Genomic DNA, 196,992 nt, shown 5'->3' with positions numbered 1-196,992 from the left:
ACTGGGTTGATAGGCCAGATATGGAAGCCCGGTAACGGGTGGAGTTGACTGGTACTAATAGGCCGAGGGCTTGTCCTCCGCCCGGTTACATTTCGAACCCGGAAGCTAAGCCTTTCAGCGCCGATGGTACTGCAGGGGGGACCCTGTGGGAGAGTAGGACGCCGCCGAACAATCTTTCAGGACCCCTGGTCCCAGCGACATGCTGGGACCAGGGGTCCTTTTTGTTTTTGTCGAAGCGCGCCGAAGTGGTCGGTGCGCGAGAATGACCAGCAGTACCGAAGACAGGAGTCACGTCGATGTCCACCAACTCTCCCGACGACCGATCGGAGCGCCAGCCGCGCTGGCGCGATGGTGGTGACCGGCGCGACGGTGGCGGCTTCCGCCGCGATGACCGACGTGACGATCGCGGTGGGGACCGCCCGCGCGGCCCGCGCCGCGACGACCGTGGCGGCGAGCGCGGCGGTTTCCGCCGTGATGACCGCGGCGGTGCGGGGGGCGGCTTCCGCCGTGACGACCGCGCCCGTGGCCCCCGCAGGGACGACGACCGTGGCGGCGAGCGCGGTGGGTTCCGTCGCGACGACCGTGGCGGCGAGCGCGGTGGGTTCCGTCGTGATGACCGCGGTGGCGAGCGTGGCGGTTTCCGTCGCGACGACCGTGGCGGTGACCGCGGTGGTTTCCGTCGCGATGATCGGCGTGACGGGGAGCGCGGCGACTTCCGTCGCGACGACCGTCCGCGTGGGCCGCGCCGGGACGATGACCGCGGTGGCGACCGCGGTGGGTTCCGTCGTGATGACCGCGGCAACGACCGGCGTGACGACCGTGGCGGCTTCCGTCGCGACGACCGTCGTGATGGTGACCGCGGTGGCTTCCGCCAGGACGATCGTGCGCGCGGGCCGCGCCGGGACGATGACCGCGGTGGCGAGCGTGGCGGCTTCCGCCGCGACGACCGAGACCGCGGCAACGACCGTCGCGACGACCGTGGCGGTTTCCGCCGGGACGACCGCCGTGATGGAGACCGCGGTGGGTTCCGTCGCGATGACCGCGGTGGCGACCGTGGTGGCTTCCGCCGCGACGACCGAGACCGCGGCAACGACCGTCGCGACGACCGTGGCGGCTTCCGCCGGGACGATCGGCGGGACGGTGACCGTGGCGGCTTCCGCCGGGACGATCGTGCGCGCGGGCCGCGCCGGGACGATGACCGCGGTGGCGAGCGTGGCGGCTTCCGCCGCGACGACCGAGACCGCGGCAACGACCGGCGTGACGACCGCGGTGGCTTCCGCCGGGACGACCGTCCTCGTGGTCCCCGTCGGGACGACGACCGTGGCGGCTTCCGGCGTGACGACCGGCGGGACGGTGACCGCGGTGGCTTCCGGCGTGATGACCGGGGAGGCGACGACCGGGGTGGTCGCCGGCCGTACGGGCAGGGTGGCGGCCGGGGTCGCGACGACCGCGGTGGGTTCCGCCGTGACGACCGCGGTGGGTTCCGCCGGGACGATCGGCGGGACGGCGACCGGGGCGGGTTCCGCCGCGATGACCGGCGGGACGACCGCCGTGACCGGGAGCCGATCAAGCGGCTGCCGATCCCGGACGACGTCACCGGCGACGAGATCGACAAGGACGTGCGGCAGGAGCTGCTGAGCCTGCCGAAGACGCTCGCCGAGGACGTCGCGCGGAACCTCGTGATGGTGGCGAAGCTGCTGGACGAGGACCCCGAGAAGGCGTACGGCTACTCCCGCGTGGCGCTGCGCCTCGCGTCCCGTGTCGCTGCCGTCCGTGAGGCGGCCGGTTTCGCCGCGTACGCCTTCGGCAAGTACAGCGAGGCGCTGGCCGAGTTCCGCGCCGCGCGCCGGATGACCGGCAGCGCCGAGCTGTGGCCGGTCATGGCCGACTGCGAGCGCGGCATGGGCCGTCCGGAGAAGGCCCTCGCGATGGCCGGCGAGCCCGAGGTGCAGCGGCTGGACAAGGCCGGGCAGGTCGAGATGCGGCTGGTCGCGGCCGGTGCCCGGCGCGACATGGGGCAGGCGGATGCCGCGGTCGTGACGCTGCAGAGCCCGGAGCTCGCGTCCCACGCGGTGCACCCGTGGACCGCGCGGCTGCGCTACGCGTACGCCGACGCGCTGCTGGAGGTCGGCCGCGAGGACGAGGCGCGCGAGTGGTTCGCCAAGGCGCTGGAGGCCGACCAGGGCGGTATGACGGACGCCTCGGACCGGCTGGCGGAGCTGGACGGCGTGGAGTTCACGGACGCGATGGCGGACGAGGACGACGACGCGGACGAGGACGACGACGCGGACGAGGACGACGACGCGGACGGGAACGAGGACGAGGCTGCGGCCGAGGCCGACGACCTGAGCGTCGGCGAGGACGAGGACAAGGTCGAGACCGCGGCCCGGACCGAGGTCGGGAAGAAGACCGAAGAGCAGGCCGAAGAGCGGGCCGATGAGCAGGCCGACACCGAGGAAGCGGGTGGTGCGGTAGAGGACGGCGACGCCGACCAGGCCAAGCCCGCCGCTCCCAGCGTGCCCACCTTCTCCGACGCTTCCAGCGCGGTCGACACGCCCATCGCCGCGGGTGAAGCGCCGCAGCAGCCGTTCGCCCAGGACGCGCCCGTCGAGGCAGCGGACGCCCAGAAGGCGGGCGTCAAGGACACGGGCGTCAAGGAGACGGGCGTCAAGGAAGCGGACGCCGCCGCCGATGCGGAGCGCGATGGCGACAAGTAAGCGCTGAGCCGCAGAGGCACGACGAAGAGGGCGGGAACCCGATGGGTTCCCGCCCTCTTCGTCATTCGTGCCGCCCGCCCCGGACCGTCGGGGCGGGCGGCGGGTTCGGCCGGACGCTGTCAGCGGGCGCCCGGCCGGTACCGCGGTGTCACGCCACCGCGGTCGTCTCCGCGGCCTTGCCCGGGGTCGTGCCCGGGGCGAAGCGGGCGATCGGGTTCTGCAGGTTGCCGATGAGCTGGAGGGCGCCCGCCGGGTCCTGGAGGTTGACCATCTCCTTGTTGTTGCGCAGCTGGAGACGGTTCAGGCAGGAGAGCGCGAACTCCTCGGCGAACATGTCGTACTGCGCGAACTTGTCCGCCAGCTGGGGCGTCGCTTCCTGGTACTCGGTCACGCACTCGGCGACCGTGCGCCAGAAGGTGTCCTCGTCGAGGATGCCCTCGGTGACGAGGATGCCGTTGAGGAAGCGGAAGAAGCAGTCGAAGACGTCGGTGAAGATCGACAGCAGCTTCTTGTCCTCGGGTACCTCGGCGCGGATGCGCTCGACGGCCGGCGGGAGGATCGCGTCCGGGTCCATCACCGCGATCTCCTCGGCGATGTCCTTGTAGATCGCGCGCTGCACGACGCCGTTCTCGATGACCAGGATGACGTTCTCACCGTGCGGCATGAACACCAGGTCGTAGGCGTAGAAGCTGTGCAGGAGGGGCGTGAAGTACGCCGTGAGGTAGCGGCGGAGCCACTCCACCGCGCTCAGGCCGGACTCGCGGATCAGCGCGCCCGCGAAGGAGGCGCCGTCGCGGTCGGTGTGCAGCAGCGAGGCCATGGTGGCGAGGCGCTGGCCGGGGGCGAGGGACGGCACCGGGCTCTCGCGCCAGAGCGCGGCGAGCATCTTGCGGTACGGGGAGCCCTTGGTGGTGGCCTCTTCGTACTGGCGGTGGTGGTAGCCGACGGCGGCGCGCTCGCGGATGATCGTCAGGCCGGTGGAGCTGAGGACCGGGTCGCTCTCGATGAGGCCGGCCAGCCAGTCGTTGATGGCGGGGGTGGCCTCCATGTACGCGGCGGAGAGACCGCGCATGAAGCCCATGTTGAGGACCGAGAGGGCCGTCTTGACGTAGTGGCGCTCGGGGTTGCTGGTGTTGAAGAAGGTGCGGATGGACTGCTGCGCGAGGTACTCGTCGTCGCCCTCGCCGAGGCAGACCAGGCGCTGCTGGGCGACCTCGGCGGCGAAGGTGACGGCGAGCTTGTTCCACCACTGCCAGGGGTGGACCGGCAGGAGCAGGTAGTCCGCGATGTCCAGGCCCTGCTCGGACAGCACCGAGGCGAAGCGGTTCAGCGTCGCCTCGCCCAGCTCGGCGCGCATGAGGGAGTCGTAGTCCAGGCCGGCGCCGGTGGTGAAGGTGGCGCGGTCGCGGCGGGCCGCGAGCCAGAGGAGGCGGACGGGGGCCGCGGCCTCAGGGGCGTACTGGCGGTACTCGTGGATGCCGAAGCCGAGGCGGCCGTTGTTGGCCACGAAGCAGGGGTGGCCCTCGGTCATGCCGGTCTCGATGTCCTGGAAGTCGGACTTGGCGAGCTCGTCGGCCGGGACGTGGTCCTTGGTGAGCTTGTACGCGGTGCCGGCGAGGGTGGAGCTGATCTCCTCCAGGTAGACCGGGAGGATCTCGTCGCTGAGGCCGAGGGCGCTGCGCAGCTCGATGAAGAACTCGACGGCGTCGAGGGGCAGGTCGGTGTCCTCGCGGTGGCGGGTGATCGAGTCGGCGTCGATCTGCCAGTGGTCGAGGGTGAGGACCTGGGCTTCGAAGCGGTACTCCACGGTGCCGTCGTCGCTGCGGACGGAGTAGCGGCCGTCCAGCAGGGGGCGGGGGGTGAGGAGCCGTTCGTGGGTGAACTCCGCGAGGGCCTTGCGGATGAGGAGGCGGCCGGCCCGGTCCCAGAGCTCGGGGGTGAGGTGGGAGACGGCGGCGCGGCTGTCGGTGGCGGCGTTCATCGGGTGGTCACTCCTATCGCCGCAAGGTACTGCTCGCGGGTGCAGGTGCTGAGGTAGGCGTCCTTCTCCGGCTTGGCGATCTGCCGGACGATCTCGAAGCCGACGGCTTCGTTGAGGGCGTGGACGGCCTTGTTGTGCACGTCGGGCTCGACGACGACGCGGGCGGTCGCCGGGTCGTCGAAGAGCATCGCCATGACGGTGGTGATGACGGCTTTGGTGAAGCCGTGCACGGGGGTGTCGCTGGGCGCGGTCAGGAAGTGCATGCCGACGTCGCCGGGCCGGGGCTCGTAGAGGCCGACCAGTTCGACGTGGGCCGGGTCGTAGCGCTCCATGAGGAAGGCGGGCGTGCCGTTGTGCAGGCCGATGTACGCGTCGTGGTGCTCGTTCGCGTCGATGGACTTGTACTCGCGCTCCACGTCGGCGAGGGAGGCGTCCTGCATCATCCAGAAGGAGGCTTTGGGGTGGGTGACCCAGCCGTGCAGCAGCTCGATGTCGCGCGTGAGGTCGAGCGGGCGTACGGCGAACTCGCCGAGCGCGGGGTCGGTACGGGTGAAGAGGGTGCCGGCCGTGGTGTCGTTGTTCGTGTTGCTCATCGGACGATGCCTTCCGGTGCTCCGAATTCCTGGAACGCGATGGTCTTCTCGACCGCGTAGGGCTGGCGGCCGAGCATCTCGGCGATGATGTACGCGTTGCGGTAGGGACCCATGCCCAGGTCGGGCGAGGTGATGCTGTGCGTGTGCACGCCGGCGTTCTGCAGGAAGACGCCCTGGCCGCTGTGGTCGATGCTGTAGTTGCGGGCGACGTCGAAGCGGCCGTGGCCGTCCAGCCGGATGCGGTCCTTGACCGGGGCGAGGAACTCGGGGATCGCGTAGCGGTAGCCGGTGGCGAGGATCAGGCCCTGGGTCTCCAGGGAGAAGTCCTTCTCCTGCTCCTCGTGGCGCAGGCCGAGGGTGTAGGTGCCGGTGGCCTCGTCGTAGGACGCGTCGTTGAGCGCGGTGTTGGTGAAGAGCCGGGTCTGCACCGGGCCCTTGAGGTTCTTCTGGTAGAGCAGGTCGAAGATCGCGTCGATCAGCTCGGAGTCGATGCCCTTGAAGAGGCCCTTCTGCTGCGACTCCAGGCGGTAGCGGGTGGCCTCGGGGAGGGCGTGGAAGTAGTCCACGTACTCGGGGGAGGTCATCTCCAGCGTGAGCTTGGTGTACTCCAGCGGGAAGAAGCGCGGGGAGCGGGTGACCCAATTGAGCTTGTAGCCGTGGACGTCGATCTCGGAGAGCAGGTCGTAGTAGATCTCCGCGGCGCTCTGGCCGCTGCCGACCAGGGTGATGGAGTCCTTGGCCTGGAGCGCTTCCTTGTTCGGCAGGTAGCGCGAGTTGTGGGTGAGGTCGCCGCCGAGGCCCTGGCAGGACTCGGGGACGTACGGCGGGGTGCCGGTGCCCAGCACGAGGCGGCGGGCGCGGTCGGTGCGCTGCTCGCCGGTCGTGAGGTCGGTGCCGTGGACCAGGTAGAGCCGGTCTTCCTCGTCGTACTCGACGGAGGTGACCGTGTAGCCGAAGCGGACGCTGCTCAGTTTGGCGGCGGCCCAGCGGCAGTAGTCGTTGTACTCCTCGCGCAGCGGATAGAAGTTCTCGCGGATGTAGAAGGAGTACAGCCGGCCGGACTCCTTGAGGTAGTTCAGGAAGGAGAACTCGGAGGTCGGGTCGGCGAGGGTGACCAGGTCGGCCATGAACGGCGTCTGGAGGTGGGCGCCTTCGAGGAACATCCCCGAGTGCCACTCGAAGTCGGGCTTGGACTCCAGGAAGAGGCCGTTCAGTTCGGCGAGGGGCTCGGTCAGGCAGGCCAGACCGAGGTTGAACGGCCCGAGGCCGATGGCGATGAAGTCGTGTTCGGTCGGGGCGTGCGGGGCGTTGGAAGGCACGGGGGTCTCCGGTGGGGACGGTCAGTGAGCGCTGGTGAGTTCCGGCGTGGCCTCGCGGGCGAGTCCGGAGCCGGCGTGCTCGGCGATCAGATCGAGGACCGTGGCGATGTCGCCGAGGGTCGTCTCGGGGTTGAGCAGGGTGAACTTGAGGTAGTGGCGGCCGTCCACGACGGTGGAGGCGATGACCGCCTCGCCGGAGGCGGCGAGCGCCTCGCGGGCGTAGAGGTTGATGCGGTCGACGGTCTCGGGGTCGACGTCGCCCTCGGGGACGTAGCGGAAGACCAGGGTGGACAGCTGCGGCCGGGTGACGACCTCGTAGCGGTCGTCGGTGTGCAGGAGCTGCCAGCCGTCGTCGGCGCGGTCCACGACGTCGTCGAAGAGCGCGCCGACCTGGTCGGCGCCCATGATGCGCAGCGTCATCCAGAGCTTGAGCGCGTCGAAGCGGCGGGTGGTCTGGAGCGACTTGTCGACCTGGTTGGGGATGCGCTTCTTGGCCATCCGCTCCGGGTTGAGGTAGTCGGCGTGGTACGTGACGTGCCGCAGGGTGGCGCGGTCGCGGACGAGGACGGCGCTGGAGCTGACCGGCTGGAAGAAGGACTTGTGGTAGTCCACGGTGACCGAGTCGGCGTTCTCGATGCCGTCGAGGTAGGAGCGGCGCCGGGATATCAGGAGTCCGCAGCCGTACGCGGCGTCGACGTGCATCCAGACGCCTTCGCGGGCGCAGAGCGCGGCGATCTCGGGGAGCGGGTCGATGGAGCCGAAGTCCGTGGTGCCGGCGGTGGCGACGACGGCCATCGGGATGAGGCCTTCCTCGGCGCAGCGCGTCAGCTCCTTCTCCAGGGCGTCGGTACGCATGCGCTTGGCGTCGTCGACGGGGATCGTGATGACCGCTTCGGGGCCGAGGCCCAGGAGGGTGGCGGCCTTCTCGATGGAGAAGTGGCTGACCTGGGAGGTGAGGATGCGCAGCCGGGTGCGGACGTCGGCGTCGTCCAGGTGCGGGTGCTCCTCGCGGGCGAGGCGGCGGGCCTCGTCCCGGGCGAGCAGCATGGCCTGCAGGTTGGACTGGGTGCCGCCGCTGGTGAAGACGCCGTCGGCGGTCTCGCCGAAGCCGATGCGGCCCGCGGTCCACTCGATGAGGCGCTGCTCGATGAGGGTGCCGCCGGCGCTCTGGTCCCAGGTGTCCAGGGAGGAGTTGACGGCGGAGAGCACGGCCTCGCCGACCACGGCGGGGATGACCACCGGGCAGTTGAGGTGGGCGAGGTAGCGCGGGTGGTGGAAGTAGACGGCGTCGCGGAGGTAGATGTCCTCCAGCTCGTCCAGGGCCGCCGACGCGTCGCCGAGCGGGGTCTCCAGGTCGATGCCGCGCACCGAGGGGGCGAGCCGGTCCGCGGTCATGCCGGTGAAGGGACGGTCCGTGGCCGCGAGTTTGGCGGCCACGCGGTCGACTCCGTCCCGCACTGCGTCGCGGTAGTGCTGAACCGTGGCGTCGTTGAGCAGGTGGCCCTTGCCGCCGGTGAGGGCGGAAGCAGGTGCCTGCGACGGGTCCTCGGCGGTGGGCGCGAGGAAAGTCATGAACGTGTCCTCCCTGGTACGGGCGTCGCCCGCGCTGGACGGGTGGGGAAGCCCCCCGTCCCGTCGACTGGTGAGGTAAGCCTAACCTAACCGTGTGTGCGGGTGGGCAGGGGGTACTCAGGGAGGCGCGCGTGAAAAGTGCCGAGGCGGTCGGGAGAGCTGTCTCAGGCGTCGACGTCGAGCGTGCGCAGCACGAGTCCGGTCGCCGGCTTCGGACCGAAGGAGGTCGACTTCCGCGGCATCGTCACGCCCTGCGCCGCCAGTTGACGCACCGTGTCCTCGTCCACGGCCCGCATCAGCACCGCCGTGCCGCCGTGCTTCGCCGCCTGGGCGAGCGCCGCCTCCGTGTCGTGGATGTAGCGGATGCCGTCCGGGCGGTCCGGAATCCGCCACACCTCGTCCAGCAGAACGGAGTGCAGAACGGTGGCATCCAGCCGCCGCCACGCCTCGGGCCGGTCCCTGCGCACCGCCCGCTCCAGCAGTTCCGGATCGGGCCGGTCCAGCAGCCGGAAGGTGTCCGGACCGGAGGCGAGCAGGAACGCGTTGCCTTCCGCTTCTTCCAGCGCCGCCAGCGCCTCCGGAAGCGGCCCGGGCACCTCGCGCACGCGGAACGATCCGTTCAGCTCCGCGACCGCCTGCTCCAGCGGCAGATGTGGCAGCACCCGGTGGATCGCCCGCACCCGCAACGGATAGCGGGCGGTGTCGACCAGCAGCACCAGGCCGCTGGACCAGGGCGAGTCGGACCCGGCCCCGTGTTCCGCGGCGAGCCGCTGGTACGTCGCCCAGCGGTGATGCCCGTCGGCGATCAGCGCCTGCCGGCCCGACAGGTCCGCGTGCACCGTCGCCAGCTCGGCCGGGTCGGTCACCGCCCACAGCCGGTGCGCGAAGCCGTCCTCGGTCGTGGTGGCCAGCAGCGGCGGCCGCTCCGTCGCGCGCTCGATCACCGCGGTGGCACCGCTCGCCGTGCCTTCGCCGCGGTAGGACAGCAAAAGCGGCTCGAAGTTTGCGGCCGCCGCACGCATCAGCGCGGCCCGGTCCTCGACGACCTCGGCGATCACGTCCTCGTGCGGCAGCACCGGGCCGTCCAGCGACAGCGCTCCGATGATGCCCCGCTGCAGCACGTCCCCCTTGCGCTGCTCGTACACGTACAGCGCCGGCGTCGGATCGGGCGTCAGGACCCCCTCCGCGCGCCAGCGGGCGAGCGTGTCCGCGGCCTTGCGGTGCCGGGTCGCCGGGTCGATGGCGTGCGGCAGGATCAACCGGACGATGTTGTACGGATCGGCGGTCTCCAGATGCCGGACCCCGTCGGGCCGGACCACCACGTCGTACGGGGGCGAGGTGACCGCGGTGAGACTGCTCACCCGGTGAGGTGCGTAGCGCAGTCCGCGAAACGTGTGCAGGCTCAGGCCGCCGGTGCTGGTCATTGGCAAATGCTATGCCGGTCGGGGTGGTGCGGGATGATCGGGGGAGAAGCGCAGAGCGACGCGAAAAAGCCTTTTGCGCGCGGTATGAACGGTGAAGGAGCTGGACGGCATGGACGAGCGGGTTCGCACCCGGCCCGAGGGCAGCGCGGCGGCGCTGAGCGCGGCGTACGACACGGCGCTGCTGGACCTGGACGGCGTCGTGTACGCGGGCGGGTCGGCCATCCCGCACGCCGTGGCGTCGCTGACCACCGCACGGGACGGCGGGATGCACCTGGCGTACGTGACCAACAACGCAGCCCGCACCCCCGACACGGTCGCCGCGCAGCTGTCCGGGTACGGCCTGCCGACGGAGGCGGGCGACGTCGTCACCTCCGCGCAGGCGGTCGCCCGGCTCATCGCCGGGCAGGTGCCCGAAGGGGCGAAGGTGCTGGCGATCGGCGGCGAGGGGCTGCGCGTCGCGCTGCGCGAACGGGGCCTGGTGCCCGTGGACTCCGCCGAGGACGACCCGGCCGCCGTGGTGCAGGGGTACGACCCCGAGCTGAACTGGGAGCGGCTGGCGGAGGCGGCGTACGCGGTCGGCCGCGGCGTGCCGTGGTTCGCGTCCAACACCGATCTGACGATCCCGAAGGAGCGCGGCATCGCCCCCGGCAACGGCGCGCTGGTGGAGGTCGTCCGCATCGCCGCCGGCGGCAGCCCGCAGGTCGCGGGCAAGCCGCAGCCGCCGATGCACCGCGAGACCGTGCTGCGCACGGGGGCGAAGCGGCCGCTGGTGGTCGGCGACCGGCTGGACACCGACATCGAGGGCGCGTTCAACGGCGAGGTGGACTCGCTGCTGGTGCTCACCGGCGTGACCACCGCCGCCGAGCTGCTCGCCGCGCCGCCGCAGCACCGTCCCACGTACGTGGACGCCGACCTGCGCGGCATCCTCGGGCCGCAGCCGGAGGTGACGGCCGCGGACGGCGGTTTCCGGTGCGGTGGCTGGGTCGCCTCGGTGGCCGAGGACGTACTCGTACTCGATGGCGAGGGCTCCCCTCTGGACGGGCTGCGGGCGCTGTGCGCGGCCGCCTGGACGGCGGCCGGGGCCGGCCGGTGCACCGCCGACGCCGCGAAGGCGCTGGCCCGCACCGGTCTGTAGCGGACATGCGAAAGGGCCCGCCCACCGGGAGGCGGGCAGGCCCCTGGGCGGTCAGTCCCGCGCGGCGGCAGCGGCGGCGTTGAACTCGGCGAGCAGCTGCTCCTCGCTCGCGCCGCGGCGCCAGTAACCGGTGAACTTCACCGCCCTGCGGTCGAAGCCGCGCTCCTTGACCAGGTGCCGGCGGAGCGCCTTGACCGTGCCGGACTCGCCCGCGATCCAGGCGTACGGCACGCCCTCGGGCAGCTCGGCGCCGCGGATCGCGTCCACCACGCGGTCCGTACGGTCGGCGTCCGACTCCTCGCGCACCAGCCAGGTGATATCGGCGTCGGCGAAGGAGGGCAGCTCCTGGCGGTCCGCCGCGTGCGCGACCTCGATCCACACCTTGGCCTTGGTGCCCGGGGACAGCCATTCCAGGATGCCCGCGATCGCCGGCAGGGCCGTCTCGTCGCCGCTGAGCAGGATCCAGTCGGTGCCCTGCGGCGGGCGGAAGTCCACGCCGCCGTTGTCCTCGACCACCGGGCCCAGGATGCTGATCCGGTCGCCGGGCACGGCGTTCGCCGCCCAGCTGCCGGCCGGCCCCGAGGTGCCCTGCTCCGCGCCGTGCAGTGCGAAGTCCACGTCCAACTCCGGCTCGGGCAGCCGGCGCTGCGCCCGGACCGTGTAGGTCCGCATGATGCTGCGCTCGGCCGGGTCCTGCACGCGCCACGCGGCGTACCAGCCGTCGCCCTGGTCGTCGAAGACCGGGACGGTCTGGTGCGGCTGGGGAAAGAAGAGTTTCACCCGCTGGTCACGGCCGCCGGTCAGCAGTTCCGCCAGGCGCGCGCCGCCGAAGGTGATCCGGACCATCGAGGGGCCCAGCCGGCGGGTGCGCACGACATAGAGGTCGAAGAAGCGGAACGGCGCTGTGGTGGGCGCTGCGGTCGTGGTCATGCGGGGGAAACCTCCTTGGGGGAGTGGCGGGGGCCCGGCGGAGCGGCGCCGGGCCCCGGTGCGTCAGCTGACCTTCTTGGCGTCCTCGATGGCCTTGGCGAGGCCCTCGAGGAGCGGAGCGGCGCCCGCGTAGGAGAAGCGGGGCTCGCTGGACCACGGGGTGATCTGGTCCGCCTTGACGGCGGGCAGCTTGGCCCAGGCCGGCTTGGCGGCCAGGTCCTTGGGCTGCAAGGTGGCGGTGCGGTTGTCGAGGAGGAGCACGTCCGCCTTGTACTTGTCGGCGTTCTCCCAGCTCAGGGACTCGAAGTAGCCGCCCTTGTCGAGCTTGTCGGGCACGATCAGGTCCACGCCGAGGGACTTGAAGTACATGAGGTCGGCGTTGATGCCCGGGTTGGACGCGTAGAAGAGGTCGGGGCTGCCGGAGCAGGCGAGCACCTTGACCGGCTTGGACTTGGCGGCGGCGCGCAGCCGTGCCGCGGCCTTCTCGAAGCGGGCCTTGGCGTCGGTGACCTTCTTGGCCTTCAGGTCGGCGCCGAGCGACTCGGCCAGCTCGGAGTACCGCTCGATGATCTTGTCCAGCGGGGTGCGGGAGGCGGTGATCGCGACGCTCGGGGCGAGCTTGGCGATCTTGTCCTTGCTCTCCTCCGGCACGAACCACAGCGCACCCGGCTCGAACATGTTGGTCACGAGCAGGTCGGGGGCGAGCCCGGCGTACTTCTCGACGTTGAACTGGCCGTAGGCGTTGCCGATGATGGTGACCTTGGAGACGTCCAGGTCGCCGGCCTGCGGGTCGGCCTTGCCGTTCTTGAGCTTGGTCGGACCGAAGACGCCGACGATCTGGTCGTCGATGCCGAAATCGACCAGCGCGGCGGCGGTGCCCGTGAAAGCGACGATGCGCTGTGGCACAGTCTTCAGGGAGACCTTCTTCTTCCGGTCGTCGGTGAAGCTCCAGGGCCCGCCCTTGCTTCCGCCGCCGGCCGGTCCCGAGGCCTTCTCGTTGCCACAGGCGGCGAGCAGTGCGCCGACGCCGACGGCTCCGCCGGCGGCCAGCAGGCCGCGTCGGGACAGGGAAGGTCTGGGGGTGATGCTCATAGGGACGCACTTCTCTCTGGGGACGCCTGATGAGGGGGCAGCGAGGTTAGGCTAACCTAAACCGCGTGTTGGTCGACAGCCCCCCTGAAGCAGCCGCCGCTCCCGTGGTGCCCCGACGACGGCAGGCCACCCGCTCCGCGGGACTCCTCGTCGCGCTCTGCGTCCTCGGAGCCATCGCCGTCCTCGGCATCGCCGTCGGGTCCAAACAGATCCCCCTGGGGGACGTCTGGCACGGCATCACGCACTACTCCGGCACCGACACCGACGTGATCATTCGCGACGTACGGCTGCCCCGCACCCTCCTCGGGCTGCTCGCCGGCGCGGCGCTCGGCCTGGCCGGCGCGGTCATGCAGGCCCTCACCCGCAACCCGCTCGCCGACCCCGGCGTCCTCGGCATCAACGCCGGCGCCTCCGCCGCCGTCGTCTCCGGCATCACCTTCTTCGGCGTCACCTCGCTCACCTCGTACGTGTGGTTCGCGTTCGTGGGCGCCGCCGTCGTCTCCGCCGCGGTCTACATCCTCGGCGGCACCCGCAACGCCACGCCCGTACGGCTCGCGCTCGCCGGCACCGCGCTCACCGCCGTCCTCACCGGCTACCTCAACGCGGTCAACCTCATGAACACCGCGTCGCTGGACAAGATGCGCTTCTGGACGGTCGGTTCGCTGGCCTCCGCGACCATGCCCACCGTCGAGAGGATCGTCCCCTTCATCGCGGTCGGCGTGGTGCTCGCGCTCCTCGTCGCCCGGCCGCTGAACGCCGTCGCGCTCGGCGACGACCAGGCCCGCGCCCTCGGCGCGAAGCTCACCCGCACCCGCGTCGCCGCCATGGCCGCCGTGACCCTGCTGTGCGGCGCGGCCACCGCCGCCTGCGGGCCGATCGTCTACGTCGGCCTGATGGTCCCGCACGCCGTACGCGCCATCACCGGCCCCGACATGCGCTGGATCCTGCCGTACTCCGCGGTCCTCTCGCCGGTGCTGCTGCTCGGCGCCGACATCCTCGGCCGGGTCGTGGCCCGCCCCGGCGAACTCCAGGTCGGCATCGTCACGGCCGTCATCGGCGGCCCGGTCTTCATCCATCTCGTACGGCGACGGAAGATGGCACAGCTGTGAGCACTCCCACCAAGACCTCCCCGCGCCCCGCCGTGAAGGCGCTGCGCACCGCCGGCGGGCTGTCGGTGCGGCTCCACCTCAGGGCGGTACTCACGGGCGTACTGCTGCTCGTCGTGGCGCTCGCCGCCGGCGTGCTGCTCATCGGCACCGGCGACTTCCCGATGTCCTTCGGCGACGTCCTCACCACCCTCGGGGGCGGCGGCAACCCGGGCCAGGAGCTGATCGTCAACGACCTGCGGCTGCCCAGGGTGCTGGTCGCGCTGCTGGTCGGCGCGTGCTTCGGCCTGGCCGGCGCGGTCTTCCAGACCATCACCCGCAACCCGCTCGGCAGCCCCGACGTGCTCGGCTTCGCGCAGGGCTCCTCCGTCGGCGCCCTGCTCGTCATCGTGTACCTGCAGGGCTCCACCGTCGCCATCGCGATGGGCGCGGTGGCCGGCGGCGTCGTCACCGGCGTCGCGATCTTCCTGCTCGCCTGGAAGCGCGGCGTGCACGGCTACCGCTTCGTGCTTGTCGGCATCGGCGCCTCCGCCATGCTCTACGCCATCGTCCTGTACCTGATGACCAAGGCGAACATCGTCGAGGCGACCCGGGCCACCACCTGGATGACCGGCTCCCTCAGCGGCCGCGACTGGGACCAGGTCTGGCCGCTGGCCGCGGTCTGCGTGATCCTGGTCCCCGTGATCCTGCTCTGCGGCCGGCCGCTGGCCATGCTGGAGATGGGCGACGACTCGGCCGCCGCGCTCGGCGTCAGCACCGGCCGGGTCCGCATCCTCGCGCTGCTGGCCGCCGTCGTCCTGGTCGCGTCCGCCACCGCCGCCGCCGGACCCATCGCCTTCGTCGCGCTCACCGCGCCCCAGCTCGCCCGGCGGCTCACCCGGACCACCGGCCCCAATCTGCTGCCCGCCGCGCTCATGGGCGCCGTGCTGTTGGTCCTCGCCGACCTCGCCTCGCAGCGGATCTTCGGCGCCGACCAGGTGCCGGTCGGCGTCGTCACCGGCGTACTCGGCGGCGGCTACCTGCTGTGGCTGCTGGCCAACGAGCGCAAGGCGGGCCGGGTATGACCGCGCGCCCCGAGGCCCCCACCGCCACCACCCCGCATCCGACCGGCCGTACCACCTCCAGGAGAGCCGAAGTGAGCCGTCTCGCGGCGCAGAACGTCACCCTCGCCTACGACCAGCGGGTCATCGCCGAAAACCTCTCGGTCGAGATCCCGGACAATTCCTTCACGGTCATCGTCGGCCCCAACGCCTGCGGCAAGTCCACCCTGCTGCGCGCGCTCTCCCGGATGCTCAAGCCGCAGGCCGGCTCGGTCCTGCTGGACGGCTCCGCGATCTCCTCGCAGCCCGCCAAGAAGGTCGCCCGCACCCTCGGCCTGCTGCCGCAGTCCTCCACGGCCCCCGACGGCATCACCGTCGCCGACCTGGTCTCCCGCGGCCGCTACCCGCACCAGGGACTGCTGCGCCAGTGGTCCGCCGAGGACGAGCGGATCGTGCAGGAGTCCATGGAGGCCACCGGCATCGGCGAGCTGGGGGAGCGGTACGTCGACGAGCTCTCCGGCGGCCAGCGGCAGCGCGTCTGGATCGCCATGGCCCTCGCCCAGCAGACCCCGCTGCTGCTCCTGGACGAGCCCACCACCTACCTCGACATCCAGCACCAGATAGAGGTGCTGGACCTCTGCGCCCAGCTGCACGAGGAGCAGGGCCGCACGCTCGTCGCCGTCCTGCACGACCTCAACCACGCCGCGCGCTACGCCAGCCACATCATCGCGATGCGCGGCGGCGAGGTCGTCGCGGAGGGCGCGCCGGCCGAGGTGGTCACCGCCGACCTCATGGAGCGGGTCTTCCGGCTCAAGTGCCAGATCATCGACGACCCGGAGACCGGCACCCCGCTGATCGTCCCGGCGGCGCGTACGCCCCGTAAGGCGGCCGTCCGCTGAGGCGGCGGCCCGCCGGTACGTGCCCGGACCGCTAGAGCAGCGTCCGGAGCCGCAGCAGGTCGCGGAGGCCGGCCTCCAGCTTCACCCGGCCGCTGCCCCACGCCCGCGCGAAGTGCAGCTCGCCGTCGACCAGCGCGACCAGGTCGTCGCCGGTCATGGCGAGTCTGATCTGCGCCTTCTCCCGCGGCGGGCCCGGTACGGGGGTGACGTCCCGGAGGGTGCCGTCCGCGAGCCGTCCCACGAAGGTGACGTCGAGGTCGGTGATGCGGCAGCTCAGCGAGCGGTCCAGCGCGGCGGCACCGCGCACCGCCCCGTCCGCCGTCGTCGACATGGTGTGTGCCAGCCGGTCCAGGGCGGCGCGGCACTGTTCGAGGGAAGCCATCGACAGGGACGATACGCCGGTCCGGGCCGGCTCGTCCGCCGGTGGCCCGCCGGTTCGCGGTAGCGTCGGGGCATGCACGAGCCGATCTCCGGCGCCGAGCGGCCGGAACCGCAGCCCGACGAACCCGGTGCCGCCCCGGCCCCCGACGAACCCGATCAGGGCGGGCCCGGCCGGCCCGACGAGTCCGGCACCGCCGGTCCGCCGCCGGAGCAGCCCGCCGGCCCGCAGCCGCTGGGTGTACCGGTCACCCCCACCGGGCACGCCGAGGTGGACGACCGGCTGGCCCGGCTGGCGGACGCCGACCACCTCGCCGTCAGCGGCCACCTCCCGGTGTACGAGGATGTGCACCGGGGGCTCCGCGACACGCTGGCCTCCTTGGACCAGCAGCCGGGGCCCCGCCCCGCAGCACGGAACGATCTCAGGAGCTGAACCACAGGTGGCAGGTGTGGCACGACGCCGACTCGACGCGGAGCTGGTGCGCCGCAAGATGGCCCGCTCCCGCGAGCACGCGAGCCAGCTGATCGCCGCGGGCCGGGTGACGGTCGGCGGGCAGCCGGCGAGCAAGCCCGCCACCCAGGTGGAGACCAGCGCCGCGCTGGTGGTCCGCGAGGACGCGAACGACCCGGACTACGTCTCGCGCGGCGGCCACAAGCTCGCCGGGGCGCTGGCCGCCTTCGTACCGCGGGGCCTCAAGGTCGAGGGTCGCCGGGCGCTGGACGCCGGCGCCTCCACCGGCGGCTTCACCGACGTCCTGCTGCGCGCGGGCGCCGGCCACGTCGTCGCCGTGGACGTCGGCTACGGGCAGCTCGCCTGGTCCCTGCAGAGCGATGAGCGGGTCACCGTCAAGGACCGCACCAACGTCCGCGAACTGACCCTGGAACAGATCGACGACATCCCCGTCGACATCGTCGTGGGCGACCTCTCCTTCATCCCGCTGGGCCTCGTGCTGCCGGCGCTCGTGCGCTGCTCGGCGCCGGACGCCGACCTCGTCCTGATGGTCAAGCCGCAGTTCGAGGTCGGCAAGGAGCGCCTCGGCAGCGGCGGCGTGGTGCGCAGCGCGCAGCTGCGGGCCGAGGCGGTGCGCGCGGTGGGGGCCCGCGCCGCGGAGCTCGGACTGGGTGTGCTGGGCGTCACCGCGTCCCCCCTGCCTGGACCTTCCGGCAATGTCGAGTACTTTCTGTGGCTGCGAGCCGGTGCGCCTGCCCTGGACCCGGCGGATGTCGACCGTGCAGTGGCGGAGGGGCCGAGTTGACCACATCTGGAACGTCCGAAGCACCGCAGGACCCGCAGACCGGAACGGTCTCCGTGCCCGCTCCCGAGCCGCTCGCCGGCGGGACCCGTACGGTGTTCCTGCTCACCCACACCGGCCGGGCCGCGGCCGTACGCAGCGCCGAACTGGTCGTCCAGGGACTGCTGCGCTGCGGCATCGGCGTCCGCGTGCTGGCGGCCGAGGCCGCCGATCTGCCGCTGCCGGACTCCGTGGAGCAGGTGGCCACCGAACAGGGCGCGGCCGAGGGCTGTGAACTGCTCGTGGTGTTGGGCGGGGACGGGACGCTGCTGCGCGGCGCCGACTTCGCCCGGACCTCCGGCGTCCCGATGCTCGGCGTCAACCTCGGCCGGGTCGGGTTCCTCGCCGAGGCCGAGCGGGACGACCTGGACAAGGTCGTGGACCGGGTGGTGACCCGCTCCTACGAGGTCGAGGAGCGGATGACCCTCGACGTGCTGGTCCGCAACAACGGCACGGTGGTGCACCGGGACTGGGCGCTGAACGAGGCGTCGGTGGAGAAGGCCGCGCGGGAGCGGATGCTGGAGGTCGTCACCGAGGTCGACGGCCGCCCGGTCTCCCGCTTCGGCTGCGACGGCGTGGTCTGCGCGACGCCGACCGGCTCGACCGCGTACGCGTTCTCCGCGGGCGGCCCGGTGGTCTGGCCGGAGGTCGAGGCGCTGCTGATGGTGCCGATCAGCGCGCACGCCCTGTTCGCCAAGCCGCTCGTCACCTCCCCGGAGTCCGTCCTGGCGGTGGAGGTCCAGCCCAAGACCCCGCACGGCGTCCTGTGGTGCGACGGCAGCCGCTCGGTCGAACTGCCCGCCGGCGCCCGCGTGGAGGTCCGCCGGGGCGCCGTCCCGGTCCGTCTGGCCCGCCTCCACCACGCCTCCTTCACCGACCGCCTGGTGGCCAAGTTCGCCCTGCCGGTGGCGGGGTGGCGCGGAGCGCCGCACTAGCCCGCGAGGCGGGTCGGCCGACGATGGTGGTGGCGCCACGGTGCACCGCTCCTCGTTGACCTGGCTCGGGTCCGGACGTTTGTGCTCAAACTCCCCCGGCTACCGCTGGGAGGTGCCCCCGGACGGGCTGAATGATGGTGCCGGTTTTCCCGAATACACCCAGGTATGGGGTGGGGAGGACATCGCGGGTCGGGCGCTGACCTCGTATGGTCGTATCCGTGTTGGAGGAGATGCGGATCCGGTCCCTGGGCGTCATCGACGATGCCGTCATCGAGCTGTCCCCCGGTTTCACGGCGGTGACGGGCGAGACGGGCGCGGGCAAGACGATGGTCGTCACCAGCCTCGGCCTGCTGCTGGGCGGCCGTGCCGACCCCGCGCTGGTACGCATCGGGGCCAAATCGGCGGTGGTGGAGGGCCGCATCACGGTCGGCCCCGACGCGCCGGCCGCGCTCCGCGCCGAGGAGGCCGGCGCCGAGCTGGACGACGGCGCGCTGCTCATCAGCCGTACGGTCTCCGCCGAAGGCCGCTCCCGGGCGCATGTCGGGGGGCGGTCCGTGCCGGTCGGACTGCTGGGGGAGTTGGCGGACGACCTGGTGGCCGTGCACGGCCAGACCGACCAGCAGGGGCTGCTGCGGCCGGCCCGGCAGCGCCAGGCCCTGGACCGTTACGCCGGGGACGCCGTCTCGGTCCCCCTGGAGAAGTACACCGCCGCCTACCGCAGGCTCCGGGACGTGGCCGCCGAGCTGGACGAGCTGACCACCAGGGCCCGCGAGCGCGCCCAGGAGGCGGACCTGCTCCGCTTCGGCCTGGAGGAGATCGCCGCCGTCGAGCCGGTGGCGGGCGAGGACACCGAACTGGCCGCCGAGGCCGAGCGGCTCGGCCACGCCGAGGCCCTCGCCTCCGCCGCGAACGCGGCGCACGCGGCGCTCGCGGGCGACCCGGCGGACCCCGAGGGCGTCGACGCCACCACCCTGGTCGCCGGGGCGCACCGCGCACTGGAGGCGGTCCGCAGCCACGACCCGGTGCTGGCCGGGCTCACCGACCGGCTCGGCGAGATCGGCATCCTGCTGTCCGACGTGGCCGGCGAGCTGGCCGGTTACGGGGACGGGCTGGACGCCGACCCGCTGCGGCTGGCCGCCGTCGAGGAGCGCCGGGCCGCGCTGACCGGCCTCACCCGCAAGTACGGCGAGGACATCGCGGCCGTCCTCGCCTGGTCCGAGCAGAGCGCCGCGCGCCTCGCGGAGCTGGAGGGCGACGACGACCGGATCGGCGAGCTGACCGCCGAACGCGACGCGCTCCGCGCCGAACTGGGCGAGCTGGCGCAGGCGCTGACCGACGCGCGGGTGGCGTCGGCCGAGCGGTTCGCCGCCGCCGTCACCACGGAGCTGGCCGAACTGGCCATGCCGCACGCCCGGGTGAGCGTGGAGATCCGGCAGACCGAGGTCGCCGAGGACGCGGACGGCGTCGAGGTCGGCGGCCGCAACGTCGCCTACGGGCCGGCCGGCGCCGACGAGGTCGAGCTGCTCCTCGCCCCGCACCCCGGCGCGCAGCCCCGGCCGATCGCCAAGGGCGCCTCCGGCGGTGAGCTCTCCCGCGTGATGCTCGGCATCGAGGTGGTCTTCGCCGGCTCCGACCCGGTGCCGACCTACCTCTTCGACGAGGTGGACGCGGGCGTCGGCGGCAAGGCCGCGGTCGAGGTCGGCCGCCGGCTCGCCCGGCTGGCCCGCTCCGCGCAGGTCGTGGTCGTCACCCACCTCCCGCAGGTCGCCGCGTTCGCCGACCGCCAGCTGCTGGTCGAGAAGACCAACGACGGCTCGGTCACCCGCAGCGGCGTCACCGTCCTGGAAGGCGAGGACCGCATCCGCGAACTCTCCCGCATGCTCGCGGGCCAGGAAGACTCCGAGACGGCCCGCGCGCACGCCGAGGAACTGCTGGAGACGGCGAGGGACGGACGATGACACGCGGCGTCGGAGCGATGCGCTGCGGGGGACCGCCGGCGACGGCCGGGCGGGCTCGTGCCGCGTACGTCGGCCTGCCGACGGCGGCAGGGGTGGGGCGATGAAGGGCGGTGGCACGGCGCGCCTCGCGGTGCTGCTGACCGCGGCCGGCGCCGCCCGCGCCGCGTACACGGGGCTGCGGCGGCGGCCACCGGGCGGCAGCGCGCGCTGGCAGCGCAAGAACTACGCGGGCCGCGGCGTCGACCTGTACGGCGGCCCGGCCGCGGCGCTGGGCGCTGCCGCCGCCGTCGCGACCGCGCCCGGACTGCCCGGCCGGGTCCGTACGGCGGGCACGCTGGCCGTGCTGGCGGCCGGCGGCTGCGGCGCGTACGACGACGTGGCGGGCGCGGACGATCCCCGGCGCGGCTTCCGTGCCCACCTGTCCGCACTGCGTCGCGGCGAGATCACCAGCGGCGCGGTCAAGCTCTTCGGCATCGGTGCCGCCGGCCTCGCGGCGGGCGCGCTCCTCAAGGACCGCCCGGCCGACCGGTTCCTGGCCGGCGTGGTGATCGCGGGCTCGGCCCACTTCGTGAATCTGGTGGACGTGCGCCCCGGCCGGGCGGCCGGGGCGGTCCTCGCGCTCGGCGTCCCGGGACTGCTGCGCCGCGGGCCGGACGGCGTACCGGCCGCCGCACCCGTGGGCGCGGCCGCCGCACTGCTCGCCGACGACCTCGGTGAGCGCACCATGCTCGGGGACGCCGGGGCGCACGCCCTGGGCGCGGCCCTCGGACTGGCGATCGCCGCCACCAACGGCCGGCCGGGCCTGCTGGCCCACGCCGCCGCGCTGACCGCCGCCGCTGCCTCGGGCGACGGCGTCAGCCGGGCCGCGGCGGCGGGCGTCCTCGTCGGGTGACCGCCCCGGCGCGCTCGCGTCCGCCCGCGCCACCGCGGTGCGTCCGGAACAGCCGTACACAAGGGGACATGTCCCCCATGGGAGTGGTCCCGGCGGGCCGCTGACGCGCAGCAGCGGCACAACGGCTTGTCATCGGTGCCCCACGGAGGGCACGGGCTGGCATTCTGGGCGCAGCGCTCCCGCCCGCCCCACCTCCGCACGCCGATCCAGGAGCCCCCGCACTCGTGAGCAGCACACCCGCCCCGCCGCCCGCGCCCTCGTTGCGCACGGTCCAGGTGCTGGGCCGCGGCAGTGCCGGCAGCGCCGCCCATGTGCACGCGCTGTCGGCGGGCCTCGTTGCGCGCGGGGTACGGGTGACGGTCTGCGCCGCGTCCGACGCCGAGGACACGTACGGCTTCACGGGCGTGGGCGCGCGCTTCGAACGGATCCCACCGCGCACGGACCCCGGGAGCATCGCCGCGCTCCGCGCCGCCTGCGCGGACGCCGACGTGGTGCACGCGCACGGCCTGCACGCCGGGCTACGGGCCTCCCTCGCGCTGCGCGGCCGGCGCGTCCCCCTCGTGGTCACCTGGCACACCAAGGTGCACAGCGAGGGCGCGCGGGCCCAGGTGACGCGGCTGCTGGAACGCCGGGTGGCGCGGGCCGCCGCGGTGGTGCTGGGCTCCTGTGTCGAACTGGTCGGCCGGGCCCGCGAGCGGGGCGCCCGGGACGCGCGGCTGGCGCCGCCGGCCGGCCCGCGGCCGCGTACGGACGAGGAGTACGCGCAGGAGCTGGGGCGGCGCGAGAAGCGGCGCGCGGAGTTGGGCGCGCTGGGCCGGCCGCTGCTGCTCACCGTCGGCCGGCTGGACGCGCACCAGGGCCACGACATGCTGCTGGACGCCGCGCACGGCTGGTGCGGCCGCGATCCGCAGCCGCTCGTCGCCGTCGCGGGGGAGGGGCCGCTACGGCCCGCGCTGCAGCAGCGCATCGACGCGGAGGGGCTGCCGGTGCTGCTGCTCGGGCGGCGCGAGGACGTGCCGGGGCTGCTGGCCGCCGCCGACCTGGTGCTGGCGACGGCGCGTTGGGAGGCCCGCTCGGTACTCGCCCAGGAGGCGCTGCGCGCCGGCATCCCGCTGGTCGCCACGGATGTCGGCGGCACCCGCGAACTGGTCGGCCGGGCCGCCGAACTGGTCCCGTACGGTGACGCGCCCCTGCTCTCCCGCACGGTCGTGGAGCTGCTCGACGAGCCGGCCCGGCGGACGGCCCTCACCGACGCCGGGCGGGCCCAGGCCGCCGGCTGGCCGACCGAGGACGACACGGTCGCGCAGGTGCTGAGCGTCTACGACGAGCTGCAGCAGGCCCGGGACTGAGCGGCGCCGCGGGTCAGCCGCCGGAGTCGCGGCACTCTCCGCTGTCGCCGCCGCTGCGGCAGCCGACCGGCCCTCGGTGCTCGGCCGGGGAAACGGTCTTCCGGTGCCTCTCGTGGTACTCCAGCGCGGCGCCGGCCAGCGCCCCGAAAACCAGCACCGCGGCCGCCACGGCCTGGGCGACCGCGGCGATCGGCCGCCGGGTGCGGAAGAGCCGGTAGGAGGCCACCGCGGTGAGCACCGCGAGGACGCCGACGGCGATCAGCCCCCCGACCGTCGCGTCCGCCGCCGCGTCCGCGGCCGCGGCGAAGTCGTCCCCCGAGCCGCCTTTTCGCCACGCGTACATCGCCGCCCCGAACCAGATGACGAACAGCAGCCCCGCGTCCACCGCGAGCAGGAACAGCGCGAGGAAGAGGTCCGCGAACCAGTGGAGACGCGGAGGAGGGGACGCTGCGGGCGCTGAGGTCATGGCCGAGGTCATGGCCGCAGTGTCGCGTCCGGCACCCGCAGCCGCCTGAGTACGCGTACTCAGCCCGGCCTCCCGAGCGGCAGGCGCGCGTACCGCTGGCCGCGCTCCGTGTGGCGCCGCGCGTGCAGCGCCAGCCGGAGCCCCAGCACCGTCTGCGGGTCGTCCAGGTCGGTGCCGAGGAGCTGGGAGATCCGGGCGAGGCGGTCGTAGAGGGTCTGGCGGTTGACGTTCAGATCGCGAGACGTCTCGGCCTTGCGGCCCGCGCTGGCGAGGTACGCCTCCAGGGTGGGCAGCAGCGGCTGGCGCGCGGTGCGGTCGTGGACCAGCAGCGGGCCGATCGCGCGCTCGACGAAGTCGGTGAGCATGCCCTCCTCGCCGTGCTCCCGCATCCGCCACAGCAGGAGTTCGATGTCGAGCCGCCGCGCGTCGTACCACAGGCGCGGCGTCAGCCCCTGCGCCGCGGCCGCGGCCTCCGCGGCGTGCCGCAGGCCGGGGCCGGTCGCGGCCCAGTCGCCGGGCACGCCGACCACGACGACGGGGCGCTGCGCCGCCGGGCGGTCCAGCCCTGCCCGTACGACGCCGGCCCGCAGGGCCTCCGCGATCCGGTCGGCCACGCCGTCCCGGTCCTGGCCCTCGCGCACCCCGACCACCAGCGGTACCCGCCCCTCCACGGGGCGCACGCCGAGCAGGACGGGCGCGCCGAGCGTGGCCAGCTCCTCGCGCAGCGTCTGGGCGAGCAGCGCCCAGCCGGCCGCCGTGGGCAGCCCGGACGGCAGCCGCATCACCACCGGCAGCAGCGCCGCCGCACCGGGCCGGAAGCCCAGCAGCCGGGCCTGGCCCGGCGCCTCGGCGGCGGAGATCCGGCCCTCGGCGAGGTCGGCGAGGAAGTCGCCGCGGCCGCGCGCCGCCAGCCCCTCCTCCTGGCGGGACTGGAGCATGACGACGGCGAGCAGGTCGGCGGCGCGTTCGGCGGCGATGCGGTGGACGGGCGCGAGGGCCGCGTTGACGGGGAGCAGGACGAGCCGGGCCCGTACGGCGTCGGGGCCGTGGCCGCCGCCGGGCACGTCCACCCGCAGGCCCTTCTCGCGCAGGCCTTCCCATGCCTGGAGCGGCTCGGCGTCGGCCGCGCCGCCGTCGTCCGGGCCCGCGGCGTACAGCGGGCTGCCGTCCGGGGCCTCCAGGCAGAGCGGGTTGCCGGTGAAGGCGGCGAGCAGCCGCAGCACTTCGGGGGCGCCGCCGCCGCGCAGCAGGACGTCCGTACAGCGGCGCAGCACCTCGTCGGCGCGGCGCATCAGCGTGTAGTGGCTGTTGACGATCTCGGTGTGGATCTCCTCGGTGACCGAGACGTACGGCACCTCGCGGTGCAGCGCGATCAGCGGCAGGCCGCAGGCGCGGGCGCTCTCGACCAGCGCGGTGGGCAGCGACTCGAAGCGGGCGCCCAGCTCCACGACGAGCGCGGCGATCCCGCGCTCCGCGAGCTTGCGGACGAAGGCCCGCTGCTCGGAGGGGCGGGCGCCGAGCCCGAGGCCGGTGGTCAGCAGCAGCTCGCCGCCCTTGAGCAGCGAGGCGATGTTGGGGACCTCGCCGGCGTGCACCCAGCGGACCGCGCGATCCAGCCCGTCCTCGCCGGTGATCACCTCGGGCAGCCCGCGCCGCAGCGCGGGCAGCTGCAGCGCCCGGCGTACCGTGATCTCGGCTTCGCTCATCACTTCCGACCCCATGGCGTCGAACGCTACCCGTGGCGACGCCCGGCCGCCGCCACGGGAGACCGGGCCGGAGCGGTGCGGCCGCTCCGCGGCGGGCGGTGGGGCGTCAGCCGGACTCGCGGACCACCAGTTCGGCCGGGGTGATGACGGGGGAGAGGGGGATGCCGGGGGCGGCGAGGCGGCGCAGCAGGAGGCGGGCCATGATGCGGCCCATCCCCTCCACGTCCTGGCGGACCGTGGTCAGCGGCGGATCGGCCCAGGCCGCCGGGGCGAGGTCGTCGTAGCCGACCACGGCGACGTCCTGCGGGACCCGCCGGCCGCGGGCGCGCAGCGTGCGCAGGGCGCCGGTGGCCATCAGGTCGGAGCAGGCGAAGACCGCGTCGAGGTCCGGTACGGCGTCCAGCAGCGCGGCCATGGCCTGCTCGCCGCCCTCCGCGGTGAAGCCGCCGTCGGCGACCAGTCGCTCGTCCGCGGCCGGCGCGTCCGGCCCGTCGAGTGCTTCGCGGTAGCCGTCCAGCCGGTCCTGGGCCGAGGTTTGGTCCAGCGGCCCGGTGATGACGGCGATGCGGCGCCGCCCTCGGGAGAGCAGGTGGCGTACGGCCTGCCGCGCGCCGTCGCGGTTGTCGGTGTCGACGTACAGCGGCCCCGCGCCGGCACGGCCGGTGGTGTCCGTCCAGTCCGGGCGGCCGCCGAAGACCGTGGGCAGTCCCGAGGCGCCGGCCATCGCGGGCAGCGGGTCGGCGCGGTGCAGCGAGAACATCAGCGCGCCGTCGACGTGCCCGCCGGCCAGGTAGCGGCCGATGCGCTCGTGGTCCCGGTCGCTCTCGACCATCAGCAGCAGCAACTGGGTGTCGGCGGCGGCCAGTTCGCGGCCGATGCCGCGCAGCTGCTGGGCGAAGAACGGGTCGGAGAAGACCCGGGTCTCCGGTTCGGCGATGATCACGGCGACGGCTCCGGTGCGCCGGGTGACGAGCGAGCGGGCCGCGCTGTTGGGGACGTATCCCAGTTCGTCGACGGCGCGCCGGACCTTCTCGCGGATCTCGGTGCGGACGCCGGTGCCGCCGTTGACGACGCGGGAGACGGTGGCGCGGGAGACGCCGGCCAGCGCGGCCACCGCCTCCAGGGTCGGCCGGGGGCCGCCGGGCACGGACATCAGCGAACTCCTCCTCCGTCTGGGTGGGTTGACGGTACCGCCAGAAGTGGGCAGGGTGACCCTACTTCATTTGAGAGCGCTCTCATCTCCTCCCCCCACAAGGAGCCGTCTCATGATTTCTCGTCGTACCCTGCTCGGCGGCCTCGCCGCGAGCGCCGCCGCCGGTGCCGGCCTCACCCTGGCGAGCCGGGCCGTCGGATCCCCCGCACCGGTCCGTGGCAGGTCCGCCGGCCTCCCCCTGGAGATCGTCAACAACTCCGGGGAGTTCGGCAATTCATCTATATACGTCTACATCGTCGGCAACGACGGCACCCAGCAGGTCCGGGTCACACCCGAGGGCGAACTGAAGCCGGTCGCGGTCGCCGACAACGGCTCGGACGGGTTCACCGACTACGCGATACCGCTCGCCGGGAGCGGCACCACCACCCTCACGCTGCCGAAGATGTCCGGCCGCATCTACACCTCGCTCGGCGGCAAGCTGAAGTTCAAGGCCGTCGAGGACGGCAACGGCAAGGCCGCGCTCGCCTACCCGGCGGGCTGGGTGGACTCCGACCCCAACTACGGGGTGCTGCACGACTGCGCGGAGTTCACCTACAACGACGGCGGAATGTACTGCAACACCACGATGGTGGACATGTTCAGCGTGCCGCTGGCGATCAAGCTGACCGGCGCCAAGGACCAGACGACGGGGCTGCTGAAGGACGGCGCCCGGGACAAGATCTTCTCCGACCTCGCCGGCGTCGAGGGCTTCGACAAGCTGGTCATCGACGACAAGCGGGTCATCGCGCCCGGACACGGCCTGGGCGCCGGGCGGTTCGACGAGAACTACCTGGCCCCCGCCATCGACGAGGCATGGGCCGCCTACGAGTCCAAAGACCTCAAGATCACCACCAATGCCGGCACGTTCACCGGGCGCGCCGCCGGCGGGAAGCTCTCCTTCACCGGCCTGGCGTCCGTCTCCTTCGACAAGCCGAGCACCAAGGACGTGCTCTTCTGCGACGGGGCCCTGGCCGCCCCGAACGACGGCACCACCGGCCCGGTCGCCGCGATCCTGGGCGCCGCCTTCAACCGGGGGACCCTCACCTCGCACGCCGAGCAGCCCACCACCGACCCCGCCACCTTCTACCAGCAGAAGCTCGCCAACCACTACGCCCGCGTGATGCACGAGGCGACGAAGGACGGCAAGGCCTACGGCTTCGCCTTCGACGACGTCGCGAGCTTCGCCTCGTACATCGAGGACGGCGCGCCCAGCCGCTTCACCCTCACGCTGACGCCGTTCTAGACGGCGCAGCCCCACGAACCAGGGCTCCGGCCGTGCCGCAGCGGCACACGGCCGGAGCCCTGTCCGTCGTGCGCGGGCTCAGCCCCCGTACGCGCCGCTGGCCGTCAGGCGCAGCGCCGTGTCGATCAGCGGGACGTGGCTGAACGCCTGCGGGAAGTTGCCGACCTGCCGCTGGAGGCGGGAGTCCCACTCCTCGGCCAGCAGCCCCAGGTCGTTGCGGAGCGAGAGCAGCTTCTCGAAGAGCTTGCGGGCCTCCTCGACCCGGCCGATCATCGCCAGGTCGTCCGCCATCCAGAACGAGCAGGCCAGGAAGGCGCCCTCGTCACCCTCCAGGCCGTCCACGTTCGCCTCCTCGGCGTCGGCGGAGGTGGGGTAGCGCATGATGAAGCCGTCGGGCGTGGACAGCTCGCGCTGGATCGCCTCGATCGTGCCGATGACGCGCTTGTCGTCCGGCGGCAGGAAGCCCATCTGCGGGATGAGCAGCAGCGAGGCGTCCAGCTCCTTGGAGCCGTAGGACTGGGTGAAGGTGTTGCGCTCGGGGTCGTAGCCCTTCTCGCACACGTCCCGGTGGATCGCGTCGCGCAGGTCCTTCCAGCGGTCCAGCGGCCCCTCGACGTCCCCGGACTCGATCAGCTTGATGGTGCGGTCCACCGCGACCCAGGTCATGACCTTGGAGTGCACGAAGTGCCGGCGCGGCCCGCGCACCTCCCAGATGCCCTCGTCCGGCTCGTTCCAGTGCTGCTCCACCCAGCGGATCAGCTTCAGCTGGAGCAGCGAGGCGTAGTCGTTGCGGGCCAGGCCCGTCATGTGGGCGAGGTGCAGGGCCTCGATGACCTCGCCGTACACGTCCAGCTGGAGCTGGTCGGCGGCGCCGTTGCCGACCCGCACCGGCTGGGAGCCCTCGTAACCGGGCAGCCAGGTCAGCTCGTTCTCGCCCAGCTCGCGCTCGCCGGCGATGCCGTACATGATCTGCAGGTTCTCCGGGTCGCCCGCCACCGCGCGGAGCAGCCACTCGCGCCAGGCGCGGGCCTCGTCGCGGTAGCCGGTGCGCAGCAGCGAGGAGAGCGTGATCGCGGCGTCCCGGAGCCAGGTGAAGCGGTAGTCCCAGTTGCGGGAGCCGCCGATGTCCTCGGGCAGGGAGGTGGTGGGGGCCGCGACGATGCCGCCGGTCGGCGCGTACGTCAGCGCCTTCAGCGTGATCAGCGAGCGGATCACCGCGTCCCGGTAGGGGCCGTGGTACGTGCACTGCTCGACCCACTCGCGCCAGAAGTCCGCGGTGGCGGCGAGCGCGTTCTCCGGCTCGGGCAGCGGCGGCTGCTCGCGGTGCGAGGGCTGCCAGCTCATCGTGAACGCGATCCGCTGCCCCGCCTCGACGGTGAAGTCGGAGTATGTCGTCAGGTCCTCGCCGTGCGTCTCGGCGGTGGTGTCGAACCACACCGAGTCCGGGCCCGCGACCGCGGCGGTGCGGCCGTCGACCTGGTGCACCCACGGCACCACCCAGCCGTAGGAGAATCGCATCCGCAGCGACGAGCGCATCGACACCCGGCCGCTGACGCCTTCCACGATGCGGATCAGCTGCGGGGCGCCCTCGCGCGGCGGCATGAAGTCGATCACTCGTGCCGTGCCCTCGGGGGTGTCCCACTCCGACTCCAGGATCAGCGAGTCGTCGCGGTACCGGCGGCGGTCGGCGGCGGCCGGTTCGCCTTCCGCTTCCGCGGCCGGGCCCAGGCGCCAGAAGCCGTGCTCCTCGGTGCCCAAGAGGCCCGCGAACACCGCGGGTGAGTCGAACCGGGGAAGGCACAGCCAGTCGACCGCGCCGTCCCGGCAGACGAGTGCGGCGGTCTGCATGTCGCCGATGAGTGCGTAGTCCTCGATGCGCCCGGCCACGTACAACTCCCGTTCGAACTGGGGTGACGCCCCCCGTGGGACGTGTCGGTCTTCCGTCCTGCCCATTGAAAACCCCGCCGAGCTGCTGGTCCGGTGAGCGGGTCGGGGCGATGCCGTTTCCGGACGGCTCTGTGCGAGTGCCCGAGCAGGATACGACGCGTACGGAAGATCCGCGCGACCCTCCGCTTCCCGGGACTGGGCCGAACGGGTGGCCTCCGTCACGTCGGGCCCCGGATACGGGGAGCGATTCATTCCGCCCCGCGCGGGCGGGAGCGACCACGCTCCGTCGCTGATAGCCTGGTACCCCGTGGACCGGTGGGCCGGAAGAAAGTCCCGGCACCCCCGACCGCAGCGACGGCACCCCGTGGAATCCGGGATCGCGCCGCTCCGCTTTTCACCTCGCGACCACGGGAGCTCCCTCTTGGCCATGCCGCCCAGTGCTTTTCCGAAGAGCACAGTTTCGACGACCAAGCACATCTTCGTCACCGGGGGCGTCGCGTCCTCGCTCGGCAAGGGGCTCACCGCCTCCAGCCTGGGTGCGCTCCTCAAGGCGCGAGGCCTGCGGGTCACGATGCAGAAGCTGGACCCGTACCTCAACGTCGACCCCGGCACGATGAACCCCTTCCAGCACGGCGAGGTGTTCGTCACCAACGACGGCGCCGAGACCGACCTGGACATCGGCCACTACGAGCGCTTCCTGGACGTCGACCTCGACGGCTCCGCGAACGTCACCACCGGCCAGGTCTACAACACCGTGATCGCCAAGGAGCGGCGCGGCGAGTACCTCGGTGACACGGTGCAGGTCATCCCGCACATCACCAACGAGATCAAGCACCGCATCCGCCGGATGGCGACCGAGGACGTCGACGTCGTCATCACCGAGGTCGGCGGCACGGTCGGCGACATCGAGTCGCTGCCGTTCCTGGAGACCGTCCGGCAGGTCCGCCACGAGGTCGGCCGGGACAACGTCTTCGTCGTGCACATCTCGCTGCTCCCGTACATCGGCCCCTCCGGCGAGCTGAAGACCAAGCCGACCCAGCACTCCGTCGCCGCGCTGCGCAACATCGGCATCCAGCCCGACGCGATCGTGCTGCGCGCCGACCGCGAGGTGCCCGTCTCCATCAAGCGCAAGATCTCGCTGATGTGCGACGTGGACGAGGCCGCCGTCGTGGCCTGCAAGGACGCGCCGTCGATCTACGACATCCCGAAGGTGCTGCACACCGAGGGCCTGGACGCCTACGTCGTGCGCAAGCTCGACCTGCCGTTCCGGGACGTGGACTGGACCCAGTGGGAGGACCTGCTGGACCGCGTCCACAACCCGAACCACGAGGTCAAGGTCGCGCTGGTCGGCAAGTACATCGACCTGCCCGACGCCTACCTCTCGGTCTCCGAGGCGATGCGCGCCGGCGGCTTCGCCAACCGCGCCCGCGTGAAGATCAAGTGGGTCACCTCCGACGACTGCCGCACCCCGGCCGGCGCCCAGGAGCAGCTCGGCGACTGCGACGCGATCCTGATCCCCGGCGGGTTCGGCGAGCGCGGCGTGGAGGGCAAGCTGGAGGCCATCACCTACGCCCGCGAGAACAAGGTGCCGCTGCTGGGCATCTGCCTGGGCCTGCAGTGCGTCGTCATCGAGGCGGCGCGCAGCCTGGCGGGCATCAAGGGCGCGAACTCCACCGAGTTCGACCCGGCCGCCGCCGACCCGGTCATCTCCACCATGGCCGAGCAGCTGGACATCGTCGCCGGCGAGGGCGACATGGGCGGCACGATGCGGCTCGGCATGTACCCGGCCAAGCTCGCCGAGGGCTCCATCGTCCGCGAGGTCTACGGCAACGAGCAGTACGTCGAGGAGCGCCACCGCCACCGCTACGAGGTCAACAACTCCTACCGCAGCGAGCTGGAGAAGAAGGCGGGCCTGCTGTTCTCCGGCACCTCCCCGGACAACAAGCTGGTGGAGTACGTCGAGTACCCGCGCGAGGTGCACCCCTACCTGGTCGCCACCCAGGCGCACCCGGAGCTGCGCTCCCGCCCGACCCGCCCGCACCCGCTCTTCGCGGGTCTGGTGAAGGCGGCCGTGCAGCGGCAGGAAGAGGCGGGCCAGACCGGTAAGAGCGCCGGCAAGGCCGCCGGCAAGTAGGGAACCGGCCGACCGATACGGTTACCGGGGTGCGGGCTTTGCGGCCCGTACCCCGGTTTCTGCTTGTTTGGGAGGACGCGCATGGCCATCAAGGACACCCCCGAGGAGTGGCGGATCACCGCGACGGCGACCCCGTTCACCGGCAACAAGACCAGCGTCCGCACGGACGAGGTCGTCATGCCGGACGGCTCCACCGTGAAGCGGGACTACCAGGTCCACCCCGGCTCGGTGGCCGTTCTGGCCCTGGACGACGAGGGCAAGGTCCTGGTGCTGCGCCAGTACCGGCACCCGGTACGGCACAAGCTCTGGGAGATCCCGGCCGGTCTGCTGGACGTGCCGGGCGAGAACCCGCTGCACGCCGCCCAGCGCGAGCTGTACGAAGAGGCGCACGTCAAGGCCGAGGACTGGCGGGTGCTGACCGACGTCTTCACCACGCCCGGCGGCTGCGACGAGGCCGTGCGGATCTTCCTGGCCCGCGGCCTGTCCGAGGCGGAGGGCGAGCGCTTCGAGGTCGAGGAGGAAGAGGCCGACATGGAGCTGGCCCGGGTCCCGGTCGCCGACCTCGCGCGCGGCGTACTGGCGGGCGAGCTGCACAACAACTGCCTGGTCGTCGGCGTGCTGTCGCTGCTGGCCGCGCAGTCGGGCGACGGCCTGGACGCGCTGCGCCCGGCCGAGGCGCCCTGGCCGGCCCGCCCGTTCCAGGCGTGAGGCTCCGGCTGTTCCCAGCGTGAGGCTCCGCCTGTCCCCGGCGTGACCGGAGGGACCCGGGGAGAACCCTGGGTCCTTACCGGAATCTTGTCTCCCATTTTTGTCGGATTAACGCGGTATGTCCGCCGTGATCCGCGCCTCCTTTGAACTACGCTCGACAAATCCCGGCCGTAGAGGCGGCCGGCTCGTACGCGCGCAAGTGAACGGGAGCGTGGCCCGTGGCGGAGCAGGCGGTGGACACCGGACGGTCGGTGACGGCGTCGGGGCCCGGACGTAGAGGAGCGGGCCGGACCGGCGCCCCGGCGGCGACCGCCCCGCCGGCACCCTTCTTCGCCGGCCGCGGCCGCGAACTGGCCGCCCTGCGCAGCGACATCGAGCGCGCCGGGCTGGACACCCTCTCCGGCCGCAAGGGCGCCCGCAGCCGGGTGCTGCTGATCGCCGGCCGGCCCGGCTCGGGACGCAGCACCCTCGCCGCCGAACTCGCCCGGCACCTGGCCGGCGACTACCCGGACGGCGTGCTGCGATCCTCGCTGAGCACCGCCGACGGACAACCCGTACCCACCGCGTCCGCGGCGCGTGACCTGCTCACCCAGCTCGGCGAGCGGGTGCCGGCGGGCGCGGAGGAGGACGAGCTGACCGAGGCGCTGCGCGGCGCCCTGGCCGACCGGCGCGCCCTGCTCCTGCTGGACGACGCGGCCGGCGCCGAGCAGGTCGACCCGCTGCTGCCGGACGCCCCCGACTGTCTGGTCCTCGCGGTCTCCGAAGGGCCGCTGACCGGCATCACGGACGTCCGGCCCTGCACCCTCGGCGGCCTGGACACCGCGGCCGGGGTGGAGATCCTGACCCGGTACGCGGGCAGCATCCGCATCACCGTCGACCCGCGCACCGCCGAGCAGCTCGTCCAGGACTGCGGCGGCCAGCCCGCCGCGCTGGTGCTGGTCGGCGGCTGGCTCGCGACGCACCCCAAGTCCTCCCTCTCCGACCTGCGGCGGGCGCTGTTCCTGCTGCCGGCGGACGAGGAGGAGGCCGTACCGGTGTCCCGCTCGCTGACCCGTGCCTTCCGGTTGACGTACGAAGCGCTGCCGGCACCCGCGGCGCGCATACTGCGGCTGCTCTCGCTCGCCCCGGCCGGCCTCGTCGACGCGCACACGGCGTCCGCGCTGGCCGGCTGCTCCGTGGAGGCCGCCGAATCCACCCTGCGGGACTTCGCGGCCATGGGGCTGCTCCGGCCGGTGGCGCCGACGGGAGCGCTCCCAGCGGGGGAGTCCGCCGACGGGCCCGACCCGCTGGCCGCGCTCCCGCCGCAGTACCGGGTGCCCGGCTGCCTCGCGCCGCTGCTGCGCGCCCGGCTCCAGGCCCACGAGCGCCCCGCCGAGATCCAGCTCTCCCGGGCCCGGATGCTGGAGCGGACCGTACGGCAGCTGATGTCCTGCCGGGCGATGGGCGAGCCCGCCGGATCCCCGGCCCGCGAGCGGACCTCAGGGCTGCCGCGGTCGCTGCGCTTCGGGTCCGTCCCCGAGGCCGCGGCCTGGCTGCGCACCCGCCGCCCGGCCCTGCTCGACTCGGCCCGGATCGCCGTCGCGGACGGCGAGCTGGACACCCTGGACCGGCGGCTGATGGCCGGACTGGTGCGGGCGCTGCTCGCCCACGAGACCCCCGAGGCGGCGGCGCCCGACCTCTACGGGCTGCACGGCCTGGTCCTGGAGGTCGCCGAGCGGCGCGGCCTGGCCCGCGAGAAGGCCGCCGCGCTGCTGAACCTCGGCGACCTGGACGCGCAGGCCGGCCGGTCGCGGAAGGCGCTGGGGCGGTACCGGGGGGCGCTGGAGTCGGCGCGCGCGGTGAAGGACGCGGTCGCGACCGGCCGTGCGCTGGAGTCGCTGGGCGCCACGTATGCCGAGCTGGGGGACTGGCAGCGGGCCGCCGACTGGTACGGGCGGGCGCTGGAGCTGCGGCTCTCCCGCGGCCACACGGCCGAGGCGGCGCGGCTGCACGGCCGGCTGGGCGCGGTGCACACGCAGGCCGGCCGCTGGGCCGAGGCGCTCCGGGAGTGGCGCGCCGCACACGGGGCGTACCGCCGGGCCGGTGACCCGGTGGGGCTCGCGCGGGCCATGGGGGAGACGGCGCGGGTGCAGGAGTACGCCGGGCGGCCCGAGCAGGCGCTGCGGACCTGCTTCGAGGCGCTGGAGCTGGCCAGGAAGGCGGCGGACGGGCGGCTGGAGGCGGCGCTGCAGCTGCGGATTGCGGACACCTTCGAACGGCTCGGTGACCCGGCGGCGGCAAGGCTGCATCGGGGCCTCGGAGAGGGACTCCTGGCGGATCACCCGGCCTGACCTACGAAATCGGTGGCGGTTCACGGAAAAGAAATTGCTTTGCAAGGCTAGACAACAAGAGCTCCTTCAATAGACTGGCAGAGCCGCGCCTCTCGCGGTCACATCCGTCATGCGTCTGTATGTGCGGATATTTCTCTGCAAGCTCTCATTCAAGGACCGTGATCGACGTGAAGGTCGGCATCCCCCGCGAGGTCAAGAACAACGAGTTCCGCGTGGCCATCACGCCTGCTGGTGTCCACGAGCTCGTCCGCAACGGACACCAGGTGTACGTCGAGAAGGACGCCGGCCTCGGCTCCTCGATCACGAACGAGGAATACGTCTCCGCGGGCGCGAACATCCTCGACACCGCCGACGAGGTCTGGGCCACCGCCGACCTGCTGCTGAAGGTGAAGGAGCCGATCGCCGAGGAGTACCACCGCCTCCGCAAGGACCAGACGCTCTTCACCTACCTGCACCTGGCCGCCTCCAAGGAGTGCACGGACGCGCTGCTGGAGTCGGGCACCACGGCGATCGCGTACGAGACCGTCGAGACCGCCAACCGCCAGCTGCCGCTGCTCGCCCCGATGTCCGAGGTCGCGGGCCGCATCGCCCCGCAGGTCGGCGCGTACCACCTGATGCGCCAGGCCGGCGGCCGCGGCGTGCTGCCCGGCGGCGTCCCCGGCGTCCACGCGGGCAAGGCCGTCGTCATCGGCGGCGGCGTCTCCGGCTGGAACGCCGTGCAGATCGCGGTCGGCCTCGGCTTCCACGTCACGCTGCTCGACAAGGACATCAACAAGCTCCGCGAGGCCGACAAGATCTTCGGCACCAAGGTGCAGACCGTCGTCTCCAACGCCTTCGAGCTGGAGAAGGCCGTCGTCGAGGCCGACCTCGTCGTCGGTGCGGTCCTCATCCCGGGCGCCAAGGCCCCGAAGCTGGTCACCAACGAGCTCGTCGCCAAGATGAAGCCCGGAAGTGTCCTTGTCGACATCGCGATCGACCAGGGCGGCTGCTTCGAGGACTCCCGTCCCACCACCCACGCCGAGCCGACCTTCCAGGTCCACAACTCGGTCTTCTACTGCGTCGCCAACATGCCGGGCGCGGTGCCGAACACCTCCACCCACGCGCTCACCAACGCGACGCTGCCCTACATCGTCGAGCTGGCCAACCGCGGCTGGGTCGAGGCGCTCCGCCGGGACCCCGCGCTGGCCAAGGGCCTCAACACCCACGACGGCAAGGTCGTCTACGCCGAGGTCGCCGAGGCGCACGGCCTGGAGTCCGTCGAGCTGAGCACGCTGCTGGGCTGATCCGTCAACACGGCGCGTCAACACCACGCGCACGGCCGGGCCTTGAGACTTTCGGGCCCGGCCGGTCGCGTTTGCGACAGATTTTCGCGACCGTCCGCCGGGGGCCTCCGACGAGCCCTCCGCAACTCGTAACGAACGTCTCTCTTCGACCCTTTCGCACACCCCCGAAACCTCACGGATGTGTGCCGCGCGCCCTTGACATCAAGGTGTTCCCTTGCCGACACATCGTGCCGGGTCCGGTGGATTGTGTTGCTGCGGACGCCCGACACGCCATAGAGTCGCCAACCGTCGGCATGGTGTCACGCTGACCTATCGATAAGTTTCCTGGTCACATCCAAGGAGGTAAGACGACTTGTGAATGAGTCGACATTTACTCCCGGAGGTGGTCGACCAGGAGCGGTTGCACGGGGCCAGGGTCCCTCGGGGCACGAGGCTGTCGGCTCCGTCGCTGTCCACACCTTCGCAGCCCAGAAGAGCATGACGACGACAGCCCACCAGAGCATGGACGGCCATCAAGTGAACGCCATGGCCGGCGACCAGGGCGGCACAGACCCGGCCCGTTTCGCCGACTACGACGACCTGCCCGAGGGGCACTTCTACGATCCGGACGCGGAGTACGAGCCGGACCCCGAGTACGCGGCGACGCTCGCGCCGGACGCCGCGCGCCAGCGCCGCGAGCGCATCGGCCCGACCGGCCGGCCCCTTCCCTACTTCCCGATCCCCGGGCCGCTCTCCGAGCACGGCCCGGCGAAGATCATCGCGATGTGCAACCAGAAGGGCGGGGTCGGCAAGACGACCTCGACCATCAACCTGGGTGCCGCGCTCGCCGAATACGGCCGCCGCGTACTGCTCGTCGACTTCGACCCGCAGGGCGCCCTCTCGGTCGGCCTCGGCGTCAACCCGATGGAGCTGGACCTGACGGTCTACAACCTGCTCATGGAGCGGGGCATGTCGGCCGACGAGGTCCTGCTGAAGACCGCGGTCCCCAACATGGACCTGCTCCCCAGCAATATCGATTTGTCAGCCGCCGAGGTGCAGCTCGTCAGCGAGGTCGCGCGCGAGTCGACCCTGCAGCGCGCCCTGAAGCCGCTGCTGGCCGACTACGACTACATCGTGATCGACTGTCAGCCCTCGCTCGGTCTGCTCACGGTCAACGCGCTGACGGCGGCTCACAAGGTCATCGTCCCGCTGGAGTGCGAGTTCTTCGCGCTGCGCGGTGTGGCGCTGCTGACCGAGACGATCGAGAAGGTCCAGGAACGGCTCAACCCCGAACTGGAGCTGGACGGCATCCTCGCCACGATGTACGACTCGCGCACCGTGCACAGCCGTGAGGTGCTCGCGCGCGTGGTGGAGGCCTTCGACGATCACGTGTACCACACCGTGATCGGCCGGACGGTCCGCTTCCCCGAGACCACGGTCGCGGGCGAGCCCATCACCACGTACGCCTCCAACTCCGTGGGTGCCGCCGCCTACCGCCAGCTCGCCAGGGAGGTGCTCGCCCGGTGTCACGCCGAGTGAGTCTGCCCGGCGCCGATGAGCTGTTCCGCACCACCGGGGGGACGGCGCTGCAGTCCTCCTCGCCCCGCCGGCCGGCGAACGGCACCCCCGCGAACGGCGAGGCACCCCGCGTGCCGGCGCCCGGCGGCGAAGCCGACCCGACCGCGCCGCAGCAGGGGGGCGCCGCACAGCGCCGCCCGGAGGGCGAACCCGCTGCCGCGGCGTCCGGGGCCTCGGTGCCCGCGGAGCAGCACAGCGGACGCGACACGGCCGACGAGGCCGCCAAGGAGCGCCGCCGGCAGGAGGCGGCGGCCGCGGGCGCGCCCGCGGCGGGGAGCCCCGCCCGGCGGCGTGGCGGCCGGGGCGCGAACCGCCGCCCCAGCGGCCGGGAACGGCACGACGAGAAGATCACCGTCTACGTGTCCGCCGAGGAGCTGATGGACCTGGAGCACGCGCGCCTGGTCCTGCGCGGCGAGCACGGGCTCGCGGTGGACCGCGGCCGGATCGTCCGGGAGGCCGTCGCGGTCGTCCTGGCGGACCTGGAGTCCCGCGGGGACGCCAGCATCCTCGTGCGGCGGCTGAGGGGCCGCTGAGCGGCTCCTGAGGGCCATGCTGCGGAACTCCGGCCGCCCGGGCGGCCGGGTCCGTGCCCGCGGGGCCCCTGCGGGTTAGCCTTCCGGCACCGGCGGGGGGCGCCCGCCGGTGACCAGCCCGGCGCCGTGCGCGGCACGGGACCGCAGCGTATGGACCACGATGCCGACGAGCCACGACGACCCCTCAGCGCCCGCCCCGCGCACCCCGCGCCGCTCCCTGGGCCACGGCCCGGGCACGCCGCCGCCCCCGGAGCCCGCCCCGGAAGCCCCCGCGCTCCCGGCCGCGGCGACGCCGGCGGACCCCGAACCGGAGCGGGCAGCGGCCGCGACCCCAGAGCCGGATCGGGCAGCGGCCGAGGCTCCGGAGCCGGAGCCGGTAGCGGCCGCGGTCCCTGAAGAGGCCACGGTCGAGGCCCTTGAGGCGGAGCCCGAGGCCGTACACGAAGAGGCGGAGCCCGAGGCCGTACACGAAGGGGACGCCGAGGCGGGCCCCGAGGGGGAGCCCGAAGCCGTACCCGAAGAGGGCGGGCCCGCCGGGCCCTCGGACGCGACCGTCACCGGGGACGGCAGGTTCACCCTGCACCTGGCGAACTTCGAGGGCCCCTTCGACCTCCTCCTGCAGCTGATCTCCAAGCACAAGCTGGACGTCACCGAGATCGCCCTCTCGCAGGTCACCGACGAGTTCATGGCGCACATCCGGGCCATGGGCCCGGACTGGGACCTGGACCAGACGACGGAGTTCCTGGTCGTCGCGGCGACCCTGCTGGACCTGAAGGCCGCCCGGCTGCTGCCCGCCGCCGAGGTCGAGGACGAGGCGGACCTCGCCCTCCTGGAGGCGCGCGACCTGCTCTTCGCCCGACTGCTGCAGTACCGCGCGTACAAGGAGATCGCCGACATCTTCAGCCGCCGCCTGGAGGACGAGGCGCGCCGCTACCCCCGTACCGTCGGGCTCGAACCGCACCACGCCGAGCTGCTGCCCGAGGTCGTCATCAGCATCGGTGCCGAGGGGTTCGCCAAGCTGGCCGTGAAGGCGATGCAGCCCAAGGCCAAGCCGCAGGTGTACGTCGATCACATCCACGCCCCGCTGGTCAGCGTGCGCGAACAGGCCGAGGTGATGGTGGCGCGGCTGCGCGTGGCGGGCGAGGCGTCCTTCCAGGAGCTGACCGAGGACGCCCCGGACACCCTCACGGTGGTCGCCCGCTTCCTGGCGCTCCTGGAGCTGTACCGCGAGCGCGCGGTGGCCCTGGACCAGCCCGAGGCGCTGGGCGAGCTGATGGTCCGCTGGGCCGGTACGGAGGACGGGTCCGAGCCCGTCGTCACGGACGAGTTCGACCGCCCGGCGGAGCAGCGGACCGACGAGAAGCCCCAGAAGGAGACGGAGACGGCATGAGCGCCCACAGCACGGAGCGGACCGGCCCCGCCGTCGGCGGCGGAGAGGCCGTCGGCGAACAGGCGATCAGCCCTGAAGGGGCCGTCGGCCCCGAGGAGACGTACGACCTCCCCGAGGCGCAGGCCCCCGAGGTCCCCGAAGCGCCGCCCGGCGCCCTCGGGGTCGCGGCGCTGGACCTGAAGCCCGCGCTGGAGGCCGTCCTGATGGTCGTCGACGAGCCCGCCACCGAGGAGCACCTCGCCAAGGTGCTGCAGCGCCGCCGCCGGGACGTGGCGATCGCGCTGCGCGAACTGTCGGACGAGTACGCCCGGCAGGGCCGCGGCTTCGACCTGCGGCTGGTCGCGGGCGGCTGGCGGTTCTACACGCGCCCGGAGTACGCCGACGCCGTGGAGGCCTTCGTCCTGGACGGCCAGCAGGCCCGGCTGACGCAGGCCGCATTGGAGACTCTGGCCGTGGTCGCGTACCGTCAACCGGTCAGCCGGTCCCGGGTCTCTGCCGTACGCGGTGTCAACTGCGACGGCGTGATGCGCACCCTCCTCCAGCGCGGTCTGGTCGAGGAGGCGGGCACGGAAGGCGAAACAGGTGCGATCCTGTACAGGACGACGAACTACTTTCTGGAGCGGATGGGCCTGCGGGGCCTGGACGAGCTCCCCGAGCTCGCCCCGTTCCTCCCCGAGGCGGACGCGGTCGAGGGCGATTCCCGGGAAGGTGTGCCGTCGTTCGACGTAGACGACAGCGGCGACTCCCACACGGGTCAGACGAACCAGACGGATCATTGATGCGAAGCAGCGGCAGGAACAGCAGCGGTAGCAACAACTACCGGGGCGCGGGCAACAAGCGCGACGAGAAGCAGAAGCGCGCGGGGAAGCCGCGTCCCGAGGAGCGCCGCTACGACGTGGGCGGGTCCGGCTCGGGCGGCCCCGGCGACGGGCCCCGCAAGGGGCGCGGCGCGGCGGCCCGCGGCGGCGCCAAGGGCGGCCCGAAGACCGGCGCCAAGGGCAGCCCTCGGAGCCAGGAGGGCAAGGGCGCCAAGGGCTCCCGCGGCCGCGGTTCCGGGCCGGCCCGCCCCCGCGAGTACGACGCGAAGATCGAGGAGCGCAACCGCGCCCGGTACGACAAGCCGGAGATCAAGACGCCCAAGACCTTCGGTGACCAGGAGGGCGAGCGGCTGCAGAAGGTGCTGGCCCGGGCGGGCATGGGCTCCCGGCGCGCCTGCGAGGACCTGATCGACGAGGCCCGCGTCGAGGTGAACGGGCAGATCGTCCTGGAGCAGGGCGTCCGCGTCGACCCGGAGAAGGACGAGATCAAGGTGGACGGCCTGACCGTCGCCACCCAGTCCTACCTCTTCTTCGCGCTGAACAAGCCGGCCGGCGTCGTCTCCACCATGGAGGACCCCGACGGCCGCCAGTGCCTGGGCGACTACGTCACCAACCGCGAGACCCGGCTCTTCCACGTCGGCCGGCTGGACACCGAGACCGAGGGCATCATCCTGCTCACCAACCACGGGGAGCTGGCGCACCGCCTGACCCACCCGCGGTACGGCGTGCAGAAGACCTACCTCGCCGCCATCCAGGGCCCGCTGCCGCGTGAGATCGGCAGGATGCTCAAGGACGGCATCCAGCTGGAGGACGGCTACGCCCGCGCCGACCACTTCCGGGTCGTGCAGCAGACCGGCAAGAACTACCTCGTCGAGGTCACGCTGCACGAGGGCCGGAAGCACATCGTGCGCCGGATGCTCGCCGAGGCCGGCTTCCCGGTCGACAAGCTCGTCCGGACCTCGTTCGGGCCGATCTCGCTGGGCGACCAGAAGTCCGGCTGGCTGCGCCGGCTGACCAACACCGAGGTCGGCATGCTGATGCGCGAGGTCGACCTCTAGGCGGTACCGGGCCGCTATCGGGGCGGGGTACCCGTCGGCGGCAGTTGCGGCAGCGGTGGACCACCCCTTATCGTCACGGTGACGACTAAGGGGTGGTTTTTTTCATGTCCGCGAAGGATCCCGCGACCGGCTCGATGCTCGGGCTCGCCCTCGGTGACGCGCTCGGCTACCCGACCGAGTTCAGGAGCGTGGCGTCGATCGAGGCCACGTACGGCCCCTGGCGGCAGCTGGAGCTGCCCCGGCCGGCCCTCGTCACCGACGACACCCAGATGACGCTGGCCCTCGGCCGCGGCCTGCGCACGGCGATGGAGCACGGCCCGCTCACCGCCGCGACGCTGGAGCCCCCGGTCCGTCAGGAGTTCATCGACTGGTGGCGCTCCCCGGAGAACAACCGCGCCCCCGGCAACACCTGCCTCACCGCCTGCCGGGTGCTCAGCGAGCCCGGCCGCCCCTGGGTCGCGGCCAGCCAGACCGGCTCCAAGGGGTGCGGCGCCAACATGCGGGTCGCGCCCATCGGCCTCGCGCCCGGCCTGACCGACCAGCAGCGGGCCGGCGCCGCCCAGCTCCAGTCGGCCCTCACCCACGGCCACCCCACCGCCCTCGCGGCCAGCGACCTCACGGCGTGGGCGGTGCGGCTCCTGGCCCAGGGCGCGGACCCGGCGGAGCTGCCCACGCTGCTCCGGATCTACGTGCACGGCAACCGCACCACCTACCACGGCGACTGGCTCGGCGACCTGTGGCAGCACGCCGGTGCCGCGTCGCCCGAGGCGTTCATCGCGTACGGCTGGGACGAGTGCCGGGGCGTCCTGGACCGGCTGGACGCCGCCCTGCGCACGCCCGACCCGGAGACCGACCCCTGCCTCTCCGTCGGCGAGGGCTGGATCGCGGAGGAGGCGCTGGCCGCCGGGCTGCTCTGCTTCCTGCTCTTCCCCGAGGACCCGGTGTCGGCGCTGCGCCGCGGCGCCTGCTCCGCCGGCGACTCCGACTCCCTCGCCTGCCTGGCCGGCGCCTTCGCCGGCGCCCACCTCGGCGCGGACGCCTGGCCCACGGCCTGGACCGACCGCATCGAGTACCGCGAGGAGCTGCTGGCGCTGGGCGCGCTGTGGGACGCGGCGGCCTGACCGCCGTCCGACCGCCGGGACGCCCGTCTCGCAGGGCGGGCGCGCGCGGCGGCCGGGCCCGGCGGTCGATACGCTGATCAGGCAGGTAGGGACGTACGCCCGCGAGCGGTGCGTACGCGAACACGAGGAGCAGGACGTGGCGGTACGTGCGGTCCGAGGGGCCGTCCAGCTGGAGCGGGACGAAGCGGAGCACATGCACGAGCAGGTCGCCGAGCTGCTGACCGCCATCCTGGAGCGGAACAGCCTCGTGCCGGACGACCTGATCAGCGTGTGGTTCACGGCCACGCCCGACCTGCACAGCGACTTCCCCGCCGTCGCGGCGCGCAAGCTGGGCATCACCGACGTCCCGCTGATCTGCGCGCAGGAGCTGGACATCGCGGGGGCCATGCCGCGCGTGGTGCGGATCCTGGCGCACGTCGAGAGCGCGCGCGACAAGTCCGAGATCGCCCACGTCTACCTCGGCGCGGCCGGCGCGCTGCGGAAGGACATCGCCCAGTGAGGACCGCGATCGTCATCGGGACGGGCCTGATCGGCACGTCCGCCGCGCTGGCGCTCAGCGCCCGCGGCGTCCGGGTGCACCTCGCCGACCATGACGCGGCGCAGGCCCGGACGGCCGCGGCGCTCGGCGCGGGCACCGTGGAGGAGCCCGAGGCGCCCGTCGACCTGGCGATCGTGGCGGTGCCGCCGGCACACGTCGCGGCGACCCTGGCGGACGCGATGCGGCGCGGCACGGCCCGCGCGTACCTGGACGTGGCCAGCGTCAAGGGCGGACCGCGGCGCGAGCTGGCGGACCTCGGCCTGGACCTCACGCCGTACATCGGTACGCACCCGATGGCCGGCAAGGAGCGGTCCGGGCCGCTCGCCGCGACCGCCGACCTCTTCGAGGGCCGGCCCTGGGTCCTCACGCCCACCCCCAACGGCGACACCGAGGTCCTCAACCTCGCCCTCGAACTCATCGCCCTCTGCCGCGCGGTCCCGGTCGTCATGGACGCCGACGCGCACGACCGGGCCGTGGCCCTGGTCAGCCACACCCCTCAGCTGGTCTCCAGCCTGGTCGCGGCGCGCCTGCGGGGTGCCGACGAGACCGCCGTACGGCTGTGCGGCCAGGGCATCCGTGATGTGACGCGGATCGCCGCCTCCGACCCCGGCATGTGGATCGATATCCTCTCCGCCAACCCCGGGCCGGTCGCGGACGTCCTGTCGGAGATCGCGGCCGACCTGGACGAGACGGTGCAGTCGCTGCGCGCCCTGCAGTCCGCGGACGAGGCCGAGCGCGGCGCGGGCGTCGGCGGCATCGAGGACGTGCTGCGGCGCGGCAACGCGGGCCGCGAGCGGGTGCCGGGCAAGCACGGCGCGGCGCCGGCCGCGTACGAGATCGTCGCCGTGCACATCGGCGACCAGCCGGGCGAGCTGGCGCGGATCTTCGCGGACGCCGGGCAGGCAGGCGTCAACATCGAGGACGTCCGTATCGAGCACGCGACCGGCCAGCAGGCGGGCTTCATCCAGCTCACGGTCGAGCCCTCGGCCGTACCGGTGCTGACCGCGGCGCTCCGCGAGCGCGGCTGGTCCATCCGGCAGTAGACGGTCCGGCGGACGCCCCCGGAAGCGTCACAAATCCCCCACGTCCGTGCGGGGAAAACACGCCTGCGTGTACCCGGTAACCTTGACCGAGGCCCATCGGGTCCCAGGATCCCCGCCCCGTGCACAAGGAAAGGTGTTCGTCACCGTGGAAACCGCCGCCCCGGCAGCAGTGATCGTCGCCATCGACGGCCCCTCCGGCACGGGCAAGTCCAGCACGTCCAAGGCGGTCGCCGCCAAGCTGGCGCTCAGCTACCTGGACACCGGTGCCCAGTACCGCGCGATCACCTGGTGGATGCTGTCCAACGGTGTCGACATCCAGGACCCGACCGCGATCGCCACGGCCGCCGGCAAGCCCGCGATCGTCTCCGGCATCGACCCGGCCGCGCCGACCATCACGGTCGACGGCCAGGACGCCGCGGGCCCGATCCGTACGAAGGAGGTCACCTCCGCGGTCAGCGCCGTCAGCGCCGTCCCCGAGGTGCGCAGCCTGATCACGGACCTGCAGCGGACCATCGCCGGCTCCGCCGAGCGCGGCATCGTCGTCGAGGGCCGGGACATCGGTACGACCGTGCTGCCCGACGCCGACCTGAAGATCTTCCTCACCGCCTCGCCCGAGGCGCGTGCGGCCCGCCGCAGCGGTGAGCTGAAGGGCAAGGAGGCCAGCGACCTGGCCGCCACCCGCGAGGCGCTGATCAAGCGGGACGCCGCCGACTCCTCCCGCAAGACCTCGCCGCTGGCCAAGGCCGACGACGCGGTCGAGGTGGACACCACCGAGCTGACCCTGGAGCAGGTCATCGAGTGCGTGGTCACCCTCATCGAGGCGAAGATCGCGGAGAAGGCCGGCCCGGCGGCGACCGCGGAGGCGGGGCAGGTCGCCCCGTGACCGAGGACGGCGGCCTGCCGAGCGCCGGCGGCGCCGCGGTCGGGCGGCGGATCGGTATCGGCCTGATGAACGGCCTGTGGAAGCCGCGGGTGCTGGGCGACTGGCGGGTACCGGCGGCCGGCCCGGTGATCTTCGCGGTCAACCACTCGCACAACATCGACGGGCCCATGCTCATGGGCACCGCGCCCCGGCCGGTGCACTTCCTGATCAAGAAGGAAGCGTTCGCCGGGCCGCTGGACCCCTTCCTGCGCGGCATCGGGCAGGTGAAGGTCGACCGGAGCAGCACCGACCGCACCGCCGTCACGCACGCACTGGGCATCCTGCGGCGCGGCGGGGCCCTCGGGATCTTCCCCGAGGGCACTCGCGGCGAGGGCGACTTCGCGTCGCTGCGCGCGGGCCTCGCGTACTTCGCCGTACGCTCGGGAGCGCCGATCGTGCCGGTCGCGGTCCTGGGCAGCGCGGAGCGCAGGAGCCGGGTGATACCGGGGCTGCCGCCGCTGCGCGGCCGGGTCGATGTCGTCTTCGGTGACGCGTTCGCCGCGGGGGACGGCAGCGGGCGGCGCACCCGCAAGGCGCTGGACGAGGCGACCGTACGCATCCAGGAGCGGCTGACCGCCCACCTGACCGACGCGCGGCGGCGCACCGGCCGCTGACCGGCCGGCAGCGCGTTGCGCCGGGGGAATCCCTGGACTCCCCCGACACTTGAGCAGTGGGCGCCGGGACGGCGACCCACCGACCACGCAGAACGAGGAACGGACTTCATGAACGACCAGACCCCCACCGGCGACGAGCACGTCGAGCACGGCGCGCTGGGCGACGCCGAGTACGCGGAGTTCATGGAGCTCGCCGCGCAGGAGGGCTTCGACCCGGACGAGGTCGAGGGTGACATCGCGGCGGCCGGCCACGGCCCGCTGCCCCGCCTCGCCGTCGTCGGCCGCCCCAACGTCGGCAAGTCGACTCTCGTCAACCGCTTCATCGGCCGCCGTGAGGCCGTCGTCGAGGACAAGCCGGGCGTCACCCGCGACCGCGTCACGTACGAGGCGGAGTGGAACGGCCGCCGCTTCAAGGTCGTCGACACCGGCGGCTGGGAGCAGGACGTGCTCGGCATCGACGCGTCCGTGGCCGCCCAGGCCGAGTTCGCGATCGAGGCCGCCGACGCGGTGGTCTTCGTCGTGGACGCCAAGGTCGGCGCCACCGACACCGACGAGGCAGTGGTCAAGCTGCTGCGCCGGGCCGGCAAGCCGGTCGTGCTGTGCGCCAACAAGGTCGACGGCCCCTCCGGCGAGGCGGACGCCGCCATGCTGTGGTCGCTCGGCCTCGGCGAGCCGCACCCGGTCTCGGCCCTGCACGGCCGCGGCACGGGCGACCTGCTGGACGCCGCGCTGGACGCGCTGCCCGAGGCGCCGGAGCAGACCTTCGGGGCCACCGTCGGCGGCCCGCGCCGTATCGCCCTGATCGGCCGCCCCAACGTCGGCAAGTCCTCCCTGCTGAACAAGGTCGCCGGCGAGGAGCGGGTGGTCGTCAACGAGCTGGCCGGCACCACCCGCGACCCGGTCGACGAGCTGATCCAGCTGGGCGGCAAGACCTGGAAGTTCGTGGACACCGCGGGCATCCGCAAGCGCGTCCACCTCCAGGAGGGCGCCGACTACTACGCCTCGCTGCGCACGGCGGCCGCCGTGGAGAAGGCCGAGGTCGCGGTCGTGCTGATCGACGCGAGCGAGTCGATCAGCGTGCAGGACCAGCGGATCATCACCATGGCCGTCGAGGCCGGCCGCGCGCTGGTCATCGCGTACAACAAGTGGGACCAGCTGGACGAGGAGCGCCGCTTCTACCTGGAGCGGGAGATCGAGCGGGACCTCGTGCAGATCCCGTGGGCGATGCGGGTCAACGTCTCGGCGCGTACCGGACGGCACATGGAGAAGCTCGTACCGGCCATCGAGACGGCGCTCGCCGGCTGGGAGACCCGGGTGCCGACCGGGCGGCTGAACGCCTTCCTCGGCGAGATCGTGGCGTCCCACCCGCACCCGGTGCGCGGCGGCAAGCAGCCCCGCATCCTCTTCGGCACGCAGGCGGGCACCAAGCCGCCGCGGTTCGTGCTGTTCGCCTCCGGCTTCCTGGAGGCCGGCTACCGCCGCTTCATCGAGCGCCGGCTGCGCGAGGAGTTCGGCTTCGAGGGGACCCCGATCCATATCTCGGTGCGGGTCCGCGAGAAGCGCAACAAGAAGAAGTAGCCACCAGCGGCCACCGCTTCCGGAGCCCCGCCCAGGACCCCCGCCGGGGTCCGGGGCGGGGCTCCTCGGTACGGGCCGCGAGACGGGCCCGCCGGGTGCGGCAGCGGCTCAGTGGTGGTACGGGCGGTGGTCGCGGGGCGCGGGGGGCAGCGCCGCCGGGGCGTGGTTCCGGGAGTGCTGCGGCGGCAGCGGTACCTCGCGGCGGCCGGTCGCCGAGGGGGTGGTGCGCCGCCAGATCCGCCGCAGCACCTCCGGGCTCAGTTCGTCCTCGCCCGTACGGTCCCCGGGCAGGGCCCGGAAGGAGCGGCGGTACTCGGCGTAGAGCGCGTCGTAGATCGGGGTGGCCGAGCCACGGTCCAGGTGGTGCGCGGCGGGCTCGTACGACGGGCGCATGCCGGGGATGGAGTGGAACGGGGCGCGGGGGGACGGGTCGTATGGGTGCACGTCTGTGCCAACGACCCGGGAGCCTGCGGGATGCGGCCTTGCGGGCGAATTGGCTGATCGTGGGGCATACGCGGAAGCGCGGAGGGGCCGGGGGAGCCGATGGCGCAGGGGCTCCGCCCCCTGCGCGTGACTCCCTGGACATCCGTACGCGGACGGGTGGCCGCCCCGACGGAGGGGCGGCCACCCGGAGGGCGGGGCAGGCGGGGTCCGCTCAGGTGCCGGCGAGCGGCATGGCCATGCCGACCAGCCGGCCCTGCGCCGCGGCCTTCTCCAGCGCGTCGCGCATCAGGTCCTCGCGCGGCTGCTGGCCGATCGAGCCGTGCGGCGCGGCGTACACCAGCACCGTCTGCGTCTTGTTGACCGCGGCGCGCCAGCCGTCGGAGACCGGGAGCGGCTGGTGCGCCTTCCACCAGGCGTTCTGGCTGCCGGCCTCGCCGCTGCCCTGGAGCACCGCGTGCAGCTGGCCCATGGCGAGCAGCACGGACCAGCCGGCGCCGCGGACGGGCAGTACGGACACGTCGGCGACCGGGCGGAAGCCCTGCTCCTGCAGCAGCGGGAGGAAGTCGTCGTCGAGGCTGATCGAACCGGGGCGGGCGATCGGGCTGTTGGGCTCCACGACCAGGGCGGGGCGCAGGTCGTCCTCGACGAGGACCAGGCCGCAGGTCACGCCCAGGGTCGCCTGACGGGCGGCCGGCGGGGCGGCGTCCGGAGCGGCCGGGCCCGCAGGGGCGGGCACGGTGGCCTGCGCGCCGTCGGCGGGCTCGCCGGTGATGGAGCGGACGGCGCCCTTGAGCTGCTCCTCGGCCACCGAGACCACCTGCGACGGGATGCACGTGGCATGGGCGAACGCCAGCACGGCGGTCTCCTCGCCGATGAACAGGACGGTGCTGGTGCGCTCCTGTTCGCTGTCGCCCGGGGTGCGGCAGGAGGTGCAGTCGTAAGCGCCGGGGGCGTTGTCGCCGGCCAGCAGGCGGTCGGCCTCCTCGTCGCCGATCTCGGCGCGAACGTCGTCACTGACGTCGAGCATGCGGGGCACGGCTGACTCCTCGATCTGTGTGCGGCTGCCGGGGGGATCCCGGCGTGTAAAAAGACAACGGGCGATCTGTGGCAGGAGTCACGCGCGGGCGTGAACGGAATCGAACCGATCGGCGCACAGGGTGAACACGGCCCCGGAAGCCGTCACTCCCCGCCACCGTATGTGCGGGGCACGTAGTCGAACAGCGTGAGGTGGCTCACAGGGGTGGAGATCGTCAGGTCGACAAATCCCGATATCACGGAATCTATGGGGTGGCCGGAACGCGTCGGTACCTCTAGTAACGCGGGACTGGCCTGCCCCGACAGCGCTTTGGTTGATGCCGTGCCGCGCGGCTCCCTACATTCTCCGGCCGTGTGCACCGAGCACCGCCCGGGGACGCCCGCCGTCCGCACGCCGGCAGTACCGCAGCACGACAGCACGACCAGCGCAGCGCCGCGCCCCACGAGACGCGCGGAGTGGCGCGGCGCAGGACCCCGCGGCGGGCGGGGCGGAGCGGCGGACGGGCGTCCTGAGCGCCCGGCGGCGCGCCGCCCGGGGGAGGCCCGGGTTCTCCGAAAGGACATCCATGCCTTTTCGAATGGGCTCCATGCGTCGCGAAACCGTCGCCCTCGTCGGGGCGGCCCTGGTGGCACCGCTCGCACTGCTGGCCGCCACCGCCCCCGAGGCGAGCGCCGCCGACGGCGGCGTCTGGGATCGCATCGCGGCCTGCGAAAGCGGCGGGAACTGGCACATCAACACCGGCAACGGCTTCTACGGCGGACTGCAGTTCACCGACTCCACCTGGCGCGCGTTCGGCGGCCAGAAGTACGCCCCCAGCGCCCACCAGGCCGGCCGCGACGCGCAGATCGCGGTGGCGTCCAAGGTCCAGGCGGCCCAGGGGTGGGGCGCCTGGCCGGTGTGCTCGGCCCGGGCGAACGCCTCGGGCAGCGCGCCATCGGTGGGCGGCGAGGCCTCGGCCGCCCGGAAGAGCGAGAACCGGGCGGTGCGCGAGAGCCGCGCCGACCGGGGCCGCTCCCGCGGCGGCCAGGACGGCTCGTACACGGTCCGGCGGGGCGACACGCTCGCCTCGATCGCCGCGGCCCGTGGCGTGAGCTGGCGGTCGCTGTACGCGGCCAACAAGTCCGCCATCGGCGGCGATCCGCACACGATCAGGCCCGGCCAGCACCTCACGTTCTGATTCCGCCGCCACTGTCGTGCGTCCCCCCGCTCCCCGCGGCGCGGCGGTGGCGGCGTGCCCCACCCGGTCACCCGACCGGGTGGGGCACGTGGTGTCCGGGCGCGTGCCGCGCGGCCGCTCCGCCGAACCGCCGCTAGCCTGCGGCGGTGTTCGAACCGACGGAGTTCTTCCCGAGTCTTCGTACGGCGGCCCGCCCGTGGCCGGCCCGTACGGCGCGCCGCGCGCGCACCGCTGTCCGCACCGCCCGCCGGCCCGCCCTCACCGCGGCGGTGCTCGTGGCCCTGCTTCATGGGGGCACCGGAGTATCCGCCGCTGAAGGCGCGGTGGGCCCCGCCGCCGGGGCGCCGGCGGCCGCCGCGCTCTCGGCGCGGGGCGCCTCCGCTGCCGCCGAGTGCTCCCGCGAGGACTGGCCCTGGGGGTGCCTGGCCCAGTGCGAGAGCGGCGGTGACTGGCACGCCCGCACCGGCAACGGCCTGTTCGGCGGGCTGCAGTTCACGCAGTCGACCTGGGAGGCGGCCGGCGGCCTCGCCTTCGCCCCCCGGCCGGACCTGGCCACCCGCGAGGAGCAGATCCAGGTCGCCGAACGGGTGCAGGACCAGCAGGGCTGGGGCGCCTGGCCGGCCTGCGCCCGGCGCTACGGGCTGCGAGCGGGGACCCTCGACGCCCCTGATGCGAACCACCGCCCCGAGGTTCCCGCTCCTCGCTACCGATCTGCTCACGTTTCCGGAACAAAATAGCGAGAGGAGTCAACCCGAAACCTCCAGCCTCGGTCTAACCGTTTGGTAGGCGGACGCTTGGCTACGTTCGCGCGAAAACCATGGGATACGGGGACGGATGCAGATCTCATTCCTGATTCACAACGCATACGGCATCGGCGGCACGATCCGGACGACGTACAACCTCGCCCGCACGCTGGCGGAGCACCACGACGTCGAGGTCGTGTCCGTCTTCCGCCACCGTGATGCGCCGGTCTTCGATCCCGGTGCGCGGGTCAGGTTGCGGCATCTCGTCGACCTCCGCAAGGACAGCCCCGGATACGACGGGGAGGACCCGGCGTTCCTGCGCGAGGCCCGTCTCTTCCCGTCGGCCGAGGGCCGCTTCCGGCAGTACAGCGAGCTCACCGACCGGCGCATCGCCGCCCATCTGCGGTCCCTGGAGGCCGACGTCGTGGTGGGGACCCGGCCCGGTCTGAACGTCCACATCGCCCGGCAGGCCAAGCGGGGCGTGGCACGCGTCGGACAGGAGCACCTCACCCTCGACACGCACGGCCGGGCGCTCACCCGCCAGTTGCGCGCGGTCTATCCGCGGCTGGACGCGGTGACCACGGTGACCGAGGCGGACGCCCGGTCCTACCGCAAGCGGCTGCGGCTGCCCGGCGTGCGCATCGAGGCGGTGCCCAACAGCGTCCCCGCGCCCGGCATCCAGCCCGCCGACGGCACCGGCAAATGGGTCGTCGCGGCCGGTCGGCTGGCCAGGGTCAAGCGGTACGACCTGCTGATCCGCGCCTTCGCCCTGGTCGTCGAGCGGCGCCCGGACTGGCGGCTGCGGATCTACGGCGGCGGCGCGGAGAAGCCCGCGCTGCGCGCGCTGATCGACGAACTGGGCCTGTACAACCATGTCTACCTGATGGGCCCGGCCAACCCGCTGGACCCGGAATGGGCCAAGGGCTCCATCGCGGCCGTCACTTCCAGCCTGGAGTCCTTCGGGATGACGATTGTGGAGGCGATGCGGTGTGGGCTGCCGGTGGTCTCCACCGACTGCCCGCACGGTCCCGGCGAGATCATCGAGGACGGCGTGGACGGCCGGCTGGTACCGGTCGGGAAGAAGAGCGCCGTCGCGGGCGCGCTGCTGGAGCTGATCGAGGACGACGACCGCCGGCAGCGCATGGGCCGGGCCGCGCTGGAGCGCTCCGCCCGCTTCGATCCCGCACGGATCGCGAGCCGGTACGAAATGCTCTTCGGCGACCTGACCACCGGCGGCGGCCGGGGCGCGCTGCGCGCCACGGTCCACCGCACCAGAGGAGCTTTGTTGAGCGGCGCCTACGCCACCAAGGACGCGGCGCACGCCGCACTGAGAGGAGTGCGGACGGCATGAGCGCGTCGACGCAACTGCCCGCCACCGGCACCGGGTCCGGCACCCGGCAGCCGCGGCGGACCGCCCTGCGCGCCGACTGCATCGCGGACTCCGCGGGCGGTCTCACCTTCGACATCGCCGTTCCCGAGCCGGCCGGCGAGGAGGCCGGCACGGTCTGGAACGCCGCGCTGGTGCTCCGGCTGCGCGGCGGCGAGACCCCGGCCGACGAGATCCGGCTGCCGCTCGGGCCGAACGGCTCGGGCCGGCTGCGGGCCGTGCTGCCCAGCACGGTCGCGCTGCCCGAAGGGCGCTGGAACGTCTACGCCGACCTCGGGGACGCCGGGGACGCGCAGCGCCTGCTGCCCGGCCTGAACGACCTGCGGTCGCTGGTGGACCGGCGCCCGCTGGCCGCCATCGGCCGGCTCGGCGTCCGGATCCCGTACGCCACCAAGTACGGCAACCTCGCCCTGCGCAGCTGGCTGCGCGGCCCGCACGCGGAGGCCGGCGAGATCCTGGTCGCCCCCGACGGCATCACGGTCGAGGGCCGGCTCTACGGCGCCGCGCTGGCCTCCGGCGCGTCCGCCGAGGCCCGGGCCCGGCACGACGGGCACACGGTCACCATCCCGCTGCGGGGCGACGGGCCGGACTTCGCGTTCGTCCTGCCGCACGGCCCGCTGGCCGGGCACTGGCGGTCCGGCACCGAGCGATGGGACCTGTGGGTGCGGACCGGCGAAGGAGCCGAGCCGGTCCGCATCTCGCGGATCCTGGACGACGTACCGGACAAGAAGCAGATCTTCACGTACCCGGCGATGCCGATCGGCGCTCCGGGCGGGCAGGTCCGCGTCGGCCCGTACTTCACGGTCGACAACGACCTCTCCGTCAAGGTCGCGGGAGACCAGGATCCTTCCTGACCCTCCCGCGGCGGCTGCGCCCCCGGTACCTCACGCGCCCCCGATTGACCCGCGACGAATGGGGCACTCGGAGGACGGAGGTGCAAAATCATGGTTCCTGTCCTGTTGGTCCTGCTGCTCGCATTGATCCTGTTCGGTGCCGGTTTCGCACTCAAGGCGCTGTGGTGGGTCGCGGTAGCGGTTCTGGTCGTGTGGCTGCTCGGCTTCCTGTTCCGTGCGACGGGTACGGGAGGCGGCGGCCGGGCGCGCTGGTACCGCTGGTAGCGGCGCGGACGCTGCGCACGACGGAGCACGGCAGGCAGCGGTTGCGGACGACAGGTGTCCGCAACCGCTGCCAGACTCTGTCGCATGTTGGAGACCTCGGCACGCCTGCTCCGCCTGCTCTCCTTGTTGCAGGCCCACCGCGAATGGTCCGGGGCGGACCTCGCCGACCGGCTGGGCGTGACGCCGCGTACGGTCCGCCGTGACGTCGAACGGCTGCGGGAGCTCGGCTACCCCGTGCACTCGGCCCCCGGTACCGCCGGGGGCTATCAACTGGGTGCGGGCGCCGAGCTCCCGCCGCTGCTGCTGGACGACGAGGAGGCCGTCGCGGTCGCGGTCGGGCTGCGTACCGCGGCCGCCGGCGGCGTGGCCGGCATCGAGGAGACCTCCGTCCGGGCGCTGGCCAAGCTGGAGCAGGTGCTGCCGGCCCGGCTGCGGCGCCGCGTCGGCGCCCTGAACGACTTCACCGTCCCGCTGGTGAGCGGCGCCGGCCCCCGGGTGGACGCCGCCGTGCTCACCGAGCTGGCCGCCGCCTGCCGCGACGGGCAGCAGCTGCGCTTCGCGTACGCCGCGCACGACGGCACGGTCAGCCGCCGCACCGTCGAACCGCACCGCCTGGTCAGCGCCCAGCGCCGCTGGTACCTCGTCGCCTGGGACACCGGCCGGGCCGACTGGCGGACCTTCCGCGCCGACCGGATCACCCCCACCCCGCCGCACGGCCCGCGCGTGGCGCCCCGCCGGCCGCCCGCCGAGGACCTCGCGACCTATGTCTCCCAGGGCGTCTCCACGGCCGCGTACGCGGTGTCCGCGACCGTCCTGCTGCACGCGCCGCGCGCGGAGGCGGCGCAGCGCATCGCGCCCACGGTCGGCACCTTGGCGGAGGTGGACGACCGCAGCTGCCTGCTGCGGACCGGGGCGCAGAGCCTGGACGCGCTGGTGGTGCTGCTGGCGATGACCGGTTTCGAGTTCGAGGTCAGGGAGCCGGCCGAACTCACGGAGCGAATACGGGAGATCAGTCGGCGGCTGTCCCGGGCGTCGGCCGGAGCCGCGCGTCCTCCTCGGTGAGGGCGGTGCGTACCGTCCGCGGGTGGTGCAGGTCGAAGGCCGGGGACTCGGAGCGGATGCGGGGCAGCGTGAGGAAGTTGTGGCGCGGCGGGGGCGAGGAGGTGGCCCACTCCAGGGAACGGCCGTACCCCCAGGGGTCGTCGAGGCCGACCTTCGGCGCGTACTTGCTGGTCCGCCAGACGTTGTAGAGGAACGGCAGCGTGGACAGGCCCAGCAGGAAGGCGCCGATGGAGGAGAGGGTGTTCAGGGCGGTGAAGCCGTCGGCCGCGAGGTAGTCGGCGTACCGGCGCGGCATGCCCTCGGCGCCCAGCCAGTGCTGGACCAGGAACGTGGTGTGGAAGCCGACGAAGAGCGTCCAGAAATGGATCTTCCCGAGCCGCTCGTCGAGCATCTTGCCGGTGAACTTCGGCCACCAGAAGTAGAAGCCGGCGAAGGTCGCGAAGACCACCGTGCCGAAGACGACGTAGTGGAAGTGGGCCACCACGAAGTAGGTGTCGGTGACGTGGAAGTCCAGCGGCGGTGAGGCGAGGATGACCCCGGTCAGGCCGCCGAAGAGGAAGCTCACCAGGAAGCCGACCGCCCACAGCATCGGCGTCTCGAAGGACAGCGAGCCGCGCCACATCGTGCCGATCCAGTTGAAGAACTTCACCCCCGTCGGCACCGCGATCAGGAACGTCAGGAACGAGAAGAAGGGCAGCAGGACGGCCCCGGTGGCGAACATGTGGTGCGCCCAGACCATCAGCGACAGCGCCGTGATCGCCATGGTCGCGGCGACCAGCATGGTGTACCCGAAGATCGGCTTCCGCGAGAAGACCGGGATGATCTCGGTGACGATGCCGAAGAACGGCAACGCGATGATGTAGACCTCGGGATGGCCGAAGAACCAGAAGAGGTGCTGCCACAGCAGCGCGCCGCCCCACTCCGCCTCGAAGACCACCGAGCCGAACCGCCGGTCCGCCTCCAGCACCAGCAGCGAGGCCGCGAGCACCGGGAAGGCGAGGAGGACGAGGATCGAGGTGAAGAGCACGTTCCAGGTGAAGATCGGCAGCCGGAACATCGTCATGCCGGGGCCGCGCATCCCGATGATCGTGGTCAGGAAGTTCACCGCGCCCAGGATCGTGCCGAAGCCGGACAGCGCCAGCCCCATGATCCACATGTCGGCGCCGATGCCGGGGGAGCGGACCATGGAGCTCAGCGGCGCGTACGCGGTCCAGCCGAAGGCCGCGCCGCCGGTCGGGGTCAGCAGCGAGCCCACCACGATCAGGCCGCCGAAGAGGAACAGCCAGTACGAGAGCATGTTCAGGCGGGGGAACGCCACGTCGGGCGAGCCGATCTGCAGCGGCATGATCTCGTTGGCGAAGCCCGCGAAGGCCGGGGTGGCGAACAGCAGCAGCATGATCGTGCCGTGCAGCGTGAACGCCTGGTTGAACTCCTGGTTGGTGAGGATCTGCAGCCCCGGCCTGGCCAGCTCGGCCCGCATCAGCAGGGCCAGCACCCCGCCGGCCAGGAAGAAGCCGAACGACGTGATCAGGTAGAGGTGACCGATCTTCTTGTGGTCCGTGGTGGTCAGCCAGTCGACCACCACCTTGCCCGGCCGGCGGACCACGACCTTCCCGGCGGTCGCCTCCGCTGCCACTGTTCCCATCCGCGCCACCTCGTTCGTCGTCAGGACGTACCAGGGCTCGCCACTACGGCAGGACGTACTGGGGCTCGTCTCATCATGCGCGCCGTAACGCCCTTTGCGCGAGGGGGCGTCGGACGTTGCCGCCACGGTGCCCCGACCGGGACGGCGTACCCCGACGGGCCCGTCGTGCGGCTCCCGCGGGCCGGGGTGTTGTGCGGGAAATGTGAGCGGAGTGTGAGCCGTCGGAAGATTACGGGACGCTCGATATCCCGTATCGGGTAAGGGGAATCGAGCGCCTCGCGGCGATTGATTTCCGGGCCGCGGAGGCAGTTGTGGCGACCGGTTCGAAGAATACGATCAAGAAGAAATCGGGCCGGTTTTTCGCGTTGCCGGAGTGATAACGGGGCCGCTCGTTCGGGGGTGGGAAGTGGCGTCAAACAGGCCCCGGCAGGCTGTGACAGAAGTGTGACCGATGCCGGACACCGGGAACACCCGGGCATGTCAGGACCGCCCTTCCGCACCTCGCCGGATGAGGCATACGGTGGCGCCATGGCGCCTGTACCGAACCTTCCGAAAGAACCTGACGACAACGTGGAGACCTACGTAGGCCTGGAACAGCAGCGGGCCGAGGACCGGGCCCGCGAGCGCGGCTGGAACACCGTCAGGTCGCTGCCGCCGGGCGCGATCATCACCATGGAGTACCAGGCGGGCCGGCTGAACTTCGAGGTGCGGGAAGGCACCGTGTACCGCTCCTGGAAGGGCTGACCGGCACGGTCCGCGCACCCCCGTACGACGACGGCCCCGGCCGGCTCCGCGAAGGAGCCGCCGGGGCCGTGGGCTGCGGGGGTGTGTGCGTACCGGCCCCGCAGGCCTGTCGTGTCAGCTGCCCTGCGAGCGGCCGCGCACGGTCGTGGTGACCGGCGCGGTGCGCGGGGCGCGGTCCGCGTGCGGCGGTCTTCGGCTGCCGGAGGGGGTGACCGGAGTGCGCTCCGAGCGGGCGGTGTGCGGCCGCGCGGGGTGGTGCGGCCAGGCCTCCGGCGCGCGGGCCTGCCGGCCGCCGGCCACCGCGGGCTCGCGGACCAGGACGCCGTCCTCGGCGACGGCCCGCCGCCCGGCACCGGCGGTGACGCCCGCCGGGCTCGCGGGCACCGGGACGGGGCGCGGCGCGCCGCCCAGCCGGTCGCGCAGCCGCCAGAACACGGCCATCAGCCGGGCTTCGGCCCAGGCCATGCCCGGCTCGCACCAGGGCAGCGCGAGCATCACCAGGACGCCGGCCGCCCAGCCCAGCAGCACGTCGCTGACCCAGTGGGTACCGAGGTAGACGGTGGTCATGCCCACGCCGAGCGCGCCGAGCGCGGCCACGACCGAAAGGATCCTGCGGCGCAGCGGGGTGGTCGCCAGGTAGGCCAGGACACCCCAGGTGACCACGGCGTTCGCCGTGTGGCCCGACGGAAATATATCGCCGCCGAGCCCCATCTCGTTGGTGCCGATGGTGGTCGCGTAGTGCGGCCCGAGCCGGCCCATGCCGATCTTCGCGGCGCCCACGGTGACGTTCAGCATCAGCAGGGCGACGCCGAGCACCAGCAGCGGGTGCAGGTTCCGCTGCCGCCAGCAGCGCCAGAGCAGCCACGCGGCCACCGCGACCGCGGTCGGGCCGCGCTGGCCCAGGACCACGAAGTAGTCGAGGAAGGCGTGGATGTCCGGCCACTGCTTGTACGGCCGGAAGAGCATGATCTGCCAGTCGAGGGTGACCAGCCAGGAAGTCGTCAGCACGCCCAGCACGATCGCCGCGTAGACCGCCACGGTGCCGCCGAACAGCCAGTGGCGTGTTCGTGTCATATACGGCCGGGCGAGCTCGCTCCAGCGCCCTTCCCTCTGGTCGGGCTTCTCATCGGTACGCACTCAATCGACGTTACCGCGTGTGATGTAGGTGCCTGGTCAAACCGTGGGCTTTGTAATGACGATGTGATGTGGAATGCGTCTCAAACAAGCCATTCGCCAGGACCCTGCCAAGAGAATTCAGTAAATCGCTCTTTCGCCCGCGCACCATCCGAGTGGCCGACCGTACGCAGGCCTAATGCATTTCTCCGTGGCGGTGTTTATCGCGGATTTCCCCCGGCGTCACGGAACGTTTGCCGGTGCACCGGGGTGACGGAGGGAAGTTTCCTGGTCACCCGCCGGAACGGCCGCGAGAGGATCACGGCGGGCCCGAGCCGTTGAGCCAGAACGCGCCGTACACCGCGGAGCCGGTCGCGAGCACGCCGAGGACGGCCGCGGCGTACCGGGGGCGCCACCGGGCCAGCGCCGCGGCGGGCGGCAGCAGCAGCGGGTACGCCGGCAGCATCAGCCGCGGCTTGGAGCCGAAGTAGCCCTTGGCGGTCAGGGCCAGTGCGAGCACGAGGCCGCCGTAGACCAGCAGCGGCACCGGCTGCCCCCGCCGTACGCCGAGCACGTACAGCCAGATCACCGCCGCGACCCCGGCCACCAGCGCCAGCCCGGCGGGGAAGGCGGGCCCCGCCAGCAGCCGCCAGGTGAAGGCGGCGAAGGCCAGGCCGCCGTCGAAGCCGTTGTCCCAGCCCGCCTGGACGTCCAGATAGCCGGTCGGGCTCCCTTCCCGGGCGCCCACCCAGAGGAAGAAGGCGCACCAGCCCACCGGGGCGAGCGCCACTCCGGCCGGCAGCCGGCCGCGCCGCCGCCGGGCGGGCCGCCCCTCGGGGGACCGCGCGCGCCACAGGGTGAGCGCGGCGGCGGCCCACACGGCCGCGACGACCGCGGCGCCCACCGGCCGGGTCAGCCCCGCCAGCGACGTCAGCACGCCGGCCCACACCCACCGGTCGGACAGCACCGCGTACAGCGCCCAGGCCGCGAGCGCGGTGAACAGCGCCTCCGAGTACGCCATGGACTGCACGACGCCTATCGGGACCGCGGCCCACAGCGCCGCCAGCGTCACCCCGGCCCGTGGGCCGTGCAGCCGCTCGCCCGTGGCGTACAGGGCCCAGGCGGCGGCCAGCGAGGCGGCCCAGCTCACCAGCACCCCGGCGCCGGCCGCCGACAGCGGCAGCAGCGCCGAGAGGCCCCGCTCCAGCCACGGCAGCAGCGGGAAGAAGGCGAGGTTGGAGTGGACCTCGCCGCCGGGCAGCTGGACGGCGTAGCCGTAGCCGTGCTCGGCGACGCGGGTGTACCAAAGGGAGTCCCAGCGGGCGGCGAGGAGGGTCTGCCAGTCCTTGCCGGCCGCCGCCGACCAAGCGGCGAGGACCACGAGGCCCAGCAGGCGGATCGCCGCGTACGCCGCCAGGGCGGGCGCGGCGCGGCGCAGCGCGGCCCCGGCCCCTCTGCCTGCCGCAGCCGGACCCGCGGTGGCGGAGAAAGCGAGATCGGTCATCAATCCGATTATCCAGGTGGCCCGAGGGGCGCGTGGTCATGATGGCCGGAACGTGGCGGGTGCCGCACGGGTACGGGGCCGGGACAGGGGGTGCGGAGGTCACCCGAAGGAGTCGGCGGCGAATGGTAGCGAGTGCCCTGCGCAGTGGGTATGACACCCACCGGTCCTTGCGATGAGCATCTCATCGTGAGGTGAGCCATGTGTCCTGCCCGGCGACTCGCGTAGGCTTTCGTCACAACTCGCCCGTGCCGCCGGTTCCCCCGGGGTGTTCGTCGTGCCGTCGCGCGCGGCTGCGAGTGCTCGACAGGAGGTGCGTACATGTCCGGGACAACCACGTCCGGCGCAGAGCGGACGGCTGGTGTCACCCGGCATCGCGGCGGCGGCGCCAACCGCTGGACCGTGCTGATCGTGCTCTGCGTCAGCCTGCTGTTCGTCGCCCTGGACACGACGATCCTCTACGTCGCCGTGCCGGCCGTGACCGAGGATCTGCGTCCGGGGCCCGTCGAACTGCTCTGGGTCGTCGATGTCTATCCGCTCATCGCGGCGTCCCTGCTGATCCTCTTCGGGACGCTCGGCGACAGAGTCGGCAGACGCCGGATACTGCTCTTCGGCTACGGGCTCTTCGCGATCGCCTCGGCCGGTGCCGCGCTGGCGCCCAACCCACAGATCCTCATCGTGGCCAGGGCGCTGCTCGGCGTCGGCGGCGCGATGATCATGCCGGCGACGCTGTCGATCCTGCGCCAGGTCTTCCCCGACCGGCGGGAGCGGGCCGTGGCCATCGGCGTGTGGAGCGCGGTCGCCGCGGTCGGCGCGGCCGTCGGCCCGGTGCTCGGCGGCTTCCTGGTCGAGAACTTCTGGTGGGGTTCGGTCTTCCTCATCAACATCCCGATGATGGCCGTGATGCTGCTGGTCGGCCGCTGGCTGCTGCCGGAGTCCCGGGGCGAGCGGAACGGCCCGTGGGACGTGCTCGGCGCGGTCGTCGCGGCGCTCGGCGTGCTCGGCCTGGTCTTCGGGGTGAAGCGGATCGGCAGCGGGGCGCCCGTCCTGGGCTGGACGACGCTGCTCCCGATCCTCGTCGGGGCGCTGCTGCTCGCCCTCTTCGTCCGCCGCCAGCGGCGCCGCGAGCACCCGCTGATCGACATGCGGCTCTTCGCCCGCCCGGCGTTCGGCACGTCCGTCGGCTGCATCGTGCTGGCCATGCTGGCGCTGGTCGGCCTGCAGCTCATAGCCGTGCAGTACCTCCAGCTGGTGCTCGGCATGAGCCCGCTGGAGACCGGGCTGCGGATGCTGCCGCTGGTCTTCGCCGCGATGGCGGCCGGGCTCACCGGCTCCCGGATGCTGACGCGGCTCGGCCCGCGGGTGATGGTCTCGGCGGGCTTCGTACTCACCGCCTTCGCCGTGCTCTGCCTGACCACGATGGGCACCCACGACCACCCCTGGCAGCTCTCCGCCGGCTTCGTCCTGCTCGGCTTCGGCTTCCAGTCCACGCTCTTCGGCGCGTACGAGTCGATGCTCAGCGAGGCGCCCGCCGAGGCGTCCGGGGGAGCGGCGGCCATCGGGGAGACCTCCTACCAGCTCGGCGCCGGCATCGGCGTGGCCCTGCTCGGCAGCGTGATGAACGCCGTCTACGCGCCCGGGCTGCACCACGTCGCGGGCGTGCCGCACCGTGCGAGCCGGGCCGCGGGGCACTCCCTGGGCGAGGCGTACCAGGTCGCCGGCGATCTCGGGGCACACGCGCGGCGCGCGCTGCGCGAGGCGGCCCGCGCGTCCTTCGTGCACGGTCTGCACGTCACTCTCGTGGCCAGCGCGGTGCTGCTGCTGGTCGGTGCGGCGATAGCGCTCCGGCTGCCCCGGCGCGCGGCCGAGCCCTCGGAGCGCGCCGACGGGGACGCCGCGGGCCCGGGCCACGGCTCCGAGCGTGCCACCGCCGCCTCCCGCCCGCACTGAGCCGTCCCGTCGCCGGGTCCGGCACGGGCCCTCTTGTGGCGCGTCCGCGCGCGTCGTAACGTCTGCCGTGAGCAATAACTACCACTGCTAGTTTTTCGCGCAGCCGCAGGAGGCCCTCGTCATGTCCGCATCCACCCTGCCGCCCTTCGACCCGGCCGACCCGCTGGGCATCGACGACCTCCTCTCCGACGAGGACAAGGCCGTCCGCGACACCGTCCGGCAGTGGGCCGCCGACCGCGTGCTGCCGCACATCGCCGAGTGGTACGAGGCCGGCGAGCTGCCCGGCATCCAGGACCTGGCCCGGGAGCTGGGCTCCATCGGCGCGCTCGGCATGTCGCTCACCGGCTACGGCTGCGCCGGTGCCTCCGCCGTCCAGTACGGCCTGGCCTGCCTGGAGCTGGAGGCCGCCGACTCCGGCATCCGCTCGCTGGTCTCCGTGCAGGGCTCGCTCGCCATGTACGCCATCTGGAAGTTCGGCTCCGAGGAGCAGAAGCAGCAGTGGCTGCCGCGGATGGCCGCCGGCGAGGTCATCGGCTGCTTCGGCCTCACCGAGCCCGACCACGGCTCCGACCCGGCCAACATGCGCACCTTCGCCAAGCGCGACGGCTCGGACTGGATCCTCAACGGCCGCAAGATGTGGATCACCAACGGCTCGGTGGCCGGCGTCGCGGTGGTCTGGGCCCGCACCGACGACGGCGTCCGCGGCTTCGTCGTGCCCACCGACGCCCCCGGCTTCTCCGCGCCCGAGATCAAGCACAAGTGGTCGCTGCGCGCCTCGGTCACCAGCGAGCTGGTCCTGGACGACGTCCGGCTGCCCGCCGACGCGGTACTGCCGGAGGTCAAGGGCCTGCGCGGCCCCCTCAGCTGCCTCAGCCACGCCCGGTACGGCATCGTCTGGGGCGCCATGGGCGCGGCCCGCGCCAGCTTCGAGTCGGCCCTTGGCTACGCGAAGACCCGCGAGCAGTTCGGCAAGGCGATCGGCGGCTTCCAGCTCACCCAGGGCAAGCTCGCCGACATGGCCGTGGAGCTGCACAAGGGCGTCCTGCTCGCGCACCACCTCGGGCGCCGGCTGGACGCGGGGAAGCTCCGCCCGGAGCAGGTCAGCTTCGGCAAGCTCAACAACGTGCGGGAGGCGATCGAGATCTGCCGCACCTCGCGCACCATCCTGGGTGCCAACGGCATCTCGCTGGAGTACCCCGTCATGCGGCACGCCACGAACCTGGAATCGGTGCTCACCTACGAGGGCACCGTGGAAATGCACCAGCTCGTACTGGGCAAGGCACTCACCGGGCTCGACGCCTTCCGGTGAGCGGGCCGACGTGCTCCTGCGGATCGGCCGCGGCCGATCCGCAAGAGCGACGTCAGCTCTGGTTGAAGAACCCGCCCTCGCGGCGGCGGCCCGTGACCTCGCCGCCGCTCACCACCCGGTAGTCGGGCGGCGTGAGGAGGAAGACCCGCGTCGCCACGCGCTCGATCGAGCCGCGCAGCCCGAACGTCAGCCCCGCCGCGAAGTCGACGACCCGCTTGGCGTCGGCGGAGTCCATCGCCGTGAGGTTGACGATGACCGGCACACCGGACCGGAAGAGCTCACCGATCCCACGGGCGTCCCGGAAGCCGTCCGGGGTGACCGTGGCGATCCGGGTGCCCTGCTCCTGCGCCGTCTGGTCGGCCACCCGCACCCGAGGGTCGGTCACCCAGGAGTTGCCGCCCGTCTGTTCGGGCTCGGACCCCTCGGCGTAGTCGTCGTCGTAGTAACGCTCGTCATCGTTGTCGTCGACGAGGCCAAGCCACGCACTCGCCTTGCGCACCGATCCCATGGACGCCTCCTCTCTCCCGCGGTGTGCTGTCCGCCCCTCTATGGTCGGCCATGACGCGGATGATGTGCCAAGTGGATAGCCGCCGCATGGGGGGTTCGTGACACATCTGGTGCAATGAGGATGGCACAGCGTCAGCTTCAAGGCGATGACCGCGAACTGACTGTGCGAAGGGTGTCACACGGTGTGCGCGCTCCCTTGGACCCGCCCGGCAGGACAGATCGCAATATACCGGTAAGAATGCAGCTGCGCGGCGGGAACCGGGGCGGCGGTCACGTCGGCCGGCTTCGTGTCGCCCTCACCCCTTGGCCGGTGGATTGATGCGGGAGGCGTCGATCGCCGAGCCCGTGGTGCCCCACTTCTTCAGGATGCGGTCGTACGTGCCGTCCTTCTTCAGCCGGTTCACCGCCGCCCGGAAGGCGGGGGTCAGCTCGCTGCCCTTCTTGAAGGCGAATCCGACGTCCAGTCGCTGGTACTCGTTCAGGAAGCGCAGCCCCTCCTGCTGCCGCACCGCATAGCGCAGCCCGTTGATGGTGCTCATCACCACGTCGCTGCGGCCCTGCTGGAGGGAGATCCACAGCGCGCCCTGTTCGGCGTAGGTCTTGACCTCGTACGGCTTCTCGCCGGCCTTCGTGCAGCGGGAGCGGCTCTGCTCCAGCGTCGCCTCGAAGGTGGTGCCCGCCGAGGTCGCCACGGTCAGGCCGCACAGCTGCGTCAGATCGGTGACCTTCTTCAGGGGACTGTCGTCGCGGACCGCGAAGCCCTGGCCGTCGTTGATGTAGGTGACGAAGTCGATCGTCTTCTTGCGGTCCCGGGTGACACCGAAATTGCCGGTCCCCAGGTCGTACTTGCCGCTGCCCAACGCCGGCAGGATCGCTTCGAAGCCGGCTTCCTCGCGCGTGAAGCGCAGGCCGAGTACCTTCGCCACGGCGTCGGCGAAGTCGATGTCCTGCCCCACCACGGTCTTCCCGTCCGGCAGGTAGGTGGCGCCGGGCGGCGTGCCGACGCTGGTGGCGAGGGAGAGGGTGCCGCGCTCGCGTACGGCTTCCGGCAGCAGCTTCGCGGCGGCAGGATCCTGCCTGACGTCCTTGACCACATCGGTGGTGGGGATCTTCTCCTCGGCCGCGCCGGCCGTCTTCGCCGTCTCCTTCGGCGCGGCGCAGGAGGTCAGGGCGAGGGCCGCGGCGGCGAGCAGTACGGCGGCTCTGGTGGCGTTCGGGCTCATGGGGCCGGGATCTCCAGGTACTTCTCGAAGGGCAGCGGGCCGATCGACTCCGGGTCGGCGGTCACATCGAAGAGCGGGCGGTAACCGGCCGCGAGGTAAAGGCCCTTGGCCTCGGGCTGGCGCGGGCCGGTGGTGAGGTAGAGGCGGGTGTAGCCGCGCGCGGCGGCGTCCCGCTCCAGGGCGTGCAGGACGCGCCGGGCCAGTCCCCGGCGGCGGTGCGCCGAGTGCGTCCAGATCCGTTTCAGCTCGGCGGTGTGCGCGTCGTACTGCCGGTACGCGCCGCCGGCGACCGGCCGGCCGTGCTCCAGGAGCAGCAGGAAGGCGCCGCCGGGTGGGCCGAACTCCTCGGGTGGGTACTCCCGGTCCAGGTCCACCGGCTTCTCGTAGCGGGTGCTGTACTCGTAGGTCAGCTCGGTGAGCAGCGGTCGGGCGAGCGGGTCGGTGACGGTGGTGTGATGCACCGTCAGTTCGGTGGGATGCGGGGCCGGAGCGGTCACGGGCGGTCCCAGGGGAGCGTGTCGGGCGCCTCCTTGCGGAGCGCCGGCAGCACCTGGTCGGCCGCCAGCCGCAGCACCTCGGCCTTGCGCGCGAACGGCAGCCCGGCGCTCTCCACGCCGAAGAACTGCACCGCGTGCCCGTACGCCGCGTGCTGCTGGAGGATCTTGTCGATGACCCGGTCCGGCGAGCCGACGAGGGCGGGCCCGTGGGCTGCGGCATCGTCGAGACGGCGGTAGGGGGTGTTGTTGCCGGGCACGTCCCGGGCCGCGACCGCCGCCTCGTAGTACGGCGCGAACTCCTCGCGCGCGGCGCGGTCGCTCGGGGCGACGTACAGGGTGCCGCCCGCGCCGACCAGCGCGGCCGAGGGGTCGTGGCCGTACTCCGCCCAGCGTTCGCGGTAGTGGTCGATCAGCCGGGCGTAGTCGGCGACGGGCTGGATGACGTTGGCGGTGAACAGCGGGTCGCCCCATACGGCGGCGAAATCCGCGGAGCGTTCGCTGGTGGCGCTGCCGTGCCAGACGGTGGGCGGCCGCCGGTACGGGCGGGGGAGCGTGGTCGCGTCGGTCAGCGGTGGGCGGAACCGCCCTGACCAGGTGACCTTCTCCTCGCTCCACAGCCGGTGCAACAGTTCGTAGTTCTCCTCGTGGAGGTCGTACCGGTCGGCCGGGTCGCGGCCGAAGAGGGCCCACGGTTCGGGTGCATTGCCCTTGCCGATCATCAGCTCCAGGCGGCCGCCGGAGAGCTGGTCGACGGTGGCGTACTCCTCGGCGACCCGGACCGGGTCGAGAGTGGACAGGACGGTGACGGTGGTGAAGAGGCGGATGCGGTGGGTGCGCGCGGCGATCGCGCCCAGGACCGTGGCCGGGGAGCTGGCGAGGAACGGCGGTCCGTGCCGTTCCCCGACGCCGACGGCGTCGTAGCCCAACTCCTCTGCCAGTACGGCCAGTTCGACGACCTCCTGGAGGCGCCGATGCGGCGTGAGCAGCCGCCCGGACACCGCGTCCGGGACGTTGTCGATCAATGTCATGACGCCGAAGCGCATGGTGTCGCGCCCTTCTTCGAGCAGGCCGAAGGAACGGGGAAGCGAGGGGAGGGTGCGCCGAGGGAGGCGCGGAGGCGTGTGAAGGCGCGGCGGGATCAGGAAGAGGTGATCAGAACCGCGAAACGGCCCGGCCGAAGAGGACGGCGGGCGTGGTGCAGGGGGTCAGCTCAACAGGACGACGACCACACTCGACCGAAGTCGATGTGGTCGCGGGTGACCAGCCGCTGCCATGAGTGCATGCCGCCAAGTGGAACAGGCATCCGTTTCCGCGTCAACTGCCGACGAGACCAACATCTCACGATCCGGACGGGCTTGACAGTGCGCCGTACCGTCGCCATAGCCTCAAAGGCGGCCGTGCTGAGGGGCGCGACCGTTTTCTGAGCCTGTGTGAAGGCGCTCCACTCCCGTGTTCGATCTCTGCATCGACGGAGCCTTCGCATGCCTTCCGCCCAGCCGGTCCCCGGCACCCTCGACACCCCTGCCCACCCGCCGCCACCGGGGAGAACCGACCCCGACGAGGCGCCCCGCATCGTCCCGCGCCGCCGCACCGGCCAACGGGCCGCCGCGGCGCTCGTCCTGGTCCTCCTCGCGCTCGCCGCCACCTCGGTCGTCCGCAACGACGCCTTCCAATGGGACGTGGTCGCGAGCTACTTCTTCACCACCGCCGTCCTGCGCGGCCTGTGGCTCACGCTCTGGCTCACCGCGCTGGTCATGGTGCTCGGCTTCGCGCTGGGCACCCTGCTCGCCGCGCTGCGACTGTCCGCCAACCCCGTGCTCAGAGGCGTCGGCTGGGGCTACGTGTGGCTGTTCCGGTCGATGCCCGTCCTGGTGCAGCTCCTCTTCTGGTTCAACATCGGCGCGCTGTACCCGCACATCCTCGGCGTGAAGACGGTGCACCTCTTCGGCCCGCTCACCGTCGCCCTCATCGGCCTCACCCTGCACGAGGCCGCCTACGCCGCCGAGGTCGTACGCGGCGGCATCCTCTCCGTCGACCGCGGCCAGCTGGAGGCCGCGCAGTCCCTCGGCCTGAGCCGGTGGCGGCGCGGCCGGCGGATCGTGCTGCCACAGGCCATGCGCGCGATCGTGCCGCCCGCCGGGAACATGCTGATCGGCACCCTCAAGGGCACCTCGATCGTCTCCGTCATCGCGGTCCAGGACCTGCTGTACTCCGTGCAGCTGGTCTACCACCGCACCTACCAGGTCATCCCGCTGCTGCTCGTCGCCACCATCTGGTACGTCGTCATCACCTCGGTGCTCAGCGTCGGCCAGTACTACGTGGAGCGGCACTACGCACGCGGTGCGGAGCGCGCCCGATGAGCCCGACGCTGGTGATCGTGGGGGCCGGGCCGCGGGGGACCGGGCTGCTGGAACGCATCGCCGCCAACGCCGCCGACCTCTACGGCGACCGGCCGCTGGACATCCACCTCGTCGACCCGCACCCGCCCGGCGCCGGCCGGATCTGGCGGCACGACCAGTCCCCGCTGCTGTGGATGAACTCCCTCGCCGAGGACATCACCATGTTCACCGACGCGTCCGTGGAGATGGTCGGCCCGGTACGCGCCGGACCCACCCTCGCCGCCTGGGCGCGGCAGGCCGGGGACGGCACGGTCACCGTGCCGTCCGGCGCGGCCGAGGCGGCCGGCGCGCTGGGGCCGCGGGACTTCGCCGACCGCCGGCTCCAGGGCCACTACCTCGGCTGGGTGTACGACCGCGCGGTCGCGGCCCTGCCACCCCGGATCGCCGTGCACGAACACCGGCACCACGCCGTCCGGCTCGCCGGGCCGCGCGACGGCCGCCAGCAGGTCTGGCTCGAAGGCCGCCCCGCCCCGCTCGTCGCCGACCTCGTCGTGCTCACCCTCGGCCACCTCGGCTCCGAACCGCCGCCCGAAGAACAGGCGCTGGCCTCCTTCGCCGCCACGCACGGACTGACGTACCTGCCGCCGGACTTCACCGCCGACAGCGACCTGTCCGGGCTGCGCGCCGGCGAACCGGTACTGGTCCGGGGCATGGGCCTGGCCTTCGTCGACCTGATGATCCTGCTCACCGAGGGCCGCGGCGGCCGCTACCTCACCCGGCCCGACGGGCAGCTCGGGTACCTGCCGTCGGGCGAGGAGCCGGTGCTGCACGTCGGGTCGCGGCGCGGCGTCCCCTACCACTCCAAGATCGGTTACGACTGGACGGGCGAACGGCCGCCGCTGCCGCGGTTTTTCGGGCCCGCCGAGGCGGACGCACTGCTCGCCCGGCCCGGCGGCCCCGACTTCACCCGCGACATCTGGCCGCTCATCGCCAAGGAGCTGGGGTTCGCCCACTACCACCGGCTGTTCACCGCCCACCCGGAACGCACGGCCGTGCACTGGACCGACTTCGAGGAGAAGTACGCCGCCGCCGACCCCGGCAGCGCCGCACTCCACACCCTGGTCGCCGCCTCCGTGCCCGACCCCGCCGACCGCCTCGACCTCGACACGCTCGACCGTCCACTGGCCGGCGTGCGCTACCCGAACGCGGCGGCGCTCCAAGACGGCCTGCGCGGCTACATCCAGGCCGACCTGGACCGCCGCCACGACCCCGCGCACAGCCCCGACCAGGCCGTCTTCCTCGCGCTGCTGTCCGTCTACGGGCAGCTGACCCGGTTCGGCGACCTCGGCCCGTGGTGGCACGGCTTCTTCAGCTACCTCGCCTCCGGGCCGCCCGGCCCCCGGCTGAAACAACTGCTCGCCCTGTCCCGGGCCGGCGTCGTGCGGTTCCTCGGCGCCGACGTCACCGTCACCGCCGACGGGACGACCGGACTCTTCCGGGCGGGCAGCGCAAGCCTGCCGCACACCGAGGTCACCGCCCGCGCCCTGGTGGAGGCCCGGCTCCCCGCACCCTCCGTCGCACACAGCAGGGACGCGCTGCTGCGCGGCCTGTACGCCGACGGGGCCGCCACCACTCCCGGCGGGCTGCTGCGCGTCGACGCCGCCGACGGCCGGGTCCTGGACCGCGCGGGCCGGGCCCACCCGCGCCGCTTCGCGCTCGGCCCGCACACCGACGCGCGGGCCTCCGGCGCCTTCACCCGGCCCGGCACCAACGCGCCCTCCTTCCGCCAGAACGACGCGACGGCCCGCACCCTGCTCACCTTCCTCGCCGCACGCACCCCCAAGGAACACCATGCCGCTGACCAGTGACGCACCCGCCGCAGACGCCCCGGAGCGCGCCGGACCACCACCCACCGAAGCTCCCGCCCTGAAGGTCGTCCCCGTACGCCACCCGGCGCGCTGGGCGGCCATCGCCCTCACCGCCGTCGTCCTCGCCCAGTTCGCGCACGGGCTGGTCACCAACCCCGGCTGGGAATGGGGGGTCTTCGCGCAGTTCTTCACCACGGAGACGATCCTGCGCGCGGTGGGCACCACCCTGCAGCTGACCCTCTACGGCACCGCGCTGGGCTTCCTGCTCGGCCTGGTGCTGGCCTTCATGCGGCTGTCGGACAGCCCGTTCCTGAAGACGGTGGCGGCCGGCTACATCTGGGTGTTCCGCGCGGTCCCGCTCATCGTCCAGCTGCTGTTCTGGTTCAACCTCGCCTACCTCTACAAGCGCATCGACATCGGCATCCCGTTCGGCCCCGGCTTCTTCTCCTTCGACACGGTCAACCTGGTCGGCGCCATGAGCGCGGCGGTCCTCGGACTCGCCCTCCACCAGGCCGCCTACGCCGCGGAGATCGTGCGCGGCGGCGTCCTCGCCGTGGACGACGGGCAGCTCGCAGCCGCCGCCGCACTCGGCATCCCCCGGCTGCGCCAACTGCGGCGCATCGTCCTGCCGCAGGCCATGCGCGCCATCCTGCCCAACGCCGCCAACGAGGTCATCTCCCTCTTCAAGGGCACCTCGATCGTCTCCGTCATGGCGATCGGCGAACTCTTCTACCAGGTCCAGGTCGTCTACGGCCGCAACGGCCGGGTGGTGCCCCTGCTGATGGTCGCCACCGTCTGGTACGTCCTGCTCACCGGCGCGCTCTCCGTCCTCCAGCACTACATCGAACGACACTTCGCGAAGGGGGCCACGCGATGAGCGCGATGGTCGACATCAGGTCCGTGACCAAGAGCTTCGGGTCCGTGGAGGTGCTGCGCGGCATCGACCTCACGGTCCGGACCGGCGAGGTCACCGTCGTCCTCGGCCCGTCCGGGTCCGGCAAGTCCACGCTGCTGCGGACCGTCAACCACCTGGAGAAGGTGGACAGCGGCCAGGTCAGCGTGGACGGACAGTTGGTCGGGTACCGGAGGTCCGGCGACAAGCTCTACGAGCTGCGCGAGCGCGACATCCTCAAGCAGCGCACGCACATCGGCTTCGTCTTCCAGAACTTCCACCTCTTCCCGCACCTGACCGTGCTGGAGAACATCACCGAGGCGCCGGTCGCCGCGCTCAAGCGGTCCCGCAAGGACGCCGAGGCCGCGGCCCGCCGGCTGCTCGAACGCGTCGGCCTCGCCGACAAGGCCGACGCCTACCCCCGACAGCTCTCCGGCGGCCAGCAGCAGCGCGTCGCCATCGCCCGCGCGCTCGCCCTGGAACCGAAGCTGCTCCTCTTCGACGAGCCGACCTCCGCGCTCGACCCCGAACTGGTCGGCGAGGTCCTCGACGTCATCAAGGACCTCGCGCAGCAGGGCACCACCATGATCGTCGTCACCCATGAAATCGGCTTCGCGCGCGAGGTGGCCGACACCGTCGTCTTCATGGACGACGGCCGCATCGTCGAACAGGGCCCGCCCTCCCAGATCCTCGACGCACCGCGCCACGAGCGCACCCGCGCCTTCCTCTCCAAGGTCCTGTGACCATGCCGCACCACCGTCCCGGCACCCCGCCGCATCCCCCGAGGAGCACCCCCGTGAACCGCCGCCGCGCCCTGTCCGCCGCCCTCGCGCTCACCGCCGGAACGGTGCTGCTCAGCGCCTGCGGGAAGGGCGAGGCCGCGCCGCTGGACGCCGCCCCCGGGAGCAGCGGCGCCAAGTCGAAGATCAACACCAGCCCCGACCAGCACCGCATCCACGTGAAGAAGGCCCCGGACATCGCCGCACAGGTACCCGCCCGGATACGGGACCGCGGCACCCTCCGGTTCGGCCTGTCCACCGGCAGCAACCCGCCGCTGGGCTTCTACGCCACCGACGACCGCACCCTGATCGGCGTCGAACGGGACCTCGCCACCCTCATCGCCGACACCCTCGGCCTGAAGCCCGCATTCCACGCCCTGTCCTGGGAGAACCTCTTCGTCGGCCTGGACAGCGGCAAGCTCGACGGCGTCCTCTCCAACGTCACGGTCACCGAGGAACGCAAGGACAAGTACGACTTCGCCACCTACCGGCTGGACGAACTGGCCATGGAGGCCCGCAAGGGCAGCCACTGGAAGGTGCGCGGCGCGAAGGACGTCGCCGGCAAGAAGATCGCCGTCAGCTCCGGCACCAACCAGGAGAAGATCCTCGTCGACTGGAGCAAGCAGAACGAGAAGGCGGGCCGCAAGCCGGTCGACATCACGTACTACCAGAACACCTCCGACTACTACCTCGCCCTCCGGTCCGGCCGCATCGACGCCTACTTCGGGCCCCACCCGACCTCCGCGTACCACGTGGCCACCGCCGGTCAGACCGAGATCGTCGGCACCTTCTCCGGCGGCGGCGACCAGGTGCAGGGCAAGATCGCCGCCACCACGAAGAAGGACAACGGGCTGGTGAAGCCCTACGCCGCGGCCCTCCAGCACGTCATCGACAACGGCGCCTACAAGAAGGTGCTCGACCGCTGGGGCCTGGCGAACGAGGCCGTCACGAAGTCGGAGATCAATCCGCGCGGGCTGCCCAGGACCGCGCGATGACCACTGCTCACCCTTTTCGCCGCACCGGGAGGCGCACACCCATGTCCGTAAGCCAGCGGCCGCCGCACCTCGCCGTCGCCCTCGACGCCCCCGGCGTACCGGGCCCCTTCGAGGCGGCGCCCTACGTACACCTCGCCCGTCTCGCCGAGCGCGCCACCCTGGACTTCGCCACGCTCGGCGACACCTTCGCCCGGCCCGGCCCCGACGCCCTCGCCGTCCTGGCCGGGGTCGCGCCGCACACCGCACACCTCGGACTGGTCCCGACGGTGACCACCACCCACACCGAACCGTTCCACGTCGCCACCGCCGTACAGACCCTGGACTGGGTCAGCCGCGGCCGGGCCGGCTGGCAGGCCGAGGTGTCCCGCACCCCGGCCGAAGCCGCGCTCTTCGGACGCCGCCCCGCGGCCCCCGCCGAAGCGCTGTGGCGGGAGGCCGCCGACGTGGCCGACGTGGTCGGCCGGCTCTGGGACAGCTGGGAGGACGACGCGGAGATCCGGGACGCCGCCACCGGCCGCTTCATCGACCGCGACAAGCTCCACCACGTCGACTTCCGCGGAACCTCTTCCACCGGCGAGCCGTTCACCGTACGCGGCCCCTCCATCGTCCCCCGACCCCCGCAGGGCCGGCCCGTCATCGTCCTCGACGCCACCGACGCCGCCGCCCGCGAGGCCGCGGCGGCCCACGCCGACGTCGCCCTGGTCCGCGCCGAGGACCCCGACACCGCGTACGCGGCCCGCGCCGCACTGCGCGCCCGCGCCGCGGAGCTGGGCCGCGCCCCGGGCACCCTGCGCGTCCTGGCCTCGCTGCCCATCGAACTGCCCGCCGCCGGGGACGCGGCCGGCCTCGCCGACCTGCTCACCGACTGGCACGCCGCCGACACCGCCGACGGCTTCCACCTCCGGCCCGCCGACCCCGTACGCGACCTCGGCCGCCTCGTCGACGGCACCGTCCCCGTCCTCCGCCGCCGCGGCCTGCTGCGCCGCTCGTACGCGGGCACCACCCTGCGCGACCACCTCGGCCTGGACCGCCCGGTCAGCCGCTACGCCGCCCGCACCGGAAAGGCCTCCGCATGACCACCTCCCGTACGCCCGCACGCAAACGACTGCACCTGGCCGCTCACTTCCCGGGCGTGAACAACACCACGGTCTGGCAGTCCCCCGAAGCGGGCAGTCAGATCGAGTTCGACTCCTTCGTCCACCTCGCCCGCACCGCCGAACGCGGCCGCTTCGACTTCTTCTTCCTCGCCGAGGGGCTGCGGCTGCGCGAGCACAAGGGCCGCATCCACGACCTGGACGTGGTGGGCAGGCCCGAGTCGCTGACCGTGCTGAACGCGCTCGCCGCGGTCACCGACCGGCTGGGCCTCGCCGCGACCGTCAACGCCACCTTCAACGAGCCCTACGAACTCGCCCGCCGACTGGCCACCCTGGACCACCTGAGCGCGGGCCGCGCCGCCTGGAACGTGGTCACCTCCTCCGACGCGTTCACGGGTGAGAACTTCCGGCGGGGCGGCTACCTCGACCACGCGGAGCGCTACACCCGCGCCGCCGAGTTCGTCGCCACCGCGCGCGAACTGTGGGACTCCTGGTCCGAGGACGGCACGCCCCGGCCGTTCGCGCACCACGGGCAGCACTTCGACATCCGGGGCGAGTTCACCGTCCCGCGCAGCCCGCAGGGCCACCCCGTCGTCATCCAGGCCGGGGACTCCCCGGCGGGCCGTGACTTCGCCGCCTCCGCCGCCGACGTGATCTTCACCCGGCACGGCACCCTGGAGGCGGGCCGCGCCTTCTACGCCGACGTCAAGGGACGGCTCGCCGCGCACGGCCGCACCGCCGACTCGCTCAAGATCATGCCGGGCGTCACCTTCGTGCTCGGGGACACCGCGGCCGAGGCCCAGGAGAAGGCCCACCACATCCGCCGCCGGCAGGTCTCCCCGCAGAACGCGCTGCTCGCCGCCGAACAGATCTGGGGCACCGACCTCTCCCACCTCGACCCCGACGGGCCGCTCCCCGCCTTCGACCCCGACCCCGACGCGCGGCTCACCCAGGGCCGGACCCGGCTCGGCGACCCGAAGGAGATCGCCGACCGCTGGCGGGCGCTGTCCGAGGCCAAGGGGTTGTCCCTCCGCGAAACGGTCATCGAGGCGACCGGCCGGCAGTCCTTCATCGGCACCCCGGAGGCGGTCGCCGCCGAGATGGACGCGTTCGTCACCCAGAACGCCGCCGACGGCTTCATCCTCGTACCGCATCTCACCCCCGGCGGGCTGGACGACTTCGTGGACCGGGTCGTACCGCTGCTGCAGGAGCGGGGCGCGTTCCGTACCGAGTACGAGGGGAACACGCTCCGCGCGCACCTGGGGCTCCCCGAGCCCGCACGCAGCCCGGTGTGGAAGGGTTGACCGCCATGGGCACGGAAGCGGAGAAGGACTGGCGGACCTGGCGTGAGCTGCGCGAACGGACCGTCTCGGGGCCGTACGGGCCGCTGGCGCTGACCGGCACGCACTGGCTCGCCGACCATCCCGACGGCCGGATCGAGAACGTTCCCGGCCACTGGGCCGAGGCCGGCGAGGCAGTGCGACTGACCGCCAGCACGGGGGACGGGCTGACGCTGGACGGCGCCCCGTTCAGCGGCGAGGCACGGCTCGGCCCCGACTCCGCACCGGAGGCGGCCCGCGTCGCGCACGGCGGCCGGCGCCTGGTCGTCCTGCGGCGCGAGGACCGGTGGGCCGTCCGGGTCTTCGATCCGGAATCCGCCGCGCTGCGCGCGTTCACCGGCATCGATGCGTTCCCCTACGCCGAGGAGTGGCGGCTGACCGGCCGGTTCCACCCGTACGAGCAGAGGCGCACGATCCAGGTGCCGAACGCCGACGGCCGGGAGCGCGGCCTCGGCCTCGGCGGTGAACTGGCCTTCACCGTCGCCGGGGAGGAGCACACCCTCCAGGTCGCGGTGGAGGCCGACGGCTCGCTGTGGGCGGTGCTCGCGGACGCCACCAGCGGAACCGACAGTTATCGCTTCCGATTCCTGCGGCCGCCCGCGCCCGCCGCCGACGGCACGGTGACCGTCGATCTGAACCGCACACTGCTCCCGCCGTGTGCCTTCGCCGACCAGTTCCGCTGCCCGTTCCCGCCGCCCGGCAACACCCTCCCGTTCGCCCTGCGCGCCGGAGAACGGCAGCTCAGCGCCGGTCACTGACGCGCGGCCGCCCCGCGGACCGGGCCACGCGGAACCACCCGGGACCGCGCCGCGTCAAAGCGCCGACCGAGGGGACCGGGCCCACCGCCCCGGCAGCAGAAACCCCCGCTGCCGGGGCCATGTGGCATGCCTCGGACCGGAAACAGCCTCTTGCGCACCGGGCCCGGACACTCCAGACTCCCGTCCAGCGCTTGTCAGGGGCACGCGGAAAACGGAATCCCGTGCTGCCTGGCTGCGCCTCACGGGCCGCCTACAGGCGACCCCCGATTCCCCTCGGAGGAAGAAGTGAGGAACGAGCGCATCACCCCCCGCAGCGGCGTCGTCAGACGCACCCGGCTGATCGCCGTGGCGTCCGGCCTGCTCGTCGCGGGAGCCGTGGCCGTACCCAGCGCCAGCGCCGATGTGCAGCCGGCCACCACGTTCAGCGCCACGCAGCTGTCCGCTGCCGACCACTCGGTCCGCGCGGCGGATGTCGCGGGCACCGCATGGCGGGTCGACAAGGCGACGAACAAGGTCGTCGTCACGGTCGACAAGACCGTCTCCCAGGCCGAGATAGCGAAGATCAAGAAGGCGGCGGGCGTCAACGCCGGCGCCCTCAGCTTCGAGCGCACGGCCGGCAAGTTCGAGAAGTACATCTCGGGCGGCGACGCCATCTACGCCCCGAGCTGGCGCTGCTCGCTCGGCTTCAACGTCCGCAACGGCTCCACCTACTACGCCCTGACCGCCGGCCACTGCACCGACGGCAACCCGTCGTGGACCACCGGCAGCGGCGCGTCGATCGGCCCGACCGCCGGCTCCAGCTTCCCCGGCAACGACTACGGCATCATCAAGTACACCGGCTCCGTCTCGCACGAGGGCACCGTCGGCAGCCAGGACATCACCAGCGCCGGTACCCCGACCGTCGGCCAGACCGTCACCCGCCGCGGCTCCACCACCGGTATCCACAGCGGCCGCGTCACCGCCCTGAACGCGACCGTCAACTACGGCGGCGGCGACGTCGTCTACGGCATGATCCAGACCACGGTCTGCGCCGAGCCCGGCGACAGCGGAGGCCCGCTGTACTCCGGCACCAAGGCGCTCGGCCTGACCTCCGGCGGCAGCGGCGACTGCACCTCCGGCGGCACCACGTTCTTCCAGCCCGTCACGGAGGCGCTGAGCGCCTACGGCGTCAGCGTGTACTGAGGCTGAACCCGCTCGGGTACGTCCGGCACTTCCCTGTGGCCGGATGAGCGTTCTCGGCCCCGGGCACGTACTGAGGAATACTGCGCCACTGGACTGCAGCCAGCAGCAGTAAGGCCCCCGCTCGCCGCGGCGAGCGGGGGCCCCTTGCGTCCGTGGTGCTCGCCTCCGTTATTTGTTTTCCAGAAACATAGGACTCGACCCTCCCGGCAACCGGGCATACGGTGTAACCACGTACGACTCGGACGGCCGGCAGCCTGTGCTAGGGGGTCGTGATGGTCGAGGAACTCGTGGCGACCGGGGTGGCGCTGGCCTCGGCGGGCGCCGTGTACGCGGCGGCCGCGGCCCGGGTCATCAAACAGTACGAACGCGGCGTCGTCCTGCGGCTCGGGCGGCTCACCTCCCCGGCTCGCGGCCCCGGCTTCACCATGATCATCCCGTTCGTGGACCGGATGCGCCGGGTCAACATGCAGATCGTCACGATGCCCGTACCGGCCCAGGAAGGCATCACCCACGACAACGTCACGGTCCGGGTCGACGCGGTGGTCTACTTCAAGGTCGTGGACGCCGCCGACGCGGTCGTCCAGGTCGAGGACTACCGCTTCGCCGTCTCCCAGGTCGCCCAGACCTCGCTGCGCTCCATCATCGGCAAGAGCGACCTGGACGACCTGCTCTCCAACCGCGAGAAGCTCAACCAGGGCCTGGAAGTCATGATCGACAGCCCCGCGCTGGGCTGGGGCGTGCAGATCGACCGGGTGGAGATCAAGGACGTCTCGCTGCCGGAGACCATGAAACGCTCGATGGCCCGGCAGGCGGAGGCCGCCCGCGACCGGCGGGCCCGGGTGATCAACGCCGACGCCGAGCTGCAGGCCTCCAAGAAGCTGGCCGAGGCCGCCCAGCAGATGTCCGACCAGCCCGCCGCCCTGCAACTGCGCCTGCTGCAGACCGTGGTGGCGGTCGCCGCCGAGAAGAACTCCACCCTCGTCCTGCCCTTCCCCGTCGAATTGCTGCGCTTCCTGGAGCGCTCGGGACTCCAGGCCCAGGCCCAGACGGAGGCGTACGAGCGGACGCGGGAGGAGCCCGGGAGCGGCCCGGTCGAGGCGCACCAGGAGGACATACGCCACGAGGACGTACGCCACGAGGACGTGCGCCGTGAAGAGGTGGCGCTGGACGCGTCGGAGGAGCTTCCCGGCATCGACCTGCCGGGGGTGGACGTCCCCGGCGTGGAGATCCCGGAGGTGGAGGTGCCCGGGATCGAGGGGAAGCCCGGGATCGAGCGGAAATCCGGGATCGAGGGGAAGCCCGGGGCCGAGGGGAAGCCCGGGGACGGCACCGCGCGGTGAACCGCCGGCGGGGGAGCGGAAGCGGACCGTCTGTTTCCGGACAGGTGTAGTCCTCACCCCGCGCTGACCGCCGGCCGCTCACCGTGATCACCGGACACCGGAAAGGGGAGGGACATGCGCGGTTATCGGTGTGCAGGACCCGTGGACGATCGGTGAATCGTCGTACGCAAGACCGGAACTCGGTCTTGTGCGTGCCCTTGGGGGGTGGGAATACTCGGCGACGCGCATTGGCATGGACGCGACTGTCGAGCCGGACGCGGCTTCCGACGGTGGGCAGCGCATGCGGGCCGCGCACCCGTGCGGCACCCGGCCGTACCGGGGGCGTGCTGACCGTCCGCGACGGATGGCCCGTTCACGTCCGTGTCTTGATCTCCACCCCTCAGGGCCCGCACTTCCCCCACCATGGCGGGCCCTTCCCCCCACGGGAGGTTCTGACTTGAAGCACCGCCGCATACCCAAGCGACGCGCAGCCCTGGCCGGCGCCGGCGCCCTCGCCCTGGCCGCCAGCGCCACCTTCGCGCTCAGTGCCAATGCCAGCCCGGCCCCCGCGCCGCTGTCCCTGACGCCGACGGCGGCCGGCAAGCTCGCCGCGCAGCTCACCGACGGCACGGCCGGTTCCTACTACGACGCCAAGGCCAAGAAGCTGGTCGTCAACGTGGTGGACGAGGCCACCGCCGACACCGTACGGGCCAAGGGAGCCGAGCCCAGAATCGTCCAGCACACGCTCGCCCAGCTGAACGGCGCCCGGCAGACCCTGAAGTCCAAGGCCACCATCCCCGGCACCTCCTGGGGCGTCGACCCGCGGACCAACAAGGTCGTGGTGACCGCCGACCGCACCGTCAAGGGCGCGAAGCTGGCGAAGCTCACCAAGGTCGTCGACAGCCTCGGCAGCAAGGTGCAGCTCAACCGCAGCAAGGGAGAGTTCAAGCCCTTCATCGCCGGCGGCGACGCGATCTGGGGGAGCGGCTCGCGCTGCTCGCTCGGCTTCAACGTCGTCAAGGACGGCCAGCCGTACTTCCTGACCGCCGGCCACTGCGGCAACGCGGTCAAGAGCTGGTCGGACTCCCAGGGCGGTGGCGAGATCGCCACGACCGAGGAGTCCAGCTTCCCCGGCAACGACTACGCGCTGGTGAAGTACACCGGTGACACCGACCACCCCAGCGCCGTCGACCTCTACAACGGCAGCAGCCAGGACATCAGTGGCGCGGCCGAGGCGACCGTCGGCGAGAAGGTGCAGCGCAGCGGCTCCACCACCCAGGTCCACGACGGCACCGTCAAGGCCCTGAACGCCAGCGTCAACTACCAGGAAGGCACCGTCGACGGCCTGATCCAGACCGACGTCTGTGCCGAGCCCGGCGACAGCGGCGGCGCGCTGTTCGACGGCGACAAGGCCATCGGCCTGACCTCCGGCGGCAGCGGCGACTGCTCCGCGGGCGGCGAGACCTTCTTCCAGCCGGTCACCGAGGCCCTCGAGGCCTACGGCGCCCAGATCGGCTGACGCCCGCACCACCCGGTCGAAACGGCCCGGCCCCCGTACGCACCCGCGTACGGGGGCCGGGCCACTTCGCTGCACCGCCCTGGTCACCGCCCGTCCAGCGGCCCGAACACGGCCAGTGCCTCCTCCGCCGAGTAGGTGCGCCGCACGTACTCCTCCGCCCACGCGGCCGCCTCCGGAAACCCGGACTCCGCCACGATCCGCGCGCAGGCCGCCTCCCGGTCGTACGGCGTGCGGCGCAGCGTCACCGCCCCGCCGCCGGGTCCGAGCAGCGCCCAGTGCGCGCCGTCCCGCCCGTACGGCATCCCGATGCTGCCCGGGTTCACCACCAGCCGCCCGTGCACGATCCGGACGAACGGCATGTGGGTGTGGCCGCACACCACCGTCCGCACCTTCGCCGGTACCCCCGCCATGACCTCGGCGAAGCGTTCCGGCCGGGAGTCCACGAGCATCATCTCGGTGTCGTCGCGCGGGGTGGCGTGGCAGAAGAGCACCGGGCCGAGACCCGGTACGTCCAGCGTCACGTCCGCCGGCAACGCGGCCAGGTACGCGGCGTCGGCGGGGTCGAGCTGCCGGGCCGCCCAGGGCGTGACCGTGTCGGGGACGGGCGCGGCCGGATCGCCGTGGCTCGCGGCCAGTTCCCGTTCGCCGTTGCCGCGGAGCCATACGGCCCGGTCGCCGAGGCCGCGCAGCAGCGCGAGGGTCTCGCGGGGGAGCGGTCCGGACAGCAGGTCGCCGACGAGGACGACGGTACGCGCCGCCCGTACGTCGGGCTCGGCGAGCACGGCCTCCAGTGCGGGCGCGACGCCATGGATGTCGGACAGGACGGCTACCGCCGCGGTGTCGGTCATGGCGGGAGCCTGACGGGGACGGGCAGGGCCCGGCAGGCGTTCGGCTCTCGGCTGACACGCCGCCTCGGTTCCCGGCTGACGCGCCGCGTTAGTGAGGCGTTAGCGGAACGGCGGTGGATCAACAGCGGCGACGGCGAGTCTTGATCTCACCAGCCCGGTCCGCCGGACCGGGACACCACCACGAGAGCACCCTCAAGAGAACAGGGAGAGAACGTGTCGAACCGCACCGTTCTGCGCCACGCCCGCAATGCCGCCGCCGCCATGGTGATCGCCGTTGCCGCGTTCGGACTGACGGCCTGTGACGGCTCCGGTACCGACACGCCGTCGTCCGCCGGCAGCTCGTCCGCCGCCTCGGACCCCGCGCAGTCCGCCACCACCACGCCCGAGGCCGACCAGGGCAAGACCGACCAGGGCAAGGCCGACCAGGGCTCCGCCACCGGCACCCCGGCGGCCACCACCCCGAAGCAGTCGGGGGAGCGCTGCACGGACCAGCTCAACTACGCGGGGGACTCCCGGTCCAACGCCGAGATCAACTCGATCGGCGAGGAGACCGGCCACTGCCCGGCACCGCAGAAGGGCGACAAGCCGCTGGGCACCCCCAAGAAGGACGGTGTCAGCTGCACCAACCAGATCAACTACGCGGAGGACGCCCGCTCCAACGCCGTCATCAACACCATCGGCGAGAAGACCGGCTACTGCCCGCCCGTCCAGAAGTGAGCCCCGGGGCACCGAGCCCCGCCCCGCCGTCCCACCGTCCCGGCCCCGCACCAGCGGAGACCGGGACGGCGCGCGTTCGGGACCACCGGACGCCGCCCCTCAGATCCGCTCCACCAGCCGGACCGCCACCGACCCCGCCGCGGCCACCGCCGCGGCCCGGGCAGTCGCCCACGGCGAACCGGCCCTGCGCGACGGCCCGCACCGCCGCTTCCGCCACTACGCGGAAGAGGACGACGACACCGCCGCCCGCCTCTACCTGCAGGCGATGGACCGGGTCGTCACCGACACCGCGTTCTCCACCGGCTCGGAAGACTGCGAACGCCTCCTCGTCCGGAACACCGACGGCGCCGAGGGAGCCGTTGCGGCGGCGTGCCTCATCCAGCACCTCCCCGCCCCCCACGCACGGTTGCAGCAGCTCATGCACGCGCCCGGCTGACCGCCTCGCTGCGCGGCGGGAGTGCGCGATACCGCCGCCGTTCAGTCGCGTCCCGCGCCCCGCCGCTCCGTCAGCCACGGCAGCCCCGCCGCCACCAGCCGGATCCCCCGTACCGCCAACTCGGCCGGCGCTTCCTCGCTCTCACCCGCCGCCCACGCCTCCACCGCCGCCCGCAGCGCGCCGTCCGCCGCGGCCGCGGTCAGCCGTACCTCCAGCGGCCCCGCCGTGGTCGTCCGCGCCAGCACCTCGATGAGCGCCAGCTCGGATTCGTGGTGCGCGCGGTGCCACACCGCACGCAACGCCGGGTTGTCCCGCATCGCGTGCAGCAGCCCCCGCGTCCACTCCAGCGCCTCCTCGGCCCGCGCGTCGGTGGGCGTCAACGCCTCGCGGGCCGCCCGCTCCAGCACCTCGCCCAACGGCAGCTCCGTCTCCCGCGCGGCCAGCTCGGCCAGCCCGTCGGTCCAGGCCCGTACGCCGCCGGTCAGCATCGGCGCGACCGCGTCCTCCTTGGTCCGGAAGTAGCGGTAGAAGGTGCGCGGCGCGACGCCCGCGGCACGGGCGATGTCCTCGGCGGTGACGGCGGCGCCCCGCTCGGCGAAGAGCGCCGCGGCGGTACGGGCGATCTCCAGCTCGGTCGCGGCCTTCCGCCGCTCCGTGAGCGAGGCGGGCCGGGCCGCGGCCGATCGGGCGGACGCAGCCGTGCCGGCGGACGTGGACGCAGCCGTGCCGGCGGACGTGGCCGTGGCGGAGCGGGAGGACTGTGCGGTGGACATGGCCGGAGTGTACGCCGCCGTACGCCGATGTGGCGCATCGCGCAGAGCTGGCACACTGTGCCACTTAGGCGTACGGTGTCGGCGCCGGGGCTCGACGGAGAGCCCCGCACCGACGAGAACGGAGAACCCCATGAACCGCTACGAGGGCCGCCGCGTACTGATCACCGGCGCCGGATCCGGCATCGGCCGGGCCACCGTGCACCGGATCCTCGCGGAGGGCGGCCGGGTCGTGGCCGCGGACGTCAGCGCGGAAGGCCTGAAGGCCACCGCCGAGCGTGCCGCCGCCGACGGCGTGGCCGACCGGCTCACGACCGCGGTCCTGGACATATCCGACGAGGCCGCGGTCATCGCGGGAGTGGCGTCCGCCGTCGGGACGCTGGGCGGCCTGGACGTGCTGGTCAACGCGGCCGGTATCCTGCGCTCCGAGCACACCCACAAGACCACGCTGGACTTCTGGAACACGCTCCTCGCGACCAACCTGACCGGCACGTTCCTGATGATCCGCGAGGCGCTGCCCGCCCTGCTCGAGGGCGAGAAGCCGGTGATCGTCAACTTCAGCTCCACCTCCGCCTCGTTCGCGCACCCGTACATGGCGGCGTACGCGGCGAGCAAGGGCGGCATCCAGTCGATGACCCACGCCATCGCCGGCGAGTACGGCAAGCAGGGGCTGCGCGCGGTGTGCGTCGCGCCCGGCTCCATCGCCAGCGGCATGACGACCGGCCGGGGTCCGGGGCTGCCCGAGGACGCCGACATGAGCCTGTTCACGAAGCTGATGCCGGCCATCGGCGAGGGCTTCGCGGGCCCGGAGACCGTCGCGGGCGTCATCGCGATGCTGGCCTCCGACGACGGCGCCTTCGTCACGGGTACCGAGCTGCGGATCGACGGCGGTACGCACATGTGATCCGCCTCGGCGGCGCTGCCTGTACGCGGGCAGGGGCGGCGGTCGGTCCCGGGGCGGGCCGGGGCGGGGCTGGCCGGGCCCACCCCTCCCCGTATACCTACTGCCGCACCTCGCTCCGGTCGACCGCGCCCCGGCCCACCGAGAGCACCGCGAAGACCAGCGTCAAGGCCGCGGCGACCACCGCCCAGGCCGCGAGCACCAGCAGCGGCCCGGTCAGCGCCCGCCCGTCGAAGTACGCGATCGAACGGGCCGCCCAGGTGCCCGCGCCCGGCGGCAGCGCAGGCCCGATGGCGTGCCAGAAGGGCGGCAGCAGCGGATACGGGTACGCGCCGCCCGCACTGGGATTGCCACCGATCACGACCACGAGAATGGTCAGCCCGATGCCGAGGATCCCGGCGATGCCCTGGAACGCGAAGGTCGTGGCGCCCACCCCGAACACGATCAGCGCACCCAGCCCCCACAGCGCCACCACGCTGCCGGGCAGCGCCCCGAGCACCGGGCCGATGACGAGCGCCCCGGCGAGCCCCGCCAGCACCGAGTAGAGCAGCAGCGCACCGAGCCGGATGACGGCCCGCCGGCCGTTGGTGGGGCGGGCCCCATAGCTGATCGCGAGGATCGCGGCACACAGATAGCCGCCCACGCACCACCCCACCACCAGGTAGAAGGACGACAGCCCGCGGGTGTCCTGCGGGTCCGCCGGGACCACGTCGGACGTCCGGACCGACCGCCCCTCCGCCTGCTCCGCCTTGGTGAGGACCTTCTGGACCGCGTCGGAGAGCGCGCTGCCGCTGCCGCCGGCGACCAGCAGCTCGTCCTGCTTGCCGCGCGGGTCGTACACCAGCGCCCCGTCGATCTCCCGGTCCTTCATCTGCCGCACGGCCTCGGCCCGGGACCCGGCCGGCCGCGCGTCGAGCGGCGAGCCCGCCAGCCGGTCCAGCTTCACGACCAGCTGCCCACGCGCCTGCGGGGGCGCGACGACGGCGAAGGCCACGTCCCGGGGCTTGGGGGAGTGGAACGCGCCCGCGTACGAGGCGATGAACGCGGCCGTCAGCGCCAGCACCCCGATGATCAGCAGTGCGGCCCGCGCCGACACCGCGTCCCTCAGCTCTCCGGTGAAGGTCGTACGGGTGCCGTCGCCGTCCCTTCCGGTACCGGCCCCGCTGTCGGTGCCGCCGTCCGCTGTGGCCATGTGCCGCTCCTCGTATTCGTAGCGATTCCTCACCTATCTTCCGTTTTGGGAGGAAAATATATGGCCGGGTGGGTGCGTCCCGGCGCGTCGCGCGGAGGCGCGCGAAGGGTGCGCACGACTCTGTTCGTACGAACGTTCGAAGAACGCGTTATGGTGTGAGTGAGACGGGGGATGCAATGGAAGTCAGGGGGTGCTCACGCGGTAGGAGGTGCGAATGTCCCGGTTCACGCACCTGCACACCGCATCGGGATTCTCCGTGCGGTACGGCGCCTCGCACCCCGAACGGCTCGCCGAGCGCGCCGCCGAACGCGGCATGGACGCCCTCGCCCTCACCGACCGGGACTCCCTCTCCGGCGCCGTACGCTTCGCCAAGGCCGCCGCCGAAGCAGGCATCCGCCCACTGTTCGGCACCGAACTGGCGATCGCCGCGCCCCTGCCGGACCCCACCCCCACGGCACGCCGCCGCACCCCCGTGCGCGGCGGAGCCTTCATCGACGAATCGGCCCCCCGCGCCGTCTTCCTCGCCCGCGACGGCGCCCGCGGCTGGGCCACCCTCTGCCGCCTGGTCTCCGCCGCACACGCCACCGACCGCGAACGCCCCCTCCTCCCCTGGGAAGCCCTGACGGGAGACCTGACAGGAGCCCCGTCCGGGTCCTTGGCGGGAGGTCCCTCCGGGGTCTTGGCGGGAGGTCCCTCCGGGGTCTTGGCGGGAGGACTGTCCGGAGCTCTGACGGGAGGCCTGTCCGGAGTCCCGGCGGGAGCCCCGGCCGCCGGAAAAGGCGCAACGGCCGACGGCACCACCGCCACAGCCGGCAGCCACGAAGCCGCGGTCCGCCTCGGCGACCCCACCGACGGCGTCCTCGTCCTCCTCGGACCCGACTCCGACATCGGCCGCGCCCTGGCCGCAGGCCGCCCCGACCGCGCCGCCCGCCTCCTCGCCCCCTGGCGCGAGCTCTACGGCGACGCACTCCGCCTCGAAGTCGTCCACCACGGCCGCACCGGCACCGGCCCCGGCTCCCTCCGGCTCGCAGCCCGCACCCTCGGCTTCGCCGTCGACCAGGGCGTCCGCGCCGTCCTCAGCAACGCCGTCCGCTACGCCGACCCCGGCCAGGGCCCCGTCGCCGACGTCCTCGACTCCGCCCGCCGCCTCGTTCCCATCGACCGCCACCGCCCCGAAGCCCGGGACAGCGGCGAACGCTGGCTCAAGGACGCCGACGCCATGGCCCGCACCGCCGAACGCGTAGCCGAAGCCGCCGGCCACCGCCGCGACACCGCCCACCGCCTGCTCACCATGACCGAAGAGACCGCCGCCGCCTGCCTCGTCGACCCCCAGGACGACATCGGCCTCGGCACCGTCCACTTCCCCGAGCCCCGCCTCGTCGGCGCCGCGCACCGCACCGCCTCCCGCGTACTCCGCTCCCGCAGCGCCGCCGGCATGGTCCGCCGCGGCTACGACCGCGGCCCGGCGGCCCGCACGTACTGGGAACGCCTCCACCGCGAGCTGGACATCATCGACCACCACGGCTTCGCGTCCTACTTCCTCACCGTCGCCCAGGTCGTCGAGGACACCCGCCGCCTCGGCATCCGCGTCACCGCACGCGGCTCCGGCGCCGGCTCCCTCGTCAACCACCTCCTCGGCATCGCCCACGCCGACCCCGTCGAACACGGCCTGCTCATGGAACGCTTCCTCTCCAAGCGCCGCGCCGTCCTCCCCGACATCGACATCGACGTGGAATCAGCGCGCCGCCTGGAGGTCTACCGCGCGATCTTCGACCGCTTCGGCGCCGAACGCGTCGCCACCGTCGCCATGCCCGAGACCTACCGCGTACGCCACGCCGTACGCGATGTCGGCGCCGCCCTCGGCATGGACCCCGCCGAAGTCGACCGCATCGCCAAGGCCTTCCCGCACATCCGGGCGAGGGATGCGCGGGCGGCGCTGGAGGAACTGCCGGAGCTTCGCGATCTACGGGACAACCCGCCGCCCCCGCCGTTCTGGGACCTGGTCGAAGGGCTGGACGCACTGCCCCGCGGCACCGCCATGCACCCCTGCGGCGTCCTCCTCTCCGACGCGACTCTGACCGCCCGCACCCCCGTCGTCCCCACCGGCGGTGAGGGCTTCCCCATGTCCCAGTTCGACAAGGAGGACGTCGAAGACCTCGGCCTGCTCAAACTCGACGTACTCGGCGTACGGATGCAGTCCGCGATGGCCCACGCGACCGCCGAGATCGGCCGCGCCACCGGCCGCCCGGCACCCGACCTCGACGACCCGGCACAGGTACCGCCCGGCGACCCCGCCACGTACGGCCTGATCCGCTCCACCGAGACCCTCGGCTGCTTCCAGATCGAGTCCCCCGGCCAGCGCGACCTGATCGGCCGGCTCCAACCCGCCACCTTCCACGACCTGGTCGTGGACATCTCCCTCTTCCGCCCCGGACCGGTCGCCGCCGACATGGTCCGGCCCTTCATCGAATCCCGGCACGGCCGCAGGCCCATCCGCTACCCCCACCCCGACCTGGAAGAAGCCCTGCGCGAGACCTACGGAGTCGTGGTCTTCCACGAACAGGTCATCCGCATCATCGACCGCATGACCGGCTGCGGCCTGGACGAAGCCGACCGGGTACGCCGCGGCCTGTCCGACCCCGAGTCGCAGGGCCGCATCCGCGTCTGGTTCGCGGAGCAGGCCGCCCGGCACGGCTACTCCGCCGACGACACCACCCGCACCTGGGAGATCATCGAAGCGTTCGGCTCGTACGGCTTCTGCAAGGCACACGCCGTGGCCTTCGCCGTACCGACCTACCAGTCCGCCTGGCTCAAGGCCCACCACCCGGCCGCGTTCTACGCCGGCCTGCTCACCCACGACCCCGGCATGTACCCCAAACGCCTCCTCCTCGCCGACGCCCGCCGCCGCGGCGTCCCGATCCTCCCCTTGGACGTGAACCACTCCGACGTCGCTTACCGAATCGAACTGGTGTCTGGTGAATCTCGCCTAAGTGGGGCTGAATCGCATGCCGCGCCGTACGGCGAAGCGTTTGTCGAGCCGCGCGGGGGCGAATCGCGCACCATGCGCACCGGAACGCGCACGTCCGGGGAGCGCGCGGCGGCCGCCTCCGGCACGGCCGACCGCTGGGGACTGCGCCTCGCGCTCTCCGAAGTGCACGGCATCAGCGAGACGGAGGCCGAACGCATCGCAGCCGGCCGCCCCTACACCTCCCTCCAGGACCTCTGGCGCCGCGCCCACCCCGGCCGCCCGGTACTCGAACGCCTCGCCAGGGTCGGCGCGCTGGACTCCTTCGGAGCCAACCGCCGCGACCTGCTGCTGCACATCGCCGAACTGCACCGCCAGCAGCGGGGCGCACCGGCCGACGCCCAACTCCCGCTGTCCGCGGCGGCATCGGCCCCGGCCGGACTCCCGGACCTCAGCGACGCCGAACGGCTCAGCGCCGAGCTGGGCGTACTGGGCATGGACGCCTCCCGACACCTGATGGGGGACCACCTCCAGTTCCTGAACGAGCTGGGCGTGCTCCCCGCCAAGCGGCTGCGCGAAGCCCAGCACGGCGACACGGTCCTGGTCGCCGGGGCCAAGGCGGCCACCCAGACGCCGCCGATCCGCTCCGGGCGGCGGGTCATCTTCACCACCCTCGACGACAGCACGGGGCTGGTCGACTGCGCCTTCTTCGACGACAGCCACGAAACGTGCGCCCACACCGTCTTCCATTCCTGGCTGCTGCTGGTACGCGGCACGGTCCAGCGCCGTGGCCCGCGCAGCCTCAGCGTGGTCGGCACGGCGGTCTGGAACCTGGCGGAACTGGCGGAACTGCGGGCACGGGGCGGGCTGGGGGCGGTCACGGCTCACTTGGCCTCCCACCCCGCCCTCCCCCCGCCCCCCACCCACGCCTCAACCCCCGGGCCTGCCCCGGCCCCTACGTCTGCCCCGGCCCCCACACCCGCCCCGGCCCCAGCTCCCGCTTCGGCATATGCCGCCGCCGGGGCCGATCCCGGTGCGCGCGTCACCGGTCACCCCCACAGCCGGAGCGGCTCCGCCGACCGTGAGCTGTATGCCGCCGCGGAGGCCGGCGTCTCCTCGGCCACCCCCGGCCCCGGAGGTTCCCCGGCCACCCCCGGAGGCGCCCCGGCAGTGCCCGACGACTCCGCGTCCCCGGACGACGAACGGGTCATCCGCCTGCCCACCGGCTACACCCTGCATCCGTGGGCCGACCTCCAGCCCGCGGGCGAACGCGCCGCCACCGGCCGCAAGCTCTGGCACGCCAGCCCAGGGAGCGCAGGATGACCACCTACCGACGCCTCCCCCCTTCATCCCCTTCACCTCCTTCCCCTCCTTCTGCTGGTTCCTCCATGAACACTCCGGTGGACACCCCCGGCGCCCCGCCCCAAGCGGTCCCGGGTACCCGGTCCGGAGCCGCTGCCCTGTACGTACGGTTCCGCCCGGTCGCTCCAGCCATCCCTGCCGCTCCAGCCACCTCTGTTGCGCCGGCCGCCCCTGCCGACCTGGCTACCCCTCCCTCCCCGGACACCCCTACTGGTCCGGCTGCTTCTACTCCTGCTCCGGACACTCCCGCTGGCCCGGCGTCTCCACCCGCCCCGACCGCGACTCCCGGAGCGGCCGCCGGCTCCCGCTCTCCCCGTGGCGGGGGTGGGAAGGTGGCCGGCCCGCCTCTCGGTGAGGAGACGTACGAGCGGCTGCTCTCGCTGCTGGGGGAGTTCACCCCCGTCGTCGAGGCGCTGCCACCCGATGCCGCGCTCGCCGACGTACGCGGTGCGCAGCGGTACTTCGGCCGAGACGCCGCCGGCATTGCCGAGTTGCTTCGACTGCGCGCCCTGGCCTGGTACGACGTGGAATGCACCATCGGTATCGCCGGCAACCCCCTGCTCGCCCGGATGGCCGCCCAGGACGCGGCGCCCGGCGAGATCCGCGTCGTTCCCGGTGATCCCGAGAGCGTCGCGGCCTTTCTGGATCGCAGGCCCGCCGCCGCCCTGCACGGCATCGGTCCCGCGGCGGCCCGTGCCCTGTGCTCGTACGGGCTCGACAGTGTCGGGCGGATCGCCGCGGCTCCGCCCGCCACCCTGCAGCGCATCCTCGGTGCGAAGGCCGGTCGCCGGGTGTACGAGCGGGCCCGCGGCATCGATCCGTCGCCGGTGACCCCGAACGCCCCGGCCCGCTCGATGGCTGCCGAGCACCGCTTCGCCCACGACGAGCTGGACGAGACGCGGCGTCGTAGGGCGCTGCTCTCGCTCGCGGACGAACTCGGCTCCCGGATGCGCGGCGGCGGTCAGGTGGCGGGCGCGCTCACGCTCACCGTTCGCTATGCCGACCGTTCCACCACGACCCGCACCCGTCGGTTGGCCGAGCCGACCGCGCACGGGCCCGCGCTGACGGAGGTCGCCTACGCGTTGCATGCCGCGCTCGGTCTGCAACGCGCGCGTGTCCGGGCGGTGGCACTGCGGGCCGAGGACCTCTGCCGGGCCGAACGCGCCGCTCGGCAGCTGTCGTTCGACCCGGCGGACGACAAGGCCCGCCGCATCGAAGCCGCCGTCGACCGCGCCCGTACCCGTTTCGGTCCGCACGCTGCCCGTCCCGCCGCCGCGTCGGCCGCTCCCGCGCGGGCCGGGGGCCGTCAGACCTACGGTCAGCCGTACAGGCGGTCGGCGTACCGCGGGCCGTAGTGGGCCTCCAGGGCTTCGAGCGGGAGGTTCGGGGCCTCCGGGGCCTTGCATATTCGGGCCCGGGAGGGGAGCGCTTGGGGCTGCCAGGTCTCCGTGCGCCACAGCGGGCCCGCGCGGTTTGTGGGCGTCATGGAAATGACTCTACGCCGAGCCGCCGACAGCGGCCGGAGCCTGTGGATAACCCGTACGTCCGGTGAGAATCGTGTGTCACAACCTTCACTGTCACACGACTGGACCCCTCGACCTACTCAGCCGTAACTTGACGGCCAATCACAGCGTTGAGCCATGCGATCCGGATCGCAGGTGATGACTCGGCGAGCACTTCGGAGTCCCCTCACCTCCCGCAAGGAGCATCGCATGACCATGTCCACGCACCGAGCGCCGTCCTGGAGACGTGCGGCAACCGCCGTCTCCGCCCTCGCCCTCGCTCTCGGCGCCGTCACGGCGGCCACTCCCGCAGCGGCAGCCGCCACTCCGCCGGACGCCACTGCGACACCCGCCACCGCGACGAACGCCACCGTCTCCGCCGGCTGGAACGACTACTCCTGCAAGCCGTCCGCCGCCCACCCCCGCCCCGTCGTCCTCGTCCACGGCACCCTCGGCAATTCCGTGGACAACTGGCTCGCCCTGGCGCCCTATCTCATCGCCCGCGGCTACTGCGTCTTCTCCCTCGACTACGGCCAACTGCCCGGCGTCCCCCTCTTCCACGGCCTCGGCCCGATCGACAAGTCGGCCGAACAGCTCTCCGCGTACGTCGATCGAGTCCTGGCCGCGACGGGCGCGGAGAAGGCCGACCTCGTGGGGCACTCGCAGGGCGGCATGATGCCGCGCTACTACCTCAAATTCCTCGGCGGCGCGGCGAAGGTGAACGCCTTGGTCGGCATCGCGCCCGACAACCACGGCACCGACGTGAACGGACTGACCCGCCTCGTCGACCAGATCCCGGGCGCCAAGAAGTACCTCGAGTCGCAGGCGCCGGGCCTCAGCGACCAGATCGTGGGTTCGGACTTCCTCAATCGCCTCAACGAGGGCGGCGACACCGTGCCCGGCGTGCGCTACACGGTCATCGCCACCAAGTACGACGAGGTCGTCACGCCGTACAAGAGCCAGTTCCTGAACGGCCCGAACGTGCGGAACGTGCTGGTCCAAGACCTGTGCCCGACCGACTTCGCCGAACACCTGGTCATCGGCCTGGCCGACCGCGTCGCCTTCCACGAGGCGGCCAACGCTCTGGACCCGGCCCACGCGACCCCGACGACCTGCTCGTCACGCTGACCGCGGTCCCGGTACGCGTACCGGGACTCGTGCTGGTATCAGGTGTCGGATATCAGCACACGTACGACCGGCGGTGCGCTGCTCTTCGTGGAGCAGCGCACCGTTGGGTTGTCGGCGTCCGGTCCTCAGCCGCCGTTGCGGGCGGCCTTGCGGCGGGCGACGGCGAACAGTACCGAGGCGCCCAGTGCCAGCACGGCAGCACCACCGATCGCGAGCGGGCCGGTCGAACTGTCACCACCGGTCTCCGCCAGCTTCGTGGTCACCTCCTTGCCCGAGGAACCGGCGGGGCGCACGCCCTCCGTGCTCATGTGCGTGTCCTCGCCCGAGTGCGCAGTGCCTGCGTCCTTGTGTGCGTCGCCGTCCACGTCCTTGTCCGCGTTCCGGTGGTGCATGTGGTCCATCGTCGACTTATCCGCACCGGCCGCGAGCTGTTGCTCGGTCGGCGCGGTGGCGGCGGGCGCCGCCGTGTCCGCGGAGCGCGGCTCCGTACTGTTCCCCGCCGCGGTCCCCGAACTGCCGTTGTCCTTGCCGAAGACCACGTCCGAGCAGGTGTAGAAGGCCTCCGGGCTGTCCGAACGCTGCCAGATGCTGTAGATCAGATGGCGGCCGGAGCGGGTCGGCACCTTGCCCTCGAAGACGTAGTCACCGTTGGTCAACTTGGGGTCGGTGACCTTCGCGAACGGCTTGTCCTCCAGGTCCGACCACTTCAGCGGCTTGCTCGGGTCGTAGCTGTCCTTCGTGAGGTACAGCTCGAACGTCCCCTTGTGCGGCGCGGTCGCCTTGTACCGGAAGGTGTGTGCGCCCGCCGCCATCGGACTGGCCGGCCAGTCGGCACGCGCCAGGTCCAGGCCCTTGTACTCCTCGCCGTTCGCGCTGCACAGCTTGCCGTCCGGTATGCGCGACTTGGACCGGCCGCCCGCCGCGCCGTCCCGTACCCCGTTCCAGTCGTACAGGGCCTGCACGCCGCCGGCCGCGACCATTGCCTTGCAGGCGGCGGAGTCCGGGGACTCCGGCCCCTCGGCGTAGCACGCGGAGATCCGGCTCACCGGGTCCGTCATCGAGCCGTGGGCGGCCGCCGGGTGCGCGGCGAACACGGTGAGGGCGAGCGGGGCGATACCGGTGAGGGCGATCCCTGCGGCCTTGCGGAGAGCGGACATCGTGGGGGGCTCCTTCATGACGTACGGGAGGTGGTGCGCGCGGCGGAGCCACCGTCGTACGCATGTGCCGTCCCCCCCCGGGAAGCGGCACCGGCGTGCGGCGACTCCGCCCGGCGGGCAGCACGCTAGCCGCGCCGACCAGCGGATTCGCCCGTCGCAGCAGCACTTCGACGATCTTTAGGGGTGGCTTAAGGAACCACTCAGCGGTGATTAAGTCCCGACGGCGAGCGGCGCACCTGACGGGCGGCGGATCAGGCAATCCATCGGTAGCGGCGTTCGGGGCGACCCGTGCCCCCGTAACGCAGTGAGACCTCCGCCTGCCCGGTGTCCGTGAAGTACTCCAGGTAGCGGCGCGCGCTCACCCGGGAGAGCGCGCCCGCCGCCGCGCACTCGGACGCCGAGAGCCCCTCCCCGTGCTGCCGCAGCGTCCGCTCGATCAGCTCCGCCGTATGCGCGGCGAGCCCCTTGGGCAGACCTTTGGAGGCGCGCGGGCGGGTACCGAAGATCTGGTCCACGTCCTCCTGGCTGGCCTCGCCCAGCCGCTCCAGACGCGCGCGCACCGTGGCCACGTGCCGCAGCTGCTCCTGAAGGGAGGCACGGTCGAACGGCTTGATGAGATAGTGCAGCGCACCGGCCCGCAGCGCATCCCGTATGACGTGTGCGTCGCGCGCCGCAGTGATGAACAGCGCGTCGGCGTGCGTGCCGCCCTTCAGGGACCGCAGCCGCCGCAGCACGCTGATGCCGTCCATGTCCGGCAGGTAGACGTCCAGCAGGAGCAGGTCGGGACGGAGCCGCTCGGCCGCACGCAGCGCCTCGGCACCCGTATGCGCCACACCGGCCACCGTGAAGCCCTCCGTGGCACTCACGTAGTGGCTGTGCAGCTTGGCCACCATGAAGTCGTCGTCGACGACCAGCACCTTGGTCATCGAACGATCCCTTCCATGACCACAACGTTCACAACGACCCTTAATACCGGAAGCGAGACGCGGAGTTAACCCCCGGGCAACATGTGCCCTCACCACGATCTCCCCCCCCCACAGAGCCACGAAGCCACACGCAAGAGAAGGGTGGTGTCATCTGTGCGTGCGCGCACACCCCTCGCCCTCTTGGGGGCGGTTCTGATCGTCCTCCTCGGGCCGCCCCTGCTGACATCGGGCAGCGGCACCGACACCGGAACCAGCATCCCGGGGCTGCAGTTCATGGTGCCCAACACGCCGGGCGGCGGTTACGACATCACCGCCCGCACGGCGGCGAAGAGCATCGAGGACGCCGGCCTCAACCACAACGTCGAGGTCTTCAACCTCCCCGGCGCCGGCGGCACGGTCGGCCTCAGCCGCATGGTCAACGAGCACGGCAACGGCAAGCTCGCGATGTCCATGGGGCTCGGCGTCGTCGGCGCCGTCCACACCAACCACGCGCCCTCCGGGCTCGGTGACACGACTCCCATCGCCCGGCTCACCGAGGAGCCGGACATCGTGGTCGTCGCCAAGGACTCCAAGTACAAGACGTTCGAACAGCTCCTCGCCGACTGGAAGAAGAACCCGCGCAAGATGCCGGTCGGCGGCGGCTCCTCGGCCGGCGGCCCCGACCACCTGGCGCCGATGCTCATGGCCAAGGCCGCCGGCATCACCCCCAAGTCCGTCAACTACGTGCCCTTCGACGGGGGCGGCGAACTGCTCGCCTCCGTGCTGGGCGGCAAGGTGGCCTTCGGGGTCTCCGGCGTCGGCGAGTACCTCGACCAGATCAAGTCCGGCGAACTGCGCCTGCTGGCCGTCACCGGCCCGAAGCGCGTCGAGGGCCTCGACGCGCCCACCCTCAAGGAAGCCGGCGTCGACACCGAGTTCACCAACTGGCGCGGCATCGTGGCGCCCCCGGGGCTCACCGACGTCGAACGCGAGAAGCTGACCCGTCTCTTCACCGAACTGCACGGCTCCCAGCAGTGGAAGGACGCACTCAAGCGCAACGGATGGAGCGACGCCTTCCTGACCGGCGACAAGTTCGGCACCTTCCTCGCCGCCCAGGACCGGCGCGTCGACACCGTACTGAAGGAGCTGGGGCTGTGAGCACCACAGGTACCGATCCCACTGCGCCCCCGAGGGACAGCGGCCTGCGCGCACTCTTGCGGGGCCGTTCCGAACTGGGCGTCTGCCTCATCCTCCTGGTCCTCGGCGTCCTCGTGCTCACCGACGCGATCACGATGGACACCGACATCACCCAGCGCGGCCCCATCGGGCCCACCACCGTCCCGATCGTCGTCGGCGTGCTCCTCCTGGTCGTCGCCGTCCTCCTCGCCGTCGACGTCCTGCGCGGCGGCCGCGGCGAAGCGGAGGGCGGCGAGGACATCGACCTCACCGAGCCCGGCGACTGGCGCACCGTCGCCCTCCTGGCCGGTGTCTTCCTGGCCAACGCCGTTCTCATAGGGCCGCTCGGCTTCCCCATCTCCGGCGCGCTGCTCTTCTGGGGCTCCGCGTACGCGCTGGGCAGCCGCAACCTCACCCGGGACCCGCTCATCGCGGCCGTCCTGTCCCTGGTGACCTACGTCGTGTTCAACAACCTGCTGGGCGTGCCGCTGCCCGGCGGACCGCTCATGGGGGTGCTGTAGACGATGGACTCCCTGTCCTCACTCATCGACGGCTTCGGTACGGCGCTCACCCCGCTCAACCTCCTGTGGGCCGCCATCGGGGTGCTGCTCGGCACCGCCATCGGAGTCCTGCCGGGCATCGGCCCCGCCATGGCCGTGGCCCTCCTGCTCCCTGTCACCTACGGGCTCGACCCGACCGGCGCGTTCATCATGTTCGCCGGGATCTACTACGGGGGCATGTTCGGCGGCTCCACCACCTCCATCCTGCTCAACACCCCCGGCGAGAGCGCCGCGGTGGTCGCGGCCATCGAAGGCAACCCGATGGCCCGCGCCGGGCGCGGTGCACAAGCCCTGGCAGCCGCCGCCTGCGGACACTTCGCCGGCGGCATGATCGGCACGATCCTGCTGGTCGTCCTCGCCCCCACGGTCGCCTCGCTCGCCGTGGACATCGGGGCGCCCGACTACTTCGCCATCATGGTGCTCGCCTTCATCGCCGTCACCTCGGTACTCGGCAGCTCCCGCATCCGCGGCTTCGCCTCCCTGCTGATCGGCCTCACCCTCGGCCTCGTCGGCCTGGACCAGATGACCGGACAACAGCGGCTCACCTTCGGCTCGCTCCAACTCGCCGACGGCATCGACGTCGTCATCGTCGCCGTCGGACTGTTCGCCATCGGCGAGGCACTGTGGGTGGCGGCCCACCTGCGACGCACGGCGGGGGAGTCGATTCCCGTCGGACGCCCATGGCTGGGCAAGGCCGAACTGCGGCGCACCTGGAAGCCGTGGCTGCGCGGACCGCTCATCGGCTTCCCCTTCGGCGCGATCCCGGCCGGCGGCGCCGAAATCCCCACCTTCCTCTCGTACGTCACCGAGAAGCGGCTCTCCAAGCACCGCGACGAATTCGGTCGCGGTGCCATCGAAGGCGTCGCCGGACCGGAGTCCGCGTCCTCCGCGTCGGCCGCCGGCACGCTCGTGTCGATGCTGACCCTCGGCCTGCCGACGACCGCCGTCGCCGCGGTCATGCTCGCCGCCTTCCAGCAGTACGGCATCCAGCCCGGACCCCTCCTCTTCGAACGCGAACCGGAACTGGTCTGGGGCCTGATCGCCTCGCTGTTCGTCGGCATGGTGCTGCTGCTCGTCCTCAACCTGCCCCTCGCGCCGGTCTGGGCGAAACTGCTGCGCATCCCGCGCCCGTACCTCTACGCCGGAATCCTCTTCTTCGCGGCGGTCGGTGCGTACGCGGTCGGTGGCGAGCCGCTGGACCTGGTCATCCTGCTGATCATCGGGCTCATCGGCCTGGGCATGCGGCGGTACGGCCTGCCGGTGCTGCCCGCCGTCATCGGAGTCATCCTCGGCCCGGCTGCCGAACAGCAACTGCGGCGTGCGCTGCAGATCAGCGACGGCAGCGTCACCGGCCTGGTCAACACGCCGTTCTCGATCACGGTGTACGCCGTGATCCTGGTGCTGCTGGGATGGCCGTGGATCAAGCGGGTGCTCTCGCGCGGGCGCGCCGCGCGCGCGGAGGACTGAGAACCGGCGCCGGGCCGACCGGGGAGCGGACCCCGGCCGGTCCGGCGGCGCGTTCCCCGGCTCTGACCGGCGCCGCAGACCCCGAATCGGGGTTATCCACAGGCCGAAGCGAGTGTCAGTGCGCCCTGTCACTATCGACCCATGGCTACCGACACACCGGTCACCGACGCCGGTTACTGGGAATCCGCCGCCGAGCGGTTCGACGACGAGCCGGATCACGGACTCCGCGATCCGGAAGTACGCGCCGCATGGGCGGCCCGGCTGCAGTCCTGGCTGCCGGCCGAACCGTCCGACGTTCTCGACCTCGGCTGCGGCACGGGCAGCATGGCCCTGCTCGCCGCCGAGCAGGGCCATCGCGTCACCGGCGTCGACCGCTCACCGCGCATGGTCGAGGCGGCCCGCGCCAAGCTCGCGGAGTGGGACGCCCGGCTGCTGATCGGTGACGCCGCCCGACCACCGGTGACGGAGCGGCAGTTCGACGTGGTCCTGGTCCGGCACGTGCTGTGGGCGCTGCCCGACCCCGAGACGGTACTGCGGAGCTGGGCGCGGCTGCTGCGCCCCGGGGGCCGACTGGTCCTGATCGAGGGCCAGTGGGGCGAGGCGGACCCGGTCGGCTTCACCGCCACCGAACTGGAAGGCCTGACCGCGCCGCTGGCCCGCCGCACGCACCTGGAGCAGCTCGCGGGAGACACCGCACTGTGGGGCAGAGAGGTGGCGGACGAGCGGTACGCCCTCGTGGTCCACCCAGCGCCGCCGGCCCGCCATACGGAGGTGATCGATGTCCACCTGATCCTGCGTCGCGGAGACGAGGTCCTGCTCGCCCGGCGTGCGAACACCGGGTACGCCGACGGGCTGCTGCACGCACCCAGCGGGCACGCCGAAGACGGCGAGGACGTCCAGGAGGCGATGATCAGAGAAGCCGGAGAGGAGCTCGGACTTCGGCTGGGCCCGTCCGACCTCCGCGTCGCGCTGGTCATGCAACACCGCAGCCCCGAAGGACGCCCCCGGGTCGGCTGGTTCTTCGAGGCGAGGTACGGCGCGGGCGGCGAGCCGGCCAACCGCGAGCCGGAGAAATGCTCGGAGCTCGACTGGTTCCCGCTGGACGCCCTGCCGGACGACATGGTGGCCTACTGCAGAGCCGGTCTGGACGCGTACCGCGCGGGACAGCGCTTCCTCCTGCACTGGCACCGGCCCGGCGACACCATCGCCTACGACCCGGCAGGTACCCACCGAGCGATACCCCTGCCCCTGAGCCATACCGGCGACAACCCCGGCAGCGACACCGGCAACGACACCGGCGACAACACCCCGGAGGATGCGAAGCCCAGGGCGACGAGCGCCCACACCATGAGGCGGGGAGGAGGCCCACGATGACATCGGCGACGACGACAGCGGTTCAGGCCGGGCCACGCATATCCCCGGCGTCCACTCGCTGTGGCGGGGCGTCGAGCCCCCGGACGCAGCGCCACTCGGTGCCGAACGGCTCGTAACCGAAGCCCTTGTTGATGGCGAGCATCGGCGCGTTGGTGGCGTCGTTGCCCGTGAACGCCTCGGTACAGCCGGCCGCCCGGGCCTCGTGCAGCGCGCGCAACTTGGCGAGCTTGGCCAGGCCGCGGCCGCGGAAGGCGCGCTTGGCACCGGTCATGGCGGACGAGCAGCGGCCGAGGCCGTCGGCGGCCACGGCGCTGAACGCGGCCGGTTCGCCGTCGACCGTCGCGACCGTGGTGAGGCCGAGGTCGATGTCCGGATGCTCCCAGGTCTCGGTGAGCCAGTTCTCGTACGACATGGTGTCCGCGGGCACGTCACTCGGCTCGTCACAGGCGGCTTCGGCGTCGAGAAGGTACAGCGGATAGGGATCGGCGCCGAAGTCGGCGGCGGGACGCAGCTCCACACCAGGAGGGAGGTGATCGGGGAGCGGCGGCAAGGGAGTACGGGCCAGGTCGAGGCGGAGGAAGCGGGATGTGCGGCTGCGGTGGTAGCCGTTGCGCTCGGCGAAGACAGTGGAGCGGCTGTCCTCCTGGACCCAGGCGAAGATCCGGGCGGCACCGAGGGCCGCGAGACGCTCCTCGGCAGCAGCGAGCAGGGCGCGACCGGCGCCGTGGCCGCGGTGTGCGGGGTGAACCATCGGGTTCGCGATCGCTTGGCCCGGGACGGCGCTGTCGTGGACCAGGCCGGTCTTGGCGGCGCCGACGAGTTGGTTGTCCAGCTCGGCGACGAGGATCTGGAACTGTTGGGCGGCCGGGGCGTTGGCGGCCTCCCAGGCCACGGACTGCGGAGTGCAGACGAGGAAGGAGGCGGCGGCCCGATGTACTTCGGCGACGGCCTTGGCATCGGAAGGGCGGAACGCACGGACGGAGAGTGACATGCCGCCGGACGCTACGCCGCGCCTGCTCCGCACGCCTCCCAATATTGGGGCCGGGGCCGGGGCCAGGATTGGCGTCGGATCTGGGGCCGGAGCCGGAGCCGGAGCCGGAGCCGCGGCTGGGGCCGAAGCCGCGGGGGGGGGGGGGGGGGGGGGGGGGGGGGGAGGGGGGGGGGGGGGGGGGGGGGGGGGGGGGGAGGCCCCCGGAAGGCGGCGAGCCGAGTGACACGTCCCGAGGCACGAGGGCCCCCGCCCCCCGGGCACGCACCCCCCGTCCCCCAGAAGTCGCGCTTCAGGGATGCGGTTCGAGAGGCGCTTCTCCCGGTGTGGTGGCGGGGTGAGGGGTTCGGGGCGGAGCACAATGGGTGGGACAAAAGGTTCGTCGGCTCGGTCTTCTTGGGAGTGTCACTGTGGTCCTGCATCCGCTGCAGCTCGTTGTCGATCAGGAGGCGGCGGAGGCGCCGTACGAGCAGGTCCGCACCCAGATTGCCGAGCAGGCGCGCAGTGGGCGGTTGCCGGCCGGGTTCCGGCTGCCGACGGTGCGTGGGTTGGCGGGGGAGCTGGGGCTGGCGGCGAACACCGTGGCCAAGGCGTACCGGGCGCTGGAGAGCGACGGGGTGATCGAGACGCGCGGCCGCAACGGCACGTTCATCGCGGCCGCCGGGGACGCGGGGGCACAGCAGGCCGCCGAGGCCGCGTTGGCCTTCGCGCAGCGGGCACAGCGGCTCGGTCTCGATCATCAGGCCGCGCTGTCCGCGGCGGTGACGGCGCTGCGAGCCACCTACGGCGACGCGGGAGAGGCGAACGCGGGGTAGAGGGAGAAGCAGAGGCAGAGGGAGAAGAAGAGGAAGAGGCAGAGGAAGAGGCAGAGGAAGAGGCAGGAGTAAGGGCAGGGGCAGAGGCAGGGGGCGCCGCAAAAGTCGGCGCCTGGTGGGACGGTGGGATGGCATGTGCCTGTTCGGTGGATGGAGGGGCGCGTAGGGTGCACCCGCTCACTCGTCGTTCAGTAACGGCCGTGCGGTCGGGCGGCCGGCCGGTGCCGGGCGGCTCGAATCGCAGGGTGGTGGAACCGCTATGACCAGCAAGAAGGCTCTTGTGCGCCGGCCGAGTCCGCGGCTCGCCGACGGGCTGGTCACGCACATCGACCGGCAGCCGGTCGACGCCGGACTCGCGGTGCGGCAGTGGGAGACGTACGTCGGGACGTTGCGGGCGCACGGCTGGGAGACGATCGAGGTGCCGCCCGCCGACGACTGCCCGGACGGCGCCTTCGTCGAGGACACCATGGTGGTGTACCGCAACGCCGCGCTGATCTCGCGGCCCGGCGCGGACGAGCGGAAGCCGGAGACCGTGGCGGCCGCCGAGACCGTGGCGGCCCTCGGTTGCTTCGTCGGCCGGGTCCGCGAGCCGGGGACGCTGGACGGCGGGGACGTACTGAAGGTCGGCGACACGGTGTACGTGGGCCGGGGCGGTCGTACCAATGCCGAGGGAGTGCGCCAAATCCGTGCAGCATTCGAGCCATTGGGGGCACGGGTCGTCGCCGTACCGGTCAGCAAGGTCCTGCACCTGAAGTCGGCCGTCACCGCACTTCCCGACGGCACCGTCATCGGACACCCACCGCTCGTCGACGACGAGGCGCGGGCGCTCTTCCCGCGTTTCCTGGCCGTACCGGAGGAGTCCGGTTCCCACGTGGTGCTGCTGGGCGGGGGAAAACTGCTGATGGCGGCCAGTGCGCCCAAGAGTGCCGAGCTGTTCGCCGATCTTGGGTACCTGCCGGTGCCCGTCGACATCGGGGAGTTCGAGAAGCTGGAGGGGTGCGTGACGTGTCTGTCCGTACGCCTGCGGGAGCTGTCGGCATGACCGCCATATCGTGACGGTATGAGCAACCTCGATCTCAAGCCCGCGGCCAGTCTCTGCGGGGGTGGCGGCCGGACCGGACCGGTCCGGGACGTCCAGCCGGGCAAGCAGGTGCCGCTGGGGGAGTCCACGCTGGTCCGCAGACTGCTGCCCAACCTCGGCCGCAGGATGGTCGGGGCCTGGTGCTTCGTGGACCACTACGGTCCCGATGACATCGCCGGGGAGCCCGGGATGCAGGTGCCGCCGCATCCGCACATGGGCCTGCAGACGGTCAGTTGGCTGCGTGAGGGCGAGGTGCTGCACCGCGACAGTCTCGGCTCGCTGCAGACCGTACGGCCGCGCGAGCTGGGGCTGATGACATCGGGGCGGGCGATCGCGCACTCGGAGGAGTCGCCGCGCGACCACAGCCGGGTGCTGCACGGTGCGCAGCTGTGGGTCGCGTTGCCGAACGAGCACCGGGGGAAGATGCCGTCGTTCGAGCACCACAGCGACCTGCCGGTGATCACCGGGGGCGGTGGGCTGAGCGCGACCGTGATCCTCGGGGAGCTGGCGGGGGCGCGGTCACCCGGCACGACCTATTCGCCGCTGGTCGGGGCGGACATCACGTTCCGCGCGGGGACGCACGTACGGCTGCCGCTGGAGAGCGACTTCGAGTACGCCGTGCTGACGATCGAGGGCGAGAGCGAGGTGGACGGCGTCCGGCTGTCGCCCGGTTCGCTGCTGTACCTGGGGTGCGGGCGCGGCGAGTTGCCGGTGCGGGCCGATGTCGACAGCAGCCTGATGCTGCTGGGCGGCGAACCGTTCGAGGAGCAGATCGTCATGTGGTGGAACTTCGTCGCGCGCAGCGGTGACGAGGTGGCCGCGGCGCGTGAGGCGTGGATGGCGGGGGAGCGGTTCGGGACGGTGCACGGTTACGACGGTCCGCCACTGGCGGCGCCGCCCCTGCCGGCGGTTCCGCTCAAGCCGCGGGGACGGCAGCGGTCCACCGGCTCGCGGAGGTGAACCGGGACGGCAGCGGTCCACCGGCTCGCGGAGGTGAACCGGGACGGCAGCGGTCCACCGGCCCGCGGAGGTGAACCGGGGCGGTGAGGCGAACCGGCCCGCGGAGTGAACCGGCCCGCGGAGTGAACCGGGCCGGGGACCGAGCGCCTGCCGGGGCGACGGACCGAGCGCCTGCCGGGGCCGACAGGCCGAGCGCCTGCCGGGGGCGACGGGCCCATGGCCGACGTGTCGGCAAGTCGGCGGCCCGACGGGCCCACCTCCCTCTCCCCCGTTCCGTCCGAGGCGGCCCGACCGAGGATCGGCACGGGCGGTCCACTGACGATCGCCGGCGCGGCTGACAGGCGCCGGCCGGCCGCGGCGCGGTTCGTGGCAGCGGCACGGGTCACAGGTACAGCCCCGCGTCGGCGCCCGTGTCCTGGGCCGGGACGGCGGCGGGGCGGGTGCCCCGGCGGAGCGCGTACAGCTCGGCGAGGCTCGCGCCGTCGCGGCCGATGCCCTCGTCCGAGCCCAGCCAGCCGACCGCTTCGGTACGGGTGAGCGGGCCGACCTCGATACGGGCCAGGCAGCGGCCGGGCCGGACCACCGCCGGGTGCAGCCGCTCCAGGTCCTCGTTGGTCGTGACGCCGACGAGGACGTTGCGGCCCTGGCCCAGGAGGCCGTCCGTCAGGTTCAGCAGGCGGGAGAGCGCCTGCCCCGCGGTGTGCCGCGCCTCGCCGCGGATCAGCTCGTCGCAGTCCTCCAGGAGCAGCAGCCGCCAGCGGCCCCGGCCCGACGCGTCGTCCTCGCCGATGGCGATGTCCATCAGGTAGCCGACGTCGTTGAAGAGCCGCTCCGGGTCCAGGACGCAGTCCACCTGGCACCAGTCGCGCCAGGACCGGGCGAGGGTGCGCAGCGCCGAGGTCTTGCCCGTGCCGGGCGGACCGTGCAGGAGCAGCAGCCGGCCGGCGATCTCCTCGGGGGTGACCTTCATCAGGCCGTCGAGCGCGTCGGCGACCGGCGCGGTGTAGTTGGGCCGGATCTCGTCCCAGGTGCCGGCGGAGATCTGCCGGGTGGTGCGGTACGGGCCGCGGCGCGGGGAGTAGTACCAGAAGCCCATCGAGACGTTGGCGGGCTGCGGCTCCGGCTCGTCCTCGGCGCCGTCGGCGGACTGCGCCAGCACCTTCTCCGCCAGCTCGTCGCTGACCGCCGTGACCGTGATGTCGGCGCCGCGGCTCCAGCGCGAGATGAGCAGCGTCCAGCCGTCGCCCTCGGCGAGGGTGGCGCTGCGGTCGTCGTCGCGGGCCGAGCGCAGCACCTCGGCGCCGGGCGGCAGCAGCGTCAGGCCCTGCTTGACCCGCTCCACGGAGCGGCTGCGGGCGTACGGCTGTCGTCCGTTGGCGAACCGGCCCAGGAACAGGGCGTCCACCACGTCGGACGGGGAGTCGCTGTCGTCCATCGTCAGGCGGATCGGCAGCGACTCCTCGGCGGCGGCCGGCGGAAGGTGATCGGCACACATGGGGCCATGATCGGGCATGACCCGCACGCCGTACACGGAATTACCGGATTGCCCGGCCGGCCCGGAACCGGACACGCTCTTGACGGGCACTTGACAGGTGGCGCCCGGGTTCGTGTCCACAACGCACCCGTTACGCGCGATTGCGGCTCAACAGGTGGAATCCTGGCTAGGCTTGTCCGTTGTGGGACGTCATGGGGGGTTACGGGTGCCGATACCGGGACGGGCGCGGTGGGTGATCGCCGCGTTCCTCGGGACGGGGGCGATGGTTCTGGCGTTGCTCCTGGTCATATGTGGGATGTCGCCGGGCGGGCAGCGGGGCGGGGGAGCGGACAACGGGGTGCTCGGCGGCTCCGAGGCGATGGAGCAGCTGGGCTGGGGGTTCACGCACACCGAGTTCAGCGCCGACCGCGGCGAGCACGCCGCCGAGGTGGAGGCGGACCGGCTGCTCACCGACGATCCGATGCCGCAGAACCAGCACATCATGGGCTGGGGCGCGCGCAATCCCGAACCGAGCCCGGGGAGATACGACTTCCACGACCTGGACCGCCGGCTGGCCCTGATGCGCAGCACCGGCGGCACGCCCGTCCTCACCCTGTGCTGCTCGCCGGACTGGATGAAGGGCGGAAAGGCCGGGAAGACGGACTGGGGCGAGCTGGAGAAGGCGCCCGACGCGGACCATTACGAGGACTTCGCGAAACTGGCGGGGAAGATAGCGAAACGCTATCCGGAGGTCCGGCACTTCATCGTCTGGAACGAATTCAAGGGATTCTTCGACGAGGACCGGAACCGCTGGGACTACGAGGGCTACACCCGGTTGTACAACCTCGTCTACGAGGAGTTGAAAAAGGTCGATCCGGCGATCCAGGTCGGCGGTCCGTACGTCGTGATGGACAGCTACCGGCCGGGTGAGGACTCCTACGCGTCCGACCTCTCGGGGGACTGGGGCTCCGTCGACCAGCGCGTACTGGACGCCATCTCCTACTGGAACCAGCACAAGGCGGGGGCCGACTTCCTGGCCGTCGACGGCTCCAGCTACACCCGTGACAACTCCTACGCGCCGGACGAATTCGGGGCGACAAAGAAATTCGGTGACGTCACGCGGTGGCTCCGTGAGGAGACCGGGCTGCCGGTGTGGTGGACGGAGTGGTACGTCGAGGTCGCCGACGAGAACGACGACCGCAACGGCTGGAGCGAAACGCACCGCACCGCGGTACAGGCCACCGCCATGATGGAAATGGCGAAGGCCGGCGTCGCCACCGCGCTGTACTGGAATCCGCAGAACGAGGACGCGGACTGCCCCGGCTGCCTCTGGCGCAGCACGGAACTGGACGGCGGCGGCGAAGAACTGCCGATGATGAAGCTGCTCGCCCGGTTCGGCAAGGAATTCCCGCCGGGCACCGCCTTCCGGTCCGTCTCCGTCGCGCCGGACGACCGGCCCAACGTCAAGGTGCTCGCCGACGACGATGCCGTCCTGGTCGTCAACACCCTCGGCCGCCCCATCCAGGCGAAGATCGACGGCCGGACCTTCGACATGCCGGCCTACGGACTGCGCTGGCTGAAGCGGAGCTGAACCGTGGCGCCCGGGGCCGCCCCGGGCGCCGTCCCGCCCGTACCGCCCGTACCGCCTACGACATCGTCACGAACCGCTGGACCAGGGCCGCCAGGAACACCACGAGGAACGGCATCGCGAACCAGAACGTGCCCTGCACCCAGCGCTGTTTGCCGATGCTCGCCGGGAGCGCCACCCGGACGATCTCCCGGGTGCCCAGCAGCAGGAGCAGCGCCACCGCCGCCAGGCCGCCCGCCACCGACCACGGCGTCCAGGTGACCAGCGGACCGGCCGGACCCGGGGCGGGTTGCGGCACCGCGCCCGTGGGCGGGTCCGCCAGCTCGTACAGCACGGCGTCGTCGTTGACGAGCACCTGCCGCAGGTCGGAGCGGCGGTCCAGGGCGGCCTTCAGCCGCTGCTGCCAGCCGTCCGGATAGCCGCCGTCCAGCCGCAGCGCCTCGGACTGGCCGGTGTTGACGATCAGGTACGACTGCGGGCCGGCCTCCTTGAGCGCCCGCACCACCGGGCCGACGCGCCCCGGGTCGCGCGGCGCGAGGGTCGGCTCGTACAGCACGTGCTCCATGTCGCGGGCGCCCCACGGCATGTCCGGGGTGACGTTCTCGACCGGGTCGTCGGTCAGCCACAGCAGGCGTGCGGTCGGCTTGTCGTGCGCGTACACGTACTCCATCGACGCGACCTCGCCCGGCCGGGTCCGCTCGAAGGGTTCGTTGCCCCAGCGGGCCACGAGGAAGCCGAAGACCAGGACCAGCCCCGCCAGCAGGGCGGCGAGCGGCCCGAGACCGCGGCGGCCGGCAGCGGCAGCGGGTCGCGGGAAGAGCGCCAGCGCCCCGAGCACGCAGGCGCCCGGCAGCGCGAACATGAAGACGCGCAGCGCCATCTCGCCACCGTAGGACTGCATGCCGAAGGCGAGGAACGGCACGAAGGCGAGGACCGGGAGCGAGCGTTCGGCGAAGCCCGCGCGGCGCCGTCGCAGCACGCCCCAGCAGGCGAGTGCGAGCACCGAACCGGCCAGCAGCACCCGGGTGTAGAGCACGAGCTTGTGGGTGCTGCTGCCGCCCTCGATGCGGCCCGATACCGAGGACGTCAGGTTGGCGCCCAGGCCGCCGATGCCGCCGAACAGGTCGTCGAAGTGGCCCGACCAGTAGGGCTCGGCGAGGAAACCGATCCAGCAGACGACCATGACGCCGAGCAGCAGGGGCAGGCCGCGCAGCGTCGAGCGGCGGACCAGCACCAGGAAGATCAGCACGCCGAGCATCACGAACGGGGTGAGCTGGTGGCCGGCCACGGACACCGCGAACAGCGCGATCAGCACGCAGAGCAGGACGGCGCGTTGCCTGCGGTCCGCCGGCCGTACCTCGGTCTCGCCGGGGCGCAGCTTGCCGGGCAGCACCCGCGGGTCGCGGAACCACACCAGCAGGATCGCCACGAAGGCCAGGTAGAGCAGGTACGTGAAGCCCTGCGGCGAGAAGTAGTCCTGGCCGACCCAGCCGCAGAGCGCGAACAGCCATGCCGCGCTCCACTTCGCGCGCCAGTTCGCCCGCACGGAGCGCAGCAGCAGGAACACCGGTGCGAGGTAGAGGAGTTGCATGGTCAGCGGCCACCAGCGGAGCAGCGCGTCGAAGTCGGTGACGCCGCAGGCCTCGGCGAGGAACTGCGCGCCGGCGAAGAAGCCCGGCCAGCTCCAGCGCGCGTCCAGGTCCGGTACGGCGGTGCCGGTCCGGCCGATGTGATCCAGGAAGCCCAGGTGCTGCCAGGCGGTGGCGAAGCGCGGCTCGGCCTCCAGCACGGCGGGCAGCGAGTGCAGCGCCACGACGGTCAGGACGAGCGTCACCGCCAGCAGGACCCGGCGCGGCCGGGAGAGCCACAGTGCCGCGGCGAAGGCCACGGCGAGCAGCGCTGCGCCGGCCAGCGTCGCGACGGGCAGGACGGAGATCAGGCCGAGCCCGCCCATCCGGTCCAGGTCGGCGTCGCCCATCCCGCGCAGCGGCAGCCAGAAGAGCGCGAGCGCGACGCCGAGCAGCGCCCAGACGCCGAGGTCGGGCCGGCCGGCGAGGAAGGCGGCGGCGCCGCTGCGGGCCGGTACGGCGCCGGCCGGGCCGCTGCCGGCGGTACCACCGCGGGGGGCGGCGGAGACGGCCGGCAGCCGCACGGTGTGCGCCTCCGCGGCGTCCGAAGGCGCGCCCGACGGCGTGACGGCCGGCAGCCGCACCGTATGCGCGTCCGAAGCGCTCGGTGACGGGCCCGACGGCGTGACGGCCGGCAGCCGCACCGTGTGCGCGTCCGAAGCGCCCGGTGGCGGGACCGTCGGCCTGACGGCCGGCAGCCGCAGGGTGTGCGCCTCCGCCGGGTCGGCGCCGTCCGGCCCGGCCCCCGCCTTGCTGTTTCCCGCCGGGCCGGCCGATGGTGCCCCGGCCGGCGGCCGCTCCGCCGCCCAGGACGGCTTGCCGGGAGCGGGCGGCGCTGCGTCCGCACCGGCACCACTGCCCGTCGCCTCCGGTTCCCGGTACGCGTCCGCCACCTGTTCCTCCGTCAGTGGCGGCCGCACGTCGGGCCGCCGTTCCATGTGGTCGAAGTCCACGTGCACGCCCAGCGGCATCGTGTCCACGTCGCGCCGGGCCCGCTGCGCCCACGTGGGCCGGTGCGTCCCGTCCCCCTCCGCCGCCGCGCGGTCGTCCGGGAGCGTGTGCACCGCGTCGCCCAGATCGCCGTGGACGGCCAGGTCCGCCAGGTCGCCGTCCGGGGGGACGCCGTCGGCCGGCGCCTTGGCCAGCGGTGCCGCCGGCCGGCCCCGGACCACCCCGGCCAGCTTCACGGTGGCGATCGACGCGATCACCGCCACGCTGCAGATCTCCGCGACGCCCGCGCCGGTCAGCCCCATCCGCGGCAGCAGGAGCAGCGTCAGGCCCAGCACGAGGACGCACAGCAGGCCCTGGAGGTACGCCAGCCCCGAGGTACGGCTCTGCGCGCGCAGTACCGCGAAGTAGGTCTCCATCACCACGCGCAGCGCGGCGCCGACCGCGAACCAGCGCAGCAGCGGCGTCGCCGCGTCCGCGTACCCCTTGCCGAAGACGCCGAGGACGTACGGCGCGCACACGAAGAGGAAGAGGCACACCGGCAGCATGATCCGGGCCATCCGGCGCAGCACGGCGCGGGTGTTCTCCGCCAGCCGCGCCGGGTCGTGCGAGCCCTCCACGGTCAGCGAGGCGCCCATGTTGATGGCGAGCAGGTTGACCGTGCCGCCGATCGTGGTGGCGATGTAGAAGTACGCGTTGTCGGCCGCGCTGACCTGCGCGGCGACGATCACGGGGACGAGGTAGACCACCGCGAGCGAGAAGAGGGAGCCGGTGTAGTCGCCGGCCAGGAAGCGGACCGCCTCGCGGAGCGAGGGCGGCCGTGCGGTGCGCGCGGTGGCGGCCTCGTGCCGGGGTATCAGCCGCCGGAACACCAGCCAGCCCAGCGGGATCACGGACACCGCGATGGCCGCGACCCAGGAGACGAAGACGCCCGCGGTGGGGATCGCCACTGCCAGCACGACCAGGAGGGCCAGCTTCACGGTGGAGAACGCGAGGTTGCCCAGCGGTACCCACAGTGCGCTGCGCAGCCCGGTCAGCACCCCGTCCTGGAGCGTCAGCAGCGACCAGGCGATCACCGCAACGATGAAGCCCAGGCCGTTGAGGGTGCCGTGCAGGAAGCGGTAGGACGGGCCCCACAGATCCAGCGTCAGCAGGAAGATGCCCGCTGCCAGCGCCACGACCACCGAACTGCCCGCGTACGTACGGAGCACCAGCCGGCCGGTGCGCCGCCCGGCGACCGGGATGAAGCGGGCCAGCGCCCCGGTCAGGGTCACCGCGGTCAGCCCGGCCAGCAGCTTCATCGCGGCGATCGCCGCCGAGCCCTGGCCGACCGCGGACTCGGTGTAGTAGCGCGCGGCGACCAACCAGAATCCGAGGCCGAGCAGCCCGGAGATGCCCGTGTTGAGCATCAGCGCGTAGGCGTTGCGGAAGAGGGGCGCCCCGCCGCCGCCCCCGGGGAACCGCAGCTTGCGCCCGCCCGTCGCCCGCTCGTCCTGCCTGCGTTCCTCGGTCCGGGTGGTCGTGTTAGACACTGGCTCGGGTTCCCTTTCCTGAGGCCCGGCTGCGGTGCCGCCGGGCCCCACTGGCGGCTTTCATCGGCGCTGCGCGCGGGGTCAGTCCCCCGGAGCGCAGCGCCTGATCGCCTGGCGCGATCTGCGGAGCACGGCGTAACCCTTGGTCAGCGCACGGCCCATGGCGAAGGCGCGGCCGAGGCCCTCCCCGGCGACGATCCGCCGGAACTCCGGCAGTTCCGTACTGCGCCGTACGGTCAGCCGGCGCAGCGCGTACGGGCCCTGCCGGTAGCCGGCCAGGTCGTTGCCGACGGCCAGCGACTGCCGGAAGCCGGCGGCGCGCACCGTCCGCCGCACCCGGCGGTCGGAGTAGCCGTACGGGTAGGCGAAGGACACCGGGGCCGCGCCCAACTGCTCGGCCACGATCGCCTTGCAGCGCAGCACTTCGGACCAGAGCCGCTCGTCGGCGAGCTGGTCCAGCTGCGGGTGGGTGTGGCTGTGGCCGCCGATCTCCACGCCGGCGGCGGCCAGTTCCCGTACCTGATCCCAGCCGAGCATGGTGTCCAGCGCGCCGCCGGTGTCGTACGGGCCGGGCAGCCAGCCGGTCGACACGAACAGGGTGGCCGGGAAGGCGTACTTGGCCAGGACGGGCAGGGCGTAGCGGTGCACGCCCTCGTAGCCGTCGTCGAAGGTGATCAGGACGGGGCGGTCGGGCAGCGGGGCGCCGTCCCGCCAGGCCGCCGCCAGTTCCGCGGTGGTCAGCGGGTGGTACCCCGCGTCGTGCAGGACCGCCATCTGGTCGGCGAACGCGCCGGGCGCGACGGACAGGCCGTGCGTCGCGGGGGCCGGCTTGTGGGCCACCGCGTGGTACATGAGGATCGGCACGGGGGCCGGCGGGAAGGCGGCGGTGATCACGCGACCGCCCCCTCGCCGCCGTGCAGCACGTCCTTGCCGTGCAGCACCGTCTCGCCGGGCAGGACGCCGTCGCCGCGCACCGGCTTCTCGGTCCGCACGGCCAGCCGTACGGGCTCCGCCGGGGGACGGTCGGCGACCACCGGTGCCACCGCGGGGCCGTGGGCGTCCATCGGCCTCACGGGTTCCACCGGCCCCACTGGTTCCACCACGGATCGGTCGGTGGCCAGGGCCGCCACGGGGGCCGCTTCCGGCGGCGGGGACGGGAGGTCCCGCGTACCGTCCGGTACGGCCGTCGGGCCCGGCACCGCGGCGATCACGAACGAGCCGCCCGAGCGGCGGGTACGGGCCGTGCCGACCAGGTAGCCGCCGGCCGCCGCCGCCACGCCCGCCACGATCGCGCCCGCCCGGCCCGCGCCGCCCGGCCTGCGCAGCAGCGCGTCCCGCAGGCCGCGCGCCACCCCCGCCGGCAGGACGCGGGTGGTGTAGCGGCGCTCCGTGGCCAGCCCTTCCTGCGCGCCGACGCTCCGCGCGACCAGGGCCTTGGACAGGCCTTCGGCGTAGGCGCGGGTGCGGAAGTAGGCGAAGCGCTCGCGTCCGGCCGGCACCCGGTGGTGGATCACCGAACGGTCGTCGATGAGCAGCACGGCCTCCGGGCAGGCGCGGGTGAGCCGGATGCACATCTCGGTCTCCTCGCAGCCCAGCGGCCGTTTGTCGCCGTCCCGGCCGATGCCGGTGGCGAAGCCGCCGGCGATCTCGAACGCCTCCCGGCGGAACGAGGCGTTGCCGCCGAGGACGTTGCGTACCCGGGTGCGGCCCGGCGGCAGGCCCTGGTAGGTGCAGCCGACGACCCAGTCGAACTCCCGGGGGAACCAGTCGGGGCGGCGTCCGGAGGCCCAGATCGGCTCGGTGCGGCCGCCGATGGCCATCACCTCCGGGTCGGCGTAGCCCTCGGCGAAGTGCAGCAGCCATTCGCGCTCGGCGACCGCGTCGTCGTCGAGGAAGGCGATGACCTCGCCGGTGGACTCCGCGACGCCGGTGTTGCGGCCCGCCGAGAGACCTCTCGGCCCGGCGTTGGGCAGCACGCTGATGTCGGTGGCCCCGGCGAACTGCGTGCGCAGCCGGGTGAGCAGGGCCGGATTGTGGTCGACGACGAGCAGGATCTCGTGTGCCGGGTGCAGCTGGTCACGCACCGAGGCCGCCGCGGCGAGAATGTCGCCCCAGCGGTCCTCGGTGTATACGCAGATCACCACGGAGATGCGGATGCTCAAGACACCTCTCCCGTGATCATCGCGGGGCGCACCGCGCGCTTGCGGGTGCCGCGTTCGCGCAGGATGACCTTCAGGACGCGGATGCCGTCGCGGACGGCGCGCAGGTTGCTGACGCCGTGGATGCGGTTGTACTCGTGGCTGGGGATCTCCTGGACGCGTAACCCGGCCTTGACGACGCGGATGTTCATCAGCGTCTCGACCTCGAAGCCCGCGCAGTCCAGCGCGATCTCGTCCAGGCAGTGCCGCCAGAAGGCGTTGTAGCCGTAGCACAGGTCGGTGTAGCGGGCGCCGAACTTGGTGTTGACCAGGGTGGTCAGCACGCGGTTGCCGAGCTTGCGGATCGGCGTCATGTCGTCGGTGCCGCCGCCGTTGGCGAAGCGGGAGCCCTTGGCGAAGTCGGCGCCGCCGACCAGCGCCGAGACGTAGGAGACGATCTCGCCGCCGTCGGCCGAGCCGTCCGCGTCGATCATGACGATGATCTCGCCGGTGCACGCCGCGAAGCCGCTGATGAGGGCATCCCCCTTGCCCTTGCCGCGCTGCTTGACGACCGTGACGTCCGGGCGCAGGTCCCGCGCGACCTGCACCGTGTCGTCGGTGGAATTCCCGTCCACCAGGACCACTTCGTGGATCCAGTCCGGCAGTGTCTTGAATACGTACGGGAGATTTTCCGCCTCATTCATCGCCGGAATGACGACGCTGACCGGCGGGGCTATCGCCAGGTGCGAGGAAACGGGGCGGTACTGCGCCTGGGCGGGTATCCGCGCGGCGGCAGTTTTCGTATTCGGCTCCGTTTTCGCAGGGCGAAGGAACGAGCTCATGAGTCTTTTTCCCTCTCGTCCGGTGGACCGCCCACCCCCGGGCGGCCCGGATGTGTATCCGGTTCGAAAAGGGGGTTCACGCCCTGCTCGGCACGGCATGGAACACCGGACGAACAGCGCGAGCTGGCATGCGTGTTTCCGCGGCTCGTGACCCGACGCCGGCATGCGGATCGGGCACGGCACCCCCCTACCGCGCCCCGCCCCGGGTCTCGTCGCGGCTTCTGAGCCCTCCCCTGGAGCCGCTGCGTGACGATCCGGTGCGGATGGATTGTACGACGGTATTGACGAATGACACTCTATGGCAAGAGTTGGAACTACAAATCCCTTTTTGCCTTTCCGATAGAAATGGAGCGGACCGCTCCGTGGTTTCCGGTACGGATTCGGCCCATCCGTTTGAGAAATCGATCGGCCGGCTCGAAGAATTCCGGCCGAGTTACCACGGTGTTCCGTAGCGCTTTCACCGGGGCGCGCCGCGCACGATGTCCGAACGCCACCGGATGGCGCCGGGTCACCCACCCTTCCGACACCTGAATGTCCCGTGTCTTGAAGGAGTCCTTGTATTCCTTCTCACCCCGCCCGAGGTCCAGATGGTCCATGGCGTCGGCGGCGGCCCCCTCGGCCATCCGCAGATGCAGGATCAGTCCCGGCGAGAACTTCGCGTACGTCGGGTCGTAGGCGGGGAACCAGCACGCCAGGATCCGCTCGGACCGCAGACCGAAGTGCGCGGCGACCGGCCGTCCGCCCGCGTACAGGACCGACAGCACGCCCGCGAACGAGTCGGTGCGGGTGTGGAAGAGCTGCTCCACGAGGTGCGTGATCCATGGCCGGGCGAAGCGGTCGCTGCGTCCCGTTCTTCGGTACTGCGCCGATTTCCAGTCGATCAGCAGCTGCAGGACGGCCGGATCCCGCTCGTCGTGGACGTACCGCACCTCGCCCACGTCCCGCCCGAGCTTGCGCTCCTTGGCGAGGGTGGTGCGGGTGAACTTCGGCGACTGCTTGCGGAGCCGGGCGAGGTACGCCTCGAAGCCCTGGTCCACGTCGATCACCGGGGACGGGAAGGGCTGCAGCGGGTGCTCCTCGAAGGGCTTCTGGCCCTCCACCAGATGGTCGAACTCCAGCACCGCGAGCCCGCAGGCGTGCAGCAGCTCGCGCGAGTCCCACTGGAAGCCGGGCCGGTGCACCAGCCCCTGGGCGTCCGACACCCCCAGGCCGATCGCCCGCCCCACGCCCAGCGCCGTCCGCTGGAAGGGCAGGAACGCGGCCGGCTCGCCGTCCTCCCTGATCACCGCGATCCGCACGCCCCGGCGGCAGCGGCCCACCGCGAGCGCGAACTCCGGTGCGAGGAATGGATTCGCCAGCTCCGGCGTGCCCAAAAGATGCGCCTGTGACTGCACGGCGGCCCACGCCGCCCGGTCGGCGCCGCTCAGTTCGCCGGGGCGGTACACGCTGATGTCCACGGTCAGTCCGTCCGAGCATCTGGCGCGGACGCCCCGCGGCGCCGCACGCTCGCCAGCAGGAAGATGGTGCCGCTGATCACCGCGACGGCGAGGACCCCGCCGCGCGCCGACCAGATGTGCAGCGCCAGCATGGCCTGGGCGACCAGCAGGTCGACGGCGAAGGCCCCGGCGCCCGCGACCACCGTGCGGCTGAGCGGGTCCAGACGCCCCAGGGCGGCGGCGATGGCGGCTGCGGGCGCGGCGAGCAGGAAGAAGAGCGCGAACGGTGTGCGCAGCGGCGAGGCGAGGTCCGCGAGCGCCAGCACGGCACCCACGCCGCCCACCGCGACGGCCGCACCCGCGAGCAGCGGTGTGGCTTCCCCTCGTGCCGGTCTGCTGCCGGTGGATCTGTTGCTGTTGATGGTCTTGGTCTGCATTGGCAGCTTTGCCCCCCATAAAGCGGCCTGATGCTCATAAGCACCCGATGCCGGGCTTCAATGTGGCGCGCCTGCCGGGTGCGCGTCAAGGAGCAGAGGAGACGTGAACGAGCCACGCCCGGCGCATGGTTCGCGGCGGGCGCGGCTCCTTCCCGATCCGTGGTACAAGGCCTCGAACCGTCTGTTCCGGTTGTGTCGGAAGCGTGGTGGACGGCGGGCCGCTGACGGTCCCGGAGGTTACGGAACGATCTTCAGGAGCTTGTTCGGCGAGCCGCTGCCCGCACCGGTCACGACGCCGGACGTGGCACCGGCCACGAGCGCGCCGGACACGGCCGCGGGCGAGGCGGACGGGTGCCCGGCGAGGTAGACGGCGGCGGCGCCGGCCACGTGCGGGGTGGCCATCGACGTACCGGAGATGGTGTTGGTGGCGGTGTCGGAGGTCCGCCAGGCGCTGGTGATGGAACTGCCGGGCGCGAACAGGTCCAGGCGGGAGCCGTAGTTGGAGTAGCTCGCGCGGGCATCGGTGCTGGTGGTGGCGCCGACGGTGATCGCCTCGGGGACGCGGGCCGGGGAGGAGGTGTTCGCGTCCGCGTTGCTGTTGCCCGCGGCGATCGCGTACGTCACGCCGCTCGCGATGGAGTTCTGCACGGCGGTGTCCAGCGCGGTGCTGACGCCGCCGCCCAGCGACATGTTGGCCACCGACGGGCCGCTGTGGTTCTTCGTGACCCAGTCGATGCCCGCGACGACCTGCGCGGTCGTGCCGGACCCCGCGTTGTTGAGCACCCGCACCGCGACGATCTTCGCCTTCTTCGCGACGCCGTAGCTGCTGCCGGCCGCGGTGGCCGCCACGTGGGTGCCGTGGCCGTTGCCGTCCTGCGCGACGTTGTCGTTGTCGACGGCGTCGTAGCCGTTCACCGCGCGGCCACCGAAGTCCTGATGCGTGACGCGTACTCCGGTGTCGATGACGTAGACGGTGGTACCGCTGCCGGCGGTGTCGGGGTACGTGTAGCGCTGGTCCAGCGGCAGATTCGCCTGGTCGATGCGGTCCAGCCCCCACGACGGGGGGTTGGTCTGGGTGCCGGTGGCGTGCACCACGGTGTCCTGGAACACCTGGTCCACGGCCGGGTCGGCGGCCAGGCGTCTCGCCTCCGCCGCCGACAGGTGGGCCGCGTAGCCGTTGAGCGCCTTGGTGTAGGTGTGCGTGACGGTGCCGCCGTGCGCGGATATCAGGCGTCTGCCGTCGGCGGACGCGGCCTTGAGGCCCGCGTCCTTCTTGAGCGTGACGAGGTAGCTGCCGTGAACGGCGTTCTTCGCGCCGGCGCCGACGACCGTGCCTTCGGCGGGCGCCGCCTGGGCCGGGGCCACGACGGCGCCGAGGGTGACGGTGGCCGTCGCCGTGGTGAGCGCGAGGGCGCTGCGGAGCGTGGCCGGAATCCGGCCGAAAACCTTTGCGGTGGTACGCATCACTGCCATGCGAGGGGGTCCTCCTCATCGGTGCGCGTGGTGCGTGCGCTTGGGGGGTGGCACACGGATTCGTGTGCGAGGAGCGGTTCCTGAGGGTGCATCGGTCCGCTCGGACGACAGATTCCCCGAGAGGTACTCAAGGATTCAAGAGGACGTGGCCTGATGTCATATGCACGACATATGGCGGCAATCCACCGTCATGCATGACCAGTAATGCTCTACGCGAGTAGCAAAGTTGGCATGAACACTTCCATGGACGTGTCGGTACTGCTACCACGGTTGCGGCAGAGATCCTGCTATTGGAGGTTCCATGAGAGTTTCCAGACGAGCGGGTGTGGTGTCCGCTTTCTTCGCCGCAGCGTCCCTCGCGCTCCTCGGTGCCGCACCCGCTTCCTCCGCCCAACTCCCCGCCGCCACCAACTACGTGGCGCTCGGCGACTCCTACTCCTCCGGCCTCGGAGCAGGCAGCTACGACAGTGGCAGCGGCTCCTGCAAGCGCAGCAGCAAGGCGTACCCGGCCCTCTGGGCCGCCGCGAACTCACCCGCCTCGTTCACCTTCGCGGCTTGTTCGGGGGCCCGTACGGGTGATGTTCTCAACGGTCAACTGGGGGCGCTGAACTCCTCCACCGGCCTGGTGTCGATCACCATCGGCGGCAACGACGCCGGCTTCGCCGACACCATGACGACGTGCGTGCTCCAGTCCGAGAGCACCTGCCTCTCGCGCGTCCAGCAGGCCCGCACCTACATCGACAACACCCTCCCCGGCCAGCTCGACCAGGTCTACAACGCCATCTCGGCGAAGGCCTCCGCCGCCCGGGTGGTCGTCCTGGGCTACCCCCGCTTCTACCAGCTGAGCGGCAGCTGCATCGCCGGCCTCTCGGAGAAGGAGCGGGCCGCCATAAACGCCGCCGCCGACGCGATCAACGGCGTCACCGCCAAGCGCGCCGCCGACCACGGCTTCGCCTTCGGCGACGTCACCTCCACCTTCACCGGCCACGAGATCTGCTCGGGCAGCGCCTGGCTGCACAGCGTCACGTACCCCGTCGACGAGTCCTACCACCCGACCGCCACCGGACAGTCCAGCGGCTACCTGCCGGTCCTCCGCTCCGCCGCCTGACGCTCACCACCCCGCACCGGAACCCTCGCCGTACGAGGACGGGCCCTCGCCGTACGAAGGAGAGCCCTCGCCGTACGACGGGGGCTCCTCGCCGGACGGGGGCGAGACCGCACCGTCCGGCGGGGAACTCCCGCCGGACGAGCCCGAAGGAGAACCTTCATCGGAGGAGGGAGGGCTCTCGCTGTAAGAGGGGGAGCTCTCGCCGTACGTGGGGGAGGGGCCGGTGTCCGGTGGCGGCGACTCGTGGCCCGTGTCCGTGGGGCGCGGCTCCTCGTGCGGGGGGCCGGTGGCGGTGGAGCCGCCCGGCGTTCCCCGCTCGCACCGCACGGAGAAGGCGGCACGGTGGGAGGTGACCGTCCGCTCCCCCTTCTTCACCTCCAGCGCGACATGGCCCGCCCGGCTGCCCTCCGGACCGCGCGCCGTCTCCGTATGGCCGAGCGTCACCCGCTGCGCTCCGCGCCCGGGGAAGCGGACCGTGCGCCACGCCCTGGCGTGATCCCAGGTGCCGGTCTCGGTGCGCCAGCGGTAGGCCACCTCGGCCGGGCCCCGGTCGACCGTGATCGCCCCGGAGAACGCCGGCGCCGCGTAGCCGGGTGGCGGGCAGCGCCCCGTATAACTGCCGCGCACGGTCGAGACGACGACCCCGATCCGCGTCCCGGGCGGGGAGGTGTGCGCGCCGCCGCCCTGCCGCTCCCGGGAACCGTCCGGTGCGCCCTGGCCGGTCCGCCGTCCGGCGTCCTGTTCGTCCGGCCCGGTGCTCCACGACGCCGCGGGACCGTCAGGACCGTAGTGGCCGTCCCCGTGCGACAGCACCCACGCCGCCCCGCCGGCCGCCAGCGCGACGGCCAGCGCGGCCGCCGCCAGGGCCGGGACCGCGCGGCGGCGACGTGGCGCAGGCGGGAGCGGAGGCGCCGGGTGCGGTCCGTAGCTCCCCGGCGGAGGCGGTGTCCGAAGACCTCCGGCGGAGCCCCCACCGTCGCCGGAGCCCCCGCCGTCGGCGCCCGTGCCCGAGCCCGCCTCGCCGCCCCGGGGCGGGCCCGGCGCGGCGATCGTCGGGGAGTACGGGGGCGTCGGCGGGGCGGCCGTCACCGTGGTCTGCCGGGCGCCGCCCGCGACCGCGGCCAGCAGCTCCCCGGCCCCGGCCGCCGACAGCCGCTCTTTCGGATCCTTGCGCAGCAGCCCCGTCAGCACGGGCGCCAGCGGCCCCGCCAGGCGCGGGGGCGGCAACTCCTCGTCCACCACGGACCGCAGCGTGCCCAGCGGGGTGTCCCGGTGGAACGGCGAACGGCCCTCCACCGCGGCGTACAGGGTGACGCCCAGCGACCACAGGTCCGACTCCGGGCCCGGCGTCCGGCCGAGCGCCCGCTCCGGCGCGGTGAACTCCGGCGAGCCGATCAGCTCGCCGGTCAGGGTCAGCGCGGCGGAGCCCTCGACCGTGGCGATCCCGAAGTCGGTGAGCACCACCCGGCCGTCGTGCGCGAGCAGGACGTTGCCCGGCTTCACATCGCGGTGCAGCACGCCCGCCGCGTGCGCCACCCGCAGCGCGGCCAGCACCTCGGCGCCGACCGCGGCCACCCGCCGGGGCGGCAGCGGGCCGGTGGCCTCCAGCGTCTCGGCGAGCGAGCGGCCGCGGATCAGCTCCATCACGATCCACGGGCGGCCGTCGTGGCTGTCGCGGCCGTCGTGGCCGTCCTCGGTGACCACGTCGAAGACGGTCACGACGTTGCGGTGCGCGATCCGGGCGGCGGCCAGCGCCTCCCGCTCCAGCCGCGCGTACAGCAACCGCTCCTCGGGCGCGGGCAGTTCGCGGGGCGCCCGTACCTCCTTGACCGCGACCTCGCGGTGCAGCAGTTCGTCCCGCGCCCGCCAGACCACGCCCATGCCGCCGTGGCCCAGTTCGGCCAGCAGGCGGTAGCGGCCCGCCAGTTTCCGTCCGTTCCCCGTACCTGCGTCCATGGCACGAGCCCCCTCGACTCCGCAAATGGAGCGATGTGGGAAAAACGTACCTCTCCCGGGACCGGTTGCGGCCCCTTCGGCGGCAATCCGGGGACGGCCGGGGAGAGTCGGGGCGGCGGCGACGGTGACGCTCCGTCATGGGGGGCGCACGCTCGCGACCGCTGTGTGCTCCCGTACGCCCGCCGTCCCGGGTCGGAGTAGGTGCGGTGCGCTGACGTTCCGTATGGTGTTCGTCAACGCCCTTGTAGGGCAGGTGAATATGGATACCGGGCTGCGCGAAGGGCGTGCGGGAGAGATAGGGTTACCCTGCCCGGGCCGGGTGCCCTCGTACGGGTGGGGAGTGTCATGGAACAGATTGCAGTACGCAGCAGGCCGCGAGTGCCTGCCATCACATGCGGCGGTGCGTCCAGCGCCCGCCTGGACCGCCATCTCGCGGTGCTCGGCGGGCCCGCGATACCGCAGCGTGAGACCGAAGGTGCCACCTCGCTGATGCAGGAGATCACCAAGCGTGACCACGCGCGGACGCGGAAGAACCGCGGCGCACGGGTGTCGCTCTTCGCTCCGCTGCGCCGGCTGCGCCGGTCGCTCTTCGGCGGTCACGGCTGAGCCGAGCCGTGCCGAGCGGTGCTCCGGTGCGCCTCCTGCGCGCCCCGTCAGCTCCCCGCCGCTGATCCGGCCCCGCCGGTCACCGCACGGCCCGGCCGGCGCGCCACAGCGCCACAGACCTACGCGTCCGCCCCGTTCCCGGCGATCCCGGGGAGCGGGGCGGACGCGTTCGGCGTTCCCGGGGCCGCCGGCTGTCAGAGCAGCGCGAACTGACCCTCCGGGCCCTCCTCGTGGTGGTCCAGGACGGAGGCCGGGCGGCGGGTCGCGGCGGGGGCCGGCAGGACGTCCGCCGCGGTCAGCTCCCCGGCATCCAGCAGCGGGGCCGTGTCGAGCGCCGCGGCCAGCCGCTCCTGTTCGGCGCCGACTTCGCCGAGCAGGGCCAGCACGGTGATCAGCTCCAGCAGGTCGGTGGTCCACTCCTGGGGCCAGGCGGCGGGGCGTACCGCCTCCAGCGTGCCCGGCTCGACGGCGCCGGTGCGCCGCTCGCACCACTCCTCCAGTACCCGGACGCCGCCCGCGTGCGCGTCCCAGGCCGCGGCCGGTACGGGCGCGATGCGGCCCGCGCCGAGGCACAGCGCTTCCTCGGCCCGGTCGTAGGAGAGCGCGGTGGGGAGTCCGCGGGCGGGCAGCGCGGCCCGGACGTAGGGGCGCCGGCCGCCGGGCAGCCGGGGGCGTTCGCCGGTGCCCGCGCCCCGGGTGTGCAGCCGGATCAGCTCGCGCCCCAGCAGCACCGCGCGGGCCCACAGGTCGGGGTCGGTGGTGAGGGGGACGGCGAGGCCCTTGCCGTCGGGCCGCGCGGCGGCGGTCAGGTAGGCGAAGGCGTCCTCGGCGGTGACGAGCCGGCCGAGGCGGTCGGCGAGGTGGTCCAGGAGGCCGGGGGCGAGGTTCGGTTCCGCGCCGGCCGGGCGGCGGTAGAGGGGGCGGACGCGGGCCTGGCGGCCGACCGGCAGTACGGCCGAGACGGCGAGCGCCGGGCCGGGGTCCTGCGGGACGCGGGGCTGTTCGACGGCGAAGAGCTGGTGGTCGTCGGCGACCCGCCACAGTTCGGCGCGCGCCGCGTCGATGAGGCGGTGGTCGGGCAGCAGCCACTGCTGGTCGTAGGCGCCGTGCCGGACCCGTACGGGCTCCGGGCAGGGCGCCTCGCCGCGGACCAGCCGGGCCAGCCGGCCGGTGGCGGTGGCCTGGCCGGGCAGCTGGCCGACCGCGGTGTGCAGGGTGCGGGCCCGGGACGGGCGGAACAGCCGCTCACGGTCCGCCGGCTCCTCGGCTCGCAGCAGCGCGTCCCAGCGCGCCCGCAGCGACCCGGTGTCCGGGGCCATGATCCAGGCCCGGCCGAGCCGCGGCGCGGCGACGGACCACGGCATCAGGTCGGACAGCAGGGGCACGTCCTGCTTCGCCGTCACGCGGCAACCCTCCCGGACGGTTCGGATGACCCGGGCATCGTAACCACGCGCCCGGCACCGCGCGCCGGGCCGCCCGGAACGTCCGCCCTCCGGGCCGGCCCGCCCGGCCCGGTCCGTCAGTCCGCGTCCAGCGTGACCGTGAAGGAGAAGCGGTCGCCCCGGTAGTGGATGCGCGCGACGTCGACGACCCTGCCCGCCTCGTCGTAGGTGATGCCGGTGTAGTGCAGGATCGGGCTGAGCAGCGGGACGTCCAGCAGCCGGGCGGTCTCCGGCTCCGCGAGGCGTGCCTCGACGGTGTCGGTGATCCGGCTGATGGTCACGCCCACCGAGTCCCGGAGCACCTTGGTCATCGGGTGGCGCTCCAGCTCGGCGGGGTCGATGCGGGCCGCGAGGTCGGGGTGGACGTGGTTGACGGCGTGGTTGGTGGGCTCGCCGGTCTGCTCGTCGCTGCGCAGCCGGCGGTAGAAGCCGGCCCGGGTGAGGCCGGGGAAGTGCTCGGCCAGCTCCGGTGGGACCGGGCCCGTGCCGTGCTCCAGCACCGTGGTGACCATGCCGGACTGCTGGGCCACGATCGCGTCGACCGAGCCCAGCAGCCGGACCGGGGCGCCGCGCCGCGCGTCCGGCTCGATGAACGTGCCGCGCCTCCGGTGCCGGCTGATCAGCCCCTCGGTCTCCAGCTCCTTCAGCGCCTGCCGCATGGTCAGCACGCTCACCCCGTAGTGCGCGGCGAGCGCGTCCTCGGTGGGCAGCCGCAGGGGGGCGTCGGGGTGGCGGCCCAATATGGAGGCCCGCAGCGACTGCGAGACCTGGTACCACAGCGGCAGCTTGCGGTTCAGGGCGAGCGAGTCGGGCGCGAAGGTCGTCACGGCGTTGTCCCCACTGCGGCTATGAAGAGAAGTGGCGTTCCAGACCCTGCCACACGGTGTCGTAGCCGCTCTGCAGGTGGTCGGCGGTACGGGCCTGCTCCGTGAGCAGCACCGGCCAGCGGGTCTCGAACATGAACGCCAGCCCGTCGTCCACCTTCTGGGGCGTCAGCTCGGCGCTGCTCGCCTTGTCGAACGTGGCGCGGTCCGGGCCGTGCGCGGACATCATGTTGTGCAGCGAGCCGCCGCCCGGGACGAAGCCCCCCTTGCCGCCCGTCTTGGCGTCGTACGCGCCCTCGATGAGGCCCATGTACTCGCTCATGACGTTGCGGTGGAAGTAGGGCGGCCGGAAGGTGTCCTCGCCCACCAGCCAGCGGGGCGCGAAGACCACGAAGTCGACGCCCGCGAGGCCCGGGGTGTCGGACGGCGAGGTGAGCACCGTGAAGATCGACGGGTCCGGGTGGTCGTAGGAGATGGAGCCGATGACGTTGAAGCGGCGCAGGTCGTAGACGTACGGGGCGTAGTTGCCGTGCCAGGCGACGACGTCGAGCGGCGAGTGGTCATACGTCGCCGACCAGAGGTTGCCGCCGTACTTGTTGATCACCTCGTACTCGCCGTCCGCGTCCTCGTACGCGGCGACGGGGGCGAGGAAGTCCCGGGGGTTGGCGAGCCCGTTGGCGCCGATCGGGCCGAGGTCGGGGAGCTGGAAGGGGCGGCCGTAGTTCTCGCAGACGTAGCCGCGGGCCGACGCCGCCAGCGGCTCGACGCGGAAGCGCACGCCGCGCGGGATCAGCGCCACGTGCCCCGGCTCGGCGGCGAGCAGGCCGAACTCCGTGCGCAGCAGCAGCCCGCCGTGTTCGGGGACGATGAGCAGTTCGCCGTCGGCGCTGCTGAACACCCGCCGCTCCATGGGGGCGTTGGCGTGGTACAGGTGCACGGCCATGCCGGTGCGCTGCATCGCGTCGCCGTTGCCGCCGAGCGTCCACAGTCCGGCGACGAAGTCGGTGCCGGCCGGGGGCTCGGGGAGCGGGTCCCAGCGGAGCCGGTTGGGGTCCGGCTCGGTCGCGGTGAACGGGGCGCCCCGTACGCCGCCGTTGTCGGTCCGTACGAAGGGCGGGTGGGCGGCCGAGGGGCGGATGCGGTAGAGCCAGGAGCGGCGGTTGTGGGCGCGCGGCTCGGTGAACGCGGTGCCGCTCAGCTGCTCGGCGTACAGGCCGAGCGGGGCGCGCTGGGGGGAGTTGCGGCCGACGGGCAGGGCGCCGGGCACGGCCTCGGAGGAGTGTTCGTTGCCGAAGCCGGGGGAGTGGTTCAGCCCCTGCGCCGTCTTCCTCGCCTGCTCGCCGACCGTGCCTGTCATCGCGTGCTCCCGCCGCTCAGGGACAACCTCAGGGAATCCTGTGCAAGACAATAGGATTGGCGGCGGGGGCCGTCAACGGTGCGCCCGGAGGACGCGCCGCGGGGCACCGGAATCCGGCCGGCGTGCAGGATGGGTACGTGGATACCCCGTCCCTCCGCCGCGCCCCGGTCCAGCGCCGCAGCGCGGAGCGCCTGACCCGCATCCTCGACGCCTGTGCCGAAGTCCTCGACGAGCAGGGGTACGACGACCTGAGCACCCGCGCGGTGGCGGCCCGCGCCGAGGTGCCCATCGGCTCCGTCTACCGCTTCTTCCCCAACAAACGGGCGATGGCGGAGGCGCTGGCGCTGCGCAACCTCGACGGGTACGCGGACCGGGTCACCGCCGGGCTCGCGGCGGCCGGCGACCGGCTGGACTGGCGGTACGCCATGGACGTGGTGGTCGACGAGTACCTGGCGATGAAGCGGTCGGTGCCCGGCTTCGCGCTGGTGGAGTTCACGGTGCCCGCGCCGCGGGCCACCCGGGAGGCGAACCATCTGGTCGCGGACCGGCTGCTGGCGCTGCTGGCCGGGCCGCTCGGCCTGGATCCGGCGGAGCACCGGCTGCGGACCGCGTTCCTGGTGGGCGTGGAGGCGGCGGACGCGCTGGTGCAGCTGGCGTTCCGGGTCGCCCCGGAAGGCGACCCGGCGATCGTCGCGGAGACCAAGGAGCTGCTGCGGGCGTACCTCGGGCGGGTGCTGGACTGAGCCGCAGCCGGGTGACCGCTCGGCGCCCTCCGGGTGACGCCCCCGTATTGACCTGGGGTTTTGCTCGTATTGCTCGCGCGTCAAGGTCTTGTTAACAAAAGTTGGCCGCCCCTAACGTCGCCTCGACCGCCACCCCCCTGGCAGGTGTTCAAGGGCGAACGTGAGGTACCCCCAATGCTGACCATCCTCGGATTTGTCATGATTGCCACCTTCTTGGTGTTGATCATGATGAAGAAGATGTCGCCGATGGCGGCGCTCGTGCTCATCCCGGCGCTCTTCTGCGTCCTGGTGGGACAGGGCGCACAGCTCGGTGACTACGTCATCAAGGGCATCGGCGATCTGGCGCCGACCGCCGCGATGCTGATGTTCGCGATCATCTATTTCGGCGTGATGATCGACGTCGGGCTCTTCGACCCGATCGTGCGGGGCATCCTCAAGTTCTGCAAGGCCGACCCGGTCCGTATCGTCGTCGGCACGGCGCTGCTCGCCGCGATCGTCTCGCTCGACGGCGACGGCTCCACCACCTTCATGATCACCGTCTCGGCGCTCTACCCGCTCTACAAGCGCCTGAAGATGTCGCTCGTGGTGATGACCGGCGTCGCCGCCACCGCCAACGGCGTGATGAACACGCTGCCCTGGGGCGGCCCCACCGCCCGTGCCGCGACCGCGCTCAAGCTGGACGCCGGCGACATCTTCATCCCGATGATCCCCGCGCTGGCCACCGGCCTGGTCGCCGTCTTCGCCCTCGCCTACGTCCTGGGCCGCCGCGAGCGCAAGCGGCTCGGCACCCTCACCCTGGGCGAGCCCGGCAGCGCCGAGGCCGTGGCCACCGAGGAGGTCACCGAGAAGGAGACCGAGCAGGTCCTCATCGGCGCGGGTGCCGGCGGCAAGGGCTCCGGCACCGGCCGCCCGCTGCCCGCCGGTGGCCCCGCCGGGGCCACCGCCACCGGTCACGGCCCGGCCCCCGACGAGGAGTTCCAGGGCCTGGACCCGCGGCGCGCGACCCTGCGCCCCAAGCTGTACTGGTTCAACGCCGCCCTCACCGTCGCACTGCTCACCCTGCTGATCATGCAGGTGATGGACATCCCGGTGCTGTTCCTGCTCGGCGCGGCCATCGCGCTCACCGTCAACTTCCCGCACATGAAGGACCAGAAGGCGCGAATCGCCGCACACGCCGAGAACGTCCTGAACGTCTCCGGCATGGTCTTCGCCGCCGCCGTCTTCACCGGCGTGCTCACCGGCACCGGCATGGTCGAGCACATGGCCCGCTGGCTGGTCTCCAACGTCCCCGACGCGATGGGCCCGCACATGGGCCTGGTCACCGGCATCCTCAGCATCCCGCTGACCTACTTCATGTCCAACGACGGCTTCTACTTCGGCATCGTCCCGATCCTCGCCGAGGCCGGCGCCGCGCACGGCGTCTCCTCCCTGGAGATCGCCCGCGCCTCCCTCGTCGGCCAGGCCCTGCACATGTCCAGCCCGCTGGTCCCCGCCGTCTACGTCCTGGTCGGCATGGCCAAGGTCGAGTTCGCCGACCACACCAGGTTCACGGTGAAATGGGCCGCGCTCACCTCCCTGGTCGTGCTCGGCGCAGGCCTGCTGTACGGGATCATCTAGCCGACCGAACGGACCCGAACGGAAAGCCACCGACCCATGAACGCTCCGACGCCCGGCAGGGGCTGGCTGCTGCGCCTCGTCCTCACCTTCGCCTTCGCGCAGACGGCGGTGAGCATGGCACGGCCCGCCGTCTCCTACCGGGCGCTCGCGCTGGGCGCCGACGAGACCGCCGTCGGCGTCATCACCGGCGTGTACGCGCTGCTGCCGCTGCTCGTCGCCGTCCCCCTCGGCCGCCGCACCGACCACGGCCGCTGCACGCCCCTGCTGGTGGCCGGCGTCGCGCTCATCACCGGCGGCTGCGCACTGAGCGGCGTGGTCGCCTCGCTGCCCGCGATGGCCGCGTGGAGCGGCGTCATGGGCCTCGGCCACCTCTGCTTCGTGATCGGCGCCCAGTCGATCGTGGCCCGGCGCAGCGCCCCCGACGAGCGCGACCGCAACTTCGGCCACTTCACCATCGGCGCCTCGCTCGGCCAGCTCATCGGCCCCATCGGCGCGGGGCTGCTGATCTCCGAGCACGACGGCGCGATGGCCCGCACGAGCGCCACCGCGCTGCTGGTCTCCGCCGCCGCGGCGGCCTGCGCCTGCACCGCCCTGTGGCGGCTGGAGCGGCGGGAACGGCGGGAACAGCGGGATGGGGCCCGCGGGGGAGGGGCGGCGGGCGCCGCCGGCGGCCGCGTACCGGTCCTCGGCATCCTGCGCACCCGTGGCGTCACCGCCGGCATCTTCATCAGCCTCTCGGTGCTCTCCGCCACCGACATCCTCACCGCCTACCTGCCGGTCGTCGGCGAGGCGCACCACATCGCGCCCGCGACCATCGGCCTGCTGCTGAGCCTGCGGGCCGCGGCGACCATCGCCTGCCGGCTGGTGATGACGCCGATGCTGCGGTTCCTGGGCCGAACCGTGCTGCTGACCACCACGTGCGCGGCGGCCGCCGTCCTGTGCGCGGCCATCGCCGCGCCGCTGCCGGTCTGGGCGCTGGCCCTCGTCCTGGCCGTACTGGGCTTCTGCCTGGGCGTCGGCCAGCCGCTGTCCATGACCACCGTCGTCCAGGCGGCGCCCGACGACGCGCGCTCCACCGCGCTCGCGCTGCGGCTCACCGGCAACCGGCTCGGCCAGGTCGCGGCGCCGGCCGGAGCCGGTCTCGCCGCCGGACTGGCGGGCGCCGCCGCGCCGTTCGTACTGCTCGGCGTGCTCCTGCTGGGCTCGGCCGCGGTCGCCCTGCGGGCGCCGAAGGAGGCGGGCGGCGCCCGGCGCAGGGCGGGCGGCGTGGCCCGGGCCGATTCGCGCGAGAGGTCCTCGGGCAGAAGCGGCGCGTGACGTGCTGCACCCCCGACGGGGGTGGCGCCCCGCAAACTAGCACCGATAGTTTGTGGGGCGCGACGCATGGCCCGCACCGAACCGCACCGGAGGACGCCAGATGAAGGCACACGACGGCATGTACATCGACGGAGCCTGGCGGGACGCGGTGGGCGACGGCACCATCGAGGTGCGCAACCCCGCCGACGAGCAGGTGATCGCCACCGTTCCGGCCGGTACCGCCGCCGACATCGACGCCGCCGTACGCGCGGCACGCGCCGCACTGCCCGGCTGGCGCGCCACCGCCCCCGCCGAGCGCGCCGCGAAGCTCGCCGCGCTGGTCGAGCAGCTCAAGGCGCACGCCGAGGAGATCGCCGAGACCATCACCGCCGAGCTGGGCTCGCCGAAGGCGTTCGCCGCGAACGTGCAGACCGGCATGCCGATCGCGGTCACCGCCTCGTACGCCCAACTCGCCGCCGAGCACGCCTTCGAGGAGCAGCTCGGCACCTCCACCGTGCTGCACGAGCCGGTCGGCGTCGTCGGCGCGATCACCCCGTGGAACTACCCGCTGCACCAGATCACCAACAAGGTCGCCCCGGCGCTCGCCGCCGGCTGCACCGTCGTCCTCAAGCCCGCCGAGGACACCCCGCTCACCGCGCAGCTCTTCGCCGAGTGCGTGGACGCGGCCGGCATCCCCGCGGGCGTCTTCAACCTCGTCACCGGCCTCGGCACGGTCGCCGGCCAGGCGCTGGCCGAGCACGAGGGCGTGGACCTGGTCTCCTTCACCGGCTCCACCGCGGTCGGCAGGAAGATCGGCGCGATCGCCGGCGGCGCGGTCAAGCGGGTGGCCCTGGAACTGGGCGGCAAGTCCGCCAACGTCATCCTGCCCGGCGCGGACCTCGCCAAGGCGGTGAAGGTCAACGTCGCCGACGTGATCCGCAACTCCGGCCAGTCCTGCAACGCGCTGACCCGCATGCTGGTCCACGAGGACCAGTACGAGGAGGCCGTGCGGCTGGCCGCCGAGCTCGTCGCCAAGTACACGCCAGGCGACCCCGAGGACGACGCGAGCCGCCTCGGCCCGGTCGTCAACGAGAAGCAGCGCGACCGGGTGCGCGGCTTCATCACCAAGGGCCAGGAGGAGGGCGCGCGGCTGGTCGCCGGCGGCGCCGAGGCCCCCGAGGGGCTGGAGAGCGGCTACTACGTCCGGCCCACCGTCTTCGCCGACGTGACCCCGGACATGACCATCGCGCAAGAGGAGATCTTCGGCCCGGTCATCTCGATCCTGAAGTACCGGGACGAGGACGAGGCCGTGGAGATCGCCAACGGCACGGTCTACGGCCTGGCGGGCGGCGTCTGGGCGAAGGACCAGGAGACCGCGGTGGCCTTCGCGAAGAAGCTGGACACCGGCCAGGTCGACATCAACGGCGGCCGCTTCAACCTCCTCGCGCCCTTCGGCGGGTACAAGCAGTCCGGCGTCGGCCGCGAACTGGGCCCGCACGGCCTGACCGAGTACCTGCAGACCAAGTCGCTCCAGCTCTGACCGGACCGGGGCGCCGGCCGGGCCGGCGCCCCGCCCCCCCGCCACCGCAGTTCCCGCCCGTACTCCGCCTCCCCACCGAGGAGACCGCACCGTGGTCCGCGCTGCCGTACTGCCCGCCGTCAACGCCCCGCTGGAGATCGCCGAGATCCAGCTGCCCGACCCCGGACCCGGCCAGGTCCGGGTCAAGCTCGCCGCGGCCGGGGTCTGCCACTCCGACCTGTCGCTGTCCAACGGCACCCTCAAGCAGCCCGTCCCCGCGGTGCTCGGCCACGAGGGGGCCGGCACCGTCACGGCCGTCGGCGACGGCGTCACCCACCTCGCGCCCGGTGACCCGGTCGTCCTCAACTGGGCGCCGTCCTGCGGCGACTGCCACTTCTGCGGCCTGGGCGAGGTGTGGCTGTGCGCCAACTCGGCAGCGGCGGCCGCGAAGCCGTACGCCACCCGGGCGGACGGCAGCGAGCTGTACCCGGGCCTCGGTACGGCCGTGTTCGCCGAGGAGACGGTGGTCGCGGCGAACGCCGCGCTGCCGCTGCCGGCAGGCGTGCCGCTCACCGAGGCAGCCCTCCTCGGCTGCGCGGTCCTCACCGGCTGGGGCGCGGTCCACCACTCCGCGCAGGTCCGCGCGGGGGAGTCGGTCGTCGTCTTCGGCGTCGGCGGCGTGGGCCTGGCGACCCTGCAGGCCGCGCGGATCGCGGGCGCGGGCCCGATCGTCGCCGTCGACGTCTCCCCGGCGAAGGAGGAGCTGGCGCGCGCGGCGGGCGCCACCGACTTCCTGGTGGCGGCGGACGACACGGCGAAGTCGATCCGCAAGCTCACCGGCGGGATCGGCGCCGACGTGGCCCTCGAATGCGTGGGCCGCGCCGACACGATCCGCACGGCCTGGTCCTCGACCCGCCGTGGCGGCCGCACGACCGTCGTCGGCGTCGGCGGCCAGGACCAGCAGGTCACCTTCTCCGCGCTGGAGCTCTTCTACTTCGGCCGCACCCTCGCCGGCTGCGTCTACGGCAACAGCGACCCGGCCAAGGACCTGCCCGTCATCGCCGAACACGTACGCAGCGGCGCCCTGGATCTCTCCGGGCTGGTCACCGAGCGGATCGGCCTGGAGGGCATCCCGGCCGCCTTCGACGCCATGCTCGCGGGCAAGGGAGGCCGCGCCCTGATCGTCTTCTGATGAGCTGACGCGATCCGCCGGACCCCCGGGAGCGAGCCGCCCCGGGGGCCTTCGGGCTGCCCGGAAACGGTCGCTGAGCTGGGCAAAGGGCCCACCATGCCGGCGTAAAAACTCCTGTTGCGCGGACCGTTGACCCCGTACCAGCCGGTCGGTACGGTCACCCGCAATCACGGCGCCGCCCCCCGTTCCCCGCACCCCTCGGAGCGTGCACGCATGGACACGGCCTCCTCCGCCGCACCCGGCACCACCCCCACTCCCACCGCCCGGCACCGCCGCAAGGTGGCCACGGCGGCCGCCCTGGCGTCCGCCGTCGAGTGGTACGACTACTTCGTCTTCGGCATCGCCGCGGCCCTCGTCCTGGGCCACGCCTTCTTCCCCTCCGGCAGCCAGGTCGCCGGCGTGCTCGCCGCGTTCGCGACCTTCGCCGTCGGCTTCCTCGCCAGACCCATCGGCGGCGTGATCGCCGGCCAGCTCGGCGACAAGCGCGGCCGCAAGCCGATGCTCGTCCTCGCGCTGACCCTGATGGGCCTCGCCACGACGGGCATCGGCCTGCTGCCCACGTACGACACGATCGGTATCGCCGCGCCGATCCTGCTGGTGACGCTGCGCATCGTGCAGGGCATCGCGGTCGGCGCCCAGTGGGGCGGTGCGATGCTGATGGCGACCGAGTACGCCCCCGAGGGCAAGCGCGGGCTGTACGGCTCGCTGGTGCAGCTCGGCGTGCCGATCGGCGTGGTGACCGCCAACACCGTCTTCCTGGTGGCCGGCGCGGTCGTCGGGGACGAGGCGTTCGCCACCTGGGGCTGGCGGCTCCCCTTCTTCGTCGGCATCCTCGTCCTGATCCTCGCCTGGTACATCCACACCCGCGTCGAGGAGACCCCCGAATTCCGGGCGGCGGAACGGCAGCTGGCCGCCGCCGAGAAGGAGGTCGGCGACCGGCGGTCGCCGCTGCGCTCCGTCCTCCGCCACCACCTCGGCACGGTCCTGCTGGCCGGCGGCTCCTTCGCCGTGAACACCGCGACCTTCTACATCCTGATCACCGGCGTACTGGACTACGCGACCCGCGAACTGGCCATGCAGCGCACGGCCGTCCTGACCGTCTCACTGCTGGTCAGCCTCACCCAGCTCGCCCTGATCCCGGCCGCGGCGGCGCTCTCGGACCGGGTCGGCCGGCTGCGGATCTACACGCTCGGCGCGGTCGGACTGCTGGTCTGGGCGATACCGATGTTCCTGCTCATCGACACCGCCTCGCTGGTGTGGCTGGCCGTCGGCACGTTCGTCACCAGCTGCTTCCTGAGCATCATGTACGGGCCGCAGGCCGCGCTGTTCGCCGAGCTCTTCTCGGCGGAGATGCGCTACACCGGGGCCTCGCTGGGCTACCAGATCAGCGCCGTCCTGGGCGGCGGCCTCGCGCCGTTCCTGATGGTGCTGCTGCTGGAGGCGAGCGGCACCTCGATGGCGGTGTCCGGCTACATCATGCTGCTCTCCGTGGTCGCGCTGGGCTCCATCGCGGTCCTGGCCAAGCGTGCCCGGCGGGCGGCCGCCGAGGGAACGCCCGCCGCCGCGGCCCCGGCTACGCGGCCGCGGCCGGCGGAGTAGCGCGCTCCGCCGGGACGAGGTCCGGTGCGCCGGCCTTCCGCAGGCGGGGGAAGGCCGGTACCGCCACCAGGAACGCCAGCGTGGTCAGCACGAACGGCCAGGTGAAGGTGTGGCCGCCGGACGGCGCGAAGAGCGCGGCGGCCGCCGAGGTCAGGATGGTCGCGGCGGCCGCACCGGTCACCGCGTACGCCAGCGACCAGCCGCCCGTGGCGAGGAACACCCCGCCCAGCGCCATCGTGACGAGCACCGCGTTGTACCCCATCCCGCCGTCGGCGATCTGCGTGGCCGGCGCGCCGAGCAGCCAGCTCGCCACGATGCCGACCGCGCTGCCCAGGCAGGCCAGCGCGCCCAGCCGGCGGTCGGCGACGAAGATGCCGAGGAGGAAGAGCGCGCCGACGTACCACTGGGGCATGAAGAAGATCTGGGCGACGTTCGCGAAGAAGGCGTGCCAGAGGTCGGTCCAGGTGAGCGCGGTGCGGCCGGCCGCCGGGCGGGCGAGCGCGGCGAGCCCGGCGCCGTGGTGCCAGGCGTGGGTGAAGCCGGGCGCCGCGATGGTCATGGCGCTGGCGGTGAGGCAGTACGGCAGGGTCAGCGTGGGCAGGCGCCAGGGCCGCAGCAGGGCGCCGACGGCTCCGGTGAGCACGGTGACGACCACGCAGCCGCCCGCCGCCAGCAGCGCGGTCGAGAGGTGGTCCGCCCCCAGGAACGCGGCGAAACCCACCGCCACCAGGCAGGAGTTGAAACCCTCCAGGCCCGTGGTGACCCGGTCGCGGGCCACGCCGAGCGTTTGCGCCGTGGCGGTGCCCAGCGCGGTGCCGCACAGCCCGTAGACGCCGTACTCCCAGCCCGCCGCGCAGAGCGCGACGGTGAAGACGAGGCCGGCCGGCGCGCTGGGCAGGAAGTCGACCTGCGCCTGGCCGCGCAGTACCCGCAGCAGGAAGACGAAGGACCGGCGGTCCGGTATCGGCTGCTGCACGTGGGTTCTCCTGTCGCGCGCGGTACGTCACGGGCGGACCGGATATTACATGGGTGTTACATGTAGATGACAGGGGAGGGTTGTTCTCACCGGGGTGCGTGCGGTCAGGAAGCCGGCTGGAACTGCAGCGCGAGGCCGTCGACCAGTGCCTGCAGCCCGGACTCGAAGGCGCCCTCGTCCACCTGCTGCTGGTGCTCGGCGAGCAGGTGGGCCTGGCCGAGGTGGGGGTAGTCGGCCGGGTCGTACGCGGCCGCGTCGTCGACGAAGCCGCGCGCGAAGGAGCCCAGCGCGGAGCCCGCGACGAAGTACCGCACCATCGCGCAGACCTTGGTGGCCTGCGCGGGCGGCCAGCCGGCCTCGACCATGCCGCCGAACGCCGCGTCGGCCATCTTCAGACCCGCCGGGCGGCGGCCCGGGCCCTGGGCGAGGAACGGCACGAAGTTCGGGTGCGCGGCGAGCGCCGCGCGGTAGGAGCGGGCCCACTCCAGCAGGCCGCGCCGCCAGTCCCGGTCCGGGCCGAATCCGGAGACGTCGACCTTGGCGATCACCATGTCCGCCGCCGCGTCCAGGATCTCGTCCTTGGTCGTGAAGTGGTTGTAGAGCGAGGGACCGCTCACCCCCAGCTCGGCGGCGAGCCGCCGGGTGGACAGCGCCTGCAGGCCTTCCTCGTCGATGAGTGCGAGGGCCGCCGTGACGATGCGCTCACGGTTCAGCAGGGGCTTGCGGGGTCGGGCCATGGCGCACATAGTAGAGGCTGCCGCGAAAAACTAGCAGTGTTAATTAAGGCGTGGACGTCCGCCGGGGCGTCGCCGCCGTCGCCCCCACTGCCACCGTTCAGAGGAAGACGCATCATGAACCTCGAACTCACCGAGGAGCAGGCCGCCGTCCGGCAGCTCGCCAAGGACTTCGTCGACCGCGAGGTCGCCCCGCACGCGACGGAGTGGGACCGGGCCGAACAGGTCGACCGCGCGATCGTGAAGACCATGGGCGAGCTGGGCTTCCTCGGCCTGACCATCCCCGAGGAGTACGGCGGTTCCGGCGGCGACCACTTCGCGTACGCCCTGGTCACCGAGGAGCTGGGGCGTGGCGACTCCGCCGTGCGCGGCATCGTCTCCGTCTCGCTCGGCCTGGTGGCGAAGTCCATCGCCGCCTGGGGGAGCGAGGAGCAGAAGCAGCAGTGGCTGCCCCGGCTCACCTCCGGTGACGCGATCGGCTGCTTCGGCCTCACCGAGCCCGGCACCGGCTCCGACGCGGGCAACCTCACCACCAAGGCCGTCCGGGACGGCGCGGACTGGGTCATCAGCGGCACCAAGATGTTCATCACCAACGGCACCTGGGCCGACGTGGTGCTCCTCTTCGCCCGCACCGGCGCCGAACCCGGCCACAAGGGCGTCAGCGCCTTCCTCGTCCCCACCGACACCCCCGGCCTGTCCCGCCGGGAGATCCACGGCAAGCTGGGCCTGCGCGGCCAGGCCACCGCCGAGCTGGTCCTGGAGGACGTCCGGGTGCCGGCCTCCGCGATGATCGCCCCCGAGGGCAAGGGCTTCTCGGTCGCCATGTCCGCGCTGGCCAAGGGCCGGATGTCGGTCGCCGCCGGCTGTGTGGGCATCGCCCAGGCGGCGCTGGACGCGGCGGTCGGTTACGCCGGCGAGCGCGACCAGTTCGGCAAGACCATCGCCCACCACCAGCTCGTCCAGGAGCTGCTCGCCGACATCGCGCTGGACGTGGCCGCGGCCCGGCTGCTGACCTGGCGCGTCGCCGACCTCATCGACCGCGGCGAGCCGTTCGTCACCGAGGCGTCCAAGGCCAAGCTGTTCGCCTCCGAGGCCGCGGTGCGCTGCGCCAACAACGCCCTGCAGGTCTTCGGCGGGTACGGCTACATCGACGAGTACCCGGTCGGCAAGCTGCTGCGCGACGCCCGCGTGATGACGCTCTACGAGGGCACCAGCCAGATCCAGAAGCTGCTGATCGGGCGCGCGCTGACGGGCGTCTCCGCCTTCTGAGCGGCGGGTCGCGTACGGTACGTACCCGAGCGGCAGGGCCCGGCCCGGTCAGCCGTGACCGCGCCGGGCCCCGCGCATGCTAAGCGCTTGCTCAGTCGTGGCGGTATGGTGTTCGATCTGATGGCCCGCCCCGGACGGACCGTGGCGGACGGCGGGATCGGAGTGCGCGATGGGTGCGGAGGCGGAGCGGACGGACCAGGTCGCCGAGGAGTGGGCCGGAGTGGCTCCGGACGCCGCCCAGCGGCTGGTGGGGGCCGCCGTCGAGGCGTTCGCCGAGCGCGGCTACCACGCCACGACCACCCGTGACATCGCCGGGCGGGCCGGCATGAGCCCGGCCGCGCTCTACATCCACTACAAGACCAAGGAAGAGCTGCTCTACCGCATCAGCGTCACGGGCCACGAACGGGCGCTGAAGATCATGTCGGCCGCGGCCGAAGCCGAGGGCACCGCCGCCGACCGGCTCTGCCGCGCGGTGCGCGCCTTCGCCAGCTGGCACGCCGAGCGGCACACGACCGCGCGCATCATCCAGTACGAGCTGAAGGCGCTCGGCGAGGAGCACTACGCCGAGATCGCCGACCTGCGGCGCCGGACCGACCGGCTGCTGCGGGAGATCATCCAGGACGGCACGGACGCCGGGGAGTTCTCCGTACGGGACGTGCCCGGCACGACGCTGGCGGTGCTCTCGCTCTGCGTGGACGTCGCGCGGTGGTTCACCGCGGACGGCAAGCGCACGCCCGACCAGGTCGGCGAGCTCTACGCCGACCTGGTGCTGGGCATGGTGGGCGCGCGCCGCCCGTGAGGTCGCTACGCGGCCCTCAGAGGTAGAAGCGGCTGACCGACTCCGCGACGCAGGCCGGCTTGTCGCCGCCCTCGCGCTCCACGGTCACCACCGTGGTGAGCTGCACGCCGCCCGCCACCTCGGCCACCTCGGCGATCTTCGCCGTGGCGCGCACCCGCGAGCCGACCGGCACGGGGGAGGGGAAGCGCACCTTGTTCGTGCCGTAGTTGATGCCCATCTTGACGTTGTCGACGCGCATCAGCTGCGGGACCAGCGCGGGCAGCAGCGACAGGGTGAGGTAGCCGTGCGCGATCGTGGTGCCGAACGGACCGGCCTTGGCCTTCTCCTGGTCGACGTGGATCCACTGGTGGTCGCCGGTGGCGTCGGCGAACAGGTCGATCCGCTTCTGGTCGACCTCCAGCCAGTCGCTCGGGCCGAGCTCCTCGCCGACCGCGCCACGCAGTTCGTCCAGCGAACCGAACACTCGGGGGTCTGCCATGTCCGTATGCCTCCTCATCGACTAAGCGCTTGCTCAGCTTGCTGTGCGGACGCTCCGCTGTCAACGGACCTGCCGGTTAGGCTGACGGACGTGCCCCAGCTATCCCGTAAAGTCCACGAGCTCACCGTCGGCCAGCTCGCCGCGCGCAGCGGTGCCGCGGTCTCCGCCCTGCACTTCTACGAGTCCAAGGGCCTGATCAGCAGCACCCGCACCGCGGGCAACCAGCGTCGGTTCACCCGCGACACGCTGCGCCGGGTCGCCTTCGTACGGGCCGCGCAGCGCGTCGGCATCCCGCTCGCCGTCATCCGCGACGCGCTCGCCGAGCTGCCGGAGGAGCGCACCCCCAACCGCGAGGACTGGGCCCGGCTCTCCGAGGTCTGGCGCGCCGAGCTGGACGAGCGCATCGGCCAGCTCCTGGAGCTGCGCGACAAGTTGACCGACTGCATCGGCTGCGGCTGCCTCTCCCTGGAGAAGTGCGCGCTGTCCAACCCGTACGACGAACTGGGTGAGCAGGGGCCGGGCGCGCGTCGGCTGCGCGTGGACCGCGGCGCGCGGGACGAGCCGGGGGAGGCCCGCGGGGTCACGGTCGGTGGCCCGGCGGGGAGTGCGGCACGCGAGCCGTGCGGAGGCGACGCCTGACACACGTGCGCCCGGGGCCGCAGCGCTCGCTGCGGCCCCGGGCGCGGGTGTGCGTCATGCCTTGCCGTGCGCCGTCGCGGTGCACTCGTTGTCCACTGCGTTCCAGTAGCACAGTCGCAGGGTGATGTCGCGACCCTCCGCGATGTTGATGTGCTTCTCGACGTGATCGTTCTTGCCGCCGCGTGCTTCGAGGGTGTACGTCTTGCCCGAGTTGAGCATCAGCTCGCCCTCGATCGCATAGCCGTCGGCCTTGTAGTCGGAGACGGAGAACGTGTCGGAGCCGTCGTACCAGTACACCCCTCCGCCGGAGATCCGGATGGAGGCGGGGGTGCCCGCGGAAGCGGTGGCGGCGCTCATGCCGACCATGGTCAGTGCGGCCGTTCCGGCGACGGCCAGGTGGGCGGCTGTCCTGCTGAACTTCATGCTGGCCTTTCGGTGCTGTGCCGGTTTTCATCGATCACTCAAGGCCGCGCGCCGAGTGTGGGGGGCGGCCGGGAACCATGCTTCCGTCCCGTGATCGGCACCTGTCAAGCGACTTCGGGAAAAGCCGTGTTGGGGCGGTGGGGGCGTGCCTCAGCCCGTGAAGAGCTGCTTCATCTTGAGCCCCAGCTCGTACAGCCCGTAGGCGAAGGGCAGTCCGACCCACAGCCAGACGAGAGCGAGCAGGGCGCGGCGGGCGCTGGTCACGGGGCGGCTCCTTCTTGCCGTGCGTCGTGGCCGGGCGGCTCGGCCGGCTCGTGGTGGCGCGGATGCACCGGACGGATCAGCTCGTTGGCGACGAAGCCGACCACGAGCAGGCCGATCATGATGAAGAACGACGTGGTGTAGAGGTCGGGTCCGCTGCGCCCGGCGGCGTGCTGGGAGTCCGCGATGGCGTTGACGATCAGCGGGCCGAGGACGCCGGCGGTGGACCAGGCGGTGAGCAGCCGGCCGTGGATCGCGCCGACCTGGTAGGTGCCGAAGAGGTCCTTCAGGTACGCCGGGGCGGTGGAGAAGCCGCCGCCGTAGAAGGACAGGATGACCGCGGCGCAGGCCACGAAGAGCGGCTTGGACGCGTCGCCGGTCGTGGCCAGGACGAGGTAGAGCAGGGCGCCCACGCCGAGGTAGAGGCGGTAGATGTTCTTCCGGCCGACCAGGTCGGAGGTGGTGGACCAGGCGAACCGGCCGAGCATGTTGGCGAGCGAGAGCAGGCCGACGAAGCCGGCTGCCGCGGCCGCGCTCACCGGCGTCGCGGTGTCGGCGAAGGAGTCCGCGATCATCGGGGCGGCCTTCTCCAGGATGCCGATGCCGGCCGTGACGTTCATGCAGAGGATGACCCACAGGCACCAGAACTGCGGGGTGCGCAGCGCGTTGCGGGCGGAGACCTGCGCGGTGGTGACCAGGGCGCGCGGTGCGCTTCCCGCGGGCGCGGCGCCCGGGGGCCGCCAGCCGTCCGGCGGTACGCGGATGAGCAGCACGCCCAGTGACATGAAGACCGCGTACACCAGCCCCATCACCAGGAACGTCTGCGCGATGCCGGCGGAGTCGGTGCCCAGCGCGTCCAGCAGTCCGCTGGACCAGGGGGAGGCGATCAGCGCGCCGCCGCCGAAGCCCATGATGGCGATGCCGGTGGCCATGCCGGGGCGGTCCGGGAACCACTTGATGAGGGTGGAGACGGGGGAGATGTAGCCGATGCCCAGGCCGATGCCGCCGATGAAGCCGTAGCCGAGGACGACGAGCCAGTACTGACCGGTGGCGGCGCCGAGCGCGGAGACGAGGAAGCCGGAGCAGAAGCAGACGGTGGAGACGAGCATGGCCCAGCGCGGTCCGCGGCGTTCGACGAGCGTGCCGCCGAAGGCGGCCGAGAGGCCGAGCATCACGATGGCGAGCTGGAAGGGGAGCGCGGAGGCGGTGCCGGAGAGGTCGAGCGAGGATTCCAGGGGCGGTTTGAACACACTCCAGGCGTAGGCCTGTCCGATGGCGAGGTGGATGGCGAGCGCGGCCGGCGGTACGAGCCAGCGGCTCCAGCCCGGCGGGGCGACGGTGGCGGAACGGGCGAGCGCGAGCATGCTCGCGAACGTAGTGCCGCGCGATGAGCCAGGGGAAGATCTCGTCAAAGACTCAACCAAAAATGCCCGGCTGCGCGGCGGGAAACGGCACCGGCGGGTCCCCCGTGCCCGGTACGGCCGTTCCTGCCCCGGCCTTCGGGTCCCCCGTCCCGAAAGCGGTACCGGTGTGTCCCGCGTGGTGGTCCGTGCGAGGGCGCGCGGCCCTGTCGGCGGCAGCGGCGGGCGCGCCGCTCAGGCGGCCGCGAACGCGCGCTCCGTGCGGGCCCGGCGGGCCGCGGAGAGCGTCGCCGCCGTGAGCACCGCGGCCGGGGTGACCACGCCGCACTCCTGACAGACCGGTCCGGCCATCGGGCGCTCGGCGTCGGTCTGCCAGACGAAGCGGTGGCCGCCGCACACCGGGCAGTCCGTACGCGGGCGGCCCGACTCCATGGCGGCGATCACCCGGCTCAGCACGTCCGCCAGGCGCGCCGTGGGGTGCCGGTCCGGCGATTCGCACGGCACGATGTCGCACCCTCCCCAGGTGCGCAGGTGCCATTCGTGCAGGGCACCCGGTTGCCGGATGCCGTCGTGCTTCTCGCGCCGCCTGCGGGCGGCGAAGTCTGCTTCGTAAGCGAGCCAGAGGTTACGCGCTTCCTCCAGTTCCGCCAGGGCGGCCATGAGCCGGCCCGGGTCGGGGTTGCGGTCCTGCGTCCCGATGCCTGCGCGGGTGCACAGGTGGTGCCAGGTCGCGCGGTGCCCGTAGGGGGCGAAGCGCTCCAGGCACTTGCGCAGTGCTGTCCGCCGCTGGGTCGCGACGAGACGGGGGTTGCGGACCTGTTCGGCGAGAGCTCTGAAACCGGCCAATTCATCCCACCTCCGTGGGGAGGACCCGACTGGACATGGAATGGACGTAGCGGACCGCCGTCCGGATCCATCGAACTGCTGTGCCCATCCGGGTTGTTGGTCATGTGCCGTAAGGGGCGGGTGGGTTGAAGGAAAGTTGACTGTTGTTCATCTTCCGTCGCGCTTTTACCGCCGGTAACCTCCAGCGCACCCGCCTCCCAAGGAGCAGGAATGCGACGACGTACCGGAAGGCGCGCCGCTGTCACCCTGGCAGCCGTGTGCGCCCTGGGTGCCAGCGCCCTGGCGCCCCTCCCCGCCGCGGCGGCCGCCGCCGACGACCCCGCCCCCGACCCCGCCGACCACTGCCAGGGCCAGTGCGCCGACATCCTGCCGCCCGGCGAGAACGGCAACGCGACCCTCGCCGAGATCCTCGGCAACAAGGCCTTCGGCACCCACCCCGCGCACTCCTCCGACCAGCTCGGCCCCTACGCCGCACTGAACGGCGGCTACCAGTCGCTCACCGACGACACCCTCGAGAACTTCTTCAACGACGCCTCCTTCGGCGTCCCCGCCGACCAGGTCGACAAGGTCACCCGGCCGCGCGACGACGTGACGATCACCCGCGACAAGAAGACCGGGGTGCCGCACATCAAGGGCACCACCCGCTACGGCACCGAGTACGGCGCGGGCTACGCCGCCGGCCAGGACCGGCTGTGGCTGATGGACCTCTTCCGGCACATCGGCCGCGGCGAACTGACCTCCTTCGCCGGCGGCGCGCTCGCCAACCAGGGCCTGGAGCAGGAGTTCTGGCCCAAGGCCCCGTACACCGAGCAGGACCTCCAGGACCAGGTCGACGCGATCCGCAAGAACAACGGCGCCCGCGGCGAGCAGGCCATGGCCGACGCGCAGGCGTACGTCGACGGCATCAACGCCTACCGCGAGCAGTCCAAGAAGGGCCGCTACTTCCCCGGCGAGTACGTCCTCACCGGACATGTGGACGCGATCACCAACAAGGGCGAGATCGCCCCCTTCAAGCTCACCGACCTCATCGCCCTCGCGTCCGTCGTCGGCGGGCTGTTCGGCAACGGGGGCGGCGGCGAGGTGCAACAGGCCCTCGCGCTGCGCTCGGCCCAGCAGAAGTACGGCGTCGAGAAGGGCACCGAGGTCTGGGAGTCCTTCCGGGAGCGCAACGACCCCGAGGCCGCGATGACGCTCCACGACGGCCAGTCCTTCCCGTACGCGACGAAGCCCGAGCACGCGAAGGGCACCGCGCTGCCGGACGACGGCTCGGTCACCGCCGAACCACTCGTGTACGACCGGAAGGGCGCGGCCACCGCCAAGAGCGACCCGCCGCAGGCCGATGTGAAGACCCCGAAGAAGCTCAAGCCCCTCAAGGGCGTCTTCCAGGACGGCGTACTCCCCAAGGGCAGCTTCGACGACACTCGGCACCGCGGCATGTCCAACGCCCTGCTGGTCTCCGGCAAGCACACCGCCTCCGGCCACCCGGTCGCCGTCTTCGGCCCGCAGACCGGCTACTTCGCGCCGCAGCTGCTGATGCTCCAGGAGATCCAGGGACCCGGCATCAGCGCCCGCGGCGCCTCCTTCGCGGGCGTCGGCATGTACGTGCAGCTCGGCCGCGGCCAGGACTACGCCTGGAGCGCCACCTCCGCGAGCCAGGACATCACCGACACCTACGCCGTCGAGCTGTGCAACGCGGACGGCTCCGCGCCCACCAAGGACTCCACGGGCTACCGCAAGGACGGCCGCTGCGTCCCGATGGAGAAGCTGGAGCGCACCAACTCCTGGCAGCCGACCGTCGCCGACCCCACGGCCGCCGGTTCCTACCGGATGCAGGTGTACCGCACCGACTTCGGCGTCGTGACGCACCGCGCGACCATCGACGGCAAGCCCGTCGCCTACACCTCGCAACGCTCCACCTACCGCCACGAGGCCGACTCCATCATCGGCTTCCAGATGTTCAACGACCCGTCCTACGTCAAGGACGCCAGGTCCTTCCAGCAGGCCGCCCAGCACATCGGCTACGCCTTCAACTGGTTCTACGCCGACTCCAAGGACATCGCCTACTACAACAGCGGCCTGAACCCCGTCCGCAACCCGGACGTCGACCCGTCCCTCCCGGTACGTGCCGAGAAGGCCTACGAGTGGCAGGACTGGGATCCGAAGGCCAACACCTCGGCGCTCACCCCGGCAGCGCAGCACCCGCAGTCGGTCGGCCAGGACTACTACATCTCCTGGAACAACAAGCAGGCCGCGGACTACGACTCGGCCGGCTTCGGCAACGGCTCCGTGCACCGCGGCAACCTGCTCGACGACCGCGTCAAGGAGCTGGTGAAGGACGGCGGGGTCACCCGCGCCGCCCTGACCCGCGCGATGAGCGAGGCCGCCGTCACCGACCTGCGCGGCGAGGACGTGCTGCCGGAGCTGCTGAAGGTGCTGCGCGCCGCGCCGGTCGCGGACCCGAAGGTGAAGACCGCGGTCCAGCAGCTGGAGGCCTGGCGGAAGGACGGGGTGCAGCGCCGCGAGACCACCCCCGGGTCGAAGACGTACGCCCACTCCGACGCCGTACGGATCATGGACGCCTGGTGGCCGCTCATGATCGAGAAGGTGTTCCGGCCGGGGCTCGGTGACGACCTCTACGACGCGCTGAAATCCAATATCGCCATCGACGAGTCGCCCTCGGCCGGGCACGGCCCGACCGGCGCCCACGCCGGCTCCGCCTTCCAGTACGGCTGGTGGTCCTACGCCGACAAGGACCTGCGCGCCGTGCTCGGCGAAAAGGTCAGCGGCGGACTGGCCGAGCGGTACTGCGGCAACGGCGACCTGAGCGCCTGCCACGACACCGTCGTCGGCACGCTGCGCGAGGCCGCTGCGAAGACCTCCGAGCAGGTCTACCCCGGCGACGACTCCTGCAAGGCCGGCGACCAGTGGTGCTCCGACGCGATCATCCAGCGCGCGGTCGGCGGCCTCACGCACGACCCCATCAGCTGGCAGAACCGACCCACCTACCAGCAGGTGGTGGAGTTCCCGAGCCACCGCTAGGCGGCCCGGGGCAGCGGCGCGGGGCGTGGAACCGTGGGGGTTCCGCGGCCCGCGCCCGCGCGTGCGCGCCGTTCAGTCCCGGCCGACCCGCCCGGCCTCCAGGACCACCCGGGCCAGTTCCGGGTGGCAGATGTCGCTGTGCGCGCCGACCGGCGGCCCGCCCCGGCGGACCACGGCGGAGGCGTCCACGCTCACGCAGCCCGTCGCCGGCACCGCCTCGCCCAGCCGGATCCGCCGCGCCCCGTCCACGGCCTGAATGCCGTCGAACCCGACGGCGCCCCAGCGGTCGAACACGCCGAGGAAGCTCGTCGCGTCCCCGGCCAGCTTCGACGCCAGCGGATAGAACGTGCCCAGCGCGTCGTCGTGCGAGGAGTAACAGGCCGCCAACGGGCCGTCGATCCGCCGCTGCACGCCGTTCAGCGCACCGCCGTGGGCCCGGTCGAACGGCAGCCGCGCGGCGAACGCGTAGTGCGAGAACGCCCCTTGCAGCAGCGTCACCGACTTCACGTTGCGCGCGCCCCGCGGCAACCCGCTCAGCGTGTACGAGACCAGCCGGCCGCCGAAGGAGTGGCCGACCAGGTGCACCCGCACCGCCGGCGCGGCGTCCGCGAGCTTGCCCAGTACCGGGCCCAGTCCGAGCCGGCCCACCGTGCCCGCACGCCGCTTGATGGCGTAGTAGCAGCCCTGCCGCAGCAGTTCGTGCGCGCCGCTCCACACCCGGGTCAGCCCGCCCCCGAACAGCGGCTGCCGCTCGACCTCCGCGGTCTCACCGGGCCACGCCCCGGCGCCCGCCGACCGCAGCGCCGCCGTGAGCACCTCGCAGACCTCCAGCGCGTCGTCGGTGAGCATGCCCGGCGTGCCGTCCCCGCTGTCCGTGGCGTGCCGGAGGTCGGGGCTGTCCTCCGGCACGGCGATCAGCTCCCGCACCAGCCGCGCGAACTCGTCGAACGCCGAGCGGGCGTCGGGCCGTTCGGCCAGCAGCTGCGCGATCCGGTCCAGCAACAGGTCCCGGCCGGGGAAGACCACCGCCAGCTGCCGCCGCAGGGCGTCCGTCAGCACCGGTTCGGGCGCGGCCTCCGCAGGGGTGTCGGCGCGGGCCTGCGGCGAGGGATCGAAGTCGGGGATCGGCTCGTCGGTGAAGCGCAGCGCAGGCCAGAGCACGCCCACGTACCCCACCCGGGCCCGCCCGCCCACCAGCAGCTCGGGGAAGGGCTCGAAGAACCGCGTGTACAGGCGGGTGGCCATCGACTTGTCGTTGTTCCACCCGTGCGAGAACACCACCAGATCGGTCAGCCGCTCCCGTACCGCGCCCGCGAACAGCGCGTCCCGTTGCCGCTGCGCGACGTCCCCGCCGGCGTCAAATGTGAGTTCCCAGTACGGCTTCACCCCGACACCCGCCATGACGACCCCTCTCGCTGCCGCTCGTGCAGCGATCGTCCTGCGCAACGGCCGTCACCGCCATACGCAGGATGACGGAGGCGGGTGTCGTACCGGGGGCCCGAAGGCGGCGTACTGCCGGGCCCGGGGGTCAGGTGAGCTCGCGCTCCCGGGTCTCCGGCAGGACCAGCACGCACAGCAGGGAGACGACGGCCATCGCGGAGACGTACCAGCCGACGGAGGAGGACCCGAAGGCGGACTGCAGGCGGGTGGCGATCAGCGGGGAGACCGCGCCGCCGAGCACCCCGCCGAGGTTGTAGGCGAGCGAGGCGCCGGAGTAGCGGACCCTGGTGGCGAACAGTTCGGGCAGATACGCGCCCATCGGGCCGTAGACCACGCCCATGCAGAACAGCGCGCCGCCGAGGGCGAGGGCGACCAGGACGGGCGACTCGGTGTCCAGCAGCGGGAAGAGGAGCAGGCCCCAGACGATCGCGAGGCCGGTGCCGGCCAGGATCAGTTTGCGCCGGCCCGCGGCGTCGGAGCGGGTGGCGGCCAGCCAGGTGCCGGCGGCCAGGAAGAGGCAGGCCACCAGGGACAGGCCCAGCATGGTGCTGCGGGGGATGCCGAGCGTGCCGGTGGCGTAGGCGAGGCAGTACGTCGTCGCGGTGTAGAACAGCCCGTACGCGATGATCATGCCGCCGGCGCCGAGCAGCAGCTCGCGCCAGTGCCCGCGGAGCACGTCGAGGGTGGGGACCTTGCTGGCCTCCTGCGCGTCCATCGCCCTCGCGAAGACCGGCGTCTCGCTGATCTTCAGGCGGACGAACAGGCCGACGGCGACCAGCAGGAACGACAGGAGGAACGGGATCCGCCAGCCCCAGGACCGGAAGGCCGCGTCGTCCAGGGAGGAGGAGAGCAGCCAGAAGATGCCGGTCGCGGCGAAGAACCCCACGGACGGGCCCAGTTGCGGGAAGGCGGCGTACAGGCCGCGGCGTTTCTTCGGGGCGTGCTCGACCGCGAGCAGCGCGGCGCCGCCCCACTCGCCGCCCAGCCCGATGCCCTGCACGAAGCGCAGCAGGATCAGCAGCAGCGGCGCCCAGATGCCCAGCGTGGCGTAGCCGGGCAGCAGGCCGACGAACGCCGTGGACAGGCCCATCAGCAGCAGCGAGACGACCAGCACGGACTTGCGGCCCACCCGGTCGCCGAAGTGCCCGAAGACGATCGAGCCGAGCGGGCGGGCCGCGAACGCCACCGCGTAGGTGGAGAAGGAGGCCAGGGTGGCGTTGACCGGATCCAGGGTCGGGAAGAACGCCTGGTTCAGTACGAGCGCGGCCGCCGTCCCGTAGATGTAGAAGTCGTAGAACTCGATGGCCGTGCCGATGAACGAGGCCACGGCCACCCGCCGCAGGCTCTCCGGACTGCCGTCGGGCGCGGCGGCGCCGGCCGTGGTCTCTTCTGCTGTCGCGTCGCTGGGCACGAGCCGCATGCTCACGGTCGTTGTAGTGGGCAGTCAATAGGTGGGACGTGTGGTCTCGTGTGCTGAGACGTCCGATGGGCGGCTTCCCACCCGGGTCCTTCAGTGGTAGCGCAGGTAACGCGCCCGCAGCGCGCGGAATTTCGCCAGCTCTCCGCGCCAGGCGGCCACCACCTCGGCCGTGCCCGCACCCGCGTCGATCATCGTGCGGACCCGGTCGGAGCCGGCCAGCCGGTCGATCCCGTGGTCCGGACGCCACGCGAAGCCGGGCCACACCTTCTTCGCCGTCACCAGCAGCGCGATGCCGGTACGCACCGGGTCGAACGCCGCCCGGTCGTGCACGTGCAGCTGCACCCCGCCGATCGTCTTCCCCTGGAACTTGGAGAACGTCGGCGCGAAGTACGCCTCACGGAAGCGGACACCGGGCAACCGCTCCGCGTTGACCGCTTCCGCCCACTTCCGGTCGATGCCTTCCGCGCCGAGCAGCTCGAACGGCCGTGTGGTGCCCCGCCCTTCGGAGAGGTTGGTGCCCTCGAAGAGACACGTACCGGAGTAGACCAGCGCCGTGTCCGGGGTGGGCATGTTGGGGCTCGGCGGCACCCACGGCAGGCCGGTCGCGTCGAAGAAGTCGCCGCGCCGCCAGCCCTTCATCAGCACCGTGTCCAGCCGCACCGGCTTCCCGGCCGCCGCGGGCACGAACCGGTCGTTGAACAGCAGCGCCAGCTCCGCCACGGTCATCCCGTGCGCCTGCGCGATCGGCTCCCGGCCGACGAACGAGGCGAACTTCTTGTCCAGCACCGGGCCGCTCGCGGACCGGCCCGTCACCGGGTTCGGCCGGTCCAGCACCACGAAGCGCTTGCCCGCCATGGCCGCCGCCACCATGCAGTCGTACAGCGTCCAGATGTAGGTGTAGAAGCGGGCGCCGACGTCCTGGATGTCGAAGACGACCGTGTCGACCCCGGACCCGGTGAAGATGTCGGCCAGCGCCCGGCCGCTCTTCTGGTACGTGTCGTACACCGGCAGCCCGGTCGCCGGGTCGTCGTGCTTGCCTTCCGAACCGCCCGCCTGCGCCGTGCCGCGGAAGCCGTGCTCGGGCCCGAAGACGGCGGTCAGCCGCACCCGCTCGTCCGCGTGCAGCACGTCCACGATGTGCTCGACGGCCGAGGTCACGCCGGTCGGGTTGGTGACCATGCCGACCTTCTGCCCCGACAGCAGCGCGTAGCCGTCGGCGGCGAGCCGGTCGAAGCCGGTCCGCACCCGGCCGCCCGGACCGTGCGGCGCGGCGGGGGAGTGGGCGGCGGCCGGGACGGCGCCCGCGGCCGACGCGGCGCCCACCGCGCCGGTGACGGCCAGCAGGCTTCTTCTGGACAGGGACATGCGCACACCTCCGGAATCGGAATTTGCGTGCACCGCACGCTAATGCGCCGGGCCGCCCGCCGCCGGGACATTGCCCCGGACGGCTGCCCGCCGGGGGCTTCCGCAGCGACATACCGACTGGTTAGTCTGCCTGCTGACGTGGTGCCGACGAGGCGAGGGAGAGACGAGTGGAAGCCGTGCGGGACAAGGCCGTGGTGGTGACCGGCGCGGGCGGTGGCATCGGCGCCGCGCTCGCGGCCCGCTTCATCGCCGAGGGCGCCCGGTTGGTCATCAACGACCTGGACAAGGAGAAGGCCGAGCGCACCGCCGCCGAACTGGGCGCGATCGCCGTCCCCGGCGACGCCTCGGCGATCCTCCCGGCCGCCCGCGAGGCACTCGGCGGCCGGATCGACATCTTCTGCGCCAACGCCGGCGTCGGCACCGGCGGCGGCCCCGAGGCGCCCGACGAGGACTGGCAGCTGGCCTGGGACGTCAACGTCATGTCCCACGTCCGGGCGGCCCGCGCGCTGATACCCGAGTGGCTGGAGCGCGGCAGCGGCCGCTTCGTCGCCACCGTCTCCGCCGCCGGCCTGCTCACGATGATCGGCTCCGCGCCGTACAGCGTGTCCAAGCACGCCGCGTACGCCTTCGCCGAATGGCTCTCGCTCACCTACAAGCACCGCGGCATCGACGTGCACGCCATCTGCCCGCAGGGCGTCCGCACCGACATGCTCGCGGGCACCGGCTCCGCCGGCGACCTCGTCCTCACCCAAGGCGCCATCGAGCCCGCCGCCGTCGCCGACGCGCTCTTCGACGCCATCGCCGAGAACCGCTTCCTGGTCCTGCCGCACCCGGAGGTCGCCGGCTACTACGCGACCCGCGCCGCCGACCCCGGCCGCTGGCTGGGCGGCATGAACCACCTCCAGCGCAAGTTCGAGGCCGCCGAAGCCGCCGAGGACGCCGGCGCCTGAGCGGCACGGACACCACCCGTACGGCACGGCGGGGACGGCCGCGCCGTACGGGACGCCGGGACCCGGCCGCAACGGCGCGCCGGGCCCGCGTACCGACACCCCGGGACGAGACGAGAGAAGGGCCGCACGCCGATGACGTCGTACCAGGACATGCCGTGGCTGCCGCAGCTGAACGAGGCCCAGCGCGCCCCCGTGCACCCGCACCCCTCCACGCTGCACGCCTTCCAGGACGCGGCCCGCCGGGTCCCCGACCGGACCGCCCTGGCCTACTTCGACGGCCGGCTCTCCTACGCCGAGACCGACGCGCTCTCCGACGGCATCGCAGCGCACCTCGGCGACCGAGGCTTCCGGCCCGGCGACCGGGCCGCGATCATGCTCCAGAACACCCCGCACTTCGTGCTCGCCCTCTTCGGCGTCTGGAAGGCGGGCGGCATCGTCGTCCCCGTCAACCCCATGTACAAGTCGGCGGAGATGACGCACGTCCTCACCGACGCCGAGGTCACCGCGGTGATCTGCGCCGACCACACCTGGGACGGCTTCCTGCGCGACACCGCGGCCGCCGCGTCCTCCGTACGCATCGCGCTGACCGCCTGCGAACGGGACCTGCAGACCAGAGACGACGCCCGCGTGCTGCGCGGCGAACGGCTCGGCCCCCGCGAGGGCGCCGACGACCTGCTCGCCGTCGCCCGCGCGCACGCCGGCCGCGGCCCCGCCGCCGGCACCCCCGAACTCACCGCCGACGACATCGCCCTGATCAGCTACACCTCGGGCACCAGCGGCACACCCAAGGGCGCCACCAACACCCACGGCAACATCGCCTACAACGCCGAACGCCAGCGCACCGGCCTCGGCCTCCCCGACGGGGCCACCTACTTCGCCCTCGCACCCCTCTTCCACATCACCGGCATGGTCTGCGAACTGGCCTCCTGCATCACCGGCGGCGGCACCCTCGCGCTGGCCTACCGCTTCGAGGCCGGCGTCGTCCTGGACGCCTTCCTGGAGCACCGCCCGGCCTTCACCGTCGGCCCGTCCACCGCCTTCATGGCCCTGATGGCCCACCCCGAGGTCTCCCGCGACCACTTCTCCTCCTTCGCCACCCTCGCCTCCGGCGGCGCCCCGCTGCCGCCCGCGCTGGTGGAGAAGTTCCGCGCGGAGTTCGGCCCGTACATCCGCAACGGCTACGGCCTCACCGAGTGCACCGCGCCCTGCGCCAGCGTGCCGCCGCACCTTGAGGCCCCGGTCGACAAGGTCTCCGGCACCCTCGCGGTCGGCGTCCCCGGCCCCGACACGGTCGTCCGCATCATCGACGACCAGGGTCAGGACGTGCCCTTCGGCGAACAGGGCGAGATCGCCGTCCGCGGCCCCCAGGTCGTGCCCGGCTACTGGCGCCGCCCCGACGCCACCGCGGAGGCGATACCCGACGGCGAGCTGCGCACCGGCGACATCGGCTTCATGGACACCGACGGCTGGCTGTACGTCGTCGACCGCAAGAAGGACATGATCAACGCGTCCGGCTTCAAGGTCTGGCCGCGCGAGGTCGAGGACGTGCTCTACAGCCACCCGGCCGTCCGCGAAGCGGCCGTCGTCGGCATCCCGGACACCTACCGCGGGGAATCGGTCAAGGCCTACGTCAGCCTCCGCCCCGGCCAGTCCCCGGACCCCGCCGAGCTGACCGCCTACTGCAAGGAACGGCTGGCCGCGTACAAATATCCCCGGGAGGTCGAGGTCCTGCCGGAACTGCCGAAGACCACGAGTGGGAAGATCCTCCGACGGGAGCTGCGGGACCGCGGCTAGCCTCCACAGCACGCGAACGAGCACGGAGAAGGACAGGTGAGGGCGATGGCCGGCACGACGGACGGGAGCACGAAGCCCGTGGCACAGCGGCTGCTGGCCACCGCCACCCGGCTCTTCGCCGAGCAGGGGTACGACCGGACCTCGGTCCAGGAGATCGTCGAGGCGGCGGGCGTCACCAAGGGCGCGCTGTACCACTACTTCGGCTCCAAGGACGACCTGCTGCACGAGGTCTACGGGCGGGTGCTCCGCCTCCAGCAGGAGCGCCTGGACCACTTCGCGAACGCCGACGCGCCGGTCGAGCGGCGGCTCCGCGAAGCCGCCGCCGACGTGGTCGTCACCACCATCGAGAACCTCGACGACACGAAGATCTTCTTCCGCTCCATGCACCAGCTCTCCCCGGAGAAGGACAAGCAGGTGCGCGCGGAGCGGCGCCGCTACCACGAACGCTTCCGCGCGCTGATCGAAGAGGGCCAGCGGGCGGGCGTCTTCACCGCCGATGTCCCCGCCGACCTGATCGTCGACTACCACTTCGGCTCGGTCCACCACCTCGGCACCTGGTACCGCGAGGGCGGCCCCCTCACCCCGCAGCAGGTCGCCGACCACCTGGCGGACCTGCTGCTGCGGGCGCTGCGGCCGTAGGGGCGAGCCTCCTGCGCCCTCAGTGCTGTGCCCGACCGGTGCTAGCAGGACACGCCGGTGCTCTGGGAGACGAAGGAGTCGGCGGGGCTGAGATGGCTGGGGACGGTGCAGAGACCGGCGGGAACGTTCAGCACGCTCGGGGCGGAGGTGCCGTCGAGGCTGAAGTGGACGCCACCGCATTGGTTGAGCGGGCCGGCGACGGGCAGGCCGAGGAGGCCGCCGCCCACGGTGGCGGGGGCGGCGTTCATGGTGCCGTCCGCAGTGGCGCCGTGGTGGAAGTTCGCGCAGCCGTTGCCGTAGGCGGGGGAGAGGAGCTCGCCGGCGCCGCTGGCGACCGCGGGGGCGGCAGCGGCCAGGACAGCCGTACAGGCGGCCAGGACGAGGGCGGGGGGTACAGGTCTCACGGTGGCCTCCGAGCGGTCCGGCGGTGCCTGTCCGGCCGGACAACGACGGGTCGCCCTGCGGGTCACCTGGTGACGGCCGCCTGGCGCAACCCTCGGTCCGGCTCGGTCGCACGAGAGGTGCCCTGTTCGTCCACGGTCCCCGCAGGCGGGGACCGTGGACGAACAGGGCTCGGGTGCATCCACCCGAGCCCCGTTCGTCCCCCCGCGACTACAGGTACTTCTTCAGCTCCCGGCGGGCCAGGGAGCGCTGGTGGACCTCGTCGGGGCCGTCCGCGAGGCGGAGGGTGCGGGCGCCGGCCCAGAGCTCGGCCAGCGGGAAGTCCTGGCTGACGCCGCCCGCGCCGTGCAGCTGCACCGCCTGGTCGATGATGTCCACGACCGTGCGCGGCGTGGCGATCTTGATCGACTGGATCTCGGTGTGCGCGCCCTTGTTGCCCACCGTGTCCATCAGCCACGCGGTCTTCAGGACGAGCAGCCGCAGCTGCTCGACCGCGACCCGGGCGTCCGCGATCCAGTTGTGCACGACGCCCTGCTGGGCGAGCGGCTTGCCGAAGGCGGTACGCGCCACAGCCCGCCGGCACATCAGCTCGATGGCCCGCTCCGCCATGCCGATCAGCCGCATGCAGTGGTGGATCCGGCCCGGGCCGAGGCGGGCCTGTGCGATGCCGAAGCCGCCGCCCTCCTCGCCGATGAGGTTCGACGCCGGGACGCGGACGTTCTCGAACAGGACCTCGGCGTGGCCGCCGTGGTAGTGGTCCTCGTACCCGTAGACCTGCATGGCCCGCTTGACCGTCAGGCCCGGCGTGTCGCGCGGCACGAGGATCATCGACTGCTGGCGGCGGATGTCCGCGCCGTCCGGGTCGGTCTTGCCCATCACGATGAAGATCTGGCACAGCGGGTTCATCGCCCCGGAGATGTACCACTTCCGGCCGTTGATGACGTACTCGTCGCCGTCCCGCTCGATGTGCGTGGTGATGTTCGTGGCGTCCGAGGAGGCCACCTCGGGCTCGGTCATCGCGAACGCGGAGCGGATCTCGCCCGCCAGCAGCGGCTCCAGCCACTGCTTCTGCTGCGCCTCGTTGCCGAACTGGGCGAGCACCTCCATGTTCCCGGTGTCCGGCGCCGCGCAGTTCAGCGCGGTCGGCGCGAGCTGCGGGCTGCGCCCGGTGATCTCGGCGAGCGGCGCGTACTGGAGGTTGGTGAGCCCCGCGCCGTGCTTCGCATCGGGCAGGAAGAGGTTCCACAGGCCCTGCTTGCGGGCCTCCGCCTTCAGTTCCTCGACGACGGCCGGGGTGTCCCACGGCGAGGCGAGCGCGGCCCGCTGCTCGTGCGCGACCTGCTCGGCCGGGTACACGTGCTCATCCATGAACGCGAGCAGCCGCTCGCGGAGTTCCTGCGTACGGGCGTCGAATGCGAAGTCCATGAGCGGCCTCGGCCTTCCTTCAGGCGGACAGGGTGGACAGGGTGCGGTGGCCGTTGTCGATGAAGCGCGGCACGACCTCGCCGATCCGGTCGAAGCCCGCGCCGACGGTCTGGCCGAGCGTGTACCGGTAGTGGATGCCTTCGAGGATCACCGCGAGCTTGAAGTACGCGAACGCGGTGTACCAGGCGACCTGCGAGACGTCGCGCCCGGAGCCGGCCGCGTACCGCTCGATCAGCTCGCCCGGTTCGGGGTGCCCCGGGGCGCTGCGGGTGGTGGTCACGGGCGAGTCGGGGGACTCCTCCTGCTCGCTGTACATCGCCAGCAGGCCCAGGTCGGTGAGCGGGTCGCCGAGCGTGGACATCTCCCAGTCCAGCACCGCGGCGATCCGGTCGTCCGCGCCGACCAGCACGTTGTCCAGGCGGTAGTCACCGTGCACGACCGCGGGCGCGGGGGAGGCGGGCAGCTTCCTGCCCAGCGCCTCGTGCAGCTCGTCGATGCCGGGCAGTTCGCGGTTCTTGGAGGCCACGAGCTGCTTGCCCCAGCGGCGCAGCTGCCGCTCCAGGAAGCCGTCGGGGCGCCCGAAGTCGCCCAGCCCCACCGACTCCGGGTCCACGGCGTGCAGGTCCACGAGGGTGTCCACGAGGCGCAGCACGATGTCGCGGGTGCGCTCGGGGCCGAGCGGCCGCAGCTGCTCGGCCGTGCGGTACGGCGTGCCCTCGACCAGCTCCATGACGTAGAACGGCGACCCGATGACCTCCTCGTCCTGGCAGAGGAGCAGCGTCTCCGGGACCGGGACCCGGGTATCGTGCAGCGCGCTGATGACGCGGTGCTCGCGGGCCATGTCGTGCGCGGTGGCCAGGACATGGCCGAGCGGTGGGCGGCGGACGACCCAGCGGCCGGCGCCGTCGGTGACGCGGTACGTGAGGTTGGACCGGCCGCCCTGGACCAGCTCGGCGCTCAGCGGGCCGGCGACCAGGCCCGGGCGTTCCCGGTCCAGGTGGCCGCGGAGCCGCTCCAGATCGAGGCCGGGCGGGTTGTCCTTGCTCATCGTGCGCCTCCGTGTGCCGGTCGGTGGAGTGTGACCGTCCACGATCATGCCGACTAGTCGGTATGGCGTCCAGAGGGCAGCGCCAACCCGTTGCGCGCCGGGGATGTTCCGCGCGTCACACGCGGCGCGCGGGGCGGGCCGGACGAAAGAGATCCGGCGGCCGGAAAAACCGGAAAAAGGAGATGCCGTGCCGGACGGCGATGACGATCATCGGGCGCATGACCGAACTGCGTGTCCTCGCCCCTGACGGCGTCCCGCTCACCGCCCTCGACGACGGGGACAGCGGGCCCACCGTGCTCGTCGTCCACCCCGGAGGCCGCGGCCCCGAGTCCTGGGACGAGGTCGCCCGCCTGCTGACCGAGGGCTTCCGGGTGGTGCGCATACGGCGCCGGATCTACGAGCCGGGCGTACGCATCGGCCGCGATCACTCGATGGCGGTCGAGGCCGCGGACGTGCTGGCGGTCGCCGAGTCGCTGACCGCCGCCGGACCCGTCCTGCTCGTCGGGCACTCCTCCGGCGCCGTCGCCGCCCTGGAGGCCGCGCTGCGCGACCCGTCCCCGTTCGCCGGGGTGGTCGCCTACGACCCGCCGATACCGACCCGCTCGCTGCTCGTGGGGGAGGCGGGGCCGCGCGCCCGCGCCGCGCTGGACGCCGGCGACCCGGCCGAGGCGATCCGCATCCACCTCCGCACCATCACCGGCCTGCCGGACGAGGTGGTCGCGGGGGCGCTCACAGACCCCCACGTCCAGGCGCTCATCGCCACGCACGCCGAGGCGCAGATCGTCGAGGACGAGATCATCGACGCGCTCGGCCTCGGCGTGGACCGATACGGCGCGCTGCGCCTGCCGGTGACCCTGCTCCAGGGCGAGCGGAGCTTCCCGCACCTGCACGAGCGGGTGGCCGACCTGGCGGCGGTCCTGCCCGACGCCCGCGTGGTGACGCTTCCGGGGCAGGGGCACGGCGCGAACTCCGACGCGCCCGAAGAGCTGGCCGAGGAGATCCGCGAGGCGGCGAAGGGGGTGTTCGCGGGCTGAAGGGGCCCGCTGTCCTGCAGCACGGCCCTCGTGCCCGCGGCGCTACAACGTGATCGCCGCGCCCAGTCCGACCAGGACCAGCGTGCAGCCGGCCGCCAGCAGGGCCGTGCGGATGCCCATCGTCCGGGGCGGGCCCGCCGCAGCGGGGGCGGCCAGCCGCCGTATGCGCGTGTGCGCGGCGGTCAGGAAGGCCAGCCCGGCGAGGACCAGCAGGGCGACGAGGACGACCTCCGCGGCGGTGGGCTCGCCGGTGAGCAGCACCTGACGCCAGGCCAGTACCACCGCCACCGCGCACGACAGCGTCGTACGGCGCCACGCCATCCGGGTCCGCTCGGGCTGCAGGCCCGGGTCCCGGGCCGGCTCCGGGCGTTCCTCGGTACCGCTCATCGTCAGCGTGTCCAGCCCAGCAGCACGACCGCGGCGATGGCCACGGCGAGCAGCCCGACGCCGGCGCCCAGCAGGGCGGGGAAGCGCGAGGACGGCAGGTCCTCGCCGCGCCGCATGGCCCGCTCGCAGCGCACCCAGTGGTTGACCGAGCGCACGGCGCACAGCGCGCCGCCCGCGAGCAGCGCCACCGTGAACACCGTGCGCACCGTCTGGTGCAGCGACGGCAGGAACTGATCGACCGCGAAGCCGCCGCCGATCAGCGCGAACGCCGTACGCAGCCAGGCCAGGAAGGTGCGTTCGTTGGCCAGCGAGAACCGGTAGTCGGGGGTGCTGCCCTCGCTGCGGAGCCGTTCGGGCGCGAACCACAGCCGCAGGTCGACGGCGAAGGCGCGTACGCGGTCGGGGAAGCTCATGAGGCGTGGCCCTGTCCGCCGGCCGGCCGCCCGGCGGCCTCCCGGTCGCGCAGCCGCCGGAACGCCTCCAGCCCGTCCGGCACCCACTGCCACTCCGGCAGCCGGGCCGCCAGCTCCTCTTCCGTGAGGAACGCGTGCCAGGCGACCTCCTCGGCCTGCGGGGCGACCGGCAGCGTGCAGCGCACCTCGTAGACCGCCGACCACCAGGTGTGCTCCGGCGTCTCGTACAGGAACTTGAACAGCGGAACGGGGCGGGGGAGTCCGGTGACGCCCAGCTCCTCCTCCGCCTCGCGCAGCGCCGCGTCGTCGTAGGACTCGCCCGCGCCGACCACGCCGCCGACGAACATGTCGTAGTGCGAGGGGAAGACCAGCTTCTGCGCGGTGCGGCGGTGCACGAAGATCCGGTCCTGCGCGTCCCGGGCGAGGATGAACGTGCACCGGTGCCGCAGCCGGCGCGCGTACGCCGCACCGCGCGGGGCCTGCCCCACGACCCGGTCGTGCTCGTCGACGATGTCGAGGATCTCGTCCGCGTTGCGGCCCTGCTGCGGTCCGGGCCCGGCCGGCTGCTGATCGGTCATGGGGCCATGCAATCAGACGCCCGGCGGCGGGCGGTGCCGTGGGCCCGCGCCGCCGGATGCCGCACCGGTCGCCCGGCGCGCCTCACTGCCCCATCACGTACTTCACCGTCGGCCCGGTCGTCCAGCCGCCGTCCACCGCCAGTTCGGCGCCGGTCACGTACGACGCGGCGTCGGAGAGCAGGTACACCACCGCGCTCGCGATCTCGTGCGGCTCGCCGACCCGGCCCATCGGGGTGTTCGGGTAGTTGCCCTCGCCCTGCTGGATGCCGACGCCGGCCGTCATCGGGGTGTACGTCATGCCCGGGTGCACGGAGTTGACGCGGATGCGGTCCGTACCCAGCTCCACGGCGGCGACCTTCGAGAGGCCGCGCATGCCCCACTTCGAGGCACCGTAGCCGCCGGTCATCGCCAGGCCCATCAGCCCGGCCGCCGAGGAGATGTTGACGACGGAGCCCGCGCCGCGCTCCCGCATCAGTGGGATGACGGTCTTCATGCCGATGAAGACGCCGGTCAAGTTGATGTCGATCACCTTGCGGAAGAACTCGACCGGGATGGTCTCCAGCGGCTGGCCGGTGGATATCCCCGCGTTGTTGACCAGCCCGTCGAGGCCGCCGAACTCCGCGACCGCGAAGTTTGCCACCCGCTGCCAGTCCTCCTCGGACGTCACGTCGTGGACCAGGAAGCGGGCCCGGTCACCCAGCGCCGCCGCGGTCGCCGCGCCCTCCTCCGCGAGGACGTCGGTGAGGACGACGTGCGCGCCGGCCTCGACGGCCTGCTTCGCCGCCTCGGCGCCCAGCCCGCGCGCGCCGCCCGTGATGAGAATGGTCTTGCCGGACAGATCGGTCATCGTGCACTCCTGTGTCGGGAAGGGGAGCGCCATCGCTCCGGGAGGGGCCCCGCAGAGGCGCTACTCCGCTGCGGATCCCTGAGGCTTCGGTGCGGGGGCGCGCAGCAGCGCCACCGTGGTCGTGACGAGGTCGGCGAGGAAGACGGGCTCCGTGGTGAGCGGCCGCGCGCCGTCGAGGTACTGCCGCGCCCGGTCGGCCAGCGCCGCGCCGATCAGCGTCAGCGCCAGGTCCGTACGCTCCAGCCGGATCGGTTCGGGCAGTTCGGCGGCCGCGAGCGAGGACTCGATCCGCTCGATCAGCCGCCAGTACGCGGTCCCCGCGAGCGTGGGGTGCGGCGTCCGGGTGCGGATGCCGCTCTCGTGGCTGAGCTGTGCGGAGATTCGCAGGCAGCGCAGCCCCCGTAGGTCGCTCAGCTGGGTCGCCTCGGCCGTGACCAGCGCGCGGACCAGGTCTTCGAGGTCCGGGTCCGGCAGCTCTTCGAGGAGGGGTGTCAGCGCCCCCTCCGTACGCTCCAGCCGGCCCGCCATCACCGCGTCCAGCAGGCCCCCGCGGTCCCCGAAGTGGTACTGCACGGCCGAGGGGTTGCTCTGGCCGGCCAGCCGCACGATGTCGCGGGTCCGGGCGCCGTCGACGCCCTGTGCCGCGAAGATCTCCTCCGCGGCGCGGATCAGCTTGTCCCGGGTCTCGGTCCCCGACGTTCTCGCCATGCGGGCAATATTAATACTCGACATTATTAATTGCGCGAGGGCGGTGGGAAGCGGTGCGCGTGCGGGCGACTGCGGTGGCGCGGGCGAGGGGTGGCCGAACGGTGTGCGCGAGGGGAGGGGTTACCGTCGCGTTTCTTCCGAACCGGTGCGGCGCCGAGGGGCTTTGGGGGCATCTGGGGGAGCTCGGTCGGGGGTTGACGAGGACCCCTGCTGCCGCTTTGCTGTCTGTGATCACCTCGTGTCGATCCGTTCATCAAACCTGCACATGTCCGCCCCGCGCGGGGTTGCGGAGGGAAAGCGCCGTGGAGAGACGCCTCGCATGACTCCACCGCCCCCACCCCCACCGCTGGGGCGCGCCCGCCGCAAGGACCCCGCCGCGGTCCGTGCCGCGCTCGACGACGCCGAGCTGGCCGCGGCCCTGGACGCCCTCGACCGGGGCCGCTGGACCGTCGCCCGCTCCCTCCTCGCCGCGACCGGCACCGACTGGGACCGCCGCGGCCACCGCCTGATGGCGCTCGGCGCGGCCCGCTCCGGCGGCGTCTGGGCCCGCGAGTGGCAGCTCGCCGAGCCCGACAGCCCCGACGCCGCCGCCTTCCTCGCCACCGCCACCGTCCACCGGGCCTTACGCGGCCGGGCCTCCACCGAGATCGCCCACGAGAGCTGCCTGGCCGCCGCCCGGCTGGCGCCCGCCGACCCCACCCCCTGGCTCGCCGCCCTGTCGCTGGCCCGCGCCACCGGCACCCCCGACGCCTGCGAATACGCCTTCGACCAGGTACGCGCCCGCCACCCCGGCCACCACCACGCCCACCACCTCATGGCCGCCTGCCTCGCCGAACACCAGCAGGGCGACACCGACGATCCGCTGCACCAGGTCTACGACTTCGCCGCCTGGGCCGTCGAACAGGCCCCCGAGGACTCCCCGCTGGCCGTCCTGCCCGTCGTCGCGCACGCCGAGCGGTACCGCGTCCTGGCCGCCGCGGGCCTGGAGCCCGCCGACCCGGTGGCATCGGGCCACTGGGTCACCCGTCGCGCCCGCCAGGCCATGAAGACCGCCTTCGACTGGTGGCTGGAGTGGGAGGGCGGCGCCGGCCACCCGCGCGGCAAGGTCGACCTGAACTTCCTCGCCCACGCCAAGTACTGCGAAGGGCGCCTGGCCGAGGCGGCGGCCCTCTTCCACCGCATCGGCCCGTACGTCACCGCCGAGCCCTGGGGCTACCCCGCCCGCGACCCGGTGCGTGCCTTCCGGGCCGCCCGCGACATCGCCCTGCGGGTCACCTGATCCGCCGCCCCGGAAAGGACCGCTCCGCCATGCCGACCGGCGCCCCGCACGAGATCAGCACCTTCAAAGGCCAGGAACGCGCCCTGCGCGCCGACCGCATCGGCACCCCCGGCCTCCTGCTGTCGGTGCTGGCCGCCGGCGCACCGCTGATGGTCGTGGCCGGCGTCATGGCGACCGCGTACCAGGTGACGGGCGTCGTCGGGCAGCCGCTGCTGTTCGTCGTCCTCGGCGTGGTCATGGCGCTGTTCAGCGCGGGGTACGCGGAGCTGAGCCGGCACGTGCACAACGCGGGCGCCCTCTACGCCGGCATCGCCAGGGGGCTCGGCGGCACCGTGGGCGCCGGCGCGTCCTTCGTCGCGCTCGCCGCCTACGCCGCCCTCCAGGTCGGCATCCACGGCCTCTTCGGCTTCACCTGCGCCGCGCTGCTCGGCACGCTCTTCGGCAGCACCGTCGCGTGGTGGGTCCCCGCCGTCCTCGCCGTCCTGCTCACCGGCGCCCTCGGCGCCCGGAAGATCGGCCTCACGGCCGGAGTACTCGGCGCCCTGCTCCTCGCCGAGGTCGCCCTCCTCGTCGTCCTCGGTCTCGCCTTCGCCGCGCGGCCCGGCCCGCAGGGCCTCACCCTGCACGCTTTCGACCCCACGACGCTCGGCGGCACCAGCCTCGGCGCGGCCCTGTGCTTCGCCGTCGCCGGCTTCCTCGGCTTCGAACAGGCCCCGGTGTACGCCGAGGAGACCAGCCGGCCCCGGACCGCCGTGGCCCGCGCGATGTTCCTCGCCGTCGGCTTCTCCGCGGTCCTCCTCGCCGCCGGCTCCTGGCTCCTCGGGGTCGCCACCGGCCCGGACCACGTCGTGGCCGCCGCGGGCGAGGAGGGACCCGGCCTGCTCTTCGCGCTCGCCGAGCCCCGCCTCGGCGGCCTGCTCACCGACGTCCTGCGCGTGTCCTTCGTGACCGGCAGCTTCGCCTCGATGCTCAGCTTCCACCACGTCGTGGCCCGCTACGCCTTCGCCATGGGGCGCGAGGGCCTGCTGCCCGCCCCCTTCGGCCGCACCTCGAAGACCGGCGGGGCCCCGGCCCTCGGGTCGCTCCTGCAGACCGTCGTGTCGCTGCTGGTCGTCGTGGCGTTCGCGGTCACCGACCGGAGGCCGGCGGGCGACCCCACCACGCCCGTCCTGCGCCTCTTCGCCTGGGGCGGCAGCCTCGGCGCCCTCGGGGTCATCGCCCTGATGGCCACCTCTTGCGCGGCGGTCATCGCCTTCTTCGTGCGCCGCGGCGCGGGCCGTGCCCAGGCCGGCCGGCTCACCGCAGCCGCCGTCGCCGGCCTCGCCCTGCTGGTCGTCCTGATCTACGCGGTCAAGGACTTCGGCGTGCTGGCCGGGCCCGGCGCGGGCCGGCCGCTCGTCCGGTGGCTGCCCGCCGTCATGGGGCTCGCCGCCGTCGCAGGACTCGTGCACGGCCGCGTGCTGCGCGCCGTCCGTCCCTGGGTGCACGCCCGGATCGGCCTGGGCAACGAGGCGTTCCAGCTGGACAAACTGAACAAACTGAACAGGCTGGACAAGGTGGCCAAGTTGAAGAAGACGGACAAGCCGAAGAAGGCGGAGAAGGCGACCACCGCCGAGCCGCGGTTGTCGCCCGGGAACGCCGTACGGGAGGGGTACGGAGACGCCGCACGGGAGGGATGCGGAAACGACGTACGCGAGGGACGCGGAAACGACGTACGCGAGGGATGCGGAAACGACGCACGGGAGGAGCGCCGGCCATGACGGCCGCGGTCGCGACCGCAGCCCCCGGCCGCCCTCAGCCCGGCAGGCCCTCGCTGACGCGGCGGGAGACCTTGATCGCGTACAGGTCGAGGACGCCGGGCGGCTCGGCGATGCCCGGGCCGCCGGCCCGGATCCAGGCCGCGATGTCCGCCAGCGCGTCGTCGTCGTTGACCAGGCCCAGCCAGACGGGCCGGCCGCCCGCCGCACGCCCCTCGGGCGACGGCTGGACCACGACCACGTTCGCCTGGTCGCAGACGTCCAGGCACTCCGAGGCGCGCACCGGCGCTGCACCGTCCAGCGCCGCGCGCAGCCGCGGAATCTGGCCCGCGTGGTCGACGCCGGGGATCTTGCTCGCGTCGCCGCAGCAGCAGCCACGGCACACCGTGACGCGGCAGGAGGCGGCCCGGTCGGCGGGTCGGCGGGAACGCTTGTTGATCACCGGTCCATGGTACGGGCCACCGCCGCCGGTCCGACCGGCCCCCGGGTGTGGCCCTCAACTCGTCGTATCGGGAGAGGGATTGGGGTAGGACCGGAGGCATGACCGGAACTGATACCGATGTGCACGCCGAGGCGCGCCCCGTAGAGGCGATCCCCGGACCCAAGGGCCTGCCCCTCCTCGGGTCGATGTTCGAGCTGCAGCAGGACTCCCTCGGGGCCTTCCTCCGGGCCCGCCGCGACCACGGTGACGTGGTGCGCATCTCGGCGGGGCCGCCCGGGCTGCGGACCGTTGTGCACGGCGTGTTCTCCGCCGAGGGTGTGCAGCAGGTGCTCGCCACGGAGTCGGCGAACTTCCGCAAGGACAACCCCTTTTACGAAGAGGTCCGGGTGGCCTTCGGGAACGGCCTGCTGACCAGCCAGGACGCCGACTACCTGCGGCAGCGCCGGCTGGTGCAGCCGCTCTTCACCAAGCGCCGGGTCGACGGGTACGCCGACGCCATCGCCCAGGAGGCCGCCGCGGTCACCGCGCGCTGGCACGGGCGGGAGGGCGTCGACCTGATCGAAGAGATGAGCCGGCTGGCGCTGCGGACGGTCGCGCGCATCCTCTTCGGGGCCGACGTCGAGGCCGCCGTCGAGGTCATCCACCGCTCCTTCCCGGTCATCAACGACTATGCGCTGAGCCGCGCGTACGCGCCCGTGAACCTGCCGCGCGAGTGGCCGACGCCCGGCAACCGCCGTGCGATGGCCGCGATCGGCGAGGTGTACGCGGTCTGCGACCGGATCATCGCCGAGCGCCGCGCGGCCCCCGACGGCCCCGTGGGCGACGACCTGCTCACCCTCCTCGCGCAGGCGGGCAGCGAGGAGGACGGCAGCCTGGACGCGACCGAGATCCGCGACCAGGTCCTGGTCTTCCTGCTCGCCGGCCACGAGACCACCGCGACCTCCATGGCCTTCACCCTGCACCTGCTCGCCCGCCACCCGGAGGAACGGGCCCGCGTCCAGCGGGAGGCCGACGAGGTGCTGGGCGAGCGCGCGCCCACCGCCGCCGACCTGGAGCGGCTGCCGTACCTGACGCGGGTGCTCAAGGAGGGCATGCGGCTCTACCCGGCCGCCCCCGTGGTCGGCCGCCGGGCCGTCGCGGACACCGAGATCGGCGGCTACCGCATCCGGGCCGGCTCCGACGTCGTGGTCGCCCCCTGGGTCACGCACCGCAATCCGGACCTGTGGGAGGACCCGGAGCGCTTCGATCCCGAGCGGTTCACGCCGGAGCGGTCGGCCGGGCGACACCGCTACGCGTGGTTCCCCTTCGGCGGCGGTCCGCGGGCCTGCATCGGCCAGCACTTCTCGATGCTGGAGTCGGTACTGGCGCTGGCGACGCTGCTGCGCGCCTACGACCTGGAGGCCGCTGATGACGCCGAGGTGCCGGTCGGTGCGGGCATCACCCTGCAGGCCAAGGGTCCGGCGCGGGTCCGGCTGCGGCCGCGCGCGTGACGCCGCGGCGGACGCCGTCCGCCGTCCCGCCGGGCGCGGTGTTCCGCGTAAACGCTACGAAAATAGCATTTGCGTTTTCGCCGCGCTCGGCGTAGCGTCAATTCCGGCCCCATTGCCGTCGACAGGAGAAGGCCGTTGCTGCTCGCCTGAGGTTCTGAGACACCGCGTTGGTTCCAGCGCGTGACCCGACTTCGGCGTGCCTTCGTGCCCACAAGACGGCCGACCAGCTGCCCCGCGTACGCGGACATGTACGCGCGATGCGTGCGACATCTCCGTACGCCTCCCCGGTGGCCGGCACCTCACGGTCCCCCGCTCCAGCGGTGTCTCCCTGTGCTGTTCCCGTCAGCCCACGCCCGCTTCAGGAGACCTGTATGTCATCCATGTACGACCGTGCCGGCCGCACCGCCTCCCTCGTCTGCACCGACCTGTCCTTCACCTGGCCCGACGGCACGAAGGTCCTCGACGACCTCCAGTTCACCGTCCGCCCCGGCCGCACCGGTCTCATCGGCCTGAACGGCGCCGGGAAGTCCACCCTGCTCAAGCTCGTCGCCGGTGAGCTCGCCCCCACCGCCGGCAGCGTGAAGACGACCGGCGACATCGGCTACCTGCCGCAACACCTCGCCCTGGACGCCACCCTCTCCGTGGACGAGGTCCTGGGCATCGCCCGCACCCGCGCCGCGCTGCACGCCATCGAGGCCGGCGACGCGAGCGAGGAGCACTTCACCGCCGTCGGGGACGACTGGGACGTCGAGGAGCGCGCCCGCGCCACCCTCGACCAGCTCGGCCTGCACGGCATCGAGCTGGACCGCACCCTCGGCTCGGTCTCCGGCGGCGAATCCGTGCTCCTCCGGCTGGCCGCCCTGCTGCTGCGCCGCCCCGACGTGCTGCTGCTCGACGAGCCCACCAACAACCTCGACCGCCGGGCCCGCGCCCGGTTGTACGAGACGGTCGAGCGCTGGTCCGGCGTGCTCGTCGTGGTCAGCCACGACCGGGAACTGCTCGACCTGGTCGACCAGATCGCCGACTTCCGGGCGGGCGAGGTCCACTGGTACGGCGGCAACTACAGCGCCTACGAAGCGGCGCTCGCCGTCGAGCAGGAGGCCGCCGCGCGCATGGTGCGGGTCGCCGAGGCCGACGTGCAGCGCCAGCGGCGGGAGCTGACCGGCGCGCACGTCGTACTGGCCCGCCGGGTCCGCTACGGCAACAAGATGTCCGCCAACAAGCGCGAGCCCAAGGTCATCATGAACGAGCGCAAGCGCCAGGCCCAGGTCTCGGCGGGCAAGTACCGCATCATGCACACCGAGAAGCTCCAGGAGGCCAGGGAACGGCTCAACGAAGCGGCCGAGGCGGTCCGCGACGACGACACCATCCGCGTCGACCTGCCGCACACCGCCGTACCCCCGGGCCGCGAGGTGCTCACCCTCCGGGACCTGACGACCCGCTGCGGCACCCGGGTCACCATGGAGCTGCGCGGCCCCGAGCGGCTCGCGCTCGTCGGACCGAACGGCTCCGGCAAGACCACCCTGCTCCGCACGGTCACCGGTGAGCTCGCCCCGGCGGCGGGCGGGGCGGCGGTCCACGTACCGCTCCGCTTCCTGCCCCAGCGCCTGGACGTGCTCGACGACCGGCTGACCGTCGCGGAGAACGTCGCCCGGTTCGCGCCGCAGGCCACCGAGAACCGCGTACGGGCCCGGCTGGCCCGGTTCCTCTTCAAGGGCGCCCGCGCCGACCTGCCCGCCGCCGCCCTCTCCGGCGGCGAACGCTTCCGCGCCACGCTCGCCGCCCTGATGCTCGCCGAGCCCGCCCCGCAGCTGCTGCTGCTCGACGAGCCCACCAACAATCTCGACCTGGCGTCCGTGCGCCAACTGGTCGCCGCACTCGACGCCTACGAAGGAGCGCTGATCGTGGTGAGCCACGACGAACGATTCCTGGCCGAAGTGGGCATCACCCGCACGCTGGACCTGGGCAACCCGCCCCAGGCCCCCGACGCGACGGAAGGCATGCCGCCCATGGAGTAGCCCCCTCAGGACACCGGGCAGCCGCCTCAGAAGTGGTGCAGCAGCTCCGTGAAGGCGGTCAGCCGCAGCACCTTCTCGTCCGCCGGGTCCAGCTCACCGTGTTCCAGCACCCACGTGTGGTCGTGCGGGATGAACACCGCGTTCATCCCGGCGGCCCGCGCGGGCAGGATGTCGGACCGGGGGGAGTTGCCGACCATCCAGACAGCCTCCGGCGTCAGCGCGTACTCCGCCGCCAGGTTCCGGTAGGTGCCCACGTCCTTCTCCGCGACGATGTGCACACCCCGGAAGTGGTGTGCCAGCGCGGAGTTGTCCACCTTCCGCCGCTGCTCCTCCGTGTCGCCCTTGGTCAGCAGCAGCAGCTCGTACCGGGCGGCCAGCTCGGCGAGCGTTTCGGCGACCCCGGGGATCAGCTCCACGATGCCGCCGTCGAACGAGGCCGCCCACGCCGCGATCCGCGCCAGCTCCTCGGCGGTGGCGTCCCGGCCGTGCAGCTGCGCCAGGCACTCGCCCAGGCTGCGCAGGAAGACCTTGCTGCCGTAGCCGTGCGTCTTCGCGTTCGCCGCCTCGACGGCGTCCAGCGCCGCGCGGACGCCCTCCCGGCCGAGCCGCAGCCCGATCTCCGGGTCGGTCATCCAGTCCAGGAACTCCTCGATGACCCGCTCGAAGACGACGTTGTTCTCCCAGAGGGTGTCGTCCGCGTCGAAGACCAGAACCTTCTCCGTGCCGCCCAAGGCAGCCCTCCCGTGCTGTACTCGTCCGTCGGCCGTCCGGCCCGCGCAGCGTAATGAGCACGTCCGACACGGCGCACCGGATTATTCACGGGGCGCACGGCCCGCAGCGTACGGCCGGCGGTGCGGCCGAGGCGGCGGCTCGTGCGGGTGCTCGTACGGACCCGGAAACGACGATTCCCCACGGTCTCGGGGAGACCGCGGGGAACCGGTTGGTGTCCGAGGGGGGACTTGAACCCCCACGCCCGATAAAGGGCACTAGCACCTCAAGCTAGCGCGTCTGCCATTCCGCCACCCGGACAAGGTGTCTGTCGGGCGGGCCGTCTGCGCCCTTCCGACGTGGAAAACCATAGCAAACATTTGGGGGTGGTCGATCACGCGCTCGGCCCAGGGGCCGGTCCGGGCGCCTCGGAGGGCGCGCCGGCCCGGCAGCCGCCTACGCCGCACCGCTCACCGCCGGCACGCCTGTGACCAGCGTGTGTCGGGAGTATGGCGGCCTTGGGCCCCGGCCCGGGGAGAGAGAGGATGGCCGAAGACCCCCGCCGCGGTGACCGCGCGTACCGGCGCGAGCCGCGGCCGTGAAGCATGAGGAGGCAGCGTGAGCGAGTCGAAGCCCGCACCGGACGCGACGAAGCCGGTCCCGGCCGTCACCGGCGAGGACGAGGTCGTCGACCTGTGCCGCGACCTGATCCGGATCGACACGAGCAACTACGGCGACCACTCGGGTCCGGGTGAGCGGGCCGCCGCCGAGTACGTGGCGGAGAAGCTGGCCGAGGTCGGCCTGGAGCCGCAGATCTTCGAGTCCCACAAGGGGCGGGCCTCCACCGTGGCCCGGATCGCGGGCGAGGACCCCTCGCGCCCCGCGCTGCTGATCCACGGGCACACCGACGTCGTCCCCGCCAACGCCGTGGACTGGACCCACCACCCCTTCTCCGGCGAGATCGCCGACGGGTGCGTGTGGGGCCGCGGCGCGGTCGACATGAAGGACATGGACGCGATGACCCTGGCGGTCGTCCGCGACCGGCTCCGCTCCGGGCGCAAGCCGCCGCGCGACATCGTGCTGGCGTTCCTCGCGGACGAGGAGGCGGGCGGCGTCTACGGTGCCGGCCACCTCGTCAAGGAGCACCCGCACCTGTTCGAGGGCGTGACCGAGGCGATCAGCGAGGTCGGCGGCTTCTCCTTCACCGTCAACGAGAACCTGCGGCTCTACCTCGTCGAGACGGCCCAGAAGGGCATGAACTGGATGAAGCTGACCGTGGACGGCACCGCCGGCCACGGTTCGATGATCCACAAGGACAACGCGATCACCGAGCTGTCCGAGGCCGTGGGCCGGCTCGGGCGGCACGAGTTCCCGATCCGCGTGACCAAGACCCTGCGGCACTTCCTCGACGAGCTCTCCGACGCGCTGGGCACCGAGCTCGACCCGGAGAACATGGACGAGACGCTCGCCAAGCTCGGCGGCATCGCCAAGCTCATCGGCGCCTCGCTGAAGAACACCGCCAACCCCACCCAGCTCGACGCCGGGTACAAGGTCAACGTGATCCCGCAGCAGGCGACCGCGTACGTGGACGGGCGCTTCCTGCCCGGTTTCGAGGAGGAGTTCGAGGCCGACCTGGACCGCCTCCTCGGGCCGCGGGTCAAGCGCGAGCCCGTGTACGCGAACAAGGCGCTGGAGACCACCTTCGACGGCGCGCTGGTGAACGCCATGCAGTCGGCGCTGCAGGCCGAGGACCCGATCGCCAAGGCCATTCCGTACATGCTCTCCGCCGGCACGGACGCCAAGCACTTCGACGACCTCGGCATCCGCGGCTTCGGCTTCGCGCCGCTCAAGCTGCCGCCGGAGCTGGACTTCGCCGGCATGTTCCACGGCGTGGACGAGCGGGTGCCGGTGGACGGCCTGAAGTTCGGCGTGCGCGTACTGGACCGGTTCATCGACCAGAGCTGAGCGGTCACCCTGCCGGGTCACGCGGCCACCGAGCGGGGACAAGGAGATGCGCGGGGCTGACGCCGCTGTCCACCACAGTCGTCAACCGAGCTCAGCCTTACGTGAGCACTTAACTGAAAAGAGTGAATGCAACCATAGGCTCGTAGCTTCATTACGCCTTCCTCGTTACAGGAAATGCGGCCCGAAGTTTGTGGTCGCACTGCCTACAAGGAGGAACAATGATCAAGAAGGTCGTCGCTGCTGCGGCTGCTGCTGGTGGTCTGGTGCTCGCCGGTGCGGGTCTGGCCGTTGCCGACTCGGGCGCGCAGGGGGCTGCCGTCCACTCGCCGGGTGTCCTTTCCGGCAACGTCGTTCAGGTCCCGGTGCACGTGCCGGTGAACGCCTGCGGCAACACGATCTCCGTGATCGGGCTGCTGAACCCCGCCTTCGGCAACACCTGCGTCAACAAGTGACGTTGCGCGTCACCCCCAGGGGGAGGTGATCCGGTCGGCTCCGCAGCGCATGCCATGCGCTCCGGGGCCGACCGGCTTTCGGTGGACGGACACCCACGACCGTCCACTCCGGGGGGACGGAAACCCACGCTCCGTCCGCCCTTCGAAAAGCGAAATGGGGAAGGGACGACCTATGCGTAAGGTCGCGAGAAAAAGCCTGATCACCATCGTGGCCGCGGGTGGCGCACTCGCCGCTTCGGGGGGCTACGCACATGCGGATTCGGGCGCGAGCGGCGCGACCGCTCATTCGCCGGGAGTGCTGTCCGGGAATTCGGTCCAGGTCCCGGTCGACGTTCCGGTCAACGTCTGCGGGAACACCGTGAACGTCGTCGGCGTGCTCAACCCGGCCACCGGCAACCGCTGCGGAAAAGCCTCGGGTGCGCAGCACGGCCACGGCTCGGGCCCTTCGGCCGGGGCCCAGGGGGGCACGCACGACTCCCCGGGCGTCGGCTCGGGGAACACCGTCCAGGTGTCCGTGAACGTACCGGTCAACATCTGCGGCAACAGCGTCAACGTCGTCGGCGGACTCAACCCCGCCACCGGCAACGACTGCGGCGGCAAGGGCTCCACCGAGTCGCCGGGCCACCCGGACGAGCCGGGCCCGCCCCAGTCGCCGGGCGACGACACCCCGCCCCCGCGGCACGAGCCGGAACACCCTGGTGAGCCGGATCACCCGGGTCAGTCGGACCACCCGGGTTCGCCGGACCACCCGGGTCAGTCGGACCACCCGGGTGAGCCAGGCCACCCCGGTGAGTCTGACCACCCTGGTGAATCTGACCACCCCGGTCAGCCCGACCACTCCGGTCAGCCCGACCACCCGGGGCAGTCCGGGAACTCGGAGGAGCCGTCGCGCCCGGGCGGTGGTGACCGCGGCGGGGACGTCCACCCGCAGACGCCGCCGCGCTCGCACCACGAGATCGTCACCACGCCCGCCGCCGACCCCCGGCCCGCCGGGCGCCAACAGCTCGCGGAGACGGGCCCAGGCCCGGTCGGCACGCTGCTTCCGGCCGGCGCGGCGCTGCTCGGCGCGGGTGTGATCCTGTACCGCAAGGCCCGCACGGCGAGTGGGGCGCGCGGCGAATAGCCGGACCTGCCGCTTCCGGTCCTGTGGTGTCGAGAGGCCGCCGGCCTGGCGAGCACCGTCTGACGTGAGGCCGTCGAAGGCTGTCGAAGGCCGTCGTGCGTGATGCAGTCGAGGCCCGCCTTATGTCATGCCGTCGGGAGTCGTCGTGCGTGATGCCGTGGAGGGCTCGCGAAGGGTGGTTATCGGCCGACGCGCGTAGGGAATCGGCCTTTTCCGGCGCGATGGGAGACGGTTCGCCTTCTCGTCACCCCACCCCCCGAACCGGGACAAATGGGAAGGGAAAATCCGCGTCTCCGAGTGATGCCCCGCCTCCGGAAAACGGGGGCGGGGCAGCCTTCTGTCCCCGCTCGACGCGGCAGCGGGGGTGACGCAGGCCCGTACGGGCCCGTGTCACCAGGTCGCGCGAATCTGGCGGATGATCCGGCGGCGCAGCCGTACCTTGCGGCTGCCGTCCGGGTTCAGGCGGAGGCGGTCCAACTCCCAGTGTCCGTACTCGGCGTGATCGGTCAGCAGGCGTGTGGCGGCCTTGCGGGAGACGCCCCGCGGCACATACACATCGCAGAATTCATATTCCGGCATCGCATCTATTGTGCGGGACCGGCCCGGGTACGGATAGCGTCTGCACTATGTCTGATGCTGCGCAGCCCTCCGCTGCCGAGGTACGTGCCGCCGCCGAGGCGGTCAAAGCCGCGCTGGACCGTCACCTCGACGCGGTCGAGCGTCGCTCGGGTGAGGACGATGCCGCCGTTTACGCCGCGTTCGACGAACTGGCCGCGGCGGCCGAGGCGTACGACGAGCTGCTCTACGACACCTACGACGAGGTCACGCCCTTCGAGATCCCCGGCAGCGACGGGCTGCCCGCGTACGCGGGGCCCGAGGAGCCGAGTGCGCTCAGCGTGCTGATCCGCCGGGACTACACCGTCGTGGAACCGCAGCGGCTGCTGTCGCAGGCGCAGCGCATCGCCGACCTCGATCCGGGCTCCGCCACGGAGCCGGGTGCCGCGCAGAGCTCGGCGAAGCCCGGCGGGAACGCGGCGTCCGCCGTGGTCGGCAGCAGCGTGCACGCGGCGCTCGGCGTGCTCTTCGGGGAGTACGAGCCCGACGAGATCGCCTCCCGGCACAAGGAGTTCGGCCTGGAGGAGGGCGATTCCACGCTCTGGGTCGCGGCGGCGGACGAGCCCCCGGAGCCGGGCGAGTGGCTGTCCGCCCCCTTCGAGCAGGCCGACCCGCAGCGCGTCGTCTGCCGCTTCGACGTCAGCTCCGTCTTCGACGAGGAACTGGGCTTCGACGACGAGGACGACCACATCGCCCACGTACCGGACGACCCCGGCGGGGACCTCCTGGACGACGACTCCGCCGGCCCCTCCGGCCGGGGCCGAAGCCGCCCGGACCCCGGCGACCGTGACGGCGGATCGGCCCTGGAGGCGGTGGAGCGGGACCGCTGACCGGGGACCGGCCGGGACGGCGGGACCGCTGACCGGGACTGAGGGACCGGGCTGACCGGGGCTGCGGGACCGCTGAACGGGACCGACCAGGTCCGGCCGGGGAAGCGCGAGTGGTTGCCGTGAGTGGCTGCTGGGGCCCGCCCGTCGTGCTGCGGGCGGGCCCCAGCGGTGCTGCCTCAGGCCGGTTCCGTCTCCCACTGGGTGTGCTGGAGCTGGAGCAGCGTACGCAGGCGGGTGGTGCGTTCCTTGGCAGGGATCTCGGCCACCGCGCGGGGCAAAGCCTGGTCCGCGCCCTGGACCACGGACAGGTGCCGCTCACCGCGCCCGAACGCGGTGTAGACCCAGGAGCGGGTCAGCCCGGGGGCGGCGTCGCCCGGCACCACGACCACGGCCGCCGGCCAGCGCATCCCCACCGCCTGGTGCGCGGTGAGCGCCCAGCCGTGCCGCAGCGCGCCGCCCGCCACCTGCTCGCGCGGTACGACGACGGGCGCGCCGCCGCACTCCAGCCGCAGCCCGTCCGCGTCCGCGCCGGTGACCTGGCCCGGCACCGTACGGCCGGGCGCCGGGCTGTACGCCACGCGGTCGCCGGGATCGAAGCCGCCGAACCGGCCCGGGCCGGGGTTCAGGCGCTCCTTGAGCGCGGCGTTGAGCGCGCGGGTGCCGGCGGCGCCGCCGTGGCCCACGGTGATGACCTGGGTCTCCGCCGTCGGCACGCCGATCGCGCGCGGTACGGAGTCGGCGACCAGCTGCACCGTACGGTGCACCGCCTCGCCGGGGTCCCGCACCGGGACTATCACGACCTCCTTCTCGGGCGCCTCGACCTGAGTCAGTTCGCCGATGCCGATGCCGGAGACCAGCTCGCCGATGGGCCCGAAGTCGGGCGTACGGGAGGCGACCTGCGGGCAGCAGCGGGCGGCCAGCAGGTCGGCGAAGAGCCGCCCGGGGCCGGCGGACCAGAGCACGCCGGGGTCGCCGCTGAGGACGAGGCGGGCGCCGTCGGCCAGCGACTCGATGAGCAGCGCGGCGGCCTCCAGGTCCAGCTGCGGCGCGTCCAGGACGACGAGCAGGTCCAGGGCCAGCGAGCCGTCCGCGTCCCGGCCGGGGCCTTCGCGCCCCGCGAGCAGCCCGCTGAGCGTGACGGCGGCGGGGGAGGGCTCCGCGGCGGTGCCGGCCGGCGCGGCGCCGGCCGCTGCGGCGGGGGAGGCGGACGTGGGGAAGCCGGAGGCGTCGTAGTGCGTGGTGGCCTCGGCGACGAGGTCGGCGAGGCGACGGCGGCCGTCCGCGGTGTGCGCCGCACCGACGGCCCGTAGGCCGAGCGCGCGGGCCGCGGCGATCAGCGCGGCGGGCTCGGCGCGTGCGGCTTCGCCGCCGGTGTGCGCGACCAGGCCGCTCTGCGCGGCGGCCCGGATCAGCGCTCCGGCGGAGGACGACGGCGCGGCCCCCGCGACGGCCTCCCAACGGGCGGCCGACACCCGGACGGGACGGGGGAGGAAGCGATCGGCGTCCTCGGTGTCCTCGATGTCCTCGATGGGTCCCGCCGGGTACTCCGACGAGGAGGCCGGGTCTTCGGATTCGGATCCCGCAGCGCCGCGCCCGCCGGTACCGGCTGATGCGTCGGTGCCGGTCGCCGCGTCGGTACCGGTGGGCTCGTCGGTACCGGTGGGCTCGTCGCCGCCTCCGGAAGGCGCCGAGGCCGCTTCAGTGGCTGCCCCGGGCGCGTCGGGCGCGTCGGCGGCGGCTTCCTCGTCCGTCTCCGGGACCGGTTCGAAGGTGTTGAGCAGGCGGGAGAGGCCGTCCGCGACGCTCTCCTCGGCCATGGCGAAGCGGTCGAGGCCGAAGAGCAGCCGGACGGGCTGTTCCTCGTCGTCCTCCTCGCCCGCCGGACGCGGCGCCGCCGACGGGTCGTCCAGGGCGTCCTGGAACACCAGCACCTCGCCCTCCGCGATCGCGGTCTGCAGGGCCTCGTCCGGGTCCGGGACGGCGCGGGCGGCCAGCGCGGAACGCAAGGCGCTCGCCTCCAGGGCGGAGTGGCCAGCCAGCGCGGCCTGCTCCAGGAGCCAGCCGATCAGCGCCTGGGCGCGGCGTTCGTCGCCGGGCCCGCACTCGGCGCCGAGCAGGGCGCGGGCGAAGGTGTCGGCCTGCTCGGGCCGTACGCCCGTCACGGTGAGGAGCCGCCACGGGTCCTCGCGCAGCGTCTCACCGGCCTGCTCGCCGAGCGCCCGTACGGCCTGCTCCGCGAGGGCCTCGGGCGCGCCGCCCGCGGCGAGGACCTGGCGCGCCCCGGCGACCCCGGGCGCCACGGGACCGCTCGGCGCCTGCCGAGCCGAGCCGCCGGCCGTGGCCGTACCGGTCGTCCCCCGCGGCCCGTCCGACCGTGCCCCCTGCGGGCCGCCACCGGGTCCGTACGTACCGCCGGGAGCTCCCGGGCCGCCGGCACCTCCGGGACCGTTCATGCTCCCTCCGGGGCCGTTCATGCTCCCTCCGGGGCCGTTCATGCCGCCTCCGGGGCCGCCACCCGGACCTGCGGGTCCGCTGGTCCCCGGGCCGCCTGCGCCCGAGCCTCCCGCCGGGCCACCGGCTCCCCGTCCTCCGGCGCCCGGGCCGCCTGCTCCCGGGCCGCCTGCTCCCGGGCCGTCAGCCGGTCCCGACGCGTACCCGGAAGGCGATGGTGTGCCGGGCCCGGCGGGGCCACCGGGGCCCGCCGCCGGACCTGCCGGGCCACGTACGTCACCGGGGGCCGTCGCCGGACCACCCTGGCCGCCGGGCCCTCCCGGTCCACCGGCGGCACCCGCGGCACCTGGCCCGCCCGGACGACCCGCCGGGCCCGTGCCCGGGGCCCCGGGAGCCGGAGCCACCGGCGACCGCTGTGCGCCCGGCGTCCGCTGTGCGCTCGGGGAGGACGGAGCCGGTCCGCGCTGGGGCTCGTTGAAGAACGAGGCCGCCGATCGCTCGCCGCTCTCGACCGCCCGCACCGCGGCAGCCAGCGCGGCCGCGGTCGCCTTGCCGCCACCCGCACCGCCGGAGCCACCCACCGAGCCACCGGCGGCCCCGCCACCGGCGCCCGCGGCGCTCGCCGAACGCTCCGCACCCGCAGCGCCCGCCGAACCCGCCGAACTCTCCGCACCGGCCGCGCCCCCGTCGCCCGCGCCGGTCGACTCATCCGTGCCGGTCGACTCGCCCGCGTCCCCGGACGTCTCCGCCGTCCCGTCCGCCGCTGCGACGTCTTCCGCCGCGACGTCTTCCGCCGCGACGTCTTCCGCCGCGGCCGGGCCCGCCGAGTCGACCCCCGAGGTCGACTCCTCCGCGCCCGTCCCCGGGGCCGACTCCTCCGTGCCGACCCCCGAGGCCGGCTCCTCCGTGCCGACCCCCGAGGCCGGCCGGGGGGCGGGGGCGCCCGCCGGGGCCGGTGGGTCCGGGGCCTCGGCAGGGGCGGGGGCGCCGGTGGGCTGGTCGGTGTTCACAGGGTGCTCCAGTCGTGGTCGGGGTAGCGGTGCACGGGCGCGGAGACGTCGTCCAGTGCACGCCGGATCTCGTCAGGAAGACTAAGGGTCTCCACTGACAATGCCGCCCTGAGCTGCTGCGCAGTGCGTGCGCCGAGGAGCGGGGCGGTCACGCCGGGGCGGTCGCGGAGCCAGCACAGGGCGACCTGCAGCGGCGTGACCGCGAGGCCGTCCGCCGCGGTGGCGACCGCGTCGACGATCCGGCCCGCCGCGTCGTCGAGGTACGGCGCGACGAAGGGCGCCAAGTGCTCGGAGGCGCCGCGCGAATCGGGCGGTGTGGCATGCCGGTACTTGCCCGTGAGGACGCCGCGGCCGAGCGGGGACGAGGGGAGCAGCCCCAGACCGAGGTCGAGGGCGGCCGGCAGCACCTCGCGTTCGACGCCGCGCTGGAGGAGGGAGTACTCCATCTGCGCGCTCGCCAGCCGGGTGCGCACGGCCGGCGCCGCCAGCTGCCAGGTGGCGGCCTTGGCGAGCTGCCAGCCGGAGAAGTGGGTGACGCCGACGTAGCGCGCCCGGCCGCTGCTGACGGCGATGTCCAGGGCCTGGAGCGTCTCCTCCAGCGGGGTGTACGGGTCGAAGGCGTGCACCTGCCACAGGTCGACGTAGTCGGTGCCGAGGCGCTGGAGGGAGTCGTCGAGCGCCGCGAGGAGGTGGCGGCGGGAGCCGTCGACCCTGCGGTCGGCCTCCAGGACGCTGCCGGCCTTGGTCGCGATGACGAGGTCCCGGCGGGGGATCATGCCCTCCACGAGCCGGCCCAGGAGGTACTCGGCGCCGCCGTCGGCATAGACGTCGGCGGTGTCCACGAGGGTGCCGCCCGCTTCCCAGAACGTCTTGAGCTGGTCGGCGGCGTCGCGGTCGTCGGTGTCACGCGCCCAGGTGAGCGTGCCCAGGCCGAGACGGGACACGCGCAGGCCGGTGCGGCCGAGGTGCCTTTGCTCCATGCGCCCTGAGGTTACTGGCCCGTCCCGGCCTCGCGGGGACCTGTGGACAACGCCGTGCGGCGGCCTGTGGACAACGTCCGGCACGGCGTCGGCCGAGGCAGGTCTTACGCCTGGTCCCGGCCCCGCGTTACAGTCCCCGGACAGCATCATTACTGATGAGTAATCCGATGGATCCGACGCTATCCGTAGCGCCGGGCACCGGACATCGCATATGACGGCGGATGATCGTCATCGATGAGTGAGGGGAGCCGCATGAAGCTCGGGATCAACCTCGGTTACTGGGGTGCCGGCATGGACGGGGACAACCTCGCCGTCGCGCAGGAGGCCGACCGGCTCGGGTACTCGGTCTGCTGGGCGGCGGAGGCGTACGGGTCCGACGGGCCGACCGTGCTGTCCTGGGTGGCCGCGCACACCGAGCGGATCGACGTCGGCTCGGCGATCTTCCAGATCCCGGCCCGCGCGCCCGCCATGACGGCGATGACCGCCGCCACGCTGGACTCCCTCTCCGGGGGCCGGTTCCGGCTCGGCCTCGGCGTCTCGGGGCCGCAGGTCTCCGAGGGCTGGTACGGCGTCAAGTTCGACAAGCCGCTGGCGCGCACCCGGGAGTACGTGGAGATCGTCCGAAAGGCGATGTCGCGCGAGCGGCTGTCCTACGAGGGCGAGCACTGGACGCTGCCGCTGCCCGGCGGCCCCGGCAAGCCGATCAAGCTCACGGTGCACCCCGAGCGCGAGCGCATCCCGCTCTACATCGCGGCGATCGGGCCGAAGAACCTGGAGCAGACGGGCGAGATCGCGGACGGCGCGCTGCTGATCTTCCCCGCCGCCGAGCACCTCCAGGACACGGCGATCTCCCACCTGCGCGCGGGCCGGGAGAAGGCCGGGCTGACCATGGAGGGCTTCGACGTCTGCCCGACGCTGCCGCTGGCGGTCGGCGAGGACAAGGACGTCCGCACGCTCGCCGACGCCTTCCGCCCGTACACCGCGCTCTACGTGGGCGGCATGGGCAGCCGCAAGCAGAACTTCTACAACCGGCTCGCGCAGCGGATGGGCTACGAGGAGGCGGCGGCCGAGATCCAGGACAAGTACCTGGCCGGCGAGAAGGACGCCGCCGCGGCGGCCGTCCCGCACGAGCTGATCGACTCCACCACCCTGCTCGGCTCGGTGGAGCGGATCGCGGACCGCATGCAGGCCTACGCGGCGGCCGGGGTGACGACGCTGACGCTGTCCCCGGCGGGCTTCACGCTGGACGAGCGGATCGCCGCGCTGCGCGCAGGCACCGAGGCGCTGGAGCGGGCCGGACTCGCCTGACGGCCCGGCCAGGCGGCAGGGAACGGCCCTGGGGCGGGAGGGCGGCCCCAGGGCCGGAGGGCTGCGGCCGTGGTGGGGGCTCGGGGGTCTTCCCCGCCACGGCCGTCACCCCACACAACGCGCCGACGGTCGGGGTGGTTACGCCCCGCATATGTGCCCACGGTCCATCGTTCGGGCGAGTTCGCCGGGCTCCGTGTTGCCGCGGACACCTCAGCGCACTTGACTTTTCCTTTGCGGGTGTCCTGTTCGAGGTGGAGTCATGGAGGTCCGTCGATGCTCACGGCGAAGAGTCTCTTCCAAGAAATCCTGGACCACGACGAGTCCTTCCGGCTGTTCTGCTCCATCGCCGCGAGCGGCGAGACCCAGGGCGGCTGGGAGAACGGGCGGATCGCCGCGCTGGTCCCGGAGAGCCAGCGGGCGATGGCCCGCAAGGTGGCTCGGCACGGCGCGGACGAGGAGAAGCACGGCCGGATCTTCAATGCCCTGCTGCGGCGGCGCGGGCTCCAGGCCGTCGCGGTCCCGGCCGCCGCGGACTACACCATGCTCCTGGAGCGGCGCGGGATCGGCCTGGCGCACGAGAAGCTGCAGCGCGACGAGCCGCTGACCGAGTCGGACATCGTCACGTACCTGGCGCACAGCCGGATCACCGAGGAACGGGCCGCCGCCCAGATGGCGCTGCTCCTGAAGCACTTCGGCGACCACCCGGAGGTCGGCAAGGCGGTCCGCATGATCGCCAGGGACGAGGACAACCACCTCGCGTACTGCCACGAGGAGCTGCTCCGGCTGTCCGACGCGGGGCACGCCGAGGAGATCCGTCGCGTCCTGCGCGAGAGCGTGCAGGCCGAGATCGCCGTCTACCGCGACGTCAGCCTCGCGGTGATGGAGCGGATGGGCCACATCCTGCGCTGGTCCCGCGCGAAGCGGGCGGTGCTCGCGGCCGGCATCCACGCCCTGTACGCCTACGAGCGGGCGGCCGGCTGGCGGCGGATGGTCACCCTGCGGATGCCCGAACGACGGGACGCGCTGGGCGGCCCGGCCGCGGCGGCACCGGAGTTCGCCTGACCACCGCCGGGGAGCCGCCGGAGTTCGCCTGACGGCCGCCGGACGGCTGCTGTCGGTGGTCGAGGGCCGAGGGCCGAGGGCCGAGGGTCGAGGGCCGGTTCGCGGTCGGAGAGCCGCCGTGTACCGGCGGCCCCGGGGCGGCACCGCGCGGTCCGCTGCTACAGCCACCCCCGCCGCTTGAACATCTGGTAAAGCAGCACTTCCAGGACGGCCATGACCAGCAGGCACGCGGGATAGCCGTAGGTCCACTTCAGTTCCGGCATGTGCGCGAAGTTCATGCCGTAAATGCCCGCGATCATGGTCGGTACGGCGGCCAGCGCGGCCCAGGCCGAGATCTTGCGCATGTCGTCGTTCTGCCGCACACCCATCTGTGCCAGGTGCGCGGAGAGGATGTCCGACAGCAGCCGGTCCATGCCCTCCACGGACTCGTTGGCCCGGGTGAGGTGGTCGTCCACGTCGCGGAAGAACGGCCGCGCCTGCTCGTGCACGAACGGTACGCCCGGGTTCTGCAGCCGCGACATCGGCTCGGCCAGCGGCCCCGTGGCCCGCCGGAACTCCAGCACCTCGCGCTTGAAGGCGTAGATCGTCTGTGCGGTGTTCCTGCCGCCCGCACCGCTCTTGCCGTCCGGGCCCACCGGCGCGAAGACGTCGGCCTCCAACTCCTCCAGGTCGAGCTGGAGTTCCGCGGCCACGTCGATGTAGTGGTCGACGACCGCGTCGCTGACCGCGTACAGGACCGCGGTCGGGCCCTGCTTGAGGACCTCCGGATCGTGCTCCAGGCGGCGGCGCACGGCGGCCAGCGGGCTGCCCTCGCCGTGCCGCACCGTCACCACGAAGCAGTTCCCGATGAAGAGCATCAGCTCGCCCGCGCCGATGCTGCTGTCCTCGTCGTCGTACACGATCGGCTTCAGAACCATGAACAGGGAGTCGTCGTACACCTCCAGCTTCGGCCGCTGATGGGCCTTGAGTGCGTCCTCCACGGCCAGCGGATGGAGCCCGAACTCCTCGCTGACCTGCTCGAACTCCTCCTCGCTGGGCTCGTGCATGCCGAGCCACAAAAAGGAGTGCCCCTCCGCGCGGGCTTCTTCGAGCGCGGTGGAGTATCCCGCCGGCTTCTCGATCCGCCGGCCGTTCCGGTAGATGGCACAATCCACGATCACATGGGGCATTCTCGCTGCCAGGGCCCACTCGTGCCAGGGCGGCTCCCGGGCGGCACGTCCTCCGCTCACGTCCGGCACGTAGGCTGGTCGCCATGCCCACGCTGATCCTCGTACGGCACGGCCGCTCCACCGCCAACAACTCCGGCGTCCTCGCGGGTCGCACGCCCGGCGTCGCCCTGGACGAGCGGGGCGCCGCACAGGCCGCCGCGCTGCCGGACAGGCTGGCCGGCGTGGAGCTCGTCGCCGCCGTCTCCAGCCCCCTCCAGCGCTGCCGGGAGACGCTGGCCCCGCTGCTGTCGGCGCGCCCGGACCTCCCGCTGCACACCGAGGACGGCATCAACGAGTGCGACTACGGCGGCTGGTCGGGGCGCAAGCTCGCCGAACTGACCGACGAGCCGCTGATGACCACCGTCCAGCAGCACCCCTCCGCCGCCGGCTTCCCCGGCGGCGAGACCATGCGCACCATGCAGAACCGCGCCGTGGAGGCCGTGCGGTCCTGGAACGCGCGCATCGAGGAGCAGCACGGCCCCGAGGCGGTGTACCTGATGTGCTCGCACGGGGACATCATCAAGTCCCTCGTCGCCGACGCCCTCGGCATGCACCTCGACCTCTTCCAGCGGGTGTCCGTCGAGCCCTGCTCGGTGACGGCCGTGCGCTACACGCCGCTGCGCCCGTACCTGATCCGGCTCGGCGACACCGGGGACCTCGGCTCGCTGGCCCCCAAGGAGGACGGCTCCGGGGCCTCCGCGGAGCGCGACGCGGCGATCGGTGGTGGCGCGGGAGCATCGTGATCAGCGGGCGCAGTAGGGTGGTGCGACGGCGCTGCCCGCCACGCCACCTGTGATTCTCTTCCGTGACCACAGATCCCCGCAGTCGAGCAAACGGAGCAGGACCTTGTCCCGTCAGGTGTTCTTCTACGACGCGCCGGACCGCTTCGTGGCCGGCACGGTCGGGCTGCCTGGCCGCCGCAGCTTCTACCTCCAGGCCACAGCGGCCGGCCGCACCACCAGCGTCGCCCTGGAGAAGACCCAGGTCGCCGCACTCGCCGAGCGCATGGACGAGTTGCTGGACGAGGTGGTGCGCCGCAGCGGGGGCAACGCCCCGGTGCCGGCCGTCGCCCCCTCGGAGATCGACGACACCGCGCCGCTGGAGAGCCCGGTGGAGGAGGAGTTCCGCGTCGGCACCATGGCGCTGGCCTGGGACGGCGACGAGGAGCGCATGATCGTCGAGGCCCAGGCGCTGGTGGAGCTGGACGCCGACAACGACGAGGACCTCGCCGAGGCCGAGGAACGGCTGCTCCAGGACGACGAGAACGGCCCCCCGATGCTCCGCGTCCGGCTCACCGGCACCATGGCCCGCGCCTTCGCCAAGCGGGCCCTGGAGGTCGTGAACGCCGGCCGCCCGCCGTGCCCGCTGTGCAGCCTGCCGCTCGACCCGGAGGGACACGTATGTCCGCGCCAGAACGGATACCGTCGGGACGCCTGACGCCCGCCGAGCTCGAAGAGCTCCTGGTCCACGGCGAGCTCACCGTCCTCGGCCGGGTCCGCGAGGCGTCCAACGCCGTCCTGTACTGCTCGATCACGCACGAGGAGCGGACCGGTCACTGCGTGTACAAGCCGGAGGCGGGGGAGCGCCCCCTGTGGGACTTCCCCGACGGCACGCTCGCCCAGCGCGAGGTCGCCGCGTACGAGATCTCCCGCGCCACGGGCTGGGACCTCATCCCGCCCACGGTGCTGCGCGACGGCCCGTACGGGCGCGGCATGGTCCAGGAGTGGGTGGACCCCTCCGACGAGGGTGACAGCCCCGAGCTGCTGGCGCTGGTCGAGGCCGAGGAGCCGGAGCCCGGCTGGAAGGCGGTCGGCTTCGCGCAGGTCGAGGAGGGGCGCACCGCCCTCCTCGTGCACGCCGACGACCCGCGGCTGCGCCGGCTCGCCGTCCTGGACGCGGTGATCAACAACGGCGACCGCAAGGGCGGCCACCTGCTGCCCACCGCCGACGGCCGGGTCCTCGCCATCGACCACGGCGTGACCTTCCACGTGGCGGACCGGCTGCGCACCCTGCTGTGGGGCTGGGCCGGCGACCCGCTGACCGAGGAGGCCGTCGCGGTGCTGGAGCGGCTGGCCGCCGAGGTCGCGGACGGCGAACCGCTCGCCGCCCGGCTGGCCGAATGCATCACCGCCGACGAGCTCGCCGCGCTGCGCGAGCGGATCGCCGGAATGCTGCGCTCCGGCGTCCATCCGCAGCCCGGCGGCGAGTGGCCCGCCATTCCCTGGCCCCCGGTGTGACCTGTCAGGACCGGTGACGCACAGCCGGGGCGAAGACGCAAGACCGCCGATCAGGCCAAGAACCACACTCCGGTTCGTATCCGGAAGCTGCGTCCGGTTACGCTCATGTCATGCATGCATGGCCCGCTTCTGAGGTCCCCGCCCTGCCCGGTCAGGGCCGCGACCTGAGGATCCACGACACCGCGACCGGCGGACGGGTGACCCTCGCCCCCGGTCCCGTCGCCCGTATCTACGTCTGCGGCATCACGCCGTACGACGCGACCCACATGGGGCACGCGGCGACCTACAACGCGTTCGACCTCGTGCAGCGCGTGTGGCTCGACACGAAGCGACAGGTCCACTACGTGCAGAACGTCACCGACGTCGACGACCCGCTGCTGGAGCGGGCCGTGGCGACCGGCGACGACTGGACCGCGCTCGCCGAGCGGGAGACCGCGCTCTTCCGCGAGGACATGACCGCCCTGCGGATGCTGCCCCCGCAGCACTACATCGGCGCCGTCGAGGCCATACCGGGCATCGTGCCGCTGGTGGAGCGCCTCCGCGACGCGGGCGCCACGTACGAGCTCGACGGCGACGTCTACTTCTCCGTCGAGTCCGACCCGCACTTCGGCGGGGTCTCGAACCTCGACGCCGAGGCGATGCGGCTGCTGTCCGCCGAGCGCGGCGGCGACCCGGAGCGTCCGGGCAAGAAGAACCCCCTGGACCCGATGCTGTGGATGGCGGCCCGCGACGGCGAGCCCAGCTGGGACGGCGCCTCGCTCGGCCGGGGCCGCCCCGGCTGGCACATCGAGTGCGTCGCCATCGCCCTGGAGCACCTGGGCATGGGCTTCGACGTGCAGGGCGGCGGGTCCGACCTGGCCTTCCCGCACCACGAGATGGGCGCCTCGCACGCCCAGGCGCTGACCGGCGAGCACCCGTTCGCCAAGGCCTACGTGCACGCCGGGATGGTCGCCCTGAACGGCGAGAAGATGTCCAAGTCCAAGGGCAACCTCGTCTTCGTCTCCAAGGTGCGCCGGGACGGCACCGACCCGGCCGCGATCCGGCTCGCCCTGCTGGCCCACCACTACCGCGCCGACTGGGAGTGGACCGACCAGGTCCTGCAGGACGCCGAGGGCCGGCTCGCCCGCTGGCGCGCCGCCGTCTCCCGCCCCGACGGCCCGTCCGCCGAGGCGCTCCTGGAGGAGCTGCGCGAGGCGCTCGCCGACGACCTGGACTCGCCGGCCGCGCTCGCCGCCGTCGACCGCTGGGCCGAGCGGCAGCAGGCCGAGGGCGGCACCGACGAGGGCGCGCCGGGCCTGGTGTCCCGGGCCGTGGACGCGCTGCTCGGCGTGGCCCTGTGACCCGCTGACCGGACAGACGTAACGGGGCGCTTCCTCCGAGGAGGAAGCGCCCCTTTCTCGCTCACCCGCGGGTCACCGGCACCGGTTCAGCCGATGACCACCCGGCAGCGTGCCGCCGTGGCGTCCGGTCTACGTCAGATCCGCTGGATGCGGATGCTGCGCAGGACGCTCGGGGCCTGGGTGTGCCAGATGCCGACCACGTGCTGACCGAAGGCGAAGGCCTCCTGGACCTGGTCGAAGGTCTCGGTGGTCGGGTTGGGCAGAACGCGCAGCTGGTTGTTGATGCGCAGGACGATCAGCCGCGGCTGGCCCGGAAGCGGCTGCGGGATGGAGATGAAGGCGTTCGCCACACCGGAGGCCAGCTGCTGCGCCTCCTGCTGCTGGACCTGCTGCACCTGCTGGACGACCTGCTGCTGGATCTGCTGCAGCTGCTGCTGGTACTGCTGCTCGTGCTGCTGCTCCATCTGCTGCGCCTGGCCGTACTGCTGCTGGCCGCCGCCCAGCTGCTGCAGCAGCTGCTGGAACGGCTGCTGCTGGCCGAGCTGCTGAAGCTGCTCGAGCCCGCCCATGGGCTGCTGCATCTGCTGGCCGAACGGCTGCTGCTGGCCGAACGGCTGCTGCTGCCCGAAGGGCTGCTGCTGGCCCATGCCCTGCTGACCGAACGGGGACGTGCTGGGCTGCTGCTGGCCGAGCTGACCGAGCTGCGCGAGCGGGTTCATCTGAGTGGTCATTGCTACCTTTCCCTGACTTGTTGGTGTGCTTCAGCCGGTGACGACCAGCTCGTCAGCCTGTGATGACCAGACCCACGACCTCGTCGTCGGAGTACCACACACGTACGTCGGGCCGTCCCCCCGCGAAGGCGGAGTGCACCGCCTGGCGCACCTCGGGCGCCGGTCGGTTCAGGTTCCGCCACGCGCCGGCCACGAACAGCCGGAGCCGCGGAGGGAGTTCTCGGGGGTACGGAAGCAACTCGTCCCAGTACCGCTCGGCCTGGCCGGAGCCGACCGAGGTGGGCACCAGGTGCGTCACCGCCGCCCTGATGTCGGGCCGGTTGCCGATCCGTTGGGAGGCCGGCCGGCCCGGTGCGTCCTGCTGCGGGGACCCGGTGTTCCGCAGCACTTCACGTGCCTGCTCGGGACCCATCGGCTCCAGGCCCGCGGCCTTGAGCATGCCCTGCAGCGACGCCACGGCGCCGACCACGACGGGGGAGGCCGATGAGGTGCCCGAGAAGCTGTCGGTGTACCAGGCGATCTCCTCGGTACCGCCCTGCAGGTCGCCCGGCCGGTCCCAGAAGCCGCCGGTCGTGGTGACCTCGCGGCCCCAGCCCTGGGCGTCCAACCGGGTCCCGTAGTTGGAGAACCCCAGCCGGGACCGGTCCGGACCGTGATCGCGGCCGTGGGTGCCGGGCGGCGGGGCGCCGGCCCCGACGAAGATCGCGCCGGATGCCTGGTTGGAGGGGTTGAACGGGTTGCGCCACCACTCCGGGAAGCGGTCGGGGCGACGCTCGTACAGCGCGTCGTCCAGGCTCTCCGCACCGTTGCCGGCGGCCTCCACCACGACGACGCCCTTCGCCGTCGCCCAGCGGATCGCGGCGAAGTCGTCCGGCCACCACTCCAGCGGGATGTAGCCGCGCTGGTCGTCGCGGTGCTCGTAGTCGAACCGGGGGCCCGGCCGGTGCAGTTCGATCAGCACGATGTCGCCGCGCGACAGCCGCTCGGCCGCCGCGTGGATCGCCGCCGCCGAACCGATGCCCTGGATGGCGGCGGCGGCGGTCACCGCGCCGGGCGCGATGCCCACCACACCCTTGTCGTTGCGGTCGCCCCCGATGACACCGAGGACGGCCGTACCGTGGTTGCGCCACGCCAGGTCCTGGTACGGGGTGCCGACCACCACGCCGGCCAGCCGCTCCGACAGGTCCTCATGGCCCAACTGCCAGGCGCCCTCGACGTCGATGATGGTGACGCCCTCGCCGTCACCGCCCTGCCGCTGCCAGGCCCATACGGCGTTCACGCCCTCGGGAGCGGCACCGAGGTGGCCCTGACGGCCCGTGAAGTCGGGGGTCGCCGGCGCCCCCTCCTTGCGCTCCTTGCGTCCCTGGCCCTCCTCGGGATCGTGGGCGGGCATGGCGGCGGGCACGGCACCCGGCTTGAGGTACGCCGTCTCGATCTCCGGGAGGGCGGAGAGCCGGGCGGTCAGCTCGACGGCCCTGTTCTCGCCGCCCTTCACCCGGTAGAAGAGCGTGAGGTCCGGGAGCGTACCGGCGCCCGCGGAGGGCTCCGGGGGTGCGGCCGCGGCGATCCGGTCCTCGTTGCCGAAGAGCGGCTCAAGGGTGAGCTGCTGGTCACTGAGGAACATCTCCAGTGCGGAGACGTCCGCTCCGGAGGCCGACCGCACGCCGCCCGCGCCGGCGCGGAGCCGGGGCTCGGCCCGCGCGACGACGATCAGCTCCGGTTCGGCTCCTTGGTAGGTGAATCCCGCTCCGTCGGGTCCGGGGCCCGCCATACCGGGGCCCGTACCGGGAGGTGCCTGATCGGTCATCGCTGGGACCGCTCCCTTCGGGTGCTGCTCCATGCCCTGCCCTGCCGCCCCGTGCGTGCCGCACCCGGCACACGCCGCTCCGTGCAACAGCGGTGCGTCCCAGATGTTGCGGCGCCGTGTCGCCGGGGCTCCGGGGCGTCACCCTGCTACCTCCGTCCGGCTTCGTCCAGCCGCCGGAAGCCCGAGTGTTTGGGATCCGGCCGAAGTGGGAAGCGGGGGCGAATCGGCCGGAAACCGTATGACGCACCGTCAAGCGGTCAAACACTACGGAGACGTACGCGGGACGTTGGGGCGGAAGTGCCCGCAGACCACCTGGCCGGAGGCGGGAACGACGAAGCGGGGCGGTGCAAATGCACCGCCCCGCTCCGTTCCGGTCAGTCCTCCGAGGAATCGGGATCAGGGGAGTCCGGCCGGTCCGCCGGGTCCGCGCTCCCGGACCCCTTCGCGTCCGTGCCCTCGGACTCCGTCGAGGCCGCGCCTCCCGATCCCTTCGGGCCCGCGTCCTCGGAGCCCTCGGCAGCCGGCGGCCCGCCGGCGTCCGCGGTCCGCTCCTCGCCCGGCTCGCGGTCCGGCTTGCCCTGCTGCTTCGCGGGGCCGTCCTCCGCGCGGGCCGGCCCTTGCCCGCCCTCCGCCTTCGGCGGCTTGGGCGGCCGGGTCCGCCCGCTGGGGGAGTCGCGCAGGTAGCCGCCGTCGCGGCCGTCGCCGAGCCCGCCGTCGGTGGCCAGCCCAGGCCCGGCCTGCGGGTCCCGCCGGCGCAGGTAGCGCTCGAACTCCCGGGCGATGGCCTCGCCCGACGCCTCCGGCAGCTCGGCGGTGTCCCGGGCCTCCTCCAACGACTGGACGTACTCGGCGACCTCGCTGTCCTCGGCCGCCAGCTGGTCCACGCCCAGCTGCCACGCCCGCGCGTCCTCGCTCAGCTCGCCCAGCGGGATCCGCAGGTCCAGCAGGTCCTCCAGGCGGTTGAGCAGCGCCAGCGTCGCCTTGGGGTTGGGCGGCTGCGAGACGTAGTGCGGCACGGCCGCCCAGAGGCTCACCGCCGGCACCCCGGCGTGCGTGCAGGCCTCCTGGAGGATGCCGACGATGCCCGTCGGGCCCTCGTACTTGCTCTCCTCCAGGTCCATCGTGCGCGCCAGGTCGGGGTCGGAGGTGACGCCGCTGACCGGGACCGGGCGGGTGTGCGGGGTGTCGCCGAGCAGCGCGCCGAGCACGACGAGCATCTCCACGCCCAGCTCGTGCGCGAAGCCCAGGATCTCGTTGCAGAAGGACCGCCAGCGCATGCTCGGCTCGATGCCGCGCACCAGCACCAGGTCGCGCGGCTTGTCGCCGCCCACCCGCACCACGGAGAGCCGGGTCGTCGGCCACGTGATCTTGCGTACGCCGTCCTCCAGGAAAACGGTGGGGCGGTTGACCTGGAAGTCGTAGTAGTCCTCGGCGTCCAGCGCGGCGAAGACCTCGCCCTTCCACTCCCGGTCCAGGTGCGCGACCGCGGCGGAGGCGGCGTCGCCGGCGTCGTTCCAGCCTTCGAACGCGGCCACCATGACCGGATCGATCAGCTCGGGCACCCCCTCCAGCTCGATCACCCGACGCCTCCTTCCGGCCGGTGCGCCCTCTTCGGCGGCCACCGGTCACTGTTCCCGTTCCGTGCGCCCCCAGCCTACGGCGTCCGTGGTACCCGAACGCAGCCCCTCTGCACTAACGAGTGCTCATTCATCCGATCTGTCCCTGTCAACTGACGGGCCTCTCCCGGGCGATGCCCGAGCGACCGGGCCAGACATCGGAGCGCAGGACAGATCGGATGTCCCGCCACGCCGCCGCCCGGGCCGGACCACCGTACGGCCCCGGCGGCGGCCGCGGGGCGCCCGGCACGACGGCCGGTTTCCACGGCCCGCGAGCCACCCCCGGAACGGCCCGCCGGCCTCAGCGGGAGCCGGCCGTCACAGGGACGCCCGCAGCCACTGCTCCACGCTGGCGATGTGCACGGTGGCCCAGGAGCGGGCCGCCTCCGCGTCGCGGGCCCGCAGCGCGGCGACGATGGCCCGGTGCTCGGTCAGCGTGCGGGTCACCGCGTCCTTCTGGGTCAGCCCGCGCCAGATGCGGGCGCGGGTGGTGGGCCCGGAGAGGCCGTCCAGCAGCGAACAGAGCACCGAGTTGCCGGAGGCGGCCACGATGCTGCGGTGGAACTCCAGGTCGCAGGCGACCAGCTCCTCCACCGCCGGCGCGGTGCCGAGCGCGTCGAGCTGCGCGTCCAGCGCGTCCAGCTGCTCGGGCGTGAGCCGGGCCGCGGCCATCGCGGTGGCGGCCGGCTCCAGGATCCGGCGGACGGCCAGGAACTCCAGGACGGTGTCGTCGCGGTGGAAGTCCACGACGAAACTCATCGCCTCCAGGAGCAGCTGCGGGTCCAGGCTCGTGACGTACGTGCCGTCGCCCTGGCGCACGTCCAGGATGCGGATCAGCGCCAGGGCGCGGACGGCCTCGCGCAGGGAGTTGCGGGACAGGCCCAGCTCGGCGGCGAGTTCGCTCTCCTTGGGCAGCCGGTCGCCGGGGCGCAGCGCGCCCGAGACGATCATGCCTTTGATCTTCTCGATGGCCTCGTCCGTGACCGCCATGGCCGACCTCCCCGCTCGCAACGCCTGAAAGCCCGAAAACCGCCGCCAGACATCGGATGTCTGATGGGGAGCCATTATGCCCGTATGCCCGCGGGAACGCGGCGGGGCGGGACCCGGTACCCGGAATCCCGCCCCGTCCCCGGCGGCGGAACCGCCCGCCGGGCGTGGCCTCAGCCCTTGCGCGCGGCCAGCACGTCCTCGACCTTCGCGCGGACCTCGTCCGTCGCCAGGCCCCGGATCGTCAGCGTCGTACGGCGACGCAGCACGTCGTCCGCGGTCTCCGCCCACTCGTGGTCGCGGGCGTAGACGACCTGGGCCCAGATCTCGGGCGCGTCGGGGTGGATCCGCTCGGCCAGCGCCGGGTCCTCGTTCGCCAGGCGCGCGATGTCGAAGGACAGCGAGCCGTAGTGGGTGGCCAGGTGCCGGGCGGTGTCGGCCGACATGTGCGGGCCGGGGTTGCCGCCGTCGACCAGCAGCCGGTGCGCGACCGCCTGCGGGTTGGCGATGCCCGGCAGCGGCAGCTTCTTCGGCAGCTCCGAGATCGGCTCCATGTCCTCGCCGAGCGGGTGTCCGGGCAGCGCGGCGAGCTTGTTCATGACAGTACGTCCGATGTGCCGGAACGTCGTCCACTTGCCGCCGGCCACCGACAGCATGCCGCCGGCGCCCTCGGTGACGACCGTCTCGCGCTTGGCCTTGGAGGTGTCGCCGGGACCGCCCGGCAGCACCCGCAGGCCCGCGAAGGAGTAGGTGATCAGGTCGCGGGAGAGCTGCTGGTCCCGGACGGAGAACGCGGCCTCGTCCAGGATCTGCGCGATGTCCTTCTCGTTGACCGCGACGTCCGCCGGGTCGCCCTCGTACTCCTCGTCGGTGGTGCCCAGCAGCAGCTGGTCCTCCCACGGCAGCGCGAAGGTGATGCGGTACTTGTCGATCGGGGTCGCCAGCGCCGCGTTCCAGGCGGAGGTGCGCTTGAGGACCAGGTGCGCGCCCTTGGAGAGGCGGATGGAGGGGGCCGCGGCGGGGTTCTCCATCTTGCGCAGGTGGTCCACCCACGGCCCGGTGGCGTTCAGCACCAGGCGGGCGTTGACGCCGAACTCGGTGCCGTCGGTACGGTCCTTCAGGTCGGCGCCGGTGACCCGGCCCTGGGTGAAGCGCAGCCCGGTGACCTCGGCGTGGTTCAGCACGGTCGCGCCGGCCTCGACGGCCGCGCGGACCGTCATCAGGGCCATCCGGGAGTCGTTCATCTGGTCGTCGCCGTACACGGCCACGGCCTTGAGGTTCTCCGTGCGCAGCTCCGGCACGTCGCGCTGGGCCTTGGCCGGGCTGATGACGTGGCCGACGCCGTCGCCGAACGCGGAGAGCGCGGAGTAGGCGAAGACGCCCGCGCCGAGCTTGGCCGCGCCGTGCGGGCCGCCCTTGTAGACCGGCAGGTAGAAGGTCAGCGGGTTCGACAGGTGGGGGGCGACCTGGCGGGAGACGGCGCGGCGCTCGAAGTGGTTCTCCGCCACCAGCTTCACCGCGCCGGTCTGCAGGTAGCGCAGGCCGCCGTGGAGCAGCTTGGAGGAGGCGGAGGAGGTGGCGCCGGCGAAGTCACCGGCGTCCACCAGCGCAACCCGCAGCCCCGACTGCGCGGCGTGCCAGGCGGTGGAGATGCCCAGGATGCCGCCGCCGATCACCAGGAGGTCGTACGTCGCCTTGTCGAGCCGCTCCCGGGTCTCGGCGCGGCTCGGGAGCGAACCGTCGGCCGGGTGCGTCCCGAGTGCCGGGACGCTCTGCAGGGTGCTCATGATCTTGCTCCTCGTCAGCTCTCGTCGTCGATCCAGCCCATGGTCCGCTCGACGGCCTTGAGCCAGCTCTTGTACTCGCGGTCACGGGTGGCCGCGTCCATACGGGGGGTCCATTCGGCGGCCCGCCGCCAGTTGGCGCGCAGCTCGTCGGTGCCGGACCAGAAGCCCACGGCCAGGCCGGCCGCGTAGGCAGCGCCGAGGCAGGTGGTCTCGGCGACCATCGGGCGCACCACGGGCGCGTCCAGGAAGTCCGAGATCGTCTGCATCAGCAGGTTGTTGGAGGTCATGCCGCCGTCGACCTTCAGCGAGGTCAGCTCGACGCCGGAGTCCTTCGTCATGGCGTCGGTGATCTCGCGGGTCTGCCAGGCGGTGGCCTCGAGGACGGCGCGCGCGATGTGCGCCTTGGTGACGTACCGGGTCAGGCCCGCGATCACGCCGCGCGCGTCGGAGCGCCAGTACGGGGCGAACAGGCCGGAGAAGGCCGGTACGAAGTAGGCGCCGCCGTTGTCCTCGACCGTGGAGGCCAGGGTCTCGATCTCGGCGGCGGAGTTGATGAGGCCCATCTGGTCGCGCATCCACTGCACCAGCGAGCCGGTGACGGCGATGGAGCCTTCCAGCGCGTAGACCGGGGCCTGGTCGCCGATGCGGTAGCCGACCGTGGTCAGCAGGCCGTTGTAGGAGTTGACGGGCTCGTCGCCGGTGTTCATCAGCATGAAGGTGCCGGTGCCGTACGTGGACTTGGCCTCGCCCTTGTCGAAGCAGGTCTGGCCGAAGAGGGCGGCCTGCTGGTCACCGAGCGCGGAGGCGACCGGGACACCGGCCAGCACGCCGGAGGCGGTCTCGCCGTAGATCTCGGCGGAGGACCTGATCTCCGGGAGCACGGCGGCGGGGATGCCCATCGAGCTGAGGATCTTGGGGTCCCACTCCAGCTTGCGGAGGTTCATCAGCATGGTGCGGGAGGCGTTGGTGACGTCGGTGACGTGCTTGCCGCCGTCGACGCCGCCGGTGAGGTTCCAGATGACCCAGGAGTCCATGGTGCCGAAGAGGATGTCGCCGGCCTCGGCGCGCTCACGCAGGCCCTCGACGTTGTCCAGCAGCCAGCGGATCTTCGGCCCGGCGAAGTACGAGGCGAGGGGGAGGCCGGTCTCGCGGCGGAAGCGGTCCTGGCCGACGTTGCGGCCCAGCTCCTTGCAGAGCGCGTCGGTGCGGGTGTCCTGCCAGACGATGGCGTTGTGGACCGGCTCGCCGGTGTTCTTGTCCCAGAGCAGCGTGGTCTCGCGCTGGTTCGTGATGCCGATGGCCTTCACGTCGGCGGCGGTGATGCCGGCCTTCTCGATGGCGCCGGCCACGACCTGCTGGACGTTCTCCCAGATCTCGGTGGCGTCGTGTTCGACCCAGCCGGGCTTGGGGAAGATCTGCTCGTGTTCCTTCTGGTCGACCGAGACGATGCGGCCGTCGCGGTCGAAGACGATGCAGCGGCTGGAGGTCGTGCCCTGGTCGATGGCGGCGATGAACGGCCCATGGCCGTGGGAGGAAGTGCCGGTGGGGTGGGTGTCGCTCATGGTGTGTGCTCCAGGAGGTGCGGTGGCTTGCGGCTCTGTTACGGCTCTGGCTCGGTCTCAGGCGAAGGCGACGTTGTAGATGCCGCCGGCGATGGCCCCGCCGATCAGCGGGCCGGCGACCGGGATCCAGGCGTAGCCCCAGTCCGAGCCGCCCTTGTTGGGCAGCGGCAGCAGTGCGTGCACGATGCGCGGGCCCAGGTCGCGGACCGGGTTGATGGCGTAACCGGTCGGGCCGCCCAGCGAGAGGCCGATGCCGACGACGACCAGCGCGGTCAGCAGCGCGCCGATCGGGCCGACGCCCTTGCCGTCGTCGCTCAGGCCCTGGGTCAGGATCGCCAGGATGAGCACGGTCGTGGCGATGATCTCGGTGACCAGGTTCTGCCACGCGTTGCGGATCTCCGGGCCGGTGGAGAAGACGCCGAGCACCGGGCCGGCCTTCGGGGCCTCGGCCTGGTCGACGAGACCCTCGTCACCCCGCGGCGGGTTGATCACCTCGGGGTCGGTGAGGTGGGCCTGGAACTGGCCGTAGTAGGCGAGCCACACACAGACCGCGCCGATCATCGCGCCGAGCAGCTCACCGGCGAAGTACACCGGGACCTGACTCCACTCGATGCCGCCCTGGATGGCCAGGCCGACCGTGACGGCGGGGTTCAGGTGCGCGCCGGACTTGGCGGCGATGTACGCGCCGGTGAGGACGGCGAATCCCCAGCCGAGGGAGATCGCCACCCAGCCGGCCTCGTGCGCCTTCGAGCGCTTGAAAGTGACGGCGGCGCACACGCCACCGCCCAGCAGGATCAGCACAGCGGTACCGATGGTCTCGCTGATGAAGATGTCGGAGCTGGACACCCGCGACTCCTTTGTCCTTCGTCCAGATGGACACCGAGATGCGCCGTACCCCGGGTCCCTCCGGTGGTCCGAGCCCTCGGTGAGGGCATTGATCGGCGATCCGGCACTGCCCACCATACGACAATCGTCGTAAGGTGTTCGACAATGCCGACCGACGAACGGCAGTTTTGTTTACGGCCAGTAGCCCGTCAAGGGTTCTGTGAAGGAAAACCTAAGCCGAAAAACCGGGCAAAACGGTTAGAAGCGCTGTGCGCCCAGATCCCTGGACACGGCCCGTGCGCAGTCCCTCACCGCGGCGACGATGTCGGGACGCAGCTCACCGTCCCGCTGCACCCGCTCCACGGCACCGGTGATGCCCACCGCGCCCACCGGCATCCGCCGCCGGTCGTGGATCGGCGCGGCCACCGACGCCACGCCCTCCCAGGTCTCCTCCACGTCCGCCGCCCAGCCCCGCGCGCGGGTGAGATCCAGCACGCCCTCGAAGGCCTCCAGGTCGGTGAGGGTGCGCGCGGTGAACGCCTCCCGCTCCCCCTCCACCGCCTCGCTGTGCGCCACCGGGTCGTACGCGGAGAGGACCTTGCCCAGCGCGGTGCTGTGCAGCGGCTGCATGGCGCCCACTTCCAGCACCTGCCGGCTGTCGTCCGGCCGGAAGACGTGGTGCACGATCAGCACGCCCTGCTGGTGCAGCACCCCCAGGTAGACGCTCTCGCCACTGGAGCGGGCCAGGTCGTCGGTCCACACGAGGGCGCGCGCCCGCAGCTCGTGCACGTCCAGGTAGCTGTTGCCCAGCCGCAGCAGCTCGGCGCCCAGCTGGTACCGGCCCGAGGCCGCGTCCTGCTCCACGAAGCCCTCCTGCTGGAGGGTGCGCAGGATGCCGTGGGCCGTGCCCTTGGCCAGGTCCAGCGAGGAGGCGATGTCGGAGAGCCCCAGACGCCGTTCGCCGCCGGCCAGCAACCGCAGCATGGCCGCGGCGCGCTCCAGCGACTGAATGGTCCGTGCCATGGAGCAACCTCCGGGAAGAGCGGTTCGACAATGCCAAACGATATCGGTCGATGCCGACCCGAGGGGAGTGGGCCGTACACCGAACCATGATCATGGTCGGGCGAGCGACGCGCCCACCCGCCCGTCCGGGGACCGATCCGGCGTAAGCCGGGCCCGGCCCTGCCGTACGAGTGCGACGCCGTCCCACGCCGTGATACGCCCACCACCGAAAAGCGCGCGGCAGATACCCTGTCCCGGTGCGTCCTCGTACCGGAGGACGCAAAGCCGACAGCCGTCGCAACCACGGGAGCATCTCCATGGCCTCGCACACGCCTACGACCACACCCTCAGCCCGCATCGACGCATTCCGTGAGGCCCTCGCCTCGCGCGTCGTGGTCGCCGACGGAGCCATGGGCACCATGCTCCAGGCCCAGGACCCCAGCCTGGACGATTTCCAGCAGCTCGAAGGCTGCAACGAAATCCTGAACCTCACCCGCCCCGACATCGTGCGCTCCGTCCACGAGGAGTACTTCGCGGTCGGCGTGGACTGCGTCGAGACCAACACCTTCGGCGCGAACCATGCGGCACTGGGGGAGTACGACATCCCCGAGCGGGTCTTCGAACTGTCCGAGGCCGGCGCGCGCATCGCCCGCGAGGTCGCCGACGAGTTCACCGCCTCCACCGGCCGGCAGCGCTGGGTGCTCGGCTCCATGGGCCCCGGCACCAAGCTGCCCACCCTGGGCCACGCCCCGTACACCACGCTGCGCGACGCCTACCAGCAGAACGCCGAAGGCATGATCGCCGGCGGCGCGGACGCGCTGCTGGTGGAGACCACCCAGGACCTGCTGCAGACCAAGGCCGCCGTCCTCGGCGCCCGTCGCGCCCTGGACGCCACCGGCACCCACCTTCCGATCATCTGCTCCGTCACCGTCGAGACCACCGGCACGATGCTGCTGGGCTCCGAGATCGGCGCCGCGCTGACCGCGCTGGAGCCGCTGGGCATCGACATGATCGGCCTGAACTGCGCCACCGGCCCGGCCGAGATGAGCGAGCACCTGCGCTACCTCGCCCGCCACTCCCGCGTCCCGATCTCCTGCATGCCCAACGCGGGCCTGCCGGTCCTGGGCAAGGACGGCGCGCACTACCCCCTGACGGCGGCCGAGCTGGCCGACGCGCAGGAGACCTTCGTGGGTGAGTACGGCCTCTCGCTGGTCGGCGGCTGTTGCGGCACCACCCCCGAGCACCTGCGGCAGGTCGTGGAGCGGGTGCGCGGCGCCGCCCCGACCGAGCGCAGCCCCCGCCCGGAGCCGGGCGCCGCCTCGCTCTACCAGACCGTCCCCTTCCGCCAGGACACCTCCTACCTGGCGATCGGGGAGCGGACCAACGCCAACGGCAGCAAGAAGTTCCGTGAGGCCATGTTGGAGGGCCGCTGGGACGACTGCGTGGAGATGGCCCGGGACCAGATCCGCGAGGGCGCGCACATGCTGGACCTGTGCGTGGACTATGTGGGCCGGGACGGTGTGGCCGACATGGCCGAGCTGGCCGGGCGGTTCGCCACCGCCTCCACGCTGCCGATCGTGCTGGACTCCACCGAGGTGCCCGTCATCCAGGCCGGGTTGGAGAAGCTCGGCGGCCGCGCGGTGATCAACTCGGTCAACTACGAGGACGGCGACGGGCCGGAGTCGCGTTTCGCGAAGGTCACCGCGCTGGCCAAGGAGCACGGCGCCGCGCTGATCGCGTTGACCATCGATGAGGAGGGCCAGGCCCGTACCCCCGAGCACAAGGTGGCCATCGCCGAGCGGATCATCGAGGATCTGACCGGCAATTGGGGTATCCGCGAGTCCGACATCCTCATCGACACCCTGACCTTCACCATCTGCACCGGTCAGGAGGAGTCCCGCAAGGACGGCATCGCCACCATCGAGGCGATCCGCGAGCTGAAGCGGCGCCATCCGGAGGTGCAGACCACGCTGGGTCTGTCCAACATCTCCTTCGGCCTGAACCCGGCCGCGCGGATCCTGCTGAACTCCGTGTTCTTGGATGAGTGCGTCAAGGCGGGCCTGGACTCGGCGATCGTGCACGCGAGCAAGATCCTGCCGATCGCGCGGTTCGATGAGGAGCAGGTGACCACCGCGCTGGATCTGATCTATGACCGGCGCGAGGGCGAGTACGACCCGCTGCAAAAGCTCATGCAGCTCTTCGAGGGGGCCACGGCGAAGTCGCTGAAGGCGGGTAAGGCCGAGGAGCTGGCCGCGCTGCCCCTGGAGGAGCGGTTGCAGCGGCGCATCATCGACGGCGAGAAGAACGGCCTGGAGGCCGACCTGGACGAGGCGCTGGAGACCACCCCGGCGCTGGACATCGTCAACAACACCCTCCTGGCCGGCATGAAGGTCGTCGGTGACCTCTTCGGCTCCGGCCAGATGCAGCTGCCGTTCGTGCTCCAGTCCGCCGAGGTCATGAAGACCGCGGTGGCCTACCTGGAGCCCCACATGGAGAAGGTGGAGGGCGACGAGGGCAAGGGCACCATCGTGCTGGCCACCGTCCGCGGCGACGTCCACGACATCGGCAAGAACCTCGTCGACATCATCCTCTCCAACAACGGCTACAACGTCGTCAACCTGGGCATCAAGCAGCCGGTCTCCGCGATCCTGGAGGCCGCCGAGGAGCACAAGGCCGACGTGATCGGCATGTCCGGGCTGCTGGTGAAGTCCACGGTGATCATGAAGGAGAACCTGGAGGAGCTCAACCAGCGCAAGATGGCCGCCGACTTCCCCGTCATCCTCGGCGGCGCGGCGCTGACCCGCGCGTACGTGGAGCAGGACCTGCACGAGATCTACGAGGGCGAGGTCCGCTACGCCCGCGACGCCTTCGAGGGCCTGCGCCTGATGGACGCGCTGATCGCCGTCAAGCGCGGCGTGCCCGGCGCCACCCTGCCGGAGCTGAAGCAGCGCCGGGTGCCCAAGCGGGACATCGCGGAACTGGAGGTCGAGGAGCCGGAGGGCTCGGTCCGCTCGGACGTCGCCACCGACAACCCCGTCCCCACCCCGCCGTTCTGGGGCACCCGGGTGGTCAAGGGCATCCAGCTCGCCGACTACGCCTCCTGGCTGGACGAGGGCGCGCTCTTCAAGGGCCAGTGGGGCCTGAAGCAGGCCCGTACGGGTGATGGCCCGACGTACGAGGAGCTGGTGGAGACCGAGGGCCGGCCGCGGCTGCGCGGCTGGCTGGACAAGCTCCAGACCGAGAACCTCCTCGAAGCCGCCGTCGTGCACGGCTACTTCCCGTGCCACTCCAAGGGCGACGACCTCATCCTGCTGAACGAGGACGGCACCGAGCGGACCCGCTTCACCTTCCCGCGCCAGCGCCGCGGCCGCCGGCTGTGCCTGGCGGACTTCTTCCGCCCGGAGGAGTCCGGCGAGACCGACGTGGTCGGCCTGCAGGTCGTCACCGTCGGCTCCAAGATCGGCGAGGAGACCGCGAAGCTCTTCGCGGCCGACTCCTACCGCGACTACCTGGAGCTGCACGGCCTCTCCGTCCAGCTCGCCGAGGCCCTCGCCGAGTACTGGCACGCCCGCGTCCGCGCCGAGCTGGGCTTCCAGGGCGAGGACCCCAGCGACATGGAGGACATGTTCGCGCTGAAGTACCGCGGCGCGCGCTTCTCCCTCGGGTACGGCGCCTGCCCGAACCTGGAGGACCGCGCGAAGATCGCGGACCTGCTGCAGCCCGAGCGGATCGGCGTCCAGCTCTCCGAGGAGTTCCAGCTCCACCCCGAGCAGTCCACCGACGCCATCGTCATCCACCACCCGGAGGCGAAGTACTTCAACGCGCGGTAGCGCGGTGAACCACTGACCGGGGCCCGGCCCGAAGCCGGGCTTCCGGTCGAGGACGAGAGCGTACGGACCGGCACAGTCGTACACTTATCGGTCCGGTAGCGGCCGGTCGTCTTTCCCCGCGGAAAGGCGGCCGGCCCTTTTGTCCCTCCGGGGACCCCTGCAACGGAGGTGTACGGATGACCAGCAGCATCCCCGCCGTCGGCACCCGAACGGCCGAAGGCTCCACCCTCCAGGCCGTCTTCCTCGATCTGGACGGCACCCTCGTCGACACCGAGAACTTCTGGTGGGAGGCGGAGGCCGAGGTCTTCGCCGACCTCGGGTACATCCTGGACGAGGCGCACCGCCAGGTGGTGGTCGGCGGCCCGATGAGCCGCAGCGCCTCGTACCTCATCCAGGCCACCGGCGCCACGATCGCGCTCGCCGAGCTGACCGTGCTGCTCAACGCCCGGTTCGCCGCCCGGATCGCCCGTGGCGTGCCGCTCATGCCCGGCGCCCGCCGGCTGCTGGCCGAGCTGGCGGCACACCAGGTGCCCACCGCGCTGGTCTCCGCCTCGCACCGCGACATCATCGACCGCATGCTCGACTCGCTGGGCGCTGAGCACTTCCACCTCACCCTCGCCGGCGACGACCTCGCGCGCACCAAGCCGCACCCCGACCCGTACCTGACCGCCGCGACCCGGCTCGGCGTGGACCCGGCGCGCTGCGCGGTGGTGGAGGACACCGTGACCGGCGTGACGTCCGCCGAGGCGGCCGGCTGCCGGGTGGTCGCCGTGCCGTCGCTGCTGCCGATCGAGCCGACCCCCACGCGGACGGTCGTGGGGTCCCTGGAAGAGGTCGATCTGCCTTTTCTGCGGTCGCTCATCACGGAAAAGGGGTGACCCGGTACTGAGCGTCGCCGGCGGAATGGCCGGCGGGACGCTGAGGAGCGGAGCGCTCATTTTGCGTGACTAATGCGGCCACTGAATTCCCATGCTGTGGGTTGCATTGTGATCCGTGACGTTTATCACGCCCCGGCCTCTCGACAGTCGGGGCGTAGCCTGTTCCAGGCGGGTATGTGAGGGGGTTGGGCGGGGGTAAGTGTCCGGATTGGTGAATCGGCGTACGAATCGTTCCGGTGTCCGGATATCGGTCACCCCGGGAGTGTTATCCCGGCGTGATATGCGCTCAACTCTGCTGTGTCACGGACCCGCTGACCGTTCCTACTAATGTCGACGCGAGCAACACCTCTGCGCTGATAAGGAACCTGCCGACGATGAATCGCAAGACCTTGGTGCTGCCGGCCCTGGCCGGTCTGCTCGCCCCTGTGCTGGCCGCCTGCGGCGGCGGCGACAGCGCAGGTGGGGACGGTAAAGCGATCGTCGTCGGCACCACCGACACCATCGAGGCGTCCAAGGCCGCACCGGCCCCCTTCGACCCCGTCCAGACCTACGACGTCGGCGCCTGGAACGTCCTGCGCGGCACCTACCAGACCCTGATGCGGCTGCCCCGTACCGGCACCGCGCCGGTCCCCGAGGCGGCCCGCTCCTGCGGTTTCCGCGACACCCGGAACGAGCAGTACCGCTGCACCCTCCGCGACGGCCTGAAGTTCTCCAACGGCGACTCGCTGACCGCGGCCGACGTGAAGTTCTCCGTCGACCGGATGCTGCGCATCAACGACACCAACGGTCCGGTGACGCTGATGAACAACATCGACACCGTCGAGACCTCCGGCCGGCACGAGGTGGTCTTCCACCTCAAGAAGCCCGACGCGACCTTCCCGCAGAAGCTCGCCACCCCCGCCGCCGCGATCGTCGACCACAAGGTCTACCCGCGCAACGCCCTCTACAAGGGCTTCGACCTGGTCGGCTCCGGCCCGTACCAGCTGGAGGCGGAGCACAGCGGCAACCGCGTCACCAAGGCCGTCTTCACCCGCAACCCCGAGTACAAGGGGGGCATCGACCCGCAGAACGACAAGGTCGAGATGCGGTTCTTCGAGGACTCCGACGCCATGGAGAATGCGCTCCGCAAGGGCGACATCGATCTGATGAACCGCACCCTGTCGCCGCATCAGATCGAGGGCCTGGAAGACGCCAGGGACTCCCACGTCGTGCTCCAGGAGACGCCCGGCCAGGAGATCCGCTACCTCGCCTTCGACACCGACGCGCCCGCCGTGCGCAACAAGGCGGTACGCCAGGCCATGGCGCAGATGGTCGACCGCCCGGCCCTGGTCCGCGACGTGTACGCACACACCGGCGACCCGCTGTACTCCCTGGTGCCGACCGGCCTCACCGGCCACATCAACTCCTTCTTCAGCAAGTACGGCAACCCCGACCCGGCCGCTGCCAAGCGCCTCCTGCGGAGCGCCGGCATCCACACGCCGGTGAAGATCACCCTCGCCTACACCGAGAACCACTACGGCTCGATCACCAAGGACGAGTTCAAGGAGCTGCAGAAGCAGTTGAACAAGGACGGCGTGTTCGACGTGACCCTCAAGGGCGTGGCCAGCTGGCAGACGTTCCGCGAGGACTCCGCCAAGGGCAAGTACCCGGTCTGGGGCATGGGCTGGTACGCCGACATCCCGGACGCCGACAACTACCTGGCGCCCTTCATCGGCAACAACAACTTCCTCGGCTCCCCGTACCGCAACCGCGAGATCGAGGACCAGCTGATCCCGGCCACCCGCCAGCAGGCGGACCGCAACGCGGCGGCGGGCAGCTTCAAGCAGGCGCAGAACATCGTGGCCGACGACGTTCCCGTCCTCCCGCTGTGGCAGGGCAAGCAGTACGTCGCCGCGCGTGACGACATCACCGGCGTGGAGTGGGCGCTGAACTCCTCCTCCGCGCTGCAGATCTGGGAACTGGGCCGCGGCGTCGCCGACTGACGCCCGAGCAACGGCCGGCCGGCGCCTCCGGGCGCCGGCCGGCCCGCCCGGAGAGCGAGCCGCTCGCTCTCATCGGCCGACGGCCTCGTCGGCAGGCAACCGCGACACCAACTGTGAGGAACGCGCACGTGAGGAAACGTGACCAGCTGCTCGCCGCCCCCTTGTGTGCGGGGCTGGCCGCAGCCCTGCTCGCCGGCTGCGGCTCGGGCGACGACGAGGGTGCCGGGGTCGGCGAACCTGTGGTCATGGGCATGACGGATGCCATCAAGTCGATCGACCCGGCGTCCGGTTACGACCCCGGCTCCTGGCTTCTGTTCAACAACGTCTTCCAGTCCCTGATCAGCTTCCCCAAGGGCAGCACCACCCCCCGCCCGGAAGCCGCCGAGAGCTGCACCTTCACGGACAACAGCAGCAAGGTCTACCGCTGCACCCTCAAGGACGGGCTGCAGTTCAGCAACGGGGACCCTCTCACGTCCAAGGACGTGAAGTACTCCTTCGACCGCACCCTGCGGATCGACGACAAGGACGGCCCCGCCGTCATGCTCGCCGGCCTGGACAAGATCCAGACCCCGGACGACAAGACCGTCGTCTTCCACCTCAAGACGCCCGACGCGACCTTCCCCCAGAAGATCGCCTCCGGCGCCGGCTCCATCGTCGACCGCAAGCAGTACCCGGCCGACAAGCTCCGCACCGACGGCAAGGCCGTCGGCTCCGGCGTCTACAAGCTCAACAGCTACAACGACAAGCAGGCCGTCTTCTCCGTCAACCCCTCATACAAGGGGCCCGCCAAGGTGAAGAACTCCGGCATGACCATGAAGTTCTTCGACTCGCAGACGGCACTGAAGGACGCCGTGCAGGCCGGCAAGGTCGACGTCGCCTACCGCGGCCTCGCCAACAAGGACATCGCCGGCCTCGACCATGCCGTCGACAGCGGCCACACCCAGGTCGTCGAGGGCGACAGCGCCGAGGTCATGCACCTGGTCCTCAACACCAAGGACCCGGTCACCGGCAAGCTCGGCGTCCGCAAGGCCATGGCGTACACCATCGACCGCGCCGCGCTGGTCCGCGACGTCTACCAGCGCACCGTCGAGCCGCTCTTCTC

Annotated in this window: 166 protein-coding genes, 1 tRNA gene, 2 pseudogenes and 1 other annotated feature (1 of these 170 cut by a window edge); of the genes and pseudogenes, 97 read left to right on the top strand and 72 right to left on the bottom strand. The window is 72.5% G+C overall.

Annotated features, from left to right (window positions below; translation table 11 throughout):
• Positions 1-170, top strand: a sequence feature (most likely nonfunctional fraction of RNA operon).
• A gap of 178 nt (positions 171-348) precedes the next feature.
• Together IF20_RS39325 and IF20_RS25325 are read left to right on the top strand one after the other, a co-directional pair.
• Positions 349-1,638 carry a hypothetical protein gene (locus IF20_RS39325; protein ID WP_199896734.1) on the top strand — a complete coding sequence of 430 codons (1,290 nt, stop codon included), beginning with the start codon at positions 349-351 and terminating at the stop codon, positions 1,636-1,638.
• Positions 1,620-2,255, top strand: a pseudogene (locus IF20_RS25325) (tetratricopeptide repeat protein); the annotation flags it as partial. The gene IF20_RS39325 and the pseudogene IF20_RS25325, both read left to right, overlap by 19 nt.
• A 610-nt stretch (positions 2,256-2,865) precedes the next feature.
• Here IF20_RS25325 and IF20_RS25320 read toward each other — a convergent pair.
• The 5 genes from IF20_RS25320 to IF20_RS25300 all read right to left on the bottom strand — a co-directional run bounded on the left by IF20_RS25320 (position 2,866) and on the right by IF20_RS25300 (position 9,606).
• A complete protein-coding gene (locus IF20_RS25320) occupies positions 2,866-4,698 on the bottom strand; it encodes an IucA/IucC family protein (protein ID WP_052867615.1) in 1,833 nt (610 codons plus the stop codon).
• Positions 4,695-5,291, bottom strand: a complete 597-nt coding sequence (locus IF20_RS25315) for a GNAT family N-acetyltransferase (RefSeq protein WP_052867614.1) — start codon at positions 5,289-5,291, stop codon at positions 4,695-4,697. Before IF20_RS25315 ends, IF20_RS25320 begins: the two co-directional genes overlap by 4 nt.
• Positions 5,288-6,610 carry a lysine N(6)-hydroxylase/L-ornithine N(5)-oxygenase family protein gene (locus tag IF20_RS25310; protein ID WP_052867613.1) on the bottom strand — a complete coding sequence of 441 codons (1,323 nt, stop codon included), beginning with the start codon at positions 6,608-6,610 and terminating at the stop codon, positions 5,288-5,290. The genes IF20_RS25315 and IF20_RS25310 overlap by 4 nt, the downstream gene beginning before the upstream one ends.
• 21 nt (positions 6,611-6,631) lie before the next feature.
• A complete protein-coding gene (locus IF20_RS25305; protein WP_052867612.1) occupies positions 6,632-8,182 on the bottom strand; it encodes a pyridoxal phosphate-dependent decarboxylase family protein in 1,551 nt (516 codons plus the stop codon).
• 164 nt (positions 8,183-8,346) lie between these two features.
• Positions 8,347-9,606: a DUF1015 family protein gene (locus IF20_RS25300; protein ID WP_052867611.1), complete on the bottom strand. Its 1,260-nt coding sequence runs from the start codon at positions 9,604-9,606 to the stop codon at positions 8,347-8,349.
• A 109-nt stretch (positions 9,607-9,715) separates the two neighbouring features.
• Between IF20_RS25300 and IF20_RS25295 the strand changes: the two genes are divergently transcribed.
• Complete coding sequence (locus tag IF20_RS25295) at positions 9,716-10,741, top strand: HAD-IIA family hydrolase (protein WP_052867640.1); 1,026 nt, start codon at positions 9,716-9,718, stop codon at positions 10,739-10,741.
• 51 nt (positions 10,742-10,792) lie between these two features.
• Here the strand turns inward: IF20_RS25295 and IF20_RS25290 are convergent, their stop codons facing one another.
• Both IF20_RS25290 and IF20_RS25285 read right to left on the bottom strand, forming a co-directional pair.
• Positions 10,793-11,671, bottom strand: a complete 879-nt coding sequence (locus IF20_RS25290; protein ID WP_052867610.1) for a siderophore-interacting protein — start codon at positions 11,669-11,671, stop codon at positions 10,793-10,795.
• Positions 11,672-11,734: 63 nt separating this feature from the next.
• Complete coding sequence (locus IF20_RS25285) at positions 11,735-12,763, bottom strand: ABC transporter substrate-binding protein (protein WP_052867609.1); 1,029 nt, start codon at positions 12,761-12,763, stop codon at positions 11,735-11,737.
• A gap of 65 nt (positions 12,764-12,828) precedes the next feature.
• Here IF20_RS25285 and IF20_RS25280 point away from each other — a divergent pair, with 65 nt between their 5' ends.
• The 3 genes from IF20_RS25280 to IF20_RS25270 are packed head-to-tail and all read left to right on the top strand — an operon-like array spanning position 12,829 to position 15,808.
• A complete protein-coding gene (locus IF20_RS25280; protein ID WP_052867608.1) occupies positions 12,829-13,872 on the top strand; it encodes a FecCD family ABC transporter permease in 1,044 nt (347 codons plus the stop codon).
• Positions 13,869-14,933 (top strand): FecCD family ABC transporter permease, encoded by a 1,065-nt coding sequence (locus IF20_RS25275; protein WP_199896733.1) that lies wholly within the window; start codon positions 13,869-13,871, stop codon positions 14,931-14,933. The genes IF20_RS25280 and IF20_RS25275 overlap by 4 nt, the downstream gene beginning before the upstream one ends.
• Positions 14,930-15,808 carry an ABC transporter ATP-binding protein gene (locus tag IF20_RS25270; protein WP_234426812.1) on the top strand — a complete coding sequence of 293 codons (879 nt, stop codon included), beginning with the start codon at positions 14,930-14,932 and terminating at the stop codon, positions 15,806-15,808. Before IF20_RS25275 ends, IF20_RS25270 begins: the two co-directional genes overlap by 4 nt.
• A gap of 31 nt (positions 15,809-15,839) precedes the next feature.
• Here IF20_RS25270 and IF20_RS25265 read toward each other — a convergent pair whose 3' ends face one another.
• Entirely contained in the window at positions 15,840-16,190 is a 351-nt protein-coding gene (locus tag IF20_RS25265) for a sterol-binding protein (protein WP_052867607.1), read from the bottom strand.
• Positions 16,191-16,262: 72 nt separating this feature from the next.
• On the opposite strand from IF20_RS25265, the gene IF20_RS25260 reads away from it, so the two are divergent.
• The 6 genes from IF20_RS25260 (at position 16,263) to IF20_RS25235 (ending at position 22,612) form a co-directional block, all read left to right on the top strand.
• Positions 16,263-16,619, top strand: coding sequence for a hypothetical protein (locus IF20_RS25260; RefSeq protein ID WP_052867606.1), 357 nt, complete (start codon positions 16,263-16,265; stop codon positions 16,617-16,619).
• Between the two features lie 7 nt (positions 16,620-16,626).
• Positions 16,627-17,442: a TlyA family RNA methyltransferase gene (locus IF20_RS25255; protein WP_052867605.1), complete on the top strand. Its 816-nt coding sequence runs from the start codon at positions 16,627-16,629 to the stop codon at positions 17,440-17,442.
• 92 nt (positions 17,443-17,534) lie between these two features.
• Positions 17,535-18,413 (top strand): NAD kinase, encoded by an 879-nt coding sequence (locus IF20_RS25250; RefSeq protein WP_052867637.1) that lies wholly within the window; start codon positions 17,535-17,537, stop codon positions 18,411-18,413.
• Positions 18,414-18,619: 206 nt separating this feature from the next.
• The gene (gene recN / locus IF20_RS25245) at positions 18,620-20,371 is read left to right on the top strand and encodes a DNA repair protein RecN (RefSeq protein WP_052867604.1); all 1,752 of its coding nucleotides are present in this window, start codon (positions 18,620-18,622) and stop codon (positions 20,369-20,371) included.
• 100 nt (positions 20,372-20,471) lie between these two features.
• On the top strand, positions 20,472-21,263 hold the full coding sequence (locus IF20_RS25240; protein ID WP_052867603.1) for a hypothetical protein: 792 nt from the start codon (positions 20,472-20,474) through the stop codon (positions 21,261-21,263).
• Between the two features lie 224 nt (positions 21,264-21,487).
• Positions 21,488-22,612: a glycosyltransferase family 4 protein gene (locus tag IF20_RS25235; protein ID WP_052867602.1), complete on the top strand. Its 1,125-nt coding sequence runs from the start codon at positions 21,488-21,490 to the stop codon at positions 22,610-22,612.
• 13 nt (positions 22,613-22,625) lie between these two features.
• Here IF20_RS25235 and IF20_RS25230 read toward each other — a convergent pair whose 3' ends face one another.
• The 3 genes from IF20_RS25230 to IF20_RS25220 form a co-directional block, all read right to left on the bottom strand.
• Complete coding sequence (locus tag IF20_RS25230) at positions 22,626-23,090, bottom strand: DUF6234 family protein (RefSeq protein WP_052867601.1); 465 nt, start codon at positions 23,088-23,090, stop codon at positions 22,626-22,628.
• A gap of 47 nt (positions 23,091-23,137) precedes the next feature.
• Positions 23,138-24,799 (bottom strand): PucR family transcriptional regulator, encoded by a 1,662-nt coding sequence (locus IF20_RS25225; protein ID WP_052867600.1) that lies wholly within the window; start codon positions 24,797-24,799, stop codon positions 23,138-23,140.
• A 91-nt stretch (positions 24,800-24,890) separates the two neighbouring features.
• On the bottom strand, positions 24,891-25,937 hold the full coding sequence (locus tag IF20_RS25220) for a LacI family DNA-binding transcriptional regulator (protein ID WP_052867599.1): 1,047 nt from the start codon (positions 25,935-25,937) through the stop codon (positions 24,891-24,893).
• A gap of 112 nt (positions 25,938-26,049) precedes the next feature.
• On the opposite strand from IF20_RS25220, the gene IF20_RS25215 reads away from it, so the two are divergent.
• Positions 26,050-27,219: a beta-1,3-glucanase family protein gene (locus tag IF20_RS25215; RefSeq protein ID WP_052867598.1), complete on the top strand. Its 1,170-nt coding sequence runs from the start codon at positions 26,050-26,052 to the stop codon at positions 27,217-27,219.
• 78 nt (positions 27,220-27,297) lie between these two features.
• On the opposite strand, the gene IF20_RS25210 is transcribed toward IF20_RS25215, so the two are convergent.
• A complete protein-coding gene (locus tag IF20_RS25210; protein WP_052867597.1) occupies positions 27,298-29,106 on the bottom strand; it encodes a glycoside hydrolase family 15 protein in 1,809 nt (602 codons plus the stop codon).
• 427 nt (positions 29,107-29,533) lie between these two features.
• Here IF20_RS25210 and IF20_RS25205 point away from each other — a divergent pair, with 427 nt between their 5' ends.
• The 15 genes from IF20_RS25205 to der all read left to right on the top strand — a co-directional run bounded on the left by IF20_RS25205 (position 29,534) and on the right by der (position 46,733).
• On the top strand, positions 29,534-31,240 hold the full coding sequence (locus IF20_RS25205; RefSeq protein WP_052867596.1) for a CTP synthase: 1,707 nt from the start codon (positions 29,534-29,536) through the stop codon (positions 31,238-31,240).
• 81 nt (positions 31,241-31,321) lie between these two features.
• Positions 31,322-31,948 (top strand): NUDIX domain-containing protein, encoded by a 627-nt coding sequence (locus IF20_RS25200; RefSeq protein ID WP_052867595.1) that lies wholly within the window; start codon positions 31,322-31,324, stop codon positions 31,946-31,948.
• Between the two features lie 218 nt (positions 31,949-32,166).
• Positions 32,167-34,278: a tetratricopeptide repeat protein gene (locus IF20_RS25195; protein ID WP_052867594.1), complete on the top strand. Its 2,112-nt coding sequence runs from the start codon at positions 32,167-32,169 to the stop codon at positions 34,276-34,278.
• A gap of 167 nt (positions 34,279-34,445) precedes the next feature.
• The gene (gene ald, locus IF20_RS25190) at positions 34,446-35,561 is read left to right on the top strand and encodes an alanine dehydrogenase (RefSeq protein WP_052867636.1); all 1,116 of its coding nucleotides are present in this window, start codon (positions 34,446-34,448) and stop codon (positions 35,559-35,561) included.
• 354 nt (positions 35,562-35,915) lie between these two features.
• Positions 35,916-37,079, top strand: coding sequence for a ParA family protein (locus tag IF20_RS25185; protein ID WP_103836289.1), 1,164 nt, complete (start codon positions 35,916-35,918; stop codon positions 37,077-37,079).
• Positions 37,064-37,651, top strand: coding sequence for a hypothetical protein (locus tag IF20_RS25180; RefSeq protein ID WP_407702552.1), 588 nt, complete (start codon positions 37,064-37,066; stop codon positions 37,649-37,651). The genes IF20_RS25185 and IF20_RS25180 overlap by 16 nt, the downstream gene beginning before the upstream one ends.
• Positions 37,652-37,811: 160 nt before the next feature.
• Positions 37,812-39,041 (top strand): segregation and condensation protein A, encoded by a 1,230-nt coding sequence (locus IF20_RS25175; protein WP_052867591.1) that lies wholly within the window; start codon positions 37,812-37,814, stop codon positions 39,039-39,041.
• Positions 39,038-39,820 carry an SMC-Scp complex subunit ScpB gene (scpB, locus tag IF20_RS25170; RefSeq protein ID WP_234426811.1) on the top strand — a complete coding sequence of 261 codons (783 nt, stop codon included), beginning with the start codon at positions 39,038-39,040 and terminating at the stop codon, positions 39,818-39,820. Before IF20_RS25175 ends, scpB begins: the two co-directional genes overlap by 4 nt.
• Positions 39,820-40,917 (top strand): pseudouridine synthase, encoded by a 1,098-nt coding sequence (locus tag IF20_RS25165; protein WP_052867590.1) that lies wholly within the window; start codon positions 39,820-39,822, stop codon positions 40,915-40,917. The genes scpB and IF20_RS25165 overlap by 1 nt, the downstream gene beginning before the upstream one ends.
• Positions 40,918-41,021: 104 nt before the next feature.
• Positions 41,022-42,038, top strand: a complete 1,017-nt coding sequence (locus tag IF20_RS25160; protein WP_052867589.1) for an ADP-ribosylglycohydrolase family protein — start codon at positions 41,022-41,024, stop codon at positions 42,036-42,038.
• Between the two features lie 136 nt (positions 42,039-42,174).
• Complete coding sequence (gene aroH / locus IF20_RS25155) at positions 42,175-42,537, top strand: chorismate mutase (protein ID WP_052867588.1); 363 nt, start codon at positions 42,175-42,177, stop codon at positions 42,535-42,537.
• Entirely contained in the window at positions 42,534-43,619 is a 1,086-nt protein-coding gene (locus IF20_RS25150) for a prephenate dehydrogenase (protein WP_052867587.1), read from the top strand. The genes aroH and IF20_RS25150 overlap by 4 nt, the downstream gene beginning before the upstream one ends.
• Before the next feature lie 133 nt (positions 43,620-43,752).
• Positions 43,753-44,502, top strand: a complete 750-nt coding sequence (cmk, locus tag IF20_RS25145; RefSeq protein WP_052867586.1) for a (d)CMP kinase — start codon at positions 43,753-43,755, stop codon at positions 44,500-44,502.
• A 65-nt stretch (positions 44,503-44,567) separates the two neighbouring features.
• The gene (locus IF20_RS25140; RefSeq protein ID WP_407702553.1) at positions 44,568-45,155 is read left to right on the top strand and encodes a lysophospholipid acyltransferase family protein; all 588 of its coding nucleotides are present in this window, start codon (positions 44,568-44,570) and stop codon (positions 45,153-45,155) included.
• A 108-nt stretch (positions 45,156-45,263) separates the two neighbouring features.
• A complete protein-coding gene (gene der, locus IF20_RS25135; protein ID WP_052867584.1) occupies positions 45,264-46,733 on the top strand; it encodes a ribosome biogenesis GTPase Der in 1,470 nt (489 codons plus the stop codon).
• Positions 46,734-46,841: 108 nt separating this feature from the next.
• Here der and IF20_RS25130 read toward each other — a convergent pair whose 3' ends face one another.
• A complete protein-coding gene (locus IF20_RS25130; RefSeq protein ID WP_110944523.1) occupies positions 46,842-47,177 on the bottom strand; it encodes a hypothetical protein in 336 nt (111 codons plus the stop codon).
• A 211-nt stretch (positions 47,178-47,388) separates the two neighbouring features.
• Positions 47,389-48,204, bottom strand: coding sequence for a hypothetical protein (locus tag IF20_RS25125; RefSeq protein ID WP_052867582.1), 816 nt, complete (start codon positions 48,202-48,204; stop codon positions 47,389-47,391).
• Positions 48,205-48,799: 595 nt separating this feature from the next.
• On the opposite strand from IF20_RS25125, the gene IF20_RS25120 reads away from it, so the two are divergent.
• From IF20_RS25120 to IF20_RS25095, 6 genes are all read left to right on the top strand, one after another.
• On the top strand, positions 48,800-49,390 hold the full coding sequence (locus tag IF20_RS25120; protein WP_324605594.1) for a LysM peptidoglycan-binding domain-containing protein: 591 nt from the start codon (positions 48,800-48,802) through the stop codon (positions 49,388-49,390).
• 146 nt (positions 49,391-49,536) lie between these two features.
• Positions 49,537-50,127: a transglycosylase family protein gene (locus tag IF20_RS25115; RefSeq protein WP_052867580.1), complete on the top strand. Its 591-nt coding sequence runs from the start codon at positions 49,537-49,539 to the stop codon at positions 50,125-50,127.
• A gap of 97 nt (positions 50,128-50,224) precedes the next feature.
• A complete protein-coding gene (locus IF20_RS25110; RefSeq protein WP_052867578.1) occupies positions 50,225-51,484 on the top strand; it encodes a glycosyltransferase family 4 protein in 1,260 nt (419 codons plus the stop codon).
• Positions 51,481-52,374 carry a hypothetical protein gene (locus IF20_RS25105; protein WP_110944522.1) on the top strand — a complete coding sequence of 298 codons (894 nt, stop codon included), beginning with the start codon at positions 51,481-51,483 and terminating at the stop codon, positions 52,372-52,374. Before IF20_RS25110 ends, IF20_RS25105 begins: the two co-directional genes overlap by 4 nt.
• Before the next feature lie 90 nt (positions 52,375-52,464).
• Positions 52,465-52,638 (top strand): hypothetical protein, encoded by a 174-nt coding sequence (locus IF20_RS25100; protein WP_052867576.1) that lies wholly within the window; start codon positions 52,465-52,467, stop codon positions 52,636-52,638.
• Between the two features lie 84 nt (positions 52,639-52,722).
• On the top strand, positions 52,723-53,700 hold the full coding sequence (locus IF20_RS25095; protein WP_052867574.1) for a helix-turn-helix transcriptional regulator: 978 nt from the start codon (positions 52,723-52,725) through the stop codon (positions 53,698-53,700).
• On the opposite strand, the gene ctaD is transcribed toward IF20_RS25095, so the two are convergent.
• Positions 53,648-55,345, bottom strand: coding sequence for an aa3-type cytochrome oxidase subunit I (gene ctaD / locus IF20_RS25090; RefSeq protein WP_052867573.1), 1,698 nt, complete (start codon positions 55,343-55,345; stop codon positions 53,648-53,650). The genes IF20_RS25095 and ctaD overlap by 53 nt on opposite strands.
• 528 nt (positions 55,346-55,873) lie before the next feature.
• On the opposite strand from ctaD, the gene IF20_RS25085 reads away from it, so the two are divergent.
• Positions 55,874-56,089: an I78 family peptidase inhibitor gene (locus tag IF20_RS25085; RefSeq protein WP_052867571.1), complete on the top strand. Its 216-nt coding sequence runs from the start codon at positions 55,874-55,876 to the stop codon at positions 56,087-56,089.
• A gap of 114 nt (positions 56,090-56,203) precedes the next feature.
• Here IF20_RS25085 and IF20_RS25080 read toward each other — a convergent pair whose 3' ends face one another.
• Both IF20_RS25080 and IF20_RS25075 read right to left on the bottom strand, forming a co-directional pair.
• Positions 56,204-57,226, bottom strand: coding sequence for a phosphatase PAP2 family protein (locus IF20_RS25080; protein ID WP_052867569.1), 1,023 nt, complete (start codon positions 57,224-57,226; stop codon positions 56,204-56,206).
• A gap of 295 nt (positions 57,227-57,521) precedes the next feature.
• Positions 57,522-58,706 (bottom strand): glycosyltransferase family 39 protein, encoded by a 1,185-nt coding sequence (locus IF20_RS25075; protein WP_052867567.1) that lies wholly within the window; start codon positions 58,704-58,706, stop codon positions 57,522-57,524.
• 318 nt (positions 58,707-59,024) lie between these two features.
• Between IF20_RS25075 and IF20_RS25070 the strand changes: the two genes are divergently transcribed.
• Together IF20_RS25070 and IF20_RS25065 are read left to right on the top strand one after the other, a co-directional pair.
• Positions 59,025-60,653: an MFS transporter gene (locus IF20_RS25070; RefSeq protein ID WP_052867565.1), complete on the top strand. Its 1,629-nt coding sequence runs from the start codon at positions 59,025-59,027 to the stop codon at positions 60,651-60,653.
• A 121-nt stretch (positions 60,654-60,774) separates the two neighbouring features.
• On the top strand, positions 60,775-61,962 hold the full coding sequence (locus IF20_RS25065) for an acyl-CoA dehydrogenase family protein (RefSeq protein ID WP_052867563.1): 1,188 nt from the start codon (positions 60,775-60,777) through the stop codon (positions 61,960-61,962).
• Positions 61,963-62,014: 52 nt separating this feature from the next.
• Here the strand turns inward: IF20_RS25065 and IF20_RS25060 are convergent, their stop codons facing one another.
• From IF20_RS25060 to IF20_RS25045, 4 genes are all read right to left on the bottom strand, one after another.
• A complete protein-coding gene (locus IF20_RS25060) occupies positions 62,015-62,470 on the bottom strand; it encodes a cell division protein SepF (protein WP_052867562.1) in 456 nt (151 codons plus the stop codon).
• A 295-nt stretch (positions 62,471-62,765) separates the two neighbouring features.
• Entirely contained in the window at positions 62,766-63,692 is a 927-nt protein-coding gene (locus IF20_RS25055; protein ID WP_052867560.1) for an ABC transporter substrate-binding protein, read from the bottom strand.
• Positions 63,689-64,189 (bottom strand): GNAT family N-acetyltransferase, encoded by a 501-nt coding sequence (locus tag IF20_RS25050; protein ID WP_199896732.1) that lies wholly within the window; start codon positions 64,187-64,189, stop codon positions 63,689-63,691. Before IF20_RS25050 ends, IF20_RS25055 begins: the two co-directional genes overlap by 4 nt.
• Complete coding sequence (locus IF20_RS25045) at positions 64,186-65,232, bottom strand: LLM class flavin-dependent oxidoreductase (RefSeq protein WP_052867558.1); 1,047 nt, start codon at positions 65,230-65,232, stop codon at positions 64,186-64,188. Before IF20_RS25045 ends, IF20_RS25050 begins: the two co-directional genes overlap by 4 nt.
• 438 nt (positions 65,233-65,670) lie before the next feature.
• Between IF20_RS25045 and IF20_RS25040 the strand changes: the two genes are divergently transcribed.
• From IF20_RS25040 to IF20_RS24990, 11 genes are all read left to right on the top strand, one after another.
• Positions 65,671-66,549, top strand: a complete 879-nt coding sequence (locus tag IF20_RS25040) for an amino acid ABC transporter permease (RefSeq protein WP_052867557.1) — start codon at positions 65,671-65,673, stop codon at positions 66,547-66,549.
• Entirely contained in the window at positions 66,546-68,396 is a 1,851-nt protein-coding gene (locus IF20_RS25035) for an FAD/NAD(P)-binding protein (RefSeq protein ID WP_052867555.1), read from the top strand. The genes IF20_RS25040 and IF20_RS25035 overlap by 4 nt, the downstream gene beginning before the upstream one ends.
• Positions 68,380-69,273: an amino acid ABC transporter permease gene (locus tag IF20_RS25030; RefSeq protein WP_052867553.1), complete on the top strand. Its 894-nt coding sequence runs from the start codon at positions 68,380-68,382 to the stop codon at positions 69,271-69,273. Before IF20_RS25035 ends, IF20_RS25030 begins: the two co-directional genes overlap by 17 nt.
• Positions 69,270-70,031: an amino acid ABC transporter ATP-binding protein gene (locus IF20_RS25025; protein ID WP_052867552.1), complete on the top strand. Its 762-nt coding sequence runs from the start codon at positions 69,270-69,272 to the stop codon at positions 70,029-70,031. Before IF20_RS25030 ends, IF20_RS25025 begins: the two co-directional genes overlap by 4 nt.
• Positions 70,032-70,084: 53 nt before the next feature.
• The gene (locus tag IF20_RS25020) at positions 70,085-71,062 is read left to right on the top strand and encodes an ABC transporter substrate-binding protein (RefSeq protein ID WP_052867551.1); all 978 of its coding nucleotides are present in this window, start codon (positions 70,085-70,087) and stop codon (positions 71,060-71,062) included.
• A gap of 41 nt (positions 71,063-71,103) precedes the next feature.
• Entirely contained in the window at positions 71,104-72,138 is a 1,035-nt protein-coding gene (locus IF20_RS25015; protein WP_052867550.1) for an LLM class flavin-dependent oxidoreductase, read from the top strand.
• Positions 72,135-73,460: an NtaA/DmoA family FMN-dependent monooxygenase gene (locus IF20_RS25010; protein WP_052867546.1), complete on the top strand. Its 1,326-nt coding sequence runs from the start codon at positions 72,135-72,137 to the stop codon at positions 73,458-73,460. The genes IF20_RS25015 and IF20_RS25010 overlap by 4 nt, the downstream gene beginning before the upstream one ends.
• 5 nt (positions 73,461-73,465) lie before the next feature.
• Positions 73,466-74,254 carry a DUF1684 domain-containing protein gene (locus IF20_RS25005; RefSeq protein WP_052867544.1) on the top strand — a complete coding sequence of 263 codons (789 nt, stop codon included), beginning with the start codon at positions 73,466-73,468 and terminating at the stop codon, positions 74,252-74,254.
• 285 nt (positions 74,255-74,539) lie between these two features.
• A complete protein-coding gene (locus IF20_RS25000; RefSeq protein ID WP_052867542.1) occupies positions 74,540-75,436 on the top strand; it encodes a S1 family peptidase in 897 nt (298 codons plus the stop codon).
• Positions 75,437-75,708: 272 nt separating this feature from the next.
• The gene (locus IF20_RS24995; RefSeq protein ID WP_199896730.1) at positions 75,709-76,776 is read left to right on the top strand and encodes a slipin family protein; all 1,068 of its coding nucleotides are present in this window, start codon (positions 75,709-75,711) and stop codon (positions 76,774-76,776) included.
• A 436-nt stretch (positions 76,777-77,212) separates the two neighbouring features.
• Entirely contained in the window at positions 77,213-78,274 is a 1,062-nt protein-coding gene (locus IF20_RS24990) for a S1 family peptidase (RefSeq protein ID WP_052867541.1), read from the top strand.
• A gap of 83 nt (positions 78,275-78,357) precedes the next feature.
• Here the strand turns inward: IF20_RS24990 and IF20_RS24985 are convergent, their stop codons facing one another.
• Positions 78,358-79,122 carry a metallophosphoesterase family protein gene (locus tag IF20_RS24985; protein ID WP_052867539.1) on the bottom strand — a complete coding sequence of 255 codons (765 nt, stop codon included), beginning with the start codon at positions 79,120-79,122 and terminating at the stop codon, positions 78,358-78,360.
• Between the two features lie 213 nt (positions 79,123-79,335).
• Between IF20_RS24985 and IF20_RS24980 the strand changes: the two genes are divergently transcribed.
• Both IF20_RS24980 and IF20_RS39320 read left to right on the top strand, forming a co-directional pair.
• Positions 79,336-79,839 carry a hypothetical protein gene (locus IF20_RS24980; RefSeq protein ID WP_110944519.1) on the top strand — a complete coding sequence of 168 codons (504 nt, stop codon included), beginning with the start codon at positions 79,336-79,338 and terminating at the stop codon, positions 79,837-79,839.
• A gap of 265 nt (positions 79,840-80,104) precedes the next feature.
• Entirely contained in the window at positions 80,105-80,275 is a 171-nt protein-coding gene (locus IF20_RS39320; protein ID WP_199896728.1) for a hypothetical protein, read from the top strand.
• 41 nt (positions 80,276-80,316) lie between these two features.
• Here the strand turns inward: IF20_RS39320 and IF20_RS24975 are convergent, their stop codons facing one another.
• Positions 80,317-81,048: a TetR family transcriptional regulator gene (locus IF20_RS24975; protein ID WP_110944518.1), complete on the bottom strand. Its 732-nt coding sequence runs from the start codon at positions 81,046-81,048 to the stop codon at positions 80,317-80,319.
• Between the two features lie 130 nt (positions 81,049-81,178).
• Between IF20_RS24975 and IF20_RS24970 the strand changes: the two genes are divergently transcribed.
• A complete protein-coding gene (locus IF20_RS24970; protein ID WP_052867538.1) occupies positions 81,179-81,949 on the top strand; it encodes an SDR family NAD(P)-dependent oxidoreductase in 771 nt (256 codons plus the stop codon).
• A gap of 97 nt (positions 81,950-82,046) precedes the next feature.
• Here IF20_RS24970 and IF20_RS24965 read toward each other — a convergent pair whose 3' ends face one another.
• Entirely contained in the window at positions 82,047-83,138 is a 1,092-nt protein-coding gene (locus IF20_RS24965) for an ABC transporter permease (protein WP_052867537.1), read from the bottom strand.
• Between the two features lie 214 nt (positions 83,139-83,352).
• Between IF20_RS24965 and IF20_RS24960 the strand changes: the two genes are divergently transcribed.
• The 3 genes from IF20_RS24960 (at position 83,353) to IF20_RS24950 (ending at position 90,095) form a co-directional block, all read left to right on the top strand.
• Positions 83,353-87,426, top strand: a complete 4,074-nt coding sequence (locus IF20_RS24960) for a DNA polymerase III subunit alpha (protein ID WP_052867536.1) — start codon at positions 83,353-83,355, stop codon at positions 87,424-87,426.
• A 371-nt stretch (positions 87,427-87,797) separates the two neighbouring features.
• Entirely contained in the window at positions 87,798-88,820 is a 1,023-nt protein-coding gene (locus IF20_RS24955; protein ID WP_052867534.1) for a DNA polymerase Y family protein, read from the top strand.
• 357 nt (positions 88,821-89,177) lie between these two features.
• On the top strand, positions 89,178-90,095 hold the full coding sequence (locus IF20_RS24950) for an esterase/lipase family protein (RefSeq protein ID WP_234426810.1): 918 nt from the start codon (positions 89,178-89,180) through the stop codon (positions 90,093-90,095).
• Between the two features lie 125 nt (positions 90,096-90,220).
• On the opposite strand, the gene IF20_RS24945 is transcribed toward IF20_RS24950, so the two are convergent.
• Together IF20_RS24945 and IF20_RS24940 are read right to left on the bottom strand one after the other, a co-directional pair.
• The gene (locus tag IF20_RS24945; protein WP_052867532.1) at positions 90,221-91,252 is read right to left on the bottom strand and encodes a lytic polysaccharide monooxygenase; all 1,032 of its coding nucleotides are present in this window, start codon (positions 91,250-91,252) and stop codon (positions 90,221-90,223) included.
• A 251-nt stretch (positions 91,253-91,503) separates the two neighbouring features.
• Positions 91,504-92,178, bottom strand: coding sequence for a response regulator (locus IF20_RS24940; RefSeq protein WP_052867530.1), 675 nt, complete (start codon positions 92,176-92,178; stop codon positions 91,504-91,506).
• 153 nt (positions 92,179-92,331) lie between these two features.
• Between IF20_RS24940 and IF20_RS24935 the strand changes: the two genes are divergently transcribed.
• The 4 genes from IF20_RS24935 (at position 92,332) to IF20_RS24920 (ending at position 96,734) form a co-directional block, all read left to right on the top strand.
• Positions 92,332-93,315: a Bug family tripartite tricarboxylate transporter substrate binding protein gene (locus IF20_RS24935; RefSeq protein ID WP_052867529.1), complete on the top strand. Its 984-nt coding sequence runs from the start codon at positions 92,332-92,334 to the stop codon at positions 93,313-93,315.
• Positions 93,312-93,854: a tripartite tricarboxylate transporter TctB family protein gene (locus IF20_RS24930; protein WP_052867527.1), complete on the top strand. Its 543-nt coding sequence runs from the start codon at positions 93,312-93,314 to the stop codon at positions 93,852-93,854. Before IF20_RS24935 ends, IF20_RS24930 begins: the two co-directional genes overlap by 4 nt.
• Before the next feature lie 3 nt (positions 93,855-93,857).
• Positions 93,858-95,360, top strand: a complete 1,503-nt coding sequence (locus tag IF20_RS24925) for a tripartite tricarboxylate transporter permease (RefSeq protein WP_052867525.1) — start codon at positions 93,858-93,860, stop codon at positions 95,358-95,360.
• A 141-nt stretch (positions 95,361-95,501) separates the two neighbouring features.
• Positions 95,502-96,734 (top strand): methyltransferase domain-containing protein, encoded by a 1,233-nt coding sequence (locus IF20_RS24920; protein WP_110944516.1) that lies wholly within the window; start codon positions 95,502-95,504, stop codon positions 96,732-96,734.
• A gap of 22 nt (positions 96,735-96,756) precedes the next feature.
• On the opposite strand, the gene IF20_RS24915 is transcribed toward IF20_RS24920, so the two are convergent.
• Positions 96,757-97,725: a GNAT family N-acetyltransferase gene (locus IF20_RS24915; RefSeq protein WP_052867523.1), complete on the bottom strand. Its 969-nt coding sequence runs from the start codon at positions 97,723-97,725 to the stop codon at positions 96,757-96,759.
• 407 nt (positions 97,726-98,132) lie between these two features.
• Here IF20_RS24915 and IF20_RS24910 point away from each other — a divergent pair, with 407 nt between their 5' ends.
• From IF20_RS24910 to IF20_RS24900, 3 genes are all read left to right on the top strand, one after another.
• Entirely contained in the window at positions 98,133-98,537 is a 405-nt protein-coding gene (locus IF20_RS24910) for a GntR family transcriptional regulator (protein WP_234426809.1), read from the top strand.
• Positions 98,538-98,796: 259 nt separating this feature from the next.
• Positions 98,797-99,579 (top strand): dimethylargininase, encoded by a 783-nt coding sequence (gene ddaH / locus IF20_RS24905; protein WP_052867522.1) that lies wholly within the window; start codon positions 98,797-98,799, stop codon positions 99,577-99,579.
• 18 nt (positions 99,580-99,597) lie between these two features.
• Positions 99,598-100,578: a pirin family protein gene (locus tag IF20_RS24900; protein ID WP_052867521.1), complete on the top strand. Its 981-nt coding sequence runs from the start codon at positions 99,598-99,600 to the stop codon at positions 100,576-100,578.
• A 382-nt stretch (positions 100,579-100,960) separates the two neighbouring features.
• On the opposite strand, the gene IF20_RS24895 is transcribed toward IF20_RS24900, so the two are convergent.
• Entirely contained in the window at positions 100,961-102,073 is a 1,113-nt protein-coding gene (locus IF20_RS24895; RefSeq protein ID WP_052867520.1) for a DUF5925 domain-containing protein, read from the bottom strand.
• A gap of 262 nt (positions 102,074-102,335) precedes the next feature.
• On the opposite strand from IF20_RS24895, the gene IF20_RS24890 reads away from it, so the two are divergent.
• Positions 102,336-103,643 (top strand): GH39 family glycosyl hydrolase, encoded by a 1,308-nt coding sequence (locus tag IF20_RS24890; RefSeq protein WP_110944529.1) that lies wholly within the window; start codon positions 102,336-102,338, stop codon positions 103,641-103,643.
• Positions 103,644-103,698: 55 nt separating this feature from the next.
• Here IF20_RS24890 and IF20_RS24885 read toward each other — a convergent pair whose 3' ends face one another.
• The 7 genes and pseudogenes from IF20_RS24885 to IF20_RS24855 all read right to left on the bottom strand — a co-directional run bounded on the left by IF20_RS24885 (position 103,699) and on the right by IF20_RS24855 (position 114,074).
• Entirely contained in the window at positions 103,699-107,748 is a 4,050-nt protein-coding gene (locus tag IF20_RS24885) for a hypothetical protein (RefSeq protein ID WP_052867519.1), read from the bottom strand.
• Between the two features lie 81 nt (positions 107,749-107,829).
• Positions 107,830-108,600: a polysaccharide deacetylase family protein gene (locus IF20_RS24880; protein ID WP_052867627.1), complete on the bottom strand. Its 771-nt coding sequence runs from the start codon at positions 108,598-108,600 to the stop codon at positions 107,830-107,832.
• 338 nt (positions 108,601-108,938) lie between these two features.
• A pseudogene (locus IF20_RS24875) lies at positions 108,939-109,910 on the bottom strand (glycosyltransferase family 2 protein); the annotation flags it as partial.
• Positions 109,907-110,728 carry a glycosyltransferase family 2 protein gene (locus IF20_RS24870; protein ID WP_052867518.1) on the bottom strand — a complete coding sequence of 274 codons (822 nt, stop codon included), beginning with the start codon at positions 110,726-110,728 and terminating at the stop codon, positions 109,907-109,909. The gene IF20_RS24870 and the pseudogene IF20_RS24875, both read right to left, overlap by 4 nt.
• Before the next feature lie 314 nt (positions 110,729-111,042).
• Complete coding sequence (locus IF20_RS24865) at positions 111,043-112,185, bottom strand: GNAT family N-acetyltransferase (RefSeq protein ID WP_052867517.1); 1,143 nt, start codon at positions 112,183-112,185, stop codon at positions 111,043-111,045.
• Positions 112,186-112,187: 2 nt separating this feature from the next.
• Positions 112,188-112,601 (bottom strand): hypothetical protein, encoded by a 414-nt coding sequence (locus tag IF20_RS24860; protein ID WP_052867516.1) that lies wholly within the window; start codon positions 112,599-112,601, stop codon positions 112,188-112,190.
• A 237-nt stretch (positions 112,602-112,838) separates the two neighbouring features.
• On the bottom strand, positions 112,839-114,074 hold the full coding sequence (locus IF20_RS24855) for a S8 family peptidase (RefSeq protein WP_052867515.1): 1,236 nt from the start codon (positions 114,072-114,074) through the stop codon (positions 112,839-112,841).
• A 301-nt stretch (positions 114,075-114,375) separates the two neighbouring features.
• Between IF20_RS24855 and IF20_RS24850 the strand changes: the two genes are divergently transcribed.
• The gene (locus tag IF20_RS24850) at positions 114,376-115,182 is read left to right on the top strand and encodes an SGNH/GDSL hydrolase family protein (protein ID WP_052867514.1); all 807 of its coding nucleotides are present in this window, start codon (positions 114,376-114,378) and stop codon (positions 115,180-115,182) included.
• Positions 115,183-115,185: 3 nt separating this feature from the next.
• Here the strand turns inward: IF20_RS24850 and IF20_RS24845 are convergent, their stop codons facing one another.
• Positions 115,186-117,138, bottom strand: a complete 1,953-nt coding sequence (locus tag IF20_RS24845; RefSeq protein ID WP_110944515.1) for a serine/threonine-protein kinase — start codon at positions 117,136-117,138, stop codon at positions 115,186-115,188.
• A gap of 345 nt (positions 117,139-117,483) precedes the next feature.
• On the opposite strand from IF20_RS24845, the gene IF20_RS24840 reads away from it, so the two are divergent.
• Positions 117,484-117,744, top strand: a complete 261-nt coding sequence (locus IF20_RS24840; protein WP_052867513.1) for a hypothetical protein — start codon at positions 117,484-117,486, stop codon at positions 117,742-117,744.
• A gap of 194 nt (positions 117,745-117,938) precedes the next feature.
• Here IF20_RS24840 and IF20_RS24835 read toward each other — a convergent pair whose 3' ends face one another.
• The 3 genes from IF20_RS24835 to hmgA all read right to left on the bottom strand — a co-directional run bounded on the left by IF20_RS24835 (position 117,939) and on the right by hmgA (position 121,367).
• Complete coding sequence (locus IF20_RS24835; RefSeq protein ID WP_052867512.1) at positions 117,939-119,147, bottom strand: type ISP restriction/modification enzyme; 1,209 nt, start codon at positions 119,145-119,147, stop codon at positions 117,939-117,941.
• Positions 119,148-119,263: 116 nt separating this feature from the next.
• Positions 119,264-120,013 carry a GntR family transcriptional regulator gene (locus tag IF20_RS24830; protein ID WP_052867511.1) on the bottom strand — a complete coding sequence of 250 codons (750 nt, stop codon included), beginning with the start codon at positions 120,011-120,013 and terminating at the stop codon, positions 119,264-119,266.
• Between the two features lie 19 nt (positions 120,014-120,032).
• Positions 120,033-121,367, bottom strand: a complete 1,335-nt coding sequence (gene hmgA, locus IF20_RS24825; RefSeq protein WP_052867510.1) for a homogentisate 1,2-dioxygenase — start codon at positions 121,365-121,367, stop codon at positions 120,033-120,035.
• Between the two features lie 137 nt (positions 121,368-121,504).
• Here hmgA and IF20_RS24820 point away from each other — a divergent pair, with 137 nt between their 5' ends.
• The 6 genes from IF20_RS24820 (at position 121,505) to IF20_RS24795 (ending at position 129,333) form a co-directional block, all read left to right on the top strand.
• Positions 121,505-122,110, top strand: a complete 606-nt coding sequence (locus IF20_RS24820; protein WP_110944514.1) for a TetR/AcrR family transcriptional regulator — start codon at positions 121,505-121,507, stop codon at positions 122,108-122,110.
• A gap of 174 nt (positions 122,111-122,284) precedes the next feature.
• Complete coding sequence (locus tag IF20_RS24815; RefSeq protein WP_052867508.1) at positions 122,285-123,727, top strand: CitMHS family transporter; 1,443 nt, start codon at positions 122,285-122,287, stop codon at positions 123,725-123,727.
• A gap of 36 nt (positions 123,728-123,763) precedes the next feature.
• Positions 123,764-125,044: an MFS transporter gene (locus tag IF20_RS24810; RefSeq protein ID WP_110944513.1), complete on the top strand. Its 1,281-nt coding sequence runs from the start codon at positions 123,764-123,766 to the stop codon at positions 125,042-125,044.
• 100 nt (positions 125,045-125,144) lie between these two features.
• Positions 125,145-126,563, top strand: coding sequence for an aldehyde dehydrogenase family protein (locus IF20_RS24805; protein WP_052867507.1), 1,419 nt, complete (start codon positions 125,145-125,147; stop codon positions 126,561-126,563).
• A 91-nt stretch (positions 126,564-126,654) separates the two neighbouring features.
• Positions 126,655-127,734 carry a zinc-binding dehydrogenase gene (locus IF20_RS24800; RefSeq protein ID WP_052867506.1) on the top strand — a complete coding sequence of 360 codons (1,080 nt, stop codon included), beginning with the start codon at positions 126,655-126,657 and terminating at the stop codon, positions 127,732-127,734.
• A gap of 213 nt (positions 127,735-127,947) precedes the next feature.
• On the top strand, positions 127,948-129,333 hold the full coding sequence (locus IF20_RS24795; RefSeq protein WP_052867505.1) for an MFS transporter: 1,386 nt from the start codon (positions 127,948-127,950) through the stop codon (positions 129,331-129,333).
• Here IF20_RS24795 and IF20_RS24790 read toward each other — a convergent pair.
• Positions 129,308-130,309: an urea transporter gene (locus IF20_RS24790; RefSeq protein WP_234426808.1), complete on the bottom strand. Its 1,002-nt coding sequence runs from the start codon at positions 130,307-130,309 to the stop codon at positions 129,308-129,310. The genes IF20_RS24795 and IF20_RS24790 overlap by 26 nt on opposite strands.
• A 104-nt stretch (positions 130,310-130,413) precedes the next feature.
• Positions 130,414-131,046 (bottom strand): TetR/AcrR family transcriptional regulator, encoded by a 633-nt coding sequence (locus IF20_RS24785; RefSeq protein WP_052867504.1) that lies wholly within the window; start codon positions 131,044-131,046, stop codon positions 130,414-130,416.
• A gap of 114 nt (positions 131,047-131,160) precedes the next feature.
• Between IF20_RS24785 and IF20_RS24780 the strand changes: the two genes are divergently transcribed.
• Together IF20_RS24780 and IF20_RS24775 are read left to right on the top strand one after the other, a co-directional pair.
• Positions 131,161-132,312: an acyl-CoA dehydrogenase family protein gene (locus tag IF20_RS24780; RefSeq protein ID WP_052867503.1), complete on the top strand. Its 1,152-nt coding sequence runs from the start codon at positions 131,161-131,163 to the stop codon at positions 132,310-132,312.
• Positions 132,313-132,481: 169 nt separating this feature from the next.
• Positions 132,482-133,111, top strand: coding sequence for a TetR/AcrR family transcriptional regulator (locus IF20_RS24775; protein ID WP_052867502.1), 630 nt, complete (start codon positions 132,482-132,484; stop codon positions 133,109-133,111).
• Between the two features lie 16 nt (positions 133,112-133,127).
• Here the strand turns inward: IF20_RS24775 and IF20_RS24770 are convergent, their stop codons facing one another.
• Positions 133,128-133,589 carry a MaoC family dehydratase gene (locus IF20_RS24770; RefSeq protein WP_052867501.1) on the bottom strand — a complete coding sequence of 154 codons (462 nt, stop codon included), beginning with the start codon at positions 133,587-133,589 and terminating at the stop codon, positions 133,128-133,130.
• Between the two features lie 90 nt (positions 133,590-133,679).
• On the opposite strand from IF20_RS24770, the gene soxR reads away from it, so the two are divergent.
• Positions 133,680-134,228, top strand: coding sequence for a redox-sensitive transcriptional activator SoxR (gene soxR / locus IF20_RS24765; RefSeq protein ID WP_052867500.1), 549 nt, complete (start codon positions 133,680-133,682; stop codon positions 134,226-134,228).
• Positions 134,229-134,282: 54 nt separating this feature from the next.
• On the opposite strand, the gene IF20_RS24760 is transcribed toward soxR, so the two are convergent.
• From IF20_RS24760 to IF20_RS24750, 4 genes are all read right to left on the bottom strand, one after another.
• Entirely contained in the window at positions 134,283-134,651 is a 369-nt protein-coding gene (locus IF20_RS24760; RefSeq protein ID WP_052867499.1) for a hypothetical protein, read from the bottom strand.
• Between the two features lie 150 nt (positions 134,652-134,801).
• On the bottom strand, positions 134,802-134,915 hold the full coding sequence (locus IF20_RS41045; RefSeq protein ID WP_428837693.1) for an MFS transporter small subunit: 114 nt from the start codon (positions 134,913-134,915) through the stop codon (positions 134,802-134,804).
• Positions 134,912-136,276 (bottom strand): L-lactate MFS transporter, encoded by a 1,365-nt coding sequence (locus tag IF20_RS24755; RefSeq protein WP_052867498.1) that lies wholly within the window; start codon positions 136,274-136,276, stop codon positions 134,912-134,914. Before IF20_RS24755 ends, IF20_RS41045 begins: the two co-directional genes overlap by 4 nt.
• A gap of 231 nt (positions 136,277-136,507) precedes the next feature.
• Entirely contained in the window at positions 136,508-137,119 is a 612-nt protein-coding gene (locus IF20_RS24750) for a hypothetical protein (protein ID WP_052867497.1), read from the bottom strand.
• A gap of 210 nt (positions 137,120-137,329) precedes the next feature.
• Between IF20_RS24750 and IF20_RS24745 the strand changes: the two genes are divergently transcribed.
• Positions 137,330-140,158, top strand: a complete 2,829-nt coding sequence (locus tag IF20_RS24745; protein ID WP_052867496.1) for a penicillin acylase family protein — start codon at positions 137,330-137,332, stop codon at positions 140,156-140,158.
• A 72-nt stretch (positions 140,159-140,230) separates the two neighbouring features.
• Here the strand turns inward: IF20_RS24745 and IF20_RS24740 are convergent, their stop codons facing one another.
• The 3 genes from IF20_RS24740 to IF20_RS24730 form a co-directional block, all read right to left on the bottom strand.
• Positions 140,231-141,559, bottom strand: a complete 1,329-nt coding sequence (locus IF20_RS24740; protein ID WP_052867495.1) for a hypothetical protein — start codon at positions 141,557-141,559, stop codon at positions 140,231-140,233.
• Positions 141,560-141,686: 127 nt separating this feature from the next.
• The gene (locus IF20_RS24735; protein ID WP_110944512.1) at positions 141,687-143,018 is read right to left on the bottom strand and encodes an MFS transporter; all 1,332 of its coding nucleotides are present in this window, start codon (positions 143,016-143,018) and stop codon (positions 141,687-141,689) included.
• Positions 143,019-143,108: 90 nt separating this feature from the next.
• Positions 143,109-144,383: an exo-beta-N-acetylmuramidase NamZ family protein gene (locus IF20_RS24730; RefSeq protein WP_052867494.1), complete on the bottom strand. Its 1,275-nt coding sequence runs from the start codon at positions 144,381-144,383 to the stop codon at positions 143,109-143,111.
• A 167-nt stretch (positions 144,384-144,550) separates the two neighbouring features.
• On the opposite strand from IF20_RS24730, the gene IF20_RS24725 reads away from it, so the two are divergent.
• The 3 genes from IF20_RS24725 (at position 144,551) to IF20_RS24715 (ending at position 147,766) form a co-directional block, all read left to right on the top strand.
• The gene (locus IF20_RS24725; protein WP_052867493.1) at positions 144,551-145,333 is read left to right on the top strand and encodes an SDR family oxidoreductase; all 783 of its coding nucleotides are present in this window, start codon (positions 144,551-144,553) and stop codon (positions 145,331-145,333) included.
• Between the two features lie 132 nt (positions 145,334-145,465).
• Complete coding sequence (locus IF20_RS24720; RefSeq protein ID WP_052867492.1) at positions 145,466-147,127, top strand: AMP-binding protein; 1,662 nt, start codon at positions 145,466-145,468, stop codon at positions 147,125-147,127.
• Between the two features lie 45 nt (positions 147,128-147,172).
• Entirely contained in the window at positions 147,173-147,766 is a 594-nt protein-coding gene (locus IF20_RS24715; protein ID WP_052867491.1) for a TetR/AcrR family transcriptional regulator, read from the top strand.
• A 41-nt stretch (positions 147,767-147,807) separates the two neighbouring features.
• Here the strand turns inward: IF20_RS24715 and IF20_RS24710 are convergent, their stop codons facing one another.
• From IF20_RS24710 to IF20_RS24700, 3 genes are all read right to left on the bottom strand, one after another.
• The gene (locus IF20_RS24710) at positions 147,808-148,170 is read right to left on the bottom strand and encodes a hypothetical protein (protein WP_052867490.1); all 363 of its coding nucleotides are present in this window, start codon (positions 148,168-148,170) and stop codon (positions 147,808-147,810) included.
• Positions 148,171-148,378: 208 nt separating this feature from the next.
• Positions 148,379-149,593, bottom strand: coding sequence for an acyl-CoA dehydrogenase family protein (locus IF20_RS24705; RefSeq protein WP_052867489.1), 1,215 nt, complete (start codon positions 149,591-149,593; stop codon positions 148,379-148,381).
• A gap of 19 nt (positions 149,594-149,612) precedes the next feature.
• On the bottom strand, positions 149,613-150,641 hold the full coding sequence (locus tag IF20_RS24700) for a phosphotransferase family protein (protein ID WP_052867488.1): 1,029 nt from the start codon (positions 150,639-150,641) through the stop codon (positions 149,613-149,615).
• Between the two features lie 218 nt (positions 150,642-150,859).
• On the opposite strand from IF20_RS24700, the gene IF20_RS24695 reads away from it, so the two are divergent.
• Entirely contained in the window at positions 150,860-151,675 is an 816-nt protein-coding gene (locus IF20_RS24695; protein ID WP_199896727.1) for an alpha/beta fold hydrolase, read from the top strand.
• Positions 151,676-151,717: 42 nt separating this feature from the next.
• Here the strand turns inward: IF20_RS24695 and IF20_RS24690 are convergent, their stop codons facing one another.
• The 5 genes from IF20_RS24690 to IF20_RS24670 all read right to left on the bottom strand — a co-directional run bounded on the left by IF20_RS24690 (position 151,718) and on the right by IF20_RS24670 (position 154,608).
• A complete protein-coding gene (locus IF20_RS24690) occupies positions 151,718-152,062 on the bottom strand; it encodes a DUF202 domain-containing protein (RefSeq protein WP_052867486.1) in 345 nt (114 codons plus the stop codon).
• Positions 152,063-152,064: 2 nt separating this feature from the next.
• On the bottom strand, positions 152,065-152,475 hold the full coding sequence (locus tag IF20_RS24685) for a YidH family protein (RefSeq protein ID WP_052867485.1): 411 nt from the start codon (positions 152,473-152,475) through the stop codon (positions 152,065-152,067).
• Positions 152,472-153,053, bottom strand: coding sequence for an NUDIX hydrolase (locus IF20_RS24680; RefSeq protein WP_052867484.1), 582 nt, complete (start codon positions 153,051-153,053; stop codon positions 152,472-152,474). Before IF20_RS24680 ends, IF20_RS24685 begins: the two co-directional genes overlap by 4 nt.
• A gap of 82 nt (positions 153,054-153,135) precedes the next feature.
• Entirely contained in the window at positions 153,136-153,900 is a 765-nt protein-coding gene (locus IF20_RS24675; protein ID WP_052867483.1) for a glucose 1-dehydrogenase, read from the bottom strand.
• A gap of 60 nt (positions 153,901-153,960) precedes the next feature.
• Positions 153,961-154,608 (bottom strand): TetR/AcrR family transcriptional regulator, encoded by a 648-nt coding sequence (locus tag IF20_RS24670; protein ID WP_052867482.1) that lies wholly within the window; start codon positions 154,606-154,608, stop codon positions 153,961-153,963.
• Between the two features lie 319 nt (positions 154,609-154,927).
• Between IF20_RS24670 and IF20_RS24665 the strand changes: the two genes are divergently transcribed.
• On the top strand, positions 154,928-155,887 hold the full coding sequence (locus IF20_RS24665; protein ID WP_052867481.1) for a hypothetical protein: 960 nt from the start codon (positions 154,928-154,930) through the stop codon (positions 155,885-155,887).
• 29 nt (positions 155,888-155,916) lie between these two features.
• Positions 155,917-157,647 (top strand): APC family permease, encoded by a 1,731-nt coding sequence (locus tag IF20_RS24660; protein WP_234426806.1) that lies wholly within the window; start codon positions 155,917-155,919, stop codon positions 157,645-157,647.
• Between the two features lie 34 nt (positions 157,648-157,681).
• Here the strand turns inward: IF20_RS24660 and IF20_RS24655 are convergent, their stop codons facing one another.
• Positions 157,682-158,086 carry a (2Fe-2S) ferredoxin domain-containing protein gene (locus IF20_RS24655; protein WP_407702551.1) on the bottom strand — a complete coding sequence of 135 codons (405 nt, stop codon included), beginning with the start codon at positions 158,084-158,086 and terminating at the stop codon, positions 157,682-157,684.
• A 98-nt stretch (positions 158,087-158,184) separates the two neighbouring features.
• Between IF20_RS24655 and IF20_RS24650 the strand changes: the two genes are divergently transcribed.
• Together IF20_RS24650 and IF20_RS24645 are read left to right on the top strand one after the other, a co-directional pair.
• Entirely contained in the window at positions 158,185-159,576 is a 1,392-nt protein-coding gene (locus IF20_RS24650; protein WP_052867480.1) for a cytochrome P450, read from the top strand.
• Positions 159,577-159,947: 371 nt separating this feature from the next.
• Positions 159,948-161,594 carry an ABC-F family ATP-binding cassette domain-containing protein gene (locus tag IF20_RS24645; RefSeq protein ID WP_052867479.1) on the top strand — a complete coding sequence of 549 codons (1,647 nt, stop codon included), beginning with the start codon at positions 159,948-159,950 and terminating at the stop codon, positions 161,592-161,594.
• A gap of 26 nt (positions 161,595-161,620) precedes the next feature.
• Here IF20_RS24645 and IF20_RS24640 read toward each other — a convergent pair whose 3' ends face one another.
• Entirely contained in the window at positions 161,621-162,325 is a 705-nt protein-coding gene (locus tag IF20_RS24640) for an HAD family hydrolase (RefSeq protein WP_052867478.1), read from the bottom strand.
• Between the two features lie 210 nt (positions 162,326-162,535).
• Positions 162,536-162,623 (bottom strand) — tRNA-Leu (locus IF20_RS24635).
• A gap of 297 nt (positions 162,624-162,920) precedes the next feature.
• On the opposite strand from IF20_RS24635, the gene IF20_RS24630 reads away from it, so the two are divergent.
• From IF20_RS24630 to IF20_RS40745, 3 genes are all read left to right on the top strand, one after another.
• Entirely contained in the window at positions 162,921-164,267 is a 1,347-nt protein-coding gene (locus IF20_RS24630) for a M20/M25/M40 family metallo-hydrolase (protein ID WP_052867477.1), read from the top strand.
• A 218-nt stretch (positions 164,268-164,485) separates the two neighbouring features.
• Positions 164,486-164,719 carry a chaplin ChpH gene (chpH, locus tag IF20_RS24625; protein WP_052867476.1) on the top strand — a complete coding sequence of 78 codons (234 nt, stop codon included), beginning with the start codon at positions 164,486-164,488 and terminating at the stop codon, positions 164,717-164,719.
• A 172-nt stretch (positions 164,720-164,891) separates the two neighbouring features.
• Positions 164,892-165,842, top strand: coding sequence for a chaplin (locus tag IF20_RS40745; protein ID WP_052867475.1), 951 nt, complete (start codon positions 164,892-164,894; stop codon positions 165,840-165,842).
• Positions 165,843-166,232: 390 nt separating this feature from the next.
• Here the strand turns inward: IF20_RS40745 and IF20_RS24615 are convergent, their stop codons facing one another.
• On the bottom strand, positions 166,233-166,421 hold the full coding sequence (locus tag IF20_RS24615) for a DUF5703 family protein (protein ID WP_030252120.1): 189 nt from the start codon (positions 166,419-166,421) through the stop codon (positions 166,233-166,235).
• Between the two features lie 47 nt (positions 166,422-166,468).
• Here IF20_RS24615 and IF20_RS24610 point away from each other — a divergent pair, with 47 nt between their 5' ends.
• Complete coding sequence (locus IF20_RS24610) at positions 166,469-167,287, top strand: hypothetical protein (RefSeq protein WP_052867474.1); 819 nt, start codon at positions 166,469-166,471, stop codon at positions 167,285-167,287.
• Positions 167,288-167,463: 176 nt separating this feature from the next.
• On the opposite strand, the gene IF20_RS24605 is transcribed toward IF20_RS24610, so the two are convergent.
• Both IF20_RS24605 and IF20_RS24600 read right to left on the bottom strand, forming a co-directional pair.
• Entirely contained in the window at positions 167,464-169,761 is a 2,298-nt protein-coding gene (locus IF20_RS24605) for a helix-hairpin-helix domain-containing protein (protein WP_407702550.1), read from the bottom strand.
• Between the two features lie 983 nt (positions 169,762-170,744).
• Entirely contained in the window at positions 170,745-171,728 is a 984-nt protein-coding gene (locus tag IF20_RS24600; RefSeq protein ID WP_052867473.1) for an aldo/keto reductase, read from the bottom strand.
• Positions 171,729-171,980: 252 nt separating this feature from the next.
• Here IF20_RS24600 and IF20_RS24595 point away from each other — a divergent pair, with 252 nt between their 5' ends.
• A complete protein-coding gene (locus tag IF20_RS24595; RefSeq protein WP_052867472.1) occupies positions 171,981-173,036 on the top strand; it encodes an LLM class F420-dependent oxidoreductase in 1,056 nt (351 codons plus the stop codon).
• Between the two features lie 273 nt (positions 173,037-173,309).
• On the top strand, positions 173,310-174,098 hold the full coding sequence (locus IF20_RS24590) for a hypothetical protein (RefSeq protein ID WP_052867471.1): 789 nt from the start codon (positions 173,310-173,312) through the stop codon (positions 174,096-174,098).
• A 158-nt stretch (positions 174,099-174,256) separates the two neighbouring features.
• Here IF20_RS24590 and corA read toward each other — a convergent pair whose 3' ends face one another.
• On the bottom strand, positions 174,257-175,267 hold the full coding sequence (gene corA, locus IF20_RS24585; protein WP_052867470.1) for a magnesium/cobalt transporter CorA: 1,011 nt from the start codon (positions 175,265-175,267) through the stop codon (positions 174,257-174,259).
• A gap of 83 nt (positions 175,268-175,350) precedes the next feature.
• Between corA and IF20_RS24580 the strand changes: the two genes are divergently transcribed.
• The 4 genes from IF20_RS24580 (at position 175,351) to mshC (ending at position 178,883) form a co-directional block, all read left to right on the top strand.
• Positions 175,351-176,049 carry a histidine phosphatase family protein gene (locus IF20_RS24580; protein ID WP_052867469.1) on the top strand — a complete coding sequence of 233 codons (699 nt, stop codon included), beginning with the start codon at positions 175,351-175,353 and terminating at the stop codon, positions 176,047-176,049.
• A gap of 103 nt (positions 176,050-176,152) precedes the next feature.
• Positions 176,153-176,743: a DUF3090 domain-containing protein gene (locus tag IF20_RS24575; protein ID WP_052867468.1), complete on the top strand. Its 591-nt coding sequence runs from the start codon at positions 176,153-176,155 to the stop codon at positions 176,741-176,743.
• The gene (locus IF20_RS24570; protein WP_052867467.1) at positions 176,707-177,543 is read left to right on the top strand and encodes an SCO1664 family protein; all 837 of its coding nucleotides are present in this window, start codon (positions 176,707-176,709) and stop codon (positions 177,541-177,543) included. The genes IF20_RS24575 and IF20_RS24570 overlap by 37 nt, the downstream gene beginning before the upstream one ends.
• A 110-nt stretch (positions 177,544-177,653) precedes the next feature.
• Positions 177,654-178,883, top strand: a complete 1,230-nt coding sequence (gene mshC, locus IF20_RS24565; RefSeq protein WP_052867466.1) for a cysteine--1-D-myo-inosityl 2-amino-2-deoxy-alpha-D-glucopyranoside ligase — start codon at positions 177,654-177,656, stop codon at positions 178,881-178,883.
• A 134-nt stretch (positions 178,884-179,017) separates the two neighbouring features.
• On the opposite strand, the gene IF20_RS40085 is transcribed toward mshC, so the two are convergent.
• Positions 179,018-179,347, bottom strand: coding sequence for a hypothetical protein (locus IF20_RS40085; RefSeq protein ID WP_234426805.1), 330 nt, complete (start codon positions 179,345-179,347; stop codon positions 179,018-179,020).
• On the opposite strand from IF20_RS40085, the gene IF20_RS40080 reads away from it, so the two are divergent.
• Positions 179,333-179,677 (top strand): hypothetical protein, encoded by a 345-nt coding sequence (locus tag IF20_RS40080; protein ID WP_234426804.1) that lies wholly within the window; start codon positions 179,333-179,335, stop codon positions 179,675-179,677. The two genes, IF20_RS40085 and IF20_RS40080, sit on opposite strands and share 15 nt — an antisense overlap.
• Here the strand turns inward: IF20_RS40080 and IF20_RS24555 are convergent.
• The 7 genes from IF20_RS24555 to IF20_RS24525 all read right to left on the bottom strand — a co-directional run bounded on the left by IF20_RS24555 (position 179,667) and on the right by IF20_RS24525 (position 189,221).
• Positions 179,667-181,421, bottom strand: a complete 1,755-nt coding sequence (locus IF20_RS24555) for a S8 family peptidase (protein ID WP_052867465.1) — start codon at positions 181,419-181,421, stop codon at positions 179,667-179,669. The two genes, IF20_RS40080 and IF20_RS24555, sit on opposite strands and share 11 nt — an antisense overlap.
• Before the next feature lie 374 nt (positions 181,422-181,795).
• Positions 181,796-183,001 carry a PAC2 family protein gene (locus IF20_RS24550; RefSeq protein ID WP_234426803.1) on the bottom strand — a complete coding sequence of 402 codons (1,206 nt, stop codon included), beginning with the start codon at positions 182,999-183,001 and terminating at the stop codon, positions 181,796-181,798.
• Positions 183,002-183,355: 354 nt separating this feature from the next.
• Entirely contained in the window at positions 183,356-184,027 is a 672-nt protein-coding gene (locus IF20_RS24545) for a FadR/GntR family transcriptional regulator (protein WP_052867464.1), read from the bottom strand.
• Positions 184,028-184,197: 170 nt separating this feature from the next.
• Entirely contained in the window at positions 184,198-185,811 is a 1,614-nt protein-coding gene (locus tag IF20_RS24540) for a glycerol-3-phosphate dehydrogenase/oxidase (RefSeq protein WP_052867463.1), read from the bottom strand.
• A 14-nt stretch (positions 185,812-185,825) separates the two neighbouring features.
• A complete protein-coding gene (gene glpK, locus IF20_RS24535; RefSeq protein WP_052867462.1) occupies positions 185,826-187,373 on the bottom strand; it encodes a glycerol kinase GlpK in 1,548 nt (515 codons plus the stop codon).
• Between the two features lie 57 nt (positions 187,374-187,430).
• The gene (locus IF20_RS24530; RefSeq protein ID WP_052867461.1) at positions 187,431-188,219 is read right to left on the bottom strand and encodes an MIP/aquaporin family protein; all 789 of its coding nucleotides are present in this window, start codon (positions 188,217-188,219) and stop codon (positions 187,431-187,433) included.
• Positions 188,220-188,456: 237 nt separating this feature from the next.
• Positions 188,457-189,221 (bottom strand): IclR family transcriptional regulator, encoded by a 765-nt coding sequence (locus tag IF20_RS24525; protein ID WP_052867460.1) that lies wholly within the window; start codon positions 189,219-189,221, stop codon positions 188,457-188,459.
• A 296-nt stretch (positions 189,222-189,517) separates the two neighbouring features.
• On the opposite strand from IF20_RS24525, the gene metH reads away from it, so the two are divergent.
• From metH to IF20_RS24505, 4 genes are all read left to right on the top strand, one after another.
• Complete coding sequence (metH, locus tag IF20_RS24520) at positions 189,518-193,030, top strand: methionine synthase (RefSeq protein ID WP_052867459.1); 3,513 nt, start codon at positions 189,518-189,520, stop codon at positions 193,028-193,030.
• Between the two features lie 176 nt (positions 193,031-193,206).
• On the top strand, positions 193,207-193,908 hold the full coding sequence (locus IF20_RS24515; RefSeq protein WP_052867458.1) for an HAD family hydrolase: 702 nt from the start codon (positions 193,207-193,209) through the stop codon (positions 193,906-193,908).
• Between the two features lie 374 nt (positions 193,909-194,282).
• A complete protein-coding gene (locus IF20_RS24510; RefSeq protein ID WP_052867457.1) occupies positions 194,283-195,890 on the top strand; it encodes an ABC transporter substrate-binding protein in 1,608 nt (535 codons plus the stop codon).
• Positions 195,891-196,018: 128 nt separating this feature from the next.
• Positions 196,019-196,992 carry the 5' portion of an ABC transporter substrate-binding protein gene (locus IF20_RS24505; protein WP_052867456.1) on the top strand. It continues 613 nt past the right edge of the window, so 974 of the gene's 1,587 nt are visible here — the first part of the coding sequence; it begins with the start codon at positions 196,019-196,021; its stop codon lies beyond the right edge, outside the window.

The organism is Streptomyces niger (assembly GCF_000718305.1).
In the GTDB taxonomy this organism is placed as follows: Bacteria; Actinomycetota; Actinomycetes; order Streptomycetales; family Streptomycetaceae; genus Streptomyces; species Streptomyces niger.
This window is presented reverse-complemented; position numbering and strand designations above follow the sequence as displayed.

Coding starts and splice junctions, on each gene's coding strand:
- IF20_RS39325 (WP_199896734.1), top strand. CDS start 349: ATGGTGGTGACCGGCGCGACGGTGGCGGCTTCCGCCGCGATGACCGAC.
- IF20_RS25320 (WP_052867615.1), bottom strand. CDS start 4,698: ATGAACGCCGCCACCGACAGCCGCGCCGCCGTCTCCCACCTCACCCCC.
- IF20_RS25315 (WP_052867614.1), bottom strand. CDS start 5,291: ATGAGCAACACGAACAACGACACCACGGCCGGCACCCTCTTCACCCGT.
- IF20_RS25305 (WP_052867612.1), bottom strand. CDS start 8,182: ATGACTTTCCTCGCGCCCACCGCCGAGGACCCGTCGCAGGCACCTGCT.
- IF20_RS25300 (WP_052867611.1), bottom strand. CDS start 9,606: ATGACCAGCACCGGCGGCCTGAGCCTGCACACGTTTCGCGGACTGCGC.
- IF20_RS25295 (WP_052867640.1), top strand. CDS start 9,716: ATGGACGAGCGGGTTCGCACCCGGCCCGAGGGCAGCGCGGCGGCGCTG.
- IF20_RS25290 (WP_052867610.1), bottom strand. CDS start 11,671: ATGACCACGACCGCAGCGCCCACCACAGCGCCGTTCCGCTTCTTCGAC.
- IF20_RS25285 (WP_052867609.1), bottom strand. CDS start 12,763: ATGAGCATCACCCCCAGACCTTCCCTGTCCCGACGCGGCCTGCTGGCC.
- IF20_RS25270 (WP_234426812.1), top strand. CDS start 14,930: ATGACCGCGCGCCCCGAGGCCCCCACCGCCACCACCCCGCATCCGACC.
- IF20_RS25265 (WP_052867607.1), bottom strand. CDS start 16,190: ATGGCTTCCCTCGAACAGTGCCGCGCCGCCCTGGACCGGCTGGCACAC.
- IF20_RS25260 (WP_052867606.1), top strand. CDS start 16,263: ATGCACGAGCCGATCTCCGGCGCCGAGCGGCCGGAACCGCAGCCCGAC.
- recN (WP_052867604.1), top strand. CDS start 18,620: ATGGTCGTATCCGTGTTGGAGGAGATGCGGATCCGGTCCCTGGGCGTC.
- IF20_RS25240 (WP_052867603.1), top strand. CDS start 20,472: ATGAAGGGCGGTGGCACGGCGCGCCTCGCGGTGCTGCTGACCGCGGCC.
- IF20_RS25230 (WP_052867601.1), bottom strand. CDS start 23,090: ATGACCTCGGCCATGACCTCAGCGCCCGCAGCGTCCCCTCCTCCGCGT.
- IF20_RS25225 (WP_052867600.1), bottom strand. CDS start 24,799: ATGGGGTCGGAAGTGATGAGCGAAGCCGAGATCACGGTACGCCGGGCG.
- IF20_RS25220 (WP_052867599.1), bottom strand. CDS start 25,937: ATGTCCGTGCCCGGCGGCCCCCGGCCGACCCTGGAGGCGGTGGCCGCG.
- IF20_RS25215 (WP_052867598.1), top strand. CDS start 26,050: ATGATTTCTCGTCGTACCCTGCTCGGCGGCCTCGCCGCGAGCGCCGCC.
- IF20_RS25205 (WP_052867596.1), top strand. CDS start 29,534: ATGCCGCCCAGTGCTTTTCCGAAGAGCACAGTTTCGACGACCAAGCAC.
- IF20_RS25200 (WP_052867595.1), top strand. CDS start 31,322: ATGGCCATCAAGGACACCCCCGAGGAGTGGCGGATCACCGCGACGGCG.
- IF20_RS25175 (WP_052867591.1), top strand. CDS start 37,812: ATGCCGACGAGCCACGACGACCCCTCAGCGCCCGCCCCGCGCACCCCG.
- scpB (WP_234426811.1), top strand. CDS start 39,038: ATGAGCGCCCACAGCACGGAGCGGACCGGCCCCGCCGTCGGCGGCGGA.
- IF20_RS25165 (WP_052867590.1), top strand. CDS start 39,820: ATGCGAAGCAGCGGCAGGAACAGCAGCGGTAGCAACAACTACCGGGGC.
- IF20_RS25160 (WP_052867589.1), top strand. CDS start 41,022: ATGTCCGCGAAGGATCCCGCGACCGGCTCGATGCTCGGGCTCGCCCTC.
- IF20_RS25140 (WP_407702553.1), top strand. CDS start 44,568: ATGAACGGCCTGTGGAAGCCGCGGGTGCTGGGCGACTGGCGGGTACCG.
- der (WP_052867584.1), top strand. CDS start 45,264: ATGAACGACCAGACCCCCACCGGCGACGAGCACGTCGAGCACGGCGCG.
- IF20_RS25125 (WP_052867582.1), bottom strand. CDS start 48,204: ATGCTCGACGTCAGTGACGACGTTCGCGCCGAGATCGGCGACGAGGAG.
- IF20_RS25120 (WP_324605594.1), top strand. CDS start 48,800: ATGCGTCGCGAAACCGTCGCCCTCGTCGGGGCGGCCCTGGTGGCACCG.
- IF20_RS25110 (WP_052867578.1), top strand. CDS start 50,225: ATGCAGATCTCATTCCTGATTCACAACGCATACGGCATCGGCGGCACG.
- IF20_RS25105 (WP_110944522.1), top strand. CDS start 51,481: ATGAGCGCGTCGACGCAACTGCCCGCCACCGGCACCGGGTCCGGCACC.
- IF20_RS25100 (WP_052867576.1), top strand. CDS start 52,465: ATGGTTCCTGTCCTGTTGGTCCTGCTGCTCGCATTGATCCTGTTCGGT.
- IF20_RS25095 (WP_052867574.1), top strand. CDS start 52,723: ATGTTGGAGACCTCGGCACGCCTGCTCCGCCTGCTCTCCTTGTTGCAG.
- ctaD (WP_052867573.1), bottom strand. CDS start 55,345: ATGGGAACAGTGGCAGCGGAGGCGACCGCCGGGAAGGTCGTGGTCCGC.
- IF20_RS25085 (WP_052867571.1), top strand. CDS start 55,874: ATGGCGCCTGTACCGAACCTTCCGAAAGAACCTGACGACAACGTGGAG.
- IF20_RS25075 (WP_052867567.1), bottom strand. CDS start 58,706: ATGACCGATCTCGCTTTCTCCGCCACCGCGGGTCCGGCTGCGGCAGGC.
- IF20_RS25070 (WP_052867565.1), top strand. CDS start 59,025: ATGTCCGGGACAACCACGTCCGGCGCAGAGCGGACGGCTGGTGTCACC.
- IF20_RS25065 (WP_052867563.1), top strand. CDS start 60,775: ATGTCCGCATCCACCCTGCCGCCCTTCGACCCGGCCGACCCGCTGGGC.
- IF20_RS25060 (WP_052867562.1), bottom strand. CDS start 62,470: ATGGGATCGGTGCGCAAGGCGAGTGCGTGGCTTGGCCTCGTCGACGAC.
- IF20_RS25055 (WP_052867560.1), bottom strand. CDS start 63,692: ATGAGCCCGAACGCCACCAGAGCCGCCGTACTGCTCGCCGCCGCGGCC.
- IF20_RS25045 (WP_052867558.1), bottom strand. CDS start 65,232: ATGCGCTTCGGCGTCATGACATTGATCGACAACGTCCCGGACGCGGTG.
- IF20_RS25040 (WP_052867557.1), top strand. CDS start 65,671: ATGCCTTCCGCCCAGCCGGTCCCCGGCACCCTCGACACCCCTGCCCAC.
- IF20_RS25035 (WP_052867555.1), top strand. CDS start 66,546: ATGAGCCCGACGCTGGTGATCGTGGGGGCCGGGCCGCGGGGGACCGGG.
- IF20_RS25030 (WP_052867553.1), top strand. CDS start 68,380: ATGCCGCTGACCAGTGACGCACCCGCCGCAGACGCCCCGGAGCGCGCC.
- IF20_RS25025 (WP_052867552.1), top strand. CDS start 69,270: ATGAGCGCGATGGTCGACATCAGGTCCGTGACCAAGAGCTTCGGGTCC.
- IF20_RS25015 (WP_052867550.1), top strand. CDS start 71,104: ATGTCCGTAAGCCAGCGGCCGCCGCACCTCGCCGTCGCCCTCGACGCC.
- IF20_RS25010 (WP_052867546.1), top strand. CDS start 72,135: ATGACCACCTCCCGTACGCCCGCACGCAAACGACTGCACCTGGCCGCT.
- IF20_RS25005 (WP_052867544.1), top strand. CDS start 73,466: ATGGGCACGGAAGCGGAGAAGGACTGGCGGACCTGGCGTGAGCTGCGC.
- IF20_RS24995 (WP_199896730.1), top strand. CDS start 75,709: ATGGTCGAGGAACTCGTGGCGACCGGGGTGGCGCTGGCCTCGGCGGGC.
- IF20_RS24985 (WP_052867539.1), bottom strand. CDS start 79,122: ATGACCGACACCGCGGCGGTAGCCGTCCTGTCCGACATCCATGGCGTC.
- IF20_RS39320 (WP_199896728.1), top strand. CDS start 80,105: ATGGACCGGGTCGTCACCGACACCGCGTTCTCCACCGGCTCGGAAGAC.
- IF20_RS24975 (WP_110944518.1), bottom strand. CDS start 81,048: ATGTCCACCGCACAGTCCTCCCGCTCCGCCACGGCCACGTCCGCCGGC.
- IF20_RS24970 (WP_052867538.1), top strand. CDS start 81,179: ATGAACCGCTACGAGGGCCGCCGCGTACTGATCACCGGCGCCGGATCC.
- IF20_RS24965 (WP_052867537.1), bottom strand. CDS start 83,138: ATGGCCACAGCGGACGGCGGCACCGACAGCGGGGCCGGTACCGGAAGG.
- IF20_RS24960 (WP_052867536.1), top strand. CDS start 83,353: ATGTCCCGGTTCACGCACCTGCACACCGCATCGGGATTCTCCGTGCGG.
- IF20_RS24950 (WP_234426810.1), top strand. CDS start 89,178: ATGACCATGTCCACGCACCGAGCGCCGTCCTGGAGACGTGCGGCAACC.
- IF20_RS24945 (WP_052867532.1), bottom strand. CDS start 91,252: ATGTCCGCTCTCCGCAAGGCCGCAGGGATCGCCCTCACCGGTATCGCC.
- IF20_RS24940 (WP_052867530.1), bottom strand. CDS start 92,178: ATGACCAAGGTGCTGGTCGTCGACGACGACTTCATGGTGGCCAAGCTG.
- IF20_RS24925 (WP_052867525.1), top strand. CDS start 93,858: ATGGACTCCCTGTCCTCACTCATCGACGGCTTCGGTACGGCGCTCACC.
- IF20_RS24920 (WP_110944516.1), top strand. CDS start 95,502: ATGGCTACCGACACACCGGTCACCGACGCCGGTTACTGGGAATCCGCC.
- IF20_RS24915 (WP_052867523.1), bottom strand. CDS start 97,725: ATGTCACTCTCCGTCCGTGCGTTCCGCCCTTCCGATGCCAAGGCCGTC.
- ddaH (WP_052867522.1), top strand. CDS start 98,797: ATGACCAGCAAGAAGGCTCTTGTGCGCCGGCCGAGTCCGCGGCTCGCC.
- IF20_RS24900 (WP_052867521.1), top strand. CDS start 99,598: ATGAGCAACCTCGATCTCAAGCCCGCGGCCAGTCTCTGCGGGGGTGGC.
- IF20_RS24895 (WP_052867520.1), bottom strand. CDS start 102,073: ATGTGTGCCGATCACCTTCCGCCGGCCGCCGCCGAGGAGTCGCTGCCG.
- IF20_RS24890 (WP_110944529.1), top strand. CDS start 102,336: ATGGTTCTGGCGTTGCTCCTGGTCATATGTGGGATGTCGCCGGGCGGG.
- IF20_RS24880 (WP_052867627.1), bottom strand. CDS start 108,600: ATGTACCACGCGGTGGCCCACAAGCCGGCCCCCGCGACGCACGGCCTG.
- IF20_RS24870 (WP_052867518.1), bottom strand. CDS start 110,728: ATGAGCTCGTTCCTTCGCCCTGCGAAAACGGAGCCGAATACGAAAACT.
- IF20_RS24860 (WP_052867516.1), bottom strand. CDS start 112,601: ATGCAGACCAAGACCATCAACAGCAACAGATCCACCGGCAGCAGACCG.
- IF20_RS24855 (WP_052867515.1), bottom strand. CDS start 114,074: ATGGCAGTGATGCGTACCACCGCAAAGGTTTTCGGCCGGATTCCGGCC.
- IF20_RS24850 (WP_052867514.1), top strand. CDS start 114,376: ATGAGAGTTTCCAGACGAGCGGGTGTGGTGTCCGCTTTCTTCGCCGCA.
- IF20_RS24845 (WP_110944515.1), bottom strand. CDS start 117,138: ATGGACGCAGGTACGGGGAACGGACGGAAACTGGCGGGCCGCTACCGC.
- IF20_RS24840 (WP_052867513.1), top strand. CDS start 117,484: ATGGAACAGATTGCAGTACGCAGCAGGCCGCGAGTGCCTGCCATCACA.
- hmgA (WP_052867510.1), bottom strand. CDS start 121,367: ATGACAGGCACGGTCGGCGAGCAGGCGAGGAAGACGGCGCAGGGGCTG.
- IF20_RS24815 (WP_052867508.1), top strand. CDS start 122,285: ATGCTGACCATCCTCGGATTTGTCATGATTGCCACCTTCTTGGTGTTG.
- IF20_RS24810 (WP_110944513.1), top strand. CDS start 123,764: ATGAACGCTCCGACGCCCGGCAGGGGCTGGCTGCTGCGCCTCGTCCTC.
- IF20_RS24805 (WP_052867507.1), top strand. CDS start 125,145: ATGAAGGCACACGACGGCATGTACATCGACGGAGCCTGGCGGGACGCG.
- IF20_RS24795 (WP_052867505.1), top strand. CDS start 127,948: ATGGACACGGCCTCCTCCGCCGCACCCGGCACCACCCCCACTCCCACC.
- IF20_RS24785 (WP_052867504.1), bottom strand. CDS start 131,046: ATGGCCCGACCCCGCAAGCCCCTGCTGAACCGTGAGCGCATCGTCACG.
- IF20_RS24780 (WP_052867503.1), top strand. CDS start 131,161: ATGAACCTCGAACTCACCGAGGAGCAGGCCGCCGTCCGGCAGCTCGCC.
- IF20_RS24775 (WP_052867502.1), top strand. CDS start 132,482: ATGGGTGCGGAGGCGGAGCGGACGGACCAGGTCGCCGAGGAGTGGGCC.
- IF20_RS24770 (WP_052867501.1), bottom strand. CDS start 133,589: ATGGCAGACCCCCGAGTGTTCGGTTCGCTGGACGAACTGCGTGGCGCG.
- IF20_RS24760 (WP_052867499.1), bottom strand. CDS start 134,651: ATGAAGTTCAGCAGGACAGCCGCCCACCTGGCCGTCGCCGGAACGGCC.
- IF20_RS24755 (WP_052867498.1), bottom strand. CDS start 136,276: ATGCTCGCGCTCGCCCGTTCCGCCACCGTCGCCCCGCCGGGCTGGAGC.
- IF20_RS24745 (WP_052867496.1), top strand. CDS start 137,330: ATGCGACGACGTACCGGAAGGCGCGCCGCTGTCACCCTGGCAGCCGTG.
- IF20_RS24740 (WP_052867495.1), bottom strand. CDS start 141,559: ATGGCGGGTGTCGGGGTGAAGCCGTACTGGGAACTCACATTTGACGCC.
- IF20_RS24735 (WP_110944512.1), bottom strand. CDS start 143,018: ATGCGGCTCGTGCCCAGCGACGCGACAGCAGAAGAGACCACGGCCGGC.
- IF20_RS24730 (WP_052867494.1), bottom strand. CDS start 144,383: ATGTCCCTGTCCAGAAGAAGCCTGCTGGCCGTCACCGGCGCGGTGGGC.
- IF20_RS24720 (WP_052867492.1), top strand. CDS start 145,466: ATGACGTCGTACCAGGACATGCCGTGGCTGCCGCAGCTGAACGAGGCC.
- IF20_RS24715 (WP_052867491.1), top strand. CDS start 147,173: ATGGCCGGCACGACGGACGGGAGCACGAAGCCCGTGGCACAGCGGCTG.
- IF20_RS24705 (WP_052867489.1), bottom strand. CDS start 149,593: ATGGACTTCGCATTCGACGCCCGTACGCAGGAACTCCGCGAGCGGCTG.
- IF20_RS24700 (WP_052867488.1), bottom strand. CDS start 150,641: ATGAGCAAGGACAACCCGCCCGGCCTCGATCTGGAGCGGCTCCGCGGC.
- IF20_RS24695 (WP_199896727.1), top strand. CDS start 150,860: ATGACCGAACTGCGTGTCCTCGCCCCTGACGGCGTCCCGCTCACCGCC.
- IF20_RS24690 (WP_052867486.1), bottom strand. CDS start 152,062: ATGAGCGGTACCGAGGAACGCCCGGAGCCGGCCCGGGACCCGGGCCTG.
- IF20_RS24685 (WP_052867485.1), bottom strand. CDS start 152,475: ATGAGCTTCCCCGACCGCGTACGCGCCTTCGCCGTCGACCTGCGGCTG.
- IF20_RS24680 (WP_052867484.1), bottom strand. CDS start 153,053: ATGACCGATCAGCAGCCGGCCGGGCCCGGACCGCAGCAGGGCCGCAAC.
- IF20_RS24675 (WP_052867483.1), bottom strand. CDS start 153,900: ATGACCGATCTGTCCGGCAAGACCATTCTCATCACGGGCGGCGCGCGC.
- IF20_RS24670 (WP_052867482.1), bottom strand. CDS start 154,608: ATGGCGAGAACGTCGGGGACCGAGACCCGGGACAAGCTGATCCGCGCC.
- IF20_RS24665 (WP_052867481.1), top strand. CDS start 154,928: ATGACTCCACCGCCCCCACCCCCACCGCTGGGGCGCGCCCGCCGCAAG.
- IF20_RS24660 (WP_234426806.1), top strand. CDS start 155,917: ATGCCGACCGGCGCCCCGCACGAGATCAGCACCTTCAAAGGCCAGGAA.
- IF20_RS24650 (WP_052867480.1), top strand. CDS start 158,185: ATGACCGGAACTGATACCGATGTGCACGCCGAGGCGCGCCCCGTAGAG.
- IF20_RS24645 (WP_052867479.1), top strand. CDS start 159,948: ATGTCATCCATGTACGACCGTGCCGGCCGCACCGCCTCCCTCGTCTGC.
- chpH (WP_052867476.1), top strand. CDS start 164,486: ATGATCAAGAAGGTCGTCGCTGCTGCGGCTGCTGCTGGTGGTCTGGTG.
- IF20_RS40745 (WP_052867475.1), top strand. CDS start 164,892: ATGCGTAAGGTCGCGAGAAAAAGCCTGATCACCATCGTGGCCGCGGGT.
- IF20_RS24615 (WP_030252120.1), bottom strand. CDS start 166,421: ATGCCGGAATATGAATTCTGCGATGTGTATGTGCCGCGGGGCGTCTCC.
- IF20_RS24610 (WP_052867474.1), top strand. CDS start 166,469: ATGTCTGATGCTGCGCAGCCCTCCGCTGCCGAGGTACGTGCCGCCGCC.
- IF20_RS24605 (WP_407702550.1), bottom strand. CDS start 169,761: ATGAACGGCCCCGGAGGGAGCATGAACGGTCCCGGAGGTGCCGGCGGC.
- IF20_RS24600 (WP_052867473.1), bottom strand. CDS start 171,728: ATGGAGCAAAGGCACCTCGGCCGCACCGGCCTGCGCGTGTCCCGTCTC.
- IF20_RS24595 (WP_052867472.1), top strand. CDS start 171,981: ATGAAGCTCGGGATCAACCTCGGTTACTGGGGTGCCGGCATGGACGGG.
- IF20_RS24590 (WP_052867471.1), top strand. CDS start 173,310: ATGCTCACGGCGAAGAGTCTCTTCCAAGAAATCCTGGACCACGACGAG.
- corA (WP_052867470.1), bottom strand. CDS start 175,267: ATGCCCCATGTGATCGTGGATTGTGCCATCTACCGGAACGGCCGGCGG.
- IF20_RS24580 (WP_052867469.1), top strand. CDS start 175,351: ATGCCCACGCTGATCCTCGTACGGCACGGCCGCTCCACCGCCAACAAC.
- IF20_RS24570 (WP_052867467.1), top strand. CDS start 176,707: ATGTCCGCGCCAGAACGGATACCGTCGGGACGCCTGACGCCCGCCGAG.
- mshC (WP_052867466.1), top strand. CDS start 177,654: ATGCATGCATGGCCCGCTTCTGAGGTCCCCGCCCTGCCCGGTCAGGGC.
- IF20_RS40085 (WP_234426805.1), bottom strand. CDS start 179,347: ATGGAGCAGCAGCACGAGCAGCAGTACCAGCAGCAGCTGCAGCAGATC.
- IF20_RS24555 (WP_052867465.1), bottom strand. CDS start 181,421: ATGACCGATCAGGCACCTCCCGGTACGGGCCCCGGTATGGCGGGCCCC.
- IF20_RS24545 (WP_052867464.1), bottom strand. CDS start 184,027: ATGGCGGTCACGGACGAGGCCATCGAGAAGATCAAAGGCATGATCGTC.
- IF20_RS24540 (WP_052867463.1), bottom strand. CDS start 185,811: ATGAGCACCCTGCAGAGCGTCCCGGCACTCGGGACGCACCCGGCCGAC.
- glpK (WP_052867462.1), bottom strand. CDS start 187,373: ATGAGCGACACCCACCCCACCGGCACTTCCTCCCACGGCCATGGGCCG.
- IF20_RS24525 (WP_052867460.1), bottom strand. CDS start 189,221: ATGGCACGGACCATTCAGTCGCTGGAGCGCGCCGCGGCCATGCTGCGG.
- metH (WP_052867459.1), top strand. CDS start 189,518: ATGGCCTCGCACACGCCTACGACCACACCCTCAGCCCGCATCGACGCA.
- IF20_RS24515 (WP_052867458.1), top strand. CDS start 193,207: ATGACCAGCAGCATCCCCGCCGTCGGCACCCGAACGGCCGAAGGCTCC.
- IF20_RS24510 (WP_052867457.1), top strand. CDS start 194,283: ATGAATCGCAAGACCTTGGTGCTGCCGGCCCTGGCCGGTCTGCTCGCC.